The sequence below is a fragment of the Streptomyces sp. NBC_01471 genome, from assembly GCF_041438865.1.
Lineage (GTDB): Bacteria > Actinomycetota > Actinomycetes > Streptomycetales > Streptomycetaceae > Streptomyces.
Genome location: NZ_CP109450.1, coordinates 1,830,344 through 2,061,029, shown reverse-complemented (window position 1 = coordinate 2,061,029; position 230,686 = coordinate 1,830,344). Strand labels below are relative to the sequence as shown.

The 230,686-nt window shown below is 70.6% G+C and carries 189 protein-coding genes, 5 tRNA genes, 5 pseudogenes and 1 riboswitch (1 of these 200 only partly in view); of the genes and pseudogenes, 129 read left to right on the top strand and 70 right to left on the bottom strand.

The window, feature by feature from the left end; genetic code table 11:
* Positions 1 to 77 precede the first annotated feature (77 nt).
* The 4 genes from OG285_RS09030 to OG285_RS09015 all read left to right on the top strand — a co-directional run bounded on the left by OG285_RS09030 (position 78) and on the right by OG285_RS09015 (position 4,989).
* A complete protein-coding gene (locus tag OG285_RS09030) occupies positions 78 to 1,670 on the top strand; it encodes an MFS transporter (RefSeq protein WP_371790689.1) in 1,593 nt (530 codons plus the stop codon).
* Between the two features lie 82 nt (positions 1,671 to 1,752).
* Complete coding sequence (locus OG285_RS09025; RefSeq protein WP_356827037.1) at positions 1,753 to 2,208, top strand: MerR family transcriptional regulator; 456 nt, start codon at positions 1,753 to 1,755, stop codon at positions 2,206 to 2,208.
* A complete protein-coding gene (gene trxA, locus OG285_RS09020) occupies positions 2,205 to 2,537 on the top strand; it encodes a thioredoxin (protein WP_371790688.1) in 333 nt (110 codons plus the stop codon). Before OG285_RS09025 ends, trxA begins: the two co-directional genes overlap by 4 nt.
* 202 nt (positions 2,538 to 2,739) lie before the next feature.
* Positions 2,740 to 4,989: a helicase gene (locus OG285_RS09015; protein ID WP_371793488.1), complete on the top strand. Its 2,250-nt coding sequence runs from the start codon at positions 2,740 to 2,742 to the stop codon at positions 4,987 to 4,989.
* Positions 4,990 to 5,080: 91 nt separating this feature from the next.
* On the opposite strand, the gene glgB is transcribed toward OG285_RS09015, so the two are convergent.
* The 4 genes from glgB to OG285_RS08995 all read right to left on the bottom strand — a co-directional run bounded on the left by glgB (position 5,081) and on the right by OG285_RS08995 (position 12,820).
* On the bottom strand, positions 5,081 to 7,408 hold the full coding sequence (gene glgB, locus OG285_RS09010) for a 1,4-alpha-glucan branching enzyme (protein WP_371790687.1): 2,328 nt from the start codon (positions 7,406 to 7,408) through the stop codon (positions 5,081 to 5,083).
* Entirely contained in the window at positions 7,405 to 8,850 is a 1,446-nt protein-coding gene (locus OG285_RS09005) for a phosphotransferase (protein ID WP_371790686.1), read from the bottom strand. The genes glgB and OG285_RS09005 overlap by 4 nt, the downstream gene beginning before the upstream one ends.
* A gap of 230 nt (positions 8,851 to 9,080) precedes the next feature.
* Positions 9,081 to 10,787: a maltose alpha-D-glucosyltransferase gene (treS, locus tag OG285_RS09000; protein ID WP_356827033.1), complete on the bottom strand. Its 1,707-nt coding sequence runs from the start codon at positions 10,785 to 10,787 to the stop codon at positions 9,081 to 9,083.
* Positions 10,784 to 12,820, bottom strand: coding sequence for an alpha-1,4-glucan--maltose-1-phosphate maltosyltransferase (locus OG285_RS08995; protein ID WP_371793487.1), 2,037 nt, complete (start codon positions 12,818 to 12,820; stop codon positions 10,784 to 10,786). The genes treS and OG285_RS08995 overlap by 4 nt, the downstream gene beginning before the upstream one ends.
* A gap of 774 nt (positions 12,821 to 13,594) precedes the next feature.
* Here OG285_RS08995 and glgP point away from each other — a divergent pair.
* Both glgP and OG285_RS08985 read left to right on the top strand, forming a co-directional pair.
* A complete protein-coding gene (gene glgP, locus OG285_RS08990) occupies positions 13,595 to 16,222 on the top strand; it encodes an alpha-glucan family phosphorylase (protein ID WP_371790685.1) in 2,628 nt (875 codons plus the stop codon).
* A gap of 192 nt (positions 16,223 to 16,414) precedes the next feature.
* The gene (locus tag OG285_RS08985) at positions 16,415 to 17,662 is read left to right on the top strand and encodes an alginate lyase family protein (protein WP_371790684.1); all 1,248 of its coding nucleotides are present in this window, start codon (positions 16,415 to 16,417) and stop codon (positions 17,660 to 17,662) included.
* 18 nt (positions 17,663 to 17,680) lie between these two features.
* On the opposite strand, the gene OG285_RS08980 is transcribed toward OG285_RS08985, so the two are convergent.
* Complete coding sequence (locus OG285_RS08980; protein WP_371790683.1) at positions 17,681 to 19,243, bottom strand: sensor histidine kinase; 1,563 nt, start codon at positions 19,241 to 19,243, stop codon at positions 17,681 to 17,683.
* A 146-nt stretch (positions 19,244 to 19,389) separates the two neighbouring features.
* Between OG285_RS08980 and murJ the strand changes: the two genes are divergently transcribed.
* Positions 19,390 to 21,078, top strand: coding sequence for a murein biosynthesis integral membrane protein MurJ (murJ, locus tag OG285_RS08975; protein ID WP_371790682.1), 1,689 nt, complete (start codon positions 19,390 to 19,392; stop codon positions 21,076 to 21,078).
* 16 nt (positions 21,079 to 21,094) lie between these two features.
* Here the strand turns inward: murJ and OG285_RS08970 are convergent, their stop codons facing one another.
* The 4 genes from OG285_RS08970 to OG285_RS08955 all read right to left on the bottom strand — a co-directional run bounded on the left by OG285_RS08970 (position 21,095) and on the right by OG285_RS08955 (position 26,838).
* Positions 21,095 to 21,766: a response regulator transcription factor gene (locus OG285_RS08970; protein ID WP_356827030.1), complete on the bottom strand. Its 672-nt coding sequence runs from the start codon at positions 21,764 to 21,766 to the stop codon at positions 21,095 to 21,097.
* Positions 21,767 to 21,885: 119 nt separating this feature from the next.
* Positions 21,886 to 23,517: a M4 family metallopeptidase gene (locus OG285_RS08965; protein WP_356827029.1), complete on the bottom strand. Its 1,632-nt coding sequence runs from the start codon at positions 23,515 to 23,517 to the stop codon at positions 21,886 to 21,888.
* 190 nt (positions 23,518 to 23,707) lie between these two features.
* Positions 23,708 to 25,747: a M4 family metallopeptidase gene (locus OG285_RS08960; RefSeq protein WP_356827028.1), complete on the bottom strand. Its 2,040-nt coding sequence runs from the start codon at positions 25,745 to 25,747 to the stop codon at positions 23,708 to 23,710.
* Positions 25,748 to 25,908: 161 nt separating this feature from the next.
* The gene (locus tag OG285_RS08955; protein ID WP_371790681.1) at positions 25,909 to 26,838 is read right to left on the bottom strand and encodes a TetR/AcrR family transcriptional regulator C-terminal domain-containing protein; all 930 of its coding nucleotides are present in this window, start codon (positions 26,836 to 26,838) and stop codon (positions 25,909 to 25,911) included.
* A gap of 113 nt (positions 26,839 to 26,951) precedes the next feature.
* Here OG285_RS08955 and OG285_RS08950 point away from each other — a divergent pair, with 113 nt between their 5' ends.
* Positions 26,952 to 28,475 (top strand): MFS transporter, encoded by a 1,524-nt coding sequence (locus tag OG285_RS08950; protein WP_371790680.1) that lies wholly within the window; start codon positions 26,952 to 26,954, stop codon positions 28,473 to 28,475.
* A 155-nt stretch (positions 28,476 to 28,630) separates the two neighbouring features.
* Positions 28,631 to 29,140: a DinB family protein gene (locus OG285_RS08945; protein WP_371790679.1), complete on the top strand. Its 510-nt coding sequence runs from the start codon at positions 28,631 to 28,633 to the stop codon at positions 29,138 to 29,140.
* Positions 29,141 to 29,383: 243 nt separating this feature from the next.
* Here OG285_RS08945 and OG285_RS08940 read toward each other — a convergent pair.
* Positions 29,384 to 29,644, bottom strand: a pseudogene (locus tag OG285_RS08940) (DUF3500 domain-containing protein); the annotation flags it as partial.
* On the opposite strand from OG285_RS08940, the gene OG285_RS08935 reads away from it, so the two are divergent.
* On the top strand, positions 29,556 to 29,795 hold the full coding sequence (locus tag OG285_RS08935; protein ID WP_371790678.1) for a winged helix-turn-helix transcriptional regulator: 240 nt from the start codon (positions 29,556 to 29,558) through the stop codon (positions 29,793 to 29,795). The pseudogene OG285_RS08940 and the gene OG285_RS08935 sit on opposite strands and share 89 nt — an antisense overlap.
* Before the next feature lie 52 nt (positions 29,796 to 29,847).
* On the opposite strand, the gene OG285_RS08930 is transcribed toward OG285_RS08935, so the two are convergent.
* Both OG285_RS08930 and OG285_RS08925 read right to left on the bottom strand, forming a co-directional pair.
* Positions 29,848 to 31,752 carry an ABC transporter ATP-binding protein gene (locus OG285_RS08930; protein ID WP_371790677.1) on the bottom strand — a complete coding sequence of 635 codons (1,905 nt, stop codon included), beginning with the start codon at positions 31,750 to 31,752 and terminating at the stop codon, positions 29,848 to 29,850.
* A complete protein-coding gene (locus OG285_RS08925; protein WP_356827023.1) occupies positions 31,749 to 33,557 on the bottom strand; it encodes an ABC transporter ATP-binding protein in 1,809 nt (602 codons plus the stop codon). The genes OG285_RS08930 and OG285_RS08925 overlap by 4 nt, the downstream gene beginning before the upstream one ends.
* A gap of 181 nt (positions 33,558 to 33,738) precedes the next feature.
* Here OG285_RS08925 and OG285_RS08920 point away from each other — a divergent pair, with 181 nt between their 5' ends.
* From OG285_RS08920 to OG285_RS08905, 4 genes are read left to right on the top strand one after another with little or no spacing between them, the layout of a single operon-like run.
* Entirely contained in the window at positions 33,739 to 34,641 is a 903-nt protein-coding gene (locus OG285_RS08920) for an ABC transporter ATP-binding protein (protein WP_371790676.1), read from the top strand.
* Positions 34,638 to 35,423, top strand: coding sequence for an ABC transporter permease (locus tag OG285_RS08915; protein ID WP_371790675.1), 786 nt, complete (start codon positions 34,638 to 34,640; stop codon positions 35,421 to 35,423). Before OG285_RS08920 ends, OG285_RS08915 begins: the two co-directional genes overlap by 4 nt.
* 47 nt (positions 35,424 to 35,470) lie before the next feature.
* Complete coding sequence (locus OG285_RS08910) at positions 35,471 to 36,778, top strand: sensor histidine kinase (RefSeq protein ID WP_371790674.1); 1,308 nt, start codon at positions 35,471 to 35,473, stop codon at positions 36,776 to 36,778.
* Positions 36,768 to 37,409, top strand: coding sequence for a response regulator transcription factor (locus OG285_RS08905; RefSeq protein WP_356827019.1), 642 nt, complete (start codon positions 36,768 to 36,770; stop codon positions 37,407 to 37,409). The genes OG285_RS08910 and OG285_RS08905 overlap by 11 nt, the downstream gene beginning before the upstream one ends.
* Before the next feature lie 31 nt (positions 37,410 to 37,440).
* On the opposite strand, the gene glgX is transcribed toward OG285_RS08905, so the two are convergent.
* Positions 37,441 to 39,726, bottom strand: a complete 2,286-nt coding sequence (gene glgX / locus OG285_RS08900; protein ID WP_371790673.1) for a glycogen debranching protein GlgX — start codon at positions 39,724 to 39,726, stop codon at positions 37,441 to 37,443.
* Between the two features lie 151 nt (positions 39,727 to 39,877).
* On the opposite strand from glgX, the gene OG285_RS08895 reads away from it, so the two are divergent.
* The 8 genes and pseudogenes from OG285_RS08895 (at position 39,878) to OG285_RS08860 (ending at position 47,503) form a co-directional block, all read left to right on the top strand.
* Positions 39,878 to 41,080 carry an Ig-like domain-containing protein gene (locus OG285_RS08895; RefSeq protein WP_356827017.1) on the top strand — a complete coding sequence of 401 codons (1,203 nt, stop codon included), beginning with the start codon at positions 39,878 to 39,880 and terminating at the stop codon, positions 41,078 to 41,080.
* Between the two features lie 188 nt (positions 41,081 to 41,268).
* Positions 41,269 to 42,522, top strand: coding sequence for an Ig-like domain-containing protein (locus tag OG285_RS08890; protein WP_371790672.1), 1,254 nt, complete (start codon positions 41,269 to 41,271; stop codon positions 42,520 to 42,522).
* 87 nt (positions 42,523 to 42,609) lie between these two features.
* Positions 42,610 to 43,377 carry an enoyl-CoA hydratase-related protein gene (locus tag OG285_RS08885; RefSeq protein ID WP_356827015.1) on the top strand — a complete coding sequence of 256 codons (768 nt, stop codon included), beginning with the start codon at positions 42,610 to 42,612 and terminating at the stop codon, positions 43,375 to 43,377.
* A 221-nt stretch (positions 43,378 to 43,598) separates the two neighbouring features.
* Positions 43,599 to 44,123 (top strand): ATP-binding protein, encoded by a 525-nt coding sequence (locus OG285_RS08880; protein WP_356827014.1) that lies wholly within the window; start codon positions 43,599 to 43,601, stop codon positions 44,121 to 44,123.
* A 268-nt stretch (positions 44,124 to 44,391) separates the two neighbouring features.
* Positions 44,392 to 45,195 (top strand): polysaccharide deacetylase family protein, encoded by an 804-nt coding sequence (locus OG285_RS08875; protein WP_356827013.1) that lies wholly within the window; start codon positions 44,392 to 44,394, stop codon positions 45,193 to 45,195.
* Entirely contained in the window at positions 45,192 to 46,397 is a 1,206-nt protein-coding gene (locus OG285_RS08870; RefSeq protein WP_371790671.1) for a hypothetical protein, read from the top strand. Before OG285_RS08875 ends, OG285_RS08870 begins: the two co-directional genes overlap by 4 nt.
* Positions 46,398 to 46,495: 98 nt before the next feature.
* A pseudogene (locus OG285_RS08865) lies at positions 46,496 to 46,747 on the top strand (EF-hand domain-containing protein); the annotation flags it as partial.
* A gap of 87 nt (positions 46,748 to 46,834) precedes the next feature.
* The gene (locus OG285_RS08860; protein ID WP_371790670.1) at positions 46,835 to 47,503 is read left to right on the top strand and encodes an ANTAR domain-containing response regulator; all 669 of its coding nucleotides are present in this window, start codon (positions 46,835 to 46,837) and stop codon (positions 47,501 to 47,503) included.
* Positions 47,504 to 47,581: 78 nt separating this feature from the next.
* On the opposite strand, the gene OG285_RS08855 is transcribed toward OG285_RS08860, so the two are convergent.
* On the bottom strand, positions 47,582 to 48,787 hold the full coding sequence (locus OG285_RS08855) for a glycoside hydrolase family 64 protein (RefSeq protein WP_371793486.1): 1,206 nt from the start codon (positions 48,785 to 48,787) through the stop codon (positions 47,582 to 47,584).
* 388 nt (positions 48,788 to 49,175) lie between these two features.
* Here OG285_RS08855 and OG285_RS08850 point away from each other — a divergent pair, with 388 nt between their 5' ends.
* Positions 49,176 to 50,036, top strand: coding sequence for an NADPH-dependent F420 reductase (locus tag OG285_RS08850; RefSeq protein WP_371790669.1), 861 nt, complete (start codon positions 49,176 to 49,178; stop codon positions 50,034 to 50,036).
* Positions 50,037 to 50,040: 4 nt separating this feature from the next.
* Here OG285_RS08850 and OG285_RS08845 read toward each other — a convergent pair whose 3' ends face one another.
* Positions 50,041 to 50,598 carry a glycoside hydrolase family 25 protein gene (locus tag OG285_RS08845; protein ID WP_356827009.1) on the bottom strand — a complete coding sequence of 186 codons (558 nt, stop codon included), beginning with the start codon at positions 50,596 to 50,598 and terminating at the stop codon, positions 50,041 to 50,043.
* A 149-nt stretch (positions 50,599 to 50,747) separates the two neighbouring features.
* Positions 50,748 to 51,971: a beta-ketoacyl synthase gene (locus OG285_RS08840; RefSeq protein ID WP_371790668.1), complete on the bottom strand. Its 1,224-nt coding sequence runs from the start codon at positions 51,969 to 51,971 to the stop codon at positions 50,748 to 50,750.
* A 55-nt stretch (positions 51,972 to 52,026) separates the two neighbouring features.
* Here OG285_RS08840 and OG285_RS08835 point away from each other — a divergent pair, with 55 nt between their 5' ends.
* From OG285_RS08835 to OG285_RS08825, 3 genes are all read left to right on the top strand, one after another.
* A complete protein-coding gene (locus OG285_RS08835) occupies positions 52,027 to 52,623 on the top strand; it encodes a TetR family transcriptional regulator (RefSeq protein WP_371790667.1) in 597 nt (198 codons plus the stop codon).
* Between the two features lie 323 nt (positions 52,624 to 52,946).
* Positions 52,947 to 53,576: a dihydrofolate reductase family protein gene (locus tag OG285_RS08830; RefSeq protein ID WP_371790666.1), complete on the top strand. Its 630-nt coding sequence runs from the start codon at positions 52,947 to 52,949 to the stop codon at positions 53,574 to 53,576.
* A 325-nt stretch (positions 53,577 to 53,901) separates the two neighbouring features.
* On the top strand, positions 53,902 to 54,348 hold the full coding sequence (locus OG285_RS08825) for a VOC family protein (RefSeq protein WP_356827005.1): 447 nt from the start codon (positions 53,902 to 53,904) through the stop codon (positions 54,346 to 54,348).
* A gap of 99 nt (positions 54,349 to 54,447) precedes the next feature.
* On the opposite strand, the pseudogene OG285_RS08820 reads toward OG285_RS08825, so the two are convergent.
* Both OG285_RS08820 and OG285_RS08815 read right to left on the bottom strand, forming a co-directional pair.
* Positions 54,448 to 54,762: pseudogene (locus tag OG285_RS08820) on the bottom strand (IS1380 family transposase); the annotation flags it as partial.
* A gap of 59 nt (positions 54,763 to 54,821) precedes the next feature.
* Entirely contained in the window at positions 54,822 to 55,445 is a 624-nt protein-coding gene (locus tag OG285_RS08815; RefSeq protein ID WP_356827004.1) for a TetR/AcrR family transcriptional regulator, read from the bottom strand.
* 124 nt (positions 55,446 to 55,569) lie between these two features.
* On the opposite strand from OG285_RS08815, the gene OG285_RS08810 reads away from it, so the two are divergent.
* From OG285_RS08810 to OG285_RS08800, 3 genes are all read left to right on the top strand, one after another.
* Positions 55,570 to 57,021 (top strand): amidase, encoded by a 1,452-nt coding sequence (locus OG285_RS08810; protein ID WP_371790665.1) that lies wholly within the window; start codon positions 55,570 to 55,572, stop codon positions 57,019 to 57,021.
* A gap of 123 nt (positions 57,022 to 57,144) precedes the next feature.
* Positions 57,145 to 58,131, top strand: coding sequence for an alpha/beta hydrolase (locus OG285_RS08805; RefSeq protein WP_371790664.1), 987 nt, complete (start codon positions 57,145 to 57,147; stop codon positions 58,129 to 58,131).
* A gap of 562 nt (positions 58,132 to 58,693) precedes the next feature.
* Positions 58,694 to 59,161, top strand: a complete 468-nt coding sequence (locus OG285_RS08800) for a GtrA family protein (RefSeq protein ID WP_356827001.1) — start codon at positions 58,694 to 58,696, stop codon at positions 59,159 to 59,161.
* A 108-nt stretch (positions 59,162 to 59,269) separates the two neighbouring features.
* On the opposite strand, the gene OG285_RS08795 is transcribed toward OG285_RS08800, so the two are convergent.
* The 4 genes from OG285_RS08795 to gcvT form a co-directional block, all read right to left on the bottom strand.
* Positions 59,270 to 60,637, bottom strand: coding sequence for an L-serine ammonia-lyase (locus OG285_RS08795; protein ID WP_356827000.1), 1,368 nt, complete (start codon positions 60,635 to 60,637; stop codon positions 59,270 to 59,272).
* A 172-nt stretch (positions 60,638 to 60,809) separates the two neighbouring features.
* Positions 60,810 to 62,072 (bottom strand): serine hydroxymethyltransferase, encoded by a 1,263-nt coding sequence (gene glyA, locus OG285_RS08790; protein ID WP_356826999.1) that lies wholly within the window; start codon positions 62,070 to 62,072, stop codon positions 60,810 to 60,812.
* A gap of 16 nt (positions 62,073 to 62,088) precedes the next feature.
* Complete coding sequence (gene gcvH / locus OG285_RS08785) at positions 62,089 to 62,469, bottom strand: glycine cleavage system protein GcvH (protein ID WP_356826998.1); 381 nt, start codon at positions 62,467 to 62,469, stop codon at positions 62,089 to 62,091.
* 67 nt (positions 62,470 to 62,536) lie between these two features.
* Entirely contained in the window at positions 62,537 to 63,652 is a 1,116-nt protein-coding gene (gene gcvT, locus OG285_RS08780; RefSeq protein WP_371790663.1) for a glycine cleavage system aminomethyltransferase GcvT, read from the bottom strand.
* A gap of 141 nt (positions 63,653 to 63,793) precedes the next feature.
* Positions 63,794 to 63,889, bottom strand: a riboswitch (glycine riboswitch).
* A gap of 148 nt (positions 63,890 to 64,037) precedes the next feature.
* On the opposite strand from gcvT, the gene OG285_RS08775 reads away from it, so the two are divergent.
* From OG285_RS08775 to OG285_RS08725, 11 genes are all read left to right on the top strand, one after another.
* The gene (locus OG285_RS08775) at positions 64,038 to 64,802 is read left to right on the top strand and encodes an AAA family ATPase (protein WP_371793485.1); all 765 of its coding nucleotides are present in this window, start codon (positions 64,038 to 64,040) and stop codon (positions 64,800 to 64,802) included.
* 46 nt (positions 64,803 to 64,848) lie between these two features.
* The gene (locus OG285_RS08770) at positions 64,849 to 65,598 is read left to right on the top strand and encodes an enhanced serine sensitivity protein SseB (protein WP_356826995.1); all 750 of its coding nucleotides are present in this window, start codon (positions 64,849 to 64,851) and stop codon (positions 65,596 to 65,598) included.
* 243 nt (positions 65,599 to 65,841) lie between these two features.
* Complete coding sequence (locus OG285_RS08765; RefSeq protein ID WP_356826994.1) at positions 65,842 to 66,612, top strand: enhanced serine sensitivity protein SseB C-terminal domain-containing protein; 771 nt, start codon at positions 65,842 to 65,844, stop codon at positions 66,610 to 66,612.
* 337 nt (positions 66,613 to 66,949) lie between these two features.
* A complete protein-coding gene (locus OG285_RS08760) occupies positions 66,950 to 67,948 on the top strand; it encodes an ABC transporter permease (protein WP_356826993.1) in 999 nt (332 codons plus the stop codon).
* Positions 67,949 to 67,994: 46 nt separating this feature from the next.
* The gene (locus OG285_RS08755; protein WP_356826992.1) at positions 67,995 to 69,740 is read left to right on the top strand and encodes an ABC transporter substrate-binding protein; all 1,746 of its coding nucleotides are present in this window, start codon (positions 67,995 to 67,997) and stop codon (positions 69,738 to 69,740) included.
* Positions 69,741 to 69,835: 95 nt separating this feature from the next.
* Complete coding sequence (locus tag OG285_RS08750; RefSeq protein ID WP_356826991.1) at positions 69,836 to 70,843, top strand: ABC transporter permease; 1,008 nt, start codon at positions 69,836 to 69,838, stop codon at positions 70,841 to 70,843.
* A complete protein-coding gene (locus OG285_RS08745) occupies positions 70,840 to 71,934 on the top strand; it encodes an ABC transporter ATP-binding protein (RefSeq protein ID WP_356826990.1) in 1,095 nt (364 codons plus the stop codon). The genes OG285_RS08750 and OG285_RS08745 overlap by 4 nt, the downstream gene beginning before the upstream one ends.
* Positions 71,931 to 73,298 carry a dipeptide ABC transporter ATP-binding protein gene (locus tag OG285_RS08740; protein ID WP_371790662.1) on the top strand — a complete coding sequence of 456 codons (1,368 nt, stop codon included), beginning with the start codon at positions 71,931 to 71,933 and terminating at the stop codon, positions 73,296 to 73,298. Before OG285_RS08745 ends, OG285_RS08740 begins: the two co-directional genes overlap by 4 nt.
* Positions 73,299 to 73,421: 123 nt before the next feature.
* Positions 73,422 to 74,852: a M1 family metallopeptidase gene (locus tag OG285_RS08735; RefSeq protein WP_371790661.1), complete on the top strand. Its 1,431-nt coding sequence runs from the start codon at positions 73,422 to 73,424 to the stop codon at positions 74,850 to 74,852.
* A 9-nt stretch (positions 74,853 to 74,861) separates the two neighbouring features.
* A complete protein-coding gene (locus OG285_RS08730; RefSeq protein ID WP_356826988.1) occupies positions 74,862 to 75,524 on the top strand; it encodes a trimeric intracellular cation channel family protein in 663 nt (220 codons plus the stop codon).
* 23 nt (positions 75,525 to 75,547) lie between these two features.
* On the top strand, positions 75,548 to 76,384 hold the full coding sequence (locus OG285_RS08725; RefSeq protein WP_371790660.1) for a thioesterase family protein: 837 nt from the start codon (positions 75,548 to 75,550) through the stop codon (positions 76,382 to 76,384).
* A gap of 140 nt (positions 76,385 to 76,524) precedes the next feature.
* Here OG285_RS08725 and OG285_RS08720 read toward each other — a convergent pair whose 3' ends face one another.
* Positions 76,525 to 77,151, bottom strand: coding sequence for a TetR family transcriptional regulator (locus tag OG285_RS08720; protein ID WP_356826986.1), 627 nt, complete (start codon positions 77,149 to 77,151; stop codon positions 76,525 to 76,527).
* A 130-nt stretch (positions 77,152 to 77,281) separates the two neighbouring features.
* On the opposite strand from OG285_RS08720, the gene OG285_RS08715 reads away from it, so the two are divergent.
* From OG285_RS08715 to OG285_RS08705, 3 genes are all read left to right on the top strand, one after another.
* On the top strand, positions 77,282 to 77,443 hold the full coding sequence (locus OG285_RS08715) for a hypothetical protein (protein WP_356826985.1): 162 nt from the start codon (positions 77,282 to 77,284) through the stop codon (positions 77,441 to 77,443).
* A 32-nt stretch (positions 77,444 to 77,475) separates the two neighbouring features.
* Positions 77,476 to 77,748 carry a DUF4190 domain-containing protein gene (locus OG285_RS08710; RefSeq protein ID WP_371790659.1) on the top strand — a complete coding sequence of 91 codons (273 nt, stop codon included), beginning with the start codon at positions 77,476 to 77,478 and terminating at the stop codon, positions 77,746 to 77,748.
* A gap of 71 nt (positions 77,749 to 77,819) precedes the next feature.
* Positions 77,820 to 78,983: a cysteine desulfurase family protein gene (locus OG285_RS08705; protein WP_371790658.1), complete on the top strand. Its 1,164-nt coding sequence runs from the start codon at positions 77,820 to 77,822 to the stop codon at positions 78,981 to 78,983.
* A gap of 106 nt (positions 78,984 to 79,089) precedes the next feature.
* Here OG285_RS08705 and OG285_RS08700 read toward each other — a convergent pair whose 3' ends face one another.
* Entirely contained in the window at positions 79,090 to 79,752 is a 663-nt protein-coding gene (locus OG285_RS08700; protein WP_371790657.1) for an N-acetylmuramoyl-L-alanine amidase, read from the bottom strand.
* Between the two features lie 61 nt (positions 79,753 to 79,813).
* On the opposite strand from OG285_RS08700, the gene mnmA reads away from it, so the two are divergent.
* Complete coding sequence (gene mnmA, locus OG285_RS08695; RefSeq protein WP_371790656.1) at positions 79,814 to 81,031, top strand: tRNA 2-thiouridine(34) synthase MnmA; 1,218 nt, start codon at positions 79,814 to 79,816, stop codon at positions 81,029 to 81,031.
* On the opposite strand, the gene OG285_RS08690 is transcribed toward mnmA, so the two are convergent.
* Complete coding sequence (locus OG285_RS08690) at positions 81,010 to 81,333, bottom strand: DUF427 domain-containing protein (protein WP_356826980.1); 324 nt, start codon at positions 81,331 to 81,333, stop codon at positions 81,010 to 81,012. The two genes, mnmA and OG285_RS08690, sit on opposite strands and share 22 nt — an antisense overlap.
* 61 nt (positions 81,334 to 81,394) lie before the next feature.
* On the opposite strand from OG285_RS08690, the gene OG285_RS08685 reads away from it, so the two are divergent.
* Both OG285_RS08685 and OG285_RS08680 read left to right on the top strand, forming a co-directional pair.
* Positions 81,395 to 81,934: a TIGR00730 family Rossman fold protein gene (locus tag OG285_RS08685; RefSeq protein ID WP_356826979.1), complete on the top strand. Its 540-nt coding sequence runs from the start codon at positions 81,395 to 81,397 to the stop codon at positions 81,932 to 81,934.
* Positions 81,935 to 81,941: 7 nt separating this feature from the next.
* Positions 81,942 to 82,640 carry an SDR family oxidoreductase gene (locus tag OG285_RS08680; RefSeq protein WP_356826978.1) on the top strand — a complete coding sequence of 233 codons (699 nt, stop codon included), beginning with the start codon at positions 81,942 to 81,944 and terminating at the stop codon, positions 82,638 to 82,640.
* A 93-nt stretch (positions 82,641 to 82,733) separates the two neighbouring features.
* Here the strand turns inward: OG285_RS08680 and OG285_RS08675 are convergent, their stop codons facing one another.
* Positions 82,734 to 84,113, bottom strand: coding sequence for a PQQ-binding-like beta-propeller repeat protein (locus OG285_RS08675; RefSeq protein WP_371790655.1), 1,380 nt, complete (start codon positions 84,111 to 84,113; stop codon positions 82,734 to 82,736).
* A gap of 98 nt (positions 84,114 to 84,211) precedes the next feature.
* Between OG285_RS08675 and OG285_RS08670 the strand changes: the two genes are divergently transcribed.
* From OG285_RS08670 to OG285_RS08635, 8 genes are all read left to right on the top strand, one after another.
* A complete protein-coding gene (locus OG285_RS08670; RefSeq protein ID WP_371790654.1) occupies positions 84,212 to 85,216 on the top strand; it encodes a methionine synthase in 1,005 nt (334 codons plus the stop codon).
* A gap of 33 nt (positions 85,217 to 85,249) precedes the next feature.
* Positions 85,250 to 87,430, top strand: a complete 2,181-nt coding sequence (gene ligA, locus OG285_RS08665) for an NAD-dependent DNA ligase LigA (RefSeq protein ID WP_356826975.1) — start codon at positions 85,250 to 85,252, stop codon at positions 87,428 to 87,430.
* A gap of 293 nt (positions 87,431 to 87,723) precedes the next feature.
* Complete coding sequence (locus OG285_RS08660) at positions 87,724 to 89,889, top strand: putative bifunctional diguanylate cyclase/phosphodiesterase (protein ID WP_371790653.1); 2,166 nt, start codon at positions 87,724 to 87,726, stop codon at positions 89,887 to 89,889.
* Positions 89,890 to 90,191: 302 nt separating this feature from the next.
* The gene (gene gatC, locus OG285_RS08655; RefSeq protein WP_266852761.1) at positions 90,192 to 90,488 is read left to right on the top strand and encodes an Asp-tRNA(Asn)/Glu-tRNA(Gln) amidotransferase subunit GatC; all 297 of its coding nucleotides are present in this window, start codon (positions 90,192 to 90,194) and stop codon (positions 90,486 to 90,488) included.
* A gap of 3 nt (positions 90,489 to 90,491) precedes the next feature.
* Positions 90,492 to 91,991 carry an Asp-tRNA(Asn)/Glu-tRNA(Gln) amidotransferase subunit GatA gene (gene gatA, locus OG285_RS08650; protein WP_356826973.1) on the top strand — a complete coding sequence of 500 codons (1,500 nt, stop codon included), beginning with the start codon at positions 90,492 to 90,494 and terminating at the stop codon, positions 91,989 to 91,991.
* Between the two features lie 5 nt (positions 91,992 to 91,996).
* On the top strand, positions 91,997 to 92,230 hold the full coding sequence (locus OG285_RS08645) for a hypothetical protein (RefSeq protein ID WP_328322154.1): 234 nt from the start codon (positions 91,997 to 91,999) through the stop codon (positions 92,228 to 92,230).
* A gap of 16 nt (positions 92,231 to 92,246) precedes the next feature.
* Entirely contained in the window at positions 92,247 to 93,755 is a 1,509-nt protein-coding gene (gene gatB / locus OG285_RS08640) for an Asp-tRNA(Asn)/Glu-tRNA(Gln) amidotransferase subunit GatB (RefSeq protein WP_356826972.1), read from the top strand.
* A gap of 168 nt (positions 93,756 to 93,923) precedes the next feature.
* Complete coding sequence (locus OG285_RS08635; RefSeq protein ID WP_371793484.1) at positions 93,924 to 95,171, top strand: SLC13 family permease; 1,248 nt, start codon at positions 93,924 to 93,926, stop codon at positions 95,169 to 95,171.
* Positions 95,172 to 95,241: 70 nt separating this feature from the next.
* On the opposite strand, the gene OG285_RS08630 is transcribed toward OG285_RS08635, so the two are convergent.
* Positions 95,242 to 95,628, bottom strand: a complete 387-nt coding sequence (locus OG285_RS08630) for a S4 domain-containing protein (protein WP_328331730.1) — start codon at positions 95,626 to 95,628, stop codon at positions 95,242 to 95,244.
* A gap of 163 nt (positions 95,629 to 95,791) precedes the next feature.
* Between OG285_RS08630 and OG285_RS08625 the strand changes: the two genes are divergently transcribed.
* From OG285_RS08625 to OG285_RS08605, 5 genes and pseudogenes are all read left to right on the top strand, one after another.
* Positions 95,792 to 97,990, top strand: coding sequence for an MMPL family transporter (locus OG285_RS08625; protein WP_371790652.1), 2,199 nt, complete (start codon positions 95,792 to 95,794; stop codon positions 97,988 to 97,990).
* Positions 97,968 to 98,522 (top strand): GNAT family N-acetyltransferase, encoded by a 555-nt coding sequence (locus tag OG285_RS08620; protein WP_371790651.1) that lies wholly within the window; start codon positions 97,968 to 97,970, stop codon positions 98,520 to 98,522. Before OG285_RS08625 ends, OG285_RS08620 begins: the two co-directional genes overlap by 23 nt.
* Before the next feature lie 35 nt (positions 98,523 to 98,557).
* Complete coding sequence (locus tag OG285_RS08615) at positions 98,558 to 99,166, top strand: hypothetical protein (RefSeq protein WP_371790650.1); 609 nt, start codon at positions 98,558 to 98,560, stop codon at positions 99,164 to 99,166.
* 111 nt (positions 99,167 to 99,277) lie between these two features.
* Positions 99,278 to 99,538 (top strand): hypothetical protein, encoded by a 261-nt coding sequence (locus OG285_RS08610; protein ID WP_371790649.1) that lies wholly within the window; start codon positions 99,278 to 99,280, stop codon positions 99,536 to 99,538.
* Between the two features lie 56 nt (positions 99,539 to 99,594).
* Positions 99,595 to 102,185, top strand: a pseudogene (locus OG285_RS08605) (LuxR C-terminal-related transcriptional regulator); the annotation flags it as partial.
* A 157-nt stretch (positions 102,186 to 102,342) separates the two neighbouring features.
* Here OG285_RS08605 and OG285_RS08600 read toward each other — a convergent pair.
* From OG285_RS08600 to OG285_RS08590, 3 genes and pseudogenes are all read right to left on the bottom strand, one after another.
* A complete protein-coding gene (locus OG285_RS08600; RefSeq protein WP_371790648.1) occupies positions 102,343 to 102,534 on the bottom strand; it encodes a DUF6191 domain-containing protein in 192 nt (63 codons plus the stop codon).
* Between the two features lie 66 nt (positions 102,535 to 102,600).
* Positions 102,601 to 103,799: pseudogene (locus OG285_RS08595) on the bottom strand (sorbosone dehydrogenase family protein).
* 284 nt (positions 103,800 to 104,083) lie between these two features.
* Positions 104,084 to 105,076: an aldo/keto reductase gene (locus tag OG285_RS08590; protein WP_356826965.1), complete on the bottom strand. Its 993-nt coding sequence runs from the start codon at positions 105,074 to 105,076 to the stop codon at positions 104,084 to 104,086.
* A gap of 47 nt (positions 105,077 to 105,123) precedes the next feature.
* On the opposite strand from OG285_RS08590, the gene OG285_RS08585 reads away from it, so the two are divergent.
* The 7 genes from OG285_RS08585 to OG285_RS08555 all read left to right on the top strand — a co-directional run bounded on the left by OG285_RS08585 (position 105,124) and on the right by OG285_RS08555 (position 115,473).
* Positions 105,124 to 106,062 carry a 2-hydroxyacid dehydrogenase gene (locus tag OG285_RS08585; RefSeq protein WP_356826964.1) on the top strand — a complete coding sequence of 313 codons (939 nt, stop codon included), beginning with the start codon at positions 105,124 to 105,126 and terminating at the stop codon, positions 106,060 to 106,062.
* Positions 106,063 to 106,360: 298 nt separating this feature from the next.
* Positions 106,361 to 109,213, top strand: a complete 2,853-nt coding sequence (locus OG285_RS08580; RefSeq protein ID WP_356827401.1) for an EAL domain-containing protein — start codon at positions 106,361 to 106,363, stop codon at positions 109,211 to 109,213.
* Between the two features lie 216 nt (positions 109,214 to 109,429).
* Positions 109,430 to 111,316 (top strand): acetolactate synthase large subunit, encoded by a 1,887-nt coding sequence (locus OG285_RS08575; protein WP_356826963.1) that lies wholly within the window; start codon positions 109,430 to 109,432, stop codon positions 111,314 to 111,316.
* Between the two features lie 20 nt (positions 111,317 to 111,336).
* Positions 111,337 to 111,864 carry an acetolactate synthase small subunit gene (gene ilvN / locus OG285_RS08570; RefSeq protein WP_328319793.1) on the top strand — a complete coding sequence of 176 codons (528 nt, stop codon included), beginning with the start codon at positions 111,337 to 111,339 and terminating at the stop codon, positions 111,862 to 111,864.
* Positions 111,865 to 111,994: 130 nt separating this feature from the next.
* Entirely contained in the window at positions 111,995 to 112,996 is a 1,002-nt protein-coding gene (gene ilvC / locus OG285_RS08565) for a ketol-acid reductoisomerase (RefSeq protein WP_356826962.1), read from the top strand.
* A gap of 224 nt (positions 112,997 to 113,220) precedes the next feature.
* Positions 113,221 to 114,813 carry a phosphoglycerate dehydrogenase gene (serA, locus tag OG285_RS08560; RefSeq protein WP_356826961.1) on the top strand — a complete coding sequence of 531 codons (1,593 nt, stop codon included), beginning with the start codon at positions 113,221 to 113,223 and terminating at the stop codon, positions 114,811 to 114,813.
* Positions 114,814 to 114,891: 78 nt separating this feature from the next.
* On the top strand, positions 114,892 to 115,473 hold the full coding sequence (locus OG285_RS08555; protein ID WP_371790647.1) for a TetR/AcrR family transcriptional regulator: 582 nt from the start codon (positions 114,892 to 114,894) through the stop codon (positions 115,471 to 115,473).
* A 139-nt stretch (positions 115,474 to 115,612) separates the two neighbouring features.
* Here OG285_RS08555 and OG285_RS08550 read toward each other — a convergent pair whose 3' ends face one another.
* The 3 genes from OG285_RS08550 to OG285_RS08540 all read right to left on the bottom strand — a co-directional run bounded on the left by OG285_RS08550 (position 115,613) and on the right by OG285_RS08540 (position 117,379).
* Positions 115,613 to 116,113 (bottom strand): nucleoside deaminase, encoded by a 501-nt coding sequence (locus OG285_RS08550; protein WP_356826959.1) that lies wholly within the window; start codon positions 116,111 to 116,113, stop codon positions 115,613 to 115,615.
* Positions 116,114 to 116,173: 60 nt separating this feature from the next.
* A complete protein-coding gene (gene cynS, locus OG285_RS08545) occupies positions 116,174 to 116,644 on the bottom strand; it encodes a cyanase (RefSeq protein ID WP_356826958.1) in 471 nt (156 codons plus the stop codon).
* Between the two features lie 120 nt (positions 116,645 to 116,764).
* Positions 116,765 to 117,379 carry a carbonic anhydrase gene (locus OG285_RS08540; RefSeq protein ID WP_371790646.1) on the bottom strand — a complete coding sequence of 205 codons (615 nt, stop codon included), beginning with the start codon at positions 117,377 to 117,379 and terminating at the stop codon, positions 116,765 to 116,767.
* Positions 117,380 to 117,503: 124 nt separating this feature from the next.
* Between OG285_RS08540 and cynR the strand changes: the two genes are divergently transcribed.
* Complete coding sequence (gene cynR, locus OG285_RS08535; RefSeq protein ID WP_371790645.1) at positions 117,504 to 118,412, top strand: transcriptional regulator CynR; 909 nt, start codon at positions 117,504 to 117,506, stop codon at positions 118,410 to 118,412.
* A 129-nt stretch (positions 118,413 to 118,541) separates the two neighbouring features.
* On the opposite strand, the gene OG285_RS08530 is transcribed toward cynR, so the two are convergent.
* The 3 genes from OG285_RS08530 to OG285_RS08520 all read right to left on the bottom strand — a co-directional run bounded on the left by OG285_RS08530 (position 118,542) and on the right by OG285_RS08520 (position 122,123).
* The gene (locus tag OG285_RS08530; protein WP_356826955.1) at positions 118,542 to 119,135 is read right to left on the bottom strand and encodes a TetR/AcrR family transcriptional regulator; all 594 of its coding nucleotides are present in this window, start codon (positions 119,133 to 119,135) and stop codon (positions 118,542 to 118,544) included.
* A gap of 76 nt (positions 119,136 to 119,211) precedes the next feature.
* Positions 119,212 to 120,546: an MFS transporter gene (locus tag OG285_RS08525; protein ID WP_371790644.1), complete on the bottom strand. Its 1,335-nt coding sequence runs from the start codon at positions 120,544 to 120,546 to the stop codon at positions 119,212 to 119,214.
* 329 nt (positions 120,547 to 120,875) lie between these two features.
* The gene (locus OG285_RS08520; protein WP_371790643.1) at positions 120,876 to 122,123 is read right to left on the bottom strand and encodes a PucR family transcriptional regulator; all 1,248 of its coding nucleotides are present in this window, start codon (positions 122,121 to 122,123) and stop codon (positions 120,876 to 120,878) included.
* Between the two features lie 180 nt (positions 122,124 to 122,303).
* Here OG285_RS08520 and OG285_RS08515 point away from each other — a divergent pair, with 180 nt between their 5' ends.
* The 4 genes from OG285_RS08515 (at position 122,304) to OG285_RS08500 (ending at position 129,282) form a co-directional block, all read left to right on the top strand.
* The gene (locus OG285_RS08515) at positions 122,304 to 123,230 is read left to right on the top strand and encodes a proline dehydrogenase family protein (RefSeq protein WP_356826952.1); all 927 of its coding nucleotides are present in this window, start codon (positions 122,304 to 122,306) and stop codon (positions 123,228 to 123,230) included.
* Positions 123,231 to 123,277: 47 nt separating this feature from the next.
* Positions 123,278 to 124,918, top strand: coding sequence for an L-glutamate gamma-semialdehyde dehydrogenase (gene pruA, locus OG285_RS08510; protein ID WP_371790642.1), 1,641 nt, complete (start codon positions 123,278 to 123,280; stop codon positions 124,916 to 124,918).
* A gap of 343 nt (positions 124,919 to 125,261) precedes the next feature.
* Positions 125,262 to 127,844 (top strand): NACHT domain-containing NTPase, encoded by a 2,583-nt coding sequence (locus OG285_RS08505; RefSeq protein WP_371790641.1) that lies wholly within the window; start codon positions 125,262 to 125,264, stop codon positions 127,842 to 127,844.
* A 160-nt stretch (positions 127,845 to 128,004) separates the two neighbouring features.
* Complete coding sequence (locus OG285_RS08500) at positions 128,005 to 129,282, top strand: hypothetical protein (protein ID WP_371790640.1); 1,278 nt, start codon at positions 128,005 to 128,007, stop codon at positions 129,280 to 129,282.
* Between the two features lie 128 nt (positions 129,283 to 129,410).
* On the opposite strand, the gene OG285_RS08495 is transcribed toward OG285_RS08500, so the two are convergent.
* Positions 129,411 to 129,758 (bottom strand): PadR family transcriptional regulator, encoded by a 348-nt coding sequence (locus tag OG285_RS08495; RefSeq protein WP_371790639.1) that lies wholly within the window; start codon positions 129,756 to 129,758, stop codon positions 129,411 to 129,413.
* Between the two features lie 262 nt (positions 129,759 to 130,020).
* Between OG285_RS08495 and OG285_RS08490 the strand changes: the two genes are divergently transcribed.
* Positions 130,021 to 130,158, top strand: a complete 138-nt coding sequence (locus OG285_RS08490) for a hypothetical protein (protein ID WP_356826947.1) — start codon at positions 130,021 to 130,023, stop codon at positions 130,156 to 130,158.
* Positions 130,159 to 130,296: 138 nt separating this feature from the next.
* Here the strand turns inward: OG285_RS08490 and OG285_RS08485 are convergent, their stop codons facing one another.
* Positions 130,297 to 131,865 (bottom strand): purple acid phosphatase family protein, encoded by a 1,569-nt coding sequence (locus OG285_RS08485; protein ID WP_371790638.1) that lies wholly within the window; start codon positions 131,863 to 131,865, stop codon positions 130,297 to 130,299.
* Positions 131,866 to 131,994: 129 nt separating this feature from the next.
* On the opposite strand from OG285_RS08485, the gene OG285_RS08480 reads away from it, so the two are divergent.
* Together OG285_RS08480 and OG285_RS08475 are read left to right on the top strand one after the other, a co-directional pair.
* A complete protein-coding gene (locus OG285_RS08480; RefSeq protein WP_356826945.1) occupies positions 131,995 to 133,035 on the top strand; it encodes a 3-isopropylmalate dehydrogenase in 1,041 nt (346 codons plus the stop codon).
* A 228-nt stretch (positions 133,036 to 133,263) separates the two neighbouring features.
* Positions 133,264 to 134,370, top strand: a complete 1,107-nt coding sequence (locus tag OG285_RS08475; protein WP_371790637.1) for a branched-chain amino acid aminotransferase — start codon at positions 133,264 to 133,266, stop codon at positions 134,368 to 134,370.
* A 140-nt stretch (positions 134,371 to 134,510) separates the two neighbouring features.
* On the opposite strand, the gene OG285_RS08470 is transcribed toward OG285_RS08475, so the two are convergent.
* The gene (locus tag OG285_RS08470; RefSeq protein ID WP_356826943.1) at positions 134,511 to 135,728 is read right to left on the bottom strand and encodes an amidase; all 1,218 of its coding nucleotides are present in this window, start codon (positions 135,726 to 135,728) and stop codon (positions 134,511 to 134,513) included.
* An 11-nt stretch (positions 135,729 to 135,739) separates the two neighbouring features.
* A complete protein-coding gene (locus tag OG285_RS08465; protein ID WP_371790636.1) occupies positions 135,740 to 137,188 on the bottom strand; it encodes a cytosine permease in 1,449 nt (482 codons plus the stop codon).
* A 161-nt stretch (positions 137,189 to 137,349) separates the two neighbouring features.
* Here OG285_RS08465 and ureA point away from each other — a divergent pair, with 161 nt between their 5' ends.
* The 6 genes from ureA (at position 137,350) to cimA (ending at position 144,841) form a co-directional block, all read left to right on the top strand.
* Positions 137,350 to 138,030 carry an urease subunit gamma gene (ureA, locus tag OG285_RS08460; RefSeq protein WP_356826941.1) on the top strand — a complete coding sequence of 227 codons (681 nt, stop codon included), beginning with the start codon at positions 137,350 to 137,352 and terminating at the stop codon, positions 138,028 to 138,030.
* Positions 138,027 to 139,691: an urease subunit alpha gene (locus OG285_RS08455; RefSeq protein ID WP_371790635.1), complete on the top strand. Its 1,665-nt coding sequence runs from the start codon at positions 138,027 to 138,029 to the stop codon at positions 139,689 to 139,691. Before ureA ends, OG285_RS08455 begins: the two co-directional genes overlap by 4 nt.
* Before the next feature lie 79 nt (positions 139,692 to 139,770).
* On the top strand, positions 139,771 to 140,790 hold the full coding sequence (locus tag OG285_RS08450; RefSeq protein WP_356826939.1) for an agmatine deiminase family protein: 1,020 nt from the start codon (positions 139,771 to 139,773) through the stop codon (positions 140,788 to 140,790).
* Positions 140,791 to 140,853: 63 nt separating this feature from the next.
* Entirely contained in the window at positions 140,854 to 141,465 is a 612-nt protein-coding gene (locus tag OG285_RS08445; protein ID WP_356826938.1) for a TetR/AcrR family transcriptional regulator, read from the top strand.
* A 97-nt stretch (positions 141,466 to 141,562) separates the two neighbouring features.
* Complete coding sequence (locus OG285_RS08440; RefSeq protein ID WP_371790634.1) at positions 141,563 to 142,894, top strand: MFS transporter; 1,332 nt, start codon at positions 141,563 to 141,565, stop codon at positions 142,892 to 142,894.
* A 339-nt stretch (positions 142,895 to 143,233) separates the two neighbouring features.
* Positions 143,234 to 144,841: a citramalate synthase gene (gene cimA / locus OG285_RS08435; protein WP_356826936.1), complete on the top strand. Its 1,608-nt coding sequence runs from the start codon at positions 143,234 to 143,236 to the stop codon at positions 144,839 to 144,841.
* Between the two features lie 81 nt (positions 144,842 to 144,922).
* On the opposite strand, the gene OG285_RS08430 is transcribed toward cimA, so the two are convergent.
* Genes OG285_RS08430 through OG285_RS08420 form a run of 3 tightly spaced genes read right to left on the bottom strand, consistent with a single transcriptional unit; the run spans position 144,923 to position 147,562 of the window.
* Complete coding sequence (locus OG285_RS08430) at positions 144,923 to 145,441, bottom strand: MarR family transcriptional regulator (protein WP_356826935.1); 519 nt, start codon at positions 145,439 to 145,441, stop codon at positions 144,923 to 144,925.
* 28 nt (positions 145,442 to 145,469) lie between these two features.
* Positions 145,470 to 146,228: a pyridoxamine 5'-phosphate oxidase family protein gene (locus OG285_RS08425; RefSeq protein WP_371790633.1), complete on the bottom strand. Its 759-nt coding sequence runs from the start codon at positions 146,226 to 146,228 to the stop codon at positions 145,470 to 145,472.
* Positions 146,225 to 147,562 (bottom strand): globin domain-containing protein, encoded by a 1,338-nt coding sequence (locus OG285_RS08420; protein WP_356826933.1) that lies wholly within the window; start codon positions 147,560 to 147,562, stop codon positions 146,225 to 146,227. The genes OG285_RS08425 and OG285_RS08420 overlap by 4 nt, the downstream gene beginning before the upstream one ends.
* A 306-nt stretch (positions 147,563 to 147,868) precedes the next feature.
* Between OG285_RS08420 and OG285_RS08415 the strand changes: the two genes are divergently transcribed.
* Entirely contained in the window at positions 147,869 to 149,035 is a 1,167-nt protein-coding gene (locus tag OG285_RS08415; RefSeq protein ID WP_356826932.1) for a PP2C family protein-serine/threonine phosphatase, read from the top strand.
* Between the two features lie 54 nt (positions 149,036 to 149,089).
* Here OG285_RS08415 and OG285_RS08410 read toward each other — a convergent pair whose 3' ends face one another.
* Complete coding sequence (locus OG285_RS08410) at positions 149,090 to 150,277, bottom strand: adenosine deaminase (protein WP_371790632.1); 1,188 nt, start codon at positions 150,275 to 150,277, stop codon at positions 149,090 to 149,092.
* An 86-nt stretch (positions 150,278 to 150,363) separates the two neighbouring features.
* Positions 150,364 to 151,110: a GntR family transcriptional regulator gene (locus OG285_RS08405; protein WP_371790631.1), complete on the bottom strand. Its 747-nt coding sequence runs from the start codon at positions 151,108 to 151,110 to the stop codon at positions 150,364 to 150,366.
* A gap of 407 nt (positions 151,111 to 151,517) precedes the next feature.
* Between OG285_RS08405 and OG285_RS08400 the strand changes: the two genes are divergently transcribed.
* The 4 genes from OG285_RS08400 to xdhC all read left to right on the top strand — a co-directional run bounded on the left by OG285_RS08400 (position 151,518) and on the right by xdhC (position 158,265).
* Positions 151,518 to 152,966 (top strand): MFS transporter, encoded by a 1,449-nt coding sequence (locus OG285_RS08400; RefSeq protein ID WP_371790630.1) that lies wholly within the window; start codon positions 151,518 to 151,520, stop codon positions 152,964 to 152,966.
* Between the two features lie 544 nt (positions 152,967 to 153,510).
* A complete protein-coding gene (locus tag OG285_RS08395) occupies positions 153,511 to 154,992 on the top strand; it encodes a xanthine dehydrogenase small subunit (protein ID WP_371790629.1) in 1,482 nt (493 codons plus the stop codon).
* Positions 154,989 to 157,454, top strand: a complete 2,466-nt coding sequence (gene xdhB / locus OG285_RS08390; protein ID WP_371790628.1) for a xanthine dehydrogenase molybdopterin binding subunit — start codon at positions 154,989 to 154,991, stop codon at positions 157,452 to 157,454. Before OG285_RS08395 ends, xdhB begins: the two co-directional genes overlap by 4 nt.
* A gap of 1 nt (position 157,455) precedes the next feature.
* The gene (xdhC, locus tag OG285_RS08385) at positions 157,456 to 158,265 is read left to right on the top strand and encodes a xanthine dehydrogenase accessory protein XdhC (protein WP_356836870.1); all 810 of its coding nucleotides are present in this window, start codon (positions 157,456 to 157,458) and stop codon (positions 158,263 to 158,265) included.
* 96 nt (positions 158,266 to 158,361) lie between these two features.
* Here xdhC and OG285_RS08380 read toward each other — a convergent pair whose 3' ends face one another.
* From OG285_RS08380 to OG285_RS08370, 3 genes are all read right to left on the bottom strand, one after another.
* Positions 158,362 to 158,778 carry an STAS domain-containing protein gene (locus tag OG285_RS08380; RefSeq protein ID WP_371790627.1) on the bottom strand — a complete coding sequence of 139 codons (417 nt, stop codon included), beginning with the start codon at positions 158,776 to 158,778 and terminating at the stop codon, positions 158,362 to 158,364.
* Positions 158,779 to 158,844: 66 nt separating this feature from the next.
* Positions 158,845 to 160,035, bottom strand: a complete 1,191-nt coding sequence (locus OG285_RS08375) for a phosphatidylserine/phosphatidylglycerophosphate/cardiolipin synthase family protein (protein ID WP_371790626.1) — start codon at positions 160,033 to 160,035, stop codon at positions 158,845 to 158,847.
* A gap of 154 nt (positions 160,036 to 160,189) precedes the next feature.
* On the bottom strand, positions 160,190 to 160,771 hold the full coding sequence (locus tag OG285_RS08370; protein WP_371790625.1) for a hypothetical protein: 582 nt from the start codon (positions 160,769 to 160,771) through the stop codon (positions 160,190 to 160,192).
* Positions 160,772 to 161,004: 233 nt separating this feature from the next.
* Here OG285_RS08370 and OG285_RS08365 point away from each other — a divergent pair, with 233 nt between their 5' ends.
* The gene (locus tag OG285_RS08365) at positions 161,005 to 162,498 is read left to right on the top strand and encodes a hypothetical protein (protein WP_371790624.1); all 1,494 of its coding nucleotides are present in this window, start codon (positions 161,005 to 161,007) and stop codon (positions 162,496 to 162,498) included.
* Positions 162,499 to 162,640: 142 nt separating this feature from the next.
* On the opposite strand, the gene OG285_RS08360 is transcribed toward OG285_RS08365, so the two are convergent.
* Positions 162,641 to 162,847 carry a 4-oxalocrotonate tautomerase family protein gene (locus OG285_RS08360; RefSeq protein WP_356836861.1) on the bottom strand — a complete coding sequence of 69 codons (207 nt, stop codon included), beginning with the start codon at positions 162,845 to 162,847 and terminating at the stop codon, positions 162,641 to 162,643.
* Between the two features lie 85 nt (positions 162,848 to 162,932).
* On the bottom strand, positions 162,933 to 163,667 hold the full coding sequence (locus OG285_RS08355; RefSeq protein ID WP_371790623.1) for an SDR family oxidoreductase: 735 nt from the start codon (positions 163,665 to 163,667) through the stop codon (positions 162,933 to 162,935).
* A gap of 106 nt (positions 163,668 to 163,773) precedes the next feature.
* On the opposite strand from OG285_RS08355, the gene OG285_RS08350 reads away from it, so the two are divergent.
* Positions 163,774 to 164,550: a TetR/AcrR family transcriptional regulator gene (locus tag OG285_RS08350; protein ID WP_371790622.1), complete on the top strand. Its 777-nt coding sequence runs from the start codon at positions 163,774 to 163,776 to the stop codon at positions 164,548 to 164,550.
* A 55-nt stretch (positions 164,551 to 164,605) separates the two neighbouring features.
* Here the strand turns inward: OG285_RS08350 and OG285_RS08345 are convergent, their stop codons facing one another.
* Positions 164,606 to 165,214 carry a YceI family protein gene (locus tag OG285_RS08345; protein ID WP_356836855.1) on the bottom strand — a complete coding sequence of 203 codons (609 nt, stop codon included), beginning with the start codon at positions 165,212 to 165,214 and terminating at the stop codon, positions 164,606 to 164,608.
* A gap of 272 nt (positions 165,215 to 165,486) precedes the next feature.
* Between OG285_RS08345 and OG285_RS08340 the strand changes: the two genes are divergently transcribed.
* The 5 genes from OG285_RS08340 to OG285_RS08320 all read left to right on the top strand — a co-directional run bounded on the left by OG285_RS08340 (position 165,487) and on the right by OG285_RS08320 (position 174,675).
* Positions 165,487 to 166,050: a hypothetical protein gene (locus OG285_RS08340; protein WP_371790621.1), complete on the top strand. Its 564-nt coding sequence runs from the start codon at positions 165,487 to 165,489 to the stop codon at positions 166,048 to 166,050.
* Positions 166,051 to 166,183: 133 nt separating this feature from the next.
* Complete coding sequence (locus OG285_RS08335; RefSeq protein ID WP_371790620.1) at positions 166,184 to 170,032, top strand: endo-alpha-N-acetylgalactosaminidase family protein; 3,849 nt, start codon at positions 166,184 to 166,186, stop codon at positions 170,030 to 170,032.
* 212 nt (positions 170,033 to 170,244) lie between these two features.
* Positions 170,245 to 172,629: a polysaccharide lyase 8 family protein gene (locus OG285_RS08330; RefSeq protein WP_371790619.1), complete on the top strand. Its 2,385-nt coding sequence runs from the start codon at positions 170,245 to 170,247 to the stop codon at positions 172,627 to 172,629.
* Between the two features lie 208 nt (positions 172,630 to 172,837).
* Positions 172,838 to 174,421 carry an acyl-CoA carboxylase subunit beta gene (locus tag OG285_RS08325; protein WP_371790618.1) on the top strand — a complete coding sequence of 528 codons (1,584 nt, stop codon included), beginning with the start codon at positions 172,838 to 172,840 and terminating at the stop codon, positions 174,419 to 174,421.
* Between the two features lie 47 nt (positions 174,422 to 174,468).
* Positions 174,469 to 174,675 (top strand): acyl-CoA carboxylase subunit epsilon, encoded by a 207-nt coding sequence (locus OG285_RS08320; protein ID WP_356837230.1) that lies wholly within the window; start codon positions 174,469 to 174,471, stop codon positions 174,673 to 174,675.
* A gap of 97 nt (positions 174,676 to 174,772) precedes the next feature.
* Here OG285_RS08320 and OG285_RS08315 read toward each other — a convergent pair whose 3' ends face one another.
* From OG285_RS08315 to OG285_RS08280, 8 genes are all read right to left on the bottom strand, one after another.
* A complete protein-coding gene (locus OG285_RS08315; RefSeq protein WP_014048542.1) occupies positions 174,773 to 175,354 on the bottom strand; it encodes an ATP/GTP-binding protein in 582 nt (193 codons plus the stop codon).
* Complete coding sequence (locus tag OG285_RS08310; protein ID WP_356837175.1) at positions 175,335 to 175,889, bottom strand: DUF742 domain-containing protein; 555 nt, start codon at positions 175,887 to 175,889, stop codon at positions 175,335 to 175,337. Before OG285_RS08310 ends, OG285_RS08315 begins: the two co-directional genes overlap by 20 nt.
* An 89-nt stretch (positions 175,890 to 175,978) precedes the next feature.
* Positions 175,979 to 176,392, bottom strand: a complete 414-nt coding sequence (locus OG285_RS08305) for a roadblock/LC7 domain-containing protein (RefSeq protein WP_164260062.1) — start codon at positions 176,390 to 176,392, stop codon at positions 175,979 to 175,981.
* A gap of 10 nt (positions 176,393 to 176,402) precedes the next feature.
* A complete protein-coding gene (locus OG285_RS08300) occupies positions 176,403 to 179,645 on the bottom strand; it encodes a nitrate- and nitrite sensing domain-containing protein (RefSeq protein WP_371790617.1) in 3,243 nt (1,080 codons plus the stop codon).
* A gap of 366 nt (positions 179,646 to 180,011) precedes the next feature.
* Entirely contained in the window at positions 180,012 to 180,593 is a 582-nt protein-coding gene (locus OG285_RS08295) for an ATP/GTP-binding protein (RefSeq protein ID WP_371790616.1), read from the bottom strand.
* Entirely contained in the window at positions 180,574 to 180,981 is a 408-nt protein-coding gene (locus tag OG285_RS08290) for a DUF742 domain-containing protein (protein ID WP_164259976.1), read from the bottom strand. The genes OG285_RS08295 and OG285_RS08290 overlap by 20 nt, the downstream gene beginning before the upstream one ends.
* A gap of 119 nt (positions 180,982 to 181,100) precedes the next feature.
* A complete protein-coding gene (locus OG285_RS08285) occupies positions 181,101 to 181,514 on the bottom strand; it encodes a roadblock/LC7 domain-containing protein (protein WP_164260060.1) in 414 nt (137 codons plus the stop codon).
* Positions 181,515 to 181,523: 9 nt separating this feature from the next.
* On the bottom strand, positions 181,524 to 185,414 hold the full coding sequence (locus tag OG285_RS08280; RefSeq protein ID WP_371790615.1) for a nitrate- and nitrite sensing domain-containing protein: 3,891 nt from the start codon (positions 185,412 to 185,414) through the stop codon (positions 181,524 to 181,526).
* Between the two features lie 617 nt (positions 185,415 to 186,031).
* Here OG285_RS08280 and OG285_RS08275 point away from each other — a divergent pair.
* The 9 genes from OG285_RS08275 to OG285_RS08235 all read left to right on the top strand — a co-directional run bounded on the left by OG285_RS08275 (position 186,032) and on the right by OG285_RS08235 (position 189,956).
* On the top strand, positions 186,032 to 186,226 hold the full coding sequence (locus OG285_RS08275) for a hypothetical protein (protein WP_356832782.1): 195 nt from the start codon (positions 186,032 to 186,034) through the stop codon (positions 186,224 to 186,226).
* A 92-nt stretch (positions 186,227 to 186,318) separates the two neighbouring features.
* Positions 186,319 to 187,104 carry a fumarylacetoacetate hydrolase family protein gene (locus OG285_RS08270; RefSeq protein ID WP_328331839.1) on the top strand — a complete coding sequence of 262 codons (786 nt, stop codon included), beginning with the start codon at positions 186,319 to 186,321 and terminating at the stop codon, positions 187,102 to 187,104.
* Entirely contained in the window at positions 187,097 to 188,575 is a 1,479-nt protein-coding gene (gltX, locus tag OG285_RS08265) for a glutamate--tRNA ligase (RefSeq protein WP_371790614.1), read from the top strand. The genes OG285_RS08270 and gltX overlap by 8 nt, the downstream gene beginning before the upstream one ends.
* A 53-nt stretch (positions 188,576 to 188,628) precedes the next feature.
* Entirely contained in the window at positions 188,629 to 189,348 is a 720-nt protein-coding gene (locus OG285_RS08260) for an HAD family hydrolase (RefSeq protein WP_356832778.1), read from the top strand.
* Between the two features lie 84 nt (positions 189,349 to 189,432).
* Positions 189,433 to 189,504 (top strand) — tRNA-Gln (locus tag OG285_RS08255).
* A 46-nt stretch (positions 189,505 to 189,550) separates the two neighbouring features.
* A tRNA-Glu gene (locus OG285_RS08250) sits at positions 189,551 to 189,623 on the top strand.
* 61 nt (positions 189,624 to 189,684) lie between these two features.
* Positions 189,685 to 189,757, top strand: a tRNA-Glu gene (locus OG285_RS08245).
* 8 nt (positions 189,758 to 189,765) lie between these two features.
* Positions 189,766 to 189,837, top strand: a tRNA-Gln gene (locus tag OG285_RS08240).
* A 46-nt stretch (positions 189,838 to 189,883) separates the two neighbouring features.
* Positions 189,884 to 189,956 (top strand) — tRNA-Glu (locus OG285_RS08235).
* An 84-nt stretch (positions 189,957 to 190,040) separates the two neighbouring features.
* On the opposite strand, the gene OG285_RS08230 is transcribed toward OG285_RS08235, so the two are convergent.
* Positions 190,041 to 190,682: a MerR family transcriptional regulator gene (locus tag OG285_RS08230; RefSeq protein ID WP_356832776.1), complete on the bottom strand. Its 642-nt coding sequence runs from the start codon at positions 190,680 to 190,682 to the stop codon at positions 190,041 to 190,043.
* Positions 190,683 to 190,793: 111 nt separating this feature from the next.
* Here OG285_RS08230 and OG285_RS08225 point away from each other — a divergent pair, with 111 nt between their 5' ends.
* On the top strand, positions 190,794 to 191,309 hold the full coding sequence (locus tag OG285_RS08225; RefSeq protein WP_356832774.1) for a DUF4188 domain-containing protein: 516 nt from the start codon (positions 190,794 to 190,796) through the stop codon (positions 191,307 to 191,309).
* A gap of 103 nt (positions 191,310 to 191,412) precedes the next feature.
* On the opposite strand, the gene ndgR is transcribed toward OG285_RS08225, so the two are convergent.
* Positions 191,413 to 192,129 carry an IclR family transcriptional regulator NdgR gene (gene ndgR / locus OG285_RS08220; RefSeq protein WP_164265352.1) on the bottom strand — a complete coding sequence of 239 codons (717 nt, stop codon included), beginning with the start codon at positions 192,127 to 192,129 and terminating at the stop codon, positions 191,413 to 191,415.
* Between the two features lie 171 nt (positions 192,130 to 192,300).
* Between ndgR and leuC the strand changes: the two genes are divergently transcribed.
* From leuC to OG285_RS08200, 4 genes are all read left to right on the top strand, one after another.
* On the top strand, positions 192,301 to 193,725 hold the full coding sequence (gene leuC, locus OG285_RS08215; protein WP_356832772.1) for a 3-isopropylmalate dehydratase large subunit: 1,425 nt from the start codon (positions 192,301 to 192,303) through the stop codon (positions 193,723 to 193,725).
* A 5-nt stretch (positions 193,726 to 193,730) separates the two neighbouring features.
* Positions 193,731 to 194,324: a 3-isopropylmalate dehydratase small subunit gene (gene leuD, locus OG285_RS08210; protein ID WP_356832770.1), complete on the top strand. Its 594-nt coding sequence runs from the start codon at positions 193,731 to 193,733 to the stop codon at positions 194,322 to 194,324.
* A 104-nt stretch (positions 194,325 to 194,428) separates the two neighbouring features.
* On the top strand, positions 194,429 to 194,674 hold the full coding sequence (locus tag OG285_RS08205; RefSeq protein WP_266852593.1) for a hypothetical protein: 246 nt from the start codon (positions 194,429 to 194,431) through the stop codon (positions 194,672 to 194,674).
* Between the two features lie 125 nt (positions 194,675 to 194,799).
* Positions 194,800 to 195,459 (top strand): HU family DNA-binding protein, encoded by a 660-nt coding sequence (locus tag OG285_RS08200; RefSeq protein WP_356832767.1) that lies wholly within the window; start codon positions 194,800 to 194,802, stop codon positions 195,457 to 195,459.
* A gap of 70 nt (positions 195,460 to 195,529) precedes the next feature.
* On the opposite strand, the gene OG285_RS08195 is transcribed toward OG285_RS08200, so the two are convergent.
* Positions 195,530 to 195,742, bottom strand: a complete 213-nt coding sequence (locus tag OG285_RS08195; protein WP_371790613.1) for a hypothetical protein — start codon at positions 195,740 to 195,742, stop codon at positions 195,530 to 195,532.
* 83 nt (positions 195,743 to 195,825) lie between these two features.
* Positions 195,826 to 196,560 (bottom strand): 2-phospho-L-lactate guanylyltransferase, encoded by a 735-nt coding sequence (gene cofC, locus OG285_RS08190; RefSeq protein WP_371790612.1) that lies wholly within the window; start codon positions 196,558 to 196,560, stop codon positions 195,826 to 195,828.
* 138 nt (positions 196,561 to 196,698) lie between these two features.
* Here cofC and OG285_RS08185 point away from each other — a divergent pair, with 138 nt between their 5' ends.
* The 3 genes from OG285_RS08185 to OG285_RS08175 are packed head-to-tail and all read left to right on the top strand — an operon-like array spanning position 196,699 to position 199,647.
* Positions 196,699 to 197,451, top strand: a complete 753-nt coding sequence (locus OG285_RS08185) for a lysophospholipid acyltransferase family protein (RefSeq protein ID WP_356832761.1) — start codon at positions 196,699 to 196,701, stop codon at positions 197,449 to 197,451.
* Positions 197,448 to 198,449: an NAD(P)H-dependent glycerol-3-phosphate dehydrogenase gene (locus OG285_RS08180; protein ID WP_356832759.1), complete on the top strand. Its 1,002-nt coding sequence runs from the start codon at positions 197,448 to 197,450 to the stop codon at positions 198,447 to 198,449. Before OG285_RS08185 ends, OG285_RS08180 begins: the two co-directional genes overlap by 4 nt.
* Positions 198,450 to 198,483: 34 nt before the next feature.
* A complete protein-coding gene (locus OG285_RS08175) occupies positions 198,484 to 199,647 on the top strand; it encodes a D-alanine--D-alanine ligase family protein (protein WP_356832757.1) in 1,164 nt (387 codons plus the stop codon).
* Between the two features lie 20 nt (positions 199,648 to 199,667).
* On the opposite strand, the gene OG285_RS08170 is transcribed toward OG285_RS08175, so the two are convergent.
* Positions 199,668 to 200,138, bottom strand: a complete 471-nt coding sequence (locus tag OG285_RS08170; RefSeq protein WP_356832755.1) for a DUF3515 domain-containing protein — start codon at positions 200,136 to 200,138, stop codon at positions 199,668 to 199,670.
* A 19-nt stretch (positions 200,139 to 200,157) separates the two neighbouring features.
* A complete protein-coding gene (locus tag OG285_RS08165; protein ID WP_266852578.1) occupies positions 200,158 to 200,391 on the bottom strand; it encodes an Lrp/AsnC family transcriptional regulator in 234 nt (77 codons plus the stop codon).
* Positions 200,392 to 200,674: 283 nt separating this feature from the next.
* Here OG285_RS08165 and OG285_RS08160 point away from each other — a divergent pair, with 283 nt between their 5' ends.
* Positions 200,675 to 201,640 carry a thiamine-phosphate kinase gene (locus OG285_RS08160; protein ID WP_356832752.1) on the top strand — a complete coding sequence of 322 codons (966 nt, stop codon included), beginning with the start codon at positions 200,675 to 200,677 and terminating at the stop codon, positions 201,638 to 201,640.
* Positions 201,610 to 202,428, top strand: coding sequence for a bifunctional hydroxymethylpyrimidine kinase/phosphomethylpyrimidine kinase (gene thiD / locus OG285_RS08155; RefSeq protein WP_371793483.1), 819 nt, complete (start codon positions 201,610 to 201,612; stop codon positions 202,426 to 202,428). The genes OG285_RS08160 and thiD overlap by 31 nt, the downstream gene beginning before the upstream one ends.
* 156 nt (positions 202,429 to 202,584) lie before the next feature.
* On the opposite strand, the gene rpmB is transcribed toward thiD, so the two are convergent.
* The gene (rpmB, locus tag OG285_RS08150) at positions 202,585 to 202,770 is read right to left on the bottom strand and encodes a 50S ribosomal protein L28 (RefSeq protein WP_015036441.1); all 186 of its coding nucleotides are present in this window, start codon (positions 202,768 to 202,770) and stop codon (positions 202,585 to 202,587) included.
* 245 nt (positions 202,771 to 203,015) lie between these two features.
* Between rpmB and OG285_RS08145 the strand changes: the two genes are divergently transcribed.
* From OG285_RS08145 to mutM, 9 genes are all read left to right on the top strand, one after another.
* Positions 203,016 to 204,698, top strand: coding sequence for a DAK2 domain-containing protein (locus OG285_RS08145; protein WP_371790611.1), 1,683 nt, complete (start codon positions 203,016 to 203,018; stop codon positions 204,696 to 204,698).
* Positions 204,699 to 204,769: 71 nt separating this feature from the next.
* Entirely contained in the window at positions 204,770 to 206,983 is a 2,214-nt protein-coding gene (gene recG, locus OG285_RS08140) for an ATP-dependent DNA helicase RecG (protein WP_356832746.1), read from the top strand.
* A 59-nt stretch (positions 206,984 to 207,042) separates the two neighbouring features.
* Complete coding sequence (rsmD, locus tag OG285_RS08135; protein ID WP_371790610.1) at positions 207,043 to 207,627, top strand: 16S rRNA (guanine(966)-N(2))-methyltransferase RsmD; 585 nt, start codon at positions 207,043 to 207,045, stop codon at positions 207,625 to 207,627.
* A 26-nt stretch (positions 207,628 to 207,653) separates the two neighbouring features.
* Positions 207,654 to 208,145 (top strand): pantetheine-phosphate adenylyltransferase, encoded by a 492-nt coding sequence (gene coaD, locus OG285_RS08130; RefSeq protein ID WP_356832802.1) that lies wholly within the window; start codon positions 207,654 to 207,656, stop codon positions 208,143 to 208,145.
* A gap of 132 nt (positions 208,146 to 208,277) precedes the next feature.
* Positions 208,278 to 209,396 carry a cell division initiation protein gene (locus OG285_RS08125; RefSeq protein ID WP_371793482.1) on the top strand — a complete coding sequence of 373 codons (1,119 nt, stop codon included), beginning with the start codon at positions 208,278 to 208,280 and terminating at the stop codon, positions 209,394 to 209,396.
* A gap of 182 nt (positions 209,397 to 209,578) precedes the next feature.
* Positions 209,579 to 210,223, top strand: coding sequence for a YceD family protein (locus OG285_RS08120; protein ID WP_356832798.1), 645 nt, complete (start codon positions 209,579 to 209,581; stop codon positions 210,221 to 210,223).
* 2 nt (positions 210,224 to 210,225) lie between these two features.
* Complete coding sequence (gene rpmF, locus OG285_RS08115; protein ID WP_030753522.1) at positions 210,226 to 210,399, top strand: 50S ribosomal protein L32; 174 nt, start codon at positions 210,226 to 210,228, stop codon at positions 210,397 to 210,399.
* Positions 210,400 to 210,418: 19 nt separating this feature from the next.
* Entirely contained in the window at positions 210,419 to 211,222 is an 804-nt protein-coding gene (gene rnc / locus OG285_RS08110) for a ribonuclease III (RefSeq protein WP_356832742.1), read from the top strand.
* A 105-nt stretch (positions 211,223 to 211,327) separates the two neighbouring features.
* Positions 211,328 to 212,239, top strand: a complete 912-nt coding sequence (gene mutM, locus OG285_RS08105) for a bifunctional DNA-formamidopyrimidine glycosylase/DNA-(apurinic or apyrimidinic site) lyase (protein WP_356832740.1) — start codon at positions 211,328 to 211,330, stop codon at positions 212,237 to 212,239.
* Between the two features lie 51 nt (positions 212,240 to 212,290).
* Here mutM and OG285_RS08100 read toward each other — a convergent pair whose 3' ends face one another.
* A complete protein-coding gene (locus OG285_RS08100) occupies positions 212,291 to 213,187 on the bottom strand; it encodes a CAP domain-containing protein (protein ID WP_371790609.1) in 897 nt (298 codons plus the stop codon).
* Positions 213,188 to 213,320: 133 nt separating this feature from the next.
* Here OG285_RS08100 and OG285_RS08095 point away from each other — a divergent pair, with 133 nt between their 5' ends.
* The 4 genes from OG285_RS08095 (at position 213,321) to OG285_RS08080 (ending at position 219,836) form a co-directional block, all read left to right on the top strand.
* On the top strand, positions 213,321 to 213,602 hold the full coding sequence (locus tag OG285_RS08095; RefSeq protein WP_356832736.1) for an acylphosphatase: 282 nt from the start codon (positions 213,321 to 213,323) through the stop codon (positions 213,600 to 213,602).
* A gap of 392 nt (positions 213,603 to 213,994) precedes the next feature.
* Positions 213,995 to 214,210: a hypothetical protein gene (locus OG285_RS08090; RefSeq protein ID WP_164267867.1), complete on the top strand. Its 216-nt coding sequence runs from the start codon at positions 213,995 to 213,997 to the stop codon at positions 214,208 to 214,210.
* A gap of 239 nt (positions 214,211 to 214,449) precedes the next feature.
* Positions 214,450 to 218,286 carry an AAA family ATPase gene (locus OG285_RS08085; protein WP_371790608.1) on the top strand — a complete coding sequence of 1,279 codons (3,837 nt, stop codon included), beginning with the start codon at positions 214,450 to 214,452 and terminating at the stop codon, positions 218,284 to 218,286.
* Between the two features lie 131 nt (positions 218,287 to 218,417).
* Positions 218,418 to 219,836 carry a sugar porter family MFS transporter gene (locus OG285_RS08080; RefSeq protein ID WP_356832731.1) on the top strand — a complete coding sequence of 473 codons (1,419 nt, stop codon included), beginning with the start codon at positions 218,418 to 218,420 and terminating at the stop codon, positions 219,834 to 219,836.
* A 30-nt stretch (positions 219,837 to 219,866) separates the two neighbouring features.
* Here the strand turns inward: OG285_RS08080 and OG285_RS08075 are convergent, their stop codons facing one another.
* Both OG285_RS08075 and OG285_RS08070 read right to left on the bottom strand, forming a co-directional pair.
* Complete coding sequence (locus OG285_RS08075) at positions 219,867 to 220,847, bottom strand: LLM class flavin-dependent oxidoreductase (protein ID WP_371790607.1); 981 nt, start codon at positions 220,845 to 220,847, stop codon at positions 219,867 to 219,869.
* A 61-nt stretch (positions 220,848 to 220,908) separates the two neighbouring features.
* Positions 220,909 to 222,384, bottom strand: a complete 1,476-nt coding sequence (locus OG285_RS08070; RefSeq protein WP_356832727.1) for a cytosine permease — start codon at positions 222,382 to 222,384, stop codon at positions 220,909 to 220,911.
* A 192-nt stretch (positions 222,385 to 222,576) separates the two neighbouring features.
* On the opposite strand from OG285_RS08070, the gene ftsY reads away from it, so the two are divergent.
* Positions 222,577 to 223,797, top strand: coding sequence for a signal recognition particle-docking protein FtsY (gene ftsY, locus OG285_RS08065; protein ID WP_356832725.1), 1,221 nt, complete (start codon positions 222,577 to 222,579; stop codon positions 223,795 to 223,797).
* 109 nt (positions 223,798 to 223,906) lie between these two features.
* Here the strand turns inward: ftsY and OG285_RS08060 are convergent, their stop codons facing one another.
* Positions 223,907 to 224,563 carry a bifunctional DNA primase/polymerase gene (locus tag OG285_RS08060; protein ID WP_356832723.1) on the bottom strand — a complete coding sequence of 219 codons (657 nt, stop codon included), beginning with the start codon at positions 224,561 to 224,563 and terminating at the stop codon, positions 223,907 to 223,909.
* A 428-nt stretch (positions 224,564 to 224,991) separates the two neighbouring features.
* Between OG285_RS08060 and OG285_RS08055 the strand changes: the two genes are divergently transcribed.
* The 4 genes from OG285_RS08055 to OG285_RS08040 form a co-directional block, all read left to right on the top strand.
* Complete coding sequence (locus OG285_RS08055) at positions 224,992 to 226,467, top strand: hypothetical protein (protein ID WP_371790606.1); 1,476 nt, start codon at positions 224,992 to 224,994, stop codon at positions 226,465 to 226,467.
* 355 nt (positions 226,468 to 226,822) lie between these two features.
* The gene (locus OG285_RS08050) at positions 226,823 to 228,184 is read left to right on the top strand and encodes an ammonium transporter (protein ID WP_356832719.1); all 1,362 of its coding nucleotides are present in this window, start codon (positions 226,823 to 226,825) and stop codon (positions 228,182 to 228,184) included.
* Positions 228,181 to 228,519, top strand: a complete 339-nt coding sequence (locus OG285_RS08045; RefSeq protein ID WP_356832717.1) for a P-II family nitrogen regulator — start codon at positions 228,181 to 228,183, stop codon at positions 228,517 to 228,519. The genes OG285_RS08050 and OG285_RS08045 overlap by 4 nt, the downstream gene beginning before the upstream one ends.
* A 42-nt stretch (positions 228,520 to 228,561) precedes the next feature.
* Positions 228,562 to 230,686 carry the 5' portion of a [protein-PII] uridylyltransferase gene (locus OG285_RS08040; RefSeq protein ID WP_371793481.1) on the top strand. Its footprint extends 323 nt past the window's final position, so 2,125 of the gene's 2,448 nt are visible here — the first part of the coding sequence; its start codon is at positions 228,562 to 228,564; the stop codon falls past the right edge of the window.

Sequence of the window (230,686 nt, the reverse complement as noted above, 5' to 3'; positions counted from 1 at the left end):
CAGTGTGTAATTGCACAAGCGTGTGCAAGTAGGGCATGTGCAGGTGCGCATGCACGTAGTGGGAGTGGTGGAACGTCATGAATCTCGTGGTGAAGCAACCGGTGGCGGAGATGGAAGGGCCCTACCGGCGCCGCTGGTGGGCGCTGCTGGTCCTCTGTCTGAGCCTGCTGATCATCGTGATGGCGAACACGGCCCTGACGGTCGCGGCCCCCGACATGACGCAGGACCTGGGGCTCAGCAGCGCCGACCTCCAGTGGGTCATCGACGGCTACACCGTCCCGTACGCGGCGCTGATGCTGCTGCTCGGCGCGATCGGCGACAAGTACAGCAGGCGCGGCGCGCTCGTGCTGGGGCTCGTCGTCTTCGGCGGGGGAGCGGTCGCCGGGTCGCTTGTCGGCAGTGCGACGGGCGTCATCGCGGCCCGCGCCGTCATGGGTATCGGCGCGGCGATGATCATGCCCGCCACGCTGTCGCTGCTCGCCGCGAGTTTCCCGCGCGCCGAGCGGGCCAAGGCGATCGTCCTGTGGACGGCCACCGCCGGGCTCGCCATCGCGGCCGGCCCGCTGGTCGCCGGGGCGCTGCTCCAGCACCACGGCTGGGCCTCGACCTTCCTGATCAACGTGCCGATCGCGGTGCTGGCCATCATCGGCGCCTTCGTCCTCGTACCGCCGTCCAAGGCCGGACACCACGACCGGATCGACTACGTGGGCGGACTGCTCTCGGTGGTCTCCGTCGGTGCACTCGTCTACATGATCATTGAGGGGCCGCACTTCGGCTGGGGCGCCAAGGCCGTCACCGCCGCCGTCGTGGCGGGCGTCGGGTTCGTCGTCTTCGTGCTGTGGGAGCTGCGGCACCCGCGCCCCGTGCTCGACGTGCGCCGCTACCTCGACCGCGGGTTCGCCGGGTCGAACCTCGCCGTCGCGCTCTTCTTCCTGGCCGTGTTCGGGGCCTTCTACTACCTCACCCAGCACCTCCAGTTCGTCCTCGGATTCGACGCCTTCGAGACCGGGGTGCGGATGCTGCCGCTGGCCGGTGCGGTCTTCGTCGGCTCGGCGCTGACCGGGATCCTGACGCCCCGGCTCGGGATGCGCGTCACGGTCACCGCCGGCATGGTCGGCGGCACGGCCTCGCTGGCGCTGCTCACTCGGATCGACGCGGGCTCGGGATACGGGGAGTTCGTCCTGCCCCTGGTCCTGCTCGGCCTGGCCATCGGCCTCGCCCTCTCGCCGTGCACCGACGCGATCATGGGCGCGTTCCCGGAGTCCGAACTCGGGGTCGGTGGCGCGGTCAACGACACCTCGATCGAGCTGGGCGGCTCGCTGGGCATCGCGATTCTCGGGTCGGTGCTCTCCGGCGCGTACTCCTCGCACCTCGCGGACGCGGTCGGCGGGAAGCTGCCCGCCGGTGCGCTGAGCACCGCCCAGGACTCGGTGGGTGCGGGCCTCGCCGTGGCGCAGAAAGTCGGCGCCAAGGCGGGCCCCGAGCAGGCGCACGCCCTGGTGGACGCGGTGGACGGCGCCTTCTCGCAGGCGGTCGCCCACACCAGCCTGGTCGGCGCGGTCATCCTCGGGGTGGGGACGGTGCTGGTGGCCGTCCTGATCCCGGGCCGCGGCCGGCGTACGGAGTCAGGGGCGGCGCCCGCGGAGGAGCCGGTGACCACCTCGGTCTGACGCGTCTCACGGACGTCCCCCGCGGCCGGCCCGCGGGGGACGTCCTTGCCTTGACGCCGACGTCAAGGATTACCGTCGGGGCATGCGAATCGGCGAGCTGGCGGAGCGGGCCGGGACCACCACCCGTGCTCTGCGCTACTACGAGTCCCGGGAGTTGCTGCCCGCACGGCGGGCGGTGAACGGCTACCGGACCTACGACGAGGACGATCTGCGGCTGCTCCAGCAGATCAGGACGCTCCAGGACTTCGGCTTCGACCTGGAGGAGACCAGGCCGTTCATCGAGTGCCTGCGCGCCGGACACCCGGCCGGTGACGTCTGCCCCGCCTCGCTCGCCGTGTACCGGCGCAAGCTCTCCGAGCTGGACGCACTGATCGGGCAGCTTCAGGACGTCCGGCGACAGGTGGGGACCGAACTGGCCCGCGCCGAGGCGGAGTTGCCCGGCGGACCGGAGCCGCGCTGTGAACTGTCCGACGGGGGCTACGGGGACGGCGAGGGCTACGGGGGCTACGGGGACGAGTGGAAGGAACACCGCAGATGATCCACGCAGAGGGCGTCGATGTCGTGACCGACGCGGATTTCGACACCGAGGTGCTCGCGGCCGGACTGCCTGTCCTGGTCGAGTTCACCGCCGACTGGTGCGGGCCGTGCCGCCAGCTCGCGCCGGTGCTGAGCGCCGTCGCGGCCGAGGAGGCCGGACGTCTCAAGGTCGTACAGCTCGACGCCGACAGCAATCCGGATGTGATGGTCCGGTACGGGGTGCTGTCGATGCCGACCCTGATGGTCTTCCGCGACGGGGAGCCGGTGAAGTCGATGGTCGGCGCCCGCCCGAAGCGGCGGCTGCTCAAGGAGCTGGCCGACGTGCTCTGACGCGGGACCGGTGCCGGGTACGGACAGGACAGGACCGGTGCCGGGTACGGGAAAGACCGCACAAAAAATACCCCGGACGAATTGGCGTCCAGGGTATTGCGGCGCGTACAGTGAGAGCTTCTTGTCTTTGTGCAGGACAAGGCAAGAAGAAGTCTTATAACGGCACCGTATCGCGTCAGGAGCTGCATTGTCAACCGAGGAATTGCAGAACGAGCAGCAATTCGTCTCACGGCTCTACGAGCGGCTGGACGCGCTCCGGGAGCGCGCCGAAGCCGCCGTCCAGCGTTCGTTCGCCCAGGTGGGGAAGGGGCTTCAGGCGCGGGTCGAGCGCGATGTACTGGTCGCCGAGCGGTCCGGGCTGCTCGGCGCGCTGAATGCGGTGGAATCCGGACTCTGCTTCGGGCGTATTGATTTCACCGACGGATCCCGGTACCACATCGGCCGTATCGGAATCCGCGAAGAGGCCGACGAGAACAACGAACGCACCCCGCTGGTGATCGACTGGCGGGCGCGGATCGCCCGGCCTTTCTACCTCGCCACCGGGCATTCCCCGATGGGGCTGCGCCGCCGCCGGCACCTCACCACCGAGGGCCGCACCGTCACCGCGCTGCACGACGAGATCCTCGACCTCACCGACACCGAGCGGACCGGGCACGAGGGGTCCGACGCGGACGCCGTCCTGCTCGCTGCCCTGGACTCCGCGCGCACCGGCCGTATGCACGACATCGTGCAGACCATCCAGGCCGAGCAGGACGAGATCATCCGGGCCCCGCACCACGGGATCCTCGTCGTCGAGGGAGGCCCCGGTACCGGCAAGACCGCGGTCGCCCTGCACCGAGCCGCGTACCTCCTCTACGCGCACCGCGACCAGCTCGCCCGCCGGGCCGTACTCGTCGTCGGCCCCAACCCGGCCTTCCTCGGCTACATCGGCGAGGTGCTGCCCTCGCTCGGCGAGACGGGCGTGCTGCTCGCCACGCCGGGGGAGCTCTTCCCCGGCGTGACCGCCACCGGCACGGACACCCCCGCCGCCGCGGCCGTCAAGGGAGGTACGCGGATGGCGGAGGCGCTGGCCGCCTTCGTACGCGATCTCCAGCGCACGCCGGAGCCCGGCGAGCCCCTGGTGATCCCGCACGACGACGGCGACCTGCTGCTCGACTGGACCATCGCCGACGCCGCCCGCGAGCGGGCCCGCTCGACGCTGCTGCCGCACAACCTGGCGCGCCCGCACTTCGCGTTCCGGATCATCGACGACCTGACCGCGCAGCTGGCCGACCGGCTCGGCGCCGACCCCTACGGCGGACCCAACTTCCTGGGCCCCGACGACCTCGCCCAGATCGGCAAGGCCGTCGCGGCCAGCCCCGAAGTGCACGCGGCCATCGAGGAGTTGTGGCCCACCCTCACGCCGCAGCAGGTGGTCGCCGACTACCTCACCGACCCGGCGCACCTGCCGGACACCGACGCGGACGCCATCCGGCGCCGGGGCGGCGACTGGACTGCGGCCGACGTCCCGCTGCTCGACGAGGCCGCCGAGCTGATCGGTGAGGACGACTCCGCGGTACGCGCGGCGGCGGAGGCCGCCCGCCAGGAGCAGGTCGCGTTCGCCCAGGGCGTCCTCGATCTGTCGCTGGGCTCCGAGTCCTTCGAGTTCGAGGACGAGGAGTCCGAACTGCTCGCGGCGCACGACATCATCGACGCCGAGCGGATGGCGGAACGGCACGAGGAGGCCGACCACCGCAGCGCCGCCGAACGTGCGGCGGCCGACCGCACCTGGGCCTTCGGCCACATCATCGTGGACGAGGCGCAGGAGCTGTCGCCGATGGTGTGGCGGCTGCTGATGCGGCGCTCCCCGACCCGCTCGATGACGCTGGTCGGCGACCCGGCCCAGACCGCGGAGCCGGGCGGCGTGGGCGACTGGGCGACGATGCTCGCCCCGTACGTCGAGGACCGCTACGAACAGGTGCGGCTCGGCATCAACTACCGCACCCCCGCCGAGATCATGGAGGTCGCCGCCGCCGTCCCGAGCGCCGCGGACCCGTCGTTCCGGCCGCCGCGCTCCATCCGCTCCACGGGCGTGCCGCCCTGGGTGCGGGCCACCGACGACCTGCCCCGCGCCGTGGCCGGCGCCGTGGCGGAGGAGCGCGCCGACGAGCGCAGGCTCGCGGTGATCGCCCCGGCCGTGCTGCACCGCGAACTGGCCGCCGTCCTCCCGGACGTCGAAGGGGGCGCGCCCGACCTGCACCGGCCCGTCGTCCTGCTCGACCCCCGGCAGGCGAAGGGGCTCGAATTCGACACGGTGATCGTGGTCGAGCCGGGGCTGATCCTGTCCGGCTCGCCGCGCGGCACGAGCGACCTGTACGTGGCGCTGACCCGGGCCACGCAGCGGGCCGGCATCGTGCACACCGCCGGTGCACTGCCGGAGTGCCTGGGCGGCGCGGCGGGTCCCGGCCGGTGACACGCCGCGGCCCGCGGGAGGCGCGGCGGCGGGTGAGGCCCGCGCCGCCGCGCCTCCCCGCGGACTTCCGGTGCGTCCGTGCCGGTGTGGCTCAGGGCCTGAGCCACACCGTGGCCAGCGGCGGCAGCGTCAGCCCGATGCTCGACGGGCGCCCGTGGTACGGCACCGGCTCGGGCTTCAGTGGCTCCGTGTTGCGGATGTCGCCGCCGCCGTAGAGGCCGGTGTCGGTGTTGAGCACCTCGTGCCACTCCGGCACCGAGTCCGGTACGCCGAGCCGGTACTCGTGCCGTACCACCGGTGAGAAGTTGGAGACCGACAGGAGCGGGGCGCCGTGCGCGTCGTAGCGCAGGAACGCGAAGACGTTGTCCTCCGCCGCGTCACCGACCACCCAGGCGAAGCCGGCCGGGTCGGTGTCGCGCTGCCACAGGGCGGGGGCCGCCGTGTACACCGCGTTCAGGTCGCGCACCAGATCCCGTACCCCGCGGTGGTCGTGCGCCGCCCCGTACGACGGGTCCAGCAGCCACCAGTCCGGGCCGTGCGCCTCCGACCACTCGGCGCCCTGGGCGAACTCCTGTCCCATGAAGAGGAGTTGCTTGCCCGGGTGGGCCCACATGAAGCCCAGGTACGCGCGGTGGGTGGCGCGCTGCTGCCACCAGTCGCCCGGCATCTTCGAGACCAGTGCCTGTTTCCCGTGCACCACCTCGTCGTGCGAGATGGGCAGGACGTAGTTCTCGCTGAACGCGTACACCATCGAGAACGTCATCTCGTTGTGGTGGTACTTGCGGTGCACCGGCTCCTTGGCCACGTACTCCAGCGAGTCGTGCATCCACCCCATGTTCCACTTCAGCCCGAAGCCCAGACCGCCGAAGCCGCCCGCGCCGACCTGGTCGGTGGCGCGGGTGACGCCGTCCCAGGCGGTCGACTCCTCGGCGATCGTGACCACGCCGGGGTTGCGCCGGTAGACCGTCGCGTTCATCTCCTGGAGGAAGGCCACCGCGTCCGGGTTCTCCCGGCCGCCGTGCTCGTTCGGCGACCACTGGCCGTCCTCGCGCGAGTAGTCCAGATAGAGCATGGAGGCGACGGCGTCCACCCGGAGCCCGTCGATGTGGAACTCCTCGCACCAGTAAGTGGCATTGGCGACAAGGAAGTTGCGAACCTCGGTGCGGCCGTAGTCGAACTCCAGGGTGCCCCAGTCGGGGTGCTCGGCGCGGGCCGGGTCGGAGTGCTCGTACAGCGGGCGGCCGTCGAACTGCGCCAGCGCCCAGTCGTCCTTCGGGAAGTGCGCCGGCACCCAGTCCATCAGGACACCGATGCCCGCCCGGTGCAGCGCGTCCACCAGGTACCGGAAGTCGTCGGGCGTGCCCATCCGGGACGTCGGCGCGTAGAAACCGGTGACCTGGTACCCCCACGATCCGCCGAAGGGGTGCTCGGAGACCGGCATCAGCTCCACATGGGTGAACCCCAGGTCCTGGACGTAGGCGGGCAGCTGCGTCGCCAGTTGGCGGTACGTCAACCCCGGCCGCCAGGACGGCAGATGCAGCTCGTAGACCGAGAAGGGCGCCTCGTGGACCGGGCGGTCGGCGCGGTGCTTCATCCACTGCTCGTCCTGCCAGCGGTGGTGCGACTGCGTCACGATCGAAGCGGTGGCGGGCGGCACCTCGGTACGCCGCGCCATCGGGTCGGCGCGCAGGGTGTGGCTGCCGTCCGGGCGCATCAGGTCGAACTTGTAGAGCGCGCCCTCGCCGATGCCCGGTACGAACAGCTCCCACACACCGGACGATCCGAGCGAACGCATCGGATACGCGGTGCCGTCCCAGTAGTTGAAGTCTCCGCCGACCCGCACCCCGCGCGCGTCGGGCGCCCAGACGGTGAAGCGGGTGCCGGTGACACCCTCGACGGTCAGCGGCTGCGCGCCGAGCGCCTTCCACAGCTCCTCGTGGCGTCCTTCGCCGATCAGATGCAGATCGAGTTCACCGAGGGTGGGCAGGAAGCGGTACGGATCCTGGAGCTCGATCTCGGTGTCGTCGTACGTGACGAGGAGCGTGTACTCCGGGACGGTGCGCAGCGGCAGCAGCCCGGAGAAGAAGCCCTGGCCGTCGTCGTGCAGTTCGGCGCGGAGCCCCTTCCCGACCACGGTCACGGCCCGGGCGTACGGCCGCAGCGCCCGGACGGCGATGCCGCCGGTGACCGGGTGGGCGCCGAGCAGCGCGTGCGGGTCGTGGTGGCCGCCGCTGAGCAGCCGTTCGCGGTCACCGGCGCCGAGCGTCTCCGCGGGCCGTACACCCCCTGTCGGCTGGGACGGCAGGACGGCCGCGGGCCCGGTGCTCGTGGTGGGCCCTGCGCTCTCGGGAGACTCGGCGGACGGGGCGGGCTCGGGTTCGGCGGGCGACGGAGTGCGGGACGGGGGACGGGCGGTCACTGGGGCGGCCTCCTCGGCAGCTTCGGCACGCGGTGGGAAACGGGGGATTCGGGAAGCGACAGCCGCTCGATCGCGGCCATCGGGACGGGCAGCCAGTCGGGGCGGTTCCTGGCTTCGTAGAGGACCTCGTACACCGCCTTGTCGGTCTCGTACGCGCGCAGCAGCTCGGGCTCGGCGCGCGGGTCGGCGCCGGACACCGACGCGTACCCCTCGCAGTACGCGTCACGGCAGCCGATCGCCCACTTGGGGGACCAGGGGCGGTGGGTACGGGCCGCGTAGTCGAAGGAGCGCAGCATCCCCGCCACATCGCGGACCACCGGCTGCGGGCGGGTGCGCTCGGCGAGCGGGCGGGCCGGTTCGCCCTCGAAGTCGATGACCGACCACTCGCCGTCCCTGGCCCGCAGGCTCTGGCCCAGATGCAGATCGCCGTGGATGCGCTGGGCGGCCCAGGTGCGGCCGGCGTGGCCCAGGTCGGCGACCGCGTCGAAGGCGGTGCGCAGCCCCGCCACGTACGGCGCGAGCGCGGGCACGGCCTGAGCCGTGGCCTCCAGGCGCTCCGTCATCTCCGCGGCGAGATGCTCTATCTGCCGCTTGCGCAGGACCGCGGTGGGCAGCGCGGACGCCAGTGTCCCGTGCACCTCGGCGGTCGCCCGGCCCAGTGCCCGCGCGCCCGCCGCGAAGTCGTGCCCGTCGGTGAGCGCGAGCAGGGCCAGCTGCCAGCCGTCCTCGGACCCGGAGAGGTAGGGCTGGAGCACCCCCAGCGTGGCGGGCTCCGGCTCCGTCGTCTCGTACCAGGCGACCGGTGCGGGCACCCGGGCGCAGCCGGCCTGGGCCAGTGCCAGCGGCAGCTCCAGATCCGGGTTCGAACCCGGGTGGACCCGGCGGAAGACCTTCAGGATGAACGTATCGCCATAGACGAGAGAGGTGTTGGACTGCTCCGCGCCCAGCGGACGTGCGGGCAGCCCGGCGGGGATGTCCGCGGCGGGGTCGCGGTCGAAGCGCAGCGCCCCGATCCGGCCGGGCGCGCGCAGCCGTTCGAGGAGCAGCCCGGTCAGCCGCGGGTCGAGCAGCGCGTCGTACAGCACGGATCCGGCCAGCGGTCCCGTACGGGCCCGGCCGATCAGGGCGGCGGCGAGGCGCGGCGGCAGTGAGGTCCGTACGCCGACCAGCAGCTGGTAGCAGTCGCCCGCCGAGCGGGCGGGGGCAGGGGAGTCCTGCTCGGCGCGGACCAGCAGGTGGAGCAGGCCGGGGGCCGCGCCGACCGGCAGCAGTTCGGTGGCCGAGACCAGGGTGAAGTCGGTGACGGGCCGTCCCTTGCCCGCGAACCAGCGCTGTCTGGGCAGCCACTCGTGCAGCAGGGGGGCGAGGGATTCGATGAGGCGGAGGGGGCCGGACGACCCGGCGGGGCGCGCGCTGTTCCGGGTGGATGCAGCCTTGGACATGGCATCGCGTCCTTTCCCGGGCACACCACACGATGCGCAGAGTGTCCCGGATTGCGTGGGGTCGCCTCCCATGCTGAACGCAATGGGGGCGGGAATCCGGCTGTGCGGGACGGTGCGGGTGAGGATGGACCAGATGGACTACGGCTCTGGGCCGGGTGCTGGTGCCGCGGCACCAGTGAGAAGGGTGCCCGGGGTGAGGCGGCGGAAACCGCCCCGCCCCGGGCCCGCCGTCACGCGGTGGCGGCGTCCTTGCGCAAGCGGAACCAGTAGAAGCCGTGCCCCGCGAGGGTCAGCAGGTACGGCAGTTCACCGATCGGAGGGAAGCGCACCCCGCCGATCAGCTCCACCGGATGGCGTCCGGTGAAGGCGTTCAGATCGAGCTCCGTCGGCTGCGCGAACCGCGAGAAGTTGTGCACGCACAGCACCAGGTCGTCCTTGTACTCCCTCAGGAAGGCGAGGACGGCCGGGTTGGACGACGGGAGCTCGGTGTACGAACCGAGGCCGAAGGCCGGGTTCTGCTTGCGGATCTCGATCATCCGGCGGGTCCAGTGCAGCAGTGAGGCGGGCGAGGCCATGGAGGCCTCGACGTTCGTCACCTGGTAGCCGTAGACCGGGTCCATGATGGTCGGCAGGAAGAGCCGTCCCGGGTCGCTGGACGAGAAGCCCGCGTTCCGGTCGGGGGTCCACTGCATCGGCGTACGGACCGCGTCCCGGTCGCCGAGCCAGATGTTGTCGCCCATGCCGATCTCGTCCCCGTAGTAGAGGATCGGCGAACCGGGCAGGGAGAGCAGCAGCGCGGTGAACAGTTCGATCTGGTTGCGGTCGTTGTCCAGCAGGGGAGCGAGCCGCCTGCGGATGCCGATGTTGGCCCGCATCCGCGGATCCTTGGCGTACTCCGCGTACATGTAGTCGCGCTCTTCGTCCGTGACCATTTCGAGGGTCAGCTCGTCGTGGTTGCGCAGGAAGATGCCCCACTGGGCGTTCTTCGGAATGGCCGGGGTCTTGGCCAGGATCTCCGAGACCGGGTAGCGCGACTCCCGGCGCACGGCCATGAAGATGCGCGGCATCACCGGGAAGTGGAATGCCATGTGGCACTCGTCGCCGCCCTTTTTGAAGTCGCCGAAATAGTCGACGACGTCCTCCGGCCACTGGTTGGCCTCGGCGAGCAGCACGGTGTCCGGGTAGCTCGCGTCGATCTCGGCGCGCACCCGTTTCATGAACGCGTGGGTCTGCGGGAGGTTCTCGCAGTTGGTGCCCTCCACCTGGTAGAGGTACGGCACCGCGTCGAGGCGGAATCCGTCGATGCCCAGGTCGAGCCAGAAGCGCAGCGCCGAGATGATCTCCTCCTGCACCACCGGGTTCTCGTAGTTGAGATCCGGCTGGTGCGAGAAGAACCGGTGCCAGTAGTACTGCTTGCGCACCGGGTCGAAGGTCCAGTTGGAGGTCTCCGTGTCGACGAAGATGATCCGGGCGTCCGCGAACTGTTTGTCGTCGTCGGCCCAGATGTAGTAATCGCCGTACGGACCGTCCGGGTCCTTCCGCGACTCCTGGAACCACTCGTGCTGGTCGCTCGTGTGGTTCATCACGAAGTCGATGATCACGCGCATACCGCGCTGGTGGGTGGCGTCGACGAACTCGACGAAGTCGGCGAGGTCACCGAACTCCGGGAGTACGGACGTGTAGTCCGCCACGTCGTAACCGCCGTCCCGCAGAGGGGACTTGAAGAACGGCGGCAGCCAGAGGCAGTCGACCCCGAGCCACTGGAGGTAGTCCAGTTTGGCGGTGATGCCCTTCAGGTCACCGACGCCGTCCCCGTTGCTGTCCTGGAACGACCTGACCAGGACCTCGTAGAAGACGGCGCGTTTGAACCAGTCGGGGTCACGGTCCTTGGTGGGAGTGTCCTCGAATTTGTCGTGGACGGGCTCATTGACAATCATGATGTGGGTGACCCTCCGATCGGCGGGGACGGTCGCAGCACCAGGATGTGCGCGGGCGTGCTGCCCGGCTCCAGACGCACATAGTTGGCCCTGCCCCAGTGGTAGGTCTCGCCGGTGAGCTCGTCGCGCACCGGGACGGACTCGTGCCATTCCAGGCCGAGATCCGGCATGTCCAACGAGACCGTGGCCTCCTGGGTGTGGTGCGGGTCAAGGTTGACGACCATAAGAACCGTGTTCGAACCGGCCGGGCCTGCGTCCGGCGTGGAGGCCGGTGCGGGGCCCGGCGGGGACACCGACTTCGAGTACGCGATCACCGCGTCGTTGTCGGTGCGGTGGAAGTGCACCGAACGCAGCTGCCGCAGCGCCGGATGACGCCGCCGCAGCTCGTTCAGCGTGGTGATCAGCGGGGCGATGGTCCGCCCCTCCCGCTCGGCGGATTCCCAGTCACGCGGCCGCAACTGGTACTTCTCCGAGTCCAGATAGTCCTCGCTGCCGGCCCGGGCCGTGGTGTTCTCGCACAGCTCGTACCCGGCGTACACCCCCCAGGACGGTGCCATCGTCGCCGCGAGCACCGCACGGACCTCGAAGGCCGGGCGGCCGCCGTGCTGGAGGTAGCCGTGCAGGATGTCCGGGGTGTTCACGAAGAAGTTGGGCCGCATGGCCGCCGCGGACTCCCCGGCCAGCTCGGTGACGTAGTCGGTCAGCTCCTGCTTGCCGGTCCGCCAGGTGAAGTACGTGTACGACTGCTGGAATCCGATGGCGCCCAGGGTGTGCATCATCGCGGGCCGGGTGAACGCCTCGGCCAGGAAGACCACGTCCGGGTCACGGCCGTTGACCTGGGCGATGACCCGTTCCCAGAAGACCACCGGCTTGGTGTGCGGATTGTCCACGCGGAAGATCCGTACGCCGTGCCCCATCCAGAACCGCAGGATCCGGACGGTCTCGGTGACCAGTCCTGACATGTCGCGGTCGAAGGCGATCGGGTAGATGTCCTGGTACTTCTTCGGCGGGTTCTCCGCGTACGCGATCGTGCCGTCAGGACGGTGGTGGAACCACTCCGGGTGCTGCGTCACCCAGGGGTGGTCGGGCGAGCACTGGAGCGCGAAGTCGAGCGCGATCTCCAGGCCCAGTTCACGGGCGCGCCCGACGAAGTCGTCGAAGTCCTCCAGGGTGCCGAGATCGGGGTGGATCGCGTCGTGGCCGCCGGCCGGCGAGCCGATGGCCCATGGGACCCCCACGTCGTCGGGCCCTGCGGTCAGGGCGTTGTTGGGGCCCTTGCGATGGGTGGTGCCGATGGGGTGGACCGGCGGCAGATAGACCACGTCGAACCCCATGGCCGCGACCGCCGAAAGCCGCTTCGCCGCCGTCCGGAAGGTGCCGCTGACGTGCGGCTTCCCCTCCTCGACCACAGCGCCCTCGGAGCGCGGGAACAGCTCGTACCAGGATCCGTACAGGGCCCGCTCGCGCTCGACGCGGAGCGGCAGCGGCTCCGACGCGCTGACCAGCTCGCGCAGCGGGTACCGGGCGAGGGCCGCCACCGCGTCCGGTTCGAGCGCGGCCGCGAGGCGGCCGTCGGCGGGGGCCGCGGTGTCGCCCAGCGCCTCCGCCACCGCGAGGACCGCCCGGCGGCCCCCGCCCTTCGGGACCCCGGCCGCGGCACGCGTATACAACGCGGCGCCCTCGGCGAGCACCAGTTCCGTGTCGATGCCTGCCGGGACCTTGATCCGGGCGGTGTGCAGCCAGGTGGTGACGGGGTCGCTCCAGGCCTCGACCGTGTACGTCCACCGGCCCTCGCGGTCCGCGGTGACGTCGGCGCCCCAGCGGTCGGTGCCGGGGGCCAGTTCCCGCATCGGCGCCCAGGGTGCCGTTCTGCCGCGCGGCCCGCGCAGGACGACATTGGCGGCGACGGCGTCATGGCCCTCACGGAAGACGGTCGCCGTGACCTGGAAGGTCTCACCGGCCACCGCTTTGGCGGGCCTGCGCCCGCCGTCGACGCGCGGCCGCACATCGAGCACCGGAATACGGCCGATCAGCTGACCGGCGGGAGGCCGCCTCGGTGGCTTCGGGGACTTCGGCGGCTGCGGGGACGTCGCGTGAGTCCCTCCGGCCGGCTGGTCCGATGATGGTTTGCGGGCTGCGGGCATGACCGCTCCTGTCCGCGTTCACTCAGGCTGTGGTGAGGGGTGGGGGTGCGCTCGGGCGGGTACCGCAGGAGCCTTCCCCCACTCCTCGGGTGGGCAATCCGGCTCCTGAGTTAAGTACTCGTGCGTAATGTGCAAGGCAAGGACCAGGTGGGCCGCGCGTCGCGGAGGGGCCTTGCCCGGCCGTACGGGGGGCCGCGGATTCACACCTTTGGCAGAGTCCGCGGTGCGGCGACACGGCCGGCGGGACCGGACGGAGTGCGCCGCGCACGGCGCGCACGGCGCACGCCCGCTGCCGGTCGTGCACCGCGCACGGGGGTTGCGGACGGTGGCTCATGGGGCGGGCCGCTCCCGGCAGGTGACGGTTCGTACCATCCGCGCACGCTCCCTTCCGCTCCAGGTGTCGCGGAGTTCCGTTCCAGGTGTCACAGAGCAGCCTCACCCCTGGTGCGAAGCGCCACAAGCCCACGCGAGGGGGGGAGAACCGGCCATAGCGCCCGGCGGGACACGCGCGGGCGCGCTCTGCGGCGGGGCCGCCCCGGCGCGCGCCGTCGCGGCCCCGCGCCGTGGTTGCGGGGAGCGCGGACCGTTACCTTCGGGGTGAAGTGCGGACGTACACCGCTGTGCGTCCCCTGGATGCGCATCTCCCCTGCGAAGGTGGAACACGTGAAGGCCATTCGTCGATTCACCGTCCGCCCCGTCCTCCCCGAGGCGCTGCGCCCCCTGGGTGAGCTCGCCCGCAACCTCCGCTGGTCCTGGCACGCCGGGACCAAGGACCTGTTCAGAGCCGTCGACCCCGACGGCTTCCCGGCGGCCGGCGGTGACCCCGTCCGGCTGCTCGGCACGGTGTCGGCCGCACGGCTCGCCGAACTGGCGGCCGACCCCGGCTTCCTGCGCGACCTGGCCGGGGCCGCCGACGGCCTCGACACCTATCTGCACGGACCGCGCTGGTACCAGGAACAGCCCGCCGGGCTGCCCGCGGCCATCGGTTACTTCTCACCCGAGTTCGGTGTCACCGCCGCGCTCCCGCAGTACTCCGGCGGCCTCGGCATCCTCGCCGGCGACCATCTGAAGGCGGCCAGCGACCTCGGTGTACCGCTCATCGGGGTCGGTCTGCTCTACCGGCACGGCTACTTCCGGCAGTCCCTCTCCCGCGAGGGCTGGCAGCAGGAGCACTACCCGGTGCTCGACCCCGACGAGCTGCCCGTCACGCTGCTGCGCGAGGCGGACGGCTCACCCAGCCGGGTCGCCCTCACGCTGCCCGGCGGCCGCTCGCTGCACGCGCACATCTGGCGGGCGCAGGTCGGCCGCGTCCCGCTGCTGATGCTCGACTCCGACGTCGAGGAGAACGAACCGGGCGAGCGGGGCGTCACCGACCGGCTCTACGGCGGCGGCAGTGAGCACCGGCTCCTCCAGGAGATGCTGCTCGGTATCGGCGGGGTGCGGGCGCTGCGCTCGTACTGCCGGATCACCGGGCACCCGGACCCCGAGGTGTTCCACACGAACGAGGGGCACGCGGGGTTCCTCGGCCTGGAGCGCATCCGTGAACTCGCAGGTGCGGGGCTGGACTTCGACGCGGCGCTGGAGTCCGTGCGCGCCGGAACCGTCTTCACCACCCACACCCCCGTCCCCGCCGGGATCGACCGCTTCGACCGCGACCTGGTCGCCCGCCACTTCGGGGACGACGGCGAGCTGCCGGGCGTCGACGCCGGACGCGTGCTCCAGCTGGGCACGGAGACCTATCCGGGCGGCGAACCACGCCTCTTCAACATGGCGGTGATGGGCCTGCGGCTCGCCCAGCGCGCCAACGGCGTCTCCACCCTGCACGGCGCCGTCAGCCGGGAGATGTTCGCCGGGTTGTGGCCGGGATTCGACCCCGACGAGGTACCGATCACCTCGATCACCAACGGGGTGCACGCGCCGACCTGGGCGGCGCCCGAGATCACCCGCACCGCCGTCGGCCGGATCGGCGCCGAACGCCCCGAGCACGCGCTGTCGGTGGGCGGCTCCGACCGCTGGGACGCGGTGGCCGGCATCCCCGACGCGGAGATCTGGGAGCTGCGCCGGACCCTGCGCGCACAGCTGGTCGGCGAGGTGCGGACCCGGCTGCGCGCGTCCTGGCGCGGACGCGGCGCGTCCGGTGCCGAACTGGGCTGGATCGACGGGGTGCTCGACCCCGAGGTGCTGACCATCGGCTTCGCCCGGCGAGTCCCCTCCTACAAGCGCCTCACGCTGATGCTGCGCGACCGCGACCGGCTGACGGAACTGCTGCTCCACCCGGACAGGCCCATCCAGATCGTCGTCGCGGGCAAGGCGCACCCGGCCGACGACGGCGGGAAGCGGCTGGTGCAGGAGCTGGTGCGGTTCGCCGACGATCCGCGGGTGCGCCACCGCATCGTCTTCCTGCCGGACTACGGCATGGCGATGGCCGAGCGGCTCTACCCGGGCTGCGACGTCTGGCTGAACAACCCGCTGCGCCCGCTGGAGGCGTGCGGTACGTCCGGGATGAAGGCGGCGCTCAACGGCTGCCTCAACCTCTCGGTCCTCGACGGCTGGTGGGACGAGTGGTTCGAGCCGGACTTCGGCTGGGCCATTCCCACCGCGGACGGTTCCGGGCTGGACGAGGACCGGCGCGACGAGCTGGAGTCGGCGGCGCTGTACTCGCTGATCGAGGACCGGGTCGCGCCGCGCTTCTACGACCGTACGGCCGACGGCCTGCCCGAGCGCTGGGTCGGGATGGTCCGCTCCACGCTGGCCACCCTGGGGCCGAAGGTGCTGGCGGGGCGGATGGTGCGTGAGTATGTCGAGCGGCTCTACGCGCCCGCCGCTCTCGCCCACCGGTCGCTCGGGCCCGACGCGGCCCGGGAACTGGCCGGCTGGAAGGCACGCGTGCGGGCGGCCTGGCCGGACGTGCACGTCGACCATGTGGAGGCCGTCGCGGCGAGCGCGCCCGACGGGACCGCCGAGCTGGGCTCCACCCTCTCGCTCCGGGTCCAGGTCGCGCTCGGCGCGCTGGGGCCGGACGACGTGGAGGTGCAGGCGGTGTCCGGCCGGGTCGACGAGCAGGACCGGATCGCGGACGCGCGGACCGTCGCGCTGAAACCGGCGGGCGGCCCCGACCTGGACGGGCGGCTGCTGTACGAGGGCCCGCTCGCCCTGGACCGTACGGGACCCTACGGCTACACGGTCCGGATCCTGCCCGCGCACCCGCTGCTGGCGACCGGTGCCGAGCTGGGACTCGTGGCGGCGCCGACCGCCGCGACGGGGGAGGGCGCGGGCGTCCTCCTGAGGTGACACAGGATCAGAGCGGGCCCGGCGCCCCTTCGGCGCCGGGCCCGTTCGCTCGCTCAGCACACCTTCTGAACACAACGCTTGACGTGCTCATGGAATGCCTTTAGGTTCCACACCCACAACGGAGTTCATCAGCACAACAGTTGTTCACGTCCATGAACTCCGGGAGGATTTCCTACCGGAAGGCACCCCCACATGCGTACCGGAACCACCTCGCACCGATCACCCCGCCGCATCAGAGTCCGGTCGGCCGGCGTCGCCGCCGCGCTGGCCGGGCTCCTCGGCCTGGCGCTGATGCCCCAGGCCGTGGCGGCCGGGCCCGCCGCCCCCGCCACCGCACCGGTGGCAGCGGCGGCCCCCGCCACCTTCACCCACCCCGGCGTCCTGGTCAGCGCCCCGCAGCTCGACTTCGTCCGCGGAAAGGTCCAGGCGGGCGCCGAACCCTGGAAGAGCGCCGACGCCCAGATGATGGCGAGCAAGTACGCCTCGCTCTCCCGCACCCCCGCCCCGCGTGCCAACGTCGAGTGCGGCTCCTACTCCGACCCCGACAACGGTTGTACGGACGAGCGCGAGGACGCCATCGCCGCGTACACCGACGCACTCGCCTGGTACATCACCCGGGACGACCGGTACGCCCAGAAGTCCATCGAGCTGATGGACGCCTGGTCCGCCGTGATCAAGGAACACACCAACAGCAACGCCCCCCTCCAGACCGGCTGGGCCGGATCGGTCTGGCCGCGTGCCGCCGAGATCATCAAGTACACCTATACGGGCTGGCCCAACGCGGGCCGGTTCGCCACCATGCTGCGCGACGTCTATCTGCCCGTGGTCATCAAGGGCTCCCAGTCCAACGGCAACTGGGAGCTGTCGATGACCGAGGCGGCCATCGGCATCTCCGTGTTCCTGGAGGACCGCACCTCCTACGACAAGGCGGTCGCGACGTTCCGCGGCAGGGTGCCCGCGTACATCTACCTCAGCTCGGACGGCGCCCTGCCGAAGGTCGCACCGGGCAGCGGCCTCAGCGGACGCGACGCGATCGTCAAGTACTGGCAGGGCCAGTCCACGTTCATGGACGGCCTCACCCAGGAGACCTGCCGCGACCTGACCCACACGGGATACGGCATCTCGGCCATCTCCCACATCGCCGAGACCAGCCGCATCCAGGGCCAGGACCTCTACCCGGAGATCCAGGAGCGGCTGCGCCAGGCGCTGGGCCTCCAGTCGAAGTACATGATGGGCGCGGCCGTACCGTCCAACCTGTGCGGCGGCTCCCTCAAGGACAGTCTCGGCCCGGTCACCGAGGTCGGCTTCAACGCCCTGCACAACCGGCTGGGCATCGCCATGACCAACACCCAGGCGCTGACCGAGAAGCAGCGCCCGGCGGGCACGGACAACCTGTTCGTGGCCTGGGAGACGCTGACCCACGCGGACAATCCGGCCTGAGCGGGAGCGCCCGGCCGGTCAGCGGACCACCGCCTTGGACGCCACGGTGCCACCCCTGAAGCAGACCCGGTACGCGGGCAGTTCGGTGAAGGGCCCGGTGCGGTAGTACCTGCAATTTTGACCGGCGGGCGCGGGCGGCGCACCCCCGGGTGCGCCGCCCATCGCGTGTCCGGGGAGCCGCGCGCCGACCGGGCCCGCCGGGTCGCCGACCCGGACCAGGTCGTACCGGGCGCGGTCGAGGACCGTTCCGTACCGGGCGGCGAGGCCGACGGCGCCGATGAGCACCCCGAGTGCGGCGGTGGCGGCCAGCGGGACCCAGATCGCCTGCTTCAGGCGCCTCCGCACCTGCTGCCTGGCCCTGGCCAACTCCTGTGCGGAGGAGGGACTCGCGCCGGGGATCGCGAGAGGGGCGGCGCCGGGTGCACGCGGCAGGGTGGCACACACGTCGAAGCCGCCGCCGGGCAGCGGCCCGTGGCGCAGAACCCCGCCTGCGAGACGGATCCGTTCGTCCAGGCCGACCAGCCCCGTGCCGCCGCCCGTGCCACCGGGCAGCTCCACCGCTCCGGCCCTGCCGGACTCCGCCGGCGGGCCGGGTGGCAGGCCGGCCGGGCCTGCCGCGCTGGTGACGGTGACCGTCAGGGCCGAATCCGACTGTACGAGCCGCACCTCCACCGGTGCGCCCGGAGCGTGTCTGGCCGCGTTGGTGAGTGACTCCTGGACGGTACGGTGCACCGCGCGCACGGTCATCGGGGCCAGGCCGCCCGCCGTCCCGTCGCCGCTCAGCGCCACGTCCATCCCCGACCTGCGGGCCCGATCCACCTGTTCCGCCACGGTCTCGCCGGGCGGCGATGCCGGAGCAGCCACGTCGCTCTCCCGCAGGACACCGATGATGTCGCGCAGCCTGGCGGTGGCTTCCCCCGCAGCGGCCCGCAGCTCACCGGCCGCGCCCTGCTGCTGCCCGCTCAGTGACGGATCGACCTCAAGTGCCGCGGCCCGTACGGCGATCAGCGACAGATCGTGGCCGAGCGAATCGTGCATGTCGCCCGCGATCCTGGCGCGTTCCAGGAGCCGCGCCCGGTCGGCGGCGACCCCCTGCTCGCGCTCCAGCCGGCCGGCCAGCAGCCAGCCGGTGTCGACGAGTTGGGCGTACTGCCGCACGTACCGGCCGAGCAGCCACGGGACCATCACCGCGAACGCCAGGGTGGACAGCTGTACGAGCCAGGTCCGGAGATCCAGGCGCGCGGCCAGCGTGATCAGCAGACCGACGGCGGCCGTCCCGGCGAACGCGTGCAGCGCGGGGCGGGCGAGCGCGGTCCGCCGGCCGGCCAGACAGCCGAAGACGGCCAGGGCTGTCGCGTACTCCGGGCTCCAGAGCCGAGGTGTGACGGACAGGCCCAGCGCCAGCGCGAGCAGCAGCGCGGTGAGGGGACGGCCGCGGGACAGCCCGACGGCCGCACCGAGCACCATGCTCCCGGCCACGGGCCGCCACCACTCACCCCCGCCGTCCGCCACGGCTCTCAGCACCACGGGCGCGCAGATCAGCGCCCAGAGTGCCAGGTCGGTGATCCGCTCTCTCCGCATGCGTCCAGCTTGCCGGACCCGGCCGCCGTCCGGCCCCCGACGAAAGTCGGGGGCGCCGGCTGGCTTTCGCCCCATGAACCCGGCCGGCCGCGCTGCCTACCGTCGGCACAGGAGAGCACAGCACGGCACGGCACGGAGGAGACGGTGTGGAGGGGACGGGGCCGGCGGCAGGGACGCGTGCGCGCGGGAGGGGCGGCCGGGGGCGGCACGCCGCGGCGGGGAAACCGGGCCCCGCCCGGCGCCTGCTGCTGCGTCCCGCCGCGCTGATGGCTGCGGGGACCGTGGCGTCCCGGGCCACCGGCCTGATCCGGCAGGTGCTCCAGGCCGGGGCACTCGGTACCGGACTCCTCGCCACCACGTACAACCAGGCCAACACCGTCCCCGCGAGCCTGTACTTCCTCGTCATCGGCGGGGCGCTGAACTCCGTCCTGGTGCCGCAGCTGGTCCGCGCCCGGATCGAGCAGCCGGACGGCGGGCGCGCCTTCGAGCAGCGCCTGGTGACGCTCACGCTGACCGTGCTCGGGGCCGGTTCCCTGCTCGCCGTGTGGGCCGCGCCGCAGATCATCGGCGTGTACCAGAGGGACACACCGGGCAACCACGCCGCTTTCCAACTGACCGTGGTCTTCGCGCGGTTCCTGCTGCCGCAGATCTTCTTCTACGGGATGTACGGCATCCTGGGCCAAGTACTCAACGCCCGAGACCGGTTCGGCGCGATGATGTGGACGCCGGTGCTCAACAACGTGCTGCTGATCGCGGTGTTCGGCTGGTACGCCGGGGTCATGACAGCGGCGGCCGGGGTGCAGGACATCACCCCGGCACAGGTGACGCTGCTGGGGGCGGGCACCACGCTGGCCCTCGCGGTGCAGGCGCTCGCCCTGGTCCCGTTCGTGCGCGCCGCCGGATTCCGCTTCCGGCCGCGCTTCGACTGGCGCGGGACCGGGATGCGGGCGAGTCTCGGAGCGGCCCGCTGGACGCTGCTGTTCGTCCTGGCCAACCTGGTAGCGGCCACGGTGGTGACCCGCTACGCGACCGCCGCCGACCGGGAACTGCCCCGGGCCGGTGTGGGCTTCACCGCGTACACGTACGCGCAGACCATCTGGTCACTGCCGCAGTCCGTCGTCACGGTCACGCTGGTCACCGCGCTGCTGCCCCGGATGAGCCGGGCCGTCGCCGAGCACCGCGGCGACGACATGCGCCGCGACCTCTCGCACGCCCTTCGGACCAGCGGCGCCGTCACCGTCCCGGCCGCCCTCTTCTTTCTCGCGCTCGGGCCGCAGCTGGCCCAACTGCTCTTCGCGCACGGCGCCGCCGACGCCGCCGCCACCCGGCCGCTGGGGCAGATGCTCCAGGCGTTCGGGCCGGGACTGATCCCGTTCTCCGCGCAGTACGTGCTGCTGCGCGGCTTCTACGCCTTCGGGGACACCCGTACCCCCTTCCTGACGGCGCTGTTGACCGGCGCGGTCCAGGTCGCGCTGGCCACCGGCTGTCATCTGCTGCTGCCCGCACGCTGGTCGGTCACCGGGATGGCAGCGGGCTACGGGGCCGCCTGCGCCGCCGGGCTGCTGGTCACCGCGCGGCTGCTGCGCCGGCGGCTCGGTGGACGGCTGGACGGCCGGCGGATCGTCCGGGCCCACGGAAAGCTGGGCGGGGCGGCGCTCGCGGCCGCTGCCACCGGCTGGGCGGCGGCAGCGCTCTGCCCCGTGCCGCCCGGCCCGCCCGCCGGTGCGGCCGCGCTCACCCTGGCCGCGGGCGGCGGAACCATGCTGCTGGTCTTCCTGCTGCTCGCACGGGTGTGGAGGATCGGCGAGCTGCGGGGGCTGCCGGGAATGAGGTGAGAGCGGACCGGGCCCGTCAGCCGGTGCCGGTCACGAGCCCGGCCTCGTAGGCGAGGATGGCCAGTTGGACGCGGTTCCTGAGTTCGAGGCGGGCGAGTACGGAGCTGACATGGGCCTTGACCGTGCCTTCGACGACGTGCAGTTGCGCCCCGATCTCCGCGTTGGAGAGCCCCGCCCCGACGCGCGCCACCACCTCGCGTTCGCGTTCGGTGAGCGGGTCCAGCCGGGTGCGGGCCTCTGCCGCGCGCGAGAGCCGCCCGGTGCCGAGGTGGGTGAGGACGCGCCGGGCCACCTCGGGGGAGAGGAACGCGGCGCCCCCGGCGACGGCCCGGACACCCGCGATCAGCTCGCGGGGATCGCCGGATTTCAGCAGGAACCCGCTGACCCCGCTGTCGAGGGCCCGCACGATGTACTCGTCCTCGGAGAACGTGGTGAGCATGACGAGGGCGGTGTCCGGCACCGCGGTCCGCAGCTCACCGGCGGCCCGCAGGCCGTCGAGACGCGGCATCCGGATGTCCAGCAGAGCGACGTCCGGGCGGTGTCCGAGAGCCAGCTCGACCGCCTCGTGTCCGTCGGCGGCCTCCGCGACGACCTCGATGGAGGGATCGGCGGAGAGGACGGCCCGGATCCCCGCGCGGATCAGCGCCTCGTCGTCGGCGAGCAGGACGCGTATCCGTGGTTCCGTCATGGCCTCAGCCTAGGGCGTTGTCCCGGGGCGGGCCGGACAGCGGAAGGCCCCGCCGCCCACCGGTGTGCGGGTGGGAACGGGGCCTTCGCAGTGGTGCGGGTCGAGCACCGGTGCGGCTGTTACTTCACGTTGATACCGGTCCAGGCGGCGCCGACCGCCTTGTACTCGGCGCTGTCCGCGCCGTACAGGTCACTCGCCGCCTTGAGCGTCGCCGTGCGGGCCGCCGCGTAGTCGGTCGTCGAGGTCATGTACGTCGTCAGGGCCTTGTACCAGATCTGGATGGCCTTGTCCCGGCCGATGCCGGTGACCGTGGAGCCGTCCGACGTGGGCGAGTCGTAGTCGACGCCGTTGATCGTCTTCTTTCCGCTGCCTTCGCTGAGCAGGTAGAAGAAGTGGTTGGCCGGGCCCGACGAGTAGTGCACGTCGAGGTCCCCGAGGCTGGACGACCAGTAGTCGGCCGAGCCGCCGTCCTTGCTGGGCTTGTCCATGTAGCGCAGCGGGGAGCCGTCGCCGTTGATGTTGATCTTCTCGCCGATGAGGTAGTCGCCCGGGTCCGAGGTGTTGTTGGCGTAGAACTCGACGGCGGTGCCGAAGATGTCCGACGTCGCCTCGTTGAGCCCGCCGGACTCACCGGTGTAGTCCAGGTTGGCGGTGGCCGCCGTGAGGCCGTGCGACATCTCGTGGCCCGCGACGTCGATGGCGGTCAGCGGGTCGGCGTTGCCCTCGCCGTCGCCGTACGTCATGCAGAAGCAGCTGTCGTCCCAGAAGGCGTTGACGTACGAGTCGCCGTAGTGGACCCGGCTGTAGGACGCCTTGCCGTCACCGGCGATGCCGTTGCGCTTGAGGACGTCCTTGTAGAAGTCCCAGGTCTCGGCCGCGCCGTAGTGCGCGTCCACCGCCGCGGTCTCCGCGTTCTTGGCGGTGCCGTCGCCCCACGTGTCGGTGGACTTGCTGAACAGGGTGCCCTTGCCCGACGTGCCGTTCTTCAGGTTGAACGTCTGGTGGCCGCCGCGGGCCCCGTCGGTCAGCGTGTACGAGGAGCCCGACTTCGTGGTGCCGAGGGTGACCTTGCCGCTGTACTCGCTGGTGCCGGTGCCGGTCTCGACGGCCTGCCACTGCGAGAGCTTCTTGCCGGTGGCCGCGTCGGTGACGACGTGCAGCCGGCTGGGGGTGCCGTCGTCCTGGAAGCCGCCGATCACGGTCTCGTAGGCCAGGGTGGGCTTGCCGGTGGCCGCCCAGATGACCTTGCGCGGGGCCTCGTTGGCCGAGGCCTTGTCGGCGCCCGCGGCCTTGGCGGCGCTGAGCGCCTTCTGCTGGGCGGTGGCCGGCTTCACGGCCGCGGTGGTGCCGGCGACCTTGATGGTCGCCTTGGTCGCCTTGGTGACCGTGGCCGCACCCGACTTCGGCGTGTGGACGACGAGGTCGCCGCCGAGGACGGGAAGCCCGGCGTAGGTGCGCTCGTACCGCGTGTGCGTCGTGCCGTTGGCGTCCTTGATGACGTCCCGGACGATCAGCTTCTCCTGGCTGCCGAGGCCGAGCTTTCCGGCGGTGCTCGCGGTGTTGGCCGCCGCCGTGCGGAGCAGGGCCGCGTGCTGGGTGGAGGAGAGGGCGAGCGCCCGCGCGGCCGGTGCGGCCGGCGTCGGTGCGGCGCCCGCGGCACCGGAGGAGAGGGTGGTGAGGCCGGTGGCCAGCAGCGCCGCGACGGCGATCGAACCGGCGATGCGCTGGGAACGCGATATGTGAGAGGTCACTCGATTTTCCCTTTCAGAGGTGGGGGGTTGGAAAAGTGCGGGTGACGTGCGGGTGGTGGCGCCGCCCGGGGGAGATTGGGGTCCCCCGGGCAGCACTGTCTGTGTGAAACGGGCGTGCAGTCGAACGAAGCTTCTGCGAAGCCGCGTTCGGTGGAACATTAGTGCGGCCGGGCGGCTTTGTGGCAGGAAATCAGAAGGTCAGTTTCCAGCTGTTCAGCGATCCGGTGTCCTGCTTGGCGACATCCTGGACCTTCAGCTTCCAGGTGCCGTTGGCCGTCTCGGTGGACGCGTTGACCGTGTACGAGGCCACCACGTCGTCCGCCGAGTCGGACGAACTGGAGTTCTTCAGCCGGTACGTCTTCCCGCTCGGGCCGACCAGGTCGATGACCAGGTCGCCGCGCCAGGTGTGGCTGATGTTGACGTCCACCTTGAGCGCGGCCGGAGCCTTGCCCGTCACACCCGTGACCGCGATCGGCGAGTTGACCGCCGAACCGCCGTCCGGGATGGCGACCTTGGTGGTGGACTGGAAGACGGTGCCCGTGCCCGGGTCTCCGCCGCCGGGCCGGGCACCGACGTTGATGGCGGCCCAGGCGTCCGCGACCGACTTGTACTCGGCGCTGGTCGCGCCGTACAGCTCACTCGCGACCGCCAGCGTCCCGGTGCGGGCCGCCGCGTAGTTGGTGGTCGACGTGAACTTCTCGGTGAGCGCCTTGTACCAGATGAGCTGGGCCTTGTCGCGGCCGATGCCCGTCACCGGCAGGCCGTCCGATGTCGGCGAGTCGTAGTTGACGCCGTTGATCGTCTTCTTTCCGCTGCCCTCGCTGAGCAGGTAGAAGAAGTGGTTGGCCGGGCCCGACGAGTAGTGCACGTCGAGACCGCCGAGGCTGGACGACCAGGCGTCCTTGGAGGCGCCGTCCTTGCTCGGCTTGTCCATGTAGCGCAGCGGGGAGCCGTCGCCGTTGATGTCGATCTTCTCGCCGATGAGGTAGTCACCGGGGTCCGAGGTGTTGTTGGCGTAGAACTCGACCGACGTACCGAAGATGTCGGACGTGGCCTCGTTCAGGCCGCCGGACTCACCGCTGTAGTTGAGCCCGGCGGTCGCGGCGGTGACACCGTGCGACATCTCGTGGCCCGCGACATCGATGGCGGTCAGCGGGTCGGCGTTGCCCGCTCCGTCGCCGTACGTCATGCAGAAGCAGCTGTCGTCCCAGAACGCGTTCACGTACGCGTTGCCGTAGTGGACCCGCGAGTAGGCGGCGACGCCGTTGCCCGCGATCCCGGTCCGGCCGAAGACGTTCTTGTAGAAGTCCCAGGTCTCGGCGGCCCCGTAGTGGGCGTCGGCCGCCGCGGTCTCCGAGTTGGAGGCCAGGCCGTTGCCCCAGGTGTCCGTGGTGTTGGTGTACAGGGTGCCCTTGCCGGACGACCCGTGGTTCAGGTTGAACGTCTGGTGGCCGCCGCGGCCGCCGTCGGTCAGGGTGTAGTTCGACCCCGACTTGGTCGTGCCGAGGGTGACCTTGCCGCTGTACTCGGTGTTCCCGACGCCGGTCTCGACGGCCTGGCGCTCGAAGAGCTTCTTGCCGGTGGTGGCGTCGGTGATGACGTGCAGCTCGCTCGGGGTGCCGTCGTCCTGGAAGCCTCCGACGACCGTCTCGTAGGCGAGCGTCGGCTTGCCCTGCGCCAGCCACATCACCTTGCGCGGCGCCCGGTCGGCCGAGGTCTTCGCCGACCCCTGTGCGGCCGCGGCCTTCAGCGCCGACTTCTCGGCGGCGGCCGGTGCGACGGCCGCATCGGTGGTGAAGTTCTTGAGGTTCTTCAGTTCTACGCGGGACGCCTTGGTGACGCCCTCGGTCGCTCCTGCCTTCGAGGTGTCGACGACCAGGTCGCCGCCGAGGACGGGGAGCCCGTCGTACGTGCGCTCGTACCGGGTGTGCGTGGTGCCGTCGCGGTCCTTGGTGACGTCGTGGACCTGGAGCTGTTCATGTGCTCCGAGACCGAGACTCCGGGCGGTGTCCGCCTTGGTGGCGTTCGCCTGGCGCAGCAACTCGGCCCGTTGGGAGGGCGAGAGGGCTGCCGGGGCGGCGCCGGGGGCGGACTTGCCGGTGACCGCCGCGGACGCGGCGGTGTTCTCGGGTGATGCGGAGGCTGTGCCGGCCTGTACTCCTACGGCGAGCAGTGCCGCAGCGGCGACGAGGGCGCCGGTGGCGGTGGCACGACGGTGCGTGGGTCTCACGCGGACTCCTTCTGCAAGGGTGGACAGAGCGACCTGGTGAGCCGCCCTGACGAGCAAGCAGTGCGCAGAACGGGGAGAGAGTGACATCTGTGGGGACCCTGTGTCAGGACCGCGTCAAAAGGTTGGCCGGAAATCGTCCGTTGTCCTCATGGTCGTGTTCGCTATACGGAATGTTTGCTCATGAGTACCGCAGTGCCGTCCAGGATCCGGGACAGGCCGAAATCGAAGACCTGTCCGAGGTCCAGTTCGAAACCCTCGGATCCGCCGAGTGAATTGAGGTGCGGGTAGGCGCCGGTCGCCGCGAGAGCCGCGAACTGTGTCTCGTTCCGGGCCATCCACGCCTCACTGGAGAGCCCGGTGTCCTGAACCGCCTGTCCTTCGAGTTCGGTTGCCGTCGCCAGCCCCTGGACATGGCCGAACAGGGTGAGGTGCAGATGCATCACCTGCCGCTTCGACAGACCGGTGTCCGCCCCGGCCCGCAGCATCCACTCCGTGTACGCCATCGCGTTCGGCGCGGGCATGGGGCGGGTGAGGGAGGCCACCGCCCGCGCCATCCACGCATGCCGCCGGTGCGCCTCCCACAGCCACCGGGTGCCCAGCTCGAACCGGGCGCGCCAGTCGGCCGGCTGGACCGCGGGCAGCGGCCGCTCACCGTAGACGGCGTCCGCCATCAGCTGTACGAGGTCACCCTTGCCCTGCACGTAGCGGTAGAGCGCCATGGTGGACAGCCCCAGCTCGGCGCCCACCCGCCGCATCGAGAGCGCGGCCAGCCCCTCGGCATCGGCGAAGACGACGGCGGTACGGACGATGCGGTCGCGGGTCGGCCCCTGTGCGGCCGAACCCGGGGCGGGAGGAGCACCGGGCCCCGCGGCGGAGGGTGTCGCGACGACGGTTCCGACGCCGGCCACGGCCCGTACCAGCCCCTCCTGCCGCAGCGCCGCCAGCGCCTTGGTGGCGGTGGCCATCGCCACCCCGCACTCCCGGACGATCGCCCGGGTCGAGGGGACGCGGTCGCCGGGCGAGAGCTCGCCCGACTCGATCCTGCCGCGGATCCCGGCGGCGACACGGAGGTAGGGCGGCTGACTGCTCATACCGGCACTGTACTAGTGCACTTGACCCGGAAAAGGCTGCTCACGGAAGGAGTGCACTACGGTGCATCAGGGTGCTGTTTGCGGTGTACACACGGCGCTGCTTCGCTCCCGGCATGACCCCTACAGCACCCACCGCGGGCCGCCGGGAATGGATCGCGCTCGCCGTCCTCATGCTCCCGCTGCTCCTCGTCTCGATGGACGTCTCCATCCTCTACTTCGCCATCCCGTACATCAGCCGGGACCTGGAGCCGAGCGCCACCCAGCAGCTGTGGATGCTCGACATGTACGGCTTCGTACTGGCCGGGCTGCTGATCACGATGGGCGCGCTCGGCGACCGCGTCGGACGGCGCCGGCTGGTGCTTGCGGGCGCCGCCCTCTTCGGCGCGGCATCGGTCGCGGCGGCGTACGCCCACAGCGCCGAACAGCTCATCGCTGTCAGGGCGTTGCTCGGCGTCGGCGGCGCCGCGCTGATGCCGTCGACCCTCGGACTCATCCGCCATCTCTTCCGGGACGAGAAGCAGCGCGGGAAGGCCGTCGCCCTGTGGACCGCGGTGATGACCACCGGCATCTCGCTCGGCCCGGTGGTCAGCGGACTGCTGCTCGCCCACTTCTGGTGGGGCTCGGTCTTCCTGGTCAACCTGCCGGCGATGGCCCTGCTGCTGGTTCTCGGCCCGCTGCTGCTCCCGGAGTTCAGAACACCCGCCCGCGGCCCGTTCGACCTGCTGAGCGCGGTGCTCTCGCTGGCCACGCTGCTCCCCGTCATCAGAGGAGTCAAGGAGCTGGCGGCGCACGGATACACCCCGCTGTCCGCGCTCTCCGTCACCGCGGGCCTGGCCCTCGGCGTGGTCTTCGTACGGCGTCAGCAGCGCCTGGACCACCCGATGGTCGACCTCGCGCTGCTGCGCCGACCGGCCTTCTGCGGCTCGCTGCTCGCCAATCTGCTGGCCATGTTCGCGACGGTCGGGTTCGCTGTCTTCCTCACCCAGTACCTCCAGAGCGTGCTGGGCCAGAGCCCGCTCGTGGCGGCCCTCTGGTCGCTGGTCCCGATGGCGGGTGTGGCGGTGCTCGCGCCGGCCGGCGCCCTGCTCGCCAAGCGCTTCGACCGCGCGTACGTCATGGGCGCGGGCTTCGCCGTCTCTGCGTGCGGCTTCCTCTGGCTGAGCCGGGTGGGCGGGGATTCACCGCTCTGGTTCACGCTGGCGGGCTCGGCGGTGTACGCGGGCGGTCTGGTCGCCGCCATGACACTCGCCAATGAACTCGCCCTGGGAGCGGCCCCGCCGGAGCGTGCGGGCTCGGCCGCCGCCGTCCTGGAATCCGGGCAGGAGCTGGGCGGAGCCCTGGGCATGGCCATCCTGGGATCCATCGGGGCCGCCGTGTACCGGAGCGACATGGCCGGGGCACCCGGCGCCGTCCGCGAGACGCTGGGCGGTGCGACCGCGGTGGCCCACGGCGCGCTGCTCACGTCCGCCCACCACGCGTTCGTCCACGGCCTGGACTTCGCGGCGGTCGGCGCGGCGGTGGCGATGGCGGGCGCCGCGGTGCTCTCCGTCGTACTGCTGCGGGGTGCCGGTCCGGCGGGGGAGCCGGACAACAGCCCCGCAGGCGGGCGGCAGTCCGTATCCGCGCCGGTGGGCTGAGCCCTCCTTCCACGGAGGACGGGTCCTGCCGTCGCCTCGCCCGTGAGGCGGGACGCCACGTGGGCACCCCCGCCGGCAAGGTGGCAGCCTGGGCCTCCGGGCGGGGCGCACGGACCCTGCGCGGCGAAACGCAGATACGGACGAGGAGCACGGCAGTGGCCGATGACAACCGCACAGGGTCGCCCAGGACCGGAAGCGAACGCGACACGCTGCGGGCGTTCCTCGACTACCACCGCGCGACCCTTGCCATGAAGTGCGAAGGGCTGACCGACGAGGAGCTGCGCCAGCAGTCGATGCCGCCGTCCACGCTGTCGCTGCTCGGTCTGGTGCGGCACCTGGCAGAGGTGGAACGCACCTGGTTCCATCGGGTGTTCGAGGACAGCGACGCACCCATGGTCTGGTCCGACAGGACCGACTTCCAGGCGGCGTACGACGCGAGCCGGTCGACCAGGGCCGAGGCGTTCGCGGCCTGGGAGGCCGAGGTGGAGCGCTCGCGCCGTATCGAGCGGGAGGCCGATTCGCTGGACCGGGCCGGGTACCAGCCCAGGTGGGGCGAGGAGGTGTCGCTGCGGATGGTGATGGTGCACGTACTTCTGGAGTACGGCCGCCACAACGGGCACGCGGACCTTCTGCGTGAGGGCGTCGACGGGACCGTGGGCGCCTGAGTCCGGCGACGGCGAGCCCCCTTGTAGGTTCCATGGCTTCGTGAGCACTGGTTCTTCGTGCAACGCCGGGGCTCGCCGGGCTTGACCCGTGTCGGCTCGGTCAGCCGCCGTGGTGGAGCCGGTAGCACTCGCGGACGAGCGCCAGCGTGCGCGCGGCCTGGCAGCGGGAGACGGTCGGGACAGACCCGGATCAAGTCCACCAGAATCGAAGGCCGTGACGTCCTCGAGCCGTCCCGTCCCGGTCGTCGGCTCGGCACCGAGGAACACCGGGGCGAGAACCACCTGCCCTCCGACGCAGACGCAGTGCAGGTCCATGTGATGGCCCATCAGTTGCCATCCACGGGGAATCGCCCGAAGGAGTCCCGAAGACGGTGAACCAGTAGGCGAACTCCGTGAGGTGTCCCGGTAGTCGTCGATGAGCTCGCCCAGCCTCCGCGCGGCCTCGAACGGGACGGGCTCGTGCGCCGCCGTCCATCCCGAAGTCCCGGTCCGCGTCGAGTACACGCTCACCGGGGCGGGCTGCACTCTGCGCGGGCCGCTGGGCGCGCTGGAGGAATGGTCGATCGCGCACCTCAGTAACGTGTCAGCGGCGCAGGAAGCCTACGACCGCGCGCATCGACCTCCCCCTCCCGCCTCCACGGAACGCGACACGTAACGCTGCGATGTCGGCGCGGGCGCGCACCGAATCGCGGAACCCGCCCCCCGGTTCACCCCACCACGCTCTCCTGCCAGGCCCGGTGCAGCCCCGCGAACTGGCCGCTCCCGCCGATGAGTTCCTCCGGCGGGCCGTCCTCGATGATCCGGCCGTTCTCCATCACCAGGACCCGGTCGGCGATCTCCACCGTGGACAGCCGGTGGGCGATGACCACGGCGGTGCGGCCGTGCAGCACCGTGTCCATGGCGTGCTGCACCGCCCGCTCGCCCGGGATGTCCAGCGAGCTGGTCGCCTCGTCCAGGATCAGTACGGCCGGGTCGGCCAGCAGCGCCCGGGCGAACGCCACCAGCTGTCGCTGGCCCGCGGAGATCCGGCCGCCCCGCTTGCGTACGTCCGTGTCGTACCCCTCCGGCAGCGCGCTGATGAAGTCGTGCGCGCCGATCGCCTTCGCCGCCCGCTCGATCTCGGCGGGGGTGGCCTCCGGGCGGCCGATGGCGATGTTCTCGGCGATCGTCCCGGAGAAGAGGAACGCCTCCTGCGTCACCATGACGACCCCGCGCCGCAGTTCAGGCACGTCCAGGTCGCCCAGGTCGACGCCGTCGAGCCGCACCTGTCCCTCGGTCGGGTCGTAGAACCGGGCCAGCAGCTTGGCGAGGGTCGACTTGCCCGCGCCGGTCGAGCCGACCACCGCGACGGTCTGGCCCGCCGGGATGGTGAGGTCGAAGCGCGGCAGTACCTCGCCGCCGGTGCGGTACGCGAACCCGACGCCATCGAACACGACCTCGCGTCCCGGGTGTTCGGAGGCGAGGACGGGCAGCTCACGCGGGGACACCGGAGCCGGGACCGTCGGCTCCTGGGCCAGCAGTCCGGCGATCTTCTCCAGCGAGGCGGCGGCCGACTGGTACGAGTTGAGGAACATGCCCAGCCGGTCGATCGGGTCGTACAGCCTGCGCAGATACAGCACCGAGGCCGCCAGCACACCGAGTTCGAGCCCGCCCCGGGTGACCCGGTAGGCGCCCCACAGCACGATGCAGGCGACGGCGGTGTTGGCGACCAGGCGGGAGCCGGTCACGTAGCGGGCCATCTCCAGCATGGAGTCGCCGTTGAACCGCTCGTGGCGGTGGTTGAGCCGGTCGAACTCCGCGTCGTTGGCGTGCTCCCGGCGGAAGGCGCGCACCGGCCGGATGCCGTTCATCGTCTCGGCGAACTTCACGATGACGGCGGCGACCGCGGTCGAGCGGCGGCTGAACACCGCGGTGGCCCGCCGCTGGTAGTTCCGGATCAGCAGGTACAGCGGCAGGAACGAGAGCACGGCGACCCCGCCGAGCCCGGGGTCCAGCCAGAGCAGCATGGCGCAGATGTAGACGGCGGAGAGCACGACGCCGATGAGTTCCTGGAGGCCTTCGCTGAGCAGTTCGCGCAGCGACTCCACATCGCTGGTGGAGCGCGAGATCAGCCGGCCCGACGTGTAGCGCTCGTGGAAGTCCACACTCAGCGCCTGCGCGTGGCGGAAGATCCGGCCCCGCAGGTCCAGCAGGGCACCCTGGTTGACCCGGGCGGAGACCTGCACGAACGCGTACTGCAGTCCTCCGGAGAGCAGCGCACTGGCCAGGTAGCCGACGCCCACGGCGATCAGCGGGCCGTGGTCGTTGTCGCGGAACGCGGGGACGCCGGTGTCGATGGCGTACGCGACGAGCAGCGGCCCGGCCTGCACGGCCGCCTGCTGGACCAGCATCAGCACGGCGGAGACGATGGCCGCCGTCCGGTGCGGTGCGATGAGCGAGCGCAGCAGGGCGCCGGTCGCGCCGGGCGGCGCGGGCAGCGCGTCCTTGTCGAACGGGTCGTCACCGGTCTTCCGCGGTACGGCCGCGGGGCCCGTGTCGGGCCCGGATCCGGGCTCACGGCCCGGCACCGGCTCCGGTTCCACGGCCTCCCGGCCGTCGACGGTGGTGGTCATCGGGTCCCGTCCCCTTCGGCGCCGGACATCAGCCAGGCGTACTCGGCGTTGCTCTGCAGAAGTTCGTGGTGGGTGCCGACCGCTCCGATGCGTCCGTCGGAAAGGAGCGCGACCCGGTCGGCGAGCAGCACGGTGGACGGCCGGTGCGCGATGACGAGCGCCGTCGTCTCCGCCAGTACCCGGCGCAGGGCGGCCTCCACCAGGGCCTCGGTGTGCACGTCCAGCGCGGACAGCGGATCGTCGAGGACCAGGAAGCGCGGCCGGCCGACGACGGCCCGGGCCAGCGCGAGGCGCTGGCGCTGGCCGCCCGACAGGCTCAGCCCCTGTTCGCCGACCTGGGTGTCCGGGCCGTGCGGCAGCTCGTGCACGAAGCCGGCCTGGGCGGTGGACAGGGCGCGCAGCAGCGCGTCGTCGTCCGCGCCCGCGGCGCCCATCCGGACGTTCTCGCCGACGCTCGCGGAGAAGAGGGTGGGCTCCTCGAAGGCGACCGACACCAGTTCGCGCAGCTCCTGGCGGGGCATCGCGGTGATGTCCTGACCGTCGAGGGTGATGCGGCCCCCGGTGATCTCGTGCAGCCGCGGTACGAGGGCGGTGAGCGTGGTCTTGCCCGAACCGGTGGCGCCCACCAGGGCCAGCGTCTCGCCGGACCTGATGTGCAGATCGATGCCGTCGAGGACGGGCGGGCTGCCGGGGGCGGCGTCGGGATAACGGAACTCGACGCCCTCGAAGCGCAGGCCGCCGTCACTGGCCGGGCCGGCACCGGAGGGGCCGTCCCGACCGGGGCTGAGCGCGTCCGGCCCGGCGGTGTCCGCCTCCTCGGCCACGTCGATCACCTCGAAGTACCGCTGGGTGGCGGCCGCCGCGTCCTGGCTGATCGCCAGGAGGAAGCCGATCGACTCCACCGGCCAGCGCAGCGCGAGCGCGGTGGAGAGGAAGGCGACGAGGGTGCCCGCGGAGAGATGCCCGTCGGCGACCTGGACCGTGCCGAGGACCAGGGCGGCGCCGATCGCCAGCTCGGGAATGGTCGTGATCACCGCCCAGATGCCCGCCAGGAGCCGGGCCTTGACCAGTTCCGTCGAGCGCAGCCGCCCGGACAGCTCGCGGAAGGCCAGGGCCTGGCTGCGGTGGCGTCCGAAGCCCTTGATGATGCGGATGCCGAGGACGCTCTCCTCGACGACCGTGGTGAGATCGCCGACCTGGTCCTGGGAGACCCTGGCGACCTTGGAGTACTTCGTCTCGAAGATCTTGCAGACGATGACCAGCGGAATCGCGGGAGCCAGCAGCACCAGCCCCAGCGTCCACCGCTGCACCAGCAGGATGGCGAAGCCGGCCACGATCGTCACTCCGTTGACGAGGAGGAACGTCAGCGGGAAGGCGAGGAACATCCGCACGATCATCAGATCCGTCGTGCCGCGCGAGAGCAGCTGGCCGGACGGCCACCGGTCGTGGAAGGCCACCGGAAGGCGTTGCAGACGGCGGTAGAGGGCGGCGCGCATCGACGCCTCGACCCAGGAGAGCGGCCGGGCGACCAGCCACCGCCGGAGGCCGAAAAGCAGCGCCTCGGCGACCCCGAGCCCGAACAGCGTCAGCGCGCCGAGCCAGACCCCGCGGGTGTCCCGGTCGGTCACCGGGCCGTCGACGATCCACTTCAGTACGAGCGGGATGACCAGGCTCAGACAGGAGGCGATCACCCCGACGAGCGCGGCAGTGGCCAGCCGTCTTCGCACCGGCCGTACGTACGGCCAGAGCCGCAGCAGGGAACGCACACCGGAGAGTTGTCTGTCTGTTGCATGTGTTTCGGGCATCGGGCGCGAGCCTACGGTTCGGCACTGACAGCGCCCACCGGATTTCGTGGCGGCCCGCGCGTCCACCCGGGCCGCGGCCCGGCTGCCGGGAGGTCGTACCCCGGCATCAGCCGATCGGCTGATGCCGGTTCGAGCGCGATGGCGGATGCCGCGCGACTCCGTCTCCCGGGAGCCTGGTGGCATGGCAATCATCGAAGTGGACGGACTGCGGAAGGCGTACGGCGGCAGGCACGCCGTTGACGGGGTGTCCTTCGCCGTCGAGGTGGGGGAGATCTTCGGGATCCTCGGGCCGAACGGCGCGGGGAAGACCACGACGGTCGAGTGCGTCGGGGGGCTGCGGGTGCCCGACGGGGGCGTGGTGCGGGTGGCCGGATTCGATCCGGTCGCCGACCACGACCGGGTGACTCGGATTCTCGGCGCCCAGCTCCAGGAGAGCGAACTCCAGCCGAAGATCACGGTGCGGGAGGCGCTGGAGCTCTACTCCTCCTTCTATCCGCACCCCGCCGACTGGCGGCCGCTCGCCGAGCGGCTGGGCCTCACCGAGAAGGCCGATTCCCGCTTCGCGAAGCTGTCCGGGGGCCAGAAGCAGCGGCTCTCCATCGCACTGGCGCTGATCGGCAACCCGGAGGTGGTCGTGCTCGACGAGCTGACGACCGGGCTCGACCCGCGCGCCCGCCGCGACACCTGGAAGCTGATCGAGGACGTCAGGGACAGCGGAGTCACCGTCCTGCTCGTCACCCACTTCATGGAGGAGGCCCAGCGCCTCTGCGACCGCATCGCCGTGATCGACAAGGGCCGGGTCGCCGCGCTCGACACACCGGCCGGCCTCATCCGCCGCTCGTCCGGTTCGACGGTCATCTCCTTCACCCCCTCGCAGCCGCTCGGCGACCGTGAGCTGGACGTGCTGCCCGGCGCCGCCTCCGTGCGGCACCGGGACGGCGCACTGGTCATCGAAGGCACCGACGAGACGGTCAACGCCGTCATCACCCTGCTCGCCAGGCACCACATCACCGCCCACCAACTCCGGGTCACCGACGCCACCCTTGACGACGCGTTCCTGGACCTGACGGGAGCCGCAGCATGAGCACAGCCACCGCCACCACCCGTACGAGGACCACCGCACGGACCGGCGCGTCCGCCGCCGTCCTGCGCTCCGAGTTCCGGCTCTTCCGCCGTGAACCGGCCACCATCTTCTGGGTCATGGTGTTCCCCACCGTCCTGCTGGTGATCCTCGGCTCGATCCCGTCCTTCCGGGAGCACGACTCCTCCATCGGCGGCCAGACGCTGGTCAGCGCGTACGTCCCGGTCACCGTGCTGCTCGCGATGATCATGGCCGGGCTGCAGGCGATGCCCCAGGTGATCACCGGATACCGCGAGCGCGGCATCCTGCGCCGGATGTCCACCACACCGGTCAGGCCGCACGCGCTGCTCACCGCGCAGATGGGCCTGCACGGCGCCGCCGCGCTCGTCTCGGCCGTGCTCTCGCTCACCGTCGCGCGGACCGCTTTCAAAGTCGCCCTGCCCCAGCAGGTCTTGGGCTATCTGCTCTCGCTCGCCCTGTCGATCTGCGCCGCGCTGGCCCTGGGCTCGCTGGTGGCCGCCCTGTCGCGCAACCAGAGGGTGGCGAACGCGATCGGCTCCGCCGTCCTCTTCCCGATGATGTTCTGTGCCGGGGTCTGGCTGCCCGTCCAGGCCATGCCGGACGCCCTGGCCCACATCGTCGAACTGACCCCGTTCGGCGCCGCTGCGCAGGCCCTCAACGGGGCCGCGACGGGCGGCTGGCCCGGCTGGACCCACCTGGGCGTGCTCGCCGTGTGGACACTGCTGCTGTCGGCCGGGGCCAACCGCTGGTTCCGTTGGGAGTGACGGCGGCCACCGGCCGGTACGGACAGCGGTACGGGCAGACTGGATGGATGACACCGGACCTGACCGGCCCCGCCGCCCGGCCCGGCCGGGAGGCCGCCGCACCCCTGGTCGGCGCCAGACTGGGCGTCGGGTGGGCGGCCTTCCACCGCTGGGGCCCCTACGCGCTGCTCGCCATCTCCACCCTCGCCGCGGGCGCCACCGCGAGTGCGCTGCACATGACCCGGTACGAACTGGTCGCGGCGGCGGCTCTCACCGCCGCGGGGACCGCGCTCCAGCTGTGGTGGGGCCACGCGGCCCGCACCCGGCCCGGCCCCTCGACGGCCGGCACCTGCTACTACACCCTGCGCTGGGCGCTGGCCTTCGCCCTGACCTGGCTGAACCCCTTCTACGCGTTCTACGCGGTCACCGGCTACTTCGGCGCCGAACGGCTGCTGCCCCGCCGGCTGGTCCGGGTCGGGCTGCTCGCCAGCGCGGTCACCATGTCGGGCTCCCAGTCCGGCGGGCTGCCACCGCACGGCCCCATGGGCTGGGTGGTCTTCGGAGCGCTGTTCGGAGTCAATGTCACCCTGCTGATCGTCTTCACCCATCTCGCCACCCTGGAGGAGGAGCGTGCGGTGGAGCAGACCGAGACCATCAGCGAGCTGGAGCGCACCAACGTCCGGCTCCAGCAGGCGCTCGACGAGAACGCCGCCCTGCACGCCCAGCTCCTGGTCCAGGCACGCGAGGCCGGGGTCGCCGACGAGCGCCGCAGGCTGGCCGCCGAGATCCACGACACCATCGCGCAGGGGCTCGCCGGCATCATCACCCAGCTCCAGGTCGTCTCCGTCACCAGGACCCCGGACACCGCCCGTGAGCACCTCGCCCGCGCCCAGGAGCTGGCCCGCCACAGCCTGGGCGAGGCCCGGCGCTCCGTGCAGAACCTCAGCCCGGTCGCGCTGGCCGACGCGTCCCTCCCCGAAGCGCTGAAGGAGCTGGTCGCCGCGTGGTCGGCGACGGCGGGCGTCCGCGCCGAGTTCACCGTCACCGGCACCGTCGAGCCGCTGCACGACGAGGTCGAGGCCACCCTGCTCCGGATCGCCCAGGAGGCGCTCGCCAACACCGCGCGGCACGCCGGGGCGTCCCGGGTCGGCGTCACCCTCTCGTACATGGACGATGAGATGACCCTGGACGTACGCGACGACGGGCGCGGCTTCGACCCGCTCGCGCTGCCGCCGCGCAGCGCCGAAGGGGGCTTCGGCCTCGGCGGGATGCGCGCCCGCGCCGAGCGGATCGTGGGCACCGTGGCCGTCGAGTCCGAGCCGGGACACGGCACGGCGGTGTCGGCTCGCGTACCTTTGGTCCGCCATGAACTCTGATGTGATCACCGTGCTGATCGTCGACGACCATCCCGTGGTCCGGGACGGTCTGCGCGGCATGTTCGCCGACGCCCCCGGCTTCCAGGTGCTCGGCGAGGCCGCCGACGGCGTCGCCGGTGTCGAGCTCGCCGGCCGGCTGGATCCCGATGTGGTCCTCATGGACCTGCGGATGCCGGGCGGCAACGGCGTGGACGCCATCGCCGAACTGACCCGCCGCGGCAGCCGTGCCAAGGTGCTCGTCCTGACCACGTACGACACGGACTCCGACACCCTCCCGGCCATCGAGGCGGGCGCCACCGGCTACCTCCTCAAGGACGCCCCGCGCGACGAACTGTTCACCGCGGTGCGGGCCGCGGCCGACGGCCGTACGGTACTCTCCCCGGCGGTCGCCTCCCGGCTGGTCTCCCGGGTGCGCACCCCGGCGGCGCCGGGCCACGACGCGCTGAGCGCACGCGAACGGGAGGTGCTGGTGCTGGTCGCCAGGGGCACGTCCAACCGCGACATCGCGCGTGAGCTCTTCATCAGCGAGGCGACGGTCAAGACCCATCTGACCCATATCTATGGGAAGTTGGACGTCAAGGACCGGGCGGCGGCGGTCGCGGTGGCGTACGACCGAAAGATCCTCGGCTGAGGCCGGAACCGCCCGGCCGGCGCGGGCCGTCTCAGGCCCGCACCTTCAGCAGCAGTACCGACCGGGCCGGGACGGTGAGCGCGGCGCCACCCCGGTGCAGGGTGCCCGGCGCGGCACGCTGGTCCTCCCGCGAGGTGTCGACGAGCAGTTCGTAGGTGTCCGCCCACGGAGCCCCGGGGAGCAGGAAGTCCACCGGCCGTTCCGCCGAGTGCAGCAGCGTCAGGAAGCTGTCGTCGGTGATCCGCCGGCCCCTGGCGTCCCTGCCGGGGATGTCGCCTCCCGAGAGATAGACCCCGAGCGTGGCCGTCGGCGCGTACCAGTCCTGCTCGGTCATCTCGCGGCCGTGCGGGGTGAACCAGGCGAGATCCCGCAGCCCGTCGCCCGCCCGCGCACCGGAGAAGAACGCCCGGCGGCGCAGCACCGGATGGGCATGGCGCAGCGCCAGCAGCCTGGAGGTGAGGCCGAGCAGCATCCGCGGGCCCGGCTCGTCGAGCAGCGTCCAGTCGACCCAGCTGACCTCGTTGTCCTGGCAGTACGCGTTGTTGTTGCCGCCCTGCGTCCGCCCCATCTCGTCCCCCGCGACGAGCATCGGCACCCCGGTCGACACCAGCAGCGTCGTCAGCAGCGAGCGCAGCTGCCTCCTGCGCAGCGCGCCGATCTCCGGGTCGTCCGTCCCGCCCTCCGCGCCGCAGTTCCACGACCGGTTGTCGTCGGTGCCGTCCCGGTTGTCCTCGCCGTTGGCCTCGTTGTGCTTCTGCTGATAGGAGACCAGGTCGCGCAGGGTGAACCCGTCGTGCGCCGTGATGAAGTTGACGGAGGCCTGCGGCCGCCGCCCGCCCCAGGCGTACAGGTCGCTGGAGCCGGAGAGCCGGTATCCCAGATCGCGCACGTCGGGCAGCGCGCCCCGCCAGAAGTCCCGTACCGCGTCCCGGTAGCGGTCGTTCCACTCCGTCCACAGCGGTGGGAAGGCCCCCACCTGGTAGCCCCCGTCGCCCACGTCCCACGGCTCGGCGATCAGCTTCACCCGCCGCAGCACCGGGTCCTGGGCGATCACCGCAAGGAAGGGCGAGAGCATGTCGACGTCGTGGAAGGACCGGGCCAGCGCGGCGGCCAGATCGAAGCGGAAGCCGTCCACGCCCATCTCGGTGACCCAGTAGCGCAGCGAATCGGTGATCAGCCGCAGCACATGGGGCTGCACCACATGCAGGGTGTTGCCGCAGCCGGTGTAGTCCGCGTACCGGCGCGGGTCGTCCTGGAGCCGGTAGTAACCGCGGTTGTCGACCCCGCGCAGCGACAGCGTCGGCCCCAGCTCACCGGCCTCCGCCGTGTGGTTGTAGACGACGTCGAGGATGACCTCGATCCCGGCGGCGTGCAGCGCCTGCACCATCCTCTTGAACTCGCCGACCTGCTGGCCGCCGGTTCCGGTCGCCGCGTACCCGGCGTGCGGGGCGAAGTAGCCGACCGAGTTGTAGCCCCAGTAGTTCTTCAGCCCGCGCCGCAGCAGGTGGTCCTCGTGCGCGAACTGGTGCACCGGCAGCAGCTCGACGGCCGTCACCCCGAGCCGTACGAGATGGCCGATCGCCGCCGGGTGGGCCAGCCCCGCGTACGTCCCCCGCAGTTCCTCGGGGATCCCCGGGTGCCGCTTGGTGAAGCCGCGCACATGCAGCTCGTAGATGACGGTGTCCGCCCACGGCGTCTTGGGCCGCAGGTCGTCCGCCCACTCGTCGCCGGGGGTGTCGTCGTGGACGACGACCCCCTTGGGCACGTACGGCGCCGAGTCCCGCTCGTCGCGCACGGTGTCGGCGACCTCCTGCTCCGGCCAGTCCCTGACGTGCCCGTACACCTCGGGGGGCAGCCGGAACTCCCCGTCCACGGCGCGCGCGTACGGGTCGAGCAGCAGCTTCGCGGCGTTCCAGCGGGCCCCCGTCCACGGGTCCCAGCGGCCCCGGACGCGGTAGCCGTACCGCTGTCCCGGCCGGACCCCGGGCAGGAACCCGTGCCAGATCTCATGGGTCAGCTCGGCCAGTTCGCAGCGCGTCTCACGGCCCGCGGCGTCGAAGAGGCAGAGCTCGACGGCCTCGGCGCCGCCCGCCCAGAGCGCGAAGTTGGTACCGGCGACCCCGTCGGGCCCGACCCGGTACCGCGCCCCCAGCGGCACGGACGTACCGGGCCACACGGTCACCGCGTCGGCCACGGCGCCCGGCACCACCTCCGGCGCCGCCCCGGTCACGGCGTCCGGCACCACGTCCGGCACGACCTCCGGCACGGCTTCCTGCACCGCTTCCGGTGCGGTCTCCTGCTCGGCTGCGCTCGACACCTGTCGGCCTCCCGCGGCTCATCGGGACCGGCGGCGCGTCGGGCCCCGGCGTCCCGGCCGCGGCTCTCTCGCATGGTCCTCGCTCTTGTTCTGCCCGCAACAACCGGCAATCTCACGTTTCCCCCGCAGGGGGGTGGTCGTTGAGCGCTCCGTGAGACAACTGACAAAGCGGACACGGGCGGGCGTCGCGGCCGCACTGGTATGGGCGGGGCTGATGGCCGGACTGGCCGGATGCGGATCCGGCTCCGACGGGAAACCGCGGGCCCCGGAAGAAGCCATCCGGGTGGTGCCGGACGACGGCGCGAAGGACATCGGCGCACACGACCGGGTCGAAGTACGTGTACCGGACGGGCAGCGGCTCGAACATGTCACGGTCTACGGCGTCACGGACGGGCACCGCGAGGTGCTCCCCGGCAGCGTCTCCGACGACGGCCGGACCTGGAAGCCGGACGGCGGCCGGCTGGGGCTCGGCTCCGAGTACTCCGTGGACGCGGTGGCCTCCGACGGGGACGGCCACACCCTGGCCCGCCACACCACCTTCACCACGTACGTCCCGCCGCACCGCTTCATCGGCTACTTCACACCGGAGAACGGCTCCACCGTCGGCACGGGCATGATCGTCTCCTTCAACTTCAACCGCCCCGTCGAGAACCGTTCCGCGGTGGAGCGGGCGATCCGCGTCACCGCCACCCCTGCGGTGCCGGTCGAGGGCCACTGGTTCGGCAGGAGCCGTCTGGACTTCCGCCCGGACGCGTACTGGAAGCCGGGCACCCGGGTCTCCGTCGGGCTGCGGCTGCGGGACGTCCAGGCGGCGCCTGGGGTGTACGGGACCCAGCAGAAGACAGTCGGCTTCACCGTGGGCCGCTCGCAGGTGTCCGTGATCGACACGGCGGCGCACACCATGGCGGTACGCCGTGACGGCGCCCTGCTGACGACCCTTCCGGTCACCGCGGGCGCCGTGAAACACACCACGTACAACGGCAGGATGGTCGTCATGGAGAAGCACGCCGTGACCCGGATGAACGGCCGGACGGTCGGCTTCGGCGGTGAGTACGACATCCCGGACGTCCCGCACGCGATGCGGCTGACCAACTCGGGAACCTTCCTGCACGGCAACTACTGGGCGCCCGCCCGTACCTTCGGCGCGTCCAACACCAGCCACGGCTGCGTCGGGCTGCGCGATGTGCGCGGCGGCAGTGCCACGTCCCCGGCCGGCTGGCTCTTCGACCACACACTGATCGGAGATGTGGTCGAGGTGGTCAACTCCCGGGACACGAAGGTCGCCCCGGACAACGGGCTGGGCGGCTGGAACCTGGACTGGGCGGCCTGGAGGTCCGGCTCCGCGCTCGACTGAGGTGGCGCCCGCCCGCCCTGCCCCCATGACCCGCGCGCCCGCGCCCGGTTGGGACTGAACGGTGACATGGCCGGGGAGTCCGGCCGGCCCGCGCTGCGATTATTCTGTGAAATCAGTGCGCGCGGACAGGGCGCGCGGGGGTACGTGCTCCGGCGGCGCCGGGACGTGCGCGAGGGGAGACCACCACATTGAACGGGCGACCGATATCGGGGACATCGGCCGGGGGCCGGTCCGTGCGCGGGCCGCGGAGCGGGCGGCCCGTACTGCCGGCCGTGCTCCTGGGCGCGCTGCTGCTGCTCGTCACGGCGTGCGGCGGTTCGGGGAACGACAGCGGTGGGAAGGCGAAGCAGGGCGCGGGCAAGGGGGCCGGTTCCGCGGCCTCGCAGGCGGTCGTGACGGTGGCCCCGGCCGACGGCGCCGAGTCGGTGGCCACCAGCGACGCGCTGAAGGTCACGGCGGACCGGGGCAGGCTGACCTCCGTCACGGTCCAGGACGCCAAGGGCAACGAGGTCCCGGGCCGTATCGCGGCGGGCGGCGCCGGCTGGCAGCCGCTTCAGCACCTGCCCGCCGCCACCAGGTTCAAGGTGCATGCGGTCGCCAAGGACGCCGAGGGCCGGGAGTCCGCGAAGGACACGGTCTTCACCACGCTCGTGCCGAAGAACACCTTCGTCGGCCAGTACACGCCCGAGGACGGCTCGACCGTCGGGGTCGGTATGCCGGTCTCGATCCACTTCACCCGGGGGATCACCCACCCCAAGGACGTCGAGGACGCGATCAAGGTGACGGCCGACCCCGCCGTACCGGTCGAGGGCCACTGGTTCGGCAACGACCGCCTCGACATCCGCCCCGAGAAGTACTGGGCCGCGGGCACCAAGGTGACGGTGAAGCTGAACCTCGACGGCGTCGAGGGCCGGCCCGGGGTGTACGGGAAGCAGACCAGGACCGTGAAGTTCACCGTCGGCCGCTCCATGGTCTCCACGGTGGACGCGGACCGGCACACCATGAAGGTCGTCAAGGACGGCAAGCTGATCAGGACCATCCCGATCAGCGCGGGCGCCCCGGCGACCACGACGTACAACGGCCAGATGGTCATCAGCGAGAAGTACGCGGTGACCCGGATGAACGGCGCCACCGTCGGGTTCGGCGGCGAGTACGACATCAAGGACGTGCCGCACGCGATGCGCCTGTCCGACTCCGGCACCTTCGTGCACGGCAACTACTGGGCGTCCAACAGCACGTTCGGCGCCGCCAACACCAGCCACGGCTGTGTCGGCCTGCACGACGTGCGCGGTGGCTGGAGCAAGGAGACCCCGGCCGCCTGGTACTACAACAGGTCGATCGTCGGTGACGTGGTGATCGTCAAGAACTCGCACGACAGGACGATCCAGCCGGACAACGGGCTCAATGGCTGGAACATGTCCTGGGCGGACTGGAAGAAGTAGGAGCGTCCGGCCTCCGCCGCCGCGGCCCGGTGCACTGTGACCAAGTGCACCGGGCCGCACGGCGTTAGCCACCGTTAACCTGCTGTCATGACAGTCACCCTCGAAGTCTCCGAAGGCGTCGGCACGATCCGTCTGGACCGCCCGCCGATGAACGCACTCGACGTCGCCGTCCAGGACCGGATCCGCGAGCTCGCCGAGGAGGTGTCCGGCCGCGACGACGTACGCGCCGTGGTGCTCTACGGCGGCGAGAAGGTGTTCGCGGCCGGAGCGGACATCAAGGAGATGCAGGCCATGGACCATGCGGCGATGGTCGTCCGCTCCCGGGCCCTGCAGGACTCCTTCACCGCCGTGGCCCGGATCCCCAAGCCCGTGGTCGCGGCGGTCACCGGATACGCGCTGGGCGGCGGCTGCGAACTGGCCCTCTGCGCCGACTTCCGTATCGCGGCCGACAACGCCAAACTCGGCCAGCCCGAGATCCTGCTGGGCCTGATCCCCGGCGCCGGCGGCACCCAGCGGCTCTCCCGGCTGATCGGCCCGTCCAGGGCCAAGGACCTGATCTTCACCGGCCGTCAGGTCAAGGCGCCCGAGGCGCTCACCCTCGGTCTGGTCGACCGGGTCGTCCCGGCGGCCGAGGTGTACGAGCAGGCGCACGCCTGGGCGGCACGGCTCGCCCAGGGGCCGGCCATCGCGCTGCGCGCCGCCAAGGAGTCCGTCGACGCGGGTCTGGAGACGGATCTCGACACCGGACTGGCCATCGAGCGCACCTGGTTCGCCGGTCTCTTCGCGACGGAGGACCGTGAACGGGGCATGCGCAGCTTCGTCGAAGAGGGCCCCGGCAAGGCCAAGTTCCGCTGAGGGGTACCCGGTTGGGTGGATTAGCTGCTCCTTAAGGGAACCTTAAGGAGTGAGCGATCACTGCTCTTGAATTTCGTTCATGAGGAGGGGATCCTCGCAGCTCAGGGTGGGTGTGATGACCCTTGCAATGCCATGTGCATATGCCAAAATGCGGGGTGCCCGACCCTGGTCCCCGGCTGCGGATTCCGCAGGAACGGCCCCGGAGGCCGCTTCGGGCAGCCATGATGGGGGACATGGCGGGCCTGGAGGGTGTGGAGCAGCCGCGGCAGCGCGCTCATGCGGATGCCGCGCGATGGGCGCCGACCGTTGAGGACGAACAGGCTCTGAAGGCACTGGAGTTGTTCGGCAGTCCAACGGAGGCGGAGGTACGCCTGGCGTCCCGTCCGGAGTCCGCGGCGACCGCGCGGCGGCTCACCCACGGCGTCGTACTGCGGCAGTGGGGGCTCTCCCCGCAGACCGCCGAGTACGCGGTGTTACTCGTGTCGGAACTCGTCGGCAACGCGGTCCGCCACACCGGCGCGCGCGTCTTCGGGCTCCGGATGCTGCGCCGCCGGGGCTGGATCCGGGTCGAGGTCCGTGACCCGTCCCGCGGGCTGCCCTGTCTGATGCCGGTCCAGCCGATGGATGTGAGCGGCCGGGGCCTCTTCCTGGTCGACAAACTCTCGGACCGGTGGGGGGTGGACCTGCTGCCGCGCGGCAAGACCACCTGGTTCGAGATGCGGGTCGCCGACCGTCAGTCCTCCTGAGGGCCGTACCGGTGTACCGCCGTACCGGTGGAAGAGGCGCCCGTGGCGCCGGGGTGTCACCCGGTTGTACCCGTCCGGATCACAGCGTGGCTTCTGTGAATCCCAGGTGAAGTGAACATCTGTCCTGCGAATCGATGATTGTGTGCGAGATTCGCTGACTGAATGTCGGATCCGGACCTCGGTTGACCGCGCCTGAGGGCTTCCTGCCGCAGCCCGGCGGGAAGAGGCAAAAAGGGCCGCTCCGGGTGATTCCTCATTAAATGGTCGCGTGACTGAGATAAGCCGACGCAGCGCACTGCGGGCAGGAGCCGGCGCGGCCGTCGCCGGAGTGTTCACCGCGGGATGCTCCGGCGGAGGCCCACCCGCCGCGGCCCCGTCCCCGGCCGGACCCCGCCCGTCCAGCCCCCCTTCCGGGGCCGCGAAACCCCCGGCCCCGCTCCACGCCCCGGCCCCCCTCGCCTTCGCCAGGCAGCCGGTCCAGATCGCGAACGGCCCCCGCGACCGGCCCAGGGTCGCGCTCACCTTCCACGGCCAGGGAGACCCCGCCATCGCCAAGTCCGTACTGGCGGAGGCGGAACGGGCCGGCGCGCGGGTCACCGTCCTCGCCGTCGGCACCTGGCTCGACGCGTATCCCGCGATGGCCCGCCGGATCCTCGACGGCGGTCACGACCTGGGCAACCACACCCTCCACCACACCTCCATCTCCGCGATGGGCGAGCGGGAGGCGTACGCCGAGATCACCGGCTGCGCCGACCGGCTGCGACGGCTCACCGGTTCCATCGGCACCTGGTTCCGCCCGTCGCGCACCCAGTACGCGACCCCCCTGGTCCAGCGGCTCGCGGCGCGCGCGGGGTACCCGCACGTGCTCTCGTACGACACCGACTCCCTCGACTTCACCTCGCCCGGCACCGCGGCCGTCGTCCGCAACGTCACCGGCGCGGTGCGGCCCGGTTCGGTGGTCTCGATGCACTTCGGCTACGCGGACACGGTCGCCGCACTGCCCGCCATCCTCGACGCCTTCGACCGCCGCGGGCTGCACGCGGTGACCACTACGGAGCTGCTGACCTCATGATCACGATACGTACCACAGGGATCCTCGCCGCCGCCGTCACCACCGGTCTCGCCGTCGCGCTCGGCGGCTGCGGGTCGTCCGGCGGGACCGGCCATGCGCACCCCGACGCCACCAGGGCCACCACCGCGGCCGCCGCGCCGCGTGGCACCACGGTGAGGTCGGCGGAACCCGCCCCGCTGGCCGGTATGCCCCCGGTCCTCGACCCCAAGGACCTGTACGCGGCGGACCGCCCGGGCAGACTCTCGCCCGTCGTCAAGAAGTTCCCGTCCCGGGTCTACGTACCGAACACCAACTCCAACACGGTCAACGTGATCGACCCCAGGACGTACAAGGTCATCCGCACCATCCCGGTCGGTGTGCAGCCGCAGCACGTCGTGCCCTCCTGGGACCTGAAGACGCTCTGGGTCAACAACGACCGGGGCAACACCCTCACGCCGATCGATCCGGCGACGGGCAAGGTCGGGAAGACGCTCGACGTCCACGACCCGTACAACCTCTACTTCACGCCCAACGGCAAGTACGCCATCGTCATGGCCTCGCTCGACCGGCAGCTCGTCTTCCGCGACCCGCACACCATGAAGATCAAGAAGACCCTCCCGGTGACGTGCGCCGGCGTCAACCACGCGGACTTCTCTGCCGACGGGCGTTTCTTCATCGTCTCCTGCGAGTTCTCCGGCGAGCTGCTCAAGGTCGACACCGAGAAGATGAAGGTGGTCGGCCAGCAGAAGCTGCCCTTCAAGGGCGCGATGCCGCAGGACGTGAAGATCTCGCCGGACGGCCGGACCTTCTACATCGCCGACATGATGGCCGACGGGATCTGGGTGCTCCCCGCGGACAAGTTCACCACCCCGAAGCTGATGCACACCGGCAAGGGCTGCCACGGGCTCTACATCAGCCGGGACTCGAAGGAGATGTACATCTCCAACCGTGGCGAGGGGACCATCTCGGTCTTCGGCTTCCCGCAGAACAAACTCATCAAGAAGTGGTCCCTGCCCGGGGGTGGCAGCCCCGACATGGGCGGCGTCTCGGCCGACGGCAAGGTGCTCTGGCTGACCGGCCGCTACAACGCGGAGGTGTACGCGATCGAGACCACCAGCGGCAAGCAGCTCGCCCGCATCCCGGTCGGCAGCGGCCCGCACGGCCTCGCGGTGTATCCGCAGCCCGGCCGCTACTCGCTGGGACACACCGGGATCTTCCGCTGAGGGACGGTTCACGGCGCGAGGACTTCGCCTGGCCGGCCGCGGCGCTGCGGGCCCGACCCGCCGGTTAATCTGACTACCGTCAGACGCGTACCGAGAACACGTACCAAGAAACACGTACTGAAAAAGGGGTGGACCCAGTGGCGGACAAAGAAGAGGCCCGCAAGGCGTTCGAGCGTCTCGACGTGGACGGTGACGGCCGGATCACGGCGAGCGAGTACAAGAGCGTCATGGCGCAGCTCGGTGACTTCCACGTGACCGAGACAGTGGCCCAGTCCATCATCAGGTCCAAGGACGCCAACGGTGACGGCCGGCTCTCCTTCGAGGAGTTCTGGGCGTCGCTGAACAAGTAGCGCGTACACGCCCCCCGGCACGGGTGCCGGGGGGCTGTCGCGCCGTAAGGCTCCGGGTTCTGTCCCGCCTGGGTAATCTGGCCCGGTATGGACCGGGAACAGCAGTGGATGCGCAGCGCCTTCGGGCTCGCGGTCGTCGCGGCCGACGAAGCGCGGTCGCCTTCTCTCATACGGCAGTTGGGCCACGACTGCGCTGAGCTGCTCCAGCTCTCCGGGGCGTGCGTGATGCCGGCCGACGCGGCCGCGACGCACAGCGGCGAACCGGGCCCCGAGTGCCTGCGCGACGGTCGCGCGCTGACCAACATCGACCTCCGGGAACAGGGCGCGCGCTGGCCCGGATTCACAAGCCGTGCGCTGGCCGAGGGGCACACCGTCGTGACGCTGCTGCCCCTGCACGGCACCGCCGGCCGCCCCTGCGCGGTACTCCTGCTGTTCACCCATGACCGGGAACTGTCCGGCGCCGAGATCGAGTCAGCCCAGTGGCTGGGAGACCTGGCCATGGTGCTCCGGGCCCAGAGCGATGAACTACGCGGCCACCGTGAGACCGCCGGTCAGCTCAGTCAGGCCCTGGACAGCCGAGTCGTCATCGAGCAGGCCAAGGGCATGCTCGCCGAACAGCTGCGGACCGGGACGGGAGAGGCCTTCGACATGCTGCGCGGCCACGCCCGCTCCCACCGTCTGAAGCTGGCCGATGTGGCACGCGCCGTGGTCGACCGCGAACTGCGTCTGGGCGGGCCGCCGTCGGACAGCCCTTAGCGGACACCGGAGCGGGAAGAGTGCGGGCCGCCGGGCGTGCTGCCCGGGACCCGCACCTCCGTCAGCCGAACCGGCCGGTCAGGACCCGACGGACACCGTGAAGCGGACCGGATTGCCGTCGTTCGCGGCGCCCGAGACATCGGGCTGGCCGTCGGGGACCACGTCGTCGTACGGGAAGGCGTACCCGATCGGCGAGTTGGCGTGGAGGACCCGCGCCCAGTGGTTGGTGACGTCCCCCTGGTAGTAGTCGGCAGCCGTCGTGCCGTTCGGCTGGCTGGGGTGGGTGAGCATGATCGACCGGTTGAACCCGGCCGCGATCCTGGCGAGCAGCGCCTTCTTGTCGTCCGGGTCACCGGGGTTGTTGGCGAAGGGCCCGTCGTTGCAGGTGAAGATGGACTTCGAGTCGGGCTTGGTGAAGGTGTGCCCGCCGTCGAAGGTGAGGGTGTCACCGCTCACCCGGCCCTTCAGGCTGCCCTTGCCGCCCTGGAGGTCGATGGTGAGGTCCGTGGAGCTGTACTTGTCCCAGACCTGGTCCACATAGCCCGTCCACAGATCGCCGAACGGCATCGCGTCGGGCGAGGCGGACGCCATCAGGTTCTGCGGCGAGATCACCCGCAGCACCTTGCCGTCCGAGCCGCGGATGACCAGCTTGTCCCAGGGCTGGCCGTCCTTGGCCGCCTGGGCGGTGAGATCCGCGGCGATCTTGTCGACCGCGCCGTCGGGGAGCGGGGCCACCGTGTGGTCGGTGTCGCCCGTGAGCGAGAGCCCGATGGGCAGGGCGGTCACCAGGTCGACGTAGGAGATGTTGGCGTACAGCTGGTCCGGGTTGAAGGTGAACTCGCAGAACGACCAGGTGCGGCCGTAGTTGGGGTCCGCGGCGGTGGCGAAGGCCGGCTCGACCAGGGAGGGGCCCGGGTTGAGGAAGAAGTCGAGGGTGTCGTCCCGTACGAAGTAAACCCGGGCGCCGTACATCTGAGGGAGGGTCAGGGTGACTGGCCCCGCCCCTGCCGCCTTCAGCGGGATGGCGCAGTCGACCGGCAGCGGTGTCTGCGGGGCCGACGGCGACTCGGGGTGGTAGGTACTGCCGTCGGAGCGCAGCAGGACCCACTGGTCGGTGCCCTGCTCGTGGCCGGTGACGTACGCGTTGACGTTGCCGGGCAACGACTTGTTCTCCAGGGCCAGTTCGCAGGTGGCGGCGGAGGCCGAGGCGCGTGGACTCAGTGCACTTCCCCAGGCGGGGTAGGTGAGAGCGGTGGCGGTCGCTGCGGCGCCGGTCAGGAACATTCTGCGGGATATCACGCAAGTCTCCTGTGGTCTGTGGGGGGAGGAGCGCGGGAGACGGAGAGCTGTGGGGGGTGGCCTCCCGTAGGCCCTTACTGTTGCGAGGCTCGGGGGGCAGGTCAATACCTAGGGCTGAGAGCGCTCTCATATTCTTCTCCGCCTTCACCACTTGAAGGCGGAGAGAAGGGTGGAGAGAAGGGCGGAGAGAAGGGCTGGGACGTGGACGGAGAAGGAGGCGGAGGGAGGTCCGAGAGGGCGGCATCCGGGCGGAAGCGGGCACGCTGTCCGGGTCCGTCCGGGTACGCCTTCGGACGAGGCGACCGGGCCATGGCATCCGGGTGAACGGGTGAGCGCACCGGAATAGCCGGGCCCCCAGGGAGGTTGGCGACCGATGCGACAGCGCCGCACACCGAGCGACAGCGCACCCGACCACACACCGCACCCGACCACACACCGCACCGGACCACACACCGCGCCGCACCCGACCACTGACACCGCACGCGCAGCACCGCATCACGCGGCACGGCATCACGCGGCACCGCACGGTACGACCCAGCACCGCACCCGGAACACCCGTAACGGAGGGCACATCATGAAGATCGGCATCATCGGCGCCGGACACATCGGCGGCAATCTCACCCGGCGGCTCACGGCACTCGGGCACGACGTGTCCGTGGCCAACTCGCGCGGTCCGCACACCCTGGGCGATCTCGCCGAGGAGACGGGCGCCACCCCCGTGCCGGTCGCCGATGCGGCGCGCGGCGCCGAGGTCGTCGTGATCACCATCCCGGTGAAGGCCGTACCGGATCTGCCGTCCGGACTGCTCGACGGCGCCGCACCGGGCGTCGCCGTGATCGACACCGGCAACTACTACCCGCGGGAGCGGGACGGGCGGATCGACGCCATCGAGGACGGGCTCACGGAGAGCCGCTGGACCGAACAGCAGATCGGCCACCCGGTCATCAAGGCGTTCAACGGCATCTACGCGCACAACATCATCGACGCGGCACGCCCCCAGGGGGCTACGGGCCGGTTCGCGCTGCCGGTCGCGGGTGACGACGAGGCCGCCAAGCGGGTCGTACGCGAACTGATCGACGAGATCGGCTTCGACACGGTCGACGCGGGGGGTATCGACGACTCCTGGCGCCAGCAGCCGGACACCCCTGTCTACGGTCTCTCGGCCGACGCGGACGGGATCGCCAAGGCGCTCGCCGCCGCCCCGCGCGAGCGCCCGGCTGCCTTCCGGGCCTGAATTCCTACGGCGTGGCCCACTCCTCCAGCGCGCTCTTGCTCGCGAAGCGCGAGTGGGCCACGTCCTTGTCGAGCGGGCTGTCGGTGTACTGGTGGAACGTCCAGGTCGCCTTGATCCTGGGCTTGCCCGCCGTGGTGTAGTCCGCGATCCACAGCCCGTCCCCGGCGTACGACGTGGTGTCGTGGTTCAGCCAGAAGTCGCGGTTCGTGTACAGCAGTACCCGGTTGTGCGGCCGCAGCTTCTTCACCGCGCGGATGAAACTGTCCTTCTCGGCGTTGCTGGCCCGGGTCTGATCGCCGGTGGTCTCCCAGTCCACCGCGAGCAGATCACCCGCCTTCTCGGGGGCTTTGCTCACGAAGTACTCGGCCTGCGTCTGGATGTTGCCCGGCCACAGGAAGTGGTAGAAGCCGGTGACGCAACCGCCGTCCCGCGCCAGTTTGGTCTGTGTGGTCAGCCGTGGGTTGACGTAAGTGTGGCCCTCCGAGGCCTTGATGAACACAAAGCCCAGCCCGTCGGTGTCGAACGACGACTGGTACGTACTGACATCGATGCCGTGCAGCATGTGCACCGCCTCCTGGTATGTCGTGGAGACTCAGGTGTATCGAGACTCTGGTGTATGGAGACTCCGGTGTGCGGAGAGTCTGGTGTGTCGTGGCGACTTGGGCATCCCACGTTCCACTTACCCAATCCGGAGGTCCCGACCGCATTCGCTCACCTGGGCGAAGTGAGAACCAGGGAAACGTTGTGGCCGCCGAAGCCGAACGAGTTCGCCAGGGCCGCGTCCCAACACCCGCTGCGGGCCGTGCCGGTGACGACATCCAGCGGTACGCGGTCGTCGAGCCGGGTCAGGTTGCGGGTCGGCGGAACGGATCCGTCCCGCAGCGCCAGGACCGCCGCCATCGCGCCCAACGCGCCGGAGGCGCCCAGGAGGTGACCGGTCATGGATTTGGTGGCCGTGACCACCGGATGGGTGCCGACGGCGGCCGCGACCGCTTCCGCCTCGGCGAGGTCGCCCTGCGGGGTGGATGTGGCGTGCGCGTGGACGTGCCCGATGTCCCCGGGGGTGAGCTCCGCGTCCCGCAACGCCTTCTGGATCGCCCTGACCTGTCCATCGGGGTCGGAAGCGGTGATGTGCCCGGCGCTGGACGTCGTCCCCGCCCCGGCCACCGCTCCGTGTGCCCGCGCGGCGCGGGCGCGGGCGTGGTCGGCGCTCTCCAGGACCAGGACGGCGGCGCCCTCACCGAGCACGAAGCCGTTCCGTGCGGCGTCGAAGGGGCGTGAGGCGCCGTCCGGATCGTCGTTGGCCGCCGACAGCGCCATCATCTGCGCGAAGGCGGTCAGCGGCAGGGGGTGCAGGCTCGCCTCGGAGCCGCCTGCCACCACGATGTCGGCCCGGCCGGCCCGGATGAGGTCGAGACCGTGTGCGATGGCCTCCGCCCCGGAGGCGCAGGCGCTCACCGGGGTGTGCGCTCCGCCCTTGGCGCCCAGGTCGATGGAGACCCAGGCGGCGGGACCGTTGGCCATGAGCATGGGGACGGTGTGCGGCGAGACCTTCCTCGGGCCGGACTCCTCCAGTACGCGGTTCTGCCCGAGCAGGGAGAGCACGCCGCCGATTCCCGTACCGATCACGACAGCGAGCCGCTCCGGATCGACGGCGGGTGCTCCCGCGTCCGTCCATGCCTCGCGGGCGCAGACGAGCGCGGCCTGTTCGCACCGGTCGAGCCGGCGGGCCTCGGTGCGCTTCAGTGACTCTGCCGGGTCCTGGCGCATCCGGGCCCCGATCCGCACCGGCAGCTGCCGGGCCCAGCTCTCACCGTCCAGGCTGCTGATCCCGCTGTCGCCCGCCGTCATCGCGGCCCAGGTACTCGGGACATCGCCGCCGAGGGGCGTGGTGGCCCCCAGCCCGGTGACCCAGACATCCGTTCTTGTCGCCATGCGGGCGACGGTAGCCAACCATCCAGTTGGTTGGCAATCTGCGTATGATCTCCCCATGACGACAAGCGCCCGCAGCGAGGAGACCCGCGCCCGACTGCTGGCGGCCGCGCGCACGGAGTTCGCCGAACACGGCATGAGCGGCGCCCGCGTCGACCGCATCGCTGTGCGGGCCGGGGCCAACAAGGAGCGCATCTACGGGCACTTCGGCAGCAAGGAGAAGCTGTTCTCCGCAGTCGTCGCGGAAGCGCTGAACGACCACGCGGTGCGGGTCGGGCTGCCGGACGGCGACCCGGGCGAGTACGCGGGACGGATGTACGACTTCCACCGGAGCAACCCGGAGCTGACCCGGATGATGATGTGGGAGGCCCTGTACTACGGAGATCTGGCGCTGCCCGACGACGGGGTGCGCAGCGCGCACTACGCGCGGAAGGCGGCCGCGCTGGAGGAGTCCACGGGCGGGCGGCTCGCCGGGGACGCCGCCGCGACGTTCCTCGCCCTGATCGGTGTGGCGGTCTGGCCGCTGGCGTTTCCGCAGATGGCACGGCTGGTTCTGGGTGCCGGGCAGGAGCAGCCCGACCCCGAAGCGCTGCGGGCCTACGTGGTGGAGACCGCCCGGAGGCTGGCCCCGTCCCGGTACGTGCAGGAGGGGTGAGGGCCCGGGTGCTCGGTGGCCCTGTGGCGTCGCGCGGGTGTCAGCGATTCACCCGCGGCCGGGGCCTCAGCAGGTTCCCGATCAGGGACCGCCGGTCCTCCGGGTGCACGGCGAGCATCGCGCGCCCCTCCTCCATCGGGACCTGCTCGAACATCGGGATCTGCCCGAACCGGCATGGTGACACGGCGGGTTGAGGACCGGGCGTCAGGGCGGCGGCAGGCGGAGGCCGGCCCGGTGCGCCGGAGGCGGCCGGCCGATGAGTTCCCGCCGGCCCGGGAGTCACCCCTGATGCAGGCAGAAGTTCACCCCCGAAAGGCACCACCATGAGCACGCTGATCGTCACCGCGTTCATCACTCTGGACGGCGTCATGCAGGCCCCGGGCGGCCCGGGCGAGGACGTCGACGAAGGCTTCGAGCACGGCGGCTGGCAGGTCCCCTACGTCGACCAGGACTTCATGGGCCTCATGAAGGGCATCTTCGAGCGGACCGCCGACCACCTCCTGCTCGGCCGGAAGACGTATGACCTCTTCGCCGCTCACTGGCCTCGCGTCACCGACGAGAACGACCCGATCGCCGTGAAACTCAACGCCATGCCCAAGTACGTCGCCTCGCGCACCCGGAACAGCCTGGAGTGGCACAACTCCCTTCTCCTGAAAGGTGAAGCCGCCGAGAGCGTCGCGGAACTCAAGGAGCGGCTCGACGGCGTGATCATGACGCAGGGCAGCGCCGACCTCATCCGCACCCTGCAGCAGCACGACCTCGTCGACGAGTACCGGCTGCTCGTCAACCCCGTGATCATCGGCACCGGCAAGCGCCTCTTCGCCGAGGGCGCCGCCCCCGCCGCCTGGACGCTCACGGAATCCCGCGTCACCGGCGCGGGCGTGCAGTACTGCGCCTACGAACGGGCGGGAAAGCCCGAGTACGGTTCGTTCCTGCTGGACGAGCAGGAGTGAGGACGCACCACGGCCACAGCGTTCCGGGGTCCAGGGCGCGTATCGGGCCGTGATCAGCGGAGCCGTGACAGACCGCTATGACGCAACGTCGGCTCGATCCGAGGCCGGGCACGGCCAGGAAACGATGTTGCTCCCGCCTGTGATGGTCACTAGGGTCGATCGGGTGACTGCCGGGTCGGCCATGGGCCACGCACGAGTGAGGTTCCCGGCCTCGGCGTGAGCACGAGGCGGGCAAGAGGCCCGCCCACTTCTCCGCGTCTTAGCTCCCGGCGCCCGCATACGGCGCCGCATTCCAGCGGATCCCAAGACCGGAGACACATCACTGATGTCCTATGACCAGCGGTACCCGCATGAATCCGCGCTGCCGACGGCCGGCGTCCAGCTGAACCACACTGCCGTCTACGCAAGCGACCGGCACCTGTCTGCCGAGTTCCTCACCGCGGTCCTGGGCCTGAAGGCCGGCGCCCCGTTTGGACCGTTCCTGCCCGTCGACCTCGGCAATGGCGTGACGCTCGACTACTACGAGAAGAGGGACGAGCCGATCCAGTCGCAGCACTACGCCTTCCTTGTCCCTGACGAGCAGTTCGACGCTGTTATCACCCGTCTGGAGGTGCTCGGGGTCACCTACTACGCCGACCCCAGCCACACCGAACCCGGCCAGATCAACCGTCTGTTCGGTGGTCGCGGCGCCTACTTCGACGACCCGGACGGTCACAACATGGAGGTCATGACCCGGCCTTACGTCCGCCCTCAGGGCGCGACAGGGCTGTGATCAAGGGGTGCCTCGGGTGAGGTCTTTGAGCCAGATCATCGAGGCGCGCAGGTGCAGTCCGGCGAGGTAGCCGTCCGGGGTCCTGTCGTATCGGGTGGTGGAGAGCCAGTCGAGGAAGGCGTGGGTGCCACCGGCTGAGCCGGTGCGGATCAGTGTCGTGCGGACCCGCCGCAGACGCTCGGGGAGCTGGGCCAGGGCGAGTTGAGCTGTTTCGATGTGATCGCTCGCGGTGTTGGAGCCGGCGCTGCCGGGCCGCAGCAGCGCTGCCACCGGCCCTCCGGAACGGGCCGGAGCGTCCGCCCCGGCCCGTTCCCGGACCTGCGACCGTGCTTCGGCCCGCGCCGACCGGATCGCGGTGAGCGCCTTCGGCCCGGCTGCGGCGAGGGCGTCGATGAGCCGGGAGATCCTGGGCTCGTGCCAGGTCACACTCGCATGCCCACGTCGAGCGGTGGTCGGGCGGACGGCGCGGGCGGTCAGTTGGCCGCCCCGCATGCGCCGAGGCGGGAGCGGTGCCGGTCCACGATTGCCTCGACGATCTTCATCAGTCGGTCTGCCGTCTGATCGATGCTTCCGTTCTGTGTGCTGACCTGCGCCCCTTCGAGTACGAAGGTGATCTCGGCTGCGGCCTGTTCGGGGTCGGGCATCTGTGCCTTGGTGCACATGCCGATCAGCCTGCGGGTCTGGTGGGCCTTGTGGTCCTCGATCACTTGCCGTGCCGGATGAAGGCGGTCGGGCAGCTCGGCGAGGGAGTTGATGAACGGGCAGCCCCTGTATGAGATCGCCGGCAGCCCCTCGGCGATGAAGCGGGCCAGGCCCAGAATCTGCTCCTCGGGCCGGTCGGGGTATTCGGTTTCCACGCGGTCGAAGGCCGCCTGATAGTCCGCGGCGACGATCCGCAGCCACTCCGCGACCAGCGCGTCCTTGGTCTCGAAGTGTCGGTAGATCGCCATTTTGGTGGTCTCGGCCTTGTCGGCGATCGCCTGGACCCCCACCTGCCGGATCCCTTCCCTCTGGAAGAGCTCTTCGGCCGCGTCGAGAATGCGCTCACGAGGCGGCAGCTTCGCCACTCTGCTTGGCCTTCTGAGCGTCGATGCCATGACTACTCCGTCACTCCGGTCGGTCGTGCGGTTCACCACCTCTCTCACGGTACCAGTCCGGCCCCTTCGATACCGTAGGGTATCGTTCGGTACTCAACGGTATCGATCGTGTCAGGGAGTGGCAGTGAAAGTTTCTGAGTACGTGAGCTTCGACGCAGTCGGGCTGGCGGAGCTGGTGGCCAAGGGCGAGGTACTCCCCGCCGAGCTGGAGGCAGCCGCGCGCGAGGCTGTGCAGGCAGTTGATCCGCAGATCAACGCCGTCGTGGAGACGTGGCAGACCGACGACGAACCTGTCCCTGGCAGCACACCACTGGCCGGCGTCCCGTTTCTGATCAAAGACATCGCGGTGGCCATGGCCGGGAGGCGGATGGAGCTGGGAAGCCGCCTGGCGGCCGGTAACGTCGTCGGCGCCGACTCCTCGCTGATGCAGCGCTTCCGGCGCGCGGGCCTCGTGACGTTCGGGCGCACCGCGACTCCGGAGATGGCCTATGGCATCTCGACGGAATCAGCGTTGTACGGCGCGACCCGCAACCCGTGGGACCTGGAGCGCAGCGCGGGCGGATCCAGTGGAGGCGCGGCCGCCGCTGTCGCCGCCGGGGTGGTTCCGGTCGCCCATGGCACCGATGCCGCCGGATCGCTTCGTATCCCCGCCGCCTACAACGGGCTCTTCGGGATCAAGCCCACCCGTGGCCGGGTGTCCATGGGGCCCGACGTCGACGAGGTCTTCAACGGCCTGGCCGTGCACGGCAGCGTCAGCCGCACCGTACGCGACAGTGCGGTACTGCTCGACCAGATACGCGGCCCGGAATCGGGCGACCCCTACTTCGCCCAGCAGCCGTCACGGCCGTACGCGGAGGAAGTCACCCGTCATCCGGGCTCGTTGCGCATCGGTGTCCTCACCCAGGCGTGGGGCGGACGCCGTACTACCGCACCGGTGACCGACGCCCTCTCCCGCACCGTGCGGTTGCTTGAATCCCTCGGCCACCAGGTGAACGAGGTTGAGGTCGACCTCGGCGCCGACTGGGAGGAATTCGTCCTGGCCAACGCCCGGCTCATGACGGTGAACCTCACCACCATGGTCGACGGCCTGGCCGCCGCCCTCGGCCGTCCCGTCGACTCCTCGACCCTTGAGCCGGCGACCCTCGCCGGCTACCACTACGGGCAGCGGGTCGGCGGCGCGCAGTTCCTCACCGCTCTCGCGATGCGGAACCGGGTGGCCCGAAGCCTGGCGCGGTACTTCGACGCGTACGACATCCTCCTCACGCCGACCCTGCCGGAGCCTCCCGTGCCTCTGGGCACCCATGCCGAAGGTGTGGAGACACTGGACGGTCTCGGCTGGATCGAGCGCATCAATGACCTGTCGCCCTTCACCATGCCGTTCAACGTGGCGGGCACGCCCGCCATGTCCGTACCCGTGACGGCCTACGCCGGGACGGGGCTCCCGGTCGGTATGCAGTTCGCCGCTGGATACGGCCTTGAAAGCCGGCTCTTCCGCCTCGCCGGACAACTCGAACAGGCAAGTCCGTGGTCAGGCCGAACCCCCACGGTATGGGCAGGGAACCACCCAGCCCGCTGAAGAACGCTCCTGGCACGCTGCAGAGACATCGACGGATTCTCGCCGGTCCCAGGACCTCATTCAGACCTGAGCGGCCGCGACACCACGACGTATGAACAGAGATCCCTTGAAGGAGTGTCCGCCATGGTTGAGCGCATCGACGTACGCATTCCCCTGCCCGACGGCATCGAACTGGCCGCCTGGCTGTTCCTTCCCGAAAACGCCGAGAAGCCGTTGCCCGCCATCACCATGGCCCACGGCTTCGGCGGCACCCGCCATCACAGCATCGAGCACACAGCCCGCCGCTTCAGCGAGGCCGGCTACGCGGTTCTCCTCCACGACCATCGCAACTTCGGCGACAGCGGCGGCACACCTCGCCAGGACATCGACCCCCACCAGCAGATCGCGGACTGGCGATGGGCGATCACCTACCTCGGCACACGCGGAGAAATCGACGAACAGCGTATCGGCGTCTGGGGATTCAGCTACGCCGGTGGTCACGCCCTCGTCCTCGGGGCCACCGACCGCCGCATCAAAGCCGTTTACGCCCAGGCCCCCACCGTCAGCGGCTACGAGACCGGACTGCGCCGCGTCCCGCCCCACGAGGTACGCGCCCTGGAAGAGCGCTTCCACCAGGACGAACGCGACCAGCTGGCCGGCAAGCCGCCCGTCTACGTACCTTTCGTCGACACCGACACGAGCCATGGCCCCCTGGCGGCATACCCACAGAAAGGCGCGGCCGACTTCTACCTGAACCGGGCACCGGACGACACGTGGACGAACAAGGTGACCCTTCAGTCCAACCGCCGTGCCCGCGCCTACGAACCCGGCCAGTGGATCTCCCGCATCGCCCCCACCCCCCTGCTGATGCTCGTGGCAAAGGACGACGACGTCGCCCCCGCCGACATCGCCCTCGACGGCTTCAACCGCGCCCGCGAACCGAAAAAGCTCGTCCTCACGGACGGCAACCACTTCTTGTCCTACATCCAGCAGTTCGAACTCGCTTCCACGGTCGCGATCGACTGGTTCGACACCCACCTCAGGACGGCTCCCGCCCCGACCGGTGAACCTGCCCCGCTGCGTCCAACCTCGACACGGACACTCGGGCACCACCCGACGGACGGTAAGTGATGAACGTACGGGCTGAACCTGTGGGGGACGATTCTCTAGTGGAGCAGGCTCTCCTGGAGTTCGGCGCGCAGGTCCGGGGTGAGGACGGCCTCCCGCAGCGACCCCGTGGGCCGGACGGTGAGGTCGATGCCGTCGGCGGTGCGGTACACGCCCGGCACCGCCCATTCGCGATCGACAGGACCGTACCGGGGAACGACGATCGCCGACCCGCCCGCCCGGAGAACATCCGGCGCACCGGTGGATCGGCAGGAGGGGGACACCCCCCGGGAAGCCGGAACCATGTGCCCGGCGGCTGCCCCGTTCCCGTCACTTCTTGATCGCCTTGACAGGCAGGCTCCCAGTGGGAGCCTGGAGGGGACGGTACGGCGCGGCACCCCACGGGGGAGCGCCACCGCATCGCGGCCGCAAACCGCCGCCGCAGCATCGCGCGGCTCCTCCGACTCGCTCCGACGGTCTGATCGATGGGACGACGGCGGTGACGGCCGGACGCGTGGACCCAAGGCGGTTCTCCACCCCGGCGGCATTGACGCTGCTGCCACGCCCCTCCGAAGGAACTGCGCCCATGGCTGTACGAGGCGAGCAAGCGGTACGAGTCACATCGCCGCCTCCGAAGGCGCGGGAGGTCGCGAAATTCGCTGCTGTCGGCGTGTCTGGTGTAGCGGTCAACCTCCTTGTGTTCAACCTCCTGCGCCACACCACCTCGATACCGGTGGTGAGCGCGAGTGTGCTCGCCACCGTCGTTTCGATCGTCTTCAATTACATAGGATTCCGTTACTTCGCCTACCGGGAACGGGACAAAAGTGGCTGCACCCGCGAGATGGGTCTCTTTCTGCTGTTCAGCGCCATTGGCCTGGTGATAGAGAACGGTGTTCTCTATCTGGCGACCTATGGCTTCGGATGGGACAGCCCGCTCCAGAGCAACGTCTTCAAATTCATCGGCATCGGAATCGCCACACTCTTCAGATTCTGGTCCTACCGGACCTGGGTGTTCCGGGCGATACCCGCGCCCTCGAACGAGTCTGACGCCTGACACTTCGGCTTGCTCTGGGCGGCCTGCCGTCCCCCTCGGCCGGTGTCGCGGCAGGTGAGGTCCCCGGTGCGGAGGAAAGCCGAGAAGCCCCTGACCAGGGGCTGACCCTCAGCACTCGATGATGTTCACCGCGAGCCCGCCCCGCGCCGTCTCCTTGTACTTGACCGACATGTCGGCGCCGGTCTCCTTCATCGTCTTGATGACCTTGTCCAGGGAGACCTTGTGGCTGCCGTCTCCGCGCATCGCCATCTTGGCCGCCGTGACCGCCTTGACCGCCGCCATGCCGTTCCGCTCGATGCACGGGATCTGGACGAGTCCGCCGACCGGGTCGCAGGTCAGGCCGAGGTTGTGTTCCATGCCGATCTCCGCCGCGTTCTCCACCTTCTCGGGAGAGCCGCCCAGGACCTCGGCCAGCGCGCCCGCCGCCATGGAGCAGGCGGAGCCGACCTCGCCCTGGCAGCCGACCTCGGCGCCGGAGATCGAGGCGTTCTCCTTGAAGAGCATGCCGATGGCACCGGCGGAGAGCAGGAAACGGACGATGCCGTCCTCGTCGGCTCCGGGGATGAAGTTCATGTAGTAGTGCAGAACGGCGGGGATGATGCCGGCCGCGCCGTTCGTCGGGGCGGTGACGACACGGCCGCCCGCCGCGTTCTCCTCGTTCACGGCCATCGCGTAGAGCGTGATCCACTCCATGGCGCGGGCGAGCGGCTCGCCCTCGGCGCGCAGCTGGCGGGCCGAATTGGCCGCGCGGCGGCGGACCTTGAGGCCGCCGGGGAGGATGCCCTCACGGGACATGCCGCGGGCGACACACGACTGCATGACGCCCCAGATGTCCAGCAGCCCTGCCCGGATTTCCGCCTCGGTGCGCCAGGCCTTCTCGTTCTCCAGCATCAGCGCCGAGATGGACAGACCCGTCTCCCGGGTCAGCCGCAGCAGCTCGTCGCCCGTGCGGAAGGGGTGCTTCAGGACGGTGTCGTCGAGGACGATGCGGTCCTCGCCGACGGCGTCCTCGTCCACCACGAAACCGCCGCCCACCGAGTAGTACGTCTTCTCCAGGAGCGGGGCGCCCTCGGTGTCGTACGCGAAGACCGTCATCCCGTTCGCGTGGTACGGCAGGGCCTTGCGCCGGTGCAGGACCAGGTCCGTGTCGTAGTCGAAGGCGATCTCGTGCGCACCGAGGAGGTTGATGCGGCCACTGGTGCGGATCTGCTCGATGCGCGCGTCGGCGTGCTCGACGTCGACCGTGCGGGGGGACTCGCCCTCCAGGCCGAGGAGCACCGCCTTGGGGGTGCCGTGTCCGTGGCCCGTCGCGCCCAGCGAGCCGAAGAGCTCGGCGCGGACCGAGCCGGTGTGGGCCAGCAGGCCCTCGTTCTTCAGGCGGGCGGCGAACATCCGGGCGGCCCGCATGGGGCCCACCGTGTGGGAGCTGGAGGGGCCGATGCCGACCGAGAAGAGGTCGAAGACCGATATGGCCACGGGAGGACTCCTTGGTGTGGGTAGACGCCGTTGTCTGCCGGGGTGGTGCAGAGGTGGCGCGGTACAGCAGCGAGCGCGGCGCCTACGTGGTGCGGGGCACCCCGCTCACTGTCCAGTGTGCGGGGTGCCCCGTGGTTCGTACAAAACCGTACTGATCAGGACCGAAACGGTCCTACTTCAGCCCGGGGTAGAGCGGGAACTTCTCAGCCAGTGCGGAGACCCGGGCGGCCAGCGCCTCCCGGTCGTAGGCCGGCTTCAGCGCGGCCGCGATGATGTCCGCGACCTCGGAGAAGTCCTCGGCCTGGAGACCGCGGGTGGCCAGCGCCGGCGTACCGATCCGCAGCCCCGACGTGACCATCGGCGGGCGGGGGTCGTTCGGGACGGCGTTGCGGTTGACCGTGATGCCGATCTCGTGGAGACGGTCCTCGGCCTGCTGGCCGTCCAGCTCCGAGTTGCGCAGATCCACCAGGACCAGGTGCACGTCGGTGCCGCCGGAGAGGACCGAGACACCGTGCTCGGTGACATCGGCCTGTACCAGACGCTCGGCCAGGATGCGGGCGCCGTCCAGGGTGCGCTGCTGGCGCTCCTTGAACTCGTCCGTCGCCGCGACCTTGAAGGAGACCGCCTTGGCCGCGATCACGTGCTCCAGCGGGCCGCCCTGCTGACCGGGGAAGACCGCGGAGTTGATCTTCTTCGCCAGCTCGGCGGTGGAGAGGATCACGCCACCGCGCGGGCCGCCCAGCGTCTTGTGCGTGGTCGTGGTGACGACGTGCGCGTGCGGGACGGGCGAGGGGTGCAGCCCCGCGGCCACCAGGCCCGCGAAGTGCGCCATGTCGACCATCAGGTACGCGCCGACCTCGTCGGCGATCCGCCGGAAAGCGGCGAAGTCCAGCTGGCGCGGGTAGGCGGACCAGCCGGCCACGATCAGCTTCGGCTGGGACTCCTTGGCGAGGCGGGCGACCTCGGCCATGTCGACCTCGCCGGTCTCCTCGTCGACGTGGTACGCGACCACGTTGTAGAGCTTGCCGGAGAAGTTGATCTTCATCCCGTGGGTCAGGTGCCCGCCGTGGGCGAGGTTCAGACCCATGATCGTGTCGCCGGGCTTGAGCAGCGCGAACATCGCGGCAGCGTTCGCCTGGGCGCCCGAGTGGGGCTGGACGTTCGCGTGCTCGGCGCCGAAGAGCGCCTTGACGCGGTCGATCGCGATCGTCTCGATGACGTCGACGTGTTCGCAGCCGCCGTAGTAGCGGCGGCCCGGGTAGCCCTCGGCGTACTTGTTGGTGAGGACGGAGCCCTGGGCCTCCATGACCGCGACCGGAGCGAAGTTCTCCGAGGCGATCATTTCGAGGGTGGACTGCTGGCGGACCAGCTCGGCGTCGACAGCGGCGGCGACGTCCGGGTCGAGCTCGTGGAGGGAGGAATCAAGAAGTGACATCAATAGTCCCTAGTCCCTAGTTGCCGGCGGAGAAAGCGGCGTACTCGTCGGCGGAGAGCAGGTCGTCCGGCTCGCCGGTGACGCTCACCTTGAACAGCCAACCACCCTCGTACGGGGCGGTGTTCACCAGCGACGGGTCGTCGACGACGTCCTGGTTGACCGCGGTGATCTCACCGGAGACCGGGGCGTACAGATCGCTGACCGACTTGGTCGACTCCAGCTCGCCGCAGGTCTCACCCGCGGTGACCGTGTCACCGACCTCAGGGAGCTGGGCGAAGACGACGTCACCGAGCGCGTTGGCCGCGAACTCCGTGATGCCGACCGTCGAGACGCCGTCCTCGGCGACCGACAGCCACTCGTGCTCCTTGCTGTAACGCAGCTGCTGGGGGTTGCTCATGACCTGATTCTCCTGGATGCGGGGGAGTGCTGGTGAACAGTGGTCTTACGGGCTGAGATGGTGTGGGTCACTTCTGGCGCTTGTAGAAGGGGAGGGCCACGACCTCGTACGGCTCATGCGTACCGCGGATGTCCACGCCCACCCCGGACGTGCCGGGCTCGGCGTGGGCCGCGTCGACGTACGCGATGGCGATCGGCCTGCCCAGGGTCGGCGAAGGGGCGCCCGACGTGACCTCGCCGACGACCTGGCCGTCCGCGACGACCTGGTAGCCCGCGCGGGGGACCCGGCGGCCCTCGGCGATCAGGCCGACCAGCTTGCGCGGCGGGGCCGCGGCGGCGCGCTCGGCGGCGGCCTCCAGGGACGTACGCCCGACGAAGTCGCCCTCCTTCTCGAACTTGACGACCCGGCCGAGACCGGCGTCGAAGGGGGTCAGCGCCGTGGTCAGCTCATGACCGTAGAGCGGCATGCCCGCCTCCAGGCGCAGTGTGTCGCGGCAGGAGAGGCCACAGGGCACCAGGCCGGCCGGCGTGCCCGCCTCCGTCAGCGCCTGCCAGACCTTCTCGGCGTCGGAGGGGGCGACGAACAGCTCGAACCCGTCCTCGCCCGTGTAGCCGGTCCTGGCGATGAGCGCCTGGACACCGGCGACGGTGCCGGGCAGGCCCGCGTAGTACTTCAGCCCGTCCAGGTCGGCGTCCGTGAGCGATTTCAGGATGCCGGAGGATTCCGGGCCCTGTACGGCCAGCAGGGCGTACGCGTCGCGGTCGTCCCGTACGACGGCGTCGAAGCCGCCCGCGCGGGCGGTCAGGGCGTCCAGGACCACCTGCGCGTTGCCGGCGTTGGCGACGACCATGTACTCCTGCTCGCTGAGCCGGTACACGATCAGGTCGTCCAGGATCCCGCCGTCCTCCTGGCAGATCATGGTGTAGCGGGCACGGCCGTTGCCGACGGTGCCGATGTTCCCGACCAGCGCGTAGTCGAGCAGCCGCACGGCCTGCGGACCGCTGACGGTGATCTCGCCCATGTGGGAGAGGTCGAAGAGGCCGGCGTGCGTCCGTACGGCGTTGTGCTCGTCGCGCTCACTGCCGTAGCGCAGCGGCATGTCCCAGCCCGCGAAGTCGGTCATGGTCGCGCCCAGTGACCGGTGCAGGGCGTCGAGTGCTGTGAGACGGGGCGTGGGGCTCATATGCGGTACTCCCGGGGCATGACAGACGAGGACGATCCTCCCCATCTGTCATCGGAACCTGAGAGGTTCGCCGGCGCCTGTCGGGAGCGCGCGGCTTGCACCTTGGGTGGGACCGCAGGGCGGCCCGCTTTTCAGATCTGCCTCGTCCGCGCGGTACGGGGCCTGAGAGATTACAAGGGAGGGACTTGCTCCTTCGGCGCCCCGGCCAGTGGCCGGGGACTCTCCCGCGCGGATTCGAACGGCCTGTATGGAGTTGGCGCGCACATCATCGCATGCCGGGCGGGCGGCGCCTCACTGGTGTCGCATTACTCTTTCTTTACACTTCCTCAGCGGGGGTATGCAGAAAGACGCAGGCAGTGCGGGTGGCCCGACAGGGGGAGCGGCCATGGTGGGGCAGGAGTGGCGTACGGATCCGGCGGCGGACGCGGCGCCGGACACGGCATCCGGCGGGCCGGGGGTGCCCGTCCCGCCCGGGGGGACGGTGTGGCCCGAACGGACGGTACGGCCCGGCCGGAAGACGGCCCGGCGCGGGCCGCCCGAGGTACGGGACCTGCGCCGGCGGGCGGGCCGCAGCCCGCACCGCCTGGTGTTCGCCGCCGGGGACGTGGTGGTCCTGTCCGGCCTGCCGGGCAGCGGCAAGTCCACGCTCTTACGCAGGGCCGCCGGGGCGCACGGGATCGACTCGCAGGACACCCGGGACCGCTGGGAGCGCCGGATGCCCCGTTGCCTGCCGTACTGGAGCTACCGCCCGCTGGTGCGGGCCGCCCACTACGGCAGGCTGTGGCGCACTCTGCGCTCGGGCGCCGGTGTCGTCGTGCACGACTGCGGTACGCACCCCTGGGTGCGGGCCCTGCTGGCCCGTGCGGCACGGCGCCGCCGCAGGGCCCTGCATCTGCTGCTGCTCGACGTGGCACCCGGAGTGGCGCTGGCCGGTCAGGCGGAGCGCGGCCGGAAGGTCTCCGCGTACGCCTTCGCCCGGCACCGCAGGGCGGTCGCCGGGCTGGTCCGGGACGCCGAGCGGGCGCGGCTGCCCGAGGGGTGCGGTTCGGTCGTGCTGCTCGACCGCGACGCGGCGGCCGTACTGCGCCTGATCGGGTTCGGGGCGGCGGTCCGACCGGGCCCCCCTCTCTATCGTGGGGGAGGCCGTTAGGGTCGGTCGGCAGGTGAACAGGTGAGAAGGGGATACCTCGGTGGACATGGCATGGCCGGGAAATGAGCTCGAAGAGGTTCTGACCGCTTCGGTCGGGAACCCCGCCGCGGGCGGCCGGCTGATCGAGGTGCTGGGGCGCAGCAACCTCTGGGTCCCGCTGCCCAACGGCGGTGGGCAGGAGAGCGGTTCGCTCGACCTGCCCACCGTGGAGATCGAGGGCGGGGCCTATGTCCCCGTCTTCAGCTCCGAGGCGCAGTTCCTCCAGTGCGTCGGCTCGCACTACTCCTTCGCGGTGGCCCCGGCGGTCGAGTTCGCCCGGGGGCTGCCGCCGCAGCTGGGCGTCGCGGTGAACCCGGGCGGTGCGATCGGCATGCCGCTGCCGCCGCCCGCCGTGGCCGAACTGTGCCGGAGCGGCCGGACCTCCCTCGACGGGCCCGCGACCGGCGGCCGGGTGCGGCTCTTCGAGCCGGACTGGCAGGAGGAGCCGGTCGACTTCCTGTCCGCCGCCGCCGGCGAGTTCGAGGAGTCCGGCGTGGTCCGCTCGGCGCGCCGGGCCCTCGCCTCCATCGAGGGCGGCGACCCGGTCCTCTTCGTCGGGGTCGAGTTCGCGACGTGGGACGGCGCGGGGCGCAACGCCCCGATGGACGCGCTCGGCCGGGCCCTGCACCGGGTCGAGGTGCCCTGGCCGGTCAACCTCGTCCTGCTGGACGTGGCTCAGGACCCGGTCGCGGACTGGATGCTGGAGAGGGTCAGGCCGTTCTACGTCAGGGCCGATGCCGCGGGGCCGGTGCTGTAGGGGCGAGAACCACGGGGGGCCGGAGGTCCGGTGCCGCACGGGCACCGGGAACCAACGGCCGCCTAAGCTGGTCTGATGCGTGGGACGACCGGCGCGCGGATCGGCCGGAACCGCACGGACCGGATGGCACGGACCGGATCGCAGGACCGGACAGCAGGGACCGGATCGTGCGGCTGAATCGCGCGCGCCGCGTCCCGGCGCACGGAACGTCAACGGGTGGATCAAAGAGGGGCGGGACCCAGGGTGAGCGCGTCGGGCACGACGGCCGGGCAGGTCGAGCAGATGCTGCTCCAGGTGACCCCCGGGCGGTACGACGCCTATGAGGCACTGCTGCAGGCGCTCGCCGACAGCCAGGTCTGGATGCTGCTCTGGCACGGCCAGGCCGGGTCACCGGACGCCCAGTACGGGAACATGGAGATCGAAGGCCTCGGCTACGCCCCGTGTGTGACGTCGGCTCAGGAGCTGGCGGTCTCCGGCTGGAACCGTTCGCACGAGGTGGTCACAGGACGTGACATCGCCCGCTCCCTCTATCCGGACCACTGGGGAATCTGGCTCAATCCGCATGCCCCCGGCGGCGGTGTCGGCATCCCCTGGACCGATCTGCGGCGGATCGCCACCGGCCTCGACCGGATGCCGGCCGGACCGCTGCGGCTGTCCGAGCCGGCCATCGAGATCCCGCAGTTCTACGCGCTGCTCACGCAGAGCGCCCACCACACCCCGGCGGTCCGCTCGTTGAGCCGGGTCTGGGTGCAGCCCGCGCTCGGCACCCCGTATCTGGCCATCGGGCTGGATCTGTACGACACCGGCCAGCAGTCCGTGGATTCGGTGCGGGCGATGATGCAGCAGTCGATCGCCGCGGTCCCCGAGGGGCTGCCCGTGTCGACCGTGGCGATGTCCGACGCGTACGACCCGGTCGGGATGTGGCTGCGGGCCAACTCCCGCCCCTTCTACGACCGTGAGGCCCATGCGGCCCCCTCTCCCGCGGCGGGATACGGCTACCCGCCGGTAGGCTGAGTGCACCAATTGGGCCGTCAATAACGGCTGTTGGGCGTGATGTCCGAACTGGCTCATTAGCGAGGAAAGTTTCCGCTCAGTCGAGCCCGGCGTCCGGATAACGGAAGTCCATTGACCGCATCACGGTTACGCATACATTCACCGCCAGGGCTGGCGGGTGATCGCAACCGCAATGAAGACTCCCTGAAGCGAGCGTTGCCGTGCCTTTGTGCGGCGCGCTGCGAACACATTCCGTCACTTCAGCACAGTGGCATCACTCGATGCGCTTGATGCACAGCAGCCGCCACCGCGGCAGGTATGGGCCGGCCACCGCCGGCCGGGAGGGGTCAAAGGCACTGTGACCGCACCGATCGAGACCACCGGATCGACTGCCGAAGCGCAGCCGGAGGCAGTACTCACGGGGGCCACGCAGAGCCAGATCGAGGGCCGTTCGCTCGGCCGGATCGCCTGGACGCGTTTCAAGCGGGACAAGGTCGCCATCGCCGGCGGGGTCGTCGTGATCCTGCTGGTGCTGGTCGCCGTCCTCTCCAAGCCGATCCAGTCGATGTTCGGGCTCGACCCCAACGACTTCCACCAGAACCTGGTCGACCCGGCTCTGCTGGGGCCCAAGGGCAGCTTCGGCGGCATCAGTTGGAGCCACCCGCTGGGTGTGGAGCCGCAGACCGGCCGGGACATCCTGGCGCGCATCATCGAGGGCTCCTGGGTCTCCCTGGTGGTCGCCGCGGGGTCGACGCTCCTCTCGGTGGTCATCGGCGTCGTGATGGGCGTGGTGGCCGGCTTCTACGGCGGCTGGGTGGACAGCGGCATCAGCCGCCTGATGGACACCTTCCTGGCGTTCCCGCTGCTGCTGTTCGCGATCTCCATCTCCGCATCGCTGCAGGGCAACGCGTTCGGCCTCAGCGGTCTGACGCTCCGTATCTGCGTGCTGATCTTCGTGATCGGATTCTTCAACTGGCCCTACATGGGCCGCATCGTCCGCGCGCAGACGCTCAGTCTGCGTGAACGGGAGTTCGTCGAGGCCGCCCGCTCGCTGGGGGCCCGCGGGCCCTTCATCCTCTTCCGTGAACTGCTCCCGAACCTGGTCGCGCCGATCCTCGTCTACTCGACGCTGCTGATCCCCACCAACATCCTCTTCGAGGCGTCCCTGAGCTTCCTCGGCGTGGGCATCCAGCCGCCGCAGGCCTCCTGGGGCGGCATGTTGTCCACCGCGGTCGACCTCTACCAGGTGGACCCGATGTTCATGGTCATTCCCGGCCTGGCGATCTTCATCACCGTGCTGGCCTTCAATCTGCTGGGTGACGGGCTGCGTGACGCACTCGACCCCCGTGGCAAGTAATCGCGGCCGTGCCGCACAACGGACAACCGAGGGGGCTTTCCTCAGCATGAAGAGCAGAAAGACGGCAGCGGCGATAGCCGCGACGGTAGCGCTGGGGCTCGCTGCCACCGCTTGCGGGGGCGGCGACAGTGGCGGCGGGGGCAGCCACGGCAAGGCCGACGCAGCTCTGACCAGCATCGTCAACAAGACCGACAAGAAGGGGGGGACGGTCACCTACGAGCACTCGAGTGCCGCCGACTCCCTGGACCCCGGCAACACGTACTACGGCTGGGTGCAGAACTTCTCCCGCCTCTACGCGCGTGCGCTGGTGACCTTCAACCCGGCTCCGGGCAAGGACGGGCTCAAGATCGTGCCCGACCTGGCGACGAGCCTGGGCAAGGCGTCCCCGGACGCCAAGACCTGGACGTACCACCTCCGCAAGGGCGTGAAGTTCCAGGACGGCACCGTGATCACCTCGAAGGACGTCAAGTACGCCGTCGAGCGGACCTTCGCCCGTGAGGCGCTGTCCAACGGGCCCACGTACTTCAGCACGTACCTCAAGGACGGCGACAAGTACAAGGGTCCCTACAAGGACAAGTCGCCCGACGGTCTCAAGTCCATCGAGACGCCGGACGACTCCACGATCGTCTTCCACCTGAGCAAGCCGTTCGCGGACATGGACTACCTCGCGTCCTTCTCGCAGACCGCTCCGGTGCCGCAGAAGGCCGACAAGGGCGCCTCGTACGTCCAGAACATCGTGTCGTCGGGCCCGTACAAGTTCGCCTCGTACAGCGAGAGCCGGGGCGCGACGCTGGTCCGCAACCCGCAGTGGGACCCGAAGACGGACCCGGTCCGCAAGGCGCTGCCGAACAAGATCGTCCTGAATTTCAACGTCCAGCCGACGACCGTCGACGAGCACCTGCTCAACGACACCAGCACCGCTGACATCGCCGGTACCGGTCTGCAGTCCAAGACCCAGCCGAAGGTCATCACCAAGGCCGCTGAGAAGGCGAAGACGGACGACCCGTACGCCGGTGCGCTGCAGTACCTCGCGCTGAACGTGCACGTCAAGCCGTTCGACAACGCCGACTGCCGCAAGGCCGTGCAGTACGTCGCCGACAAGGCCGACATGGTCGACGCGATCGGCGGCGAGGTCCGGGGCGACCCCGCGACGACCGTCATCCCGCCGGGTGTCTCGGGCTACAAGAAGTTCGACCTGTACCCGACGCCGGGCAACAAGGGCGACGTGACCAAGGCCAAGCAGTACCTGGCCAAGTGCGGTAAGCCCAAGGGCTTCAAGACGACGCTGACCGCCCGCTCCGACCGTCCCGACGAGGTCACCAGTGCCACCCAGCTCCAGCAGAGCCTGAAGAAGATCGGCATCGTCGCCGACATCAAGACGTTCCCGTCGGACAAGTACTTCACCGACTTCGCGGGCGTCCCGGACTGGGTCCACAAGAACAACGCCGGAATGATGATGATGGCGTGGGGCGCCGACTGGCCGGCCGGCTTCGGCTACATCGACCAGATCGTCGACGGCAAGGCCATCAAGCCGTCCGGTGGCACCAACCTGATGGAGCTCGACGACCCGAAGATCAACGCGGAGATCGTCAAGGGCATCGGGACGCTGGACAACACGAAGCGCAACGCCACCTGGGGCCAGGTCGACCAGATGGTGATGGAGAACGCCTCGCTCGTCCCGCTCTTCTACCGCAAGAACCTGCTCTACCGCCCGGACTCGGCGGCGAACGTAACGGTCAGTCAGGCGTACCTCGGCATGTACGACTACGTGCTGATGACCTCGACCAAGTAACAACACCTGTTCATCGACAGCACCCCCTGAAAGGCAGGTGAAGGCGCCGGGACGGACGGGCCTACCCCGTCCGTCCGACCCGGCGCCGCACGGCTGTGGCTGCGTACATCATCCGACGCGTATTCGCCGCGGTGTTGCTGCTGCTGGTGGTCAGCGCAGTCACCTTCGCGATCTTCTTCCTCGTTCCCCGCCTCGGCGGGCAGACGACCGACTCCCTGGCCGCCCAGTTCGTGGGCAAGAGCCCCGACCCCGCGACGCTCGCCGCGGTCAAGAAGAACCTGGGGCTCGACCAGCCCCTCTACGAGCAGTACTGGCACTTCATCAAGGGCATCGTGGTCGGCGCGAACTACCACTTCGGGCCCGACCCCGCGGTGTGCCACGCGCCGTGCTTCGGCTACTCCTTCAAGACCCACTCGGCCGTCTGGCCCGAGATCAAGCAGCGTATTCCGGTGACGCTGTCGCTCGCGGTCGGTGCGGCGGTCATCTGGGTCGTCACCGGTGTGGCGACCGGCGTGCTCTCCGCACTCAAGCGGGGCTCGCTCATCGACCGGCTGACGATGAGCGTGGCGCTGGCCGGCGTCTCGCTGCCGATGTTCTTCACCGGTCTGGTCTCGCTGGCGCTGTTCAGCTTCCAGTGGACGATCTGGAATGTGCACTTCGTGCCCTTCACGGAGAATCCGGCGGAGTGGGCCTGGAACCTGATCCTCCCCTGGTGCACCCTCGCCTTCCTGTACTCGGCGCTCTACGCCCGGCTCACCCGGGCCGGGATGCTGGAGACCATGGGCGAGGACTACATCAGAACCGCGCGGGCCAAGGGCCTGCGGGAGCGGAACGTGGTCGTCAAGCACGGCCTGCGCGCCGCGCTCACCCCGCTCGTCACCATCTTCGGGATGGACTTCGCGCTGCTCATCGGCGGCGCGGTCATCACGGAGACCGTCTTCTCCTTCCAGGGGATGGGGGCCTACGCCATCCAGGGCGTGACCCGCAGCGACCTCCCGGTCGTCATGGGTGTGACGCTGGTGGCCGCCTTCTTCATCGTTGTCTGCAACCTGCTGGTGGACCTTGTGTACGCCGCGATCGACCCCCGGGTGAGGCTCTCATGAGCGACGTGCGCAAGAAGGGTTCCGGCGAGCCCGCGAAGAGCGGCAAGGCCGGTGCGCCGTCCGAGGACGCCAAGAGCTTCCTCTCGGTGCGGGACCTGCGGATCCACTTCGACACCGACGACGGCCTGGTCAAGTCCGTGGACGGTGTCAGCTTCGACCTGAAGGCCGGTCAGACGCTCGGCATCGTCGGTGAGTCCGGCTCCGGCAAGTCCGTGACCTCGCTGGGGATCATGGGCCTGCACAACTCGGACCGGGCGCGGATCTCCGGTGAGATCTGGCTCGACGGCGAGGAGCTGATCGGCGCGGGGCCCGAGCGGGTCCGCAATCTCCGCGGCCAGAAGATGTCCATGATCTTCCAGGATCCGCTGTCGGCGCTGCACCCGTACTACAGCATCGGCGCGCAGATCGTGGAGGCCTACCGCGTCCACAACAAGGTCGACAAGAAGACCGCGCGCACGCGTGCGGTCGAGATGCTCGACCGGGTCGGCATCCCCGAGCCGCACCGCCGCTTCGAGGACTACCCGCACCAGTTCTCCGGCGGCATGCGCCAGCGCGCGATGATCGCGATGTCCCTGGTCAACAACCCCGAACTGCTCATCGCCGACGAGCCGACGACCGCCCTGGACGTGACCGTCCAGGCGCAGATCCTCGACCTCATCCGCGATCTGCAGACGGAGTTCGGCTCGGCGGTCGTCATCATCACCCACGACCTCGGCGTCGTCGCCGAGATCGCGGACGAGCTCCTGGTGATGTACGCGGGACGCTGCATCGAGCGCGGCTCGGCCGAGAAGGTCTTCTACGAGCCCCAGCACCCCTACACCTGGGGGCTGCTGGGCTCGATGCCGCGCATCGACCGTGAGCAGACCGAGCGTCTGGTGCCCGTCAAGGGCTCTCCGCCCAGCCTGATCAACGTGCCGTCCGGCTGCGCCTTCCACCCGCGCTGCCCGTACGCCGACGTGCCCAAGGACGACATCACCCGCACCGAGCGCCCGGAGCTGCGGGAGAGCACGGACGGGCACTTCTCCGCGTGCCACATGACGAAGGCCCAGCGGGAAAAGATCTGGACCGAAGAGATTGCGCCGAAGCTGTGACTGATCAGAAGAAGAAGGCTCCGCAGACTCCTGAGGCTCCGAAGGTCCCGCAGCAGAAGTCCGAGGACTCCGCCGCGGCGGCTTCCGCCAAGGACGCCGGGGCGGAGCCGCTGCTCAAGGTCACCGACCTGGTCAAGCACTTCCCGATCACCAAGGGCTTGCTGAAGCGCAAGGTGGGCGCGGTCCAGGCCGTGGACGGGCTGTCGTTCGACGTGTACCCGGGGGAGACCCTGGGTGTCGTCGGCGAGTCGGGCTGCGGCAAGTCGACCATGGGGCGGCTGATCACCCGGCTGCTCGAACCGACCGGTGGCAAGGTCGAGTTCCAGGGGCGGGACATCACGCACCTGTCCGCCGGGCAGATGCGGCCGATGCGCCGCGACGTTCAGATGATCTTCCAGGACCCGTACGGCTCGCTGAACCCCCGGCACACCATCGGCGGGATCGTCGGCACCCCCTTCCGGCTCCAGGGCGTCGAGCCCGAGGGCGGCGTGAAGAAGGAGGTCCAGGGCCTGCTGGAGCTGGTGGGCCTCAGCCCCGAGCACTACAACCGCTACCCGCACGAGTTCTCCGGCGGCCAGCGCCAGCGCATCGGCATCGCCCGCGCGCTCGCGCTGCGGCCCAAGCTCGTCGTCGCGGACGAGCCGGTCTCGGCGCTGGACGTGTCGATCCAGGCGCAGGTGGTCAACCTGCTGGACGACCTCCAGAGCGAGCTCGGTCTGACCTACGTGATCATCGCGCACGACCTCTCGGTCATCCGCCACGTCTCGGACCGGATCGCGGTGATGTACCTCGGGAAGATCGTCGAACTGGCGGACCGCAAGTCGCTGTACGAGTCGCCGATGCACCCGTACACCAAGGCGCTGCTCTCGGCGGTTCCGGTCCCCGACCCGCGGCGCAAGGGCGCCAAGTCCGACCGCATCCGGCTGGAGGGCGACGTCCCTTCGCCGATCTCGCCGCCTGCGGGCTGCCGGTTCCACACCCGGTGCTGGAAGGCGACGGAGATCTGCGGGACGCAGGAGCCGCCGCTGCTGACCCTGCGGACCGGGCACCAGGTGGCCTGCCACCACCCGGAGAACGCTCCCGACCAGGTCCCGGGCGAGGAGCGGCTGCCGCAGGCGCGGGAGGCGGCCGAGCTGGTCTCGGTCGCGAAGCCCGAGCCGGCCGTGCAGCCCGCGGAGGAGTCGGCCGCGGAGGACACGTCGGCGAAGGATGCGTCGGCGGAAGTCGTGGTGGTGAAGGACACGGCGGCGGAGCCGGACGTGGCCCCCGGGTCGGACACCGCCGGGGAGACCAGCACGAAGAAGCCCGAGACGAAGAAGCCCGAGACGGAGCAGCCCGGCAAGAAGCGGCCGGGAAAGAAGTAGTGGGCCGCGCGGTGCGCCGGCAGGCTTGCCCATGACGACTTGGCAAAGTCATGTACATGCCTAAACGGGAGAGTGCAGAGTCAGCGTGTCCGTAACAACGGCGCACGTACGAAGGGCAGACTCTTGGCGCTCTCCCGTTCGGCACGTCTGGCCGCCCTCGCCACCGCGACGGCCGCCCTCTGTGTCATCGCGGCCGCTCCGGCACCCTCACCCGGTTCGGCCGGAATCGGCGATCCTTACTTCCCGCAGCTGGGCAACGGCGGCTTCGACGCCCTGCACTACGGCCTCGATGTCGCGTACGACCCGGACAGCGGCCGGCTCGACGGCCGTACGACGGTCACGGCCCGGGCCACCCAGAACCTCTCCTCCTTCGACCTGGACCTCCAGAAGCTGACGGTCGCGTCGGTCGAGGTGAACGGCAGACACGCACGCTTCACCCGCTCCGGCGACGAGATACGCATCACCCCGGCCGACCCGCTCCGGAAGGGCCGCACCTTCACCGCGCGGGTCGTCTACGGCGGTGTGCCGCAGGCGCTCAGCGGCCCGATCGTCTTCGGTTCCGACTACGGCTGGATGAAGACCAAGGACGGCGTCTTCGTGGCCTGTGAGCCCAACGCCGCCTCCACCTGGTTCCCTTCGAGCGACCACCCCTCCGACAAGGCAGCCTTCGACATCACCATCACGGCGCCCAAGGGCCTGACCGGCGTCTCCAACGGGCGGCTGCTCTCCACCCGTACGCGGGGCGCGTCGAGCGTCTCGCACTGGCGCGAGTCCCGGCAGATGGCCACCTACCTCGCCACCGCCTCGATCGGCAGGTTCGACGTCAGGACCGGCCGGACGCCCGCCGGTACGCCGATCTACGTGGCGATCGACCCGGTGCTCGCCAACAGCAACTCCGTTGATGTGTACGCCGTGACGGCCAAGGCCACCGACTACTGGTCGAAGGTCTTCGGGCCCTATCCGTTCGAGGAGACGGGCGCGGTGGTCGACGACATGCCGCAGGCGGGCTTCTCGCTGGAGACCCAGTCCAAGCCGAGCTACTCCGCCGTGCGCAACGAGTCGACGATCGTGCACGAACTGGCCCACCAGTGGTTCGGCGACTCCGTCTCGGTGAAGCAGTGGAAGGACATCTGGCTGAACGAGGGCTTCGCCACGTACGCCCAGTGGCTCTGGGACGAACACCAGGGCAAGCGCTCGGCCCACGACGCCTTCCTCGCCGAGTACGACGCGACGCCCGCGAACTCCGGCTTCTGGCGGACGAAGGTCGCCGACCCCCAGCGCGACACGATGTTCGCGTCGGCCGTCTACGACCGGGGCGCGATGACACTCCAGGCGCTGCGCGACCGCATCGGGGACAAGGCGTTCTTCCGGCTGCTGCCCGCCTGGACGAAGGCGCACCGCTACGGCAACGCCGACACCGGGCAGTTCACCGCCCTCGCCGAGAAGATCTCCGGGCAGAAACTCGGCGGATTCTTCGACGCGTGGCTGCACACCTCGGGTAAACCGGCACTTCAGCTGCCGACCGCTGCGCCGGGGCGGGTACGGCAGGGGTAGAACTGTCGGGTGCTCCATGATCTGTTCAACACCTCCGTCCAGCACGCGCTCGACCTCGTGGGGATCTTCGTCTTCGCGATCTCCGGTGCGCTGCTCGCCGTCCGGAAGAACTTCGACGTCTTCGGGATCGCGGTCTTCGCCGAGGTCACGGCGCTGGGCGGCGGGCTGTTCCGCGACATCGTGATCGGCGCGGTGCCGCCCGCCGCCTTCACCGACCTCGGGTACTTCATCACCCCGCTGATCGCGGCGGTGCTGGTCTTCTTCCTCCATCCGGAGGTCGAACGGATCCAGGTCGGGGTGAACGTCTTCGACGCGGCCGGGCTCGGGCTCTTCTGTGTGACCGGCACCACCAAGGCGTACGACTACGGGCTCGGTCTCACCGCCTCCGCGGTGCTGGGCCTGGCCACCGCGGTCGGCGGCGGTGTGCTCCGCGACGTACTGGCCAACGAGACGCCGTCGCTGGTCCGCTGGGACCGCGATCTGTACGCCGTGCCGGCGATGGTGGGGGCCGCGATGGTGGCCCTCTTCATCCGGTTCGACGTGCTGACCACCACCACGGGCTGCGTCGCGGCGCTCACCTGCTTCGTGCTGCGGCTGCTGGCGCTGCGCTTCCACTGGCGGGCCTCGCGGGCCTGGAACAGGCGTTCAGCAGCCGTCTCTACCGACGAGTAACTTTGCGGTGTACGGTGCTGTCCATGGCACAGGTATCCATAGGGGACAGTGAGTTCGACCGCGACACCGCGGTCACCCGTCGTGAAGAAGGCGTCTACGACGCGGAGCTCTCCGCGGGCTGGACCATCATCCAGGCGGTCAACGGCGGCTATCTGCTGGCCCTGATCGGCCGCGCGCTCGGTGACGCGCTCCCGCACCCCGACCCGTTCTCGGTCTCCGCGCACTATGTGAGCGCCTCCCGCCCCGGCCCCGCGGTGATCCGTACCCAGACCGTCCGCAGCGGCCGCACGCTCTCCACGGGCCAGGCCTCGCTCTTCCAGTACGCCGACGACGGCACCGAGGTCGAACGCATCCGGGTGCTGGCCTCCTACGGCGACCTGGACGCGCTCTCCGACGATGTGCGCACCACGGCGAAGCCGCCGTCGATCCCGCCCATCGAACACTGCCTGGGCTCCGGCGACGGCCCGGCGCCCATCCCCGGCTCCTCCGCCATCACGGACCGGCTGATGCTGAAGCTGGACCCGGCCACCTGCGGGTGGGCGGTGGGCGCACCGTCCGGCAAGGGTGAGATGCGTGCCTGGTTCGGACTCTCCGACGGTCGCGACGCCGATCCCCTCTCGCTGCTCCTGACGGTGGACGCGCTGCCGCCGACCGCCTTCGAAATCGGCATCAAGGGCTGGGTTCCCACGGTCGAGCTGACCACCCATGTCCGGTGCCGCCCGGCGCCGGGCCCGCTGCGGGTGTCGATCATCACGCGCAACCTCGCCGGCGGCTTCCTGGAGGAGGACGCGGAGGTCTGGGACAGCGCGGACCGCCTGGTGGCCCAGTCCCGCCAGCTGGCGCTGGCGCCGCGGGGGTAGGGGGCGCGGGGGTAGGGGGCGCGATCAGGGCCTCCCGGAGAGCGCCCGGCGGCCGGGGGAGCCCGGGCGGTCGGGCTCGTCCGGGGGCGGGCACGCGGGGTGCTGCCCGTGGGTGTGCGGGCCGGGCCCCGGCCCGCGTCTCAGTCGAGCCAGTGCAGCCGCCCCAGGCTGACCAGTCGCATCTGGCGCCGGGCCATGTCCCGCGCACGCTCCGAGGCCTGTGAGCCGTCCTCCGCCGCCTCCAGCAGGACCGAAGCGGTCATCACCATGTGATCCACATAGACGCCCGCCAGCATCAGCAGGTCTTCCTCGCTCCACCCCTCGGACTGCGGCTCGCCCGCGAAGGCGGCGGCCACCTCCCGCGTGAACAGCCGCAGTTGTGCCGCTATCGCCGCACGTACCGGCTGGACGCCCCCGTGCCGTTCACGGGCGATGAACCGGACGTGCGCGGGGTGCGTACGGACCAGGGCGGCGATCAGGTCGACGGTGGTGCCGATCCGCACCTCGCTGTCGCCGGTGTCCGCGAGCGTCGCCGCGATCAGCCCGTGCAGCGAGCCCAGCGTCTCCTCGACCAGTGCCACCCCGAGGTCGGCGGTGTCCCGGAAATGCCGGTAGAAGGCCGTCGGCGCGACGCCCACGGCGCGGGTCACCTCACGCAGGCCGAGGCTGGACAGGCTCTGCTCCTCCAGCAGGCCGAGCGCCGCGTCCAGGAGGGCCTGGCGGGTCTTCTGCTTCTGGGCCTGACGGATGCCCACGGTGTGACTCATGCCATTCAGTAAACAACCGTTCTCCGCCGAAGGGAAGCGTAGACTCAGTGGTCAGTGAACAGTCGTACTCACAGTTGTTCACTCAACCGACCCGTACCTGCGCCGAACCGGGCGCACCGAAAGGACAGTGATGATTGCCCTCGTCGCGCTTCTCCTCGTCTTCGGAGTCGTGCTGGGTGCCGTCGCCCACTTCCCGCTCTCCGTGTCCCTGATCGGCGCGGCCGTCATCGGCGGCTGGCTCGCCGTGTTCGCCGTGCGCGAGCGCCTCGGCCGCGGGCGCCTCACCAAGTAACCGAGCGCCTCACCGCACAAGGGAGCTGCACCATGGAACTCACCGCATCCGCCCGCACCCGGACCGGCACCCGCGACGTCGACGGCATGGCCGTCGCCTCGTTCGTGCTCGGTCTGCTGGGCCTGCTCGTGCTGAACATCGTTCTCGGCCCCACGGCCATCGTGCTGGCCGGCCTCGCGCTCTGGCGCGGCACGGCCCGCCGCGGCCGCGCCCTGCTGGGCCTCGCGCTCGGCGTGGCCGACCTGGTGGTCCTCGCCACCGTCTTCACTTCGAGTGGCGCCGTGATCTGGAACTTCGGCGGCTGACCGGTCACCGGCCGCCCACCGGGGACGCGCGGCGGGAAGGCCGCCCCGGAACTCGTAGAATCGTCGGCACCATGGCTTACCTCGACCACGCTGCGACCACTCCCATGCTTCCGGAGGCGGTCGAGGCGATGACCGCCCAGCTCACCGTCACCGGCAACGCCTCATCGCTGCACGCCGCCGGGCGACGGGCCCGGCGTACCGTCGAGGAAGCCCGAGAGGCTCTCGCGGAGTCGCTCGGCGCGCGCCCCAGCGAGGTGGTCTTCACCGGGGGCGGCACCGAGGCCGACAACCTCGCGGTCAAGGGCCTCTTCTGGGCCCGCCACGACGCCGAACCGCGCCGGAACCGGGTGCTGGTCAGCCCGGTCGAGCACCATGCCGTCCTGGACGCCGTCGACTGGCTGGGCGAGCACGAGGGCGCGACGGTCGAGTACCTCCCGGTCGACAGCTACGGCCGGGTGCGCCCCGAATCCCTCCGCGAGGCCATCGAACGCGACCCGTCCGATGTCGCGCTGGCCACCGTGATGTGGGCCAACAACGAGATCGGCACGGTCATGCCGGTCCGTGAACTGGCCGACGTCGCGTCCGAGTTCGGGATTCCGCTGCACGCGGACGCGGTACAGGCGTACGGCCAGCTCCCGCTGGACTTCGCCACGTCGGGCCTGGCCGCGATGACGGTGTCGGGCCACAAGATCGGCGGCCCCTACGGCATCGGAGCCCTGCTGCTGGGCCGTGAGTACACACCCGTCCCCGTCCTGCACGGCGGCGGTCAGGAACGCCACGTACGCTCCGGGACGCTGGACGCCCCGGCCATAGCCTCCTTCGCGGTGGCGGGAACGCTGGCCGCCGAACGGCGCGAGGTCTTCGCCCGGGAGATCGGCGCACTCCGCGACGGACTGATCGCCGCGGTGCGGTCCGCGGTCCCCACGGCCGTCCTGGGCGGCGATCCGTCGGACCGCCTCCCCGGCAACGCCCACTTCACCTTCCCCGGGTGCGAAGGCGACTCCCTGCTGCTGCTCCTGGACGCCCAGGGCATCGCCTGCTCCACCGGCTCCGCCTGCACGGCGGGAGTGGCGCAGCCCAGCCACGTACTCCTGGCCACGGGCACCGACCCCGATCTGGCCCGCGGCACCCTGCGGTTCTCCCTCGGACACACGTCCACCGAGGCGGATGTGGCGGCGGTGGCGGAGGCGATCGGCCCGGCGGTGGAGCGGGCCCGGTCGGCCGGACTGAGCTGAGGAAGGCGCCGCACGGGCTGCGCCCGGGGCCTCTGGGCCTCGGTGCGGCCCGTTCTGTCCGCGGCACGGTCAGGCCTGCCCCGGTCACCGTCCGGGCCGTCTCCCTTCACGGCTCTGACCGCTCCCGCGTCTCGCGCACCAGCCGTACGTACCAGGCCCAGTCCCAATGACGCCCCGGGTCCGTGTGGTCGGCTCCCGGAACCTCCACATGTCCGATGATGTGCTGCCGGTCCACGGGTATCCCGTACCGCGCGCAGATGTCCGCGGTCAGCCGCGCCGACGACCGGTACATGGCGTCCGTGAACGACGAGGCCCGGTCCACGAACCCCTCGTGCTCTATGCCGATGCTGCGCTCGTTGTAGGCGCGGTTGCCCGCGTGGAACGCCACATCCTGCTCCCGGACCGTCTGCGCCACTTTCCCGTCCCTGCGGACGACATAGTGCGCCGCGGCCGCGTGGGCCGGGTCCGCGAAGACCCTGAGCGCCATCGCGTAACTGCCCTGGACGGTGTGGATGACGACCCGGTCGATCGCATAGTCATGGGGGCGGTCGGCCCGCCGGTAATTGGCCGGGGAGGCCGCCGCCCACTGGGCCCCCGGGAAATCCACCGCACCGTTCTCGCGCGGTGTCCCGACACCGGACAGCCGGTCCCACACGTGTGCCAGCTCACCCCTGCCCAGCGCCGCGGCGCCCGCTGCGGCACCGAGCCCGCCGACCAGCAGGGCCCGCCGGCCCACATGCCGGTCCCTGTCGCCGCCCGTACGTTCCATGTGTGGGTCAACGCATCCGTGCGAGCGCGGGATTCCCCCGTGCCCGTACCCTGGTACAGCTATGACTCAGACCCCCCAGAGCCCCCGCCCCCGACCCCTCCGGGTACTGGCCGCGATGTCCGGCGGTGTGGATTCCGCCGTGGCCGCCGCCCGTGCCGCCGAGGCCGGTCACGACGTGACCGGTGTGCACCTGGCGCTTTCCGCCAATCCGCAGTCGTTCCGCACCGGCGCGCGAGGCTGCTGCACCATCGAGGACTCCCGCGACGCACGTCGCGCGGCGGACGTCATCGGCATCCCCTTCTACATCTGGGACCTGGCCGAGCGGTTCCGTGAGGACGTCGTCGACGACTTCGTCGCGGAGTACGAGGCCGGCCGTACCCCCAACCCGTGTCTGCGCTGCAACGAGAAGATCAAGTTCGCGGCGCTGCTCGACAAGGCGCTCGCCCTGGGCTTCGACGCGGTCTGTACCGGTCACTACGCCACGGTCGTCCTCAACGAGGACGGCTCACGGGAGATGCACCGGGCCTCCGACATGGCCAAGGACCAGTCGTACGTACTCGGGGTGCTGGACGAGCGTCAGCTCGCGCACGCCATGTTCCCCCTCGGTGACACCCTGACCACCAAGGACGAGATCCGGGCCGAGGCCGAGCGGCGGGGTCTGGCCGTCGCCAAGAAGCCCGACAGCCACGACATCTGCTTCATCGCGGACGGCGACACCCAGGGCTTCCTCGCCTCGCGGCTCGGCACCGCGGAAGGCGACATCGTCGACGAGGCGGGTACGAAGATCGGGAGCCACGAGGGCGCTTTCGGCTTCACCATCGGCCAGCGCAAGGGGCTGCGCATCGGCCACCCCGCGCCGGACGGCAAGCCGCGCTACGTCCTCGACATCTCCCCGGTGGACAACACCGTCACGGTGGGGCCGGCCGAGGCCCTGGATGTCACCGCGCTCACCGCGATCAAGCCCCGCTGGTGCGGCGACGCCCCGGCCGGTGCCGGGACGTACACCGCCCAGCTGCGCGCGCACGGCGGTGAGACGCGGGTGACCGCCGAGCTGGTGGGCGGCACCCTGAACGTCACGTTCGACGAGCCGGTACGGGGCGTGGCACCCGGCCAGGCGATCGTGCTCTACGACGGCACCCGGGTCGTCGGCTCGGCGACGATCGCCACGACCGACCGGGCAGCCGGCACAGCGGTGCCCGACACCGGGGTGTCCGACACCGGGGTGTCCGAGAGCGCCGTGCCTCCGGGTGCCGTACCTCAGACCAGTTCGGTGTCGTAGAAGCAGAAGTGGTCCTTGATCTGGGCGACTTGGGCCAGTGGCTCCGGGTACGCCCAGACAAGGTCGGCTGCTTCGGGCAGCGACCAGTAGGAGGCGTCGCCCTTGAACGGACAGTGGGTGTGCGTGTCCGAAGGGGTCAGCAGCTCGGTGTGCACGTCCTCGGGCGGGAGGTAGTAGCGCACCGGGAGGCCCGTCTCGTGCAGCAGCAGGGGGCGGCGGCTCTCCGCCAGGACCCGGCCCTCGCGGACCACCCGTACGTGATCGGTACCTTGCTCGATGGTGATGCGGTGTCCAGTCGTCATATGTGATTCAGCGCATCCGGGCCGGAAGTTCTTCCCCGCAGGCTGCCTCTACCGTGGACGCATGAATATCTGTGTCTTCCTCTCCGCCGCCGACCTCGACGAGCGCTACACGCGCCCCGCCCGTGAATTCGCCGAACTGCTCGGCAGGGGCGGTCACACCCTGGTCTGGGGCGGCTCGGAGAGCGGTCTGATGAAGGTGGTGGCCGACGGCGTACAGGAGACCGGCGGACGGCTCGTCGGGGTGTCGGTGGACTTCCTCGCGGCCAGGGCCCGTACCAACGCCGACGAAATGGTGATCGCCTCCGATCTGGCCGAGCGCAAGGCCCTGCTGCTCGCCAAGGCCGACGCGGTGGTGATCATGGTGGGTGGCACCGGCACGCTCGACGAGGCCACCGAGATCCTGGAGCTGAAGAAGCACGGCAAGACCGTGATGCCCGTGGTCCTGCTCAACACCGCCGGCTTCTACGACGGACTCAAGCAGCAGTTCCAGCGGATGGAGGACGAGGGGTTCCTGCCCGTGCCCCTCACTGACCTGGTCTTCTTCGCCGAGGACGGGGTGGCCGCGCTGGCGTACCTGGAGGAGTCGCAGGGCGTCCAGTAGTGCGACCATGGGGCCCATGGCTACACATGTGATCACTGGTGCTGGTTCCGGCATCGGCGCGGCCGTCGCGCGCCGCCTTCATGAGCGGGGCGACCACCTCGTCATCGTCGCGCGCGATGCCGGGCGCGCCAAGGAGCTCGCGGGAAGCTTCCCCGGCGCGGAGACGCTCGTCGCCGACCTGGCGAATCCCGACCGGATCTCCTGGGCGCTCGACAAGCAGTCGATGCCGGAACAGGTCGACTCGCTGCTGCACATCGCGGGCATCGTCGACCTCTCTCCCGTTGCGGAACTGCGTCCCCCGACCTGGCACCAGCAACTCAACACCAATCTCATCGCTCCGGCCGAGCTGACCCGGCTGATGCTCCCGCAGCTGCGGACCGTCCGCGGCCAGGTGGTCTTCGTCAACTCCGGCGCAGGCCTCAACGCCCATGCGGAGTGGGGCGCTTACGCCGCCGCCAAGCACGGCCTGAAGGCCCTGGCAGACGCCCTGCGCCAGGAGGAACACGCGAATGGTGTCCGGGTCACTTCCGTCTACCCCGGCCGTACGGCGAGCCCCATGCAGGCCAAGATCCACTCGCAGGAGGGCAAGGAGTACCGCCCGGAGAGCCTGATCGATCCCGAGTCGGTCGCCATGACCATCCTTGCGGCCCTGGACCTCCCGCGCGACGCGGAGATCAACGACGTGACGGTCCGGGCCGGGCGCTGACAGCCGACGGCAGGGACGGCGGGCCGCTCCCACCGGCCCGCCGCGACCGGTCGGACCGCTGCTGACGATCGGCCGGACCGACCCTGCCGGTCGCTACTCGGCCAGGGTGACCTGGTCTTCGGGAGAGACCAGGAAGCCGCTCCAACCGACCCTGACCACGCCGTATTTCGCCCCGAGGACTGCCATCGTGCTCACGTCCAGATTGTCCGAACTCCGGTAGAGGGAAGCGGGCAGCTCGGCCCGGTGCAGTTCGTGACCAGTCCGCGCGTCCAGGACGAGCAGTTGGGCCGAACCCGGAACCTTCTGCTGCTTCGCCTCTACCGGCGACCGGTACTGCGGTATGTACACCCGGCCGTCGGTGGTCCTGGGGAAACCCAGCGCACGTCCCCTGCCCGCCTTCACGGTCCAGAGGACCGTGCTGCTGCTGTCGTTCCTCACCTGCCGTGCGGTGACTGAGGTGTTGTCGCCGGAGCTGACGATGACCATGCCGTCACTGATGCCGCGCAGATACTCGTCGTGCGAGAGGAACGACGAGTGCGTCCGGGGCCGTGAGCCCGACACGTCCACCGTGACCAGGGAGCCGGTCTCCGTCAGGGAGACCAGCGTGTGGTCTCCGAGACGTCCGTAGCCGATGGTCCGGTCCTCGATGTGCCAGCGGGATCGGCCGCTGGCCGGGTCCACTCCGTACAGCCCGTCCCCGTCCGACCCGGAGCAGCGGGTGGCGTCGAACGCCTCGGCTCCCGAAAGCTCCAGAGGTGGCCGATGGTCCCACCCCTTGCATTCCCTGGGCGGAGCGGCGGACCAGAGCTGCTTCCCGTCGCGCGCCGACAGGCCGGTCAACCGGTCCTGCTGGTTGATGACCACGGTGCCCCCGGCCCGCCAGACCCGGTCTCCGGAGTCCTCCCGCACCCTCTCTGCCACCTTTGTGTGCCAACGGGGCTTACCGCTGCGCAGATCCACCGAGACCGCGAGACCGTCGGCATACCAGAGGACGACGGCGCCGCTGACCACGGTCTCCGCTATCAGAGCGGTTTTCTCGCGCCCGTAGTGCCAGTAGGTACGGTCGGTGCGGACGTTGTTCGCCATGATGCCGTTGTCCCGCTCGTGCAGAACCAGCCCGCCGACGACAGCCGCAGGGGCGTCGTCACCACTCGCCAGCACGCGGCCCGGCCGCTCGGGCGCGGCGGCGCCGAGAGCGGTGGGGAAGGCGCCGTGCGGGCCGGTCATCTGCTCGTGGTAGCGGGTGAGGTACGCGTATGTCTGCCAGCCACCGATCGCGAGGGCCAGCACGGTCGCGACGGTCACCAGCCTGATCCATCTGGCGTGGATCCAGGCAGCCGCGGCGCGCGCCGACTGGGCCAGAGTCCGCCTCAGCCGCGGAACGGCGTACCGATCCCTCGACGGGGGCCCCGAACCGGCCTCCATGTCACTGTCGCCGGAATTCCATGTCCAGCCGTCCAGCCGGTCCTTCATCGGTCTCCCCCTCGAAGTCCGTCCGCGATGGTGCTCACCGATACATACACCGCCCGGGCCGCCCCGGTTCCGCCCGGGCGCTCTCGTACCCTTCGGGGGTGAGCGAGAACAGCAAGTTCAGTTGGGGTCCTGCCACCGGGATCGGGTCCATGCCGGGCGGCGACGCGCGGGAGAGTGCGAAAACCGTCGTCGGGTCCTTCGAAGGGTTCCCCTGTCTGCCGGAGCTGCCGGCGCGCGGGCCCGGCGCCGACATGCTCGGACGCACCCTCGGGATGCTCGTCGAGATGTACGCGCACGTGGAGCCCAGCGGCTGGCGGGTGAGCGACCGGCCCGGGCGGGACACCAGGCGGGCCCGCTCCTGGCTCGGCGAGGACCTCGACGCGCTGGAGGAGTTCACCCAGGGGTACGAGGGGCCGCTCAAGATCCAGGCGGTCGGCCCCTGGACCCTGGCCGCCGGACTCGAACTGCGGGGCGGTGAGGCCGTGCTCGGAGATCCGGGAGCCTGCCGGGACCTCGCCGCTTCGCTCGCCGAGGGGCTGCGGGCCCACCTGGCGGAGGTGAAACGGCGGGTGCCCGGGGCGCAGGTGGTGCTCCAGCTCGACGAACCGTCGCTCGTCTCCGTACTGCGCGGCCGGATCAGGACAGCCAGCGGCTACCGGACACACCGGGCCGTGGACAGGCAGCTGGCCGAAGGCACGCTGCGGGACGTGATGGGGGTCGGCGACGGCCCCGTGATCGTGCACACCTGCGCTCCGGACGTGCCGTTCGCCCTGTTGCGGAGGGCCGGTGCGGCAGGTATCTCGTTCGATTTCAACCTCCTTACCGAGCGTGATGAGGAGGCGGTCGGGGAAGCCGTGGAGGGCGGTACCCAGCTCTTCGCCGGTGTGGTGCCCGGCACTGACACCGCATTGTCGGACCCTGCCGGTAGCGTCATGGGTGTCAGGACGCTGTGGCGCAGGCTGGGGCTGAATCCGGGGACTCTCGCCGAGTCGCTGGTGCTCACGCCGGCGTGCGGGCTCGCGGGTGCTTCACCCGACTATGCCCGCACGGCACTCGCGCACTGCGCCCGCGCTGCGAGGTCACTCGCCGACAACCCTGAGTAGCGGGATCGGTTTCATCAACGGGAGGACGAGACGGTGGCTGTCGAACAGCAAGGTGCGGTGCCTGCGGAGGCACGGGAGAGCCACGCCCAGCTGGCCGAGCAGATCGAGGAGCACCGCTTCCGGTACTACGTGAGGGACCAGCCCGTCGTCAGCGACGCTGAGTTCGACACGCAGCTGCGTGCGCTGGCGGCGTTGGAGGAGGAGTATCCGGAGCTTCGCACTCCGGACTCGCCGACCCAGAAGGTCGCGGGGGCGTACGAGACGGAGTTCACCTCCGTGCAGCACCGGGACCGGATGCAGTCGCTGGACAACGCGTTCGACGACGAGGAGCTGGCCGCCTGGGCCGAGCGGGTGGCGCGCGAGGTCGGCTCACCCGGCTACCACTTCCTGTGCGAACTCAAGGTGGACGGCCTCGCCGTCAACCTCACGTACGAGCACGGCAGGCTGGTCCGTGCCGCCACCCGCGGCGACGGCCGGACCGGGGAGGACATCACCCCCAACGTCATGACGATCGCGGAGATCCCGCACCGGCTGCGCGGGGAGCGCATCCCCGACCTGGTGGAGATCCGGGGCGAGGTGTACTTCCCGATGGACGCCTTCGAAGGGCTCAACGCACGGCTGGTGGAGGCCGGTGACAAACCCTTCGCCAACCCGCGCAACGCGGCGGCCGGCTCGCTGCGCCAGAAGGATCCGAAGATCACCGCGACCCGCCCGCTGCACATGGTCGTCCACGGCATCGGTGCCCGCGACGGCTTCGACATCGACCGCCTGTCGCATGCGTACGAGCTGCTGCACGAGTGGGGCCTGCCCACCGCCAAGCACAACAAGGTGGTCGACGACCTGGCGGGCGCCAGGGAGTTCATCGCGTACTTCGGCGAGAACCGGCACTCCGTGGAGCACGAGATCGACGGGGTCGTCATCAAGCTCGACGAGATCCCGCTCCAGGGACGGCTCGGCTCCACCTCACGGGCGCCGCGGTGGGCCATCGCCTGGAAGTACGCGCCGGAGGAGGTCAACACCAAGCTGGTCAACATCCGGGTCGGCGTGGGGCGTACGGGCAGGGTCACGCCGTACGCACAGGTCGAACCGGTCACCGTGGCCGGCTCCGAGGTCGAGTTCGCGACGCTGCACAACCAGGACGTGGTGAAGGCCAAGGGGGTGCTCATCGGCGACACGGTGGTGCTGCGCAAGGCCGGTGATGTCATCCCCGAGATCCTCGGCCCGGTCGTGGACCTGAGGGACGGCAGCGAGCGGGAGTTCGTGATGCCCGCGGAGTGCCCCGAGTGCGGTACGGCTCTGCGGGCCATGAAGGAGGCGGACATCGACCTCCGCTGCCCCAACGCCCGCTCCTGCCCGGCCCAGTTGCGCGAGCGGCTCTTCTACCTCGCCGGTCGCAAGTCCCTGGACATCGAGAACTTCGGCTATGTCGCCGCGGCCGCGCTGACCCAGCCGCTGGAACCGGCCGAGCCACCGCTGAAGGACGAGAGCGACCTCTTCGACCTCACCATCGAGCAGTTGCTGCCGATCAGGGCGTACGTCCTCGACCAGGACAGCGGACTTCCCAAGAGGGACCCGAAGACGGGTGAGGAGAAGATCGCAACGGTCTTCGCCAACCAGCAGGGCGAGCCCAGGAAGAACGCCGTGGCCATGCTGGAGAACATCGCGGCGGCGAAGGAGCGCCCGCTGTCCCGGGTGATCACCGGCCTTTCGATCCGTCATGTGGGCCCGGTGGCAGCGGAGGCGCTGGCACGTGAGTTCCGTTCGGTCGAGCGGATCGAGCAGGCCACGGAGGAGGAGCTGGCCGCCGTGGAGGGGGTCGGCCCGACCATCGCGGCCTCGCTCAAGCAGTGGTTCGAAGAGGACTGGCACCGCGAGATCCTCCGCAAGTGGCGGGCGGCCGGGGTCCGTATGGAGGACGAGGCCGGTGAGGACGTGGGCCCGCGACCGCTGGACGGGCTGACCGTCGTCGTCACGGGGACCCTGGAGCACCACACGCGGGATGGCGCGAAAGAAGCCCTCCAGAGCCTCGGGGCGAAGGTGACGGGCTCCGTTTCCAAGAAGACGGCGTTCGTGGTGGTCGGAGACAGCCCCGGCTCGAAGTACGACAAGGCGATGCAGCTGAAGGTCCCCGTACTGGACGAGCAGGGCTTCGCTGTCCTGCTCGAACAGGGCCCTGACGCGGCCCGGGAGGCAGCGGTGCCGGTGGAGGAGTAGCGGAGGAGTGGCGTCGGCGGTGGGGTCAAGCTCACCCGTTCGGCGCATAGCAGATAGTTCGGGACGGTCGGGTCGCATTCGGGCAAGACCTGCAGAGCGCTGCCCGTCGGACCCTTCGGCGGCCTACTGTTGAACAGTGCGCCCGTCCCGCACGGCTGCAATGGGTCTGCCCTGCTCTTCTGGAGACTCCTCCTCTGGAGTTTCTTCCCGAGTCCGGGACAACATATGAGCCGTGACGGCATGACAGCGGGCCATCACGTGCATAGGCACTGCCGGCTGTGAGAGGGACGGGCATGAAACCGACCGAGAGCGCCGATCCGGAGTCGCGGGTGCGCGGTGTCGCGCAGCTCGCTCACTCCGTGGCGAGGCTGCCCGCCTTCCCGTTCGTCGTGGGACTGGCCGCAGTCGTCCTGGTGACCGGGTTGTTAGGCGCTGTCAGCGACGGCCGCGCACTGTTCCCCGACGGCACGGCGGGCTGGGCGCTCGCCGTCCTCACCGGCATCATCGTGGGCCATCTGGTCGCGCTCGGCCGCGACCGCTGGTGGGGCGGTACCGGTTCCGGTGCCGCCCTCACCCTCGCCGTCCTGCTTCTGTACGGGTGGCTGCCCGCAGCGCTGGTCAGCCTGGCCGTCGTCGTCCTCGTGGGTGGTGCGCGCAGCCACCGCTGGCGGCAGGGGCTGCTGCACGGCGCCTCCGACATCCTGGGCATCGGCGCCGCGGCCCTGGTCCTCGCGGCGTTCGACGAGACCCCGACGGTCGAGCACCCCTGGCAGCCACTCGACTGGGGGATCGGTTCCGCGGCCGAGATCGTGCTGGCGGCCGTCGCCTATCTGGGCGTCGCGCGGGTGCTGCTCTGGTCCGCGGTGGTGCCGCCCACCCGCGGACTGCCGACAGTCGCCCGTACGGCACTGGTCAGGCAAGGACTCACCGGCGTCGCGCTGCTCGGGATCGCCCCGCTGATCTGCGTCGTCGCGGTGTCCCTGCCGCTGCTGCTGCCGCTCTTCGCCGTGCCGCTGATCGCTCTGGACTCGACGCTGTGGATCGCCAGGGCGCGTGCGGAGGAGCAGCTGCGCGACCCGCTGACCGGACTGCCCAACCGCCAGTGGCTGCTGGAGCGGACCTGGGCCGCGCTGGCGGAGGCGGAGAACGGCGGGTTCAGATCGTCACTGGTGCTGATCGACCTCGACCGATTCCGCTCGGTCAATGACACGCTCGGGCATCTCGCGGGCGACCGGCTGCTGTTGCAGATAGCGGAACGGCTGCGGTTCGCGCTGCCCCGCGGCGCGGAGGTCGCCCGCCTCGGCGGAGACGAGTTCGCCGTGCTGCTCCCGGCCGCCGACTCGGCGACGAGCGTGATGCGCATCGCGCGCCACCTGGTGGCCGAACTGAGCTCACCGCTCGACCTCGACGGACTGACACTGGTGCTGGAGGCGAGCGCAGGCGTCTCGGTCTTTCCCGACCACGCACTGGACGCCGAGGGGCTGCTCCAGCGTGCCGACGTGGCGATGTACCAGGCCAAGCGGGACCGCACGGGTGTCGAGGTGTACGAGTCCAAGCGGGACTCCAACACCCCCGACCGGCTCGGTCTGCTCGGCGATCTGCGTCGCGCGCTCGACGCGGGCGATGTGGAGCTGCACTACCAGCCGAAGGTCCGGTTCGACGGTCAGGTGGCGGGTCTTGAGGCGCTGGTCCGCTGGGTGCACCCGGAGCGCGGCAGGGTCCCCCCGGACGAGTTCATCGCCATCGCGGAGTCGTCGGGGCTGATGCCGCACCTCACCGAGTACGTCCTGGAGACGGCCCTGGCCCAGGTCGCCAAGTGGCGCCTCCAGGGCCTGAAGGTCCCGGTGGCGGTCAACGTCTCGCCGCGCGATGTGCACACCCCCGGTTTCGCCGGTGCGGTGGCGGCCCGGCTGGCCAGGCACGGGGTGCCGCCGGGCGCCCTCCAGCTGGAGATAACCGAGCACGTCCTGCTGGAGGACCCGCAGCGGGCCGCCGACACCCTGGCCGGGCTGACCGCGCACGGCGTGAAGATGTCCCTGGACGACTTCGGCACGGGGTACTCGTCACTGGTCCATCTGCGGCGCCTCCCGGTGAGCGAGCTGAAGATCGACCGGTCGTTCGTGGCCCGGCTCGCGGTGGACAACGAGGACGCCGAGATCGTCCGCTGCACGGTCGACCTGGCCCACTCGCTCGGCCTGATCGTCGTGGCCGAGGGCGTCGAGGACGACGAGACGTGGGAGCGGCTCCGCGATCTGGGCTGTGACGCGGTACAGGGCTGGCTGGTGGCTGCCGCGATGCCGCCGCACGAGGCGACGGCGTGGCTGCTGGCCCGGGGATCCCGGGGATGGCAGCGGCCGGCGGAACTCGCCGCTGCGGCCGCAGCGGAGAAGGAGAAGTCCCAGGCCGGGCAGGTGGTACTGCACAGCCGGCCGGGCCCCCGCCAGGATCCGCGTCCGTAACCGGGACTCCGCCGCTCGTACCCCGGGAACCGGGACTCCGCGTTCGTACCCTGAGAACCGGTGCTCCGTGCTCGTACCCGAGCTGCGCCGCGTCCGTAACCGGGGCTTCGTGTCCGGTAGTCCGGCCCCGCCACGGACCCGGTCCCCGACCGCCGGACGGGCCTGAGGCGTCCCGGCGTCCGGCTTTCCACAGCGACGGACGCCCCTCCGCGTCCCTCCCCGGCGGATCCGTTTAGTGGCCACGGCCCCCGGCCCCATAGGATTGGGCCAAAATCCACACACTCACCCCTGAGGATCGCTGCATGCCTGGCATCACGCGCGAGGAGGTCGCCCACCTCGCACGGCTGGCACGTCTGGAGCTGAAGGACGAAGAGCTCGACCACTTCGCCGGACAGCTCGACGACATTCTCGGCGCGGTCGCCCGCGTATCCGAGGTTGCCGACCAAGACGTACCGCCGACCTCCCACCCGCTGCCGCTGACGAACGTCATGCGCGCGGACGAGGTCCGTCCGTCGCTCACCCCGGAGCAGGCCCTCTCCGGCGCCCCCGCCCAGGAGCAGCGGCGTTTCAAGGTGCCGCAGATCCTGGGGGAGGACTAACCCATGACGGACATCAACATCATCAAGCTCACCGCTGCCGAGACCGCCGCGAAGATCGCTTCCGGCGAGCTCACGGCCGTCGAGGTCACCGAGGCGCACCTGGCCCGGATCGCGGCCGTCGATGAGAAGGTCAATGCCTTCCTGCACGTCGACCGTGAGGGCGCGCTCGCTCAGGCCCGCGCTGTCGACGCCAAGCGCGCGAACGGCGAGAAGCTCGGACCGCTGGCCGGTGTGCCCCTGGCGCTGAAGGACATCTTCACCACCGAGGGCGTCCCGACCACCGTCGGCTCCAAGATCCTCGAAGGCTGGCTCCCGCCGTACGACGCGACCGTCACCAAGCGCCTCAAGGCCGCCGACGTCGTCATCCTCGGCAAGACCAACATGGACGAGTTCGCCATGGGGTCGTCGACCGAGAACAGCGCCTACGGGCCCACCGGCAACCCCTGGGACCTCTCCCGGATCCCCGGCGGCTCCGGCGGCGGCTCCGCTGCCGCCCTGGCGGCCTACGAGGCCCCGCTGGCCATCGGTACGGACACCGGCGGCTCCATCCGCCAGCCCGCGGCCGTCACCGGCACCGTCGGCGTCAAGCCGACCTACGGCGGGGTGTCCCGCTACGGCATGGTGGCGTTCTCGTCCTCCCTCGACCAGGGCGGCCCCTGCGCCCGTACGGTCCTGGACGCGGCCCTGCTGCACGAGGCCATCGCCGGGCACGACCCGCTCGACTCGACCTCCATCGACGCCCCGGTCCCGCCGGTCGTCGAGGCCGCCCGCAACGGCTCGGTCGCCGGACTGCGCGTCGGTGTCGTCAAGCAGTTCCGCGGCGAGGGCTACCAGGCCGGGGTCATCCAGCGTTTCGACGAGTCCGTCGAGCTCCTCAGGGGGCTCGGCGCCGACATCGTGGAGCTGGACTGCCCCTCCTTCGACCTGGCGCTCTCCGCGTACTACCTGATCGCCCCGTCGGAGTGCAGCTCGAACCTGGCCCGCTTCGACGCCATGCGGTACGGCCTGCGAGTCGGCGACGACGGCACGAAGTCCGCCGAGGACGTCACCGCGCTCTCCCGCGAAGCCGGATTCGGCGACGAGGTCAAGCGCCGCATCATCCTCGGTACGTACGCGCTCAGCTCCGGCTACTACGACGCGTACTACGGCAGCGCCCAGAAGGTCCGCACCCTCATCACGCGGGACTTCGAGCAGGCGTTCGAGCGGGTGGACGTCATCGTCTCGCCGACCACGCCCACCACCGCCTTCCCGATCGGTGAGCGCGCCGACGACCCGATGGCGATGTACCTCGCCGACCTGTGCACCATCCCGACCAACCTGGCCGGCAACTCCGCCATGTCGCTGCCCTGCGGCCTGGCACCCGAAGACGGTCTGCCGGTCGGCCTGCAGATCATCGCCCCCGCCATGAAGGACGACCGGCTGTACAAGGTCGGAGCTGCCGTCGAGGCCGCCTTCGTGGAAAAGTGGGGACACCCGCTGCTTGAGGAGGCTCCGTCGTTGTGAGTGCCATGACCAAGAAGGCCAAGAACTTCAAGAAGTCCAAGACCGGCGTCTACGTGTCCCTGGGTTCCACCGCCTTCGGAGCGCTCAGCGTCTTCAAGCAGGCCAAGCTGGCCCGCCAGGAGAACGACACGCTCCGGCTCGTCGACGCCGCCATCTCGGCTGCGGCGATCGCCACCGGACTGGCGATCCTCTACCGCGAACTGAAGCGCCTGGGCGACGACGACGTCCTGCTGGGCTGAGAGGGAAAGTCTCATCGTGACCGTCACTGAACTCGCGTCGTACGAGGAAGCCCTCGCGACGTACGACCCCGTCATGGGCCTGGAGGTCCATGTCGAGCTCGGCACCAGGACCAAGATGTTCTGCGGCTGCTCCACCGAGCTGGGTGCCGAGCCCAACTCGCAGACCTGCCCCACCTGTCTGGGTCTGCCCGGCTCGCTGCCGGTCGTCAACGCGATCGGCGTCGAGTCGGCCATCAAGATCGGTCTCGCGCTGAACTGCGAGATCGCCGAGTGGTGCCGTTTCGCCCGGAAGAACTACTTCTATCCGGACATGCCGAAGAACTTCCAGACCTCGCAGTATGACGAGCCGATCGCCTTCGACGGCTATCTGGACGTCCAGCTGGAGGACGGCGAGACCTTCCGGGTGCAGATCGAGCGCGCCCACATGGAGGAGGACACCGGCAAGTCGCTGCACGTCGGCGGGGCCACCGGCCGTATCCACGGCGCGTCGCACTCGCTGCTCGACTACAACCGCGCGGGCATTCCGCTCATCGAGATCGTCACCAAGCCGATCGAGGGAGCCGGCGAGCGTGCCCCCGAGGTCGCCAAGGCGTACGTCGCCGAGCTGCGTGAGCTGATCAAGGCGCTGGGCGTCTCCGAGGCCCGGATGGAGATGGGCCAGATGCGCTGCGACGTCAACCTGTCGCTGCGGCTGCATGGGGTCGAGAAGCTCGGGACGCGCTCCGAGACGAAGAACGTCAACTCGCTGCGCTCGGTGGAACGCGCCGCGCGCTACGAGATCCAGCGGCACGCCGCGGTGCTCGGCTCCGGCGGATCGATCGTGCAGGAGACCCGGCACTTCCACGAGGAGGACGGGTCCACCACGGCGGGTCGCATCAAGGACAACGCCGAGGACTACCGGTACTTCCCGGAGCCCGACCTGGTCCCCGTCGCGCCCGCGCGCGACTGGGTCGAGGAGCTGCGGGGCACACTGCCCGAGCTGCCGCGCGTGCGCCGCAACCGGCTGCGCGAGGAGTGGGGCGTCACCGAGTTCGACATGCAGTCGATCCTCAACGCCGGTGCGCTCGACCCGATTCTGGCCACGATCGACGCGGGCGCCCCGTCCGACCAGGCCCGCAAGTGGTGGATGGGCGAGCTGGCGCGCAACGCCAACGAGACCGGCCGTGACCTCGCCGCGCTGCCCATCACGCCCGAGCAGGTCGCCCGGGTCGCGGAGCTCGTCGCGGCGGGCGACCTCAACGACAAGCTGGCCCGCCAGGTCATCGACGGGGTGCTCGCCGGTGAGGGCGGACCGGACGAGGTCGTCGAGAAGCGCGGTCTGAAGGTCGTCTCCGACGACGGTGCGCTCGGCGCCGCCGTGGACGAGGCCATCGCGGGCAACGCGGCCATCGCGGACAAGATCCGCAGCGGCAAGGTCGCCGCCGCCGGTGCACTCGTCGGCGCGGTCATGAAGGCCACCCGGGGACAGGCGGACGCGGCGCGCGTCCGTGAGCTGATCCTGGAGAAGCTCGGCGCCGAAGGCTGACCCGCCCACGCACGGTCGCACGGGGCCGCGCCCCGGATTCCGCTCCGCCGGTGCCGGGGGGACGCGACAGCAGGCTCGTCCTGCCGTCACATCCCCCCGGCGCCGCAGGACACGGAGTCCGGGGCGCGGCCCCGGCCCGTTCCCACCCCGGAGCACGCCCTGAACAACATCCCCGCCGAGATCCTCTCCGTAGCGCTGCTCCTGGGCGTACTCGCCTTCGCCGTGACCCGTCCCCAGGGCCGGCCGGAGGCGGCGGCCGCCGTGCCCGCGGCGGTACTCGTGGTGCTTTCGGGCGCGGTCTCGCCGTCCGAGGCATGGGACCAGACGCGCACCCTGCTGCCCGTGGTCGCCTTTCTCGCCGCGGTGCTCGTGCTCTCCCAGCTCTGCGCCGACGACGGGCTGTTCGACGCCGCGGGCGATCTGGTGGCGCGGGTCTGCGGCGGGCGGCCGGTGCGGCTGCTCGGTGGCGTTTTCGCGGTCGCCGCCGTGGTCACCGCCGTGCTCAGCCTGGACGCCACCGTCGTCCTGCTCACCCCGGTCGTCTTCGCGACAGCCGCGCGGGTCGGGGCCGGGCCGCGGCCCCACGTCTACGCCTGTGCGCACCTCGCCAACTCCGGCTCGCTGCTGCTGCCTGTCTCCAACCTGACCAATCTGCTGGCGTTCTCCGCGAGCGGCCTGACCTTCACCCGGTTCGCCGGGCTGATGGCCGTGCCGTGGCTGGCCGCCGTGGCGGTCGAGTACGCCGTCTTCCGCCGGTTCTTCGCCACCGACCTGGCCACGCCCGCGCACGCGCCTGACGCGGCGGAGCCGGCCGAGACACCGGTGTTCACCCTGGTGGTGGTCGGTCTGACACTCGCCGGCTTCGTGGTCACCTCCTTCGCGGGCGCCGAACCGGTCTGGGCCGCGCTCGCCGGGGTCCTGGTGCTCGGCATCCGGGCGCTGCGCCGCCGACGGACCACCGTCACGGGCCTGGTGCGCGACGCCAACCCGTTCTTCTGCCTGTTCGTGCTCGCGCTCGGGATCGTCGTCCGGGCGGTCGTCGACAACGGACTCGGCGACGGGATCGGCCACTTGCTGCCCGGCGGCGCCACACTGCCCGCGCTGCTCGCGGTGGCCGGGGTCGCCGCCGTCCTGTCCAACGCCATCAACAACCTGCCGGCGATCCTGGCGCTGCTGCCGGTCGTCGGCCCCGCCGGGCCCGGGCCGGTACTCGCGGCGCTGATCGGCGTGAACCTCGGCCCCAACCTCACGTACGTCGGCTCGCTGGCCACACTGCTGTGGCGCCGCATCATGAACGAGTACGGACAGGAGCCCGAACTCGGCACCTTCTCCCGGCTCGGCCTGCTGACGGTTCCCGCGACGCTGACCGTGTCGACCGTCGCACTGTGGGGAGCCCTGCGGGTCATCGGAGCGTGAGGCTGCCCCTACGGGACACAGGCTGGCCCTACGAGACACAGGCGGTCCCGTGCGGACAGCTCCGGACCGGTCAGCGCAGTCCGATGTCCCCGCGCAGCTGCTCCAGTTCACGCCGGTCCCGCTTCGTCGGCCGTCCCGTGCCCCGGTCGCGGACCGGGATGTCGAGAACGGCCTCCCGGGGCGGGGGCGGCGGGCTGTTGTCCACGTAGCACTCGGCCGCTACCGGCGGCCCCACCCTCTTGCGCACCAGGCGTGACACTTCGACGATCCGCTCGCGTCCCGCGTGGAACAGCCGCACCTCGTCGCCCGCCTGCACCGCGTGGGCCGGCTTGACGCGTTCACCGTTGAGGCGGGCATGACCGGCCCGGCAGGCAGCAGCGGCCTGCGAGCGTGTCTTGGTGAGCCGCACCGACCAGATCCAGGTGTCGAGCCGTACGGTCCCCTCTTCAGCAGCCATACCCCGACCCTACGGCGGCGCGCACCCTTGTGACTAACCCCACGAAACAGTCAAAGGATCACGTTTCGATGCCAGAGTGATGCGCCAAAGGTCTGTGCTCTTTACGGTTTATTCCCGATAAAGGCCGACGAACCACCCAGGTCGATTCCGAGGGAGCAGTCCGTTGGCAGCCATCGCGCGATGGTGCGTCAGGCACCGCCTGCTGACCGTTCTCCTCTGGCTCCTCGCCCTCGGCGGCACCGCGGCCGCCGCGGGCTTCGCCGGATCGGCGTACTCCAACGACTACGAAGTGCCGGGTACGGAGTCCGGGCGGGCCACCGCCCTCCTCGACCAGGGATTCCACGGCCAGGGCGGCGACAGCGACACCATCGTCTGGCACACCGGGCAGGGCAGCGTCCGCGCGTCCGGCGTCGAACAGCGGATGACGCAGACCCTCAACAAGATCGACGACCTCCCGGGCATCGCCTCCGTCGGGGCGCCGCACACCAGCGCCGACGGGCACACCGCCTACGCCGTGTTCACCTTCGACGCGCAGTCCGACGAGATCCCCGAGCCGCAGGCCCGGACCGTTGTCGACACCGCGAAGGCGGCCGAGGCCGACGGGCTCCAGGTCGAGCTGGGCGGCAGCGCCGTCGCGCTCACCCAGACCACCGGCGTGCATCTCAGCGAGGCCATCGGGGTCGCCGTCGCCGCACTGGTGCTCTTCCTCGCCTTCGGCGCCTTCGCCGCGAGCCTGCTGCCCATCGCCACCGCCCTGGTCAGCGTCGGCACGGCCTACGCGGGCATCGGACTGCTCGGACATGTCATGACCGTCGCCGACTTCGCGCCGATGCTCGGGATGCTGGTCGGGCTCGGAGTCGGCATCGACTACGCGCTGTTCATCGTGACCAGGCACCGCAAGGCGCTGCGCCGCGGCCTGCCGGTCACCGAGGCGGTGACGCACGCGGTGAGCACGACGGGCCGCGCCGTCGTCTTCGCCGGGGCGACGGTCTGCATCGCCCTGCTCGGCATGCTCATCCTCCGGCTGGACTTCCTCAACGGTGTCGCCATCGCGGCGTCCCTCACGGTCGTGCTGACCGTGGCCGCCTCGGTGACCCTGCTGCCCGCGCTGCTCTCGTTCATCGGGATGCGGGCGCTGAGCCGCCGGGAACGCGAACGGCTGGCCGAGCGGGGCCCGCAGCCCGAACCGCCCACCGGCTTCGCCGCCCGCTGGTCCGCATTCGTGGAGCGGCATCCCAGACTGCTCGGCACACTCGCCGCGGCGGTGATGCTGGTCCTCGCGCTGCCGACCCTCGGGCTCCACCTGGGCACATCCGACCAGGGCAACAGTCCGGCGGGCTCGACCACCCGGGAGGCGTACGACCTGATCGGCAGGGGCTTCGGGCCCGGAGCCAACGGACCGCTCACCCTGGTCGCCAAGCTGGACGGTGCGGGGGACCGGGTGGCCCTGGACGAACTGCCCGCGCGGCTGCGTACGACCGAGGACGTCGCGACGGTGAGCCCGGTCACCTACAACGGCAGCGGTGACACGGCCTTCATCACGGTCGTCCCCGACTCGTCCCCGCAGTCACAGAAGACCAGCGACCTCGTCGACCGGCTGCGTACGGACGTCCTGCCCCGGGCCGAGAGCCGGACCTCGCTCGATGTCGAGGTCGGCGGTGTCACCGCGAGCTACGACGACTTCGCGGAGGTGATCGTCGGCAAACTCCCGCTCTTCGTCGGTGTGGTCATCGCGCTCGGCTGTCTGCTCCTGCTGCTGGCGTTCCGCTCGATCGGAATCCCGGTCAAGGCCGCCCTGATGAACGTGGCCGCGGTGGCCTCCGCCTTCGGCGTCGTCGTCGCGGTCTTCCAGTGGGGCTGGGGGAGTGAGCTGCTGGGACTCGGCAGCGCGGGCCCGATCGAGCCCTTCCTGCCGGTGATCATGGTCTCGGTGCTCTTCGGACTCTCCATGGACTACCAGGTCTTCCTGGTCAGCCGGATGTACGAGGAGTGGCGGGAGACCGGCGACAACCGGCGGGCCGTCCGGGTCGGTCTCGCCGAGACCAGCCGCGTGATCAACTCCGCTGCCGTCATCATGATCTCCGTCTTCCTCGCCTTCGTCCTCAGCGGCGACCGGGTCATCGCGATGTTCGGCATCGCCCTCGCCGCAGCCGTCGCGCTCGATGCCTTCGTGCTGCGGACGCTCCTGGTCCCCGCGCTGATGCACCTGCTCGGCCGGGGGAACTGGTGGCTGCCCGGCTGGCTGGACCGGCGGCTTCCCCACATCAGCATCGAGGCGCCCGCCCCCGGTACCCGTGCGAAAATTCCACCACCGCGCCCGCCCGTGATGGAGGAGAAGCATGTTCGCGATATCGCTCGGTGACAGAGCGGAGCTGGGGCTCCTGGAACCGTGGCAGGCGGACGAGTACCTGGCCCACATCGACCGGGGGCGCGAATTCATCGGCCAGTACATCGGGCTGGCCGCCGCGGCCGGAGATCTCGCTTCGGCACGTGCGTTCCTCCAGTCGTACGCGGACAAGCAGGCCGCGGACGGCGGCCGGATCTTCGGCATCCGGCTGGACGGCACGCTGGTCGGCGGGGTGCTGTTCCCGCGTTTCGACGCGGCGACTGGCTGCTGCGAGGTCGGCTGCTGGCTGGAGCCTGCCGCGGTGGGCCGGGGGCTGGTGACGCGCGCCGCCGGGGTACTGATCGACTGGGCGGTGGACGAGCGCGGGATGCACCGCGTCGAGTGGCACGTCGACCCCGGGAACACCGGGAGCATCAACGTCGCGAAGCGGCTGGGGATGGTGCGCGAGGGCGTGCTGCGGCAGAACCACCCCCATCGGGGAAGCCGTCACGACACCGAGGTCTGGTCGGTCCTGGCACCCGAGTGGAAGGCGCACAGAGAGCATTAAGCCCGCTCTCAGAAAGGCCCCCTAGCGTGCGCCGTATGAACGCCACCACCAAGACCGACACGACCGACGACTCCGCCGCCAAGGTGCAGGACGCCGAGGCCGCCGAGGCCACGGCGGAGGCGACCGCTGAGGACACCGACATCGACGCGGACGAGGCCGCCGAGGAAGCGGCGGCCGAGGAAGAAGCCGAGCAGGCCGAGCTGGAAGCGGGCAGCCCTGCCGCCCGCCCCGGGATCGGCGCGGGCGCGGCCGCCGTCGTCGCCGCCGCGCTGGGCTTCGTCGGACTCTCCGGCAGCTGGATGGGCAAGGTCCTCTCCGAGCGCGAGACCCTGACCGGTCAGCTGAAGCTCTCCCAGAGCGCCAGCGCCTCGCAGCAGATCCACGAGGTCTACGCCGACTCCTGGCACACCACCGCCCTCGTCAACGGCGTCTTCGCGCTGCTGGCGCTGGTCGTCGGAGCCCTCGTACTGGCCCGCCCGTTCTTCAGCTCGCCCGTCCGCCCCCAGGCCGTCTGGGTCCGCGCCGTCGCCTGGGGCGCCGTCGGTGTCGCCGTCATCGGCCTGATCGTCGCCGTCGGCATGTACTTCGACCTGTTCGCCGCGCTCCCGACCGCTCCCGCCACCGCGCCCGCCCCGGCCCAGTAGGACCGTCGGGCAGAAACCCGTAAGGCATCCCCGAGGGGACCTGGGCCGTACGTAAGCACTCACGTACAGCGCCTGAGGCCCCCTCCGCCATGAGGATGCGGCACTCGCCCGATGCGGCGGACCCCCTGGCAGACGAAAGTCGAGGCATCGCAGGAAGCCGCGAACGGCTTCCGCCACATCCGTCACAGGGGGAACACCGTGATGCAGCAGGAGCTCCAGGAGGCCTACGCCGCCGAACTCACCCGCCGGGCCGAGGCCGTGCGGCTCGCACGTCAGGCGCTGAAGACCCGCAGAGTCGCCCGCCGTTCCGGCCGGCACGATACGCAGGGGGCGGTGAGATCGCTCCGCGACCGGTTTGTCCACGCGGCCTGATGAATGGCGCGCAGCCGGGGACCGGCACCGAGGCAGGCGGCACCCGAATATCGGGTGCCGCACTGTCGGACCGCCATCTGCTCGCCTATCTCTTCCGGACCCTGAGCAGCGGACGCCTCGTGGTCGTCGCCACCTACCGGGCCGACATCCACCGCCGCCACCCGCTGCGGCCGCTCCTGGCCGAACTGGACCGGCTGCGTACGGTCCGCCGGATCGAGCTGGCCCGTTTCACCCGGTCCGAGGTGCGCCTCCAGCTGACCGGCATCCTCGCCGCCGAGCCGGAGGCTTCGCTGGCCGATGAGATCTTCGCCCGCTCCGACGGCAACGCCTTCTTCGTCGAGGAACTGGCCGTCTGCAGCGGCAACTGTTCGGTCTCCGGGATCAGCGACTCACTGCGCGATCTTCTGCTGGTCCGGGTCGAGGCACTGTCCGACCACGCCCAGCGCGTTGTCCGGTTCGCGGCCGAGGGCGGCTCGACCGTCGAGTATCCGCTGCTCGCCGCCGTGGCCCGGCTGTCCGAGGACGACCTGATCGAGGCGCTGCGGGCCGCTGTCGGAGCCAACATCCTGATCGCCGCGCCGGACGGCGGCGGCTACCGCTTCCGGCACTCCCTGGTGCGTGAGGCCGTCAGCGACGACCTGCTGCCGGGAGAACGCTCCCGTATCAACCGCCGCTGCGCGGAGGCCCTGGAGGGCGATCCCTCGCTCGTACGGGACGACGCGCGCACCACCCGGCTCGCCGGTTACTGGTACTACGCCCATGACGCGGCGAAGGCGCTGCCCGCCGTACTGCCGGCCTCGGCGGAGGCGCGCCGGCGCCACGCCCACTCCGAGCAACTGCGGCTCCTGGAGCGGGCGATGGAGGTCTGGGACAGTGCGCCCGCCGACGTACGGGACGGGCTGCGGCCGATGGATCCCACCGCCGCCTACCCGGCCTGCGGCCACGAACCAGGGACATCCGCGCTGCGCTATCTCGACCTGCTCGCCGAAGCGGTGGTCGCCGCCCACTGCTGCGGTGAGCGCGAACGGTCCCTGAAGATCGCCAAGAAGGCCCTGCGCATCATCGACGGCGGAGCCGACGACGCGCTGCGCGCCGCCTGGTTCTGGACCGAGCGCGCCAAGCTGGAGCAGAACCTGGCCCGGGGCAACGGCTGGCGGGAGATCGCCACTGCCCAGCAGCTGGTACGCGGGCTGCCCCGTCGGCCGGCCATGCCCAGGTCCTCGCCACCGCCGCGGGCTGGGCCATGCTCCACGAACCGGGGCCCGACAGCCTGACCGCGGCCGAACGCGCCGTGGACTACGCCCGGCTGGTCGGCGCGGAGGAGATCGAACTGAGCGCCCGACTCACTCTCGGCGGCCTGCTGGTCGACTCCGGCGCCATCGAGACCGGCCTCGCCACCATGCAGGCCGCCCTCACACGGACGACCGAACTCGGCCTGGTCGCCGATGCCTGCCGCGCGCACACCAATCTGATGTCGAACCTAACCTGGAGTCCATCGGCCGTTCCGCCGAGGCCATCGATGTCGGGACCGCCGGGATCGCTCTGGCGGGAAAGTACGGCCTGCGGGACCACGAGGCCTGGATCCGGGGCAACATGACTGAATCGCTGTACTCCCTGGGCCGCTGGGACGAGGCATCAGCCTGCGCGCAGTGGGTACTCAGGTGCGCGCAGGGCGCCAAGCCCCGGGGCAACGTCTGCCTGCGGCTGGTGGATCTGGCGCTGCTCCGTGGTGAGCACGAGGAGGCAGCAGGGCACTTCGCCTCCGCCAACACCCACTTCAGCACCCACGACCCGATGCCGCAGCACTCCATACCCCTGGCCAGGCTCAGCCTTGGGATCCTGGCCGCCCGGGGGCGGCTGGACGAGGCCCGTGCGGTACTGGTGGACGCGGTGGAAGCCGGGTTCCCTCCGGGCACCCAGCGCTACGGCTGGCCCCTGGCCTCGCCGCCGCCACCGCCGAGGCCAACACCCGCGGCCTCCCGGCGGCCGAACCGGGCCGTGTGGAGGCCCTCGCCCTCATCAACTCGACGGCGAAGCGGCTCGCCACACCCGTACCGCTCTGGAGCGCCCACGCCCAGTACGCCAGTGCCGAGCTGGCCCGCGCCGACGGTCTCGACCGGCCGGAGCACTGGAGCGCGGCTGCCGAGGCCCTGGAGCCACTGGAACGCCCCTACGAGTGGCCCAGGTGCACCGGCACTGGGCCGCAGCCCTGCTCGCGCACGGCTCCGACCGGGTACGCGCCGCGAAGCTGCTCCGCAGCAGCCTGGCGACGGCCGACCGGCTCGTCACCCAACCGCTGGCCGAGGAGATCAGACTGCTCGCACAGCGAGCCAGGCTCCCGCTCACCGAAGCCGCGGATCACCGAGCCGCTCCCGCACCGGGAGACCCCCACCGCGCTGTCGACGACTTCGGCCTCACCAGCCGTGAACAGGACGTTCTGCGTCTGGTCGCGGCGGGCCGCACCAACCGCCAGATTGCCGAGACGCTTTTCATCGCGCCCAAGACGGCGAGCGTGCACGTCTCCAACATCCTGGCCAAGCTGGGCGTCACCGGCCGGGGCGAGGCAGCCGCGCTGGCCCACCGGCTGCACCTTTTCACGGATGCCGCAGAGGACGTTCCGGAGGCCGCTGGGCAGGGTGCCTACTGAGCTGGCCGGTTCCTGAGTCGTCTGCCGTCTGCCGTCTGCCGTCTGGGCTGTGCTGTTGGCTGAGCTGCGACTGCCGATCGGCAGCGGTGCCGGGGCTGATGAGGTGGGCTGTGGGCTGCGGGGCTGAACGCCGGCGCGGGCGCTGGTTCCGGTGGCCCTAGGACTCGGACGGCGGGTGGCTCTGGTCCTGGTCCTGTGCCCGGATGATCACCGTGCCCGATTCCAGGTCTATCGGACCGCGCCCCGGGTCACCGTCGTTGAGATCGACGCGGGACAGCTCCAGCCGCTTGTTCTCGTCCTCGGTGTGCTTGCGCCCGGGCGCGAAGAGCTGCTCTATCAGGTTGAACATCCAGACTCCCTGTGGTGAGCCCCGGCCGGGCTCCCGTACGGTGAGCCCTCCTCAGCGTAACCCCGGCTACTTCACCTCCAACTGCAGGATCCGGTCGTCCCCGGCCTTGGGCTTGCCCCGCGAATCGGTGTTGCTGGTGACCAGCCACAGCCTGTCCCCGCCTGCGGAGACCACCGTGCGCAGCCGCCCGTACATGCCCTGGAGGAAGGCTTGCGGCTGAGCCGATGGCTTGTCGCCGTTGAGCGGGATCCGCCACAGCCGCTCACCGCGCAGGGATGCCATCCATATGGATCCCTCGGCATAGGCGATACCGTTGGGTGAGGAATCCGCCGGCTTCCACTGCTCCACCGGGTCGGTGAAGCCCGTCTTCCCCGCCTTGCCCTCCACCTCGGGCCACCCGTAGTTCTTCCCGGGCCCGATCAGATTCAGCTCGTCCCAGGTGTCCTGGCCGAATTCGTCGGCCCACAGCCGTCCGTCCGTGTCCCAAGCGAGGCCCTGGACATTGCGGTGGCCGTAGGAGTAGATGACGGAGTCCGCCCAGGGATCGCCGTGCACCGGCTGTCCGTCCGGTGTCATCCGGAGGATCTTGCCGCCCAGCGACTTCTTGTCCTGGGCCAGCCCCCGGTCACCGGTCTCCCCGGTCCCGGCATAGAGCATCTTGTCCGGGCCGAACGCGATCCGTCCGCCATTGTGGAGGGTCCCCTTCGGGATTCCTTGAAGACCGTGTCGGGTGCACCCAGCTGCTGCCCCGCAGGCTGCTTCTCGTCGTAGAACATGCGCGCTATGCGGTTGTCGGACGTGGTGCTGAAGTACGCGTAGACCAGATGGTCCGAGGCGTACGAAGGGGAGAGCGCTATCCCCAGCAGCCCGCCCTCACCGGCCGCCGCGACCCCGGCGACCCTCCCGAGCACCGTCTTCCGGCCGGTTTCGGCGTCGACCCGGGTGATCGTCCCCCGATCGCGTGAGGAGACCAGCAGGTCTCCCTCGGGGAGCACCGCCACCCCCCACGGCGAATCGAGACCCGTGGTGAGGGTCGAGACCACCTTGACCGCCCCCTTCGCTGGCGGGACGGGCCGGGACGGAGAGGGCGACGCCGAGGTGGCCGCTGCGTGCGGTCCCGGGGCCCGGCCCGTGCCGGGGAACCCGTCGCTGCCCCCGGAGGAGCACCCGACGGCCGAAAACAGCAGGGCCGACGCCAACACGGCTGTAACAGCTGGACGTTGCACGGTTCTGATCCCTTCGACGACAGCACAGCTACTGTTCATACACCGCAGGTCCGCCGCCGGTTCCCACCCGCGCCCGTCCGGACCCGAAAGCACCGGCCCCGGCACCGTCCCGCGCAGAGGTGCGCTGTACGAGGCACTGAACCAGTCACTGAACAGAGCCAGGCAGAACAGAACCACGCAGAACGGAGCCAGGCAGAGCAGAGCCACGCAGAGCAGAGCCACGGACACAGACCGTGCGCTGCAATGACCAGACACCGTTCAGACCAGGCACAGGACGAACCTGGCACCGCTCAGACCAGGCACCGCACGGACCGGGGGACGACTCAGTCCCAGGAGCCCTGTGCGGGCGGCAGTTCCGCGATCTCCCCAAGATCCTCTGCCGTCGGCACCAGTTCCGCAGCGCGAGCGTTCTCCACGGCCCACCGCTCCTGCTTGGTCCCCGGTACCGGCACCACGTGCGGCCCCTGACTCAGCACCCACGCCAGCGCCACCTGGGCGGGCGTCGACCCGTGCCGTCCCGCGACCCGCCGCAGCCCCGCCACCACCGGCTGGTTCGCCGCCATCATCTCGGCGGTGAACCGCGGATGCCGCGCCCGCACGTCGTCGGGCTCGAAGCCCTGGCCCGGGGTGAGCGTGCCCGTGAGGAAACCGTTTCCCAGCGGCATCGCGGCCAGGAAACCCACCCCGCGCGCCTCGCACCACGGCAGCAGCGTGTCGAGAGCGTCCCGGGACCAGACCGAGAGCTCGGCCTGTACCGCGCTCACCGGGAACACCTGCTGCACCCGGTCCAGCTGCCCGACTGTCGCATCATGCAGGCGTGCGCCGGAGCGCCGGGAGGCGCGCGCTCCCACCGCGCAGAACCCGAGTGCCCGCACCTTCCCGGCGCCGACCAGCTCGGCCATCGCCCCCCAGGTCTCCTCGACCGGCACTTCGGGGTCGGCCCTGTGCAGTTGGTAGAGGTCGATCACATCGGTCTGCAGCCGCCGCAGCGAGGCATCGCAGGCCCGCCGTATGTACCCCGGCCGGCCGTTGGCCACGATGTGCTGTTCGCCCGCCAGGAGGCCACACTTGGTTGAGAGGAAGGCATCGGCCCTGCGTTCCTTCAGGACCCGTCCCAGAAGCAGTTCGTTGGTGAAGGGGCCGTACATGTCGGCCGTGTCGAGCAGGGTCGAGCCGGCGTCGAGCGCGGCGTGCACGGTACGCAACGAGCGGTCCCCGCGCTGCTGAGAGCCGGTGTACGCCCAGCTCATCGGCATGCAGCCGAGCCCGATCGCGCCCACTTCGAGTGCTGCCGCCCCGATTGTCCTGCGCTCCACCTGGCCGCATCCTCCCTCTTCCCGTCCCCCAAACTAACCTCCAGGTCATGACTGCTGATGTGTGGCTCCCCTTCCCGCCCGGCGAGGTCGACGGGCTGCCCGACGGCCTTCGTTACCGCTTCTGGAACGGCGGTCCGCAATACCCCTCGGATCCCGCTGACTGCGCCTACTACGTGGTCCCCTACATGCAGGGCACGGAGGTCGCCCTGCGGCCCCTCGGCGCGATGACGAACCTGCGTGTCGTGCAGACCCTCTCGGCCGGGGTCGACAACGTACGTCCGGGACTTGACGGTCTCCACGCGGGCGTGCGGCTCTGCAACGCGCGCGGGGTGCACGAGGCATCGACCGCCGAGCTCGCCCTCACTCTGATACTGGCCTCGCTGCGCGGCATACCGGACTTCGTGCGCGGTCAGCAGCGTGAGGAGTGGCGGTCCGGTTTCCGTCCGGCGCTCGCGGACAAGACCGTACTGATCGTCGGATACGGGTCGATCGGTGCCGCCATCGAGGACCGGCTCGCTCCCTTCGAATGCGCGCGGGTGGCGCGCGTCGCGCGCTCCTCACGCACCACGGAGCGCGGTCCGGTGCACGCATTCACCGATCTGCCCGAACTGCTGCCGGAAGCGGACGTCGTCGTTCTCTCCACGCCGCTCACCGAGCAGACCAGGGGGCTGGCGGACGCGGAGTTCCTGGCGGGGATGAAGGACGGTGCCCTGCTGGTGAACGTCGCGCGCGGCCCCGTTGTCGACACGAAGGCGCTCCTCGGTGAGCTGGAGTCGGAACGGCTGCTGGCGGCGCTCGACGTCACCGACCCCGAACCACTTCCCGCGGGGCACCCGCTGTGGCACGCGCCCGGCTGCCTCATAAGCCCCCACGTCGGCGGTCCCACCTCGGCGTTCATGCCGCGCGCCAGGCGGTTGCTGGTGGCGCAGCTGACCCGGTTCGCCGCGGGTGAGCAGCTGCAGAATGTCGTCCTGACGACCGAATAGGAACGTTTTGAAGGCATGTTGACGCGCTGCGTGTCCACAACTCTTCTGCCCGTAACGGAGCGTAGAGACGCTATGTCCCTGAGTGACGGTACTGGTGTATCGTCCGGTTGGGGGCTCCGCCGCGCAAGGTCACGGTGCGGGGGAGCGTACAGATTCCAAGGGGGCGACGGGCGATGCACGGCCAATGGACGAACCAGTTGACGCGGCGGGGCCATCGACGGAGTTCCCGGCGGACCGCGCTGTACAGATCCGGCCCGCGCCGGTCGATGCCGCGGTCGGCGGCTCCGGGGGAGGAGCGGTGAGCGCGTCGGGGGCGCTGCTCGCCCGGCAGCCGGTCTCCGGCGGCCCGGTGGGTCTGCTCTCCCAGCTTCTCCTCGCCGTGGTGTGCGGAGGATACGCGGTCGGTTCGGCGTTCGACTGGGGCTCCAAACAACTGGCGCTCGTGATGGGTGACTTCGGCCTGAGTTTCGCCGCGGCGCTGGCAGCGGTCTCCTGCTTCTTCTACGCGCGTACCCGGGAGATCAGGTTTCGGCCCGCCTGGCTGCTGTTCTCGGCCTCCTCCGCGATGGCGTCCTGCGGAAACGCGGTATGGGGCTGGTACGAGGTCATCCTGCGGGTCCCGGTGCCCAGCCCCTCCCTCGCCGATCTCTTCTTCCTCTGCTTCGCGCCCCCCGCCATCGTGGGCCTGCTGGTGCTCGCCAAGCGGCCGGTCACCCGGGCCGGCTGGGTCTGCCTGGCACTGGACGCCTGGCTCATCGGCGGCTCGCTGCTGACGCTCTCCTGGAGCCTCGCGCTCGCGCACACCACGCGGCTGGAAGGCAGGCACGAGAGCGTGGCCCACGCGGCCCTTTCGCTCGCCTACCCGCTTCTCGACATCGTCCTGGTGTCCATGGTGCTCGCCCTGCACTTCCGCAGGTCCAACGCCAACCGCTCCGCGATCAACACCGCCATCGCCGGGCTCGCCCTGACCGTCCTGTCCGACGCCCTGTTCACCTCGCCGCTGCTGCGCGCGAGCTACCACTCGGGCCAGCTGCTGGACGCCGGCTGGTTCGCCGGGTCGCTGCTCCTCGCCTACGCCCCCTGGGCCGCGCGGCTGGGAGCCACCGGATTCACCGGCGCCGACCCGGTGCCCGAGCCGCGGGGAATCCGCCAGCCGGGCCGCCCCAGCCGTCCGATCGCGGGATCGCTGGCCGCCCTCACGCCGTATCTCGCCGCGGCCGTCTGCACCCTCGGCATCCTCGACAACGTGATCGACGGCCGCAGAGTGGACCGGGTGGTCGTCTTCACCGGCTGCACGGTCGTGCTCGCCCTGGTCGTGCGGCAGGGCATCATGCTCGTCGACAACATCGCGCTCACCCATGAACTGGCCCAGAAGGAGAACCACTTCCGCTCCCTGGTGCAGGGGTCCAGCGATGTCATCATGATCGCCGCTCCCACCGGCATCCTGCGGTACGTCAGCCCCGCGGCCTCCGGTGTCTACGGGCGGGACGCCGAAGAGCTGATCGGCTCCGAGCTCGCCTCCCTCATCCACTCCGAGGATCTGGGGCGGGTGGTCCACGAGGTACGGCGGTTTCTGGCCGCCTCACCCGCCGCCGAGCCCACCACCCGTATCGAGTGCCGCTTCAGATCCGGCACGGGCGACTGGCTCAATGTCGAATCCACGGTCAACCGGCACCAGGGCGGCCTGATCTTCAACAGCAGGGACGTGACCGAACGGGTCAGGCTCCAGGCCCAGTTGCAGCACAACGCCGAGCACGACCCGCTCACCGATCTGCCCAACCGCGCGCTCTTCACCGACCGGGTCCGCAAGGCGCTCGTCGGGCGCAGGGCCACGGACCACGGGACGGCGGTGCTCTTCATCGACCTGGACGGCTTCAAGGCGGTGAACGACACCATCGGCCACCAGGCCGGGGACGAGCTGCTGATCCAGGCCGCCCGACGTCTCCAGGAGTCGGTCCGGGCCGCCGACACGGCTGCCCGGCTCGGCGGCGACGAGTTCGCGGCCCTGATCATCGGCAACGGCGGCCAGGACCAGCCCGCCCGCGAGTGCCAGGTCCACGAGATCGCCGACCGGCTGCGGCTGCGGCTCTCCGAGCCGTACCGGATCGAGGGCAGTGAGGTGCGGGTCGCGGCCTCCATCGGTGTCGCCTTCGCCGAGTCGGGCGTCACCCCGACCGATCTGATGCGCAACGCCGACCTCGCCATGTACCGGGCGAAGGCCGGCGGCAAGAACCGCGTCGAGCTGTACGCGCCGCAGATGCAGGCCGAGGTCGTCCGCCGATCCGAGCTGACAGCCCGGCTCCGTACCGCGCTGGACGACGGCGAATTCGCCCTGCTGCACCAGCCCGTGGTGAATCTCACGACCGGCCGCATCGCCGCCGTCGCCGCCCAGGCCCGCTGGCGGTCGACGCAGGGCATCCTCTTCACTCCGGCGGAGTTCCTCCAGGTCCAGGAGACCGGGGAGATGGCCGAGGGCGCCCGCACCGGTGAGCTCGGCCGCTGGCTGCTCGAAGAGGCCGTCGAGCAGGCCGCCGACCGCGGCGGCGCCGGACACCAGGTGCCGGTGGCCGTACGTCTCTCCGCCCGCAGACTGCTGGACAGGTCCATGCCGCTCGGATCCATCGAGGCGCTCCTCGCCCGGCACGGGCTGCCCTCCGGCGCGCTGGTCATCGAGATCGCCGACAGTGACCCGCGGATCGCCATCGAGGAGCTGGAGCGCCGTCTGATGGTCCTGCGCAGGCTCGGTGTCCGGATCGCCCTGGATGGATTCGGCCGGGGCTACGCCGCGATAAACGCACTGCGGCGGCTGCCCGTCGACGTACTCAAACTGGACCGCGGACTGGTCGAGGGCGTCGTGGAATCGGCACGGCTGCACAAGATCACCAGCGGGCTGCTGCGCATCGCCTGCGATCTGGGCATGCAGTCGGTGGCGGACGGGGTCGACTTACCCGAACAGGTGACGGCGCTGCGCGCGATGGGGTGTACGCACGGGCAGGGCATGGCCTTCTCCGGGCCGCTGGACGAGTACCGGCTGCGCCGCTCCCTGAGCCGTTCTCGCTTCCCCCTGCCGAGCGGCGCGGCCAGGCCGGTACTGCTCGGAACACGGTCCTTCGCCGGTTCAGATAATGAGACGGCAGTCCCACCCACTTGACAGTCACCGGGGGCCGGGAGGAGGGTCAGTGCCATGACCACCCGAATTCTCGTACTTGGAAAGCGCGTCGGCTGAAGCAGAGCTCCTCACCAGCTCCGCTCAACGCCCCCGACGCGCTCCCCTCGCTTGCCTCACGGCACGGGGGGTTTTTTGTTGCACCAGCACCACCGGAACACCGCGAAAATCCCCGCAAAAACCCTCAGCTTCGAGAAGAGAATGCCGATGACCGAGCAGGCCACCGGGGCCCACCACCCGCAGCCGCGGGCCCGTAACGGCGGACCGTCGTCCGCCACCGTCGAGCACGTCACGGGCGCGCAGTCCCTCATCCGTTCTCTTGAGGAAGTCGGGGCCGACACGGTATTCGGCATTCCCGGCGGTGCGATCCTCCCGGCGTACGACCCGATGATGGACTCCACCCGGGTGCGTCACATCCTGGTCAGGCACGAGCAGGGCGCGGGCCACGCGGCGACCGGCTATGCGCAGGCCACCGGCAAGGTCGGCGTCTGCATGGCCACGTCGGGGCCGGGCGCCACCAACCTGGTCACGCCGATCGCCGACGCTCACATGGACTCGGTCCCGCTGGTCGCGATCACGGGTCAGGTGGCTTCCGCCTCGATCGGTACGGACGCCTTCCAGGAGGCGGACATCTGCGGCATCACGATGCCGATCACCAAGCACAACTGGCTGGTGACCGACCCGGCCGACATCCCGAGGGTGATCGCCGAGGCGTTCCACGTCGCCTCGACCGGCCGGCCCGGTCCGGTGCTGGTGGACATCGCCAAGGACGCGCTGCAGGCGCAGACCACGTTCTCCTGGCCCCCGCAGCAGGAACTGCCCGGCTACCGGCCGGTCACCAAGCCGCACGCCAAGCAGATCCGTGAGGCCGCCAGGCTCATCGCGCAGTCCAAGCGCCCGGTGCTGTACGTCGGCGGCGGTGTCATCAAGGCACACGCCACCGCGGAGCTCAAGGTGCTCGCCGAGCTGACCGGGGCACCGGTCACCACCACGCTGATGGCGCTCGGCGCGTTCCCCGACAGCCACCCGCAGCACGTGGGCATGCCCGGGATGCACGGTGCGGTGACCGCGGTCACCGCACTGCAGAAGTCCGATCTGCTGATCGCGCTCGGTACCCGCTTCGACGACCGCGTCACCGGCAAGCTGGACAGCTTCGCTCCGGATGCCAAGATCATCCACGCGGACATCGACCCGGCCGAGATCGGCAAGAACCGCCTGGTGGACGTCCCGATCGTCGGAGACGCCCGCGAGGTCATCGCCGATCTGGTCCAGGCCGTCCAGGCCGAGCACACCGAGGGCACCATGGGCCCGGCCGCCCAGAAGCGCTACGCGGACTGGTGGACGGACCTCAACCGCTGGCGCGACACCTACCCGCTGGGCTACGACCTGCCCGTGGACGGCAGCCTCTCGCCGCAGCAGGTCATCGAGCGCATCGGGCAGGCCGCCGACGGGGACACGATCTTCGCGGCAGGCGTCGGACAGCACCAGATGTGGGCCTCGCACTTCATCCAGTACGAGCACCCCGCCACCTGGCTGAACTCCGGCGGCGCCGGCACGATGGGCTACGCGGTCCCGGCCGCGATGGGCGCCAAGGCGGGTATGCCGGACCGGATGGTCTGGGCGATCGACGGCGACGGCTGCTTCCAGATGACCAATCAGGAACTGACCACCTGTGCGCTCAACAACATCCCGATCAAGGTCGCGATCATCAACAACGGCGCGCTCGGGATGGTCCGCCAGTGGCAGACCCTCTTCTACAACCAGCGCTACTCCAACACCGTGCTGCACTCCGGCCCCGAGGCCGACGGCGTCGCGACGGACGGCAAGGGCAGCGGCGGGACCCGGATCCCCGACTTCGTGAAGCTGTCCGAGGCCATGGGCTGTGTGGCGCTGCGCTGTGAGCGCCCGGAGGACCTGGACAAGGTCATCGCCGAGGCGAACGCGATCAACGACCGCCCGGTCGTGGTCGACTTCATCGTCCACGAGGACGCGATGGTCTGGCCCATGGTGGCCGCCGGTACCTCCAACGACGAGGTGATGGCCGCCCGCGGCGTCCGCCCCGACTTCGGCGACAGCGAAGAGAACTGAGACAGAGAGAGACCGACGACATGTCCACCAAGCACACGCTCTCCGTCCTGGTCGAGAACACGCCGGGCATCCTCGCCCGGATCGCCGCCCTGTTCTCCCGCCGCGGCTTCAACATCGACTCGCTCGCCGTGGGCGTCACCGAACACCCCGACATCTCCCGCATCACGATTGTGGTGAGTGTCGACGACCTGCCGCTGGAGCAGGTGACGAAGCAGCTCAACAAGCTGGTCAACGTCCTGAAGATCGTCGAACTCGAGCCCGGCGCTGCGATCCAGCGCGAGCTCGTCCTGGTCAAGGTCCGCGCCGACAACGAGACGCGCTCCCAGATCGTCGAGATCGTCCAGCTGTTCCGCGCCAAGACCGTGGACGTCTCACCGGAGGCCGTGACCATCGAGGCCACCGGCGGAACCGACAAGCTGGACGCGATGCTCAAGATGCTGGAGCAGTACGGCATCAAGGAACTCGTCCAGTCCGGGTCGATCGCCATAGGCCGCGGCGCGCGCTCCATCACCGACCGCAGCCTGCGGGCGCTCGATCGCAGCGCCTGAGCCGTCCGGCACCGCGCCTTCCGGAGGATCACGCGGTGCCCGGCCGCTCGCATGGCGAGACCCGGAAACCTTCCCTTCCCCGCCCCCCGTACGGTGGGCCGTAACACCTGCACACCAAGGAGATATCCCAGTGGCCGAGCTTTTCTACGACGACGATGCCGACCTGTCGATCATCCAGGGCCGCAAGGTCGCAGTCATCGGATACGGCAGCCAGGGCCACGCCCACGCGCTGTCGCTGCGTGACTCGGGTGTCGACGTCCGTGTCGGTCTGCACGAGGGCTCCAAGTCCAAGGCCAAGGCCGAGGAGCAGGGCCTGCGCGTGGTGACCCCCGCCGAGGCGTCCGCCGAGGCCGACGTCATCATGATCCTCGTTCCGGACCCGATCCAGGCCCAGGTCTACGAGGAGTCCATCAAGGGCAACCTGAAGGACGGCGACGCGCTGTTCTTCGGCCACGGTCTGAACATCCGCTTCGACTTCATCAAGCCGCCGGCCGGTGTCGACGTCTGCATGGTCGCCCCGAAGGGCCCGGGCCACCTGGTCCGCCGTCAGTACGAGGAGGGCCGCGGCGTTCCGTGCATCGTGGCCGTCGAGCAGGACGCGTCGGGCAAGGGCCTGGCGCTGGCGCTCTCGTACGCGAAGGGCATCGGCGGCACCCGCGCCGGCGTCATCAAGACGACCTTCACCGAGGAGACCGAGACCGACCTCTTCGGCGAGCAGGCCGTGCTCTGCGGTGGCACCGCCGCGCTGGTCAAGGCGGGCTTCGAGACGCTGACCGAGGCCGGTTACCAGCCGGAGATCGCGTACTTCGAGTGCCTCCACGAGCTCAAGCTGATCGTGGACCTCATGTACGAGGGCGGCCTGGAGAAGATGCGCTGGTCGATCTCCGAGACCGCCGAGTGGGGCGACTACGTCAGCGGCCCGCGCATCATCACCGACCAGACCAAGGTCGAGATGAAGAAGATCCTCGGTGAGATCCAGGACGGTACGTTCGCCAAGAACTGGATGGACGAGTACCACGGCGGTCTGAAGAAGTACAACGAGTACAAGAAGGCCGACGAGAACCACCTGCTGGAGACCACCGGCAAGGAGCTCCGGAAGCTCATGAGCTGGGTCGACAACGACGAGGCGTAAGCCTTGAGGACAGGGGGCCTTCCGCACCGGACGGCCCCCTGTCCACCGTGGCCAACCACGTACGGGTGATCCTTCCGCACTGGCGGAATAAGTGGGCCGCAACGCCACTACACTGCTCAGAACATACGCGTCAGGCCCACAGCGTCGTGCGTCTTCCACGCGCCCCAGCCCCTCCGCCTGCGGCCGTCGGGACGGCCGTCCGCAACGGACTTGTGAGGTCTAACGTGAGCTCGAAACCTGTCGTACTCATCGCTGAAGAGCTGTCGCCCGCCACAGTGGACGCGCTGGGCCCGGACTTCGAGGTCCGGCACTGCAACGGAGCCGACCGCGCGGAGCTGCTGCCCGCCATCGCCGACGTGGACGCGATCCTGGTCCGCTCGGCCACCAAGGTCGATGCCGAGGCCGTCGCCGCCGCCAAGAAGCTGAAGATCGTCGCCCGTGCCGGTGTCGGGCTGGACAACGTGGACGTCTCCGCCGCCACCAAGGCCGGCGTCATGGTCGTGAACGCACCGACCTCCAACATCGTCACCGCCGCCGAGCTCGCCTGCGGTCTGCTGGTCGCCACCGCGCGCAACATCCCGCAGGCCAACAGCGCGCTCAAGAACGGCGAGTGGAAGCGCTCGAAGTACACCGGCGTCGAGCTGAGCGAGAAGACCCTCGGTGTCGTCGGCCTCGGCCGGATCGGTGTCCTGGTCGCGCAGCGCATGTCGGCCTTCGGCATGAAGATCGTGGCCTTCGACCCCTACGTACAGCCCGCGCGCGCCGCCCAGATGGGCGTCAAGCTGCTCTCGCTCGACGAGCTGCTCGAAGTGGCGGACTTCATCACCGTCCACCTCCCCAAGACCCCCGAGACGATCGGCCTGATCGGCGACGAGGCGCTGCACAAGGTGCAGCCGCACGTCCGGATCGTCAACGCCGCGCGCGGCGGGATCGTGGACGAGGAGGCGCTCGCCTCCGCCCTCAAGGAGGGCCGCGTCGCCGGTGCCGGTCTCGACGTGTACGCGAAGGAGCCCTGCACGGACTCCCCGCTCTTCCAGTTCGACCAGGTCGTCTGCACCCCGCACCTCGGCGCCTCCACGGACGAGGCACAGGAGAAGGCGGGTGTGGCGGTCGCCAAGTCCGTCCGCCTCGCGCTCGCCGGTGAGCTCGTCCCCGACGCGGTCAACGTCCAGGGCGGCGTGATCGCCGAGGACGTGCGCCCGGGGCTGCCGCTCGCGGAGAAGCTCGGCCGGATCTTCACCGCGCTGGCGGGCGAGGTCGCGGCCCGGCTGGACGTCGAGGTGTACGGCGAGATCACCCAGCACGACGTCAAGGTGCTCGAACTCTCCGCGCTCAAGGGCGTGTTCGAGGACGTCGTGGACGAGACCGTGAGCTACGTCAACGCCCCGCTCTTCGCGCAGGAGCGCGGCGTCGAGGTCCGTCTGACGACCAGCTCCGAGTCGCCCGACCACCGCAACGTCGTCACCGTCCGCGGAACTCTCGCGGGCGGCGAGGAGGTCTCGGTCTCCGGCACGCTGGCCGGACCGAAGAACCTCCAGAAGATCGTCTCCGTCGGGGAGTACGACGTGGACGTGGCGCTCTCCGACCACATGGTCGTGCTGCGCTACGCCGACCGTCCCGGTGTGGTCGGCGCCGTCGGCAAGATCCTCGGCGAGGCCGGGCTGAACATCGCCGGCATGCAGGTCTCGCGGGCGGCCGTGGGCGGCGAGGCGCTGGTCGTCCTGACCGTCGACGACACCGTGCCGCCGGCCGTGCTGGCCGAGATCTCCGATGAGATCGGCGCCGCCTCGGCCCGTTCGGTTGACCTGACCGACTGATTTCCGCACGTCACCGCCGTACCCGGCCCGTATACACACGTCTTACACAGGCGTCTGCGTGCCGGGTACGCTGCTGTCATGGGACATCGTGAGGATCTGCTCGAAGGCGCCAAGAGCTGCCTGCTGGAGAAGGGGTACGCGCGGACGACCGCCCGCGACATCGTCGCCGCCTCCGGTACGAATCTGGCCTCCATCGGCTACCACTACGGTTCCAAGGAGGCGCTGCTCAACCTGGCCTTCCTCAAGGTGACCGAGGAGTGGGGCGACACCGTCGGCGAGGACTCCGGGGTGGATCCCACGGCCATCGCCGATCCGTACGAGCGTTTCGAAGCGGTGTGGGGGAAGGTCATCGGCTCCTACGAGGCCAGCCGGGCGCTGTGGAAGCTCCAGCTCGAAGTCGTCTCGCGCATCGAGGACGAGCCCGAGCTGCGCAAGGCGATCGCCGGGCCACAGCAGGAGGGCCGTGCCGGACTCGCCGAGAACTTCCAGGGCATCGACGGGAAGACCGACCCGGAGAAGGCCCGCACGGCCGGACTCGTCTACCAGGCGCTGCTCGCCGGGGTGATGGTCCAGTGGCTGGTGGACCCGGAGTCGGCGCCCTCCGCACGGGACCTCACGGACGGACTCAGGGCGATCCTCGAAGACGACCGGCCCGTCTGACGGTGCTGCGGGCGCGGGCTGCTCCCACCCGTTCGGCGGGCGGGGCTCGGACGGCGTGCGTCGGCCGGCCTGCATCGGGTGGCGGGGGCCTGGTCTCGCGGGCCGGGCCCCCGGCCACCCTTCGGCCACTCCCGAGGCGTCAGCCGGCGGTGGGGGCCCCGGCCACGCGGCGCTCGCCGCCGTTCAGCTCCTGCCAGAACCGGTACACGTCGACGGCGCCGTCATGCGCCTCGTGGCGCATGGGCAGCCGGCGCTCCGTGTAGTCCTTGGCGAACTCGCCGTAGAAGCTGTCGAGTTCGAAGTACTTGCGGTCGTCCACGTAGTGGGGCTCGTACGCGTCGCGGGTGGTGAGGAAGACGACCTCGTCCGGTGAGCAGTAGTACAGCGCCCCCAGGCACATCGGGCAGGGGTGGGCCAGGACGTAGATGGTGGTGCCGGCCAGGTGCTCGGTGCCCAGCTTCACGCACGCCTCGCGGATGGCGAGAACCTCGGCGTGCGCCGTCGGGTCGTTGGTCTGGGCGACCTTGTTCGGGCTCTCGGCCAGGATTTCACCGTCCTTGACGATGACGGTCGCGAACGGCCGCCCGCCCTCGGCGACGTTCTGCCGGGCGAGGTCGATGGTGCGCTGTGCGAAGTCCATGGGGATTCCTCCAGGGAGTGGGGAGTGGGGGGGGCGGAGTGTGGCTGCGGGGCTGACGGGTCAGAAGGGCTTGGTGGGCAGGTACTTGCCGTCCAGGGTGATGACGGCGCGCTCGCCGCCCTCCGGGTCGGCGACCTTCTGCACGTCGAGCCTGAAGTTGATCGCGCTGATGATGCCGTCGCCGAACTGCTCGTGGACCAGGGCCTTGAGCGTGGTGCCGTAGACCTGGAGCATCTCGTAGAAGCGGTAGATCGTCGGGTCCGTCGGGACGGCGCCGGGGATCGAGCCCCGGGTCGGGATGGTCTGCAGCAGCATCACCGCGTCGTCGTCCAGGCCCAGCAGCTCCGCGACGGCCTTCGCGGCGTCCTCCGGCAGGGCGTGCTGGCCGAGAACGGCGGCGGTGGTGAAAGCGGCCGACAGTCCGGCGGCGTCGGCGATCTGCTGCCAGGACAGGTCCTTGCGGGTCTTGGCCTCGACGGCCACCAGAGCCAGGGCCTGACGGGCGGCGGGGTCCAGCTGTGCGTGCACCATGGTGGGTTTCCTCTCGGTGTGCTGCGTCCCGCGGACGGGAGCGCAGCGGATTCTCGGGTGGGCGGTGATCCCGGGCGCGTCGCTGACGCGGGGATGTGTACGGGGATCGGAGGGCACGGCTCAGGCCGCGAGGGCGTTGCCGCGGCCGGTCGCGGGATCGAGCTCTTCTACGCCGCCCGTGGCGATGTCGTAGACCCAGCCGTGCAGGGTGACCGTCCCGGCGGCGAGGCCGCGGGCCACCGAGGGGTGGGTGGCCAGGTTCGCCAGCTGCGTGAACACGTTCGTACGTATCAGCGCGTCCACGGGGTCCGTCCCCCCGGTCGACGGGGTGGCGGCGCGGGCCCGGGCGGTGTCCGCGTGCCGCAGCCAGTCGGCGACCGCGGGGGTGCCGGTCAGATCGTGTCCCTCGGCCAGGGCTGTCATCGCGCCGCAGGCGGAGTGCCCGCACACCACGATGCCGGACACGCCCAGCACCGCGACGGCGTACTCGATGCTCGCCGCGATCCCGTCGGCACGGACGGGGGTGTGGGCGGGAACGAGATTCCCGGCGGTGCGGATCACGAACAGCTCACCCGGTTCGCTGGCGCAGATCAGCTCCGGCACGACACGGGCGTCGGAACAGCCGATGAACAGCGTCGCCGGCCGGTGGTGGCCTGCGAGGTGGGCGAAGAGCTCCGCCCTGGGGGGAAAGATGTCCCGCTTGAAGCGCCGGACTCCCTCGGTGAGGTCGTGCATGGTCACTCCCTTCGATGGATGCCGAGCCCGTGGGCCTGACCAGATCCACCATGCACGACCTGGAGGTATAGCGTCCAAGACGTAATATCCATAAGTCCTATTGGTGGCATCTATAGTCGGTGGTATGGCCCTGGAACTGCGTCACCTGCGCTATCTGCTCGCCGTGGCCGAGCACGGCAGCTTCACCCGCGCCGCCGAAGAGCTGCGGATCTCCCAGCCCACCCTGTCCCAGCAGATCAAGCAGCTGGAGCGCGGTGTGGGGGTGCAGCTGCTGGACCGCACCGGCCGCGCCGTACGCCTCACCGACGCGGGCGAGGCGTACGAGCACTACGCCCGCCGCGCGCTGCGTGACCTGGCCGCAGCCGGACGTGCGGTCGCCGACGTCCAGGACCTCTCCCGGGGGAGCCTGCGCCTGGCGGTGACCCCGACCTTCACCGCCTACCTGGTCGGGCCGCTGATCGCCGAGCTGCACACCCGCCACCCCGGTATCGCTCTGGACGTAAGGGAGATGACGCAGGACCACATCGAGTCGGCGCTGCTCGCCGACGACCTCGACCTCGGTATCGCCTTCGACGGCCCCCACCTGCCCGGTATCGCCGCGACAGCCCTGTTCACCGAAACCCTCAGCCTGGTCGTCGGCGCGGGCCGGCCCCATGACGCGGGCCGCGCACGGCCGTTGTCCGTCGGAGCGCTCGCCGAGCGTCATCTCGCCCTGCTCAGCGGTGACTTCGCCACCCGCGTGCACATCGACGCCTACTTCACCCAGGAGCGGGTCAGTCCCCGCATCGTGGTGGAGGCCAACTCCATCCAGGCACTCACCGAGATCGTCCGGCGTACCCCGCTGGCCACCGTCCTGCCCGATGCCATCACCGACGACCACCCGCACCTGCGTCCCATCCCCCTCGAACCACCCCTTCCCCAGCGGACCGTCGCCCTCCTCCGGCGGGAGAGCGCTTACCGGAGCGCGGCGTCCCGTGCCTTCACCGACGTCGTCCAGCAGGTCCTCCACACCCGCGGCTACACGCCGGCCTGATGGGGGCCCGACCGGAGCCGACGGCCCGGTGCGTTGGCCCGGACCGCTCGGCTGACGCTGCGTCAGCAGCCTTGGCCCACCTCGTGGTTCAGGCTCGCGGTCCCGGCCCGTGTGCGTACCGGGCGCCGTTCATGCCTCGGTGGATGCACCCGTCGCCGCCGCGATCAGGGCGGCCGCCGCCGCGCGGGAGGCCGAGGCCACCGCGGAGTCGTGGTCCATCAGGGCGGAGATGCCGGCGCCGTCGTAGAGGAGTTGGAGCTGGTGGCCCAGGGCGTCGGGGTCGGCGGCGCCGGCCTCGGTGGCGAGGCGGGTGAAGAGTTCGCGCATCCAGCCGCGGAAGGCGTCCGCCGCTTCCTCGACCAGCCCGCCGGGGCTGGCCTCGGCGCCGGCGCGGATGAAGGCGCAGCCGTGGAAGTCGGGCCGGTCGAACTGCCGCCCCTGGGACTCGAAGACCGCCAGCATCTGCTCGCGGGGCGTCTCGCGCTCCGCGACGGCCCGGGTGATCCGGTCGACGGTGCCCGTGTGCCGTGTGTCGAGGTACGCCCGGACGAGCTGCTCCTTGCCGCCGAAGGTGTTGTACAGCGACGCCTTGGCCACGCCCGCGTGCTCGATGACCCGGTCGATCCCGACGCTCTGCACGCCTTCTGCGTAGAACAGCTCGTTCGCGGCGGCGAGCAGACGCTCACGCGCCGACGGCTTCGCGGTGCTCCGGACGCTCGCCATGACGGTCACTCCTTCAGACAGATCTGTACATTATGCCCCGGCCGCGTCCCAACCGAGTCCCGGCCGGAGGCACGCCTCAGGCGTTGCCGCCGGCCCGCTCGCCCGGCAGGACCGCCGTCTTGTCCCGGCCGCCGCGCGCCAGCCCGAGCAGCGCGAAAGCGGCGAGAACGATCACCGCGATGCCGTACTCCTGCGCGGTTGCGGTCAGTCCGCCCGCGTGGACGACGAGGAACCCGGCGATCACGGCGGGCACCCCCATGCCCAGGTAGGAGACGACGAAGAGCAGTGACAGCACCCCGGAACTCTCGTGCGGCCGGGCCAGCGGCATCACCGTACGGATGCCTCCCTGGAACCCGCTGCCGAAGCCGACGCCCGCGATGGCGGTGCCGCCGAAGAAGCCGGTGGGGGAGGAGCCGCGGATCGAGACGAGGGTGAGGGCCACCCCGGCGATCAGCGCGAGGATGCCGGTGAGCATCACCGTCCGGGTCGCCGCCTTCCGCAGGACCAGCACCGAGACGGCGGCCACCCCGGCGAGCACGAACAGGCTGAGTCCGCCGAGTACTTCGGACCTGGAACCCGTCAACTGCCGTGCGAGCGAAGGACCGAGCGACCCGTACAGCCCGGCCAGCGCCCAGACGGCGAACAGCACCGGCGCGGCCACCAGCATCGGGCGGCGGACGGCGCGCGGCAGCTTGATCTCCGGCGCCAGGCTGGCCAGCGCCCCCGGCTTTCGGGTCACCGTCTCCGCCATCAGCGCGACGCCGACGGCCTGGAGGGCGAAGACCGCCAGCAGCCCGAGATAGACCAGATGCGTGGGGGCGGGCAGGAACTGGACGACGAGGCCGGAGACCAGTGCACCGGTCGCCGTGCCGATGCCCGGGACGACCGCGTTGGTGATCGTGCCGCGTGGCCGGTCGATGTCCATCATCCCCGCCCCGATCGCGCCGAGCGCGGCGCCGGTCGACAGTCCCTGGACGATCCGGGCGACCATCAGCCCCGACACGCCCTCGGAGGTGGCGAACACGACCATCGAGGCGCCTTGCGCCGCCAGCGCGGCCAGCAGCACCGGCCGCCTGCCGACGTGGTCGGAGAGCTTGCCCATGGTGAGCAGCCCGAGCAGCACGGCCACCGCGTAGACGCCGAAGACCACGGTGGTGGTGATCGGGTCGAAGCCCCATTCGGCCTGGTAGACCGCGTAGAGCGGGGTCGGCGCGCTGGAGGCCGCCAGGAACGAGACGGTGATCGAGGCGAGTACGTACAGCGCCACGTTCGGCGGGAGCCGCCGGCCCCGCGCTGATATGGCTGTGGACCCGGCAGCGGAGTCGGATCCGGAAGGGGGTCCGGCGTCGGCGGGCGCCGCATCCGGGGTGCGCGCCGGTGTGGACGCCGGGACGACCGAGTGATTCGTCATGACCATTCCCGTCCGAAGTGTGAGTAGACCTGTCTGTCTAGTTGCCGATTAGGTTAGACAGACAGGTCTACTCAGGTCAAGTGGGAGAGGCGAGCGTCGCCCGGGGCGCGCTCACGAGCTCGCGGGTTCACGGCGGGCTTCGGCCCTGTGAGGCCGGGCCCACCGACCCGAAGCCGCCCGGGCGAGCCGCTTCACCTCCATCCGGGCGGCCGGCGCGTCCTCCCGCTGACCGCCGCGATCTGCCGCAACGACCACACGGAGCAGCCCGCCCCGCGCTCACCAACCGCCTGTGACCACCGGCCCCTTGGAATCGATCGCCCGGGCAGGGCCTAGAGCCGCGCACCCTTCAGCGCCATGTGCAGCAGGAGCCTGTCCTCGCCCTCGTCCAGATCGAGGCCGGTCAGCTGCTCGATGCGGGAGAGGCGGTAGTACAGGGTCTGGCGGTGGATGCCGAGCGCCGACGCGGTACGGCCGGCCTGGCCCGCGCAATCGAGGAACACCTCGGCGGTGTGGGCCAGTTCGGCATGGGCCGGCGCCGTGAGGTCCCGTACCGCCCGGTCGCGTGCGAGACCCCGGGGGAGCGCGGTCAGCAGGCGGTACGGGCCGATCGAGGTCCACTCGGCGACCGGGCCGAACCGTGGCTCGGCCGCCGCGGCACGGGCGGCCGCCGCGCACTCCCGCCAGGACACCGACAGCTCGGTCAGACCGTGCCTGGCCGGTGCCACGCCCGCGGTGACTCCGGGCCCGGCCAGCTCCGCGAGGCGCGACGCGGCACTCAGCGCCGGGTCCAGGGTGCTCGTGCTGCGGACCCTGATCAGCGCGGCCAGGGCGTACGGAGCGCTCCCGGCGGCCGGGCCGCCGCTGTCGGCCGAGCCGTCGCCCGCACCGGGGGCGGACCCTGATCCCGGACCGACCGCGCCGGATCCCGGACCGCCCGGGCCGGCGTCCTCGCCGGTGACCGGCAGGGTGCACAGCGCCGCGGCGGCCGGGACGGGGCGGACCGGCCGGTCCTCGTCCGGCCACGGCGCCACACACACCATGGCGTGCAGCCCGTCCGCGCTGGGACCCATCGCCGTACGCAGCGCGGCCACCGCCATGTCGCGCGGCCAGCCACGTTCGGCGGTGAGCACCGCCCGGAATTCACGCGAGAGCCCGGCACCGGCCTGGGCCTCCTCGAACAGCAGGTCGCCGATGCGCGCGGTCACCTCCATGGCCGCGGCCAGCCTGCGGTCCGAGGGGCCGGGATCGGTGTCCAGGAGCCAGACGTATCCGTACACGGTGCCCCGGTGGCGTACCGGCAGACAGATCCGGCCACGGAAGACCCCGGCCTCCGGGGCGGCGGGAATGCGCACCGGGCCGGTGGCGCGGGTGATGCCGAAGTCCTCGAACCAGGAGCGGACGGCCGGGGTGGACCGCCGGGTGAGGATCGAGCGGGTCCGGACCGGGTCCATCTCGCTGTCGTCCTCGCTGTTGTGCGCCCCGAAGGCGATCAGCCCGAAATCCCGGTTCTCCAGGGTCGCGGGGGCGCCGAGCAGCGCCGAGATCTCGTCGGCCAGTTCCTGGTAGTCGCCCTTCACCCTGGCATTCTCCCACCCCTTCAGACATATGTCTGAGATCCAGGGCACGGATGCGTGACAGCTGTCGATGGCAGAACACCGCAGCGGTCCTTAAATTTCGAAGTGGTTCCCGTGCTGTACCGGTCCGACTCGGTCGTGCCGCTACGGTCCTCGTTCGTACTTTTCGGTTGGAGGTGCCCCGTGCTGGCTCCCGTGATCCTCGCTGCGGCTCGAAGTGACAAGATGCGCCGATTCATTTCGGCCGCCCCGGGCACCAAGCAGGTCGTCGCCCGGTTCATCGCCGGTGAGACGGTCGAGCAGGTCGTCCCGATCATCGAGGACGCCGCCGACAAGGGCCTGGAGGTCACCCTCGACGTCGTGGGTGAGGACATCACCACCCCCGCGCAGGCCACCGCCGCCCGCGACGCCTACCTGCAGCTGGTCGACCGCCTCAAGGACCTCGGTCTGGGCGAGAAGGCCGAGATGTCGGTCAAGCTGTCGATGTTCGGCCAGGGCCTGGAGGGCGGCCACGAGCTGGCGCTCGCCAACGTCCGCCGGGTCGTCGAGGCCGCCGCCGCCATCGGCACCACGGTTACGCTGGATGCCGAGGACCACACCACGCTCGACTCGATGTTCGCCATCCACGAGGAGCTGCGGAAGGACTTCCCGCAGACCGGTTGTGTCATCCAGGCCTACCTCTTCCGCACCGAGGACGACGCCCGCCGTCTCGCCGCGGCCGGCAGCCGGGTCCGTATCGTGAAGGGCGCCTACAAGGAGCCCGCCTCCGTCGCGTACCAGGTCAAGGCCGAGATCGACAAGGCATACGTCCGTATCCTGAAGATCCTCATGGACGGCGACGGCTACCCGATGATCGGGTCCCACGACCCGCGACTGATCGCCATCGGCCAGGACCTGGCCCGCAGGGCCGGGCGCAAACTGGACGAGTACGAGTTCCAGATGCTGTACGGCATCCGCAGCGACGAGCACATCCGGCTCGCGGCCGAGGGCCACCGGATGCGCGTCTACACGGCGTACGGCACCGACTGGTACGGCTATTTCATGCGGCGCCTCGCGGAGAAGCCGGCCAACCTGCTGTTCTTCGGCCGTTCCGTGCTCACCAAGGGCTGACCTGCCCGGCTGACCATCCCCCATCGACACAAGGAGACAAGGCACTCATGGACGCTGTGACCCAGGTCCCCGCGCCGGTCAACGAGCCGGTCCACTCCTACGCCCCGGGCACCCCGGAGCGCGCGCGCCTCGAAGCCAAGCTCAAGGAGCTGGCCGAGAACCCGATCGACCTCACCATGACCATCGACGGTGAGAAGCGGCTGGGCGGCGGCGAGACGTTCACCGTCGTCCAGCCGCACCACCACCAGTCCGTCATCGGCACCGGTGCGCACGCCACGCAGGCCGACGCCCAGGACGCGATCGACGCCGCGCTGGCCGCCGCCCCCGCCTGGCGCGCGATGTCCTTCGACGACCGCGCCGCGATCATCCTGCGCGCCGCCGAGCTGCTCTCCGGCCCGTGGCGCGAGACGATGGCCGCCTCGACCATGCTCGGCCAGGGCAAGACGGCCCAGCAGGCCGAGATCGACACCCCCTGCGAGCTGGTCGACTTCTGGCGCTTCAACGTCAAGTACGCCCGTGACCTGCTGGCCGAGCAGCCCCCGGCCAACTCGGCGGGTGTCTGGAACCGGCTCGACCACCGGCCGCTCGAAGGCTTCGTCTACGCGATCACGCCGTTCAACTTCACGGCCATCGCGGGCAACCTGCCGACCGCCCCGGCCCTGATGGGCAACGTGGTCGTCTGGAAGCCGTCCCCGACGCAGACCCACGCGGCCGTCCTGCTGATGGAGCTCCTCGCGGAGGCCGGTCTCCCCAAGGGCGTCATCAACCTGGTGACGGGCGACGGCATCGCGGTCTCCGAGGTCGCGCTGAACCACCGCGACCTCGCGGGCATCCACTTCACCGGTTCCACCCCCACCTTCCAGTACCTGTGGAAGACGGTCGGCGAGAACATCACCAAGTACCGCACGTACCCGCGCCTGGTGGGCGAGACCGGCGGCAAGGACTTCGTGGTCGCGCACCCGAGCGCCGACCGCGCCGTGCTGAAGACCTCGCTGACCCGCGGCTCGTTCGAGTACCAGGGCCAGAAGTGTTCGGCCTCCTCGCGTGCGTACGTCCCCGCGTCGATCTGGAACAGCGGCTTCCGCGAGGAGTTCGCGGCCGAGGTCGACGGGATCACCATGGGTGACGTCACGGACCTGTCGAACTTCATGGGCGCCGTCATCGACGACCGCGCGTTCGCGAAGAACAAGGCCGCGATCGACCGCGCCAAGGCCGACCCGACCTGCACGGTCGTCGCGGGCGGTACCTACGACGACTCCGTCGGCTACTTCGTGCGGCCCACGGTCATCGAGTGCACCGACCCGGCCAACGAGGTCTTCACGACCGAGTACTTCGGCCCGATCCTCGCCGTGCACGTCTACGACGACAGCAAGGACGGCTCGTACGACGCGATGCTGGACCAGATGGAGTCGGCCTCCGACTACGCGCTGACCGGCTCGGTCATCGCGTCGGACCGCGCGGCGGCCGCGCACACGATGGAGAAGCTGCGTTACGCGGCGGGCAACTTCTACATCAACGACAAGTCGACCGGCGCCGTGGTCGGCCAGCAGCCCTTCGGCGGCGGCCGCGCCTCGGGCACCTGTGACAAGGCCGGCGCCCCGCAGAACCTCCAGCGGTGGACCCTGACCCGGGCCATCAAGGAGACCCTGGTCCCGCCGACCGAGTACACCTACCCCCACCAGGGCTGATCCCCGGCCCACCCGAGACACCGCCCCCTCCCGGTCCCCCGCCGCGAGGGGGCGGTTCCATGCCGTGGCGCCGGTCGTATCCGGTGCACGGCGGGCTGCTGTCGCCCGTGCTCCCCGGCGGTACGGACGGGTCCGTCGGGGCGCGTGGTACGGGCAGCGGGGAGACACGAGCGGCCCCGGCCGCCCCGGTCCGGAAGCCCGGCAGCCCTCAACAGGGGGCGTACGGTGAACCGTTCGGGGCGCGCGTGGCGTCCTTCGCACCGGGCACGCGCCCGCCGCATCCGGGCGCCCGGCCCGCCCGCCGGCCCCTCGGCCGGCGGACAGCAGCCAGGGGGAGAACGCCGTGGATCCCGCAACACTCGCCACTCGACTTGCCTCAAGTGTCGTCGTACCACTGGTGAAGAAGCTGTTCGTCCAGGAGGGGCCCGGCGCGGGGGTGGTCGACCGCCCCGTACGGATATCCGCCCTCGTCTCGTTCCGGGGCGAGAAGCGGACGCTCGGCGAACGGGACCTCGCCGGACTCGCGGAGACCCTGGTCGGACGGGCGCTGCGGTCCGCCCCGCCGGGCGAGCGGCCCATCGGCACGGACGAGGAGCGGGCCGTCGCCGACGCGGTCTCCCGGACCCTGGGTGCGCTGGGCGCGATCGACATCGACGACCTCCAGGCGGTGCGGCTGGGCACCAGGGAGTTCGCCGGGCTGCTCGCCGCCGCCGAACCGGGAGCGGACCGCCAGCTGTCGGCCGACGGTGCGCGGTTCCACGCGGCGCTGGTGGAGACCGCCTGCCTGCACATTCTGCACTTCTTCACCCAGCGCTCGACATTCGTCGCGTCGACCCTCGTGGAGCAGACCCGTCAACTGGCCCTGCTGAGTGAGCAGATGGCTGCGCTCGCCCGGCGCTTTCCCGACCGGTCCGCCGAGGACGCCGCGTTCGAGGAGCGCTACGCGCGGGACATCGTCGCAGGCCACAACCACCTCACCATCTTCGGCATCGAGCTGGCCCACTCGCCGGACAGCTGGCCGCTGGACACCGCCTACCTCAGCCTGGAGGCGGAGTTCGGCGTCACCGGGGCCGCCCCGCCGCAGCCCGCGCTCCCCGCCGAGCAGGCCCTGTCCGGACGGGACCGGGTGCTGCTGCGCGGGGTGGCCGGCTCCGGCAAGACGACGCTCGTGCAGTGGCTGGCAGTGGCCATCGCGCGCGACGCCCTGCCCGCGAAGCTGGCCGGGCTGCGCGGCCGGGTGCCCTTCGTCCTGCCCGTACGGCGTTTCGGTGAGGGCGGACTGCCGGTCCCCGACGACTTCCTCTCCGCGGCCCGCTACCCCCGTGCGGGCTCCCAGCCGGCCGGCTGGGCCGACCGCGTCATGTCCGACGGACGGGCGCTGCTCCTGGTCGACGGCATAGACGAGTCCTCCGATGCGGACCGCGAGCAGCTCCGTCACGCACTGCGCGGGCTGCTCGCCCTCTACCCGGGCAACGTCTGGCTGCTGACCTCGCGGCCCTCCGCCGTACGGGAGAACTGGCTGGCATCCGAGGGCTTCACCGAGCTGATGCTCTCGCCGCTCAGCCGCGAGGGCGTCGCCGCGTTCATCCAGCGCTGGCACCGGGCGGCGCGGGAGGGGGCCACCGATCTCGACCGGCTCGAACACTATGAGCAGACGCTCCTGGGAGCGGTCCGCCTCAACCGCGACCTGGGCCGGCTCGCCACCAACCCGCTCATGTGCGGGCTGATCTGCGCCCTGCACCGGGACCGCCGCGGCTATCTGCCGCGCGGCCGCAAGGCGCTGTACGACGCGGCCCTGTCGATGCTGCTCGAACGGCGCGACCGCGAACGCGACATGCACCCCACCGACGGCATCGACCTCACCCAGGAACCCAAGGTCCAGCTGCTCCAGAAGCTGGCCCACTGGATGCTCGTCAACGGCCGCTCGGAGATGGACCGTTCCGTCGCGGTGGACACCCTCGCCCAGCACCTGCCGTCCATCCCGCACGCCGCTGAACAGGGCGGGCCGGAGGAGATCTACCGCCATCTGCTCAACCGGACCGGTCTGCTGCGCGAACCCACGCCCGGCTCGGTGGACTTCGTGCACCGGACCTTCCAGGACTACCTGAGCGCCCGCGCCGCCGTGGAACGCCACGACTTCGACTTCCTGATCAACCACGCCCACCAGGACGACTGGGAGGAGGTCGTCCGGATGGCGGTGGCCCTGGCCAGGCCCGACGAGTGCGCGTACCTGCTGGACGGGCTGGTAGCCGCCCGCAAGGGCGCGCGGCCGGTGGAGTCCCGGCACCGCAAACTGCTCGCCGCGGCCAGCCTCGAACACGCCACGGAACTCGACCCCGCCGTACGGGCCAGGGTCCACCGCTACACCCGGGACCTGGCCAGGCCGACCACGCTGGAAGGGGCCCGCGCGCTCGGCTGGATCGGGCCGATCGTCCTGGAGATGCTGCCGGACCCGGCGACGGTCTCCGACGACGAGGCGCACCGCCTCGCGGTCACCGCCACATCGGTGGCCGACGACCGGGCGATCGGGTACCTGGTCCGGATGCGGGACCGCTCGTCCTGGGCCGTGCGCTCGCAGCTCGCCGGTGCCTGGCGGCGCTACGACACCGACACCTACGCGGACGAGATCATCGCCCATCTCGACGAGGACGGCCTCGACTTCCCCGTGTCGGACATGTCGGAGCTGCACGCGCTGCGCCGGCTCGGCGGCCGGCCGCGGGTGCTGATCTCCGGCCTGTTCACACCGGACCAGCTGCTCGACGGAATCGTCGCCGAGCGGCTGACCAGGCTGTGGCTCGCGTACGACCTGGGGGTGGACCTGGACTGGCTGGGCGCCTTCCCGCACCTCACCACGCTCCAGGTGAGCAGCGGGGTGGTGCGGACTCTCGACGGGGTGCCCGACGGCATCGAGATCGTCCCGGTCTGAGGGCGGACGCCGAGGGCCGGGGGAGGGGAGCGTGAGAGCGGTACGCGGGTGGCGGAGATGTGCCGTAATGGTGATGGTCCGGTGGTCGCGTGCAACTTCCTGCGCCATTCGAGGGTCAAAGTGCTGATACGCGTTCATGAACCCATACAGGAGAGTCACTTTGCGTCACCGCATCAGCTCCGTGTCCGCCGTCGCGGCCGCCCTGCTTGCCGTAGCCCTCGCACCGGCCGTCCAGGCGCACGCCGATGACGCGGCCGCGCCGGCTCTCGTGGTGTCCGAACTGTCCAGTGATCCGTGGACGCCGGGCGAGGTCCGGACCGACTCGCTGACCTTCACCAACCAGGGCGACGCACCCGCCGACGGCGTCACGGTGCGGCTGCGGATCACGCGTGGCCTGGCCTTCCCCGGCCACGCCGCGGGCTGTACGTACTCCACCGACAGCGACCAGGTCGCCGTGGCGCTCTGCCACTTCGACAAGGTCCTCGCACCCGGCCAGCACTTCACCACGCCCATCGACTTCAAGGTGCTGTCGAAGGCGCTGATGGAGAACGTGGAGTACGGCACGGGCACCACGGGCGGCGACCCGGAGTCCGGGTCGACCGCACTCAGCTACCGCTCGCTGGCCGTCACCGCCGACAGCACCGCCGACCTGGCCGCGGTCGGCGACACCGCGAAGGGCAAGCCGGGGGACAAGGTCACGGTCACCGCCGGCCTGCGCAACGACGGCCCCGGCTGGATCGACAACAACACGAGCGACGACCAGCCCGCGGTGATGGTCGACATCCCCAAGGGCACGACGGCCGTGCAGGTCCCGAAGGACTGCCAGCCCTTCGCGATCGACGGCCCGAGCGGACCGTCCGCGCCCGGCAAGCGGAAGTACGTCTGCACGCCGCCCGACCACACCTTCGAGGTGGGCTCGCTCCACGCGTACACGTTCGTGCTGAAGATCGAGAAGGGTGCGAAGGACACGTCGAGCGAGGTCAAGGCCACCTCGGTGTACGACATCCACCCGGTCTTCGACAAGAACCCCGCCAACGACAAGGCGAAGCTCGTCATCGACGTCACGGGCTCCGGTTCGGGCACGGGGTCGGGCTCCGGCTCGTCGGGCGGCGCCAGCGGGGGCGCCTCGACGGGTGGTTCGACGGCGGGTGGTTCGACCGCGGGCACGACCGGCGGTTCGGGCACCGGCTCCACCGGTACGCCGGGTGGCACCCACACCCAGTCGACCGGCGGCACCGGGACCACCGGCTCCGCGTCCGCCACGGGCGGCTCCACGACGGGCGGCTCCATGACGGGCGGCGACGCGACCGGCACCATGGCGTCGACCGGATCCGGCAACACCTCGCTGATCACGGGTGCGGGTGCTGCCGCGGTGGCGGCCGGCGGCGCCCTGGTGTTCGCCGCCCTGCGCCGCAGGAACGGTGCCAGGGCTCACTGACGCTCCGATGCCCCGGTCGTCCCGGCCCGCCCCGACAGCTGTGCGAAGTCGGGGCGGGCCGGGGCGTTCGGGCTGCGGCCCCTCAGTCCGTCACACCCCTGACGACGTGAGTTCGTCGAAGTGTCGCGTCATGACATGTCCCCTGTTCCCCCTGGATACAGCGTGGTCCGCACGGCCCTGTGGAACTCCAGCCAGGAAGCGCTCTGTTCGGCGAGCGCCCGCCGGCCCGCTTCGGTCAGGCGGTAGTAGCGCCGCCCCGGCCCCCGCTCCGTGGCGCGGAACTCCCCGGTGGCCAGCCCGGCCTCTTCGAGCCTGTTCAGCACGGGATAGAGCGTCCCGCCCTTGATCTCGCCGAGCCCGGCGGTGGCGAGCGCCTTGGCGATCTCGTATCCGTAGCTCTCGCCGGCGGTGAGGCAGGAGAGGACGAGGAGGTCCAGAACGCCCTTGAGCCAGCTGGATCTGCGGTCTGCGGCCATGCCGACAGTGGACCACTACCTAGATAGGGATGCAACCTAGGTAGGAGTGCCGTTCCGTGATCCCGTCTCAGATAGTAGGAAGTCCGAGTAATGATGGAGACAGACCGGCCCGGCTCCCCTAGCTTTAAAGAAGCCGAACGTCTCGCTCGACCCAGCGACTGGCGGTCGTGAGCAGTGCCCCGAAGCAGGTAACCCCTGCGGCGCCCGCTCCCCGCCCCCTCCGGCGCATCGATATCCCCCTTGCTTCAAGGAGTCGATCCCCATGGCCGAGATGACAGTCCGCCGCGTCCGTCACACCGCCCGCGCAGCACGTTCGGGCGAGTCCGACCGCAAGAACGCGGCAGCCGCCCTCCAGCGCGCGCTCGACCGCCGTGACAACGGCGGCTCCACCGGGCACTGACCCCCACTCGTCACCACGCACGCGTCCCGCGTCCACTCGTACGGCGGTCCACACGCGCGACCGCCCTGCGCCGTACGGCACAAGGCGGTACGGCGCAGGGCGGTCGTGAAGAGCCCCAGCGGGGCCGGTGGCCAGTGGTCAGCGGCCGCGGCGGATCTCGAAGTGGTCGATGCGCTCGCCCGATTCGGCGAGCGCGCTGACCTTCAGCGCCGCCTGCCGGCCGGTCGTCACCTCCACCGCGAGGAACGAGTAGCCGGTGTAGCGCACCCGCGACCACTCCACGGTCTCGGTCGCCTTCGCGCCGCCCTTGACCCAGTGGTAGGTGGGCACGCTCTCCTGATCGTTGAGGTGCCCCTCGTAGCTGTCGGGCGCCGGGAAGTCGTACAGCGACTTGCCCGCACCGCCCGCGGTCACGTACACGATGCCGTCCCGCGTCGGGTCCGTCCGCTCGCCGATCGGGACCTTGCGCGCGACCTTGTTCCGCAGGATCGCGTCGGTGCGCTCGTACACGTGGTTGTGGCCGTTGATGACCAGGTCCACCTGGTGCTTCTCGAAGAGCGGCACCCACTCCTCGCGCACGCCGCCCTCCGACGCGTGCGAGTTCGTGGTCGAGAAGGCGCAGTGGTGGAAGAAGATCACGACGAAGTCGACGTCGCGGTTCGCGCGCAGCTCGCCCAGGCGTCGGTCGAGCCAGCGGGTCTGCTTGCCGCCACTGATCCCGTAGTTGGCGGGGATCTCGTACGAGACGTCGTTGGCGTCGAGTGCCACGACCCCCACATTGCCGTGCACGAACGAGTACACACCGGGCTGGTTGACCGGGTCGGGGCCGTTGTCCGGCAGCGACCAGCGGGCGTTCTGGCCGCCGTAGCCGTCGGGGGAGTACCAGGCCTCCATGTCGTGGTTGCCGGTGGTCACCATCCACGGCACCGTCTTCGCGACGGTCTCCGTCTGGGCCAGGAACTGGTCCCAGGTGCGGGCGTCGTAGGCGTCCGTCTCCTGGCCCGAGCCCGACGGGTCCGCGTAGCAGATGTCTCCCGCGTGCAGGTGGAACGCAGGGTTCTGGCCCAGGATCAGCTGGTCGTTGCCGAGTGCGTGGTAGCTGACGCCCTGGTCGCCGAAGGCCGTGAACGTGAAGGACTCGGCGCGGGACGGCGCGGTGCGGAAGGTGCCGAGAGTGCCCATGTTGCGGTGGTCGGCCGGGTCGAACCCGTCGTGCCCGACGCCGTAGTAGTACGTCGTCCCCGCCCGCAGCCGGTCGAGTCCGGCGTGCACGTAGAACTGCTCGGCGGCGGCGATCTTGCCGCCGTTCAGGCTGGGCGTCGTCAGGTGCCGCACCTCGGCGCTGATCTTCCGGCTCAGGTCCCCGGGCGAGGTGCCGATCCGGATGTACGGCCGCTTCACCGCGAACGGGACCTGCCAGGAGACCCGCATCTGCGTCCTGGGGTCCGCGCCGTAGGCGAGGTGCCTGCCGAACGGGGCGACCAGCGAGCCGTCGACGGCCGGAGTGGAGTGGGTGGGGCGGTGCGCGGGTGCGGCGTACGCGGACGGCGTGCCCAGCGTGCTGCCGGCGACGGTCACCGCGGCGCCCGCGGCGGTCGTGCGGAGCACTCCGCGCCGGCTGAGCCGGGTGCGGAGGTACTCGTGCTGTTCGGCCATGTTCATCCGGCCGGCGAGCTTCTCGGGGATACCGAAGCGAGGTGTGTCCATGGCCGACAAGGTGCCCGGTCCGGCTGACGTGCTCCTTCCGTACGGGTGAACGGTGCCCGTACAGCAGATCACGTGTCCGGATAATGGACACCACATGTCATCCTCTGGGACGCGCAGTAGGGTGCCGTCATGTCTCGCAGCCTCAATCTCGCAGTGATCCCCGGTGACGGCATCGGCCAGGAAGTCGTGGCCCAGGGCCTCAAGGTCCTGAACGCGGTCCTTCCTCAGGATGTGAAGCTGGAGACCGAGGAGTACGACCTCGGAGCCCAGCGCTGGCACCGCACCGGTGAGACCCTCCCGGACGCCGAACTGGAATCGCTCAAGCGGCACGACGCGATCCTGCTCGGCGCGATCGGTGACCCCTCGGTTCCGTCGGGTGTTCTGGAGCGCGGTCTGCTGCTCAAGCTCCGCTTCGCCTTCGACCACTTCGTCAACCTCCGCCCCTCGAAGCTGTTCCCGAACACGGCCACCCCGCTCGCGGGCCGCCCGGACATCGACTTCATCGTCGTCCGTGAGGGCACCGAGGGCCCGTACACCGGCAACGGCGGCAGCCTGCGCACCGGCACGCCCGCCGAGATCGCGACCGAGGTCAGCGTGAACACGGCGTACGGCGTCGAGCGGGTCGTCCGCGACGCGTTCGCCCGCGCCCAGGCGCGTCCGCGCAAGAAGCTGACGCTGGTGCACAAGAACAACGTCCTCGTCTACGCCGGCCACATGTGGAAGAACATCTTCGACAAGGTGAGCCAGGAGTTCCCGGACGTCACCACCGACTATCTGCACGTCGACGCCGCGACGATCTTCTTCGTCACACAGCCCGAGCGCTTCGACGTCATCGTCACCGACAACCTCTTCGGCGACATCCTGACCGACCTCGCCGCTGCCGTGACCGGCGGCATCGGCCTGGCGGCCTCCGGCAACATCAACCCGACGGGCACCTTCCCGTCGATGTTCGAGCCGGTGCACGGTTCGGCGCCCGACATCGCGGGCACCGGCAAGGCCGACCCGACGGCCACGATCCTCTCCGTCGCCCTCCTGCTGCGCCACCTCGGCCACGAGTCCGAGGCCGCCCGCATCGAGGACGCCGTCTCCGCCGACCTGGCGGAGCGCGGTACGGAGCCGCGTACGACCGACGAGATCGGCGACGCGCTCGCGGTACGAGTAGCGGGCTGACCCGTCGACTGATACACCACAGCCGCCGGGTCTCCCAGACACCCGGCGGCTGTGTTTTGCGGTCTCCGGGTGCGACCATCGAAACCTGGACCGCATTCACGCCTTTCATCAGCGGACACCTCCGAGCGATAATCGGACGTGGGGCCGCGGTATGTGGGGAAGCTCGGACGTCCTAGTAGTGGCGTGAGCGCGGTCCGTCACAAACAACCGGTGAAGGACATACCACTCATGACGACGCTCCCGATCGAGCTCAAGCCCTCCTCCAACCCGTTGTCCGACGCGGAGCGGGAGGCGCTGCTGGCCCGCCCCGGATTCGGCCGCCATTTCACCGACCACATGGTCACCATCAAGTGGACCGAGGGGCGCGGCTGGCACGACGCCCAGCTCGTCCCTTACGCACCGCTCTCCCTGGACCCGGCGAACATGACCCTGCACTACGGGCAGGAGATCTTCGAGGGCCTCAAGGCGTACCGCCAGCCCGACGGCTCGGTGGCGACCTTCCGCCCGGAGGCCAACGCCAAGCGCTTCCAGCTCTCCGCGCGCCGCCTCGCCATGGCCGAGCTGCCGGTCGAGACCTTCCTCGACGCGTGCGACGCGCTGGTCCAGCAGGACAAGGCATGGGTTCCGGCCCACGGCGGCGAGGAGTCCCTCTATCTGCGTCCGTTCATGATCGCCACCGAGGTCGGTCTGGGCGTGAAGCCCGCCAACGAGTACCTCTTCATCGTGATCGCCTCGCCGGCCGGCGCCTACTTCGAGGGCGGCGTCAAGCCGGTCTCGATCTGGCTGTCCGAGGACCGGGTGCGCGCCGTGCCCGGCGGCATGGGCGAGGCCAAGACCGGCGGGAACTACGCCGCGTCCCTGCTCGCCCAGGCCGAGGCCGCCCGCCAGGGCTGCGACCAGGTCGCCTACCTGGACGCCGTCGAGCACAAGTGGGTCGAGGAACTGGGCGGCATGAACCTGTGCTTCGTGTACGGGGGCGGGGACGGCCGCAAGCCGAAGATCGTCACACCCCGGCTCACCGGCTCGCTGCTGGCGGGCGTCACCCGCGACTCGCTGCTCTCCGTCGCCCGCGACCTCGGCTACGACGCCGAGGAGGGCCGGGTCTCCATCGACCAGTGGCGCCGCGACACGGAGAACGGCTCGCTCACCGAGGTCTTCGCCTGCGGCACGGCGGCGGTCATCACCCCCGTCGGGACGGTGAAGTCGGCCGGCGGCGAGTGGACGCAGGGCGACGGCACCCCCGGCGAGGTCACGCTGGCACTGCGGGCCGCGCTGCTGGACATCCAGCGGGGGATCGGCGAGGACAAGCACGGGTGGATGCACCCGCTGGGCTGAGGTGGCGCTCTCCCGGGGCCGCTCCGCCCCGGGCCCGCTCCGCACCCGCCGGAGGGGCTTGAGGGCCATCGCCCGAGGGGCGTGAGAGCAGTCTCCGGAGGGGCTTGATTGAGGCCAAGCCCAGCCCCTCCGGCCCTGCTTCACCCCTCCCCGAGCGCCGCTTCGATCCTCGCGCCCCACGCCAGGACCCGCTCGTCGTCCCCCGCCGCTCCCACGCACTGGAGCCCCAGCGGGAGCCCGTTCCCCGCGTGTCCCGCCGGGAGCGTCAGGGACGGCAGCCCCGCGTTGCTCCAGGGAACGCACATGACGGAGCTGCCCGTTGAGGTCAGCCCCGCCGGGGCCGGGCCGGTCGCCGAAGGAGTGATCCACAGGTCGGTTCCGGCCATCGCCGATGCCATCCGGTCCCGGAACGCGACCCGCTCCCGCTGCGCCCGTACGTACTCCACCTCCGTGATGCCCTGGCCCTCCCGGATCGCCCGCGCCGTCTCGGGCCGGTAGAGCGCGCCGTACTCGGCGAACCACTCCGCGTGCGTACGCGCCACCTCGTAGCGGTTCATCGTGAAGAGCTGGGCCCTGACCTGCTCGAAGTCGGCCAGCACGGGGACCCGCCGCACCGTGTACCCGGCCGCGCGCAGCCGCTCCACCCGGGTCGCGAAGACATCGAGTGCCTCCGGTTCCGCGTAGTCCAGATAGGGGCCTTCGGGGACCGCCAGCACCGGCAGATCCGGCGACCCGTCGGCCGGGCCGGCGCCCGCGGGCGCCTCGTACGGGTGCCAGTTGTCGCAGACCGCCGCCAGCGCGGGCAGCAGCCCCGCCACGTCCGCCGCGAAGAGGCCGAGGGTGTCGAAGCTCGGGGCGTTCGCGATGACGCCGTCCATCGGTATGCGCCCGTACGTCGGTTTGAAGGCGGCCACCCCGCAGTACGCCGCCGGGCGGATCACCGAGCCGACCGTCTGGGTCCCCACGGCCAGCGGGACCATCCCGGCCGCGACCGCCGCCGCCGAGCCGCTGCTCGATCCGCCGGGTGTGTGCGCGAGGTTGTGCGGGTTACGGGTCGGCCCCGGTGCCAGTACCGCGAACTCGGCCGTCACCGTCTTGCCCGCGATCACCGCTCCCGCCGCGCGCAGCCGGTCGACGACCGTGGCCTGGCGCCCGGCCAGGGCCTCCGGCGGGAGGGCCGAACCCGCCCGGGTGGGCAGGGCGTCGACGTGGATGATGTCCTTGACGGCGACCGGGACGCCGAAGAGGGGCGGCCGGTCCGCGGGGTCGGGCCAGCGGGCTGTGACTGCCGCCGTCTCGGCCGCGATGCGTTCGGTGCGGGCCGGTTCGGGGACGAAAGCCTGTATCTCACGGTCCATGGGCCACGACGCTACAACTCCGCGAGCGCTCCGGCAGGGGTCTCGGAAGGGTCCGCCGGGTTCGCCGCGAGGCCGGCGGCCGGGGCCGTGCGCCGGGTCAGGGCCGCGTAGACCAGCCCGCCGACCGCGCCGGAGAAGAGGAAGCTGCAGTCCACCCCGCCGGTGAGGTGCAGCAGGGGGCCCTCGTAGAACGGTGTGGAGACCGCGCACAGGCCCACGGCGGCGCCGGCCGCCCACGCGACCGACGCCCGGACGTTCCAGCCCGAGCGGTACCAGTAGACCCCGCCCCTGGAGCGGCGGTTGAAGACCTGGAGGGCCTCCGAGTCGTACTGGCCCCTGCACCGGACGTACCCGACGACGGTGATCACCGCCCAGGGCGTGCCGATGGCGGTGAGCAGCAGGACGAACGAGGTCATGGCCGACTGCGCGTTCCAGGCGAAGTGGCCGACGAAGACGAAGAGGGTGGCGACGCCCGCCACCACCAGGGTCGCCCGCGCGCGGGTGGCGCGCGGCAGGATCGCGTCGAGGTCCAGGCCCATCGAGTAGAGCATCAGTCCGGCGTTGCCGACCGAACCGGCCGATGCCGCGAGCAGGAGCGGGATCAGGTACCAGCCGGGCGACGCGGTGACGAGCGGTCCCGCGAAGTCGACGGCCGAGCGGGCGGCGAGCGCGGTGTACGTGCCGAAGAGCTGCGGGACCAGCAGCCCGAGTATCAGGCCGAAACAGGTGGCGGTCAGGACGGCGCGGGAGGTGTGGCGGCGCGGCGAGACATAGCGGGTGTAGTCGCCGAGCAGGGTGATGAAGGCGATGGGGCCGCTGAGTCCCGCGGCGACGGCCGAGAGGAACCAGGTGGGCCAGAAGGAGCCGAGCAGATACCCGGTGTGCGGGGCCGCGTGGGTGGTGAAGTCGGGGGCGTACGCGAAGAGCCCGAGCACCAGCAGCAGCGTCATGCCGACGGCGAGCGCCTTGCTGAGGCGCAGCAGGATCCGGTATCCGTACACCGCGCCGGTGACGGTGAGGGCAGCGAGCAGCGCGTAGACGAGTGCGTGCATCAGGCCGTTGTCCGGCAGTCCGGTCAGCCGGGACAGTGCCCCGATCATCACGTCGCCGCCGGTCCAGAGCGTCAGCGCCGTGTAACCGAGCGAGAGCAGCAGGCCGACGATCGAGCCGATGAGCCGGCCGCGTACGCCGAACTGGGCGCCGCTCGATGTGGAGAGGTTGGTGCCGGTCCGCAGGGAGACCAGGGCGAGCGGCGCGGTGAGCAGGGTGCCGACGACGGTGCCGGCGATCACGGAGGTGACGGCGGGCCACAGACCGAGGCCGAAGGAGACCGGGAGCCAGCCGAAGATGATCACTCCCAGGCAGAGGTTGGACCCCAGCAGGATGCTGATGAGATCGCGCGGGCCGCTGGTGCGCTCCGCGTCCGGGATGGTGTCGACTCCGCGCTGTTCGATCGGCACGAGGTACCTCTCCGCTCGTCTGTTTGAGTGCCGCTCAATCTGAGCCGTTCCGCTTTGGCATGTCAATGGTTTCTGTTCTTTCTATAACCGTTGTTTGAAGTTAGAGTGGCGTTCTAACCGGTGATCAATGCTCACTGGTCAATCAAGGGAAGTGAGTGGGCGTGAGACTGACCCCGACGGAGCGGGACCGGCTGCTGCTGTTCGGCGCCGCGGAGCTGGCGCGGGCGCGCCGGGCGCGCGGGCTGCTGCTCAATGTCCCCGAGGCGACCGCGCTGATCGCCGACACGGTCTGCGAGGCGGCCCGTGACGGGCGGCGGCTCGCCGAGGCGATCGAGGCCGCGCGTGCGGTGCTGGGCCCCGGCGACGTGCTGCCCGGCGTCGCGGATGTCGTCGGCGAGGTGAACGTCGAGGCCGTCTTCGACGACGGATCCCGGCTCGCCGTGGTCACCGACCCCATCGGCGGCTCGCTGGGTGACGAAGCGCCCGGCGCCGTGCTGTCCGGGCCGGGCTATCAGGACCCCGTCCCCGAGGTGACGCTGACCGTACGCAACACCGCGTCCGTGCCGGTCAGCGTCACCTCGCACTTCCACTTCTTCGAGGCCAACCCGCGGCTGGACTTCGACCGCGCCGCCGGTTACGGCATGCGGCTGTGTGTGCCCGCCGGCTCGTCCGTGCGGTTCGGGCCCGGCGAGAGCGCCGAGGTGGAGCTGATCCCGATCGGCGGTGACCGGATCGCGATCGGGTTCGCCGGTCTCGTCGACGGGGCGCTGGACGCGCCCGGCGCGAAGGAAGAGGCCCTGCGGCGCGCGGTGGCCTGCGGATATCTGGGAGCCGAACGATGAGTGAGTACGCAGCCGTGCACGGACCCCGCGCCGGTGACCGGGTCCGCCTCGGTGACTCGGGGCTGACCGTGCGCGTCGAGTCCGACGCGCAGCGGCCGGGCGACGAGTTCCTGGCCGGATTCGGCAAGACCGCCCGCGACGGACTGCACCTCAAGGCCGCCGCCGTACGCGAGACCTGCGACGTCGTGATCAGCAACGTGCTGGTGATCGACGCGGTGCAGGGCATCCGCAAGGTGTCCATCGGCATCCGCGAGGGCCGGATCGCGGCGATCGGCCGGGCCGGAAACCCGGACACCCTCGACGGGGTCGATGTCGTCGTCGGAACCGGCACCTCGATCGTCTCCGGCGAGGGGCTGATCGCCACCGCCGGGGCCGTCGACGCCCATGTCCATCTGCTCTCACCGCGCATCATGGAGGCCTCGCTCGCCTCCGGCGTGACGACCATCATCGGCCAGGAGTTCGGCCCGGTCTGGGGCGTCGGCGTCAACTCGCCCTGGGCGCTGCGGCACGCGTTCAACGCGTTCGACGCCTGGCCGGTCAACATCGGCTTCCTGGCGCGCGGTTCGTCGTCGGACCCGGCCCCGCTGGTGGAGGCGCTCGCCGAGGGCGGCGCGTCCGGCTTCAAGGTGCACGAGGACATGGGCGCGCACACCCGCGCCCTGGACACCGCGCTGCGCGTCGCGGAGGAGTACGACGTCCAGGTCGCCCTGCACAGCGACGGCCTGAACGAGTGCCTGTCCGTCGAGGACACCCTGAGCGTCCTGGAAGGCCGCACGATCCACGCCTTCCACATCGAGGGGTGCGGCGGCGGCCATGTGCCGAACGTGCTGAAGATGGCCGGGGTCCCCAACGTCATCGGCTCGTCCACCAACCCGACGCTGCCGTTCGGCCGGGACGCGGTCGCCGAGCACTACGGGATGATCGTCTCCGTCCACGACCTGAAGACCGACCTGCCCGGCGACGCCGCCATGGCCCGCGACCGGATCCGCGCCGGGACGATGGGCGCCGAGGACGTCCTGCACGACCTGGGCGCCATCGGGATCACCTCGTCCGACGCCCAGGGCATGGGGCGCGCGGGCGAGACCGTGCGCCGGACCTTCGCGATGGCCGGGAAGATGAAGGCCGAGCGCGGCGCGGAGGGCGACGACGACAACGCACGCGTCCTGCGCTACATGGCCAAGCTGACCATCAACCCGGCCATCGCGCACGGCCTCTCCCACGAGATCGGGTCCATCGAGACCGGCAAGCTCGCCGACATCGTGCTGTGGCGGCCCGACTCCTTCGGCGCGAAGCCGCAGCTCGTCCTCAAGTCGGGCTTCCCGGCGTACGGCGTGACCGGCGACCCGAACGCCGCGACCGACACCTGCCAGCCGCTGATACTCGGACCGCAGTTCGGCTCCTACGGGGCGACGGCGGCGGACCTCGGTGTCGCCTTCGTGGCCCAGGCCGCCATCGACCTGGGCGGCGACCACATGCCGACCCGCCGCCGGCGCGTCGCCGTGCGCGGGACCCGGGGCATCGGCCCCGCCGACCTGCGTCTCAACTCCCGTACGGGACAGGTGGATGTGAACCAGCGCACGGGTCTGGTCACGCTCGACGGCGACCCGCTGGAGTCGGAGGCCGCCGAATCGGTCTCGCTGAACCGCCTGTACTTCCTCTGATCCCCGCTTCCCCTGAACCGCAGCCCGTCACCGCACCGCCTTCAATCCGCGTCAGACCGATCCCCCCGGAGGACCGCCCATGTTCCGTATGCCGCCCGAGTGGGCCCCGCACGAGCGCACCTGGATGGCCTGGCCGGGCCCCAACCCCACCTTCGACGACGCGGTCGACCTGGCGCAGGCGCGCGAGGCGTGGGCGGCCGTGGCCCGCGCGGTCCGCTACTTCGAGCCGGTGACGATGGTGACCGGGCCCGGCCAGTCGGCGCAGGCCCGGGTGCTGCTCGGCCCGGACATCGACCTCGTGGAGCGTGAGCTGGACGACGCCTGGATGCGCGACATCGGCCCGACCTTCGTCACCGACGGCGACCGGCTGGCCGCGGTGGACTGGACCTTCAACGGCTGGGGCGCCCAGTCCTGGGCCCGCTGGGGGCACGACTCCAAGATCGGCGCGTACGTCTCCGACCTGGCCGGGGCGCAGACCCACACCTCGGAGCTGGTCAACGAGGGCGGTGCGATCCACGTCGACGGCGAGGGCACGGTCCTGCTGACCGAGACCGTCCAGCTCGGCGCCGAGCGCAACCCCGGCTGGAGCCGCGAACAGGTCGAGGCCGAGATCCACGCCCGGCTCGGCACCACGAAGGCGATCTGGCTGCCGCGCGGACTCAGTGGCGACTACGGGGAGTTCGGCACCCGGGGACATGTCGACATCGTGGCCGCGTTCGCGCGGCCCGGTGTGGTCGTGGCCCACACCCAGCCCGACCCGGCCCACCCCGACCACGAGCTGTGCAAGGGGATCGTGGCGCAGCTCCGTGCGGAGACCGACGCGAAGGGCCGCCCGCTGGAGGTGGTCGAGGTCCCGGCCCCGACCGTCCTGGAGGCCGACGGGGTATGGGCCGACTACTCGTACATCAACCACTACCTCTGCAACGGCGGCGTGGTGCTCTGCTCGTTCGGTGACCCCCGGGACGAGGAGGCGGCTGCGATCTTCCGGCAGCTCTTCCCGGACCGGACCGTCGTACAGGTCGACGCCCGGACGATCTTCGCGGGCGGCGGCGGCATCCACTGCATCACCCAGCAGCAGCCGCTGGTGGGCCTCGGCTAGGCCTCTGCCGTGGACCAGGACGGGCCCGTGGCGGCCGCCGGCGCATCCCATACTCTGGGCGGCATGAACGAACCGGCGGTCCGCCTGCGCAAGAACGCCCCGCCTCGCGAGACCCTCCTTGCCGCGGCCATGGCCAGCATCGCCGGCGGTGGCCTGGAGAAGCTCACCATGGCGGGGCTCGGCCGCGAGGTCGGGATGAGCAGCGGGCACCTCCTGTACTACTTCCGCACCAAGGACGAGCTCCTCCTCCAGACCCTCGAATGGAGCGAGGAGCTGCTCGGCATGGACCGCCGCACCGCGCTCGCCCGGCAGGTGCCGGTCCGTGAACGGCTCGACGCCTACGTGGACCTGTACATCCCCGCGGGCCCCCGCGATCCGCACTGGTCGCTCTGGCTGGAGCTGTGGAACCGGGCGCACGGCGTCGACGACGACACCCGCGCCCGGCTGCTCGACATCGAGCTGTCCTGGCACCGCGACCTGGTCGCCCTGCTGGTCGAGGGGGCGTCGCGCGGTGAGCTGCGCGCGGTCGACACCGAGCGGTTCGCGACGCGGATACGGGCCCTGCTCGACGGCTTCAGCACCCATGTCGCGATGGCGCTTCCCGGGTCGGGCCGCCCCCAAGTCCTCGCCCACGTCAGCGATTTCATCGATGAGGCGCTCGCCCCGCAGGGATGAACCGGCCGGCCGGGGAACGCAACGTACACAAGTACGCGTGATCGTTGCGTGCGGCCCTCTTGTGGGCCGTCGGGCGCCTGCGCCACCGTGAATCCCCATGGGACGAGAGCAGTGGAAGAAGGTCTGGGTCGGCTCGGCCGGCAACATGGTCGAGTGGTTCGACTGGTTCGTGTACGCCACCTTCGCGGTGTACTTCGCCGACGCGTTCTTCCCGAAGGGGAACGAGACCGCGAACCTCATGAACACCATGGGTATCTTCGCCGTGGGGTTCTTCATGCGGCCCGTCGGCGGCTGGCTGCTCGGCCGGATCGGCGACCGCAGGGGCCGCAAGGCGGCACTGACCCTCACCGTGACCCTGATGTCGGCGTCGGCGATCCTCATCGCGGTCGCCCCCACCTACGGGGTCGCCGGATACGGCGGGGTCGCCGTCCTGCTCGTCGCCCGGCTGCTCCAGGGGCTCTCGGTCGGCGGTGAGTACGCGGCCAGCGCCACCTATCTCACCGAGGCGTCCGCCCCCGGCCGGCGCGGATTCGCCTCCAGCTTCCAGTACGTGTCGATGACCGCCGGCCAACTCGTCGGCCTGGGACTGCAGATCGTCCTCCAGCGCACCCTGTCCGAGGACGCGCTGCACAGCTGGGGCTGGCGCATCCCCTTCATCGTCGGTGCCGTCGGCGCGGCCGTCGTCTTCTATCTGAGGCGCTCGCTGCTGGAGACCGAGGTGTACGCGGAGTCCGGGGCGGCGGCGGACGACAGCCGCGGCACGCTCAAGGCGCTCTGGGCGCACCGCCGGGAGGCGGTGCTGGTGATGGCGCTCACGATGGGCGGCACCGTCGCGTACTACACGTACACGACCTACCTCACCAAGTTCCTCTCCTCCAGCGCCGGAATGAGCAAACCGACCGCCTCGCTCGTCAGCTTCTGCGCGCTGTTCGTCTTCATGTGCGTCCAGCCGCTGGCGGGCATCCTCTCGGACCGGATCGGCCGCCGACCGCTGCTGATCACGTTCGCGGTCGGTTCGACGTTCCTGACCGTGCCGATCATGACGATGCTCAAGCACGCGGGCACGTTCTGGCCGGCCTTCGGCCTGGCGCTGCTCGCGCTGCTCATCGTCACCGGCTACACCTCGATCAACGCGTGCGTGAAGGCGGAACTCTTCCCGACCGGGATCCGCGCACTGGGGGTGGCGCTGCCGTACGCGGTGGCCAACGCGCTCTTCGGGGGGACCGCGGAGTACGTGGCGCTCTGGTTCAAGAAGGCCGGCGCCGAGTCGGGCTTCTACTGGTACGTGGCCGGGTGCGCGGCCGTCTCGCTGGTGGTGTATCTCACGATGCGGGAGACCCGCGACATCGATCTGAACCGCGGCTCCGTCGCGGGCCCCGCCGCCCGCGCCCCGGAGGGCCTGGGAGAGACGAGCCCGTCCGCCCTGTGAGCCGGCGGACCCGCGGGCGTGGTCCGCGCCACGCCCGCGCACGTACTTGACCGCATCGTGAGATTCCCTCTACGGGGAGTGGACCGTGTGGCAGACTGCGACCGTGTCCTCGTTCGCCATGATTATCGGCAGCAGGCGCGCCGGTCCGCAGTGACCGCACCCGTACCACCCCGTACGGCGCGGCCACCGTGCCCCAGACCCGCGCGCTAACCCTTCGCACCCGCGAGGGGTTTTTTCGTTTCCAGGCCCCACCTCGGCCCGGAACGAGGCGCACGCGAAGATGGGGGCAAGTGGAGCCAGACATTCCGGATCCACCCATCCGACAGGAGTCAGAGCAGCATGACCACAGAGGCCAAGGCCACGGACGACAGTTTCCATGTCTTCGACACGACGCTGCGCGACGGCGCCCAGCGCGAGGGCATCAACCTCACCGTCTCGGACAAGCTGACGATCGCCCGGCACCTCGACGACTTCGGCGTGGGATTCATCGAGGGCGGCTGGCCCGGCGCCAACCCCCGCGACACGGAGTTCTTCGCCCGTGCGCAGCAGGAGATCGACTTCCGGCACGCGGAGCTGGTGGCCTTCGGCGCCACCCGCCGGCCGCACACCCGGGCGGAGGACGACCCGCAGCTCAACGCACTCCTGGACTCCGGCGCCCCGGTGATCACCCTGGTGGCCAAGTCCCATGACCGCCATGTGGAACTGGCGCTGCGCACCACGCTCGAAGAGAACCTGGCGATGGTGCGCGACTCCGTCTCCTACCTCCGCGCGCAGGGCCGCCGTGTCTTCCTCGACTGCGAGCACTTCTTCGACGGGTACAAGGTCAATCCGGAGTACGCCAAGTCCGTCGTACGGGCGGCGGCCGAGTCCGGCGCCGATGTCGTCGTCCTCTGCGACACCAACGGCGGGATGCTGCCCGCCCAGATCCAGGCCGTCGTGGCCACGGTCATCGCGGACACCGGCGCGCGTCTCGGCATCCACGCCCAGGACGACACGGGCTGCGCCGTCGCGAACACCCTCGCCGCGGTCGACGCGGGCGCGACCCATGTGCAGTGCACGGCGAACGGCTACGGGGAGCGCGTCGGCAACGCCAACCTGTTCCCGGTCGTCGCCGCCCTGGAGCTGAAGTACGGCAAGACCGTCGTCCCCGAGGGCGCGCTGCCCGAGATGACCCGTATCTCGCACGCCATCGCCGAGGTCGTCAACCTCACGCCCTCCACCCACCAGCCGTACGTGGGTGTCTCCGCCTTCGCGCACAAGGCGGGACTGCACGCCTCCGCGATCAAGGTCGACCCGGACCTCTACCAGCACATCGCCCCCGAGCAGGTCGGCAACACCATGCGGATGCTGGTGTCCGACATGGCGGGCCGCGCCTCCATCGAGCTCAAGGGCAAGGAACTCGGCATCGACCTGGGCGGCGACCGCGAGCTGGTCGCCCGCGTCGTCGACCGCGTCAAGGAGCGTGAGCTCCAGGGCTACACCTACGAGGCCGCCGACGCCTCCTTCGAACTGCTGCTCCGGGAGGAGGCCGAGGGCCGGGCCCGCCGCTACTTCCGCGTCGAGTCCTGGCGCGCGATCGTGGAGAACCGCCCCGACGGCACGCACGCCAACGAGGCGACGGTGAAACTGTGGGCCAAGAGCGAGCGCATCGTCGCGACGGCGGAGGGCAACGGACCGGTCAACGCGCTCGACCGGGCGCTGCGGGTGGGCCTGGAGCGGATCTACCCCCAGCTCGCGAAGCTGGAGCTGACGGACTACAAGGTCCGCATCCTGGAGGGCAGGCACGGTACGGACTCGACCACCCGCGTGCTGATCACCACCAGCGACGGCGCGGCGGAGTGGTCGACGGTGGGCGTCGCGGAGAACGTGATCGCCGCGTCCTGGCAGGCGCTGGAGGACGCGTACACGTACGGGCTGCTGCGGGCCGGGGTGGAACCGGCGGAGTAGGAACTGCCCGCCGGCCGGGCCTGGTTCCGGGCCGGCCGCTCCACCGGGTCCCGGGCCGTGCGGACCTGATCCGGACAGCCCTCAGGCGGACATCCCGTGGGCCGGGCCCCGGGTACCGGTCCGGCCCGGTGCCGTGACGGGTGACGTGGTCTCCAGGGCGTGCCGGAAACCGGTCAGGCCCTCGACCAGGGCGTTCCGTGTCGCGGTGGGCATGGCCGCGATGGACGCGTGCAGGGCTTCCTCCCGGCGGGCCCGCAGGTCCCGCAGATAGGCCTGGCCCTGCGGAGTGAGCCACAGCTCCAGCTCCCGCCGGCTCACCGGGCTGGGCAGGCGCTCCACGAACCCCAGCGCCTGGAGCCGGTCGCACAGCCGGCTGACGGACGACGGGGCGGCGCCCAGTACCTCGCCCAGCGACCGTTGGTTGATGCCTTCCTCCCGGTCCAGCGTGTAGAGCACGCGCAGCTGTGAGGTGGAGGCGGGCGCGGGAGAGACGGCGTCCCTGCCGTGCTCCCAGAGGACTTCCAGGAGCTCGATGACCTCGGACGCCACGTCAGCGGCCTGCTGGGAATGTGGGTTCGAGGCTTTACGGGACAGAGCCATTGCGACAGTGTTTCATGCGCGCCGGCGGTCAGCGCAGAAGCTTCAGGAGGCGCTCGCGCCGCGACCGCGCCGGAGTCCCGGCCGCGTTCTCGTTCCTGGCGGCGGCGTGCCGGGCGGCAGGCACCGGAGCCGGGGGTGCCGCGGGACGGGTGGGGGGCGCCGGATACGACGGGGGCGCGGGGTACTGCGCCTGCCGCTGCTCACCCGTGAAGTAATCGGAGTCCTTGGGCCGCTCGTCCGGCGAGACGCGGGGCCGTGGCGCGGGCTCCAGGTGGGGTATGTGCTTGGAGCAGTGGATGTACGCCTCTTCGACCGACAGGTGTATCCACATCTGCGGCTGCCTGCCGGGCGCCCTGTCGACGGGCAGGTGCGGGTACAGGGCGAAGTGGTCGTGCGCCGAGTACACCTGGGCCCGTCCGTTCACATGCAGCCCGATGTGGTGCTCGGTGAAGTCGATGAAGAGCATGCCGAGATGCGGGTTCTCGGTGATGTTGCCCGCGCTGGCCACCACCCCGTTGCCGCGGTACTCGGGGTAGGTGAGGGTGTGGTCGTCGAGAACGGTGACGAACCCGGGCGGCCCCGCCCGGAAACTCGCGTCGCACTCGCCGTGTGCGTCCGCCGTGGACAGGAACACCATGTACTGCCGTGCGATGAAGTCACTCATGGCCGGGGTGAGGCAGGGCCGCATCTGCCGCTCGTAGAAGCCGGAGGCACGGTCCGCCGTCCCCAGCGCCTCCTGCAGCAGCCTCTCCCCGGGAGAGCCGAACGTCCCGTCATAGGTGGTCACAGCTGATCCTCTTCCTCCTGGGCGCGAGCCCTGCGCAGTGACGAGGCGAGTGCGGGCGCACCCCATGGGTCGTAGTGCAGCTTCTCCGGTGCGAGACCGCGCCGGAGCAGGACATCGGCCGCCGCGGAGATCATCTGCTGGGGGCCGCTGAGGTACGCCTCGTGCCGGTGCCAGGGGCCGAACTCGGCCAGCACCTGGGGGAGGGAGCCGGTGCGGCCCACGATGTTCTGTTCGGAGACCGCCGCTCGGACCGTGAGCCAGGGATGGCGCTGGGACATCCGGAGCATGTCGTCGAGGCCGTACAGCTCCTCGGCCGTCCTGGCGCCGACGAACAGATCGACACTGCGCCGGTGTGAGATGCCCTGCCGGGCGACCTCCTCGATCAGGGCCCGGATGGGGGCGAGCCCGGTGCCGCCCGCCACACAGAGCAGGTCGTCACGGGACGCGGGGTCGATGGCCATGTCCCCCTGGGGCGGCCCGACCCGCAGCCAGTCGCCGACAGACGTGTGGTCGACCAGGGCCTGGCTGACCCGGCCGCCCGGAACCGACCGGATGTGGAAGGTCAGGACCGAGTCCGCACGCGGTGCGTGGGCGGGGGAGTAGTGGCGCCACTCCCTGGGCCACCACGGCGATTCGACGCTCAGGTACTGGCCCGCGGTGTAGAAGTACGGCTGGTCGGGCTGCACGGTGATCTCCGCGATGCCGCTCTGGTGGCGTACGTGCCCGATCACCCGGGCGTTCCAGACCGCGGGGGAGTGCTGGGCGTCCTGCTCGGCGGCCCGCACCATGATGTCCGCGACCGCCCCGTACGCGCGTTCCCAGGCACCGGCGATCTCCGGGGTCCAGGCCGGGCCGGCGAACCGGGCCAGCGTGTCGAGGAGGCACTCGCCGACCGCCGGGTAGTGGGCGGCCTGCGTACCGAACTTGCGGTGGTCCCGGCCCAGATGGGAACAGAAGCGGGTCAGGCTCTCGGGGTCGTCGACGAGTTCGACGATCCGCAGGAGCGCTCGGAGCAGCCGGTCACGCTGCACGTCCATGTTGGCGGGGAAGAGTGCGCGAACCGCCGGATACCGGGCGAAGAGGATCGCGTAGAAGTAGACCGCGAGTTCCTCGACGTGCGGCTCGACCACCGCGAGGCTGGCCCGGATGAGCGCCGTGTCGCTCTGCCCGTCGGACGGCGCCCCCGGCGTCTGCGGCGTCTGCGGCCGGGGTGCGGACTCCGCGCCCGGCGGGGGCGCCGGCTCGGGCGCGCGCACACCGTGCGTCACGGGCTCGGGCGCGGCGGGGCCCCGACGGAACCAGGTGCCGCCGCCATTGTGCGGCGCGTCCCTCACCGTGCGCCGGTTGAGCGGCGCGACGCGGACGGGCCTTCGGCCTCGTCGCGTATTCCGGTCGGACCAGGTCTGTCCCTCATGTGTTTCCGAACTCCTCGGCTCCGTGGATCCTGCGGGGCTTGCCGACCGCAGGGCGGATCCAAGCAGCGACAGTTCCAGTTCCTTTGCGGCAGCCATTGAAGCGAGGGGTTGATCGCGGCGCAAGCCGTGTCCGGCAGCGGGCCGTCCACATGCTGGACGCGGCCCGTCCATGGGGCGTCTGCCACAAGGGGCAGACAGTTGTCCGTATGTGCGATCATCACGACTGTGGACAGTTTCACAGCTGTGGAGCGGGCGCTTCGCACGGCGGCGCCCCACTTGCTGGTCGATGTCGTCACCGAAGCTCTGCGTGAGCACTGCGGTGCCGTGAGTGTCGTGCTGCGCATGGCCGATTACGCGGTGACCACCTTGCAGGTGGTCGAGCCCGTCCCCCTCACATCGGATCCCGTCCCCGTCCACGACAGCCCGCAGGGTCGTGCGTTCGGTGCGCAGGAGCCCTACGTGCAGCGCGTCAGGGGCAGCGGGCTGGTGGTCGTGCATCTGCCCGTCACCATTCGCGGGGACCGCATGGGCACCCTGTCGGTGAGCATCCCCGATGACCGGTACCAGGAGGCCGTGCTCCCCGAACTGGTACACATCTGCGAAGCCCTCGGACACGAGATCCTCGTCGCGGAACGCGATACCGATCTGTATACCCTGGCCCGCCGGGCCGCCCGGCTGACGCTGGCCGCCGAGATCCAGTGGCAGCTGCTCCCCGGGCGCTCGCTGGACCGCCCCGAATTCTCACTCGGCGCCCATCTGGAGCCCGCGTACGCCATCTTCGGCGACAACTACGACTGGACGGTCTCCGCCGACACCCTGACACTGACCGTGACCAACGGCATGGGAAACGGGATCGACGCGGCGCTCCTCACCAGCCTCGCGACCAACGCCCTGCGCAACGCGCGGCGCGCGGGCATCGGCCTGGCGGACCAGGCGTACCTGGCCGACCAGGCCCTCTACGCGCAGTACCGGGGCGAGGCCCATGTCGCCGTGCTCCTGATGCGTTTCGACCTGGCGACGGGCGATGTGGAGGTCGTGGACGCGGGTTCGCCCCGGCTGTGGCGGATGCGCGGCCGCACGGTCGATCAGGTCCGTTTCGAGGCCCAGATGCCGCTCGGCATGTTCGAGGACACCCAGTACACCAGCGAGCACTTCCAGGTGCTGGACGGCGACCGTCTGCTGTTCGGGAGCGACGGCGTGTACGACACCCGGTCGGCGACCGGTGAGGTGTACGGGGAGAAGGCCCTGGCCCGCTCGATGAGCTCCACCCGCTTCCTGCCCCCGCCGCAGGTTCCGCGCGCCGTGCTGCGCGAACTGGCCGCCTACCGCAACGACGCACCGCTCGCCGATGACGCTCTGGTCGTCTGCGTCGACTGGGCGGGACGCGGCTGACCCGGGGCGGCCGTGGCAGCGGAGGGCGCGGCCGCGCCCTCCGCCCGTGCCCCGTTACGCGGGGGCGCCGGCCGGCGCCGGCCAGGCGGCCGGGAGGTGGCTGAGGCCCCGGTTGCGCAGCTGGGCGTAGCCGGGACGGATCGTCTGGTCGATCAGCGCGAGGCGTTCGTCGAAGGGGATGAAGGCGGACTTCATCGCGTTCACGGTGAACCACTCCATCTCGTCCAGGCCGTAGCCGAAGGTGTCGGCCAGGTGCTGGAACTCCTGCGTCATCGTGGTGCCGCTGACCAGCCGGTTGTCCGTGTTGACGCAGACGCGGAACTTCAGCCGCCGCAGCAGGTCGACGGGGTGTCCGGCGTACGAGGAGGCCGCGCCCGTCTGGAGGTTGGAGGTCGGGCAGACCTCCAGCGCGATGCGGTGGTCCCGTACGTAGGTGGCCAGCCGGCCGAGCGTGACCGAGCCGTCGGCGGCGACGGTGATGTCGTCGGTGATCCGGACTCCGTGCCCGATGCGGTGGGCCCCGCAGCGCTGCACCGCCCCCTGGATGGAGGGCAGACCGACGACCTCACCGGCGTGGATCGTGATGTGCGCGCCTGAGGCCCTGAGGTGGTCGAAGGCGTCCACGTGCCGCTCCGGCGGGTTGCCTGTCTCGGCACCGGCGATGTCGAAGCCGACGACGCCGGAGTCACGGTAGGCAAGGGTCAGTTCGGCGATCTCCCGGGAGCGCTCGGCGTGCCGCATGGCGGTCAGCAGTGTGCCGACCCGGATGGCGTGACCGCTCGCCGCGGCCCGGCGCTCCCCCTCGCGGAAGCCGTCGTTGACGGCCTCGACGACCTGCTCCAGGCTCAGCCCGCCCTCCAGGTGCTGCTCGGGCGCGTAGCGGATCTCGGCGTAGACGACACCGTCGGCGGCCAGGTCCTCGGCGGCCTCGGCGGCGACGCGGTACAGCGCCTCGCGGGTCTGCAGGACGGCGCAGGTGTGCGCGAAGGTCTCCAGGTACCGCTCCAGGGAGCCGGAGTCGGCGGCATCGCGGAACCATCCGCCGAGCTGCGCGGCCCCGGCCGTCGGCAGCCCCGCATAGCCGGCGTCACGGGCGAGTTCGACGATGGTGGCCGGGCGCAGGCCGCCGTCCAGGTGGTCGTGCAGCAGAACCTTCGGCGCCTGGCGTATCTGCTCCTGGCCGAGTCCGGCGGTGCTGACGGTGCGCGCGATGCTGGGGGAGGTGTTGTCTGACAAGTGCATGGGAGGGGAGTGTAGTCCCGGCACGACGGAAGGCGAACGTGGGCCGCCCCGGGGGTGGGCCCGGACCCGCCGTACCGGGCCCGCGGTCAGCGCGACTGCCAGACCGGCAGCGCCGGAGCCCCCGTCGGCAGCATGTACTTGGCCGCCAGGACAGGCGTCCGCCCGGCCTGGATCACCTGCGTCACCAGGACGGCCGGAGTGTCCGCGGGCCGGTCGAACTGCGCGCCGCGACGGCTGCCGAGCATCGTGGCGACCATGGTCGACGAGCCCTTCAGGGCCATACCCCGCCCCGCCTCCAGCAGCAGCCGGAGCATGGTCGAGGGTGCGCCCGGCGCGGTGTCGAGCGCCTGCGCCGGCCTGAGGCCGAGACCCGTGAGCGTCTCGTCGGTGGCCGCCCACTCGTGGGCGAGACAGGACGGCAGGGAGTTGACCTCGATCATGCTCTCCCAGAAGCGGACCTCGCCGCGGGCGGGGAGCAGCAGGTGCTGTGCGGAGAAGTCGGTCGGCTCCTCCAGGGTCTGTGCCAGCCGTACGGTACGGACCGCCGCACCCGCGCCGAGCAGGTCCTCCATCGGCTTGAGAGTCTCGAAGCCGCGCTGCGGCGGGTGGTGGTTCACGGTGCGGCCCACCCCGCGCCGCACCGTGATGACCCCGTCCTCCTGGAGCAGGATCAACGCCTCGCGCAGCGCGGGCCGGCTGACCCCCAGGTCGGCGGCGAGCCGGGGCTCGGTCGGCAGTTGGGAGCCGGGCGGGTAGACGCCCTGATGCACCGCTTCCACGATCCGCTCGTACAGGACGACGACCGGGCGCCGCTGCTGTTGTCTGTCAGCCATAGCCATCTCCTGGGGTGTCATCGGGCTGTCCCGGCTGCCGCCGCCGGGCCGCTCAGCCTACGCAGTACGGCTGCGGGCTGCGGTGTTGTCGCCCGGTGGGGGAGGCGGGCCCGGCGGGGTCGGGCCCGCCGGTGACGCTTGACAGCTCTTCGCGTGCGGAGGTAGACCAGACCTCCATCACGCCTTGTCTGACAAGTAAGCGGACGTGCGTGAAAAGCGTTCCGGGCGCGGCGGCGCCGCCGCCCCGGGAGCGCCGGCTGCCGCACCGCCGCACACATCGGCGACACCGGCCGGCAGCGGCGGACACCCGGGCCGACCTGCCCCCCCGTCATCGCTCTCGCCGTCCGTCGGCGGTCCCCAGGGCCGCTCCGTACTCCCCGCCCCGCCCTTCCCTCCTAGGAGTCGCCATGTCGACGTGTGCCGACAGCCCGGACACGCCACGGTCGGACAGCCGTCCCGGCATGCTGCTGGCGCTGGCGCTGGCCGTGCTCGGTTACCAGCTCAACGCCACCATGCTCAGCCCGGCCCTCCCCGACGTCATGCGCCGACTGCACACCACCAGCGGGCTCGTCGGGCTCTCGCAGACCCTGTTCTTCCTGTTCGCGGCGGTCGGGCAGGTCACCCTGGCCCGGCTCAGCGACTACCGGGGCCGCAAGCCGATGATGCTGCTGGGCTGCTTCCTGGTCATCGCGGGCGACATCGCCTGCGCCGCGGCCCCCGACATCGGGGTGTTCCTCGCGGGGCGCGTCCTCCAGGGCTTCTCCGCCGCCCTGTTCACCCTGGCGTTCCTGACTCTGAACGACACCCTCTCGCCCAAGGGCTTCGGCCGCGCCGCGGGCATCATCACCGCCGTCAACGGCGGATTCGCGGGGGTGGACGCGGTGTTCGGCGGCCGCCTGGCCGACACCGTCGGCTTCCGGGGCATCTTCCTGGCCGGTCTCGTCGTGTCGGTGGCCGGCACCCTCGCCGTGTACCGGACCGTCCCCGCCACACCGCCGACCGCGACGGGCCAAATGGACTGGCGCGGCACGTCCTTCCTCGCCCTCGGGCTGACGGGCGTACTGATCGGCCTGGCGCAGGGCGAGTCCTGGGGCTGGCTGTCCGTGCCCACCGCGGGCTGCGTGCTGGGCGGCCTCGCCTTCCTGGTCATGTTCGCCCTGGCCGGCCGGGGTACCCGGGACGCCGTCATCGACACGAAGCTGCTCGTCTCGCGCCGCGCCTGGCCGCTGCTGGCCACGACCGTGCTGACCCTGGCCGGTGCCTTCGGGGCGCTCACCCTCACCGTGCCCCTGTTCACCCAGGACCCGCACGCCGGTTACGGAATGAGCGCCACGCACGCGGCACTGCTGTTCGCCACCCCGGCCCAGGCCATCGGCGTGATCGGCGCTCCCCTCGCGGGCATAGTCGGCCCGCGGATCGGCTGGCGCCGCAGCGTGGTCCTCGGCTCGGCCGGCTCGCTGATCGCCTTCGCCGTCGCGGTGCCGTTCATGACCCACCAGTGGACCTTCGCGGTCGCGCTCGCGGTGCTCGGCATCACGTACAACGGCCTGAGCGTCACCGCGCTCAACGGCCTGGCCGTCCTCTCGTCCCCGGAGGAGCAGAAGGGTGCGCTGCCCGGTCTGAACGGAGCCTGCTTCGGCATCGGCGCCTCCCTCGGGACGGCGCTCGCCTCCGCCCTGATCACGGTCGCCGGAAGCGGCGGCGCACAGGGCGCGGACCTCTACGCGCCCGCCCTGTGGGCCTCCTGCGGACTGCTCGCCGTGGCGATGGTGACGACGCTGGCGATCAAGGCCGTACCGAAGGGGGCGGCGGAGGCGGACGGACCCCGGGCGGCGGTGCCCGCCCTGCACGGGTGAGCGGGGCGGCTGCGGTCTCCTGGGGGGCCGTGTCCGGTTCCTGGTTCATGGCGCGCGGGCAGGACCACATGTGACTCAGCTCTTCGCCGATCACCGGGAGATCGCCGGATCGTCGTCATGCCAGGTGGCTGACCTGCGCTCTCCGGGGCGGTTTCCACCTCACGTAGAATCTGGTCGGTCATACAAGGGGTCAAGATCAACTTCTCTTGACCTCAGTGGATTCAACCACTAGCTTGCGATGGAAGTAGACCTGTAACCACCGAAGGAGGCGACCAGCAGATGTACACCTGCTCTGATCTGGCTCGCCTCGCCCGCCTTACGGTCTGGATTCCGGGTCAGGTCGCGCACGGCTGCTGAGCACGCCGTTCTGATGTGCCCGATCGCGGCACATCTCTGATGTCCCCACACCACACTTCCCGGCACAGCGCTGTCGCGTGCCGATGTGCGCCCGCCCCTCTTACGCGGCGCGTCTGAACACAGAAAGCTGCCTGAAATTGGCGAACATGATGAACCGACCTGCCCAGCCGCGAAATGACGGCCCGTCATGGTAGCGGCCCGGATCACGGTGAACGGGACGGAAACTCCGATCGCACCGGCCGCACCCCAGACCACGGTGCTGGATTTTCTGCGCGAGCGCGGCCTCACCGGCACCAAGGAGGGCTGCGCCGAGGGTGAGTGCGGCGCCTGTTCGGTCCTGGTGGCCCGCCCCGGCGTGAACAAGCCCACCGACTGGGTGGCGGTCAACGCCTGCCTGGTCCCGGCCGCGGCGCTGGACGGCCAGGAGGTCATCACCTCCGAAGGCCTCGCCACCCCCGGCGAACCCGGAACTCCGCCCGGCCTGCACCCCGTGCAGGAGGAGATGGCGGTCCGTGGCGGCTCCCAGTGCGGTTACTGCACACCGGGCTTCATCTGCAGCATGGCCGCCGAGTACTACCGCCCCAACCGCTGCGCGCACGCGGAACCGGCGCCCGCGGCGGGCACGGCCGAAACCGTCGACGCCGAGCACGGTCCGAACGGGTTCGATCTGCACGCGCTGAGCGGCAACCTGTGCCGCTGTACGGGATACCGCCCGATCCGCGATGCCGCGTTCGCGGTCGGTACGCCCGCCGACGAGGACCCGCTGGCCCGGCGTCGCGAGCAGTCCCCGCCCGCACCGGTCGCCACCGAATACACCCAGGGCGACAGCGTGTTCCTGCGGAGGAACACCCTCGCCGAGACGCTGCAACTGCTGCGCGAGCGGCCCGACGCGGTGGTGGTCGCCGGATCCACGGACTGGGGCGTCGAGGTGAACATCCGTTCCCGCAGGGCGGACTGCGTGGTCGCCGTCGACCGGCTGTCCGAGATGCGGGAGCTGCGGGTCGCGTCGGACCACATCGAGATCGGGGCGGCGCTGACGCTCACCGAGATCGAACGCCGCCTCGACGGCAGCGTCCCGCTGCTGGCGGAGCTGTTCCCGCAGTTCGCCTCCCGGCTCATCCGTAACGGAGCAACCCTCGGCGGCAATCTGGGTACCGGATCGCCCATCGGTGACAGCCCGCCCGTGCTGCTCGCGCTGGACGCCTCGGTGGTGCTCGCCGACGCCGACGGGGAGCGCGTGGTCCCGCTGGCGGACTACTTCACCGGCTACCGGCAGAGTGTGCGCCGTCCCGGCGAACTGATCCGTGCGGTGCGCATCCCGCTGCCGCTGGCGCCGGTCGTGGCCTTCCACAAGATCGCCAAGCGGCGTTTCGACGACATCTCCAGCGTGGCCGTCGCCTTCGCGCTGGACATCGAGGGAGGGATCGTCCGCACGGCACGCATCGGCCTGGGCGGCGTGGCCGCCACCCCGATCCGCTCCCTGGCCACCGAAGCGGCCCTGGAGGGCAAGCCGTGGACGGCGGAGACCGTCGAGGCCGCGGCCCCCGTACTGCGGGCCGAGGGCACCCCGATGAACGACCATCGCGCCAGCGCCGACTACCGCTCCGCGATGCTCGGCCAGAGCCTGCTGAAGCTGTACGCGCAAACCACTGAGGCGGTGCCGTCATGAGCCATCTGTCCGAGATTCCCGAAAAGCCTGTCGTCGGTGTTTCGATGCCGCACGAGAGCGCGTTCCTGCACGTCACCGGTACCGCTCTCTACACCGATGACCTGGTCCAGCGCACCAAGGACGTCCTGCACGCGTACCCGGTCCAGGTCATGAAGGCGCACGGCCGGATCACCGCGCTCCGCACCGAGCCCGCGCTCGCCGTGCCCGGCGTGGTGCGCGTCCTGACCGGTGCCGACGTGCCGGGCGTCAACGACGCGGGCATGAAGCACGACGAGCCGCTGTTTCCCGACGAGGTCAAGTTCCACGGTCACGCGGTCGCCTGGGTGCTCGCCGAAACCCTGGAGGCGGCCCGGCTCGGCGCGGCGGCCGTCGAGGTGGACATCGACGAACAGCCCTCCCTGATCACGCTGCGGGACGCGATCGCGGCCGGCAGCTATCACGGCGCCCAGCCCGTGATGCTGACCGGGGACACCGACGCGGGCTTCGCCGGAGCCGCGCACGTGTTCACCGGCGAGTTCCAGTTCGCCGGCCAGGAGCACTTCTATCTGGAGACGCATGCGGCGCTGGCCCAGATCGACGAGAACGGGCAGGTGTTCATCCAGAGCAGCACCCAGCACCCCTCGGAGACCCAGGAAATCGTCGCGCACGTACTCGGCCTGCCCAGCCACGAGGTGACGGTGCAGTGCCTGCGGATGGGCGGCGGCTTCGGCGGCAAGGAGATGCAGCCGCACGGGTTCGCGGCCGTCGCCGCGCTCGGCGCCAAGCTGACCGGCCGGCCGGTCCGGTTCCGGCTCAACCGGACGCAGGACCTGACCATGTCCGGCAAGCGGCACGGGTTCCACGCCGAGTGGCGGATCGGCTTCGACGCGGACGGCCGCATCCAGGCCCTGGACGCCACTCTGACCGCGGACGGCGGCTGGAGCCTGGACCTGTCCGAGCCGGTGCTGGCCCGTGCGCTGTGTCACATCGACAACACCTACTGGATTCCCAACGCCCGCGTCGCCGGTCGCATCGCCAAGACCAACACGGTCTCCAACACCGCGTTCCGCGGCTTCGGGGGGCCGCAGGGCATGCTGGTGATCGAGGACATCCTGGGCCGCTGCGCGCCGCTGCTCGGCCTGGATCCGATGGAGCTGCGGGAGCGCAACTTCTACCAGCCGGGCCAGGGCCAGACGACACCGTACGGACAGCCGATCACGCAGGCCGAACGGATCTCCAGCGTCTGGCAGCAGGTCCAGGAGAACGCCGGTGTCGCCGATCGCAAGCGCGAGATCGCCGCGTTCAACGCCGCGCACCCGCACACCAAGCGGGCGCTCGCGATCACCGGCATCAAGTTCGGCATCTCGTTCAACCTCACCGCCTTCAACCAGGGCGGCGCGCTGGTGCTGATCTACAAGGACGGCTCGGTCCTGATCAACCACGGCGGTACCGAGATGGGCCAGGGCCTGCACACCAAGATGCTGCAGGTGGCCGCGACCACGCTCGGGATCCCGCTGCACAAGGTCCGGCTGGCCCCGACGCGTACCGACAAGGTGCCCAACACCTCTGCCACCGCTGCCAGTTCCGGTGCGGACCTCAACGGCGGGGCGGTGAAGAACGCCTGTGAGCAGCTGCGCGGGCGGCTCCTGCAGGTGGCGGCCTCCCGGCTGGGTGCGAACGCCTCGGACGTGCGCATCGTCGAGGGCGTCGCGCGGGCCCTCGGCAGCGACCAGGAGCTGGCCTGGGACGACCTGGTGCACACCGCGTACTTCCAGCGGGTCCAGCTGTCGGCGTCCGGTTTCTACCGGACCGAGGGACTGCACTGGGACGCGAAGGGCTTCAAGGGCTCGCCGTTCAAGTACTTCGCCCACGGTGCCGCCGCGACGGAGGTGGAGGTCGACGGCTTCACCGGTGCGTACCGCGTCCGGCGGGTGGACATCGTCCACGATGTCGGCGACAGCCTGTCCCCGATGATCGACATCGGTCAGGTCGAGGGTGGTTTCGTACAGGGTGCGGGCTGGCTGACGCTTGAGGACCTGCGCTGGGACACCGGCGACGGGCCGAACCGGGGCCGGCTGCTGACCCAGGCAGCGAGCACCTACAAGCTGCCGAGCTTCTCGGAGATGCCCGAGGAGTTCAACATCACGCTCATGGAGAACGCGACCGAGGAGGGGGCGGTGTTCGGGTCCAAGGCGGTGGGTGAGCCCCCGCTGATGCTGGCCTTCTCCGTGCGGGAAGCGCTGCGGCAGGCCGCCGCCGCGTTCGGGCCGGACGGGATCAGCGTCGACCTGGCCTCGCCCGCGACGCCCGAGGCGATGTACTGGGCGATCCAGGCGGCTCGCCGGAGCGATGCCTCCGGGGAGAACGACCACACCCGGAACGACCACACCCGTAACGGGTCCACCGCTGACGGGATCGCCGCCAACGGGCAGGCCGCGAACGGCACGACCCGGACTGTCGCAGAAGCCCTGAGCGGGGCCTGACATGACATGGGTCACCGCGGTCGCACGGTTGCGAGCGCGCCGGGAGCCCGGCGTGCTGGCGACCATCACGACCGTGCGCGGTCATGCCCCGCGGGACGCCGGCGCGAAACTCGTTGTGGGGCAGACCGAGACATGGGGCTCGATCGGTGGCGGCAATGTCGAAGCCGTCGTGATCGATCGGTCCCGGGAGATGATCGCCGTGGCCAAGCCGGAGCCGGAGCTGCTTGATTTCACCCTGAACGACAAGGTGACCAACCAGCACGGTGTGCAGTGCTGCGGCGGCACGGTCTCGGTGCTGCTCGAACCGCTGCCGGCCGTACGGTCGGTGGCGGTCTTCGGGGTCGGGCACGTAGGGCTGGAACTGGTGCGCATCCTGGCACGCCAGGACCTCGACCTCCATCTGGTCGACAGCCGCGCCGACATCCTCACCGAGCGGCGGCTGGGCGTGCTCGCGGACGCGGTGGCGCAGGTGCACGTGCATCACACGCCGCTGCTGCCCGAGGAGGTGCTGGAGAAGCTGCCGGAAGGCACCCACGTCCTGATCATGACCCATGATCATGCCGAGGACGCCGCTCTGTGCGACGCCGCCCTGCGCACGACCCATCTCGGTTCCATCGGGTTGATCGGGTCGGCGGCCAAGTGGGGGCGGTTCCGCAAGCGCCTTGCCACCGAGGGCGGTCATGACGCGGCCACCATCGACCGGATCAAGACCCCCATCGGGCTGGCCGACATCGGCGGCAAGGAACCCGCGACCATCGCCGTGAGCGTCGCGGCCGATGTGCTGCGCACCCTCGAAACCGAGGGGAGCTGACTCTCCGACCGGATCGGCAGGGGCCCGCTCCGGGCGGGCCCCTGCTTGACCCGAGACGTACAGACCGGGGTCCGGGGCCTTCCGTAACGGGAGGCCTCAGGCCTCGGTCTTCTCGTCCACGGGTGCCGCGGGCTGTTCCTGAGCGGCGGACTCCGCCGCGAGCAGCAGGGCCTCGGTGCGGCTGGGGGCGGTGGTGAAGATCCCTTCCACCCCGGTGACGTCGAACAGGCGCTGTACCTGCTGGTGCACCGGGCCCGCCAGGTAGAACGCCCCGTTGGTGTTGGCCCAGAGCAGCATGTTCAGCGCGCTGGAGTCGGCGAACGTGACCCGGGACAGGTCCAGAACGACCGGCCGCCGGGCGTCGAAGGCGCCCGAGACAGCTTCCCGGACCGGCGGTGCTGCGTCGATGTCGATGTCTCCGACCGGTACGACCACGGTGACGGCGCCCTCCTCGAAGCAGGACACACCGCCCCGCTCGCCGCCCTGGCCCGGAGGCACGCTAACAGTTGTCATTCGGCAATGATCGCATGATCGTCCCGTCTTGGCGAGAGTCGTCCGGCCTCCGGGCCCGGCCGCGTCTCACAGGAAGCGTCTGATCGGGATGACAGCCGTCTCCCGCAGCCGCTCGGTCAGTGCGCGACGGCTCCAGCGGGCGGGGTCGATCGCCTCGCTGCGCTTGAGGTCGGCGTCGAAGTCGGCGTCGAGCGCCGCGGTGAACGTCTCGTCCAGGACCGCGAGCATGACCTCTTCGTCGTGTTCGAGGGACCGCCGGTTGAAGTTGGTCGACCCGATGAGCGACGCGACATGGTCCACCGTGATGATCTTGGTGTGCAGCATGGTGGGCTGGTACTCGCGGATCTCGACACCGGCGGCCAGCAGGGCGGCGTAGTGGTGCCGCCCCGCGAGCCGGCAGGCGCGCTGGTCGGTGTGCGGACCCGGCAGGAGGATCTCCACCCGCACCCCGCGCCGCGCCGTGGCACACAGCAGCTCGATGAAGTACGTGTCCGGCGCGAAATAGGCGGTGGCCAGCCGGAAGCGCTCCTCGGCGGAGGTCAGCATCACGCGGATCAGGGTCTGGAGGTCCTGCCACCCGAAGCTGGCCGAACCGCGGACCACCTGGACGGTGGCCTCGCCGGGCTGGGCGTGTTCCGTGAAGCGGTCGCGGTCGTCGAACAGTTCGTCGTGGCACTCCGCCCAGTTCTGGGCGAAAGCGGCGGCGATCCCGTCGACGGCGGGCCCGCGCAGCCGAACGTGGGTGTCGCGCCACTCGGTCGAGTCCCGGGCGTCGCCGCACCACTCCTCCGCGATGCCCACGCCGCCGGTGAAGGCCGTGTGCTCGTCCACGACGAGCGCCTTGCGGTGGCAGCGGTGGTTCTGCTTGAGGGGCGAGAGCCTGGCGGGCTTGCGGAACCACGCGACCTGCACTCCGGCGGCGTCCATGGTGTCGAGCAGATCCTGCTCGATCTCCTTGGCGCCGAAGCCGTCGAGCAGGAGCCGCACCCGGACACCGGCCCGTGCGCGGTCCGCCAGAGCCGTCGCGAAGTCGTGGGCTATCTGCCCGCGCCAGTACACGAAGGTCATCAGGTCGATGGTGTGCTCTGCGGCACGGACGGCGTCCAGCATGGCGGGGAAGATCTCGTCCCCGTTGCGCAGTGGTACGAGTTCATTGCCCTCGGTGGCGGCGATCCCGATCAGCCGCTCCAGCCGTCTTCGCAGCCGCTGCTTGCGCCCCTGGGCGTCTGCCTGCGGTGCCACTGTCTCCTGCTGCACGGGTGCCTGCCTCCTCCTCGTCGCCGCACCGTGGTGCGCGACGACGATGAGGAGCGTAGGCGCTCTGCGTCCGGCGGAGGATTCCGTACTCATGTCCTGCGCCGGAACGCCCACGGGATCGCGGCCGTCCTGCCGGTCGGGGAATGCAGGCTGGTCAGGGAATGTCGGCGCGGAACTTCTCCGTCAGGTCCGCGCCCCGGATCACGCCGCCCTGGTGGTACTTGAGACCCCATGCGTCGATCACGGACCCGTCCGCGAACATGCAGGTACCCATGATCTGATCGGTGCTGGTCGCTCCCTCGGGGCCCCAACCGCCCGAGTCGGTGGGCCTGTTCCCGAACATGGCGGTGCCGTTGATGCCCTGGCAGTAGGCGACCGAGGGATTGCCCGGGCCGGAAGGGCCCGCAGGCTTGCGCACGTAGGCGAGGGCGGCAAGAGTCGGCGTCTTCGAGGCAAGCGAGTCGGCGGAGATCATGATCTTCGTCTTCTTCTTCGTGTCCGTGAAAACACACATCTCGCGCTCTCCGCCCAGCGGACTGAGCGTGCCGCCGGCCGTGGCGTAGTAGGGGACACGCGTGACGGCGTGGCCGCCCTGCTGCTCGCACCACCGAGCCGCGGAGACGGTGTGCCCAGCGGTCCTGGCAGGGGCGTCCGAGGAGTCGGCGGCCTGGGCTGCTGCCGCGCTGCCCGAGACGAGCAGGAGGACACCGGCGGCGAGGGCGTGCGAGCGCTTCATGAGGGCTCCCGGGGGCTGTTGTGTGTTGGGGCGCGCTCATCCTGTGCGGTCCGCTCCCGGAGGGGCAACGCGCTGCGCCGAAATGACGGGACCTCGCCGTGACACCCCACTGGCCTGGGGCGCACGACGGTGTGATCCAGCCAGTAACAACCGCGTAATGCCGCACGGCTTCCGCGCGGTGTCCACGGTCACCTGGACGTGCCCGGGGCTTACGGGGCTAGGGTGACGGTTTTATGGGGCTGCTGCGTATCCGTCTGCTGGGAGGGTTCGAGGCCGTACGCGACGGAGAGGTGCCACAGCCCGTCGCCCACTGGCCGCGGCCGGGGGCTCGCACCCTGGTGAAGCTGCTCGCCGTGACCCCGGGGCACCAGCTGCACCGCGAGGACGTGATGGCGGTGTGCTGGCCGCACGCGGAACTCTCCGCGGCCCTGCGCAGTCTGCGCGTCGCCCTGCACGCCGCACGGCACGCGCTGGAGCCCGAACTCGCGCCCCGGGCCACCTCGTCCTATCTCGTCACCGACGGCCCACTGCTGCGCTTCGCGCACGACGCTGTCCAGGTCGATGTCGACGAGGCGGAGCGTCTCGCCCGGCGCACGCTCGAAGCGGGCGAGGTGCAGGCACTGAGAGCCGCCGCGCGGGCGTGTGCGGGCGATGTCCTGCCCGAGGACCGCTACGCGGCCTGGGCCGAGCCGTGTCGCGAGCGGGTAGCGGGGCTGCGCGGCCAGGTGGCCGCCGCGCTGGCGGCGCGGACGGGCGGCGCGGAGCACCGGGCCGACGACACCGCGCACATCCGGCTGGACTGGGCGCTGGCGCTGGCGCTGGACCGTTCGGGCCGCTATGCGGAGGCGGTGCGCGTACTGCGCGAGGCGCTCGACCTGTACGTGGAGCGGGGACGCCGGGACGACTGCGTACGGGTCGCCGCGCGGCTGGCCGAGGCGCTGGCGCGCACGGGCGGCGAAGGGCCCGCGCGAGCCGTGACCGTACTGCGCCGGCACGCTCCGGAGGCCCGCACTCCCCCTCTCGCACGGGCCGCGCATCATATGGCCGCGGCCAGGGTGCTGTCGTACACGGGTGACTACGCCCAGGGGCTGGCGTCCGCGCGCGAGGCCGAGCGCTGTGCCGACCAGGCGGCGCCGCAGCCCGCCGAGGCCGGCGCCGGGACGGGCGGCGGCGGTGAGGCGGTGGCGCTGCGCGTGCGCGCGCTCGCCCAGCAGGCCGTGTGCAGCGGCCTGCTGGGGGATGTGACGCACGCCGGTGTGGTGGCGGAACGCGCGCGGGAACTGGCGGAGGAGTCGGGCGACACGGCGCTGCTCGCGCATGTCCTGTCCGTGTCGCGGGAGAACGCCCGCCGTACGGGCCGTCCGCGCGAGGCACTGCGGCACGGGGCGCGGGCGCTGGCTCTCGCCGAGCAGGGCGGGCGCCCGACCGCGACCTCCTTCGAGCGCGCGAACCTGGCGGAGCTGCATCTGATGCTCGGTGAGCAGGAGGAGGCCGGACGGCTGGCACGGGCGGCGGTCGCCGTGGCCGAGCCGTTCGGGGGGACGGCCCTGGCGTTCGCGCTCGCCGCACTGGCCTCGGTGCGCGCGCAGGCCGCCGATGGCCAGGGCCCGGCAGCCCTGCTGGACCGGGCCGAACGCTGTGCCCGGGACGGCGGACATCTCCAGGCACTGGAGAAGGTGCACGCCGTACGCGCGGCGTGCGGGATACCGGCCGCCGACCCCGCGTGACCCCTGGTCCGGCTACCGGCACCGACGCCCCGTCGGGCAACAGCCGACGGTCGGCTGCCGGTCGCAGGCTCTGTGCGAGCGAGCCGGCCACCCGGGCAGGACGGGGTGGGGCACCGGAGTGACCCACCCCGCCGGCAGGCGGTCAGCTCTTGCCGAGCATCTCGGACGTGAGGATGGTGCCGCCCACGCCCCAGCCCCCGTCGGGAACCTCGTCGATGACCACCAGTGTGGTGGCCCGGGCGCGCTCGCCGTAGACATCGGCGTAGGCGTCGGTGACGGCGTCGACGAGCTTCTTCTTCGACTCCTGCGTCAGGGTTTCCGCGGGGACCTTGAGGTTGGCGAAAGGCATGGTCGTTCCTGCTCTCTGATGGGTTGTTCGGTGAGCCGAAAGGGTGTGGGGCGGCGGGGGCCCGGGGCGAGGGGTGCCGCGGGTGTCAGACGATCCCGCCGTTGGCGCGCAGAACCTGACCGTTGATCCAGTGCCCCGCGGGGCCGGCGAGGAAGGTGACGGCCTCGGCGATGTCCTCGGGGGTGCCGAGCCGCTCCAACGGGGGCTGTTTGGCGAGCCGTTCGATCGTGGCCTCGTCCTTGCCCTCGAAGAACATCTCGGTGGCCGTGGGACCGGGGGCGACCGCATTGACCGTGATGTCGCGACCCCTCAGCTCACGCGCGAGGACGAGCGTCATCGCCTCGACGGCGCCCTTGCTGGCGACGTAGGCGCCGTAGTGGGGGAACTGCAGACCCACCACCGAGGTGGACAGGTTGACGATGGCGCCCCCGTCCCGCAGACGGCGCGCGGCCTCCCTGGCCACGACGAAGGTGCCCCGGATGTTGGTCCGGTACAGGTCATCCAGGACGGTGAGGTCGAGGTCCGCGATGGGTGACAGACCCATCCGCCCCGCGGAGTTCACGACGACATCGACTCCGCCGAACTCCTTCTCCGCCGAGTCGAACGCCGCCGCCACCGCGTTCTCGTCGGCCACATCGGCCTGCACCGATATGGCCCGGCCCCCGGCGGCGGTGATGGTCCCGGCCACCTGGCGGGCGGCGTCGGCCGACCCCGCGAACCCCACGGCAACGGCGTAGCCGCGAGTGCCGAGGGCGATCGCTGTCGCCCGGCCGATACCGCGGGAACCGCCCGTGACCAGGGCGACACGCTGTTCTTTCATGACCCCTCCCTTGCGTATCGCTGATACCGATGTTCGGAATCGACGATAGGGCGACGCTAGCACGGAGCCTCTATCGGCGCTAGCCAAGTCGCGTATCGTTGATTCCATGGATACGGATGCGAAGATCCGCGCGGCGATGATCGAAGCCGCGCTGCAGCAACTGGCGGGCTCTTCGGACCATGACGTGGCCACCCGTGCGGTCTGCGAAGCCGTCGGTGTGACCCAGCCGGTCCTCTACCGGCTGTTCGGCGACAAGCGCGGACTGCTCGACGCGGTGGCCGACCACGGCTACGAGCGATACGCCGCCCTCAAAGCGGCTCAGGAGCAGACCGGGGACCCGGTGACCGACCTGCTGGCCGGATGGGACGGTCACACGGCCTTCGCGAAGGAAAATCCGGCGCTCTACCAGCTGATGTTCACGCCCCGGCCCTGGTCGCACTCCACCGCCCGGCGGCGCGTGTTCGACCTGCTCGTAGCGGCGCTCGTCCGCTGTGCGGCGGTGGGCGCCCTCAGAACCGAACCGCGGACCGCCGCCGAGCTGATCCTGTCCGCGAACGTCGGCAGCGCGCTCCATCACATCGCGGCTCCCGCGCTGTTCGACGACTCCACGGTGTCGCACCTGATGCGCGACGCCGTGTTCTCCCGGGTGCTCACCCGGCCGACCGGACACGACGAGGGGGACCCCGTGCACTCGGCCGCCCTCCGTCTGCACGCCCAGCTGGAACTGAACGGCACCGACGCCCTCGAACCCGTGGAAACCGCCCTGCTGCTCCGCTGGCTCGCCCGCATCACCGGGCCGGGCTCCCGCCAGGGGGGGTTGAGCGGCCCTGAGGATCCGGGTGGGCCCGGCCTTCGTTGTGGCCCCCGCTTCGGAACGGGCTGAGCGCGAGCGGGTCGCGGTGCCGGCGGCGCGGGCGGGGGCGGCGACGGGGCCGTGATCAGGCGGACTTGACGGCCGAGATGTCGAAGGCCAGCTTGACCTTGTCGCTGACCATGACGCCGCCGGTCTCCAGGGCGGCGTTCCAGGTCAGGCCCCAGTCGGAGCGCAGGATCTCGGTGCTGCCCTCGAAGCCGACGCGCTGGTTGCCGTAGACGTCGGTGGCCGAGCCGTTGAACTCCAGGTCGATGGAGAGCGGCTTCGTGACGTCCTTGATGGTCAGGTCGCCGGTGATGCGGTACGTGTCGCCGCCGAGCTGCTCGGCGCGCGTCGAGCGGAACGTCATGTGCGGGAACTGCTCGGCGTCGAAGAAGTCCCCGCCGCGCAGGTGTCCGTCACGGTCCGCGATGCCGGTGTCGATGCTCTCGATCCGGACGTCGATGGCCGCGGTGGACTTCGACGGGTCCGAGCCGTCCAGGTGGAGCGTGCCCTCGTGCTCGGTGAAGGAGCCGCGCACGTTGGTCACCATGGCGTGGCGCACGGTGAAGCTGATGGCGCTGTGCGCCGGGTCGATGCCGTAGTCACCGGACAGGGCGGCCAGGGCGGGGTCCACCGGGAGGGTGGCGTTGGTGGCCGGGGCGGTGGGGGACTTGCGGTTGAACAGAGCCATGGCTCCTCCTCGGGTGGTGGCTGGTGCGGGACCGGCGTCGCAAGGTTGTTTAACCTTCAACGAGATTCACTGTAGAGGCATCTGGTTCAAAGTTCAACATCTTCGGGAAGCGGGTCCGCGGACGGGTGTGGGGGATGGACGCGCGGATGGATGTGCGGTGCATCCTGACGGCCCTCTGGCGGACGCGCGTAGAACTGCGGCACTATCTGACCCGCTCCACCTGCACAGCCGGCCCCGCAGACATCACGGTCATCAGCAGGAGGGAATCCCCCATGAAAAACCGCCCGGTCCGCCCGGCGCTCCCGGTGCGCCCGCTTCGCCCGGTCCGCCCGGTCCGCCCCGTCCTCGCCGCGCTCGCGCTCGTCCTCGGCGTCCTCCTCGCGCCGGGCGTCGGCGTCCTCGGCGGTGCCACCGACGCCTTCGCCGCGACGAAGATCAGCCACGCCACGGCCACGTCCATGTTCCGCTCGTCCGGCATCACCTGGTCCTCGTCCGGCGGCTGCTCCGACCGGAACGTCGCGACCTGCACCTCCTTCGACCAGCTCAACCTGGCCACCGCGCAGGGCGCCCAGACACTCAAGGGCGCGCTCGGCTGCGGGGTGAACATCACCGGAGGCACCGAGACGGGTCACGCGTCCGGCACGTACTCGCACTGGAACGGCTACAAGCTCGACATCGCCAAGACGACCTGCCTGACGAACTACGTCAAGAACACGTTCACGTACATCGGCCTGCGCGGTGACGGCTACCCCCAGTGGAAGTCCGGGGCGGGCAACGTCTACGCGGACGAGGGCAGCCACTGGGACATCACGTTCTACAACTGCGGCGGCTGCTAGGCCTGTCCGGGGGAGTCCGCCGAGTCGCGCCGGCCTCCGGGCTTGGACTTTCGGGCAGCGGCTGTTGGACTGCCGCTGCCCGTAAGGGCGTTGGCCGTTGACCGGGCGGCCGGGGCACGGATACCCAGTGACCATGCCCCGAAGACACAGATCCGCATGCGCGCTCGTCGCCGCGTCCTCCGCCGTATTCGCCCTGGCCGGCCCCCTGTCGCCCGCCTCCGGCGCCGCGCCCGCGGCCGGCGCCGCCGGGGGTGAGGCCGTCATCGGCTCGGCTCAGCTCTCCGTGGCCGTTGCCAGGGACTTCCCCCGGATCGTCTCGTACACGGACCGCGGCACCGGATCGCGGCTGCTCGCGGGCGTGCGGCCGGTCACCGCCGTCACCCTCAACGGCAAGGCGTACCCGGTCCAGGTGAAGGGCGCGCCCGCCGTCCGGGCCGCGTCCGCCGCGTACACCCTCACCTTCGCCGCCCTGCCCGGGGTCGAGATCGACGCGAGGCTGTCCGTGTCGGGGCGGGCCACCACGTTCAAGGTGACGGCCGTACGGGACACCGCGGCGTTCCGGGTCGGGACCATCGACATCCCCGGCCAGGACCTGGTCTCGGTGGGGTCGGACGACGCGGGAGCGGCCACCGCCTTCACCCGGCTCGACGCGGACTCGACCCGTACCGCCGATGTCTTCGGCAAGGTCACGGCGGACACCGAGCCCGACGCCTCACCGGTCGGCTCGACGTACGCCATCGTCAGCACCGGCCGGCTGGCCGCGGCGGTCGAGTCCAACTCCTCGTACGACAAGCCGGCCGGCGCCACCGGCGGCGACGCCGCCCGCTTCTGGCACCAGGCGCGGAAGGAGGCCGACGGCAGCGTGCGGGTCGGCGTCCGGTCCGGGCAGTGGACCTACCGGGGCGACGGCGCCGCGAAGCCGGAGACCGGGAACAACCTGCCCTGGGCGAAGGTCGTCGTCACTCCCGACGCCAACGGGGACAAGACCGTCGACTGGCAGGACGGCGCCGTCGCCTTCCGCACGATCGCCATCGAGCCCAAGGGCGGGAACGAGACCCCGGACCGGGTGATCACCCACATCCCGTTCAACTTCGCCAGCCAGGCCACCCACCCCTTCCTGCGCACGCTGGACGACGTCAAGCGCATCTCGCTCGCCACGGACGGACTCGGCCAGCTGGCGCTGCTGAAGGGCTACCAGTCGGAGGGCCACGACTCGGCGCACCCCGACTACGGCGGCAACTACAACACCCGGGCCGGGGGCCTCACCGACCTCAACAGGCTGCTCAAGGACGGCAAGAAGTGGGGTGCCACCTTCGGCGCGCACATCAATGCCACCGAGGCCTACCCGGTCGCCCACCACTTCGACGACAGCCTGGTCGACAAGAGCGCGCAGGGCTGGAACTGGCTGGACCAGAGCTACTACATCGACCAGCGCCACGACATCAACAGCGGCGACCTGACGCGCAGGCTCCAGCAGCTGCGGAACGAGACCGGCCCCAACCTCTCGCTGCTCTACCTGGACGTCTACTACACCCACGGCTGGATCGCGGACAAGACCGCCGAGGCCGTGCGCAAGCAGGGCTGGAACCTGGCGTCCGAGTGGGCGGACAAGTTCGAGCGGGACACGCTCTGGTCGCACTGGGCCAATGACCTGGACTACGGCGACGCCCACAACAAGGGCCTCAACTCGAAGATCATCCGGTTCATCCGGAACGACGAGAAGGACGTCTGGAACGACGATCCGGTCCTCGGCCAGACCGCCATCCAGGAGTTCGAGGGCTGGACGGGCGAGACCGACTGGACGAAGTTCTACGACACCGTCTGGCAGAAGGACCTTCCCGCCAAGTACCTCCAGCACCAGAAGATCACCCGCTGGGACGGCGACGACATCACCTTCACCGGCGGGGTGACCGGCACGGTCAAGGACGGCAGACGCGCCGTCTACGACCACGGGCGGCAGGTCGTCGACGGGAGCGACTACCTGATCCCGTGGGACGGCGGCAAGAAGCTCTACCACTACAACAAGACCGGCGGCACGACCAGTTGGGAGGTGCCGGGGAGCGGTAAGTACACCGTCTACAAGCTCACCGACAACGGCCGCACCAAGGTCGCCACGGTCAGGCCGGCCAAGGGGCGGATCACTCTGACGGCGGCCGCGGGTCAGCCGTACGTGCTCTACCCGGACCGCGCCCCGGCCCAGGCCGGCCCCCGCTGGGGCCAGGGCACCCTGGTCAGGGACCCCGGCTTCAACGACGCGAAGCTGAGCGACTGGCAGCGGACCGGCACCGCCGTGCGGGACACCGACAGCCAGGGCCGCAACAGCGCGGCGCTCTCCGGCAGCGGCACGGCAGCCGTCTCCCAGAAGATCAAGGGACTCAGGGCCGGAGCCCGCTACTCCGCCTCCGCCTGGATCGAGGTGCAGCCCGGCAGGTCGAGACGTACGACGCTCTCGGCGGGCGGGAGGACGGTGGCCGTCGAGCGGTCGACCGCGAAGAACATGGTCGCCGCGTCCGACTGGCACGGCACGTACTTCCAGCGGGCCGCGGTCCACTTCACCGCGCCGGACAACGGCGCCACCACGCTCCGGATCGAGGCCGCGAAGGGCTCGGCGGCCACGGTCCGGCTCGACGACATCCGGGTCGTGGCGAACGCACCCGCGGTCAGGGCCGGGACGGTCGCGTCCGAGGACTTCGAACACGTCGACCAGGGCTGGGGCCCCTTCCTCAAGGGTGACGCGGGCGGCGACACCGACCCCCGCACCCACATCGCGCAGAAGCACGCCCCGTACACCCAGGCAGGGTGGAACGGGAAGGCCGTCGACGACGTCATCGGCGGCGGCCAGTCGCTGAAGTCGCACGAGGAGAACACCGGCCTCGTCTACCGGACCGCGCCGTGGACCGTCCCGATGACCGAAGGCCACGTGTACCAGGTGCGGTTCGACTACCAGTCGAGCGACGCGGACGCCTACGCGTGGGTCGACGGCTACGACCGCACGACGGGCTCCGGCGCCGCGTCGGTGCAGACCCGGAGCACCCCACTCGGCAGGCAGCGGACCACCGGGCACTTCAGCGAGCGGCTCACGGCCGGGTGCGGGGACACCTTCACCGGGCTGCGCAAGGCCGAAGGCGCTCCGGACGGGGCCGACTTCGTGCTCGACGACTTCACGGTGACCGACCTGGGCCCGGCGGCCGAAAAGGCAGCCTGCGGCACGCTCTCCGTCGACCCGGCCGGCCAGCCCCTGGAACCGGGTGCGAAGAACAAGGTCTCGGTCACCTTCACCAACTACGAGGCGACGGCCGCGACCGGCGTCTCGGTGAGCCTGGACCTCCCCGCCGGCTGGAGGGCCGAGCCCGCGGGGCCGGTCACCTTCGACACCGTCGCGCCGGGCGCCGGGGCCACCGGCAGCTGGCAGGTCATCCCGCCGGCCGACGCCGCCCACCAGCCCTACGAGCTGAAGTCCACCGGCTCGTACACGGTCGGCGGCAGCACCCGGAAGCTGACGGCGTCCGCCCCGGTGCGCACGCTCCCGCCGCCGCCCACCACGGACAGCTACGCGAGCGACCTCGACTGGACGTCCATGGAGAACGGCTGGGGACCGGCCGAGAAGGACATGGACAACGGTGAGACGGCGGCGGGCGACGGCACTCCGCTGACCATCGGCGGCACGGTGTACGCCAAGGGGCTCGGCACCGCGTCGCCCGGCACCATCCGTTACTACCTGGGCGGCCGCTGCACCTCCTTCACCGCGCAGGCGGGTCTTGACAGCTCGCAGGGGACGCGCGGCAGCGTGCGGTTCAGCGTGGCCGCCGACGGGACGGAGAAGGTGAAGTCGCCGGTGCTCAAGGGCGCCGACGGCGCCTGGTCGCTGACGGCCGACGTGGCCGGGGCGAAGTACGTCGACCTGGTGACGGGCGACGGCGGCGACGGGCCGGGTAACGACCACGCGGACTGGGGCGACGCCCGCTTCCACTGCGGCGGCTGACCGGCTGACCGGCCGGGGGAGCGCGGGCCGGGGGTCGGCCGGGACCTGTCCGAGCTCGGCCCGGGCCTGGCCGAGAAAGCGCTTGCTCCCGGTTCACGGTGATCCGGGAGCAAGCGCTTTCTGTTCATGTTGTCCAGACCATTGCCCGGCCGTTGAGGCCCTGCTACACCAGCGGATAGCAGATCCACGCCCCCTGTCTCCGGGAGTCTCCAGTGCCCTCGCTGCCCCCTTGGTCCCGCCGTACGTTTCTCGCCACCGCGGGCGCCGGTGCGCTCACCCTGACGGCCGTGCCGTACGCGAACGCCGCCCCGTCCGCCGCCGGGACGGCGACGGCCGCCGCCGAGGGCTCCGACGACGAGTTCGCGACGCTCCGCGGCCGCTGGCTGGACCTGGCGCTCGGCACCGGTTACGACGCGACCGCCGAGCCGTACGCGACCCAGCTCAAGGCGACCGGCCAACTCGCCACGACGTTCCGGGCGTCGATGGCTCCGGCGGACAAGTCCCTCTGGCCGGACTCCCCGTTCGACCCGCCGGCCGGCATCACCCAGAGCTACACCCGGCTGTGGACGATGACCCAGGCGTACCTCCAGGACGGCACCGGGCTCACCGGCGACGCCGGGCTGCTCGCCGATGTGATCACCGGCATCGACCATGTCTCCGCGAAGATCTACAACACCACGACCACGGTCTACGGCAACTGGTGGGAGTGGCAGATCGGCAGCCCCCGGCTGCTGATGGACCTGGTGGCCGCCCTCCACGACCACCTCACCGACACGCAGATCCAGGCCGCGTGCGCGGCCGTGGACCACTTCATCCCCGACTCGGTGCTCGCCGACTACTCCGGCACATCGACCGGCGCCAACCGGGTCGACCTCTGCCGCTCGGTCGCCATGCGCGGGGTGAACGGCCGCTCCCCGGAGAAGATCGCGCTGGCCCGCGACGCGCTCTCGCCCGTCTTCCCGTACGTCACCAAGAGCGACGGGCTCTACCCCGACGGCTCGTTCATCCAGCACACGACGATCGCCTACTCGGGCACGTACGGCCAGGTCATGCTGGACGGCCTCGGCCGGCTCTTCACCCTGCTCGCGGGCTCCACCTGGGACGTCACCGATCCCAATCGGCAGATCATCCTGGACAGCGTCGAGAACGCCTACGCGCCGGTCATCTACAACGGCCTGGCCATGGACAGCGTCAACGGGCGGGCGGTCAGCCGCGGTTACCTCGCGAGTGACGACCAGCACGTGATGCGCAGCGACCACTTCCACGGGAAGGGCCTGATCGCCGCCATGGCGGTGATAGCGGGCGGTGCGTCCGATGCCGAGCGGCTGCGCTGGCAGGGAATGATCAAGGGCTGGATCGAGCGGGACACCACGACCCCGATCCTCACCTCGCCGCAGTTCGGCGTCGCCGACCTCTCCCGGCTCCGGGCGGTCGCCGACGCCCCGGTGGCGGCAGCCCCCGAACCGGTCGCCCACCGCCTCTTCACCTCCATGGACCGCGCAGTACACCGCCGCCACGGCTGGGCGGCGAACATCTCGATGTCCTCCGAGCGGATCTCGTACTACGAGTGCGGCAACGGCGAGAACCCGCACGGCTGGCACACCGGCGCCGGAATGCTCTACTGGTGGCCCGGAAAGCAGGCGAACGACCAGTACACGGACTGGTTCTGGCCGACCGTCGACCCGTACCGGATGCCGGGAACCACCGTGTCCACCAAGCGACTTGCCGACAATGCGGGCGGCGAGTGGGGCGCCGCCAAACCAGCCGTCCAGTGGGTGGGCGGAGCGAGCGACGGGGAGTTCGCGGCCGTGGGCCAGCAGGTGAAGGGGCTGCTCTCCACCCTCCAGGCCCGCAAGTCCTGGTTCTGCGTCGCGGACACCGTGATCTGCCTGGGCGCGGGGATCACCGCCACCGACGGCGTCCCGGTCGAGACGGTGGTCGACAACCGCAACCTCGGCGCCGACGGCAAGGGCGCGTTCACCCTGGACGACCGCCGCCGTCCGCGCTGGGCGCACCTCGCGGGCCACGGCGGCTGGGTCTTCCCCGGTGGTACGGACGCGCTGCACACCCTGCGCGAGGCCCGCACCGGGGCCTGGCACGACATCAACACCACCAGCTCGACCGAGCGGCAGACCCGGACCTTCCAGACCCTCTGGCTCGACCACGGCACGGACCCGGTGGACGCCTCGTACGCGTACCTGCTGATGCCCGGCGCCTCCCGCCGTACGCTCGCGGCCCGCGCTGACGACCACGGCTGGCTGGAGGTACTGGCCAATACGGCGGCCCGGCAGGCGGTCTCCGTCCGCTCGCTCGGTCTGACCGCCGCGAACTTCTGGCAGGCGGGTAAAGTGGGCCCGCTCACCGCCTCCGCTCCGGCGAGCGTGCTGGTGCGGCGCAAGCAGCGCACCGCGACCCTGCACATCAGCGAGCCGCCGCGGACCGGAAAGCCGGTGGAGATCGTCTGGAAGCAGCCGGTACGCCGGGTGACCAGCGCCGATCCCTCCGTGCAGGTGGTCTCGACCGGGCGGTCGCTGCGGCTCCGGATCACCCCGGGCACGGCGGGCGCGACCCACGCCTGCGAGATCGTCCTCGGCTGACCGGCCGCCGGAGGGCCCGGCCGCGCTCCTGTCCCGGCATGGGACCGCCCTCGGGAACTCTTGTGGGAATCCCACAACCCAGAGTGGTCCTGGACTGGCACTTCGGCTGCGCTGCCGGGCTCTTCTGTCCAGGCCGACCAGGAAACTGGCCCGGAGACTGTACGAAGTGCACTGCGCGTTTTCTTGGTGCAGTTCGTAGGGTCGGAACATGACCGTTTTGGACGAGACCGCGGGCGAGCCCACCGACGCACGTGGACGGGTGGCCGAGCTGCTGGCGCTGCGCGAGCAGGCCAGGCGCGGGCCCAGTGAGCGAGCGACCGAGGCCCAGCACGCGAAGGGCAAGCTGACCGCGCGCGAGCGCATCGAGCTGCTGGTGGACCCGGGCTCGTTCAAGGAGGTCGAGCAGCTGCGCCGGCACCGGGCGACCGGCTTCGGCCTGGAGGCGAAGAAGCCGTACACCGATGGTGTGATCACCGGCTGGGGCACGGTCGAGGGCCGCACTGTCTTCGTCTACGCACACGACTTCCGGATCTTCGGCGGCGCGCTGGGCGAGGCCCACGCGACGAAGATCCACAAGATCATGGACATGGCCATCTCGGCCGGTGCCCCGCTGGTGTCGCTGAACGACGGCGCGGGTGCCCGGATCCAGGAGGGCGTCTCGGCGCTCGCCGGGTACGGCGGGATCTTCCAGCGCAACACCCGCGCCTCCGGTGTCATCCCGCAGATCAGCGTGATGCTCGGCCCGTGCGCGGGCGGCGCGGCCTACAGCCCGGCGCTCACCGACTTCGTGTTCATGGTCCGCGAGACCTCGCAGATGTTCATCACGGGTCCGGACGTGGTGCGTGCGGTGACGGGTGAGGAGATCACCCAGAACGGGCTCGGCGGCGCCGACGTGCACGCCGAGACCTCGGGCGTCGCGCACTTCGCGTACGACGACGAGGAGACCTGCATCGCCGAGGTCCGCTACCTGATCTCGATGCTGCCCTCCAACAACCGGGAGAACCCGCCCTCGCACCCCAGCGAGGACCCGGCCGAGCGCCGCTCGGACGTGCTGCTCGACCTGGTACCGGCGGACGGCAACCGCCCCTACGACATGCACAAGGTGATCGAGGAGCTCGTCGACGACGGCGACTTCCTGGAGGTCCACGAGCGCTGGGCGCGCAACATCATCTGCGCGCTGGCCCGGATGGACGGCCAGGTCGTGGGCATCGTCGCGAACCAGCCGCAGGCCCTGGCCGGTGTGCTGGACATCGAAGCCTCCGAGAAGGCCGCCCGCTTCGTCCAGATGTGCGACGCGTTCAACATCCCCATCATCACGCTGCTGGACGTGCCCGGGTTCCTGCCGGGTGTGGACCAGGAGCACGGCGGGATCATCCGCCACGGCGCGAAGCTGCTGTACGCGTACTGCAACGCGACCGTCCCGCGGATCTCGCTGATCCTGCGCAAGGCCTACGGGGGTGCTTACATCGTCATGGACTCCCAGTCGATCGGCGCCGACCTCACCTACGCCTGGCCGACGAACGAGATCGCGGTGATGGGCGCCGAAGGCGCGGCCAACGTCATCTTCCGCAAGCAGATCGCCGACGCCGAGGACCCCGACGCCATGCGGGCCCGCATGGTCAAGGAGTACAAGGCCGAGCTGATGCACCCCTACTACGCGGCCGAGCGCGGCCTCGTGGACGACGTCATCGACCCGGCCGAGACCCGCGAGGTCCTCATCGCGTCCCTCGCGATGCTGCGGACGAAGCACGCCGACCTGCCCTCGCGCAAGCACGGCAACCCGCCGCAGTAATCCACAGCCACAGCACGTCTCAGCACGACTCAGTAAGGGGAAAGACCTTGAGTACTCCCACCGCCGCAGCATCCCTGCTCCGTGTCGAGAAGGGCCACGCGGAGCCGGAGGAGCTGGCAGCGATCACCGCGATCCTGCTGGCCCGCGCCGGCAACCGCCCCGAGGCACCGGTGCACACGCCCCGCACCACGGCCGGCTGGCGCCGCCTGGAGCGCACCCCGGGCTTCCGGGCCGCGCACTCCTGGCAGGGCTGAGCCCGGCCGGACCGGGGCTCCGCCACCGGCCCGCACACAGCGGAAGGCCCGCACCCTCTCCGGAGGGTGCGGGCCTTCCGCCGTGTGCGGGCCGCCGTTACCGCAGGCGGGCCATCAGCGCATGCTCGACCAGCGTGATCAGCGCGCTCTTCGCGTCCGCGCGGTGTCGTGCGTCGGTGGTGAGGATGGGGGTGTCGGGGCCGATCTGGAGTGCTTCCCGTACTTCGTCGGGGGTGTAGGGCTGGTGTCCGTCGAAGCCGTTGAGGGCGATGACGAAGGGGAGTCCCGAGTTCTCGAAGTAGTCCACCGCCGGGAAACAGTCGGCGAGACGACGGGTGTCCACCAGCACGACGGCTCCGATGGCGCCGCGTACGAGGTCGTCCCACATGAACCAGAAGCGGTCCTGTCCGGGGGTGCCGAACAGGTAGAGGATCAGGTCCTGGTCGAGCGTGATGCGTCCGAAGTCCATGGCCACCGTGGTGGTGGTCTTGTCCCCGGTGTGTGTGAGGTCGTCGATGCCCGCCGAAGCGGACGTCATGACGGCCTCGGTACGCAGCGGGTTGATCTCCGAGACGGCGCCGACGAACGTGGTCTTACCCACGCCGAAGCCCCCTGCCACCACGATCTTCGCGGAGGTAGTGGAGCGGGCTGCACCGCCGCTAGAGCTTGCGAAGTCCACTGAGCACCCTTTCGAGCAGTGTCACGTCTGGCTGGCCGCCGACGGCATCGTCGCCGCCGGGCTGATGAATGGCGACAAGCCCGGCCTCCGCCAGATCGGCGACGAGGATCCGGGCGACGCCGAGAGGAATCGTAAGAAGTGCCGAGATCTCGGCAACAGACTTGATCTCGACACAGAGCCTGCAGATCCGCTGGTGCTCGGGCAACTGCCCTTGCAGCTGTGACGGTTCTGCCGTGGTGCTGACCAGTGCCTCGATGGCGAGCTGGTAACGCGGCCGGGTCCGGCCGCCGGTCATGGCGTACGGGCGTACGAGGGGATTGCGGTCCTGAGCCGGAGCCGGGTCGGGCTCCGGCTTCCAACTCGGCTGCACGGGCTGGATGCGCGGCGGCTGGTCGTACGGCGACGGGGGCTGCGGCTGCTGGTGCTGCCTGCCGTGTCTGCCGGGCGTGGAGGGAAAGTCGAAACGGTTCCGGTCGAACTCTCCCGGAACCTGCTGCTCACCGTAGTAAGGGTGACCGCCTGGGGGTGTTGCCACGTTTCCTCCTCCGACTGCCCGTCGCTGATCCTGTGGAGCCGCGCCACCGCACCTTATGGCGCGGTGGCGAGAAACGCACTGTCTGTTTGCTAGTTGAGAAGACTGCCCTGCAGTTCGGCACGGAGATCCGGGGTCAGGACACTGCCCGCACGGTCCACCAGAAGGGCCATCTCGTAACCCACCAGGCCGATGTCGGCCTCGGGGTGAGCGAGGACGGCCAGCGAGGAGCCGTCGGAGACGGACATGATGAAGAGGAAGCCGCGCTCCATCTCCACGACGGTCTGGTTCACATGACCGCCCTCGAAGATCCGGGACGCCCCCGCGGTGAGCGAGGTCAGCCCGGAGGCCACGGCCGCCAGCTGGTCGGCACGGTCACGCGGGAACCCCTCGGACATCGCCAGCAGAAGTCCGTCGGCGGAGACCACCACTGTGTGGGACACCCCGGGGGTGTTGTCCACGAAGTTGGTGATCAACCAGTTCAGGTTCTGCGCCGCCTGGCTCATCGGGCTCACACTAACGCTCCTGGTTGTAGGTGCTGTCAGGACCGCCGTGGTGATTCCCGGTGGCCTGACCGTTCGTGTCACTACCTTCGTTGCGCCCCCGCAGGACACCGCGGCGCAGGTTGCTCAACCTGCCCCGGACGTCCTCGGGTGCGCGGGAGACCTGGGGGCCGCCCTGCGGGGTCTGCTCAGCCTTGCCCTCGACCAGGTTGGCCTTGGGCACCCGCCGGGGGAGACCGGAGGGAGTGACCCCGCCCGCCTTCGGCTCGCGCAGCTTGTCCGCCCGCTGCCAGCGGTCGTCGTTCGACGAACGCCAGTCGGCCGGCCGGCTGCTCTCCCCGCTCTCTGCCCCCTCGTTCTGCTCCTCAGGATTCTGCTGTCCGGCCGGAGGCCGACCGGAGTTCTGCTGACCGGACTGGTGTGCTCCGGGGGCCGGCTTCGGGGCCTGCTGCTGACCGCCACGGCGGGGAAGGCCTGCGTCGGTCAGTTCGTGGGAGGTGCTCGGAGACGGTCCCGGACGGTCGAAGCCTACGCGTTCGGGAGCGGCCGCGGGAGCGCCCTGTACAGATTCGGCCTCGGGCTGGTACGCCGACCCGAAACCGTCCTGGTACGTGGCCTGACCAGCCCAGTCACCCTGCTGGGGCTGCGGCTCGAACGTGCTGTCGTACTGCGGCTGCCAGCCGTCGGACGCCGGGTGGCCGGAGCCCGCACGGGCGCCGTCCTGATAGCCGTCCGGGGCCGGGTGAGCCGCATAACCGTTCTGGTCGTACTGCGCTTGCAGCGGCTCCTGGCCGTACTGCTGGGCGTAACCGTTGACATCCTGCGGCGGGTGCTCCTGGCGTGCGTACTGCTGCCCCTGCCCGTACTGCTGCTCCTGCGCCGGCACTTCGTCGCGGAACAGCGGCCGGCCGTCGCCGTGGTGCGGGCCATCGAGCGCCGCGCGGCGCTCCTCGCGCATCAGCGAGCGGTTGACCGGGTCAAGGCGGCGCGGTTCGCTGTCCCCGTAACGGGTGTCGTCGAAGCCGAGTTCGGCGGCCGTCCGCTGCGAAGCCTGCGGGAAGGACTGCTGCTCCCGCGGCTGCTGCTCCGGGATGATCGAGGAGACGCTGAAGTCGTCCGCGGGCAGCTGCTCGCCGCCACCGCCGTGCGTGATGGCGTCCGGGAGCATGACCAGCGACGTGGTGCCCGCCTGCTCACCCGAGGGGCGCAGCTGCACGCGTACGCCGTGCCGGTCGGCGAGGCGGCCGACCACGAACAGCCCCATGCGCTGCGAGATCGCCGCGTCCACGGTCGGCGGGTTGGCCAGCTTGTGGTTGATGTCCGCGAAGTCCTCGGCCGTGAGGCCGATGCCCTTGTCGTGGATCTCGATCATCACCCGGCCGTCCGGCAGCCGGGTCGCCGTGACGCGCACCTTGGTCTGCGGGGAGGAGAACGTCGTGGCGTTCTCCAGCAGCTCGGCGAGCAGATGCACCAGGTCGGTGACGGACTGGCCGTGGATCTCGGTCTCGGGCACCCCGGTCAGCTCGATGCGCTCGTACGACTCCACCTCGGACGAGGCGGCCCTGAGTACGTCGACCAGCGGGACGGGCTGGTTCCAGCGCTGCCCCGGCTCCTCGCCCGCCAGCACGAGCAGGTTCTCGCCGTTGCGGCGCATCCTGGTCGCGAGGTGGTCGAGCTTGAAGAGGCTCTCCAGCTGCTCGGGCTCGGCCTCGTTGTTCTCCAGGTCGGTGATCAGGGTCAGCTGGCCCTCGATGAGCGACTGGTTGCGGCGCGAGAGGTTGGTGAAGATCGCGTTGACGTTGCCCCGGAGCATGGCCTGCTCCGACGCGAGCCTGACCGCCTCGCGGTGCACCTGGTCGAAGGCGCGCGCCACCTCGCCGATCTCGTCCTGGGTGTGGATCGGAATGGGCTCGACCCGGGTGTCGACCCGGCCCGGTTCGGTGCGTGAGAGCTGGTCGACGAGCATCGGCAGCCGCTGCTCGGCCACGCCGAAGGCGGCGGTGCGCAGGCGCCGCATCGCCCGGCTCATCTGGCGGGCCATCATCCCGGCCAGGACGAAGGCGACCAGGAGGGCGACGAGGACGACGGCGCCGTCGGTGATGGCGTCGTTCTTCGCGTTGTGCGAGATGGTCGCCGCGTCCGCGACCGCCTTGTCGACCAGGTTCTTCTCGACCGTGCTGTAGCCGTTGAACCTGGTACCGGCCGCGATGGCCCAGGACTCGGAGTCGATGCCCTTGGCCTTCAGCGCCGCGGGGGTCCGGCCCTTGCCGATCTCGGCCGCGATGCCGTCGAACATCGAGCCGCCCTTGGCCGGCGGGGTCACATAGTGCTTCTTCGCGCCCTTGGCCGTCTCCCGGTCGCGGGACACGTAGTTCTTGGCACTGGCGGCCTGGTCGGCCATGGCCGACCGCAGCGCGGTGGCGTCCTCCTCGGTGCCGCCCGAGACGTACTCCTGGAGGGCGATCTGCTCCAGGTAGTTGTACGAGTTGAAGGCGACGACCTGCGCCTGGAAGGTCGTGGGGTCCTGGCTCGGGCGCACCAGCAGATGCGTACCGATGGAGCGCTGCAGCGACTCCGCGGCCTGGGCCAGCTGGATCGCGTAGACCGTGCGCCCGTAGCTCGTGATGTTGCCGGTGCCGAGGCCGAGTTCATTGGAGAACTCCATCAGCGAGTGCTGGACCTTGACGTAGCCCTCTTCGGTCTTCACCGGGTCCATCGCCTCGGCGTACGCCGTCTTGCGCAGCGTGGCGAGGGTGGGCTCCTCCGCGCGGAAGAGCTGGAGGCGGCGCTGAAGGCCCTTGGTCTTCGGCAGGGCCTTCACCGCGGTGTCGAAGGACCTGGCGGCGGCGTCCGTGCGGCTGTAGGCACGCTTGACGTCGAAGCTGTCGCGGTGGTTGGACAGCAGCGGCTCCGCGCTGTCGTCACGCTCCTGGAGCAGCGCCTCGCTGTACGCCGAAGCGGCCCGTACGACGAGAGCGACCCGCTCGGCGTCCCGTGCGCCGTTCCAGGTGGTGATCGCGCTGCTGACCTGGAATCCGCCCATGACGAGGCCGACCACCACAGGGATCAGCAGAATGGCGTTGAGCTTCGTGGGCACACGCCAGTTGCGCGGCGCCAGCCGGCTGCCGCTCGTACCGGTGTCACCGCCCACGGCAGCGGCTCCGGACCGGCCGGCAGGAGACGTCACCGACTGCGACGGCGGCGTGAAGTTCCCCCGCGCCTGCTCCGCCGCGGAGCTCTTCCTGCTTCGCCTCACTCGACCAACAACCTCTCGGCGTCGGCACCCACGGTGTGCCGTCTATCGTTCAGAGCCGTACTCGGACCGGCCGTCGAACGGTGACGGTCCTACTCGGGAGTTCGCCGAATTCCAGCACGTCGGGCGGCGTGGCTCCAAACAGCTGGAACCCGCCGCTCCGAGTGTCGTACGCCTCAGATAAAACGGTCAAACAGAGCGAGCCGCGCCAAAAGCAGGGACCGATGTGAGCAGAGCGGCACCGTGCGGATGCAACGGGTGTCCGCAGTCGATGAATTCTCTGTCGAAACGTTATGAACATGGGGGCGGATCGTGTCAAAGACCACAGTCCGCCCCAGATTGGCTACGGCAACTGCCGTAGAAGGACGACTACTTGAGACGTGCCATCAGTGCGTGCTCAACGAGTGTGATGAGTCCGCTCTTTGCATCTGCGCGGTGTCGTGCGTCGGTGGTGAGGATGGGGGTGTCGGGGCCGATCTGGAGTGCTTCGCGTACTTCGTCGGGGGTGTAGGGCTGGTGTCCGTCGAAGCCGTTGAGGGCGATGACGAAGGGGAGTCCCGAGTTCTCGAAGTAGTCGACCGCGGGGAAGCAGTCGGACAGCCTGCGGGTGTCGACGAGGACGACGGCGCCGATGGCGCCGCGTACGAGGTCGTCCCACATGAACCAGAAGCGGTCCTGTCCGGGGGTGCCGAACAGGTAGAGGATCAGGTCCTGGTCGAGGGTGATGCGTCCGAAGTCCATGGCCACCGTGGTGGTGGTCTTGTCCCCGGTGTGTGTGAGGTCGTCGATGCCCGCCGAAGCGGACGTCATGACGGCCTCGGTACGCAGCGGGTTGATCTCCGAGACGGCGCCGACGAACGTGGTCTTACCCACGCCGAAGCCTCCCGCCACCACGATCTTCGCGGAGGTGGTCGATCTGGCCGTCCCGCCGCTAGAGCTTGCGAAGTCCACTGAGCACCCTTTCGAGCAGTGTCACGTCCGGCGTGCCGCCGGCCTCTCCGTTGCCCGGCTGGTGAATGGCCACCATGCCGGCCTCCGCCAGGTCGGCCACGAGGATCCGCGCCACACCCAGGGGCATCGAGAGCAGCGCCGACACCTCGGCCACCGACTTGACCTCGCGGCACAGGTGGCATATCCGCTGGTGCTCGGGGAGCAGGCCCGCGAGGTGCACCGGGTCGGCCGTGGTGCTGACCAGTGCCTCTATGGCGAGCTGGTAGCGGGGCCGGGTCCGGCCGCCGGTCATGGCGTACGGACGTACCAGGGGCTGGTCGCCTTCACTGTCGTACGACGCGTCGTGCAGCACGCCGTACGGATCGTGAGAGGCGGGGGGCGGGGTCATGGATCCTCCGGGCGTGACAGCGATGAATCGGAGTGCCGTCTGACTGGGCCGGTGGGGGGCGGGAAGCGGCCGGACGGTAAGTGATGAACGTACGGGCTGAACCTGTGGGGGACGATTCTCTAGTGGAGCAGGCTCCCCTGGAGTTCGGCGCGCAGGTCCGGGGTGAGGACGCTGCCCGCGCGGTCGACGAGCAGCGCCATCTCGTACCCGACCAGGCCGATGTCGCAGTCCGGGTGGGAGAGAACGGCGAGGGAGGAGCCGTCCGAGACCGACATGAGGAAGAGGAAGCCGCGCTCCATCTCCACCACGGTCTGGGCGACTTCGCCGCCTTCGAAGATCCGGGAGGCGCCCGCGGTGAGCGAGGTCAGCCCGGAGGCGACGGCCGCCAGCTGGTCGGCACGGTCACGCGGAAAGCCTTCGGACATGGCCAGCAGAAGTCCGTCGGCGGAGACCACCACTGTGTGGGACACCCCGGGGGTGTTGTCCACGAAGTTCGTGATCAACCAGTTCAGATTCTGCGCCGCCTGGCTCATCGGACTCAACTAGTGCTCCTGCTGGTGTGAGGGGCCGGTTCCGGCCTGGCGACCCTGTTGGATGCCACGCCGGAGATTGGTCAGCCGGCCGCGTACGTCGTCGGGCGCACGCGAAACCTGCGGACCGGCCTGGTGGGCCTGCTGCTGTGCGGTGCCGGGCACCAGATTGGCGCGCGGTACGCGTCGGGGCAGACCGGATGTGGTGACACCACCGGCAGCGGGCTTCTTGGCCCGCTCGGCCTGCCGTACGAGTTCGTCGTTGGGCGATGCCCGCCAGTTGCTGCCGGGGGCAGTCTGGGCCATGGGGTCGCGGGGCGGTGCCGCGGAAGCGGCCGGCTCGGGCTGCTGGGGAGCGGCCGGTTCCTGCGGCTGCGCGGCCCTCGCGGACTGCGCGCCGTGGAACCAGTTGGTCTCCAGGGTGTCGTAGAGCGGGGTACGTCCGTCGCCCGGGTCGGCGGCCGGCGGCAGCGCTTCGTACTGAGGCTGCGGGGGCAGGCTCTGCGGCGCGGGCGGGCGCGGCGCGCCGAAGTCGGCGTCGGCACGGTCACGCTGGTGCGGGGCGCCGCCGGGGGCCTCCGAAGGGGCGGGCGGGCGCGGGGAGTTGAAGCCCCCGAAGTCCGACAGCTCGGCTCGCGGGAACTGCGCGGTGGACGCGGGATCCTGCTGCTGGCGGTCCTGGTACGGGTCCTGCTGCTGGGGGTCCGGGTACCGGTTGTCCTGGTATCCGCCGTCCTGGAAGCGCTCTTCCTGGAACTGGCTGTCCTGGAACCGGCCGTCCTGCTGCTGGGGCTGCGGTGCCTGGGGTATCTGCGGCTGGGGTATCTGCGGGCGCCGCTGCGGGCCGCGGACATCCGGCCGCTCGAAGACGTCGGAACGCTCGAACTGGCCGGTGCGGCCGGGCGGCGGGCCGTTGAAGTCCGGACGCTGGAACTCGGCGGTGGAGCCGGGGCCCTGGCGCTCGGCGGAGAGCCGGTCGTCGGCCTGGCGGCCGTTGCCGAAGGGGTCGTCCGCCGGGGAGCGCTCGCCGGACTGGCGCAGCGGGCGCATCGGCTGGCGGTACTGGGCACCGGAGCCGCTGATGGCGGAACCGCTGGTACCGGCGCCGAACGCGCCGGATCCGAACGCACCGGAGCCGTTCGTGCCGGAGCCGTTCGTGCCGGTGTCCGGGTCCTCGTGGCCGCGCGGCGTGTCCTGGGCCCCCCGCTGCGGCAGTTCATTGCCCCAGCTGGTGGTCTGCGCGCGCTGCGGCTGCTGCGGCTGCTGCGGGTTCTGCGGCGACGGCGGGCCGCCGGCCTGAGGCTGCGACGGTGCACCCGGGTTACCGCCGGGCAGCTCCGCGCGCGGGCCGCCGGTGGGCGGCAGCTGCTGCTGGCGTCCGGCCGGGGGCTGGAACATGCCGTCCCCGGGCTGCTGCGGGCCGTTGCCGCCGCGTCCGGGGGCCTCGCCCCGGCCGCCGCGACCGCCCTGGGCGGCCCGGCGCGGCATGGGTGCCCCTGCGCCGAAGGCGTTCACCGCCGGAGCGGGGGCGGAGCCGCCCTGCGGCAGCCCCTGCTGCTGCGGACCGCCGGGCTGGATCGAGCGGTCGCCGTCGCGGGCGGGCAGCGCGGCGCGCGGACCCGTACCCGAGACCTGACCACGCGGGGCACCGGCACCTGCACCGGCATGGCCCGGGGCGCCCGCGCCCTGCTGCGGCGGACCCTGCTGCGACTGGCCCAGCTGCTGCGACTGCTGCTGGCCACCGGGCATACCCGGCTTGGCCGGAGCCTTCTTGCCGCCCTGCGCGACGTCGACGGGCAGCATGACCAGCGCGGTCGTACCACCGGAGTCGGAGGGCCGGAGCTGGATGCGGATGCCGTGGCGCAGCGAGAGGCGGCCGACCACGAACAGGCCCATGCGGCGGGAGACGGAGACGTCCACGGTGGGCGGCGACGCGAGCCGCTCGTTGATCGCGGCGAGATCCTCGGGGGAGAGGCCGATACCGGTGTCGTGGATCTCCACGAGCACCCGTCCGTCGGGCAGCGCGTGACCGGTCACCCGGACCTTGGTCTGCGGCGAGGAGAACGAGGTGGCGTTCTCCAGCAGCTCGGCGAGCAGGTGGACGAGGTCGTTGACGACGCGTCCCGCGACCTCGGTCGCGGGCACCGCCGCCAGCTCGATGCGTTCGTACTGCTCCACCTCGGACGCGGCGGCGCGGAGCACGTCGACCAGCGGCACGGGGCGGGTCCACCGGCGGCCGGGCTCCTCGCCCGCGAGGACCAGGAGGTTCTCGCCGTTCCGGCGCATACGGGTCGCGAGGTGGTCGAGCTTGAAGAGCGAGGACAGCTGGTCCGGGTCGGCCTCGCGGGACTCCAGTTCGGAGATGAGCGAGAGCTGACGCTGGATGAGGCCCTGGCTGCGGCGCGAGAGGTTGGTGAACATCGCGTTGACGTTGCCCCGCAGCATGGCCTGCTCGGAGGCGAGCCGGACGGCCTCGCGGTGGACGTCGTCGAAGGCCGTCGCGACCTTTCCGATCTCGTCCCTGCTGTGCACACCGACGGACTCCACGGAGGTGTCGACGTCCTGCGGGTCGGTCTCGGAGAGCTGCTTGACCAGCTCGGGAAGGCGCTCACTCGCGACCTTGGTCGCGGTGTCCTGGAGCCGCCGCAGCGAGCGGATCATGGACCGGGCCACGACATAGGCGCCGACCAGCGAGACACCGAGCACGAGCACGATGAGCGCGGCGTTGATGATCGCCTCGCGCTCCGCGTCGTTGCGCAGCTCGCGGGCCTTCTGCTCCATCTCGCCGAGGAGCGTGGCCTCGATGGTCTTCATGGCCGTGATGCGGTTGCTGTCCGCGTCGTACCAGTCCTTGTACGAACGCGGGGCCTGGCTGTCCAGACCGCCCGTGTTCTCCAGGACGTGCTTCGCGTACAGGTTGGCCGCGGTGATCTCCGGGTTACCGGTGTCCAGCGGGGCGGTCAGCGCCGCCGCGTTGCCCGCGTAGACCAGCTTGAAGGACTTGAGCTCGTCCTCCTCGCTCTGCATCGCGGACTTGGCGAAGAGACGGTCGCTCTCCGCCAGGTGGCCGTGGCCCTTGTTGCTCGTCGGCAGTGCGGCGGCGATGACCGCCCGCTGGATCGACGCGTACTCCTTGGCGGAGGAGAAGGCCGCCAGAGCGCGGGTCCGCTTGATCATCTCGGGGTTGGCCGTCGCCTGGGCCATGTCCTGGGAGAGGCCGAGCAGCGAGTCGATCAGTTCGCTGTACTCGTTGACCGTCTGCGAGGTGGTGGCGTCGCCCTGGTACGCGTCGGCGCGGATGGCCTTGAGCCGGGTCAGCTTGGTGGCGATGCCCCGGAGGCTGCCGCGGATCGACTCGATCGAGTCGTCGCGGTTCGCCTTGTCGAAGTTCGCGGTGCCCGCGAGGAAGGCCTGGTCGGCGAGGTCGGTGCGCTTGCGGGGCTCTTCGACGTTGAAGTCGTTTGCCTTCGCGCCGTGCGACAGCGGACCCGCGGACTTGTCGCGCTCCTCCTGGAGCGCGGCGGCCAGCTCGGTCGCCTGCTTGGTCATCTGGGTGAGCAGCTGCATGTGGTCCAGCTGCTGCATCTTGTCCAGCGAGTCGCTGATGCGCAGTCCGCCCAGAGTGGTCGCGGCGACCACGGGCAGTGCCAGCAGGGAGACGAGCCTGGTGCTGATGCGCCAGTTGCGCAGAGCCATCCGTGAGCCCGTGCCGGCCTGGCCCTTCGGCTTCGGCGCGGCCGGAGCCGAAGGGGTGGTACTCGGCTCACCGCCGCCGGCCGTGGTCTGGCGGTGATTCTGGGGGGTCTGGGCGTGCTGGGCCGAGGAGCCGCGGTCGGATCCGCCGCGAGGCTCCTGTTCAGCCGCGGCTTCCCCTCGACCCTGGCGGGCCTGGGGAGACCCCATGCCATCCCTCTTGAAACGTCCCTGCACTAGCGTCGCAACCTCTGGACCAGGCGTTCCCCCGCACAGGCGGCGGAACGGTGTCGAGTCGTGGGGCGCGGCGCGCCCCATGGTGGTCGTCAGTGACCGGCGTGTTCTCCCCCTTTTACCGCCGCCACTCGGCGCTGCGTCGCGCGCTTCGTGCGCCGGCCTGCCTGTGTTTTCACAAAGACTGCGCGGCAGTGCGTGGAATTCCAGCACAGCGACGGATCTCCAACAAGGCCCGAGTGCGGGGATGTGACCTTATTGACACGGCGTGAGCGGCACATCACCAGGCGTAGAAATTGTTCCCGGATGAATCGGACTTTTGTTTACGTACTGCTTACGGGCCAGGGGTGTCCCAGTCGCGATGATCAGGGGCGGAATGCACGGTTCGCATGGGTAATGTCCGCTTGCTGCACGGGTATTGGGTGACCGTAATGCCCTAAATGCCGCTCAATTCGTGAGCAAACTCACACCTAGATCGTTGTCCGGCCCGCCCTTCCGCGGGGAATCAGATGTTTAGCCTGATGCTTTACAGGGATGGCGAATCCGACAACCGGCGCCCCGGCGCCGCCCGACCGACAGGGCCTCACCAGCAGATGAAGACCACGACGTTGTTCCGCAACATTGCCAACCCCCGCCGCACCACTCTCGCCCACCTCACGGACGCCGAGCAGCTGCAGCGCCCCGAGCAGCCGGAGCACGCCGCGACCCTGCCGGCCGTGACGGCCAACCCGCGCCGCACCATCCTGATGGAAGCGCCCGCCCCGGCGCAGGTCACCGCCGCGAAGTGACGCGAGGTGATCGCGCGGCAGCCCCTCGCCGCCCGCGTTAGCCTGGAGCGTCAGAACTCCAGCCAGCCAATAAGTGAGGGGCGACAGCACTCGTGCGCATCGCCAGATTCTCCATCGACGGCAATGTCGCCTTCGGCGTGGTCGAGGGCGAGGGCTCCGATCCCTCGGGCGACCTCGTCCTCGACATCATCAAGGGCATTCCGTACTCCGACTTCGAGCTCTCCGGTGTCAAGGTCCCGCTGAGCAAGGTCCGGCTGCTGCCCCCTGTGCTCCCCAACAAGGTCGTGGCCTTCGGCCGCAACTACGCGGAGCACGCGGCAGAGCTCGGCAACGCGGTCCCGGACGCGCCGTTCGCCTTCTTCAAGCCCACCACCTCGGTGATCGGCTCGGGCGACGCCATCGAGTACCCCTCCTTCTCCAGCGAACTGCACCACGAGGCCGAACTGGCCGTCGTGATCGGCCGGATGTGCCGTGAGGTCCCGCACGACCGCGTCAAGGACGTCGTCTTCGGCTACACCTGCGCCAACGACGTCACCGCGCGTGACGTCCAGAAGCGCGAGAAGCAGTGGGCCAGGGCCAAGGGCTTCGACACCTCCTGCCCGCTCGGCCCCTGGGTGGAGACCGACCTCGACCCGTCCGACCTCACCATCCAGGCCACGGTCAACGGCGACCAGCGCCAGCTCGGCCGTACCAGCGAGATGATCCACTCCATCGCGGATCTGATCGTCAACATCTCCGACGCCATGACGCTGCTCCCCGGAGACGTCATCCTGACCGGCACCCCGGCCGGCGTCGGACCGCTCAACGTCGGCGACGAGGTCGCCGTCTCCATCGAAGGCATCGGCACTCTCACCAACAAGGTGATCAAGCGTGGTTAACGCGACGACTCCCCGCGTACGTTTCTGTCCCTCCCCGACCGGCAACCCCCACGTGGGTCTGGTCCGTACCGCGCTGTTCAACTGGGCCTTCGCCCGGCACGCCGGCGGCACCATGGTGTTCCGTATCGAGGACACCGACGCGGCCCGCGACTCCGAGGAGTCGTACAACCAGCTGCTCGACTCGCTGCGCTGGCTCGGACTGGACTGGGACGAGGGCCCCGAGAAGGGCGGCCCGCACGCCCCGTACCGCCAGTCGCAGCGCATGGACATCTACGCGGACATCGCGAAGAGGCTCCAGGACGCGGGGCACGCGTACGACTGCTACTGCACCACGGCCGAGCTGGACGAGCGCCGCGACGCCGCCCGCAAGGCCGGCCGCCCCTCGGGGTACGACGGCCACTGCCGGGACCTCACCGCGGGCCAGGTCGAGGAGTACCGGACGGAGGGCCGCACCTCCATCGTCCGTTTCCGGATGCCCGACGAGGCGATCACCTTCGAGGACCTGGTGCGCGGCGAGCTGACCTTCACCCCGGAGAACGTGCCGGACTACGGCATCGTCCGGGCCAACGGCGCGCCGCTCTACACGCTCGTCAACCCGGTCGACGACGCGCTGATGGAGATCACCCACGTGCTGCGCGGTGAGGACCTGCTCTCCTCCACCCCGCGCCAGATCGCGCTCCACAAAGCGCTGATCGACATCGGCGTCTCCCAGCGGATCCCGCTCTTCGGCCACCTCCCCTACGTCATGGGGGAGGGCAACAAGAAGCTCTCCAAGCGCGACCCCGAGGCATCGCTCAACCTCTACCGCGAGCGGGGTTTCCTGCCCGAGGGCCTGCTCAACTACCTGTCCCTGCTGGGCTGGTCGTTCTCGGCGGACCAGGACATCTTCTCGGTCGCCGAACTGGTCGAGAAGTTCGACATCGCGGACGTCAACGCCAACCCGGCCCGCTTCGACCTGAAGAAGGCCGAGGCGATCAACGCCGACCACATCCGCCTGCTGGACGTGAAGGCCTTCACCGAGGCGTGCACCCCCTGGCTGCGCGCCCCGCACGCCAACTGGCCCGAGGAGAACTTCGACCAGGCGGCGTGGGTGGCCATCGCCCCGTACGCGCAGACCCGCCTCACGGTCCTCTCGGACATCACCGCCAACGTCGACTTCCTCTTCCTGGACCGGCCGGTCGAGGACGAGGCGTCCTGGGCGAAGGCGATGAAGGGCGACCCGGTGGCTCTGCTCACCACGGCCCGCGCCAAGCTCGCCGACGCCGACTGGACCAGTCCCGAGGCGCTCAAGGCGGCCGTCCTCGCGGCCGGCGAGGAGCACGGCCTGAAGCTCGGCAAGGCCCAGGCCCCGGTCCGCGTCGCGGTCACCGGCCGCACGGTCGGCCTGCCGCTCTTCGAGTCCCTGGAGATCCTGGGCAGGGACCGTTCGCTGGAGCGGATCGACGCGGCGCTGGCGAAGCTGGCCGCCTGAGACCCGGCCGGCAGAGGGGGGCGGCGTCGCGGGAGTTTGCCTAGACTCCGTACATGCCCATACGCGCGGTCCTCTGGGACATCGACGACACGATCTTCGACTACACCACCGCCGACCGCACGGGACTGCGCGAACATCTGAAGACCGAGGGCCTGCCCGACGGATACACCTCCGTCGAGCAGGCCCTCGTCCGATGGCGGGAGATCACCGATCTGCACTGGGCGAGGTTCGCGGCGGGCGAGACCGACTGGCAGGGCCAGCGCCGGGAGCGGGTCCGGTCCTTCACCGGCGCGGAGTTGAGCGATCAGGAGGCCGACGCCTGGTTCGCCCGGCACCTGGCGCACTACGAGGCCGCCTGGGCGCTCTTCCCGGACGCCGTGCCGGCGCTCGACGCCCTCGCGGCGGACTACCGGCACGGCCTGCTCTCGAACTCGGCCGTCCACAACCAGGACCGCAAGCTGCGCACCCTGGGCGTACGGGACCGGTTCGAGGTGCTCGTCTGCGCGGCCGACCTGGGGGTGTCCAAGCCCGCGGCCGGTGCCTTCCACGCCGCCTGCGACGCCCTGCGGCTCGATCCGCCGGAGGTCCTGTACGTGGGAGACCATCCGGACATCGACGCCGCGGGTGCGCTCGCGGCCGGACTGCGGGCGGTCTGGCTGGACCGGGCGGACCTCGGCGGACGGCCCGAGCTGGAGCGGATCACCGCTCTGGGCCAGCTTCCCGGGCTGCTTCGGGGCGATACCCGTTTTGGAGCGCCGTCCACCTTCGGGTAATGTTCTTCTTGCGCCGCCCGACCGGCCGGAAGGCCGGAGTGGACAGCGCGAGATGAACAAGACCCCCAAGGGGTTGCGTTTCATTGGGCTATGGTGTAATTGGCAACACAACGGTTTCTGGTACCGTCATTCTAGGTTCGAGTCCTGGTAGCCCAGCGCAAGATCAGCAGTAGCGCACCTTCTGGTGCATGTTGCAGTACAAGCCCCCGTTGTGTAGCGGCCTAGCACGCTGCCCTCTCACGGCAGTAGCGCCGGTTCGAATCCGGTCGGGGGTACAGATCCTTCCCGTGAGCTCATCAGGGTCGCACCCGATGGACTTGATGCAGGATCGCTAGGGCCCCCGTTGTGTAGCGGCCTAGCACGCTGCCCTCTCACGGCAGTAGCGCCGGTTCGAATCCGGTCGGGGGTACTCCACCATGGGCTATGGTGTAATTGGCAACACAACGGTTTCTGGTACCGTCATTCTAGGTTCGAGTCCTGGTAGCCCAGCGCAAGATCAGCAGTAGCGCACCTTCTGGTGCATGTTGCAGTACAAGCCCCCGTTGTGTAGCGGCCTAGCACGCTGCCCTCTCACGGCAGTAGCGCCGGTTCGAATCCGGTCGGGGGTACAGGACGAGAAAGGCCCTTCACTTCGGTGAAGGGCCTTTCTGTGTCACCGGGTTGACCGACCGGATGTCCCAACTCCCGCCGGTTCACAGACCGTAGCGCCGCGCCGACTCCTCCTCCTGCGCCAGCCGGTGCAGCGACGCCAGCAGCGGCTCGTAGAGCACGGTGGCTACGACGGCCGACTCCACCTGCTCCTTCTCGGAGGGGTGAGTCTCCATCATGTCCAGGTCCTGTACGGCCACTTGATGCATCAGCCGGGCCTGCTGGACCAGGTAGCCGACCTCGCACGGGTAGCCGAGCCGCAGCAGCGTGGCCACCGACGCGACCAGCGAACGGTGGGCAGGGGAGAGCTCGCCGATCTCCCGTACGCTCGCCCAGCCCAGCTGGTCGAGGAGCCGCCCGACCTCGCCGCGTGCGGCGGCCGTCTCCGCTGCCTCGTCGTCCGGCTCGGGCCCGTGCGGAAGCGACCAGAGTGCTGCGCCCAGCCGGATCGTGCGGCCCAGGGAATCGTCGTCGACGTGCCCCAGCACCTCGCGCGCCGTCGCCACCGGGATCCGGCCGACCTGGATCAGAGCCCGCACCAGACGCAGCCGTCGCAGATGACCTTCGTCGTAGTCGGCCCGGGTCGCAGTGATCCGGTGGCCGGGCGGCAGGAGCCGCTCTCGCAGGTAGTACTTGATCGTCGCGGCCGGGACCCCGCTCAGCTCACTCAGTTCCGACAGTCGCATTCCTGGTGCCTTCCCTTGCGCCGCCTCCTGGGCGGTGCCACCATCCCACCATTGGATAGTGCAGCTATCCAACATGAAGCGACGTGCAGTACGGCAAAGGGGGGGCACGCCATGTTCGCGAAGCCGATACCGGGCAGGACGACCGCAGCCGCTGAGGGCGACGTGGTCGTTCTGCTGATCGGGATGCGCATCAACCACTTCTGGGGAGTGCACCACTGGCTGCCGGTCCTCATGGCGATGCCGCGCATGCTCAGGGAGTTGGGCAGGGACAAGAGCCGTGGACTGCTCGGTTACACCCTGCTCACCGGCTCGCCCCGGACGTACTACGTCGTCCAGTACTGGGAGTCGAAGGAGAAGCTGTACGCGTACGCGGCCGCGCCCGACATGTTCCACCGCACGGCGTGGGCGATGATCAACCGCAAGGAGCGGAAGTCCCGGCAGCACGTGGGGCTGTGGCACGAGACGTACATCGTGCCGGAGGGGTCCTACGAGTCCATCTACGCCGATATGCCGGCCCGTGGGCTGGCGGCGGCGACCGGTGTGCTCCCGATCGAGGGGCGGGGCCGCGCGGCTGCGGACCGTCTCGCGCACCGCTCCGGCGCGCGCTCCCGGCCCCAGGCGGGCTGAGCGGACCGGTCCCGGGCCGCCACGACGCTGGGGCGGCCTGTTGGGGGGAGCGACTGAAGGGTCTGTGCGGGCTGAAGGGTCCGGTGTGAGCCGGGTCCCGGCGTCAGCTGGTGCGGCGCAGGGCCTCGGAGAGCCGTCCGGCGGCATCGATGACCGCCTGGGCGTGCATCCGGCCCGGGTGGCGGGTGAGCCGTTCGATCGGGCCGGACACCGAGACGGCCGCGACCACCCGGTTCGAGGGGCCGCGCACCGGTGCGGAGACCGACGCCACACCCGGTTCGCGCTCACCGATCGACTGGGCCCAGCCCCTGCGCCGCACCCCGGAGAGCGCGGTCGCGGTGAAACGGGCGCCCTGGAGGCCGCGGTGGAGCCGCTCCGGCTCCTCCCAGCCCATCAGGATCTGCGCCGACGAACCGGCCTTCATGGTGAGCGTGGAGCCGACCGGGACGGTGTCCCGCAACCCGGAGAGGCGCTCGGCCGCCGCCACGCAGATCCGCATGTCTCCCTGCCGGCGGTAGAGCTGGGCGCTCTCGCCGGTGACATCGCGCAGATGCGTCAGTACGGGTCCGGCCGTGGCGAGCAGACGGTCCTCGCCCGCCGCCGCGGCCAGCTCCGAGAGCCGGGGGCCGAGAATGAACCGGCCCTGCATGTCCCTCGCCACCAGCCGGTGGTGTTCCAGGGCCACGGCAAGCCGGTGTGCCGTGGGTCGTGCGAGCCCCGTCGCCGCGACCAGCCCGGCGAGGGTGGCCGGGCCGGACTCCAGAGCGCTCAATACCAGAGCTGCCTTGTCGAGAACGCCGACGCCGCTAGAGTTGTCCATGCAACGATACTCGCGTCTCACTCTGTGAAACGCAAGTTCAATTTTCCAGGGAACTTGCCAACCTGTAGGGGCGGCCGTACAACGGCTCGCAGTCGCCGCCCGGTACGGGGGTCCGGACGGGGCGCCCGATTTCTAGTTGGGCCGGCGAAGACGCCGGCCGGAGGGAAAGCGATGGGTAGGACACTCGCGGAGAAGGTCTGGGACGACCATGTCGTCAGGCGCGCCGAAGGCGAGCCCGACCTTCTCTTCATCGATCTGCACCTGCTGCACGAGGTGACCAGCCCGCAGGCGTTCGACGGTCTGCGCCAGAACGACCGTCCGGTGCGGCGCCTCGACCTCACCATCGCCACCGAGGACCACAACACCCCCACCCTCGACATCGACAAGCCGATCGCGGACCCGGTCTCCCGTGTCCAGCTGGAGACGCTGCGCAAGAACTGCGCGGACTTCGGCGTACGGCTGCACCCGCTGGGCGACGTCGAGCAGGGTGTCGTCCACGTCGTCGGACCGCAGCTGGGCCTGACCCAGCCGGGCACCACCGTGGTCTGCGGTGACAGCCACACCTCCACGCACGGCGCGTTCGGCGCGCTGGCGTTCGGCATCGGCACCTCCCAGGTCGAGCACGTGCTGGCGACCCAGACGCTGCCGATGGCCCGCCCCATGACCATGGCCATCACGGTGGAGGGCGAACTGCCCGACGCGGTCACGGCCAAGGACCTGATCCTGGCGATCATCGCGCGGATCGGCACCGGCGGCGGACAGGGCTACATCCTGGAGTACCGCGGCTCCGCCATCGAGAAGCTCTCGATGGAAGCCCGGATGACCATCTGCAACATGTCGATCGAGGCGGGCGCGCGGGCCGGCATGATCGCCCCCGACCAGACCACCTTCGACTACCTCAAGGGCCGCGACCACGCCCCGCAGGGCGAGGAGTGGGACGCCGCGGTCGAGTACTGGAAGACCCTGCGGACCGACGACGACGCGGTATTCGACGCCGAGGTGCTCATCGACGGCGCCGCGCTGGCCCCGTTCGTCACCTGGGGCACCAACCCCGGCCAGGGCGCACCGCTTTCCGCCAGCGTCCCCGACCCTGCTTCGTACGAAGACGCATCGGAGCGCCTGGCCGCCGAAAAGGCCCTGGAATACATGGGGTTGACCGCGGGCCAGCCGCTGCGCGACATCAAGGTCGACACGGTCTTCGTGGGTTCCTGCACCAACGGCCGCATCGAGGACCTGCGCAGCGCGGCAGCCCTGCTGCAGGGCCGCAACGTCGCCGACGGCGTACGGATGCTGGTCGTCCCCGGCTCGGTGCGGGTCGCGCTGCAGGCCGTCGAAGAGGGCCTGGACAAGGTCTTCACCGCTGCGGGCGCCGAATGGCGGCACGCGGGCTGCTCGATGTGTCTGGGCATGAACCCCGACCAGCTCAAGCCCGGTGAGCGCTGCGCCTCCACCTCCAACCGCAACTTCGAGGGCAGGCAGGGCAAGGGCGGCCGTACCCACCTGGTCTCCCCGCAGGTGGCCGCTGCCACCGCGGTGCTGGGGCATCTGGCCTCGCCCGCCGACCTGTCCGACGCCCCGACTCTCGTGGAGGCCTGATTTCCATGGAAGCTTTCACCAAGCACACCGGCCGGGTCGTCCCGCTGCGCCGCGGCAACGTCGACACCGACCAGATCATCCCGGCCCACTGGCTGAAGAAGGTCACCCGCGACGGCTTCGAGGACGGGCTCTTCGAGGCGTGGCGCAAGGACCCCGAGTTCGTGCTCAACCGCCCGGAGCGCGCGGGCGCCTCGGTGCTGGTGGCGGGCCCCGACTTCGGTACGGGCTCCTCCCGTGAGCACGCGGTGTGGGCCCTGCAGAACTTCGGCTTCAAGGCCGTCATCTCGTCCCGGTTCGCCGACATCTTCCGCGGGAACTCGCTGAAGAACGGCCTGCTGACCGTGGTTCTCGACCAGAAGGTCGTGGACGCCATCTGGGCGCTGACCGAGGCCGACCCGACTGCCGAAGTCACCGTGGACCTGGAGAGCAGGCAGGTCCTGGCCGAGGGCATCACCGCCGATTTCGAGCTGGACGAGAACGCCCGCTGGCGGCTGCTGAACGGTCTGGACGACATCAGCCTCACCCTTCAGAACGAAGCGGACATCACGGCTTACGAGGCGGCCCGACCCGCCTTCAAGCCACGCACAATTGAGGTCTGAGCAGCACGTTTTCAGGACTGCGCCCCCTGCCGCCCGGCAGGGGGCGCAGTCGCTTGTTGAGCCCCCGCCGGGCGACAACTCGCCCCAGATGGCACAATCGGCGCATGGAACGCGACAACCAACTCAAGCTTTACGCGGAAGTCGCCGAACAAATGAAAGAAGCGCACGCAAGGGTGCGTGAACTGCAAGTCCCGGAGGGCGTAAGGATGGCGCTGTCCCGGAAGCTGTTGGTCATCACGGCCGCGGCGAAGCACGATCTCACCGATGCAGCAACGCGGCTGGATCGGTTGATGAAGGACCTCGACGAGGGTCGATTCCCCGATGGCAACTCCCTTGGTGGATCTCCGTGACGGTTGAGTTCGTTGCGGCACAAGGGTGATTAGACCGTTTCGTGTTTGATTTGCGGTATATATCTGCCTAACGTGCGAAAAAGCCTGAACAGTTTCGTTCAGGCAATGTCTCCGAAGGGGAAGACGTGAACAAGGCGCAGCTCGTAGAGGCCATTGCCGACAAGGTCGGTGGCCGCCAGCAGGCCGCAGACGCTGTCGATGCCGTACTGGACGCGATCGTCCGCGCAGTTGTCGGCGGCGACCGCGTGTCGGTCACCGGCTTCGGCTCGTTCGAGAAGGTCGACCGGCCGGCCCGTTACGCCCGCAACCCGCAGACGGGTGAGCGCGTGCGGGTCAAGAAGACCTCGGTGCCGCGTTTCCGCGCGGGACAGGGCTTCAAGGACCTGGTCAGCGGCTCGAAGAAGCTCCCGAAGAACGACGTGGCCGTGAAGAAGGCGCCCAAGGGCAGCCTCTCGGGCGGTTCTTCCACCCGTACGACCGTCAAGAAGGCCGCGGCCAAGAAGGCCACCGCCGCCAAGAAGACGGCCGCGAAGAAGACCACGGCTGCGAAGACCGCCGCCAAGAAGACGGTGGCGGCCAAGAAGGCCACCGCGACGAAGAAGGCCACCACCGCCAAGAAGACGGCCGCGAAGTCGGCGACCCCGGCGAAGAAGGCCGCCACCGCCAAGAAGGCGACCGCGAAGAAGACGGCGCCGGCGAAGAAGGCCGTGGCCAAGAAGGCCCCGGCCAAGAAGACCACGGCACGCAAGACCACCGCCAAGAAGGCCACCGCCAGGAAGAAGTAAGCGGTACGGTCACCCACGCGTCGGGCCGGACTCCCCCTGGGGAGCCCGGCCCGCGGTGCGTTTCCGGGCGTCAGAACGTCTGGAGCGTCACCAGCGTGATCTGCGAGGCTCCGCTCCCGCCGCCGTTGTCCGCCGTCTCGATGCGTACGCGCTGCCCGGGCCGCAGCAGCCGCAGGCCCCCCGCGTCGAAGGCCGCGGCACCGAAATCCACCGGGGTGCCGTCGTCGAGCAGCACACTGCCGCTGCGGGTCTCGGAGTCGTACGTGTACGCGGTCGCCTGCATGAGCGCAGCTTACGGCGTTCCGTGACGGGCTTTCCCGGCCACCGACAGGGAAGCGGCAGGGGCGCGACAGGGCTGCGACAGGGCTACGGACAGGGCGTCGGACCGGCAGGCGACCGGGGGTCGTCCCCGTGTTCCGGCCGGCCTGCCGACCAGCCCCCGGGCCCGCGCCCCCCGGTGACGGCCGCGTACCTGCGGGCCGTGTGAGGTCCCAGCCCCAGTGCCGCGGCGGCCAGCAGATCGTCACCGGTGTCCACGTCCTGGCGGACCGAAGCGACGCCTTCGAGCAGTATTTCCACGGCCCCCGACGCGGAATGCCGGGCCCGTGACAGCCCGCCGAATGCCGGGCTCAATTCCGTGTCCGGCCGCGCGGTCAGCAAAGTCGTGCCGATTCCGGCGGCATCGGTGAGAAATGCGCGGGGGAATTCCGCCGCCCGGTCGAGCACCCGTCGCAATTCTGCCGGGCGCAGTGCGGGAAGGTCCGCGTTGAGCGCGGCCACGGCGGCCCCCGGGCGCAGCTCGCGGACCGCACGCGCGCCGTGTGCCAGGGCGGGGTTCAGACCCGCCGCTGCCGTATCCGGCACAATCCGGGCACCCAGCGCGGCCAGTTCGGCGGCGGCCAGCGCGTCGCTGGTGACGACGGCCACATCCCGCACGGCGCAACAGGCCAGCGCCGCCGCCACCGTGTCCTGCGCGAAGGCGAGGGCGAGCCCCGGGCGCACCGCGTCGGATGCCGTCGGCGAGAGTCTGCTCTTCGCCAGCGACAAGGGCTTCAGGGGTACCACCAGGGACCAGTTGGCGGTCCGATCCGTGTTCGGCATCGGCCCCATTGTGGCCCGAGCCCGCGATACCGGGCGGGCCGGGCCGGGCGTACGGTGTTCTCGACAGAGCAGGGGCCTGGGGCGACAGGTGACATCCGGTGGCCAGGCAGCGTTGAGGTTCAAGAGGAAGGTGTCCGAGTGTCCGGCCGCAGAATCGGCTTCTGGTACCGCCTGGCGGCGGTCATTGCCAAACCGCCGCTGCTGGTTCTGTTCAAGCGGGACTGGAGCGGAATGGAGCACATTCCGGATGACGGCGGATTTATCACCGCTGTCAATCACAACTCATATCTCGACATGTTCTCCTACGGGCACTTCCAGTACAACACGGGCAAGGTCCCCCGGTTCCTGGCGAAGGCGGCGCTCTTCGAGGTGCCCGTCGTCGGAATACTGCTGCGTGGCACCGGCCAGATCCCCGTCTACCGCGAGTCCTCCAACGCCTTCGGCGCCTTCCGGGCGGCCGTGTCCGCCGTGGAGAAGGGCCAGTGCGTCGCCTTCTACCCCGAAGGCACCCTCACCCGCGACCCGGGCCAGTGGCCGATGACCGCCAAGAGCGGGGTCGCACGGGCGGCGCTGCTCACCAAGGCGCCCGTCATCCCGGTGGCCCAGTGGGGTGCCAACCTCGCGATGCCGCCGTACGCGGGCGCGAAGAAGATCCACTTCTTCCCGCGCAAAACCCTTCAGGTCAAGGCCGGACCGCCGGTGGACCTCACGCGGTTCTACGGCCAGGACCCGACGCCCGAGGTGCTGAGGGAGGCGACCGAGGCCATCATGGCCGCCATCACCGCCCTGTTGGAGGACCTGCGCGGTGAGCAGGCGCCCGCCGAACCGTACGACCACCGCAAGGCCCGCGCCGCAGAGCGCCGCAGGGCCGCAGGAGAGGGCACCAAGTGACGCGAGCAGCCGTCTTCGGCAACGGATCCTGGGGCACGGCTTTCGCCATGGTCCTCGCCGACGCGGGATGCGAGGTGACCCTCTGGGGACGCCGGGCCGCTCTCGCCGACGCCATCAACACCACCCGCACCAACCCGGACTATCTGCCGGGAATCGAACTCCCCGCGTCGGTGCGGGCCACCGCCGACGCCGCCGAGGCCGCCCGCGACGCGGAGTTCACGGTGCTCGCCGTGCCGTCGCAGACGCTGCGCGCCAACCTGGCCGACTGGACGGGGCTGCTGCACCCCGGGACCGTCCTCGTCTCGCTGATGAAGGGCGTCGAACTCGGCACGGCCAAGCGGATGAGCGAGGTCATCGAGGAGGTCGGCAAGGTCCCCGCCGAGCGCGTCGCCGTACTCACCGGGCCCAACCTGGCCAAGGAGATCGCCGGCCGGATGCCCGCTGCCGCCGTCGTCGCCTGCCGGGACGAAGCAGTGGCCCAGCGGCTCCAGACCGCCTGCCACACCGCGTACTTCCGCCCGTACACCAACACCGACGTGGTCGGCTGTGAACTGGGCGGCGCCGTCAAGAACGTGATCGGTCTCGCCGTCGGGATCGCCGACGGCATGGGGCTCGGCGACAACGCCAAGGGTTCGCTGATCACCCGGGGACTCGCCGAAACCACCCGTCTGGGCCTGGCGATGGGCGCGGATCCGCTGACCTTCTCCGGACTCGCGGGCCTGGGCGACCTGGTGGCCACCTGTTCGTCGCCGCTCTCCCGCAACCACACCTTCGGCACCAACCTCGGCCGGGGCATGACGCTCCAGGAGACCATCGCGGCCACCAGCCAGACGGCCGAGGGCGTCAAGTCCTGTGAGTCGGTGGCCGATCTGGCCCGCCGGCACGGTGTCGAAATGCCCATCACGGAAACCGTTGTGGACATCGTCCACAACGGGAAGGCGCCGGTCGTCGCGCTGAAGGAACTGATGTCCCGCAGCGCCAAGGCCGAGCGACGCTGACTCGATACGTACCAGCAGGTACCCTCAACCCGATATGAGCAGCGAGAACTCATCCCAGAGCCCTGAGCAGCAGCGTCGTAAGCCGCGTGTGGCGGTTGTCTTCGGCGGGCGCAGCTCCGAACACGCCATTTCGGTGGTCACAGCGGGCGCCGTCCTGCGCGCCATCGACCGGACGAAGTACGACGTACTGCCCATCGGCATCACCACGGACGGCCGCTGGGCGCTGACCGCGGACGATCCCGAGCGGATGGCCATCGCCGACCGCACCCTGCCGTCGGTGGCCGCCATCGCCGAAGGGGCCGAGGGCACCGTGGTGCTCTCCGTCGACCCGGGCAACCGCGAAGTCGTCTACAGCGAGCCGGGCTCGGTGCCCAAGGCGCTGGGCGACGTCGACGTGGTCTTCCCGATGCTGCACGGCCCCTACGGCGAGGACGGCACCCTGCAGGGGCTGCTCGAACTCTCCGGCGTGCCCTACGTCGGCGCGGGCGTGCTCGCGTCCGCCGTCGGCCAGGACAAGGAGTACATGAAGCGGGTGTTCCTCTCCTACGGGCTGCCGGTCGGCCCGTACGAGGTGATCCGCCCCCGCGAGTGGAACCTGGACCCGGCTGCCGCCCGCAAGAAGATCGTGGACTTCGCTGGCGAGCACGGCTGGCCGCTCTTCATCAAGCCCGCACGCGGCGGTTCGTCGATGGGCATCACCAAGGTCGACTCACTGGCCGGTCTCGACGACGCCGTCGAGGAGGCCAGGCGCCACGACCCCAAGGTGCTGGTCGAGGCGCTGCTGCGCGGCCGCGAGATCGAGTGCGGGGTGCTGGAGTTCGAGGACGGGCCGCGGGCGAGCGTGCCCGCCGAGATCCCGCCGGTCACGTCGCACGACTTCTACGACTTCGAGGCGAAGTACATCCCCGGCGAGTCGGCGCAGGGCATGGTGCCCGCACCGCTGACCGCCGAGGAGACCGCCGAGGTGCAGCGGCTCGCTGTCGAGGCGTTCGAGGCGGTGTCCTGCGAGGGCCTGGTGCGCGCCGACTTCTTCCTCACCGAGGACGGCGGGTTCGTCATCAACGAGATCAACACCATGCCGGGCTTCACGCCGATCTCGATGTACCCGCGGATGTGGCAGGAGAGCGGCGTCGGCTACCCGGAGCTGGTGGACCGGCTGATCCAGGCCGCGCTCAGCCGCTCGACGGGGCTGCGCTGAGACCGTTGGCCGGCCGGCCCTCACAGGCTGGACGGATCCGTCTTCCTGATGGCGCCCGCGAAGTCCGAGAGCGGGGTGACGTCGTGGGCGTACTTCTGCCCCAGGGTCACCTCGACGTAGGCCTTGCGGTAGGTGGTCGTGAACCGGGGTCCGCTGTCCCGCTGCTCCAGCAGCCAGTTGACCCCGTTCGCGTCGACGGCCTGGGCCTGGGAGTCGTCCATCTCCGCGGGTCGCGGTACCCCGCAGCGCAGTACGATCGCCGCATCCCCCCAGGCGGCGGTCAGTTCGGACGTCGGTTCCGGATCGCCGCGGGTCAGTCCCGCGACGGTCTTCGGCAGCTTCTTGTCGAGCGCCCGGCAGAGCTTGACCTGGGCCGCGGGAGGCTCGGGAACCGCGACGGACGTGCTGTCGTCCGTCGAGGAACAGCCCGCGGCCGCCAGCAGCAGGGCGGCGGCGGACAGGGACAGGAGCCGGTAGCGATGGGACGTCACCGGCTCAGCGTAGAGGGGGCTACAGATGGACGACCGGGCAGGTCAGGGTGCGCGTGATGCCGTCCACTTGCTGGACTCTGGCGACCACCATGCGGCCGAGCTCATCGACGGTGTCGGCCTGTGCGCGCACGATCACGTCGTACGGACCGGTCACGTCCTCGGCCTGGATCACCCCGGGGAGTTTCCCGACGAGCTCGGCGACCGCTGTCGCCTTGCCCACTTCGGTCTGAATGAGGATGTACGCCTGTACCACGGAACCTCCAAGGCGGCCACGAGGATCATGTGGGGGAGAGAAAGGGACGCCACGGTATCGCGTCGCTCCGGGCGGCGGGGAGACCCGCGCACCCGGCAGTCACACGCGTACGGGGCGTATGGGATACAGAGTTGACGTACCTGATTGACGGTACCTACGGCAGTGGGAGCCCGCGAGCGCCGGCCGAGCGGGGTCATTCGGGATATACGGGGCATCCCGCCCGCGGGCAGGCCTGCGGACAGCCCGGACACCAGGTCCGGATCACGAGGAGAGGCGACGGGCGATGAAGGGCACTGTGGGGGAGCTCGGGGAGTTCGGGCTGATCAGAGAGCTCACCTCCCGGCTCACGACGACTCCGGCGGTACGGCTGGGGCCCGGCGACGACGCCGCGGTCGTGTCCGCTCCCGACCGGCGGGTCGTGGCGAGCACGGACATCCTGCTGGAGGGGCGGCACTTCCGCCGGGACTGGTCCACCGCGTACGACGTGGGCCGCAAGGCCGCCGCGCAGAACCTCGCGGACATCGCGGCCATGGGCGCGGTGCCCACCGCGATACTCCTGGGGCTCGTCGTGCCCGCCGAGCTCCCGGTCACCTGGCCCACCGAACTGATGGACGGCATCCGCGACGAGTGCCAGGTTGCGGGGGCCGCCGTGGTCGGTGGGGATGTCGTACGAGGAGAGACGATCACCGTCTCCATCACCGCACTCGGCGACCTGCGCAACCACGAACCGGTCACCAGGTCCGGCGCCAGGCCCGGCGACGTCGTCGCCGTCACCGGCTGGCTCGGCTGGTCCGCCGCCGGGTTCGCCGTGCTCTCCCGCGGATTCCGCTCGCCCCGCGCCTTCGTCGAGGCGCACCGGCGCCCCGAACCGCCATACCACGCGGGCCCCGCTGCCGCCGGCCTCGGCGCCACCGCGATGACCGACGTCAGCGACGGACTGGTGGCCGACCTCGGGCACATCGCCGAGGCCAGCAAGGTCCGGATCGACCTGCGGGCGGGGTCCATCGACATCCCCACGCAGATGAGCGACATCGGACAGGCCGTCGGGGTGGATCCGCTCCAGTGGGTGCTCACCGGGGGAGAGGACCACGCGATCGTGGCGACCTTCCCGCCGGATGTGAAACTGCCCGCCCGCTGGAAGGTGATCGGTGAAGTGGTCAACCCCTCCGCGCTGCCCCATGTGACGGTCGACGGAGCGCCGTGGACCAGCAAGGGCGGCTGGGACCACTTCGGAGAGGACCCCTCGTGACGGCGCCACCGCTGGTCCTGACCGTCGCCGGATCGGACTCCGGCGGCGGAGCGGGCATCCAGGCCGACCTGAAGACGATGCTCGCCCTCGGGGTGCACGGAATGAGCGTGCTCACCGCGGTCACCGCCCAGAACTCACAGGGCGTGCGGGGCGCCTGGGAGCTGCCCGCCGACGCCGTCCGCGCCCAGTACCGCGCGGTCGTGGACGACATCGGCGTCGACGCGGTGAAGACCGGGATGCTGTCGTCGGCGGAGCTGGTGGAGACGGTGGCCGGGCTGCTGGCCGGGACCCGGGCCCCGGTGGTCGTCGACCCGGTGGGGGTCTCCAAGCACGGCGACCCGCTGCTCGCCGCGTCGGCGCTCGACTCCGTACGGCAGCGGCTGCTGCCGGTCGCCACTGTCGCCACCCCCAACCTGGACGAGGTGGCCCAGCTCACCGGCGTACAGGTGGAGAGCGAGGGCGATCTGCCGCGCGCGGCGGCGTCCGTGCTCGCGCACGGGCCGAAGTGGGTGCTGGTCAAGGGCGGTCATCTCGCGGGTGACGCGGTGGATCTGCTCACCGACGGCAGCGAGGAGCACTGGCTGCGGGCGCCCCGGCTCGACAACCGCCATACGCACGGCACCGGATGCACCCTGGCGTCGGCGATCGCGGCCCAGCTGGCACGCGGTCTGACGGTGCCCGACGCGGTGACCGCGGCCAAGGAGTACGTCACGGGCGCCATCGCGGCCGGGTTCCCGCTCGGTTCGGGCATCGGCCCGGTGGACCACGGCTGGCGGTTCCGCCGGTGACCGGCTGAGCTCACCGAACCGGTGACATCGCCGTGCGGGAATGCGAAAAAGCCGGTCCACCGAGGTGGACCGGCTTTTCAAGGCAACCGCAAGAGGCTGCGCTACGACGAAACGTCGGCGGGGCCAGTCCCCGCACAGGCGGGGAGCAACCACAAATTAGCGCGAGACCTTGCCGGCCTTGATGCACGAGGTGCAGACGTTGAGCCGCTTCGGCGTCCGACCGACCACTGCACGCACGCGCTGGATGTTGGGATTCCAGCGACGCGGAGTACGGCGGTGCGAGTGCGAAATGTTGTTGCCGAAGCCCGGCCCCTTGCCGCAGACGTCGCAGTTGGCAGCCACGGGTCACTCCAAAGACTTCAGGTGCACTTACAGTGAATTCCGGCGCGCCGGAATCATTGACTGAAGTGGCGGTACCGGAGGAATGGCCCGATTCTCATCGGGCAACCGAAGCAGCATACAACGACTGCGCCGGTGGAACGAAACTACCATGGTTGGCACCGCCCCCTTCCCGGTCCTGGCCCCCGCCCCGCTCCCCGGCCGAGGGCTACCCTGCGGTTCAACCCCGCTGCTCAAGGAGGCTTCAGGTGCCGCAGCCGCCCGACGATATGGATGCCGTCGTGGTCCGCACCTGGTGCTCACTGGCGCTGGAAGCGCTGGGCAGGGACCGCGAGGAGATCGACGCGATCAACGTCTATCCGGTCGCCGACGGGGACACCGGCACCAACCTCTATCTGACCGTGGAATCCGCGGCCCAGGCGGTGGAAGCGGTCTTCGTCGCCCACGGGACCGTGGGCGACTCCGGAACCGGTGACGGAACCGACGGCGGGGGTTCGGCACCCGCGCTGGCGGACGCGGTACGGGCGATGGCACACGGCGCGCTCATCGGGGCCCGCGGCAACTCGGGCACGATCCTGGCCCAGCTGCTGCGCGGCATGGCCGAGGTGCTCGGGGCGCCCGCGGGTGACGATGATCACGCGCAACTGCTGAGCGAGGCGCTTCGCCGGGCGGCGGAATCGGCGTACCAGGCGGTCGCGCACCCGGTGGAGGGCACCGTCCTGACGGTGGCCACCGCCGCGGCCGAAGCGGCTGCGGCCGCTCGTACGGACACATCCGCACCGGCCCGCGCCGGCTGCACGGCGGTGGCGCGCGCCGCATACGAAGGGGCGCGCGCGGCGCTGGACGCGACCCCCGGACAGCTGGCCGTACTCGGCCGCGCGGGCGTCGTGGACGCGGGCGGCCGAGGTCTGGTGGATGTGCTCGCCGCGCTGGCCGGGGCGTTCTCCGGGGAGGCCCCGGCCGCCGAGCGGCGGCGGGCCCCCACCGTGCTGCCCCCGCAGTTCACCGACGACTGCCCGGCCGACGGCGGCCCGGCCTTCGAGGTGATCTACCTCCTGGAGGCCACCGACGACGCCGTGGCCCGGCTGCGCACCCGGCTGGACGGCCTCGGCGACTCACTGGTCGTCGTCGGCGGCGACGGCCTCTGGAACGTCCATGTCCATGTGGACGACGCCGGTGCGGCCGTGGAGGCCGGGGTCGACGCCGGACGCCCGTACCGGATCCGTATCACCCACTTCGGCGCGGCCGGGACCCCGGCGCCCGAGCAGGTCCAGCGCGCGGTGGTCGCGGTCGTCCCCGGCGAGGGGCTGGCGGCCCTGTGCCAGGAGGCCGGTGCCACCACCGTGCTGGCCCGCCCCGGAGAGCCGCCCGCGAGCGGCGAACTGGTCGACGCGATCCGGCGCGCGCACGCCCGTGAGGTGGTGCTGCTGCCCAACGACGCAGAACTGCGCCACACGGCAGCGGCGGCGGCCGAACAGGCCAGGGCGGAGGGTGTGCGGGTGGCCCTCGTGCCCACCCGGGCGGCCGTCCAGGGCGTCGCGGCGCTGGCCGTGCACGAGTCCGAGCGGCGGTTCGACGAGGACGTCGTCGCGATGACTGCGGCGGCCGGCGCCACCCGCTACGCCGAACTGGCAGTTGCCGAACGGCAGTCCTGGACGTCGGCCGGTATCTGCCAGGCCGGCGATGTACTGGGGCTGATCGACGGCGATGTGGCGGTGATCGGGGCGGATCTGGTCAGCACGGCCGAGACGGTGTTGCACCGGATGCTCTCGGCGGGCGGCGAACTGGTGACGCTGGTGCTGGGCGACGGGGTACCGGTGGCGGTCGCCGACCGCCTCGAAGGGTTCGTACGGGGCGGGCACCTGGCGGTCGACACGGTGGTCTACGACGGCGGCCGCCAGCTGGCACCGCTGCTGATCGGGGTCGAGTAGCGGGGGGAGGCCACCGGGCGGGGCAGGGTCCGGGAGGGGAAATACCCCCGCTGTCGGACCCATGGTGTGCAATGGACCGCGTGCCCGCGCTCGATGAACCCCTCAAGAACACGCTCGGCGCCCCCACCGCCAAGGTGATGGCCGAGCACCTCGACCTGCACACGGTCGGCGACCTGCTGCACCATTACCCCCGCAGGTACGCCGAACGCGGTGAGCTGACCCAGCTCGCCGAGCTGCCCCTGGACGAACACGTCACCGTCTTCGCCCAGGTCGCCGACGCGCGGGTGCTCACCTTCAACCAGGGCAGGGGACGGCGCCTGGAGGTGAACATCACCGACGGCAGCGGCCGTCTGCAGCTCGTCTTCTTCGGCAAGGGCATCCACAAGCCCCAGAAGGAGCTGCTCCCCGGCCGCCGCGCGATGTTCGCGGGCAAGGTCTCCAAGTTCAACCAGAGGTTCCAGCTCGCCCACCCCACATACGAACTGCTGGACGCCGACACCGACGCGGGCGCCGTCGAGGCCTGGGCCAACGAGCTGATCCCCATCTATCCGGCCTGCAAGGGGCTGGAGTCCTGGAAGATCGCCAAGGCGGTCGACGCCGTACTGCCCGCCGCCCAGGAGGCCGCCGACCCGCTGCCGCCCGCGCTGCGCGGCGGACGCGGGCTGACCACGCTGCCCGACGCGCTGCTGAAGGTGCACCGTCCGCAGACGAAGGCCGATGTCGCGGTGGCGCGGGACCGGCTGAAGTGGGACGAGGCCTTCGTCCTCCAGGTCGCGCTGGCCAGGCGGCGGTACGCCGAGACCCAACTGCCCGCGGTGGCGCGGAAACCCGTACCGGGCGGGCTGCTCGACGCCTTCGACGCCAAGCTGCCCTTCACCCTCACCGAAGGCCAGCAGAAGGTCACCGGAGAGATCTTCGCCGGACTGGCGACCGAGCACCCGATGCACCGGCTGCTCCAGGGCGAGGTCGGCTCGGGCAAGACCATGGTCGCGCTGCGGGCGATGCTCGCGGTCGTCGACGCGGGCGGCCAGGCCGCGATGCTCGCGCCCACCGAAGTCCTCGCCCAGCAGCACCACCGTTCCATCACCGAGATGATGGGCGAGCTGGCCGAGGGCGGGATGCTCGGCGGCGGCGAGCAGTCCACCAAGGTCGTGCTGCTGACCGGTTCCATGGGCGTGGCTGCCCGCCGCAAGGCGCTGCTCGACCTGGTCACCGGTGAAGCCGGACTCGTCATCGGGACACACGCGCTGATCGAGGACAAGGTCCAGTTCCACGACCTCGGACTGGTCGTGGTCGACGAGCAGCACCGCTTCGGTGTCGAGCAGCGCGACGCGCTGCGGGGCAAGGGGAAGCAGCCGCCCCATCTGCTGGTCATGACGGCCACGCCCATTCCCCGCACGGTCGCCATGACGGTCTTCGGGGACCTGGAGACCTCCGTTCTCGACCAGCTCCCCGCAGGCCGTTCCCCGATCGCCACCCATGTCGTACCGGCCAAGGACAAGCCGCACTTCCTGGCCCGCGCCTGGGAGCGGGTGCGCGAGGAGGCGGAGAACGGCCACCAGGCGTACGTGGTGTGCCCGCGCATCGGGGACGGCGAGGACGAGCCGAAGAAGCGCAAGCCCGGATCCGATGACGCGGCGGCGGCCGCCGCCGAGGCCGACGGGGACAAGCGGCCCCCGCTCGCCGTGGTCGAGACCGCCGAACAGCTCAGGAACGGGCCGCTGAAGGGGCTGCGCATCGAGCTGCTGCACGGGCGGATGGCACCGGACGACAAGGACGACGTCATGCGCCGCTTCGCGGCGGGCGAGGTGGATGTCCTGGTCGCGACGACAGTCATCGAGGTCGGGGTCAACGTGCCCAACGCCACCGTCATGGTGATCATGGACGCGGACCGGTTCGGCGTATCGCAACTGCACCAGCTGCGCGGCCGGGTGGGCCGCGGCTCGGCGCCGGGACTCTGCCTCCTGGTGAGCGAGGCGCACGAGGCCGGCCCCGCCCGCGCCAGGCTCGGCGCCGTGGCCGCCACTCTCGACGGCTTCGAGCTCTCCCGCATCGACCTCGAACAGCGCCGCGAGGGCGATGTCCTCGGTCAGGCCCAGTCCGGTGTGCGGTCCTCGCTGCGGATGCTCGCCGTCATCGACGACGAGGAGGTCATCGCGGCGGCCCGCGAGGAGGCGGCCCAGGTCGTCGCCGCCGACCCGGAGCTGACCCGGCTGCCCGCCCTGCGCACCGCCCTGGACGCCCTCCTCGACCAGGAGCGCGAGCGGTACCTCGACAAGGGCTGAGAGACTGGCCGGGACAGGAGCCCGAACAGGACAGACTCCGCCCACCGAGAAGGACTGAGATGACCCGCGTGATCGCCGGTACGGCCGGCGGGCGCCGCCTCGCCGTACCGCCGGGCAACGGCACCCGCCCCACATCCGACCGTGCGCGCGAAGGGCTCTTCTCCACCTGGGAGGCGCTCATCGGAACCCTGGACGGGGCCCGGATCGCCGATCTGTACGCGGGGTCGGGCGCCGTCGGCCTGGAGGCGCTCTCCCGCGGCGCGGCGCACGCCCTGCTCGTGGAGGCGGACGCGCGGGCGGTGGCCACGGTCCGCGACAACGTCCGTACGCTCGGTCTCCCCGGGGCGGAGGTGCGGGCCGGTAAAGCGGAACAGATCGTGACAGGACCGGCGCCGGAGGCCCCGTACGACGTGGTTTTCCTCGATCCGCCGTACGCCGTCACCGATGACGATCTTCGCGAGATCCTGCTCACACTCCGTGCCCAGGGGTGGCTCAGCGGCGAGGCGCTCGTCACGGTGGAACGGAGCACAAGAGGCGGAGAGTTCAAGTGGCCCAAGGGATGTGAGCCGCTGCGGGCCCGTCGGTACGGCGAGGCCACGCTTTGGTACGGTCGCGCCGCCTCTACGTGCGAAGACGCACGATGACCGGACCCGGGAGCGAGGGACTTCAGTTGCGCCGCGCCGTCTGTCCGGGGTCATTCGACCCCATCACCAATGGACACCTCGACATCATCGCCCGCGCCTCCAAGCTGTACGACGTCGTACACGTGGCCGTGATGATCAACCAGTCGAAGCATGGCCTGTTCTCCATCGAGGAGCGGATGGAGATGATCCGCCAGGTCACGGCCGACTTCGGGAACGTCGAGGTCGAGTCCTTCCACGGCCTTCTCGTCGACTTCTGCAAACAGCGCGACATCCCGGCCATCGTGAAGGGGCTCCGCGCGGTCAGTGACTTCGACTACGAGCTGCAGATGGCCCAGATGAACAACGGGCTCTCGGGGGTCGAGACGCTGTTCGTCCCCACCAACCCGACCTACAGCTTCCTCTCCTCCAGCCTGGTCAAGGAGGTTGCGACCTGGGGCGGGGACGTTTCGCACCTGCTGCCGCCGCTGGTCCGCGATGCCCTGACGCAGCGGCTCGCCGAGAAGCGGGAAGCCGGCTGACGGCCGCGTGACGGCGGAGCACCCGGCCGCCGCACTGAACTGACGAACCGTCACCAGGTGTCGGGCGGGCGCCGACTGGCCGTACAGTCGTCCCCGTCCGTCTCCAGGCCGGAAGAACAGGTGGCGCACACGGTGGACGTGCAGAAGAAGCTCGACGAGATCGTCGACACGGTCGGCAGTGCCAGGTCCATGCCCATGTCGGCCTCCTGCGTGGTCAACCGCGCCGAGCTGCTGGCGATGCTCCAGGAGGTGCGCGAGGCCCTGCCGGGCTCTCTGGCGCAGGCCGAGGAGCTGATCGGCGGCCGTGAGCAGCTGGTCGAGCAGGCCCGTGACGAGGCCGAGCGGATCATCGAGGCGGCGCACGCCCAGCGCGGTTCCCTCATCTCCGACACCGAGGTCGCCCGGCAGTCCCAGGACGAGGCCGACCGGGTGCTCGCCGAGGCCCGGCGGGAGGCCGAGGAGATCCGCGCGGAGGCCGACGACTACGTCGACTCCAAGCTGGCGAACTTCGAGGTCGTCCTCACCAAGACCATCGGGTCCGTCGACCGCGGCCGCGAGAAGCTGCTCGGCCGCGGCCCGGGCCTGGACGAGGAGGGCTACGAGGACCCGGAGGCCCCGGAGCGCAGCCAGGACCCCGAGACACTGCGGATGCGGGCCGACGAGTACGTCGACACCAAGCTCGGAGCCTTCGAGGCCGTGATGGCCAAGACCCTCGAAGCCGTGGGGCGCGGCAGGCAGAAGCTGCACGGCCGGGTCGCGTCCGACGAACTGGGCGTGCACATGGCCGAGCAGGACGAGATGGGCCGCAGGCACAGCAGCGACGCGGACTTCCTCTCGGACCTGGCCGAGCCGCAGGCCCCGGCGGCCGTCCAGCCGCCGGTCCAGGTGCCCGCCCCGATGGCGGCCCAGCTGCCGCCGGAGGAGCCGCCGCAGCATCTCGCGGACGTGCCGGTCCAGCAGGTGTACGACCCGTACGGCTACCAGCACCAGCCGCAGGACCCCTACGCGTACCAGCAGCAGCAGTACGCGTACCAGCACGACCCGTACGCCTATCAGCAGCATCCCCAGCAGCACGACGGCTACGGCTACCCGGGGCCCGACCAGCTCCAGCAGCCCGACCAGGTCCAGCAGTCCCAGCAGGTGCAGCAGCCGCTCCACCCCCAGCAGCAGGGCGCCCTCGACGAGACCAGCCTCTTCGACACCAGCATGATCAACCTGGATCAGCTGCGCGAGTACGAACAGGGGCGCTGAAGCCCGGGGGATCCTGAGCCCGAAGGGGCCGATTGGGTCTACGGCGGCCGGTCCAGTATCCTGGCTCTTCGGTCGCCCGTACCTCCGCGATCTGTGCTGCCCGTTCCGATGGTCTCCGGACGGTTCCCGACGCGGCGGCGCCTCATTCCCCAGTCTTCAGCGATCCGAAAGCAGGAAGAGCCCTGAACGCCCGCCTCGACCACCGCAACCCCCTCGTGTTCGACACACACGAGCTGGGCCGGCGTCCCGGTGCGCTCCAGCGGCTTACCCGCTCGGTCGCAGCCCCCAAGGACCTCGGCATCGACGGGGTCATCGGAGTGCCGGAAGGCACTCCCGTAGAACTGCAGCTCCGCCTTGAGTCGGTCATGGACGGGGTGCTTGTCACAGGCACCGCCCGTTCATCCGCCAAGGGGGAGTGCGTAAGGTGTCTGGAGCCGCTGGAGCGAGAGCTCGAAGCGGATTTCCAGGAGATGTTCTCGTACCCCGAAGCCGACGACCGGGGCCGCAGCAAGAAGGCGGACCCGGCTGACAGTGCCGACGACGAGGACGAGGAAATCACCCCCCTTGAGGACGGCTTGTTCGACCTCGAACCCGTGCTGCGTGATGCGGTGGTGCTCGCACTGCCGATGCAGCCGGTGTGCCGGGAGGATTGCGCCGGCCTGTGTTCCGAATGCGGAATCAGGCTGGATGACGAACCCGGCCACCACCATGACGCCGTCGACGCACGTTGGGCGGCGCTGCAGGGACTCGTCGGGACCGGCCAGGTCGGCGAGAAGGACAACGTTGACGGCGCCGAACCTGGCGTCGACGAGAAGCAGGAGAAGTAGCCGTGGCTGTTCCGAAGCGGAAGATGTCGCGCAGCAACACGCGCCACCGCCGGTCGCAGTGGAAGGCTGCGGTCCCCACCCTGGTTGCGTGCGAGCGCTGCCAGGAGCCGAAGCTCCAGCACATCGCGTGCCCGAGCTGCGGCACCTACAACAAGCGCCAGGTCCTCGAGGTCTGAGCGGCTGGTGAGAGGCGCAATGTCTGACGTCAACAAGACGGACAATGCCTCGTCCCACACGCTTCTGGAAGGGCGGCTCGGGTACACACTCGAGTCCGCCCTTCTGGTGCGTGCGCTGACCCACCGTTCGTACGCGTACGAGAACGGCGGTCTGCCCACCAACGAGCGGCTGGAGTTCCTCGGGGACTCGGTGCTCGGCCTGGTGGTCACGGACACGCTCTATCGCACCCACCCCGATCTCCCGGAGGGCCAGCTGGCCAAGCTCCGGGCGGCGGTGGTCAACTCGCGTGCGCTCGCAGGGGTGAGCCGAGAGCTCGAACTCGGTCTCTTCATCCGGCTCGGCCGGGGCGAAGAAGGCACGGGCGGGCGGGACAAGGCATCCATCCTCGCCGACACCCTGGAAGCGGTGATCGGCGCCGTCTATCTCGATCAGGGCCTCGAAGCGGCGTCCGAGCTGGTACACCGGCTCTTCGACCCCCTCATCGAGCTGTCCTCCAACCTCGGTGCGGGCCTGGACTGGAAGACCAGCCTCCAGGAACTCACCGCAAGCGAAGGCCTCGGGGTCCCGGAATACCTGGTCAGTGAGACCGGTCCGGACCACGAGAAGACCTTCACCGCTGCCGCTCGCGTCGGTGGTGTCTCGTACGGCACCGGCACCGGCCGCAGCAAGAAGGAAGCGGAACAGCAGGCGGCGGAGTCCGCGTGGCGTGCGATCAGCGCCGCGGCGGAGGAGCGCGCGGTGGCGGCGGAGGCCGCCCCCGCCGCCCACGGAGAGGACGCCGACACCTCTCCGGCTCCGGCCGCCGGCACGGCCTCGGCCTGACGCCGGTTCTTTCCCCGCCCGTCCCCTCCGGGGGGCGGGCGGTTCTTTTCATGGTCCCTCTCAGCCCCCTTCACCGGCCACGGTGATCCACCCCTGAGGAGCAGCGTGCCCGAGTTGCCCGAGGTCGAAGTCGTACGGCGCGGACTGGAACGCTGGGTCTCCGGCCGCACCATCGCCGATGTACAGGTACTGCACCCCCGTGCGGTACGCCGTCACATCGCGGGCGGTGAGGACTTCGCCGCCGCCCTGCGCGGGCACCGGTTCGGTGTGGCCCGCCGCCGGGGGAAGTACCTCTGGCTGCCACTGGAGGACGCGGCCACCGCTGCCGCCGCCGGCTCTTCCGCGGGCGGGGAGCCCGGCACCGGGTACTCGGTCCTCGGTCATCTCGGGATGAGCGGGCAGCTGCTGGTCCAGCCCGAAGCGGTCCCCGACGAGAAGCACCTGCGGATCCGCATCCGGTTCGACGACATCGCGGGTACCGAGCTGCGCTTCGTCGACCAGCGGACCTTCGGCGGGCTCTCGCTGCACGCGAACACCCCCGAGGGGCTGCCCGACGTCATCGCGCACATCGCCCGGGACCCGCTGGACGAGGAGTTCGACGACGCCGCGTTCCACGCGGCGCTGCGGTTGCGCCGCACCACCATCAAGCGCGCCCTGCTCGACCAGTCGCTGATCAGCGGGGTCGGCAACATCTACGCGGACGAGGCGCTCTGGCGCGCGCGGCTGCACTACGAGCGCCCCACGGCCACGCTCACCCGCCCCCGGACCGCGGAACTCCTGGGACATGTACGGGACGTGATGAACCAGGCTCTCGCTGTCGGCGGCACCAGCTTCGACAGCCTCTACGTCAATGTGAACGGCGAATCCGGCTACTTCGACCGGTCGCTCGACGCCTACGGGCGGGAGGACGAGCCGTGCCGCCGCTGCGGCACCCCGATGCGCCGCCGCCCCTGGATGAACCGGTCCAGCTACTTCTGCCCGCGCTGCCAGCGCCCGCCCGCCGGACCGCGCGGCTGAGCAGCGGACCAGCCGTTCACCTGCGGGAACGGCTCAGTGGCCGGAGCTGTCTCAGTAGCCGAAGTCCTGGGTCCACCAGGGCCCGCCGGTGCCGAGGTGGACGCCGACGCCGAGCGTCCTGAAGTCGCAGTTGAGTATGTTCGCGCGGTGCCCCGGGCTGTGCATCCAGGAGTCCATCACGGCGGCGGCGTCGGCCTGGCCGCGCGCGATGTTCTCGCCGCCCAGGCCCTGCACGCCCGCCTTGTCCGCACGGTCCCACGGGGTGGCCCCGTCCGGATCGGTGTGGTCGAAGAAGCCCCGGGAAGCCATCTCGTCACTGAAGTTCCCGGCCAGCGAGGCCAGCTCCGCATCGGCCCGCACCGGCCGGCAACCCGCCTGGGCCCGTTGCTTGTTGACCAGGCCGACAACCGTCGCGGCCGCGGTGCTCTCGGCGCTGGTGGCCGCTTCGGTGTGCGCGGACTCGGTGTGCCGGGGCGCCGCTCCGGGCGCCGCCGTACGGGCCGGTGCCGTGCTGGGGGACGCGCTCCGTGCGGCGGGGCTGCGCTGCTTCCGCTGCGAAGGCGGGGCGGAGGCCTTCGGCTTGTGCGGGGACGGCGAGGCCGACGGGGCGTGTGCCCGGGCGGCGGAGGTCCCGGCCGGTGCGGACGGGGAGTCCGGTGTGGGTGAGGCGGACGATCCGCCCTGGGTCTGGAGGTCCGGTACGCCGTCGGCGCGTACCTGGCCGCCGCCGCCCGAGCCGCCCAGCGTGTAGGTGTCGCCGCCGGGCAGCAGACCCGAGGCCATCGCCACGGCGCCCACCGCGACGGCCGCCGACACCCCCAGCAGCCCGGTGCGTACGGGCGTGGAGCCCCGGCCCTTGCCGTGCGCCCGGTTCCGCCGCCGGTTCCCGGGGGCCGCCGGATCATCAACGGCTGCGGGTCCGGCGGCGGAGCGGCTGTGTCGTCCCATGCGCGGTGCCCTTCCTCGTGGCCGGCGTCGACGCGGCTCACCCGTACAGGTGAAGTTCGTTGGCTCGGGACTGTAGTCCATGGGGCATGGGGGCGAAGTGCTGCCAGGGCAATTGGCCGGTTAGCGTGCAGACATGAACGAAGATGTACGGTTCGCCGCCTGGGTGCGCGGCAAGGTCCAGGGCGTCGGGTTCCGCTGGTTCACCAGGGCGAACGCTCTGCGGATCGGCGGACTCACGGGATTCGCCCTCAATCTGGAGGACGGCAGGGTGCAGGTCGTCGCCGAAGGACCCCGGGAGAAGTGCGACCTTCTCCTGGAGTGGCTGAGGTCGTCCGACACACCCGGCCGCGTCGACGGTGTCACTGAGATCTGGGACACTCCGCGGCACGTCTACCAGAGCTTCGAAATCCGTTGACGGGGCCGGTCCCGGCGGCGGCCGCGGGGTCCTGCTGATCTGCCTCCGGCATATCCGTGAGGCAGAAAATGCCTGGTGGTTGCCAAGAAGCGCTCTCCGTGCCAGGCTGCCGCAGTAGGAATGATCTCCACGCCCCCTGGGCCCCGCAGGAGAGCCGCACCGGACACCGTCCGGCGTGTGCCCCCGGGTCTGCCCATCGATACGGGGTGTGATCGTGTTGACCGTCAAACTTTTTGGTGAGACTCTGGAAGCCCCGCGCACCTCAGCTGCTCGGCAGCGAGAAAAGCAGAGAAAACAGCAGACAAGACAGAGGCTGCCGAGTTCCGCGGGTGCGATTCCCCCTACGACCCACCACTCTTCGGTCGGTCACTCAGTGTGGAGGACCATCCATCATGGCAAAGGCGCTTCTCGGTTACGTCGGCGGTTCCGACCCGCGACTTCTCTCCGAGATGCGACGGCTCCAGCAGCGCGTCCAGGACCTCGAATCCGAGCTCGTACGGATTCAGTCCGAGAACGACGCGCTGGCCGCCGCAGTTCAGCACCACGGAGACTCGTTGCTCGACGGTATCGACATGGACGTACCCCAGGCGGAGCCTGCGCTCACCTGACCCACACCCCACAAGGGTACCGGCCGGGCTGATCCGTACAGCCGCTTGAGATCCAATGCGCAAGGATATGCAAGGGACGCTTCGGCGTCCCTTCTTTCTTTTCCGCTCTTTCCCCCGGTCCTGAACCGAACACTTCACGGACTGCCCCGTCACGCACTGCCGTGTGTGGTTCCTTTACCGTCTGATGTGCCCTGCACCTTCATGGGCGAAACCGGCAGTGAAAGGTAGAGTCCGGCGGCGTGCACCTCAAGGCCATGACCCTCCGCGGGTTCAAATCCTTTGCCTCGGCCACCACCCTCCGGTTCGAGCCCGGCATCACCTGTGTCGTGGGCCCCAACGGATCCGGCAAGTCCAACGTGGTCGACGCGCTCTCGTGGGTCATGGGGGAGCAGGGCGCCAAGTCGCTGCGCGGCGGCAAGATGGAAGACGTCATCTTCGCCGGGACGACCGGCCGCCCGCCGCTGGGCCGCGCCGAGGTCTCGCTCACCATCGACAACTCCGACGGTGCGCTGCCCATCGAGTACGCGGAAGTCACCATCACGCGGATCATGTTCCGCAACGGCGGCAGTGAGTACCAGATCAACGGCGACACCTGCCGGCTGCTCGACATCCAGGAACTGCTCTCCGATTCCGGGATCGGCCGCGAGATGCACGTCATCGTCGGGCAGGGCCAGCTCGACTCCGTACTGCACGCGGATCCGATGGGGCGCCGGGCCTTCATCGAGGAGGCGGCCGGCGTACTGAAGCACCGCAAGCGCAAGGAGAAGGCGCTGCGGAAGCTGGACGCGATGCAGGCCAACCTCGCCCGTGTCCAGGACCTCACCGATGAACTGCGGCGCCAGCTCAAGCCCTTGGGGCGGCAGGCCGCGGTCGCCCGGCGTGCCGCTGTCATCCAGGCCGACCTCAGGGACGCGCGGCTGCGGCTGCTCGCCGACGACCTGGTGACGATGCGCCGGGCGCTGCGGAGCGAGATCGCCGACGAGGCCGCGCTGAAGGAGCGCCGGGAGACGGCGGAGGAGGCACTCAGGGCCGCCCTGTCGCGCGAGGCCGGACTGGAGGACGAGGTGCGCCGGCTCGCCCCGCGCCTCCAGCGGGCCCAGCAGACCTGGTACGAGCTGTCGCAGCTGGCCGAGCGGGTGCGCGGGACGATCTCGCTCGCCGACGCACGGGTGAAGAGCGCGTCCGCCGCCCCCGAGGAGGAGCGGCGGGGCCGTGACCCCGAGGACATGGAGCGCGAGGCCGCCAGGATCCGGGAGCAGGAGGCGGAGCTGGAGGCCGCGCTGGAGTCCGCCGAGCGCGCACTGGAGGACACCTCCGCGCACCGGGCCGAGCTGGAACGGGAGCTGGCCGCCGAGGAGCGCAGGCTCAGGGACGCCGCCCGCGCCATCGCCGACCGGCGTGAGGGGCTCGCCCGGCTGAACGGGCAGGTCAACGCGGCCCGCAGCAGAGCCGGTTCGGCGCAGGCCGAGATCGACCGGCTCGCCGAGGCGCGGGACGGGGCGCAGGAGCGCGCCGCCGCGGCCCAGCAGGAGTACGAACAGCTCAAGGCCGAGGTCGACGGACTCGACGCCGGTGACCTGGAACTCGCCGAGCGGCACAGCGCGGCGAAGTCCGCGCTGGCGGAAGCGGAGAGCGCCCTCACCGGGTCCCGGGAGTCCGCGACGGCCGCCGAGCGCGAGCGGGCCGCGCTGGCGGCCCGGCACGAGGCGCTGGCGCTCGGACTGCGCCGCAAGGACGGCACGGGCGTGCTGCTCGGAGCCGACGACCGTCCGGCAGGTCTGCTGGGCCCGGTCGCGGAACTGCTGACGGTGGCCGCCGGGTACGAGGTCCCGGTGGCCGCCGCACTGGGGGTGGCGGCCGACGCCCTCGCGGTGCGCGACACGGCCACCGCGGCGGACGCGATCCGGAGGTTGCGCAAGCAGGACGCGGGCCGCGCGACCCTGCTGCCCGGCGTGGCCGCCGTACCGTCGCGGGAGTCCGGGTCCGGTGGACTGCCCGGCCAGGCCACCGGACCGGCCGGGTCCACGGCCGGCGGGGTCCGGCCACCGCATACCGAAGCCCGGCCGCCGCACGCCGGTGCCCCCGGACAGGAGCTTCCGGGGCAGGAGGCCGCGACGCCCGGTGGCACGTCCCGTACGGCCGTTCCGGGGCAGGCGGGCACCGGAGTGCCGGAGGTCCGGGGCGGCGACGGTGCGCCCGGCAGCGGAGGCCCTGCGGGGAGCGGCCCCGAGGCGGCCGGCGGGACCGGGCCCGGCCGCCCGGCCGTCGCACTCGCCGCGCCCTTCGCCGTCGATCTGGTCGGCGGCCCCGCCGAGCTGCTGCCCGGGGTGCGCAGACTGCTGCGCGACATCGTCGTCGTAGGCACCCTCGAAGACGCCGAGGACCTGATCGCCGAACGGCCCGGGCTGACCGCCGTGACCGCCGAAGGCGATGTCCTGGGAGCACACTTCGCGCACGGCGGGTCCGCCGGTGCGCCCAGTCTGCTGGAGGTACAGGCGTCCGTGGACGAGGCCGCCGCCGGGCTTGCCGAGCTGGCCGTACGGTGCGAGGAGCTGGCCGGCGCGCAGCGCGCCGCGGCCGGGCGGCGCGCGGAGTGCGCGGCGCTCGTCGACGAGCTGGCGGAGCTGCGGCGCACCGCCGACCGGGAGAAGTCCGGTGTCGCCCAGCAGCTCGGGCGCCTCGCCGGGCAGGCCCGGGGCGCGGCGGGCGAGGCCGAGCGGTCGGCGGCGGCCGCCGCCAAGGCCCAGGAGGCCCTGGAGCGCGCGACCGGGGAGGCCGAGGAGCTGGCCGAACGGCTGCTGGTGGCCGAGGAGTCACCGATGGAGGAGGAGCCGGACACCTCCGTACGGGACCGGCTCGCCGCCGACGGCGCCAACGCCCGGCAGACCGACATGGAGGCCATGCTCCAGGCCCGTACCCATGAGGAGAGGGTGAAGGGGCTCGCGGGGCGGGCCGAAGCACTCGACCGGGGAGCGCGCGCCGAGCGTGAGGCCCGGGTGCGCGCCGAGCAGCGCCGCGCCCGGCTGCGCCACGAGGCCGCGGTCGCGTCGGCGGTCGCGGACGGGGCGCGCCAGCTGCTCGCCCACGTTGAGGTGTCGCTGGTCCGCGCCGAGCAGGAGCGAGCGGCCGCCGAGGCCGCGAAGGCCGGGCGCGAGCAGGAGCTGGCCGCCGAGCGGAACCGGGGCCGTGACCTCAAGGCCGAACTGGACCGGCTCACCGACTCGGTGCACCGCGGTGAGGTGCTCGGCGCCGAGAAGCGGCTGCGGATCGAGCAGCTGGAGACCAGGGCCCTGGAGGAGCTGGGCGTGGAGCCGGCCGGGCTGGTCGCCGACTACGGCCCGGACCAGCCGGTGCCGCCGTCCCCGGCCGCCGAGGGGGAGGAGCTGCCCGACGATCCGGACGATCCGCGGAACCAGCCGGTCCCCTTCGACCGGGCCGGGCAGGAGAAGCGGCTCAGGTCGGCCGAACGGGCGTACCAGCAACTCGGAAAGGTGAATCCGCTCGCCCTGGAGGAGTTCTCCGCGCTGGAGGAGCGGCACAAGTTCCTCTCCGAGCAGCTGGAGGACCTGAAGAAGACGCGGGCCGACCTCCTGCTGGTGGTCAAGGAGGTCGACGAGCGGGTCGAGCAGGTCTTCACCGAGGCGTACCGCGACACCGCACGCGAGTTCGAAGGGGTCTTCGCCCGGCTCTTCCCCGGCGGCGACGGGCGGCTGATCCTGACCGACCCGGGCAACATGCTCACCACCGGCGTGGACGTCGAGGCCCGGCCGCCGGGCAAGAAGGTCAAGCGCCTCTCGCTGCTCTCCGGCGGGGAGCGGTCACTGACCGCCGTGGCCCTGCTGGTGTCGATCTTCAAGGCCAGGCCCAGTCCGTTCTACGTGATGGACGAGGTGGAGGCCGCGCTCGACGACACCAACCTCCAGCGGCTGATCCGGATCATGGAGGAGCTCCAGGAGAGCTCCCAGCTCATCGTGATCACTCACCAGAAGCGGACGATGGAGGTGGCCGACGCGCTCTACGGCGTCTCCATGCAGGGCGACGGGGTCTCCAAGGTGATCAGCCAGCGCCTGCGCTGAGCCGGGCCCGGGCCGTTCTGAGTGGCCCTCAGGCGGAGCGGTCCCCAAGTGGTGTGCGCCCGGAAGCTGTGCGCAACTGGAGGGGCTCGTACCCCCATGGCCGTCATCGCGGACGGGCCCGAGGAGCTCATGTGACCAGCACGGCGAACACACCGCAGGCCGGAGGCAGCCCCGCTGCCCCGGAGCACCTCGCCCACGTCGTCTTCATCACGGCGGCGGCCGCGATGGGCGGTTTCCTGTTCGGCTACGACAGCTCGGTGATCAACGGAGCGGTCGAGGGCATCCGCGGCAAGTACGACGTCGGTTCGGCGACCCTCGCCCAGGTCATCGCCGTCGCCCTGATCGGCTGTGCGATCGGCGCGGCGACGGCCGGCCGCATCGCCGACCGCATCGGGCGCATCCGCTGCATGCAGATCGCGTCCGTACTGTTCACCATCAGCGCCGTCGGCTCCGCGCTCCCCTTCGCCCTGTGGGACCTGGCCCTCTGGCGCATCATCGGCGGTTTCGGCATCGGAATGGCCTCGGTCATCGGCCCCGCCTACATCGCCGAGGTGTCCCCGCCCGCGTACCGGGGCCGGCTCGGGTCCTTCCAGCAGGCGGCCATCGTCATCGGCATCGCCATCTCGCAGCTCGTCAACTACGGCATCCTCCAGACCGCGAACGGAAACCAGCGGGGGAAGCTGCTGGGCGTCGAGGCCTGGCAGCTCATGCTCGGCGTCATGGTGATCCCGGCCGTCATCTACGGGCTGCTCTCCTTCGCGATCCCCGAGTCGCCCCGCTACCTGATCCAGGCGGGCAAGGCGGACCGGGCCAGGAAGGTGCTCTCCGAGGTCGAGGGGGAGCACATCGATCTCGACGCCCGGGTGCAGGAGATCCGGCTCGCCATGAAGCGCGAGCACAAGTCGACGTTCAAGGACCTGCTGGGCGGGGGCTTCTACTTCAAACGCATCGTCTGGATCGGTATCGGCCTCTCGGCCTTCCAGCAACTGGTCGGCATCAACGTCGCCTTCTACTACTCCGCGACCCTGTGGCAGTCCGTGGGCATCGACCCGTCGACCTCGTTCCTGTACTCGTTCACCACCTCCATCATCAACATCATCGGCACCGTGGTCGCCATGGTCCTCGTCGACCGGATCGGTCGCCGCCCGCTCGTGCTGATCGGCTCCGTGGGCATGGTCATCGGGCTCGCGCTGGAGGCCTGGGCGTTCTCGTACCATCTCGTCGGCGGCAAGCTGCCGAGCGTCCAGGGCTGGGTCGCGCTCATCGCCGCCCACTGGTTCGTGTTCTTCTTCGCGATGTCGTGGGGTGTCGTCGTCTGGGTCTTCCTCGGCGAGATGTTCCCGAACAAGATCCGCGCCGCCGCCCTCGGGGTGGCCGCTTCGGCCCAGTGGATCGCCAACTGGGCGATCACGGCCAGCTTCCCGAGCCTCTCCGACTGGAACCTCTCCGCGACGTACGTGATCTACACGGTCTTCGCCGTGCTCTCGATCCCCTTCGTGCTGCTGTTCGTGAAGGAGACCAAGGGCAAGACGCTGGAGGAGATGGGCTGACGACCCCGGACCGCACCGTGCTGCCCCTGCTCAGTCCTTGAGCCGGGGCAGCACGCGTTCCGCGAACAGACGCAGACTGCGCCAGCCCTCGTCCACCGGTATCCCGCCGCACAGCGGATGCAGCACGAGGCTTCCGGCGCCGCCCTCGGCCAGGGCCACGCACGCGTCCGGGGTGACGATCCGGTAGACGCCCTCCGCACGCAGCCCGTCCACCGTCTCCGCCGCCGAACGGACCGCGGAGTGGATGTCCGACGACTGCCAGGAGGAGTACGTGCGCGCCTCGTGCAGGAAGTACTCGCCGTACTCGGCCCAGGCCCGGTCGGGATCCTCCGCGATGTGCAGCAGCGGGGTCTCGGCCTCCGGCATCATGCAGAAGCCCTCGGTCCCGTACTCCACGCGCTGCTGGTGGTAGTACGCCTCCAGATCCGGCAGATACGCGCTCGGGAACAGCGGCAGTCCCAGCCGCGCCGCCCGGCGGGCCGCCGCCCGGGACGATCCGCCGACGAGCAGCAGCGGGTGCGGGCTGGTGTACGGGCGCGGGGTGACCCGCACCGTACGCCCCCGGTACGCGAACGGCTCGCCCGTCCACGCGGCCAGCAGGGTTTCGAGGAGTTCGTCCTGGAGCCGGCCGCGCCGGGTCCACTCGACACCCTGCTGCGCGTACTCGTCGGGCCGGTAGCCGATGCCCGCCACCGTGACCAGGCGGCCCGCGCCGATCAGATCGAGGACCGCGATGTCCTCCGCGAGCCGCAGCGGGTCGTAGAGCGGACCGATGATCGCGGAGACGGTGACCGCGATCCGGCGGGTGGCTCCGAAGACGGAGCCCGCGAAGACGAACGGGGAGGGCAGCCAGTTGTTGCCGACGCCGTGGTGTTCCTCGGTCTGGACGGTGTCGACGCCGTGGTCGTCGGCGTAAGCGGCCATCTCCAGGGCGGTGCGGTAGCGGGCGGAGAGTGACTCGGGGGTCGCCCGCGGATCGACGAGATTGAACCTGACGACTGTGAAGGCCATGACGGGAAGTCCCCCTTCGCCGGGTGGGAGCTGGCGAAGGGGGACGGTAGCTGACGTCGCGTCAGATAGGTAGGGTCGCGGGCTCACGGTCGGCGTCGGGACCCTGGCCCGCGGCGCCGGGCCGTCCCTTCGGCCCGGGCTTCGGGAGCACGGCGTAGAGCACGCCCGAGACCAGGATGGTGACGACCCAGCCGAGGCCGTTGCGGCCGAGCCAGCTGTCCGCGAACGGTCCGGTGAACCAGGCGGAGCCCGCTGTGCCCGCGGTGGTGAACAGCATCCCGGTGACCAGCGCGACGAGCCAGGCGATGACGGCGGCGGGGCTGAAGCCGCCCCGGTACCAGTAGGCGCTGGTCCGGGTGGTGTCCATCAGCGCCACCGGGTCGTAGGTGCGCCCGAGCAGCATGTCCGCGCCGAAGACCCCGATCCAGGCGGAGAAGGCCACCGCGAGCAGGGAGAGGAACGCGACGAAGGAGCCGAGGAAGCTCGTCGCCGCCAGCATCAGGATCAGCCCGAGCACCACGCTGATCGCGGCGTTCACGGAGACCGCCCAGGCGCGCGGCACCTTGATGCCGAGCGTCAGCGCGGTGAAGCCGGCCGAGTACATCGACATCGCGTTGATCAGAACCATGCCGACCACGGCGATCAGCAGGTACGGCACCGCGATCCACATCGGCAGGACCTTGCCGAGGAAGGAGACCGGGTCGGAGGCGTTCGCGAGGTCCGGGGTGGAGACCGCCATCACGGCGCCCATCAGCACCATCGGCAGGACGACGATGCCCGCGCCGCCGATGGAAGCGCCGATCATGCCCCCGCCGGAGGAGCGGCGCGGCAGGTACCGCGCGAAGTCCGGACCGGTCGGGACCCAGCTGAGGCCACCGGCGGCGATCAGTCCTATGCCCGCGACCAGGGAGGCGGTGGTGCCGGCCGGCTTGGCGAAGACGGCGGACCAGTCGGTGTCGGCGATCAGGTAGACCAGCACCAGGACGGAGAAGATCCCGAAGAGGTACGTGGACCACTTGTTGCACACATGCAGGGCGTTGATGCCGAGACCCGAGATCAGGAAGGTGGCGGCGACGAACAGCAGCAGGGTCACGATGATCAGCGGGGTGCTGCTGTGGATGCCGAAGCAGATGTCGAGCACGGTGAGGAGCGCGTACGCACCGGTCACCGCGTTGATCGTCTCCCAGCCCCAGCGGGCGATCCAGATCAGCGAGCCGGGCAGCAGATTGCCGCGCTGGCCGAAGACCGAACGGGACAGGGCCATACCGGGGGCGCCGCCGCGCTTGCCCGCGATGCTGATGAAGCCGACCAGTCCGTAGCTGATGACCGGGGCCACGAAGGCCGCGATCAGCGCCTGCCAGAAGTTCAGCTTGTCGGCGACGACCAGGCTCGCGCCCATCGCGAGCAGCAGCACACTGATATTGGCGGCAACCCAGGTCGGGATCAGGTCGCGGACACGGCCTTTGCGTTCGTTGTCCGGGACGGGTTCGAGACCGCGGGTCTCCACCGCGCCTTCGACGTCGGAGGCGTGGGGCATGGGGTACTCCGTGCACGTGTGAGGGGAGTTGGGGACGGGGAGGAGATGATGTGACGCGCGTAGATATCGACATCATGGTAGGGGCGCCGCGAAAATTTCAAATAGAGGATTTAGTCCCTTGTGTGATCCGACGAAGCGACGTACGGCCGGGCTGTGAACGATCACTGAGCCGTGACTGATACTGGGTGGGTTATGGAAATCGTGATCCTTGCTGTAGTCATCGCCCTGGTCGCTGTCGGCGCGATCAGCGGGCTCGTGGTCAGCAGCCGCAAGAAGAAGCAGCTGCCCCCGGCACCGCCTAGCGCGCCGACCATCACAGCGCCGCCCGCCGAACCCCAGGTCGGCGAGGACGCTGCCCCACCGCGCGAAGAGTCGCGCCGCACCATCGAGGAGGTGGATCTCCCGCCCGCCGACGAGGCCGCGGGCGCACCCGCCGCCGTCGAGGACCCGGTCGTCGCGGAGCCCGTCGCTCCGCGGATCGAGATCCCGGAACCGACCGAGGGCCGTCTCGTACGGCTGCGCGCCCGGCTCGCCCGCTCGCAGAACTCGCTCGGCAAGGGACTGCTCACCCTGCTCTCCCGCGACAACCTCGACGAGGAGACCTGGGAGGAGATCGAGGACACCCTGCTCACGGCCGACGTCGGGGTCGCGCCGACCCAGGAACTGGTCGAGCGCCTGCGGGAGCGCGTCAGGGTGCTCGGCACCCGCACACCGCAGGATCTGCGCACCCTGCTGCGCGAGGAACTGCTGAATCTGCTCGGTACGGACTTCGACCGTGCGGTCAGGACCGAGGGGGGCCTGGAGACTCCGGGCGTCGTCATGGTCGTCGGGGTCAACGGCACCGGCAAGACCACCACCACCGGCAAGCTCGCCCGGGTCCTGGTGGCCGACGGCCGCAGTGTGGTGCTCGGCGCGGCCGACACCTTCCGGGCCGCCGCCGCCGACCAGCTCCAGACCTGGGGTGACCGGGTCGGCGCGCGCACGGTGCGCGGCCCCGAGGGCGGCGACCCGGCGTCGATCGCCTTCGACGCGGTGAAGGAAGGCATCAAGGAGGGCGCCGATGTCGTCCTCATCGACACCGCCGGGCGGCTGCACACGAAGACCGGCCTGATGGACGAGCTCGGCAAGGTCAAGCGGGTCGTGGAGAAGCACGGTCCGCTGGACGAGGTGCTGCTCGTACTGGACGCGACGACCGGGCAGAACGGCCTGGTGCAGGCGCGGGTGTTCGCCGAGGTGGTGGACATCACCGGCATCGTGCTGACCAAGCTGGACGGCACCGCCAAGGGCGGCATCGTGATCGCGGTCCAGCGTGAACTGGGCGTACCGGTCAAGCTGGTCGGCCTGGGAGAGGGAGCCGACGACCTGGCCCCGTTCGAGCCCGAGGCGTTCGTGGACGCGCTGGTCGGGGAGTGAACCGGGCCGTCTGAAGCAGGAAGAACGCGAAGGGCCCCGCCGCACGGTGCAGATGCGGCGGGGCCCTTCGCGCTCTCCCGCACCGGCGCCGGCCGGCACGGGAGGCGCGTCAGGCGGGGACGTGGCGGTGGCAGATGTACGCGAGGGTGCCGAGCAGCAGCCGGGCCTGGGGCGGGCCGCTCGCCGTCTCCAGCGACGGGGGGCGCAGCCAGCGGGCCGGGCCCAGGCCGGCGTGGTTCGACGGCGGTGCGGTGATGTGTTCGCCGGGGCCCAGGCCGTGCAGGTCGAGGTCCGCGTCGTCCCAGCCCATCCGGTAGAGCAGCTCCGGGAGTTCGCGTGCGGCGCCGGGGGCGACGAAGAACTGGGCCCGGCCGTCCGGGGTCGCGCTCACCGGCCCCAGTGGCAGCCCCATCCGCTCCATCCGGATCAGGGCCGTGCGCCCCGCGGGCTCGGCGACATCGATGATGTCGAAGCAGCGGCCGACCGGCAGCAGCACGGCGGCGCCCGGTGTCAGGGACCAGGCTCTCGCCGCTTCACCGAGGGTGGCCCCCGCCGGCACCTCGGGCGCGAACCCGAGGGGATGGGCGCCCGGGGACGCGCACCCGGCCTCTCCGCAGGAGCAGTTGCCCGCCGCCGCACGTGCGCCGGGAACCACGTCCCAGCCCCAGAGTCCGGTGAACTCGGCCACCGCCGTGCACTCCGATGTGCGGCCGCGACGCCGGGTGCCGGAGCGGATGTCCCGGATGCCGCCGATAGTGAAGCCCATGCCCCCTCCAACGGGTCGTGCGCGCCGGTGGTTACGACCTGGAGCCTCTCCGTCACCCTGTGTCGCAAACGCCCTGGTCGGGGAGGCGTGGGGTGACGTTGGGGGTGGTGCGGAACGGTTCACGCGCCCCGGCGTGCATCGCCCCACCCGTTCCCGATCGTCGAGTGTCAAGTGAATCGCGCCTGGCGGCAGGGGTGTTCATTCGAAGGGGTGGCGAATGGTGGCGTTTCCGGGATCGCCCTCGCCGGGTGCGTGATCGTAGGATTACTTTCGGTGCATGAACCCTCGGGGTCGATGCACTCACGGGTATGCCGGGGGCAAGCCGGTTTTCTGTTCGAAGGGGCGCAAGCGCCGGACAGCGAACCTCAACTCGCGGCATTCTGATATGGGTTGGCGTAATGAGGCTTCAGCGGGATGGGGGCGTTCCAGTGGGCGGCAGTGGCGACGGCGAGACGAGTGCCGGCAAGCGCCCGAACGAGCGGCTCGGTTCGTGGTTCGTGCGCAGCGGCTGGTCGAAGGGCGAGCTGGCACGCCAGGTGAACCGCAGGGCACGGCAGATGGGCGCGCACCACATCAGCACCGACACCTCGCGGGTACGGCGCTGGCTGGACGGCGAGCAGCCGCGTGAGCCCATTCCGCGCATCCTCTCGGAGCTGTTCTCCGAACGCTTCGGCAGCGTGGTCGCCATCGAGGACCTGGGGCTGCGCGCGGCGCACCAGTCACCCTCGGTTTCGGGTGTCGACATGCCCTGGGCGGGCCCGCAGACGGTCTCCCTGCTCAGCGAGTTCTCCCGCAGCGACCTGATGCTCGCCCGGCGCGGCTTCCTCGGTGCCTCGCTCGCGCTGGCGGCGGGCCCGTCGCTCATCGAGCCGATGCAGCGCTGGCTGGTGCCCACGCCCGGGGGCGAGCCCACCGTCGAGCTCCCCGCCGACCACGCCCGCCGCCCCTCCCGGCTCTCGGGGCCCGAGCTCGAACTGCTGGAGTCCACCACGGCGATGTTCCGTCAGTGGGACGCCCAGTGCGGCGGCGGGCTGCGCCGCAAGGCGGTCGTCGGCCAGCTGCACGAGGTGACCGACCTGCTGCAGGAGCCGCAGCCGGGGGCCACGTCGAAGCGGCTGTTCCGGTGCGCTGCCGAACTGGCCGAGCTGGCCGGGTGGATGAGTTACGACGTCGGCCTCCAGCCCACCGCCCAGAAGTACTTCGTGCTCGCCCTGCACGCGGCCAAGGAAGCCGGGGACAAGCCGCTCGGCTCGTACATCCTGTCCTCGATGAGCCGCCAGATGATCCATCTCGGCCGCCCCGACGACGCCCTGGAACTCGTCCATCTCGCCCAGTACGGCAGCCGCGAGTGCGCCACCCCCCGCACCCAGGCGATGCTGTATGCGATGGAGGCCCGCGCCTACGCCAACATGGGCCAGCCGAGCAAGTGCAAACGGGCCGTGCGGATGGCCGAGGACACCTTCTCCGACGCGGGCGTCGACGGCGAGCCGGAGCCCGACTGGATCCGCTTCTTCTCCGAGGCCGAGCTGAACGGCGAGAACGGCCACTCGTTCCGCGATCTCGCCTATGTGGCAGGCCGCAGCCCCACCTACGCCTCGCTCGCGGAGCCGGTCCTCGACAACGCGGTCGCGCTCTTCGAGAAGGACGAGGAGCACCAGCGTTCGTACGCGCTGAACCTGGTCGGGATGGCCACCGTCCACCTGCTGAAGCGGGAACCCGAGCAGTCCACCTCCTACGCCGCCCAGGCCCTGCACATCGCCGGACGCGTCCGCTCCGAGCGCGTCAACACCAGGCTCCGCAAGACCGTCGACACGGCGGTCAGGAACTTCGGCGACGTCCCCGCGGTCATCGACCTCACCGAACGTCTCGCCGAGCAGCTGCCCGAGACCGCCGAAGCGGTCTGAGGCCGCGGCCCCGCCGGCAGCAGCACTGCCGCGGCAGCGGCACCCCAAGGCCCCGGCCACGACAGTCACCCCGTGATGCCCGACTCGGCTCCCCCGCGCCAGGTCAACAGGGTGACCGTCGTGGCCGGTTTTCGACCTGCCCGGTCACCTGTGCGGGGCAGGTCCTGGGCCCCGGGGCCCGTCCCGCACTTCACCCGGGCGTAACACGTACCGCCTCTTCGTCACTGCGGTGAAACATCACACGGCATCGGCGGAAACGGCGCGGCGCCAGTCTCTGACGCATGACAGGCCGCTGTTCCGCCGCTCCCCACAGCCCCCGCCCGCAGGTGGCCGCACCGACGACGAGGAGACGCCGATGCCCACAGGCATCATGACCCTTGCTGCAGAAGCCCCGAAGCTGTCTTCCGCCAACACCGGGTTCATGCTCATCTGCTCGGCCCTGGTGATGGTCATGACCCCGGGCCTCGCCTTCTTCTACGGAGGCATGGTCCGGGTCAAATCCACCCTGAACATGCTGATGATGAGCTTCATCAGCCTCGGGATCGTCACGATCCTCTGGGTGCTCTACGGATTCAGCGTGGCCTTCGGATCGAGCAACGGATTCTTCGGCTGGTCCAAGGACTACCTCGGACTCAGCGGCATCGGGCTGACCCAGCTGTGGCCCGGCTACACCATCCCGGTCTATGTCTTCGCCGTCTTCCAGCTGATGTTCGCGATCATCACCCCGGCGCTGATCAGCGGCGCGCTGGCCGACCGCGTGAAGTTCACGGCATGGGCGCTGTTCATCGTCCTCTGGGTCACGATCGTCTACTTCCCGGTCGCCCACTGGGTCTGGGCGTCCGACGGCTGGCTCTTCGAGAAGGGCGTCATCGACTTCGCCGGAGGCACGGCGGTCCACATCAACGCGGGCGCGGCGGCGCTCGGTGTGATCCTGGTGATCGGCAGGCGCGTCGGCTTCAGGAAGGACCCGATGCGCCCGCACAGCCTCCCGCTGGTGATGCTCGGCGCGGCCCTCCTGTGGTTCGGCTGGTTCGGATTCAACGCCGGATCGTGGCTGGGCAACGACGACGGCGTGGGCGCGGTGATGTTCCTCAACACCCAGGTCGCCACCGCGGCCGCGATGCTCGCCTGGCTCGCGTACGAGAAGTTCCGCCACGGCTCCTTCACCACGCTCGGTGCGGCCTCCGGCGCCGTGGCCGGACTGGTCGCCATCACGCCGTCCGGCGGCGCTGTCAGCCCGCTCGGTGCCATCGCGATCGGCGTCATCGCCGGAGTGCTGTGCGCCATGGCCGTCGGCCTCAAGTACCGCTTCGGCTTCGACGACTCGCTCGACGTCGTCGGCGTCCACATGGTCGGCGGCATCACCGGCTCCCTGCTCATCGGCTTCTTCGCCACCGGCGGAGTCCAGTCCGACGTGGCGGGCGTCTTCTACGGCGGCGGCTTCCACCAGCTCGGCATCCAGGCCATCGGGGTCTTCTCGGTCCTCGGCTACTCACTCGTCGTATCGGCCGGCCTCGCCTTCCTGATCGACCGGACGATGGGGATGCGGGTCACCGAGGACGTCGAGGTCTCGGGCATCGACCAGGACGAGCACGCCGAGACGGCATACGACTACAGCGGAGCGGGCGGCGGCTCCCGGACGGCCGGGACCGCTCCGGGCGGCGTGGCGGGCACCGCGGCCAAGGCGGGCCCCGCGAACAAGAAGGTGGACGCATGAAGCTCATCACCGCGGTCGTGAAGCCGCACCGGCTGGACGAGATCAAGGAGGCCCTCCAGGCCTTCGGCGTCCAGGGCCTCACGGTCACCGAGGCCAGCGGCTACGGCCGCCAGCGCGGCCACACCGAGGTCTACCGGGGAGCCGAGTACACCGTGGACCTGGTGCCGAAGATCCGGATCGAGGTCCTGGCCGAGGACGCGGACGCCGATCAGCTCATCGATGTGGTGGTGAAAGCCGCCAGGACCGGCAAGATCGGTGACGGCAAGGTCTGGAGCGTCCCGGTCGAGACAGCGATCCGGGTCAGGACCGGCGAACGCGGCCCTGACGCGCTCTGAACGACGAGAGACGGGAACTGCCGGGTGACGAGTGCCGACGAGATGACCGGTCAGACGGACGACCCCGGACCCAGCGGTTACGCGGCGGCCCGGCTCCGCCTCCTCCAGGAGAAGGCGGAGCCCGGGCCGCCGCGCCGTTCGGCCCTCGCCCGGCTGACCGACGCGTGGATGAGCGCGCTCTTCAGCTCGGCCGCCGGGGCCGCGGGGGTGCGTGGTGCGGCCCTGGTGGCCGTCGGGGGATACGGGCGCGGTGAACTGTCACCGCGCAGCGACCTGGACCTGGTCCTGCTGCACGACGGGAAGGCGGACCCGGGCGCCATCGCCTCGCTCGCCGACCGGGTCTGGTACCCGGTGTGGGACCTGGGGCTCGACCTCGACCACTCCGTACGGACACCGGGCGAGGCGCGCAGAACGGCGGCGGACGACCTCAAGGTCCAGCTCGGGCTGCTCGACGCCCGGCACGTCGCCGGTGACCTGGGGCTGACCGCCGGGCTGCGGACGGCCGTACTGGCCGACTGGCGCAACCAGGCGCCGAAGCGGCTGCCCGAGCTGTACGAGCTGTGCCAGGAGCGCGCCGAGCGTCAGGGCGAGCTGCAGTTCCTCCTCGAACCCGACATCAAGGAGGCCAGAGGCGGGCTGCGGGACGCCACCGCGCTGCGGGCCGTCGCCGCGTCCTGGCTGGCCGACGCCCCCCGCGAAGGACTCGACCGCGCCCGCAGGAGGCTCCTCGACGCACGGGACGCGCTGCACCTGGTGACCGGGCGCGCCACCGAACGGCTCGCCCTCCAGGAACAGGACCAGGTCGCCGCCGAGCTCGGGCTGCTGGACGCCGACGTGCTGCTGCGCGAGGTGTACGAAGCCGCGCGCACCATCTCGTACGCCGGTGACGTCACCTGGCGCGAGGTCAACCGGGTGCTGCGCTCGCGCTCCGCGCGCCCCCGGTTGCGCGCCCTCCTCGGCGGTGGCGGCGCCAGGACGGCCGCTGCCGAGCGGACCCCGCTCGCGGAAGGTGTGGTGGAGCTGGAGGGCGAGGTGGTGCTGGCCCGCACCGCCCGGCCCGAGCGGGACCCCGTACTCCCGCTGCGGGCCGCTGCCGCGGCGGCCCAGGCCGGGCTGCCGATCTCCCTGCACGCCGTGCGCCGGCTCGCGGGCGGCGCACGCCCGCTCCCGGTGCCCTGGCCCGCCGAGGCGCGCGAACAACTGGTCACGCTGCTCGGCGCGGGGGAGTCCACGGTGCCGGTCTGGGAGGCGCTGGAGGCGGAGGGGCTGATCAGCGGGCTGCTGCCGGACTGGGAGCGGGTGCGGTGCAGGCCGCAGCGGAACGCCGTACACACCTGGACCGTCGACCGTCATCTGGTCGAGACCGCCGTGCGGGCGTCCTCGCTGACCCGCCGGGTGGGCAGGCCCGACCTGCTGCTCGTCGCGGCCCTGCTGCACGACATCGGCAAGGGCTGGCCCGGCGACCACTCGGTGGCGGGCGAGGTGATCGCCCGGGACGTGGCCACCCGGATCGGCTTCGACCCCGCGGACGCCGAGGTGCTCGCCGCGCTCGTACGCCACCATCTGCTGCTCGTCGAGACGGCCACCCGGCGCGACCTGGACGACCCGGCGACCGTGCGTTCGGTCGCCGGGTCGGTGAAGTCCGCCGCCACGCTGGAGCTGCTGCACGCGCTGACCGAGGCCGACGCGCTGGCCACCGGGCCCGCGGCCTGGTCGTCCTGGCGGGCGTCGCTCGTGGACGACCTGGTCGCACGGGTCGGTGCGGTGCTCGCGGGCGAGGCGCCCGAAGAACCGGAGGCGGGCGCGCCGGGCGCCGAGCACGAGCGGCTGGCCATCGAGGCGCTGCGCACCGGCGGCCCGGTCCTGTCCCTGCATGCCAGGACCGAGGAACCGCAGGAGGACGGCGCCCCGCAGCCGGTGGGTGTGGAACTCCTGATCGCGCTCCCCGACCGGCCCGGCGTCCTGCCCGCGGTCGCCGGCGTCCTGGCGCTGCACCGGCTGACCGTACGCGCGGCCGATCTGCGCGCCGTCGAGCTGCCCACCGAACTGGGCCGCCAGGCGGCCGTGCTGCTGCTGACCTGGCGGGTGGCGGCCGAGTACGGATCGCTCCCGCAGGCCGCGAGGCTGCGCGCGGATCTCGTACGGGCGCTGGACGGCTCACTGGACG

Bases quoted from the DNA above. Each gene is read 5' to 3' on its own strand.
- OG285_RS09030 (WP_371790689.1), top strand. From the start codon at position 78: ATGAATCTCGTGGTGAAGCAACCGGTGGCGGAGATGGAAGGGCCCTAC.
- OG285_RS09025 (WP_356827037.1), top strand. From the start codon at position 1,753: ATGCGAATCGGCGAGCTGGCGGAGCGGGCCGGGACCACCACCCGTGCT.
- trxA (WP_371790688.1), top strand. From the start codon at position 2,205: ATGATCCACGCAGAGGGCGTCGATGTCGTGACCGACGCGGATTTCGAC.
- OG285_RS09005 (WP_371790686.1), bottom strand. From the start codon at position 8,850: ATGTCCAAGGCTGCATCCACCCGGAACAGCGCGCGCCCCGCCGGGTCG.
- treS (WP_356827033.1), bottom strand. From the start codon at position 10,787: ATGATTGTCAATGAGCCCGTCCACGACAAATTCGAGGACACTCCCACC.
- OG285_RS08985 (WP_371790684.1), top strand. From the start codon at position 16,415: ATGCGTACCGGAACCACCTCGCACCGATCACCCCGCCGCATCAGAGTC.
- OG285_RS08980 (WP_371790683.1), bottom strand. From the start codon at position 19,243: ATGCGGAGAGAGCGGATCACCGACCTGGCACTCTGGGCGCTGATCTGC.
- OG285_RS08970 (WP_356827030.1), bottom strand. From the start codon at position 21,766: ATGACGGAACCACGGATACGCGTCCTGCTCGCCGACGACGAGGCGCTG.
- OG285_RS08955 (WP_371790681.1), bottom strand. From the start codon at position 26,838: ATGAGCAGTCAGCCGCCCTACCTCCGTGTCGCCGCCGGGATCCGCGGC.
- OG285_RS08950 (WP_371790680.1), top strand. From the start codon at position 26,952: ATGACCCCTACAGCACCCACCGCGGGCCGCCGGGAATGGATCGCGCTC.
- OG285_RS08935 (WP_371790678.1), top strand. From the start codon at position 29,556: ATGAGCTCGCCCAGCCTCCGCGCGGCCTCGAACGGGACGGGCTCGTGC.
- OG285_RS08930 (WP_371790677.1), bottom strand. From the start codon at position 31,752: ATGACCACCACCGTCGACGGCCGGGAGGCCGTGGAACCGGAGCCGGTG.
- OG285_RS08925 (WP_356827023.1), bottom strand. From the start codon at position 33,557: ATGCCCGAAACACATGCAACAGACAGACAACTCTCCGGTGTGCGTTCC.
- OG285_RS08920 (WP_371790676.1), top strand. From the start codon at position 33,739: ATGGCAATCATCGAAGTGGACGGACTGCGGAAGGCGTACGGCGGCAGG.
- OG285_RS08915 (WP_371790675.1), top strand. From the start codon at position 34,638: ATGAGCACAGCCACCGCCACCACCCGTACGAGGACCACCGCACGGACC.
- OG285_RS08910 (WP_371790674.1), top strand. From the start codon at position 35,471: ATGACACCGGACCTGACCGGCCCCGCCGCCCGGCCCGGCCGGGAGGCC.
- OG285_RS08905 (WP_356827019.1), top strand. From the start codon at position 36,768: ATGAACTCTGATGTGATCACCGTGCTGATCGTCGACGACCATCCCGTG.
- OG285_RS08885 (WP_356827015.1), top strand. From the start codon at position 42,610: ATGACAGTCACCCTCGAAGTCTCCGAAGGCGTCGGCACGATCCGTCTG.
- OG285_RS08880 (WP_356827014.1), top strand. From the start codon at position 43,599: ATGATGGGGGACATGGCGGGCCTGGAGGGTGTGGAGCAGCCGCGGCAG.
- OG285_RS08870 (WP_371790671.1), top strand. From the start codon at position 45,192: ATGATCACGATACGTACCACAGGGATCCTCGCCGCCGCCGTCACCACC.
- OG285_RS08860 (WP_371790670.1), top strand. From the start codon at position 46,835: ATGGACCGGGAACAGCAGTGGATGCGCAGCGCCTTCGGGCTCGCGGTC.
- OG285_RS08855 (WP_371793486.1), bottom strand. From the start codon at position 48,787: ATGTTCCTGACCGGCGCCGCAGCGACCGCCACCGCTCTCACCTACCCC.
- OG285_RS08850 (WP_371790669.1), top strand. From the start codon at position 49,176: ATGCGACAGCGCCGCACACCGAGCGACAGCGCACCCGACCACACACCG.
- OG285_RS08845 (WP_356827009.1), bottom strand. From the start codon at position 50,598: ATGCTGCACGGCATCGATGTCAGTACGTACCAGTCGTCGTTCGACACC.
- OG285_RS08840 (WP_371790668.1), bottom strand. From the start codon at position 51,971: ATGGCGACAAGAACGGATGTCTGGGTCACCGGGCTGGGGGCCACCACG.
- OG285_RS08835 (WP_371790667.1), top strand. From the start codon at position 52,027: ATGACGACAAGCGCCCGCAGCGAGGAGACCCGCGCCCGACTGCTGGCG.
- OG285_RS08830 (WP_371790666.1), top strand. From the start codon at position 52,947: ATGAGCACGCTGATCGTCACCGCGTTCATCACTCTGGACGGCGTCATG.
- OG285_RS08825 (WP_356827005.1), top strand. From the start codon at position 53,902: ATGTCCTATGACCAGCGGTACCCGCATGAATCCGCGCTGCCGACGGCC.
- OG285_RS08815 (WP_356827004.1), bottom strand. From the start codon at position 55,445: ATGGCATCGACGCTCAGAAGGCCAAGCAGAGTGGCGAAGCTGCCGCCT.
- OG285_RS08805 (WP_371790664.1), top strand. From the start codon at position 57,145: ATGGTTGAGCGCATCGACGTACGCATTCCCCTGCCCGACGGCATCGAA.
- OG285_RS08800 (WP_356827001.1), top strand. From the start codon at position 58,694: ATGGCTGTACGAGGCGAGCAAGCGGTACGAGTCACATCGCCGCCTCCG.
- glyA (WP_356826999.1), bottom strand. From the start codon at position 62,072: ATGTCACTTCTTGATTCCTCCCTCCACGAGCTCGACCCGGACGTCGCC.
- gcvH (WP_356826998.1), bottom strand. From the start codon at position 62,469: ATGAGCAACCCCCAGCAGCTGCGTTACAGCAAGGAGCACGAGTGGCTG.
- gcvT (WP_371790663.1), bottom strand. From the start codon at position 63,652: ATGAGCCCCACGCCCCGTCTCACAGCACTCGACGCCCTGCACCGGTCA.
- OG285_RS08775 (WP_371793485.1), top strand. From the start codon at position 64,038: ATGGTGGGGCAGGAGTGGCGTACGGATCCGGCGGCGGACGCGGCGCCG.
- OG285_RS08770 (WP_356826995.1), top strand. From the start codon at position 64,849: ATGGCATGGCCGGGAAATGAGCTCGAAGAGGTTCTGACCGCTTCGGTC.
- OG285_RS08755 (WP_356826992.1), top strand. From the start codon at position 67,995: ATGAAGAGCAGAAAGACGGCAGCGGCGATAGCCGCGACGGTAGCGCTG.
- OG285_RS08745 (WP_356826990.1), top strand. From the start codon at position 70,840: ATGAGCGACGTGCGCAAGAAGGGTTCCGGCGAGCCCGCGAAGAGCGGC.
- OG285_RS08725 (WP_371790660.1), top strand. From the start codon at position 75,548: ATGGCACAGGTATCCATAGGGGACAGTGAGTTCGACCGCGACACCGCG.
- OG285_RS08720 (WP_356826986.1), bottom strand. From the start codon at position 77,151: ATGAGTCACACCGTGGGCATCCGTCAGGCCCAGAAGCAGAAGACCCGC.
- OG285_RS08715 (WP_356826985.1), top strand. From the start codon at position 77,282: ATGATTGCCCTCGTCGCGCTTCTCCTCGTCTTCGGAGTCGTGCTGGGT.
- OG285_RS08710 (WP_371790659.1), top strand. From the start codon at position 77,476: ATGGAACTCACCGCATCCGCCCGCACCCGGACCGGCACCCGCGACGTC.
- OG285_RS08705 (WP_371790658.1), top strand. From the start codon at position 77,820: ATGGCTTACCTCGACCACGCTGCGACCACTCCCATGCTTCCGGAGGCG.
- OG285_RS08700 (WP_371790657.1), bottom strand. From the start codon at position 79,752: ATGGAACGTACGGGCGGCGACAGGGACCGGCATGTGGGCCGGCGGGCC.
- mnmA (WP_371790656.1), top strand. From the start codon at position 79,814: ATGACTCAGACCCCCCAGAGCCCCCGCCCCCGACCCCTCCGGGTACTG.
- OG285_RS08690 (WP_356826980.1), bottom strand. From the start codon at position 81,333: ATGACGACTGGACACCGCATCACCATCGAGCAAGGTACCGATCACGTA.
- OG285_RS08685 (WP_356826979.1), top strand. From the start codon at position 81,395: ATGAATATCTGTGTCTTCCTCTCCGCCGCCGACCTCGACGAGCGCTAC.
- OG285_RS08680 (WP_356826978.1), top strand. From the start codon at position 81,942: ATGGGGCCCATGGCTACACATGTGATCACTGGTGCTGGTTCCGGCATC.
- OG285_RS08675 (WP_371790655.1), bottom strand. From the start codon at position 84,113: ATGAAGGACCGGCTGGACGGCTGGACATGGAATTCCGGCGACAGTGAC.
- OG285_RS08660 (WP_371790653.1), top strand. From the start codon at position 87,724: ATGAAACCGACCGAGAGCGCCGATCCGGAGTCGCGGGTGCGCGGTGTC.
- gatC (WP_266852761.1), top strand. From the start codon at position 90,192: ATGCCTGGCATCACGCGCGAGGAGGTCGCCCACCTCGCACGGCTGGCA.
- gatA (WP_356826973.1), top strand. From the start codon at position 90,492: ATGACGGACATCAACATCATCAAGCTCACCGCTGCCGAGACCGCCGCG.
- OG285_RS08645 (WP_328322154.1), top strand. From the start codon at position 91,997: ATGACCAAGAAGGCCAAGAACTTCAAGAAGTCCAAGACCGGCGTCTAC.
- OG285_RS08630 (WP_328331730.1), bottom strand. From the start codon at position 95,628: ATGGCTGCTGAAGAGGGGACCGTACGGCTCGACACCTGGATCTGGTCG.
- OG285_RS08620 (WP_371790651.1), top strand. From the start codon at position 97,968: ATGTTCGCGATATCGCTCGGTGACAGAGCGGAGCTGGGGCTCCTGGAA.
- OG285_RS08615 (WP_371790650.1), top strand. From the start codon at position 98,558: ATGAACGCCACCACCAAGACCGACACGACCGACGACTCCGCCGCCAAG.
- OG285_RS08610 (WP_371790649.1), top strand. From the start codon at position 99,278: ATGCGGCGGACCCCCTGGCAGACGAAAGTCGAGGCATCGCAGGAAGCC.
- OG285_RS08600 (WP_371790648.1), bottom strand. From the start codon at position 102,534: ATGTTCAACCTGATAGAGCAGCTCTTCGCGCCCGGGCGCAAGCACACC.
- OG285_RS08585 (WP_356826964.1), top strand. From the start codon at position 105,124: ATGACTGCTGATGTGTGGCTCCCCTTCCCGCCCGGCGAGGTCGACGGG.
- OG285_RS08575 (WP_356826963.1), top strand. From the start codon at position 109,430: ATGCCGATGACCGAGCAGGCCACCGGGGCCCACCACCCGCAGCCGCGG.
- ilvN (WP_328319793.1), top strand. From the start codon at position 111,337: ATGTCCACCAAGCACACGCTCTCCGTCCTGGTCGAGAACACGCCGGGC.
- OG285_RS08555 (WP_371790647.1), top strand. From the start codon at position 114,892: ATGGGACATCGTGAGGATCTGCTCGAAGGCGCCAAGAGCTGCCTGCTG.
- OG285_RS08550 (WP_356826959.1), bottom strand. From the start codon at position 116,113: ATGGACTTCGCACAGCGCACCATCGACCTCGCCCGGCAGAACGTCGCC.
- cynS (WP_356826958.1), bottom strand. From the start codon at position 116,644: ATGGTGCACGCACAGCTGGACCCCGCCGCCCGTCAGGCCCTGGCTCTG.
- OG285_RS08540 (WP_371790646.1), bottom strand. From the start codon at position 117,379: ATGCACGACCTCACCGAGGGAGTCCGGCGCTTCAAGCGGGACATCTTT.
- cynR (WP_371790645.1), top strand. From the start codon at position 117,504: ATGGCCCTGGAACTGCGTCACCTGCGCTATCTGCTCGCCGTGGCCGAG.
- OG285_RS08530 (WP_356826955.1), bottom strand. From the start codon at position 119,135: ATGGCGAGCGTCCGGAGCACCGCGAAGCCGTCGGCGCGTGAGCGTCTG.
- OG285_RS08525 (WP_371790644.1), bottom strand. From the start codon at position 120,546: ATGACGAATCACTCGGTCGTCCCGGCGTCCACACCGGCGCGCACCCCG.
- pruA (WP_371790642.1), top strand. From the start codon at position 123,278: ATGGACGCTGTGACCCAGGTCCCCGCGCCGGTCAACGAGCCGGTCCAC.
- OG285_RS08495 (WP_371790639.1), bottom strand. From the start codon at position 129,758: ATGGCCGCAGACCGCAGATCCAGCTGGCTCAAGGGCGTTCTGGACCTC.
- OG285_RS08490 (WP_356826947.1), top strand. From the start codon at position 130,021: ATGGCCGAGATGACAGTCCGCCGCGTCCGTCACACCGCCCGCGCAGCA.
- OG285_RS08485 (WP_371790638.1), bottom strand. From the start codon at position 131,865: ATGGACACACCTCGCTTCGGTATCCCCGAGAAGCTCGCCGGCCGGATG.
- OG285_RS08480 (WP_356826945.1), top strand. From the start codon at position 131,995: ATGTCTCGCAGCCTCAATCTCGCAGTGATCCCCGGTGACGGCATCGGC.
- OG285_RS08475 (WP_371790637.1), top strand. From the start codon at position 133,264: ATGACGACGCTCCCGATCGAGCTCAAGCCCTCCTCCAACCCGTTGTCC.
- OG285_RS08470 (WP_356826943.1), bottom strand. From the start codon at position 135,728: ATGGACCGTGAGATACAGGCTTTCGTCCCCGAACCGGCCCGCACCGAA.
- OG285_RS08455 (WP_371790635.1), top strand. From the start codon at position 138,027: ATGAGTGAGTACGCAGCCGTGCACGGACCCCGCGCCGGTGACCGGGTC.
- OG285_RS08450 (WP_356826939.1), top strand. From the start codon at position 139,771: ATGTTCCGTATGCCGCCCGAGTGGGCCCCGCACGAGCGCACCTGGATG.
- OG285_RS08445 (WP_356826938.1), top strand. From the start codon at position 140,854: ATGAACGAACCGGCGGTCCGCCTGCGCAAGAACGCCCCGCCTCGCGAG.
- OG285_RS08440 (WP_371790634.1), top strand. From the start codon at position 141,563: ATGGGACGAGAGCAGTGGAAGAAGGTCTGGGTCGGCTCGGCCGGCAAC.
- cimA (WP_356826936.1), top strand. From the start codon at position 143,234: ATGACCACAGAGGCCAAGGCCACGGACGACAGTTTCCATGTCTTCGAC.
- OG285_RS08430 (WP_356826935.1), bottom strand. From the start codon at position 145,441: ATGGCTCTGTCCCGTAAAGCCTCGAACCCACATTCCCAGCAGGCCGCT.
- OG285_RS08410 (WP_371790632.1), bottom strand. From the start codon at position 150,277: ATGCACTTGTCAGACAACACCTCCCCCAGCATCGCGCGCACCGTCAGC.
- OG285_RS08405 (WP_371790631.1), bottom strand. From the start codon at position 151,110: ATGGCTGACAGACAACAGCAGCGGCGCCCGGTCGTCGTCCTGTACGAG.
- OG285_RS08400 (WP_371790630.1), top strand. From the start codon at position 151,518: ATGTCGACGTGTGCCGACAGCCCGGACACGCCACGGTCGGACAGCCGT.
- OG285_RS08395 (WP_371790629.1), top strand. From the start codon at position 153,511: ATGGTAGCGGCCCGGATCACGGTGAACGGGACGGAAACTCCGATCGCA.
- xdhB (WP_371790628.1), top strand. From the start codon at position 154,989: ATGAGCCATCTGTCCGAGATTCCCGAAAAGCCTGTCGTCGGTGTTTCG.
- xdhC (WP_356836870.1), top strand. From the start codon at position 157,456: ATGACATGGGTCACCGCGGTCGCACGGTTGCGAGCGCGCCGGGAGCCC.
- OG285_RS08380 (WP_371790627.1), bottom strand. From the start codon at position 158,778: ATGACAACTGTTAGCGTGCCTCCGGGCCAGGGCGGCGAGCGGGGCGGT.
- OG285_RS08370 (WP_371790625.1), bottom strand. From the start codon at position 160,771: ATGAAGCGCTCGCACGCCCTCGCCGCCGGTGTCCTCCTGCTCGTCTCG.
- OG285_RS08365 (WP_371790624.1), top strand. From the start codon at position 161,005: ATGGGGCTGCTGCGTATCCGTCTGCTGGGAGGGTTCGAGGCCGTACGC.
- OG285_RS08360 (WP_356836861.1), bottom strand. From the start codon at position 162,847: ATGCCTTTCGCCAACCTCAAGGTCCCCGCGGAAACCCTGACGCAGGAG.
- OG285_RS08355 (WP_371790623.1), bottom strand. From the start codon at position 163,667: ATGAAAGAACAGCGTGTCGCCCTGGTCACGGGCGGTTCCCGCGGTATC.
- OG285_RS08350 (WP_371790622.1), top strand. From the start codon at position 163,774: ATGGATACGGATGCGAAGATCCGCGCGGCGATGATCGAAGCCGCGCTG.
- OG285_RS08345 (WP_356836855.1), bottom strand. From the start codon at position 165,214: ATGGCTCTGTTCAACCGCAAGTCCCCCACCGCCCCGGCCACCAACGCC.
- OG285_RS08340 (WP_371790621.1), top strand. From the start codon at position 165,487: ATGAAAAACCGCCCGGTCCGCCCGGCGCTCCCGGTGCGCCCGCTTCGC.
- OG285_RS08335 (WP_371790620.1), top strand. From the start codon at position 166,184: ATGCCCCGAAGACACAGATCCGCATGCGCGCTCGTCGCCGCGTCCTCC.
- OG285_RS08325 (WP_371790618.1), top strand. From the start codon at position 172,838: ATGACCGTTTTGGACGAGACCGCGGGCGAGCCCACCGACGCACGTGGA.
- OG285_RS08305 (WP_164260062.1), bottom strand. From the start codon at position 176,392: ATGAGCCAGGCGGCGCAGAACCTGAACTGGTTGATCACCAACTTCGTG.
- OG285_RS08290 (WP_164259976.1), bottom strand. From the start codon at position 180,981: ATGACCCCGCCCCCCGCCTCTCACGATCCGTACGGCGTGCTGCACGAC.
- OG285_RS08285 (WP_164260060.1), bottom strand. From the start codon at position 181,514: ATGAGCCAGGCGGCGCAGAATCTGAACTGGTTGATCACGAACTTCGTG.
- OG285_RS08280 (WP_371790615.1), bottom strand. From the start codon at position 185,414: ATGGGGTCTCCCCAGGCCCGCCAGGGTCGAGGGGAAGCCGCGGCTGAA.
- OG285_RS08275 (WP_356832782.1), top strand. From the start codon at position 186,032: ATGAAGACCACGACGTTGTTCCGCAACATTGCCAACCCCCGCCGCACC.
- OG285_RS08260 (WP_356832778.1), top strand. From the start codon at position 188,629: ATGCCCATACGCGCGGTCCTCTGGGACATCGACGACACGATCTTCGAC.
- OG285_RS08230 (WP_356832776.1), bottom strand. From the start codon at position 190,682: ATGCGACTGTCGGAACTGAGTGAGCTGAGCGGGGTCCCGGCCGCGACG.
- OG285_RS08225 (WP_356832774.1), top strand. From the start codon at position 190,794: ATGTTCGCGAAGCCGATACCGGGCAGGACGACCGCAGCCGCTGAGGGC.
- ndgR (WP_164265352.1), bottom strand. From the start codon at position 192,129: ATGGACAACTCTAGCGGCGTCGGCGTTCTCGACAAGGCAGCTCTGGTA.
- leuC (WP_356832772.1), top strand. From the start codon at position 192,301: ATGGGTAGGACACTCGCGGAGAAGGTCTGGGACGACCATGTCGTCAGG.
- leuD (WP_356832770.1), top strand. From the start codon at position 193,731: ATGGAAGCTTTCACCAAGCACACCGGCCGGGTCGTCCCGCTGCGCCGC.
- OG285_RS08205 (WP_266852593.1), top strand. From the start codon at position 194,429: ATGGAACGCGACAACCAACTCAAGCTTTACGCGGAAGTCGCCGAACAA.
- OG285_RS08195 (WP_371790613.1), bottom strand. From the start codon at position 195,742: ATGCAGGCGACCGCGTACACGTACGACTCCGAGACCCGCAGCGGCAGT.
- cofC (WP_371790612.1), bottom strand. From the start codon at position 196,560: ATGCCGAACACGGATCGGACCGCCAACTGGTCCCTGGTGGTACCCCTG.
- OG285_RS08175 (WP_356832757.1), top strand. From the start codon at position 198,484: ATGAGCAGCGAGAACTCATCCCAGAGCCCTGAGCAGCAGCGTCGTAAG.
- OG285_RS08160 (WP_356832752.1), top strand. From the start codon at position 200,675: ATGAAGGGCACTGTGGGGGAGCTCGGGGAGTTCGGGCTGATCAGAGAG.
- recG (WP_356832746.1), top strand. From the start codon at position 204,770: ATGGACCGCGTGCCCGCGCTCGATGAACCCCTCAAGAACACGCTCGGC.
- rsmD (WP_371790610.1), top strand. From the start codon at position 207,043: ATGACCCGCGTGATCGCCGGTACGGCCGGCGGGCGCCGCCTCGCCGTA.
- rnc (WP_356832742.1), top strand. From the start codon at position 210,419: ATGTCTGACGTCAACAAGACGGACAATGCCTCGTCCCACACGCTTCTG.
- OG285_RS08100 (WP_371790609.1), bottom strand. From the start codon at position 213,187: ATGGGACGACACAGCCGCTCCGCCGCCGGACCCGCAGCCGTTGATGAT.
- OG285_RS08095 (WP_356832736.1), top strand. From the start codon at position 213,321: ATGAACGAAGATGTACGGTTCGCCGCCTGGGTGCGCGGCAAGGTCCAG.
- OG285_RS08090 (WP_164267867.1), top strand. From the start codon at position 213,995: ATGGCAAAGGCGCTTCTCGGTTACGTCGGCGGTTCCGACCCGCGACTT.
- OG285_RS08075 (WP_371790607.1), bottom strand. From the start codon at position 220,847: ATGGCCTTCACAGTCGTCAGGTTCAATCTCGTCGATCCGCGGGCGACC.
- OG285_RS08070 (WP_356832727.1), bottom strand. From the start codon at position 222,384: ATGCCCCACGCCTCCGACGTCGAAGGCGCGGTGGAGACCCGCGGTCTC.
- ftsY (WP_356832725.1), top strand. From the start codon at position 222,577: ATGGAAATCGTGATCCTTGCTGTAGTCATCGCCCTGGTCGCTGTCGGC.
- OG285_RS08060 (WP_356832723.1), bottom strand. From the start codon at position 224,563: ATGGGCTTCACTATCGGCGGCATCCGGGACATCCGCTCCGGCACCCGG.
- OG285_RS08050 (WP_356832719.1), top strand. From the start codon at position 226,823: ATGCCCACAGGCATCATGACCCTTGCTGCAGAAGCCCCGAAGCTGTCT.
- OG285_RS08045 (WP_356832717.1), top strand. From the start codon at position 228,181: ATGAAGCTCATCACCGCGGTCGTGAAGCCGCACCGGCTGGACGAGATC.